Source organism: Novosphingobium beihaiense (assembly GCF_022832375.1).
Classification (GTDB): domain Bacteria; phylum Pseudomonadota; class Alphaproteobacteria; order Sphingomonadales; family Sphingomonadaceae; genus Novosphingobium; species Novosphingobium beihaiensis.
Map to the genome: position 1 here is coordinate 1 of NZ_JALHLG010000013.1, position 167,123 is coordinate 167,123.

The window sequence follows — 167,123 nt, forward strand, 5'->3', positions numbered from 1 at the left end:
CCGGAGCGGCGGCGGCGGAAGCCTGGACGGGGCTGGTGCGCACCGATCTCAACCGCCCGCGCGTCGACGATGCGCTGGGCCGTCTGGAAGGCATGGCCTCGCTGCCGCCGCGCGCGCCGCATCACAGCGAGATCGAACGTCTCGCCCGTGCGCCGCTGCGCTTCGTGAGCGAGGGCCGCGAATGCGTGGTGGAACCTGGTGGCAGGCTGCTGATCGGCGGCCCTTCCGGCAAGGGCAAGACGCGCCTGCTCGGCACGCTGATGGGCCTGCGCGCCGATGCGCCGCAGCGCGTGGAGATCGGCGGCGGAGACGTGCGCGATCTGGGGCTGGAGACACTGCGCAAGCTTTTCGCACAGGCTCCGCAGGATGCCAGTCTGATTGCCGGAACCGTGGCCGACAATTTGCGCCTCGCCCGGCAGGGCGTGACGGAGGCGGACATGTGGGCCGCGCTCGAAACCGCTTGCCTTGCCGAAACCGTGCGGGCCTTGCCGGACGGGCTGGACCAGTGGCTTGGCGGCGATGGTGCGCGCTTGTCCGGCGGGCAGCGCAAGCGGCTGTCGCTGGCACGGGCCCTGCTGGCACAGCGCCCGTGGATCGTGCTCGACGAGCCGAGCGAGGGGCTGGACAGCGCCACCGAGCAGCAACTGGCGCACAACCTTGCGGTATGGCTGGAGCGGACCGGAACCGGCCTGATCCTCGTCAGCCACCGTGAAGGTCTGCATCATCTGGCGGGCATGACGTTCGAACTGTAGCAGGCTTGCATATGTGAGGGCACACGCGAACGCGGGCCTCATCTCTCCTCTGGCTCCCGAGCACACACACTCGTCATTCCCGTCTGCGCGGGAATGACGAAAGTTTTTTGTGTGATGGCGGATTATGCTCCCTTCGTCGAAGGTGATCCGTCAGTTTTCGATCATCCACAGCGCTCCCCACGGCGGCAGTGTGCCCGCAGCGGCACCGTTGACCGAAACGAGGACTTCGCCGTCCCGGGCGATGTCCGATGGCCAGAGGGCCTCCGTGCCGCCGATGTTGAACAGGGCCAGCAAGTTTTGCCCCTCGCATGTGCGGCGCAGGACAAGCCGCGTTTCGTCCGCCACCAGCACCTCGCACTTTCCCCGGCGCAAGGCCGCAGAGCCCCGGCGCAAACGCAGCAACTGGCGGGTGAGGTGCAGCAGTGACGCGCCGTCCGCTTCCTGGCGCTCTACCGCACGGGAGAGGTTCTGCGCGCTTAGCGGCAGCCAGGGCGTGCCTCTGGTGAAGCCGCCACCGGGGGGCTCTGCAGTCCAGGGCAGGGGCGTGCGGACGCCGTCGCGCGAGAGGGTGAGCGGCCAGTTGGCGATGGCTTCGGGGTCCTGCAACTGCGCGAAAGGGATGTCGTCCTGCAGCAGGCCCAGTTCCTCGCCCTGAAACAGGATCGGATTGCCGCGGAGGGAAAGCAGCAGCAGCGCCTTCATCCGCGCGAAGGCCTCCCGGTCTTCGGCGGCGCACCAGCGGGAAAGCGCGCGCGGGGCATCGTGGTTTTCGAAAGCCCAGCTCGGCCAGCCGCTGCCGGGATCGTCCGGCCAGTCCTTCAGCGCCTGCGCGACGAGGGCGGGCGTCAGCGTTTCGGCATAGAGGAAGGCGAAGCTGTAGGCGCTGTTCAGCCGCTGCGGTCCTTGGGTGAAGGCCTTCATGTCGCGCGGTGCCTCTCGCCCGGCGACTTCGGCGAGCGAGAAGGTGTCGGGATAGCTGGCGATCAGCGCCTGCAGCCGCTCGATAAACGGCACGATATCGGGGTGCGACTGGTTGTAGGTTTGAAGCTGGAAATCGAAAGGCCGCGTGCGTGGCGATCCGTCATCCGGCGCGGGCGGATTGTCGCGCAGCATGGGATCGTGCATGGCGAAGTTCAGCGCATCGAGGCGAAAGCCGGAAACGCCTCGCTCCAGCCAGAACTTTGCGACATCGAGCAGCGCCTGCTGCACGTCCGGACTATGCAGGTTGAGCTGCGGCTGCTCCGCCAGGAAATTGTGCATGTAATACTGCCCGCGCCGCGCGTCCCAGCGCCAGGACGGGCCCCCGAACACTGATTGCCAGTTGTTGGGCGGTGCACCGTCCGCCTTGGGATCGGCCCAGACGTACCAGTCCGCGCGCGCATTGTTGCGGTTGGCGCGGCTTTCGGCGAACCAGGGATGCCGGTCCGAGGTATGGGCATAGACCTGATCGATCACGACCCTGAGCCCCAGTTCGCGGGCGCGGGCGACAAGCGCATCGAAGTCCGCCAGCGTGCCGAACACCGGGTCGACCGCGCGGTAGTCCGAAATGTCATAGCCGAAATCGGCCATCGGCGAGGCATAGAACGGCGATATCCAGATCGCATCGACGCCGAGCGAGGCCACGTAATCCAGCTTTGCCGTGATGCCGGGCAGATCGCCGATTCCGTCTCCGTTCGAATCGCGAAAGCTGCGCGGATAGATCTGGTAGATCGCCGCGCCGCGCCACCATTCGGTGGGCTCGGGAGAAGGGGCAGGGGGAACGCGTTTCATCGTGGCCTCTAGGCGGCAGGCTTTTCGCCCCGTTGCGCAGGCTCTGCCGGGATGCCATTCTTGCGGGAGCGCGGGGCTTTCGTCCAGTTCTTCAACGGGCTCAGGGACGGGCAACTATACGTCTGCCTTACGCAACATTGCGTCTTTGCTGCGTATCGTTATTGCTCTGCGCGATAAGCGAGCGGCAGGAAGCCCGGAAAAGGATCATAAGACATGCGCGCAACCCCCGATTTCGATTTCGCGCTTGGTGAAAGTGCGCAGATGATCCGCGACAGCGTATCGCGCTTCGCGGACGAGCAGATCGCGCCGCTGGCCGCGAAAGTGGACGCGGAGGACTGGTTTCCGCGCGATCTCTGGCCCGCGATGGGCGAACTCGGCCTGCACGGCATTACCGTGGAAGAGGAGTGGGGCGGGATCGGCCTTGGCTATCTGGAACATGTGATCGCGGTGGAGGAGGTCAGCCGGGCTTCGGCATCGGTGGGGCTGTCCTACGGCGCGCATTCGAACTTGTGCGTCAACCAGATCCGCCGCTGGGGCAGCGATGCGCAGAAGGCGAAATACCTGCCGAAGCTGATTTCCGGCGAGCACGTCGGCAGCCTCGCGATGTCGGAGACCGGCGCCGGTTCGGACGTTGTCGGCATGAAATTGCGGGCTGATGCGGTGGCGGGCGGTTTCCGCTTGAACGGCACCAAGTTCTGGATCACCAACGGCACTTATGCCGATACGCTGGTGGTCTATGCGAAGACGGGCGAGGGCTCGAAGGGCATCACCGCCTTTCTGATCGAACAGGGCATGGAAGGTTTCTCCATCGGCCAGAAGATCGACAAGATGGGCATGCGCGGCTCGCCCACCTGTGAGCTGGTGTTCGACGATTGCTTCGTGCCGGAAGGCAACGTGATGGGCCCGCTGCACGGCGGCGTGGGCGTGCTGATGAGCGGACTCGATTACGAGCGGGTAGTGCTGGCGGGCTTGCAGCTCGGCATCATGCAGGCCTGTCTCGACACGGTGATTCCCTATGTCCGCGAGCGCAGGCAGTTCGGCAAGCCGGTGGGCGCGTTCCAGCTCATGCAGGCCAAAGTGGCGGACATGTACGTTTCGCTGCAATCCGCGCGGGCCTATGTCTATGCCGTGGCCAAAGCCTGCGATGCCGGGCAGACGACGCGCTTCGATGCGGCAGGCGCGATCCTGCTCGCCAGCGAAAGCGCCTTTCGCGTGGCGGGAGAGGCGGTGCAGGCGCTAGGCGGGGCGGGTTATACCAGGGACTGGCCGGTCGAACGCTATCTGCGCGACGCCAAGCTGCTCGATATCGGCGCGGGCACTAGTGAAGTGCGCCGGATGTTGATCGGCCGGGAACTGATCGGGGCGGTTTGAGGGGCGGCCAGCGTCTTCCACGCTGCGTCCCGTTCGTGTCGAGCGAAGTCGAGACACGCTTGCGCCGCGCCAACGTGTCTCGACTTCGCTCGACACGAACGGAGAGGGGAGCGGGGATGGATATTGAAGGCCTAACCGTGCACCGGTTCCACCGGGATGATCCGGTGGGCCAGCCGTTCCACTTCGGCGCGGTCGTGGCTGACGTAGAGGATCGGCAGTTTCAGCTCGTCGCGAATGCGCTCGATCAGGCTGAGGATTTCTCCGCGCCGGTGGGCATCGACCGAGGCGAGCGGCTCGTCCATCAGCAGGAAGCGGGGTGCCGAGAGCAGCGCCCGGCCGATGGCGACGCGCTGGGCCTCGCCGCCCGAAAGCGTCGCGGGCATGCGGTCGAGCAAGTGGCCGATCCCCAGCAGGTCCAGCGCGAGGTCTATCGAGAGCCAGCGCTCGGCGGGCCGCACCAGCCGCCAGCCGTAGAGCAGGTTGGTGCGCACGGTGCGATGCGGAAACAGCCGGTGGTCCTGAAAGACATAGCCGCAGCGGCGCTTTTCGGGCTTGAGATTGATCTTGCGCGCGCGGTCGAACAGCGTGGTGCCCGAAACCGCGATATGCCCCTCCGCCGGGCGGACCAATCCGGCCACGGCATCGAGCAGGCTGGTCTTGCCCGCGCCCGAGGGGCCGAACAGCGCCGTCAGCCCCGGGCCTGCGGTGAATTCGTAGACCATGCGCACAGTGCCGCGCTGCAGGGTCATGGCGATGTCAAAGGACATGGCGGTCCTTCCCCTGAGCGTTGCGGCGCGCCAGCCATTCCGACAGCGCCAGCGCGCTGACCGAGAGCAGCACCGAAAGTCCGGCCAGCCGCGCCACCTGCAGCTCTGTGCCGGGAAGCTGCAAGGCGCTGTAGATCGCCAGCGGCAGGGTCTGCGTCTCGCCCGGAATGTTGGAGGCGAAAGTGATCGTGGCGCCGAACTCGCCCACCGAACGGGCCAGGCCCAGCACCAGCCCCGCCATGATGCCCGGCGTCGCCAGCGGCAGAGTAATGGTGAAGAACGTGCGCCAGGGCCCGGCGCCCAGCGTGCGCGCGGCGTTCTCCAGCCGCCGGTCCACGGTCTCCAGCGACAGCCGCATCGCCCGCACCATCAGCGGCAGCGCCATGACGGCGGCGGCCAGCGCCGCGCCGGTCCAGCGGAACAGGAAGGTCAGGCCGATGGTTTCGGAAAGGAAATGGCCGACCGGCGCATTGGTGCCGAACGTCAGCAGCAGCAGCCAGCCGGTGACGACCGGGGGCAGCACCAGCGGCAGATGCACCACCGCATCCAGCAGCACCTTGCCGGGAAACCGCCAGCGCGCCAGCATCCAGGCGAGTGCGAAGGCCAGCGGCAGGACAGCGGTAATGGCCACGCCGCTCACTTTGAGGGAAAGCAGCAGGACCTGCCATTCTTCCGGTGACAGCCAGCCCATGTAGCCCCCGGTATATCCGCTCATGCGCGGCCTATTTCGTGCCGAAGCCAAAGCGGCGGAATACCGCCTTGCCCTGGCTGGAGATCAGGAAACGGCGGAACCCTTCGGCTTCGGGGTTCTTCGAGGCGGCCAGCAGGGCGACCGGATAACTAATTGGAGTATGGCTGGTCTGCGGAAACAGGCCGATGACTTTCACCGAAGGATCAGCCTGTGCGTCGGTGCCGTAAACGATCCCGAGCGGCGCGGCGCCCCGGCTTACCAGCGCCAGCGTGGCGCGCACGTTTTCGGCGGGGGCCAGCTTGTCCCGCAGCGAGTTCCAGATGCCCAGCTTGGTGAGCGCCTGCTTGGCATAGATCCCGGCGGGCACGCCGCTCGGGTCCGCGATCGCCAGCCGGTTTGAGCCGAGCGCCTTGGCCAAAGGCATGTTCGCGCGAACCGGCAGCTTCATCTTGCTGCCGCGCGGGGCGATCAGCACCAGCGTGTTACGCAGGAACGAAACGCGCGTGCGGGGCTTCAACAGGTGGTCGCTCTGCAGCTTGTCCATCCACCGTTCGTTGGCCGAGACGAACAGGTCCGCCGGAGCGCCTGCCTCGATCTGCCGGGCAAGGGCGGAAGAACTGGCGAAGGAAATGCGCGGGCGGGGATGGCCCTTCTTGGCCCAGGCATCGGCGGCGGCGTTCATCGATTCCTGCAGGCTGGCCGCGGCCAGCACCAGCGGCGCCTGCGGCTTGCCTGCGGCCATCGCCATCGGCGCGGCCAGCATCATTGCGAACGTCAGGAAAAGGGCAAGTGCCTTGCGCATACAAAACGTCTCCGGGCAGGATCTGTATTGCAGTGTATATGGATGGGGCGGGATTGCCTAGCGCCCGCATGGACAAATTCATGCGGGGCGGCCGATGACGCTATGACAGTCCTGAATCGTCACCCTGAACGTGTTTCAGGGTCTGTCAGGCGGACTGCTCTGCCGGTGGGATCGTGCCTGTAAGTTGAGGCATCTGAGACATGAACGCCGCGCGGCATTCGAAGCATCGGTCACGTGGCGCGATCAGGCCTTCTGGCTGACGCGCGGTTCCGTGAGAAGGAGCTGCGACAGGACGGCCTGGTCCTTGCCTTGCGCCGCGCCGCGCAGGGTCTGCTGCAGCGCGCGGTAGTGCATCAAGACCTGTTCGCCCATCTTGGTGAGCTGTGCGCCGCTGCCTTCCGCGCGGCCCGGGGCCGTGTGCACCAGCGGTTCCTGCCAGCACCGGTTCATGGCATCGACCAGCAGCCAGGCGCGGCGGTAGCTCATTTCCATGGCCCGGCCCGCGGCGGAGATGGAGCCGTGTTCGCGGATCGCGTCCAGCAGGTCCGCCTTGCCGGGGCCCATGGCGATCTCGTCCCCGCAATAGATCTGGATCTTGATCTTGAGTTGCATCTCACCGCTCATGACCGGAGCCTAGGCTGCTCGCGCGGGCGCAGCAAGGCCTGCGCGCAGCGAATCGGCGAGCGCGGCCCGGCGGAATTTCGCGGCCGGGACGCGGGCACCGCCAATGGCTTGGGGCGCCTGTCCGGGGGCGGCCACACGCGGCGCGCGTTGCTGCCCTGCAACGAAAATTCCGTGAGCAAGCGCTGGCGAAGGCCGCCATCGTTTTCATTTCCGGGCCGAAGAAGAAGATTGTGCAGTGCAAAATCCACGCGGAGCGCATCTGCGTATTTCGCCTGATTTGACAGATTATTATCGTTGAACGACATTATCGATGTCTGTGGACGGGGCGAATTAAAATCAAGAAATACGTTAACGAAGTTCTGGTCCAAAATGACGTTTTTTGTTATAACTACTTGCACATTAGGGTGACGCCAAAAGGCGCACGCATGGTGAATTGGGCAGGATACGCCGGGAAGAGCCGTTGGAATGTGCGGCTCACCGGCAGATCGAGGATGCAGGATGAAGGTCGCAGAGGAAAATATCATTCGGTTCGATCATCACGCGGACAGGGGCGTGGATCGCGATCAGGGCAACCGCGCGGGGACGGTCTATGCACCGCAGATTCCGCCGGGGCTTGAGCATGAGCACGATGCGCGCGGGCTGATCGTGGCGGTGCTGCTGTGCGTATGCTGCTGGGCGGCGCTGGGCTTTTTCCTGCTGTCCTGACCACGCTTCGGGCGCGGTTCTCCATCCGTTTTCAGGCCATCCGCTTTCAGGCCATCTGTTGTCAGGGGCGTTTCGGGCCGGGCGTATCCGTTCCGGCCTGCTGGACCGGCGCGTTTTGCGGAGGTTCCGGGATCCAGCCGCCTGCTGTTGCGACATAGAGCCGCGCGACGTTCTGGTATTGCCGGGTGCGCGTTTCCAGCAGGGCGAGCCGCGCCCGCTGGTAGGATCGGCTGGCGTCCAGAACCTGCAGGATGCCGCTGTTGCCCACCTGAAAACTGCGGCGCGACAAGTAGAGCGAACGGTCCGAGATTTCCGCAGTCTCGTGCCGCGCAGCCAGTTCGCGGCTGTCGCTTTCGAGCGATGAGAGCAGGCCGGATACCTGCCCGAAGGCCTCGGTCACGACTTGCTGATACTCGGCGGCGGCGGCGCGGGCTTCGGCTTCGGCGCCGCGCTTGTTGGCCTTGAGCGTGCCGCCGTGGAAGATCGGCGCGGTGAGCCCTGCGAAGATATCAAATGCGTTGAACTTGCTGCTGGTAATCCGGTCCGGATCGGATGTTGCCTGCGTGACCGATCCGCCCAGCGTGATGTCGGGATAGAGCTGCGCCGTGGCGACGCCGACGGCGGCCGTGGCGGCATGGAGCCGGGCTTCGGCTTCGAGAATGTCCGGCCGTTTGTGCACCAGGGCGGAGGGCAGGGCGACCGGCACGCTGGCGGGCAGGATGAAATCGTCCAGCCCGAAACCGGTCGGCTCCAGTTCGGCTGGAGAAATGCCCAGCAGCACCGCCAGCATCGTGCGCCCTTCGGCCAGTTGCTGTTCCATCGCAGGCAGGCTGGCCTTGTCGCTGGCGAGCTGGCCTTGTGCGCTCAGCACTTCCACCAGCGTGCCCGCACCCGCCTTGCGCCGTGATTGCGTGAGCGAGACATTGCGTTCGTCTTCGGAAAGCAGCTTGCGTTCGGTGGCGATGCGGTCGTTGAGCGCGGCGATCGCCAGCACTTGCGCGACGACACGCCCGGCGATCACCAGATGCGCAGCCTGAGTGGCGCGCATCTGCGCCTGGGCCTGCGCGCGGGCCTGTTCCAGCGCGCGGCGGTTCTTGCCGAACAAGTCGAGATCGTAGGAGACCCCGCCGCCCACCGTGTAGAGATCGAATTCCGGGTTGGAGATATTCGCGCCGCCGAATCCATCGAAGCCGAAGGCGGCCAGATTGACCCTCTGGTATTCGGCGCGGGCCTGCGCATCCACTTGCGGCAGCCGCTTGCCCGCAACGGCGGCGATCCGCTGGCGTGCCTCCTCCAGTGTCGCGCGGCTGGCGGCGAGGCTGTGGTTTCCGGCAAGGGCACGGGCGACGAAGCCGTCGAGCTGCTCCGAGCCGAACGCCTTCCACCATCCGGCGCCGGGCCCTTCGGCCAGCGCGGCACGCACCCCGCCGTCACCGGCATAGCCTGCCTTGGCGGAAGGCTCCGCAGGCGGGGTGTAGTTCGGCCCCACGGTCGTGCACCCGGCGGCAGCAAGGCACGTGCCGAGCAGCAGAACGAGGGCGGAGGCATTCAGGCGCTTCATGTCATTCCCCAACTGGAAGCGTGGCGTCCCCGCCCTTGACCTTGTCCACCCGCAGCAGAAGCACCAGCGGAATCAGGATCAGGGTGAGGAGGAAGACGAAGTGATAGATCGAGACGTTTCCGACCATGCTGGCCTGCCGCATCACTTCGCCATTGAGGCGGGCCAGCGCGCCGGTCGAGCTGAAATCGAGATCGGGGCGGGTGTACTGGACCACCGGATTGTCCGGCCGCAGCCCTTGCACCAGCCCGTTGCGCGAAGCGGCGATGTCCTGCACGAGTTTCACGTTCAGCAGTGAAATCCCGATGGCATTGCCGATATTGCGGGTGAGCGCATACATCGAGGCGCCCTCGTTGCGCAGCCTGGGCGCGAGCGTGGAGAACACCACGACCGAAAGCGGCACGAAGATCAGCCCGCTGCCCATGCCCTGCACGAAGCCCGTCACCAGCAGCGCCCGCTCATCGACGTAAAGGTCCATGTGCGAGTACATCAGCATGCTGACGCCCATGATGGCGAGACCGGCGATGATGATCGCGCGCACGTCCACCAGCGCGACCAGCCGCGTCACGATCAGCATCGAAAACAACGTCCCGATCGCGCGCGGCAAGCCGACAATACCGGTGTGCAGCGCGGTATAGCCGAGCAGCGACTGGGTCATCACCACGACCATCGGGATCGTCGCGAACGCCACGACGCCGATCATCATGGAGAAGACCGAGCCGACTGCGAAGTTGCGGTCGCGGAACAGTTCGGGCCGGATGAAAGTGTCCTTGGCGGTGAACATGTGCACTATCGTGAGATAGCCGGAAATCGCCAGGATCAGGGTATAGATGCGGATCTCGGTCGATTCCCACCAGTCGAGATGTTCGCCCCGGTCGAGAATGAGCTGCAGCGAGGTGAGGGCGATCGACACGGTGACAAAGCCGAACAGGTCGAAGCGGGGGACATCGCGGTTATGCCGCCGCACCAGGAAGGCCAGCATGCCCAGGAACGAGAGAATGCCGAAGGGCACGTTGATGAAGAACACCCAGCGCCAGCTCAGCGTGTCGGTCAGCCAGCCGCCCAGTGTCGGGCCGATGATCGGGCCCGCCATCGATCCCAGCGCGAAGACCGCCATGGCCTTGGCGTGTTCCTCGGGCGGATTGATGTCGAGCAGGATCGCCTGGCTGAGCGGAACCAGCGCGGCCCCGCAGGCACCCTGCAGGAAGCGGGCGAGCACGATCATCGTCAGGCTGGTGGAAAGCCCGCACAGGGCCGAGGCGATCGTGAACCCGGCGACCGAGAACAGCATCACGTTCTTGCGCCCCACGCGCCCGGCCAGCCAGCCGCTGAGCGGCGTCGCGATGGCCCCGGCGACGAGGTAGGAGGTGAGCACCCACAGTACCTGCTCCTGCGAGGCGGAGAGGCTGGACTGCATGTGCGGCAGCGCCACGTTGGCAATCGTGATGTCCACCGCCACCATGGTCGATGCGATCATCGAGGGGATCGTGATCAGCATCCGCCGCGCCTTGCTGGGATACTGGATGGGAAGGACTTCTGCCGTCATCGCCCGGGGCCGCTTGCCGCCTCAGCGCCGCTCGCTGCCGGACGGCGTGTCTGAGCCGAACAGATGACGCTCGTGCCCGGTATCGACTTCGACATCGGCGCTGAGGCCCGCGCTGAGCGGCAGGTCCTTCGGCGCGTCGTCGATGGCGATCTGCACCGGCAGGCGCTGCACCACTTTCACCCAGTTGCCGGTCGCGTTCTCGGCGGGCAGCACGGAAAAGCTGGACCCGGTGCCGGGGCTGAAGCTTTCGACATGGCCTTTCAGCGGGTGGCCGGGAAAGGCATCGACTTCGATTTCCGCAGGCTGGCCGGGGCGCATGTAGCGCAGCTGGTTTTCCTTGAAATTCGCCTGCACCCAGAAATGCAGCCCCGCCAGCATGAACACCGGCCGCCCCGGCGTCACGTAATTGCCCGGCTGAAGCTGGTTCACGCGCGTGACCACGCCGTCCTTCGGGGCGCGGACGATCGTATCGGCAAGGCTGATGCGGGCCTGCTCCAGCTTGGAGGTGGCTCTGCGGACATCGGGCTGCGCGGAAATGTTGCCGCCGGGGTTTCCGGCGAGATTGGCCAGCAGGCTTTCCGCCTTGGCCTCGGCCGCGGCGATGCTGTCCTGCGCGGTCTGTGCTTCGGTGACGGCTTCGTCGTACTGGGCCCGCGAGGAAATCCCCTCGGCCACCAGCGCTTTCTGCCGCGCCGCCTCGCTGGTGGCGAGCTTGTAGCGGGCCTTGGCCGCGCTCACTTGCGAAAGCGCCTCGCGATAGTCGGCGCGGGTGGCGCTGACATCGGCGCGGGCACTGGCCAGCTCGGCCTGCGCTTGGGCAACGGCGGTCTCGAAGCTGTCGGGCCGGATGCGGAACAGCACCTGATCCTTCAGCACGCGCTGGTTTTCCTTGACCTCCACCGAGACCACGGTGCCCGCTACACTGGGGCTGATCGCCACCATGCCGGTCTGCAGCGAGGCATTGTCGGTCGATTCGTAGCGGCCGCCTGTCAGGTAGAACCAGCCCGCGCCCGCCAGCACCAGCGCCGGGCCCGCAATCATCAGGATCGTGCGCAGGCTGCGCTTGCGGGGTGGAGAGACAGCGCCGTTTTCGCTATCTGCTGCGATCGTGCTCTCAGCGTTCATGCAAATTCCTGTTGTGGCTGCCCGGTGGTGGTAGCTGGTGCGCAGATACTAAGCATGGCTACTATCGGCAATAGGCGGGAATAGGAAGACCGGGATCATGACCGAACGGGTGCTGGCGTTGCAAGGCGTTCATAATTTCCGGGACTGCGGCGGTTATGCGGTGCGCGGCGGGGGGCGTTTGAAGCGCGGCCTGCTGTGGCGCTCGGGCCAGCATCACGGCGCGACCGATCCGGATCTGGCGGCGATTGCGGGGCTGGGGCTGGACAGCGTGTTCGATCTGCGCAGCTCGAAGGAGCGCCGCTCGCACCCTTGCCGCCGCCCACAAGATTTTGAAGCACAAGTATTTTTAAGCGACGATCCGGTCCGCGCACAGGCCCCGCACGTGGCTGCCGCCCGCACGGCGCGGCAGCGCACGCCGGAATCGACGCGTGAAAGCCTGCTGCGCAATTACTCCGGCATCTGTTTCCGCCCCGAACTGCAGGCGATGATGCGCGGCTGGTTCACGCGCCTTGCCGAAGGAAGCGGGCCGAGCCTGATCCACTGCATGGCGGGCAAGGACCGCACCGGAATCGCGGTCGCGATGCTTCATCTGGCCGCGGGCGTGCACCGCGACGATGTGATGGAAGACTACCTGCTGACGAACACTGCGGGCGATTCCGAAGCGCGTGTCGCATCGGGCGGCGAAACGATCCGGGATATCGTCGGCGAAATGGACGATGCGGTCGTGCGTGTGCTGATGGCGGTGGAGCCCGAATACCTCGAAATCGCCTTCACCGTGGTGGAGGAACGGCACGGGACGCTGGATGCCTATCTGGAGGAGGTGCTGGGGGCTGATGCCGCTATGCGCGAGACGCTGCGCGCGGTGCTGGTGGAGGGGTAGGAACTGTCCGCTTTCAGCGTATCTTGGCGATGCTTCCACTGGCAGTAAAGTCGAGGGAGTGCACTGACTGCTATGGCTACATCAAGCCGTTTTCTGCCACCCAACCAGCTTCAGTTGGAATATGGATTGGCATTAACTTGTCCTGGAAGTGAAAGCCAATGAACCAAGTCTATGCGATACTCCTCGTCCTTTTCATCTAAGGCTGCAAAACCCTGTGGCATGTCAATGTTGAAAAATATCTCGGCAAATCGACCATTTGGGATGCCATCTTCGAGGAATAGCTTCAGCCGGACTACGTCATCAGTGATCAAGGCTGGGTCCGAATTTATGCCAACTGCAAAACATTCAATCCGGTTTGCGAACTTCCACGTCGCTGCCAGAGTATCAGATTTGTTTCCAAAAATTTTTTGGAACAAGCTGTGCTTTTCCGCCTCAGGCGCAGGAATATTGTAGTAGCTGGCGAGCAGGCCGAGCAATCTATCGCTTTCAGCGCCTCGGGAATGGAGGGATATAGATCCCCAGAAGGTTGGGAAGGCTTCGTTTTCCACGTTGCCGATTTGTTTGCGCCATCCAGAAACAGGAATTTCCGCATCAAATCCAACAGGTTGATATGGCGTCGCGTCTGCTCGGAACCCTAGCCGCCAGACATATGCAGTTTCATCGTATTCTCTTTCGATGATCTCGAAGGTCATGTCGCACATTGGTGTGGAACCATCTTCCATTTCTTCGAGATGGGAGAACACGTGAACCATAACTGAGCTTTCGCCATTCGGATTTTAAGGTGTGTGTCGGTTTCCAGAGGGGCGCATAAGGCTTGTGAATGGCAGTAACGCCGGATTAAGCTGAGAGCTCTCTTTGTCGAGGGAGAACTTCGACAAGGATTACCCCAGAAACCCCTTCACATCGCCCATGAACCGCTCGAACTGGTCATGGTGCAGCCAGTGTCCGGCGTTCTCGTATTCGATCAGCGTGGCGCCGGGGAAGTGCTTCAGGCGCCCGTCCGAGGCGGGGCTGGTGGCGAAGCTGTCCTTGCCCCACAGCAGCAGCACCGGGCAGGTGATCGCTTCCCACAAGGCCACGATGTCGCTGGTCGGCAGGTCGGAGCCGGACCAGACGTTGACGTAATTGTCGAACTTCCAGCTCCAGGTGCCATCCTCGTTGCGGCTGGCGCCGTGGATCGTGAGGTGGCGGGCCTGTTCTTCGGTGAGGAAGGAATTCTCCTCCTTCATCCGCTGGTAGGCATCGCGGCGGGTGGCGTATTTGCGCGGGGTGCGGCCGGAGGCCTTGCGTTTGTCTTCAATCCACTGGCGCAGGCGCTCGCCCACGCTCTTTTCCTCCAGCTCGCGGCGGATCTGCGGCGGGGGGCCGAGCCCTTCGATATTGACGAACCTGGCCACCTTTTCCGGATAGAGCCCGGTGAAGCGCGTGGCGATGTTGCCGCCCAGCGAATGGGCGATGATCGTCACCTGATCGTGCCCCAGCGTGTGGACGAGCTGAGCGAAGTCATAGACGAAGGCGTCCATGCCGTAGTGCCCCTCGGGCGACCATTCGCTGTCGCCATGGCCGCGCAGGTCCGGGCAGATCACGTGCCAGTCGTGCCGCAGTTCCTCGGCCACCCAGTCCCAGCTGCGGCAATGGTCGCGCCCGCCGTGCTGGAGAATCAGCGGCGGCGCGTCCGTATTGCCCCAGTCGACATAGTTGAGGCGCAGGCGCTGGGAGATGAAGCGGTTGGAGGTGGGGCCGAGTTGCGTTTTCATAGGGGCGAACGTGGAACGGCCACGGGCCAAGGTCAATCGAAGCTGTGATTTGCGGGGATGAAGTAAATCGATAGCGCTGCTGCGCTTGGCAAACCGGCCTCCAAGGCCCTATCTCGCCTGCCAACAGTTTCCGGAGGACAGACGTGGCGACGACGCACAAGACCCGCATGCTCATCATCGGTTCCGGCCCGGCCGGCCTTTCAGCCGCGATCTATGGCGCGCGCGCGGGGATGGAGCCGATCGTGGTGCAGGGCTTGCAGCCGGGCGGCCAGCTCACCATTACCACCGATGTTGAGAACTATCCCGGTTTCCGCGAAGTGATCCAGGGCCCCTGGCTGATGCAGGAAATGCAGGCGCAGGCCGAGCACGTGGGCACGCGGATGATGTGGGATACGATCACTTCGGTCGATCTCACCGGCGGCACCTTCAAGGCGATCGGCGACGGCGGCGACATCTACGAAGGCGATACCCTGGTGATCTGCACCGGCGCGCAGGCCAAGTGGCTGGGCGTGCCGGGCGAGCAGGAGCTTTCGGGCAAGGGCGTTTCGGCTTGTGCGACGTGCGACGGGTTCTTCTATCGCGGCAAGAAAGTGGTGGTGATCGGCGGCGGCAACACCGCTGTGGAAGAGGCGCTCTACCTCACCAACCATTCCGACGACGTGACGCTGATCCACCGCCGCGATTCGCTGCGCTGCGAGAAGATTCTTGAGGAACGCCTGCTGGCCAATCCCAAGATCTCGGTGGTGTGGAACAAGCGCGTCGAGCGTTTCGTCGCGGGCGAGGCGGGCGACTTGCGCGCGCTGGCGCTGATCGACACCGAAACCGGCGCCGAAAGCGAGATCGAGACCGACGGCGCTTTCGTCGCCATCGGCCACGCGCCCGCGACCGAGCTGTTCAAGGACAAGCTGGCGATGGACGCGAGCGGCTATCTGCTGGTCCAGTCCGGTACGCCGAAGACGGACATCCCCGGCGTCTTCGCGGCGGGCGACGTTTGCGATCACACCTACCGTCAGGCGATCACGGCGGCGGGCATGGGCTGCATGGCCGCGCTCGATGCCGAACGCTATCTGGCGGAGAAGGAATTCAGCGGCGTAACCGAAACGGTTCAGGGCTGATCCTCTCCCTTGGGGGAGGGGGACCACCCGCAGGGTGGTGGAGGGGCACTCACGGTTTACGTGACGTTGCCCCTTTCAAACACGATTAGAGGCCTGGCGTCGCCACACGCATTCACCGTCCGGTAAAACGCCTGTGCCCCTCCACCATGCTTTGCATGGTTCCCCTCCCCGTGCCGGGGAGGATGGGCACGCCGCATCGCCCGCTGGCGAATGCGGGATAGCGCCGGGAAGAGGCAGGCGGCGGCGGTGCGGCCGGTGCAAAGCCGCCGGCATCGGGCGGTGTGGCCTGGATCGTGCCATTTCATCTGCGAACGGCCGGATGAGGGGCAGACCCGAAGGAAACTCACCGGCGCGGCCCTGTGGTGCGCGGGGATGGCGGGCCGGGCTCGCTCCCCTGCCGCCGGTCCCGGGGGCATACCCCCGTATTCGTCCGCGCATCCAAATTTGCGAAAGGTGACCGGCAAATTCGCATCCGGGCACCGGCCGCGTGACGGAGGCGCCAAGGTGTCAGCTTCACACCTCCGTCCCGCCATGGCGCCGAGTGGTAATCGGCGGAGGGGTTTATAACCCATATGGTTATAATTGTCAAGGTTGATAGCCAGACCGCTATTTCCCCTTCCTCTTCAGAGGAGGGGAGCGAGACTTGGGCCTGCGCAGCAGGCCTTAGCGAGCTGGGAATATCTGCATCCCCCTTCCGTTCGTGTCGAGCCCTTCGTCATGCTCAGGATAAACTTCGGGCTTTTAGCCCGAAGCCGAGACACATCAGCACCGGGTCAGCGTGTCTCGACTTCGCTCGACACGAACGGAACCGGAGCAGATTAAACCCACGATGCCTTGGTCGCAGCGGGGTAGCGGTTCACGTCTAGGCGCGGTGTGGGCGGCACGCCACCAACCCCACCTCCCTCTGAAGAGGACGGGGCTTATCCCCGCAGCATTTCCAGAACCTGCGCCACCAGCCAGTCCTGCGCGTGGGGCTCGACATAGCTGTGCGAGGCGCCGGGGCAGGTGCGGATGCGTTTGTCGGCCTTGTCCCACTTCGCCACGAAGGCGAGGCCGGTGCGGTCGCGCCCGGCGATCAGGAAGCGTACCGGGCCCTTGAACGGGGCGAGCCGCTGCGCGATTTCGGCAGCGAGCCCCGCGGCGGCCTTCGGAGAGGGGCGCAGGGCCGAGAGCAGGCTGCGGACGAGCTTGCCGATGGGCACTTGCCCGGTCAGCAGGCGCTTGATCGCCGCCGGATCGGCCAGCCGCCGCCGGTAATGATCGCGCACCACTTCGGCCGGGGCTTCCTCATCCGCATCGTCGATGGTCCAGGGGTTGGACAGCACCAGTGCGTCCAGACCGGCACCGCCCGCCAGCATCAGCGCGGCGGCGGCATCGCAATTGCCCATACCCGCCACGCGGGTGAGCTGCGGGCACTCGCGCCGGAACGCGGCGAGCGCGGCGGCGATGTCCGGCGCAGCCGATACGAATTCGCCGTTGGTGCCTTCGCTGTCGCCCACGCCGCGCCGGTCGAAACGCAGGACCGGAAACCCGGCCGCCGCGATCCGCGCCGCGAACCGGGCCTGCCCGTTCCACGCACCGCCGCGCACTTCGTTGCCGCCGGTGACGAGCAGGAGCCCCGCCGTGCCCGCTGCCTCGCGGCTTTCCGGCTCGTCCAGCGTGGCGGCCAGCCGCGCGCCCTGGCATTCGAAAGCGAAGTGGCGGCGCTTCATGCCGCAATCGCCTGGGTCAGGATGGCGGCAAGGGCATCGGCCTGCGCCGCGTTTTCGTCCGGCTCGGCGCGCATCCACAGGCCGCTGCCGCCCACCGCGTCCTGCCCGATCGTGGTTGCGCGCGCGCCGGGCACCATGGTTTCGAAATGGCGGAAGAAGCTGGCGCTGAGCCGGTAGCCGCTCAGCTCTATCCCTGAAATCGCGGCCGTCTCCGCCAGCAGCTCGCGCGTTTCCTCGTCTCCCGCCTCGCGCGCGGAGAGGATGCGCGCGCGCAGCATCTGGCGCAGGAGCGTGGCGGCTTTCACCGGGGCATAGTGCCACGCGGGCAGGCCGGGCGGCGTGAACAGGCAGCCGCCGCGCAGGCCCAGCACATGCGTGGCGCCAAAGTGCCGGGCAGCCGCCGCCGCGGCATCGAGCCAGTCCGTGGTATCCTGCCGTTCAAGCGGCTGCAGGCTCTCGTTGCAGCCGGGCAGGTCGGGCAGGAAACTGTCGATCCCGGCGGCATCGAGGCGGCGCATCACTTCCACCGTGAAGCGGCGCAGGCGGTTGCTCTCTTCGAACAGGGCGGGGACAATCAGCAGGCGGGGTTCGCGCGCCTTATCGAAGACCAGGGCATATTCCCGGGCCTCGCCGCCGGCGGGCAGCGGGCAGGGCCAGGTTGCCGGGGTCATCGCGCCTGCCTCATGCTTCGGCGCGCTTGGCCTCGGCAAAGGCGAGCAGGCCGCCGAAAGTCTCCAGCATCTCGCCGTCGATCTCGTCATCCTCGATCACGATGTCGAGCCGGTCTTCCAGCTCGGTCAGCAGACCGGCGACGGCCATCGAATCCAGTTCGGGCAAATGGCCGAACAGGCCGGTACCGGCATCGAAACCTTCCGCCTGCCCCGGCTTGAGCCCAAGCACATCGGTGAGGATGTTGCGCAGCAGCTGGTCGGTATTGTCGGACATGATTCCCCGGTTCCATGGCATGAATAACGGCGCGCGCTCTAGCCGCGCTTGGCCTTTGCGGCAAGGCGCGATAAGCCGCGCCGCAAGCCTGTCTTGGCCAGAAACGGCCAGTTCGCGGGCGCTGCGGGGCGGAACATGTCCAGCCTGAAGCGCGGGCGGACCTGTTCCATCCAGTCGCGCTTGTAGGGATCGCCGCCGGTCCCGAAATCGACCAGATCGACGGCATCGCCATCGATCACATGGCGGAACAGCGCGGCGGTGAGCACCGATCCGGGCGAAAACGGCTTGGCGGCCTCGCGGTGGGCGAGCTTGTGGATGAAGGCGGTGCCGCCTTCCACGGTCCACATCTGCGCCGCCACGGCCTCTCCGCCCACGCGCGCCACGCCCAGCCGCAGACGGCCTGCGCCGCCCTCGGCGCGGGCAAAGGCGCGCAGGAAATCGGGCGAGCCTTCCTCGGGCTTCCAGCTTTCGGCGTAGATATCCTCGTAAGCGGCCCAGACGTCCTCGTCGAAATGGGTGAGCACTTGCGTTTCGACTTTGCCGGACTTGCGCTTGAGCGTGGTGCGCAGCCTGCCGGGGCGGGCGGCGATATAGGCCTCGTAACTGCGGCCTTCGACCGGGAGCACATGGTTGGTGTCGCAGGCCTCGCGCAGCACCAGCCATCCGGCGGCGCGGAAGGCCTCTGTGAGCTGTGTGGCGCTGCCGTCTTCATCGGGCACGCCGGACAGTGTTACGCGGTGGCTTTGGCGCGCCAGATCGCGGGCGAGGGCGGTCAGGAGGGCCGGTTCGCCCGCGAGGATGGGGCGGAAGCGGAAGGTGTACCAGTTGGCAAGCGCGCTCAGATGGCCAAGTCCGGAGGTGCGGGTAAAACCACCCCGTCGCCCCCGCGCAGGCGGGGCCCCCGCTTCTGGTTCCAGCGCCGAAGAAAGCGGGGCCCCCGCCTGCGCGGGGGCGACGGATGTGTTGGGGGCAAAGGCCGTGCCGGATTGCAGGGCCAGCGGCAGCACCGCCGCCTGGTCTCCCTCGCGCGCCACGGCCAGCAGCGGGGGCAGTCCGCAATGTTCCTCCAGCATCTGCCACCAGGCCAGCCGGTCGAACGGGGCGTGCTGGCAGGCATCGGACAGGAGCCGGGCAAGCTGGCCATCCGATTGCACTTCCTTAAGATCGGAGTGATATTCGATCTTTACCACGTTACCTGCCATACCCCCCCGAGACGGAGATTTTCCCTTACGATGCGCGGCACCCTCGAAAATCCGATCCTGCCGCTCGACCATCTGGCCCTTTGCGGGGCGGATGAGGCCGATGCGCTGGTGCTGCGCGAAGGTGTGCTTAGCTACCGGGAATTAAGATCGCGTATCTCGCGCCTCGCCGCGTGGCTGGCGCGCGAAGTGCCTGAAAAGGGCGCGCGGGTGGCGAGCTGGGCAGCCAAGGGCGAGCTGACCTGTCTGATGCCGCTGGCCGCCGCGCGCGCGGGGCTGGTCCATGTGCCGGTCAATCCGCTGCTCAAGCACGCGCAAGTGGCGCATATCCTGGCCGATAGCGGCGCGGCGCTGCTGATCGGCACGCCTGCGCGCCTGCGCACGTTGAGCCATGCGGATATTCCGGCGCAGTGCCGTCTGATCGAGGAGGTGCAGGCGCTGGCCGATGCCGCCGCGCTGGGCGGGGATATGGCGCCTTCGCAGGCCGGACCCGATGATCTGGCAGCGATCCTCTACACCAGCGGTTCAACCGGGCGGCCCAAGGGGGTGATGCTCAGCCATGCCAACATGGTGCTGGGGGCGCAAAGCGTGGCGGACTATCTCGGCCTTGCGGCTGACGACCGCACGCTGGCGGTGCTGCCGCTGTCGTTCGACTACGGCCAGAACCAGCTCTTTTCGACATGGTATGCTGGCGGCTGCGTGGTGCCGCTGGACTATCTGGTGCCGCGTGACGTCATGAAAGCGGTGGAGCGCCATGGCATCACCACGCTGGCAGCCGTGCCGCCGCTCTGGGTGCAGATCAGCGAGTTGAACTGGCCGGACGAGACGGCGGCGAAGCTGCGGCGGCTGACCAACAGCGGCGGCGCGCTGACGGTGGATCTCGTGCGCCGCTTGCGCGCGCTGTTCCCGCAGGCGCGGCTTTTCGCGATGTACGGCCTTACCGAGGCGTTCCGTTCGACTTATCTCGACCCGGCGCTGATCGATACCCACCCGACGTCGATGGGTAAGGCTGTTCCCCATGCAGAAGTGCTTGTTATCAATGATATGGGTGACATTGCTCAGGACGGGGAAGAAGGCGAGCTGGTCCATTGCGGGCCGCTTGTCGCGCAAGGGTACTGGCGCGATCCGCAGCGCACGGCGGAGCGTTACAGGCCCGCGCCGGAGGCTTCCGTCTATGGCGGCATGGCGGTGTGGTCTGGAGACCGGGTGCGGCGCGATGCGGATGGGCTGCTCTATTTCGCCGGGCGGCGCGATGCGATGATCAAGAGCGCGGGCAACCGCATCAGCCCGCAGGAGATCGAGGACGCCGCGCTGGCGACGGGCCTTGTCGCCGAAGCGGTGGCGCTGGGTGTGCCTGACGAACGTCTCGGGCAGGCGGTCCACCTGATCGCGCGGCCCGCGCCGGGTATTTCAGATGCAGAGGAAGAACTGCCACGTAAGCTTATGCAGGAATTGCCGAATTTCATGCAGCCCCGGGTCATTCACTGGCGCGATGCGATGCCGGTGGGCCCCAATGGCAAGATCGACCGCACCGGCCTTCAGGCGGAGATTGCGGCATGAAACCGCTTGGCCCGATTCCCGCAGGCTATGACGCGATCGATGGCGTGCTGGCCGTGGGCGGCAAGCCGGTGACGCACTGGGTGGAGCAGGCGGGCGGAACGCCGCTGTTCCTCTACAGTGCGGACCTTGTAGGCACGCGCGTGGCCGAACTGCGCGCGGCGATGCCCGAACGGCTGGCGCTGCACTATGCGATGAAGGCGAACCCGTTTCCGCCGCTGCTCACGCTGATGGCCGGGCTGGTGGACGGGTTCGATATCGCCTCGGGCGGGGAACTGGAGATGGCCGCCAAGGCCGGGCTGCCGCTGGACCGGGTCAGCTTTGCCGGGCCGGGCAAGCGCGACGGGGAACTGGAAGCCGCGATCCGTGCGGGCGTGACGCTCAACCTCGAATCCGAAGGCGAGGCGGCGCGGGCCATTGCCATCGGGGAGAAGACCGGTGTGACGCCGCGTCTGGCGATCCGCGTCAATCCCGATTTCGATCTCAAGGGCTCTGGCATGAAGATGGGCGGCGGGGCCAAGCCCTTCGGCGTCGATGCCGAACGCGTGCCCGCACTGGTGCGCACGGTCCTTGCCAGCGGCGCGGAATGGCGTGGTTTTCACATTTTCGCGGGCAGTCAGGCGCTCGATGCCGAAGCGATTGCCGGGACTCAGGCGCAAACGCTGGCGCTGGCGGGGCGGCTGGCGGAGGAAAGCGGCGCAACGCTGCCGCACTGCAATCTGGGCGGAGGCCTGGGCATTCCCTATTTCCCCGGCGACACGCCCGCAGACCTCGCGCTGGTGGGCGAGCGGCTGGCGGAGCAGTTCGCGAAACTGCCCGATGTGCTGGCCGGGACCGCGTTCTGCATGGAACTCGGCCGCTATCTGGTGGGCGAAGCGGGAGTCTATCTGGCGCGTATCGTCGATCGCAAGGTTAGCCATGGCGAGGTTTTTCTAGTTACCGATGGCGGCCTGCATCACCAGCTTGCCGCGTCGGGCAACTTTGGAACGGTGGTGCGGCGCAATTATCCCTCCGCCATCGCCACGCGCTTCGATGCGCCGGTGGAGGAAGAAGCTTCTATCGTAGGCTGTTTGTGCACTCCGCTCGATAAGCTTGCGGATAAAGGCGGTTTTCCCCGTGCGGATGTGGGCGATCTGGCCGTGGTGTTCTGCGCCGGGGCCTATGGCGCCAGCGCTAGCCCGGCGGCATTTTTGGGGCAGGGCCCGGCCATGGAATTGCTGGTCTGACGGCGGTTTAACGCTTTGGGGGGCGCGGCGTCCCGATTTGGGACCGGGTTGCAAATCGGCTGTCACGGCTAACGCAATGTTCACCCTTTTTTCGCATGACGGAGGCTGGATTTTGCCAGCTCTCCCTTCGCACCCGATTGTGCGGAGGCGCTTGGCGCAGACAAGGAAGTGTCCATGCCGCCTTTCCGCTTTGCCCGGCTCGTGGCCGGTTCAGCGCTTGCCAGCCTGACCCTGACGGGATGCATGGGCTCGGCATCGGGACCGGAACTGCCGCCCGCCTCGTTCGTGGCGATGCAGGAAGGGCCGGGCGAGGAATACGTGATCGGCCCGCTGGACACGCTGACGATCTTCGTCTGGCGCAATCCCGAACTCGGCGCGAAAGTGCAGGTGCGGCCGGACGGGCGCATCACCACGCCGCTGATCACCGACATGCCCGCCGTGGGCAAGACCCCCTCGATGCTGGCCCAGGACATCCGCCTCCAGCTTTCGCAATATATCGAGGACCCGCTGGTCTCGGTGATCGTCGATAACTTCTCCGGCACCTTCAGCCAGCAGATTCGCGTGGTCGGTGCCACGGAAAAGCCTGCTTCGATCCCTTACCGCGCGAACATGACCGTGCTTGACGCGATGATCGCGGTGGGCGGCCTGTCCGAATATGCGGCGGGCAACAAGGCGCGCCTGATCCGTTTCGACAAGTCCACCGGCAAGCAGAAGGAATACCAGCTGCGCCTGGGTGATCTGCTCAAGAAGGGCGACAGCAAGGCCAACGTGATGCTGAAGCCCGGTGATGTGATCATCATCCCCGAAAGCATGTTCTGAGGAGCGCGCCGCCGCGATGAATAACCTCTACGAAGAACTGCTATCGGCGGTCCACAGCGTCTGGACCCGGCGCTGGATCGCGCTGGGGCTGGCCTGGGTGATCTGCCTGCTGGGCTGGTTCGTGGTCGCGCTGATCCCGAACAGCTACGAATCGCAGGCGCGCATCTTCATCCAGCTCGACGATGCGCTGGCCGAGCAGGTGGGCATCGGCGTGGCCGACAAGAAGCGCGATATCGAGCGCATCCGCCAGACGCTGACCAGCGCGGTGAACCTGGAAAAGGTGGTTCGCGGCACGCGCCTTGGCGATACCATCGAATCGCCCAAGCAGATGGAAGCGGCGGTTCTGGGGCTGGTCAAGAACGTGAAGATCGTCAGCCAGCAGGACAACCTGTTCCAGATCACCGCGACGGCGAACTACTCCTCGTTTTCCGATGCAGAGAACGCCAAGCTGGCGCAGGCCATGGCGCAGAAGCTGATCGACATTTTCCGCGAAGAGAACCTCTCCGGCGACCGCGGCGAAATGGTCGAGACGCTGGAATTCGTGAACCAGCAGCTCAAGCAGCGCGAAAAGCAGCTCGAAAGTGCCGAGCAGAAGCGCACCGCGTTCGAAGCCGCGCATCCGGAGCTGGCGCAAGGCGGCGCGGCGGTGGTGCAGCGGCTGGAAACCTCGCGCTCGTCTTTGCGCGATGTCGAGGCCGATCTGGCGGCGGCGCAAAGCTCGCTCGCGGCGATAGACGGCCAGCTTGCCGGAACCCCGCGCACGATCGCGGGGGCGGGCGGCGGCGCGCAGGCGGCGCTGGCCAAGGCGCAGGGCGATCTGGCCTCGATGAAGGCCCGCGGGCTGACCGACAGCCACCCCGATGTGATCGCCACCCGCAACCAGATCGCCGCGCTGAAAGGCCCGGCGGCGCAGGAAGCGGCGAACGGCGGCGGCACCGTCAACCCGGCCTATGCTTCGCTCCAGTCGATCCGGGCGGAGCGGCAGGCCAATGTTCAGGCGCTGCAGTCGCGCAAGGCGGCGCTGCAGTCCGATGTCGCTTCGCTGATGGCGTCGGCGATCAAGGACCCCGAACTCGCCACCCAGGCTCAGCGCATCAACCGCGACTACGACGTGCTGCGCCGCCAGTACGACAAGCTTTTGCAGGACCGCGAGGAACTCAAGCTGCGCGGCGAGGTGAAGACCGAGCGCGAGGCGGTGAAGTTCGAAGTGGTCGATCCGCCGACGACGCCGCGCGCGCCGGTGGCGCCCAACCGTCCGGTGCTGCTCTTCGCCGTGCTGATTGCCGGTATCGGCGGCGGCTGCGCGGGCGCCTTCGCGCTCAGCCGGGTACGGTCGGTATTCTCGACCACGGCCGGGCTGGAGCGGGCGACCGGCCTGCCGGTGCTGGGGGCGATTTCGCAGAACCTCACCGATGGCGCGCGCGCACTGCGGCGCAGGCGGCTGAAGTATTTCTATGGCGCCAGCGCGGCGCTGTGCGGGCTGTGCGTGGTGCTGCTCGCGATCGAATTCGTCCAGCGCGGAATGGTGGCGTGAGGGAGCCCGACATGACCGAGCAGAGCAAAATCCCCGTGCCGGAAGGCTCCGGCCCTCCTCCCAGGTCCGGCGAATCGCTGATCGAACGCGCGGCGGGCCAGTTCGGGCTCAACAGCTTCATTGCCCGGCCCGCGCTGCTTCCGCCCGAGGCGCGCGCGCTGGCCAAAGCGCCCGTGGCCCGTCCGGCCGCCCCGGCGCCGCAGAGTGCTGAGAGCGTTGCGCAGCCTGCCACACCGGCCCCCGTGGCCGCCGGGCCTGCCGTGACGCCTGTGGAGTTCCACGGCGTGCGCCATCCCGTGGACCGCGAGCACTTGCGCGAGCAGGGGCTGATCGTTCCCGAAGGGGCGGTGACGGCGCTGCTGGAGGAATTCCGCATCATCAAGCGCCAGATCCTTGTCCAGGCGGCGGATCTGCGCCGCCAGAAGGCAGGCGCGATCGCGCAGCGGGTGCTGATCGGCTCGCCGCTTCCCGGTGAGGGCAAGACCTACTGCGCGCTGAATCTGGCGCTTTCGATCGCGGCGGAAAAGGAAAGCGAGGTTCTGCTCGTCGATGCCGATTTCGCCAAGCCGTCGATTCTCTCCGCGCTGGGGCTGCCGGGCGGCCCGGGGCTGATGGACGCGCTGATGGACGAGGACACCGACGTCGCCGATTGCGTGCTCGGCACCGATATTCCGGGGCTCTGGGTGCTGCCTGCGGGCGATACCAGCAACCATGACAGCGAATATCTGGCCAGTTCGCGCACGGCGCGCGTGCTCGACCGCCTGACCGAAGGCGCGCCGCACCGCATCATCATTTTCGATTCTCCTCCCGCGCTGGCCGCATCGCCTGCCGCCGAACTGGCGAAACATGTGGGGCAGGCACTGGTGATCGTGCGTGCGGACCGCACCGGGCAAGGCGCGCTGGAAGATGCGATCTCGCTGCTCAGCGCCTGCCCGAACGTGCAACTGCTGCTCAACGGCGCGCAGTTCAGCCCCAGCGGGCGCCGGTTCGGCACTTATTACGGATACAAGGGATGACGGGCGTGACGCAGATGCGGCAGGCATCGATCGGGCGGCGGCTGGCCGCGGGCGCATCGCTGGCGGCACTGGCTGTTTTCGCCGTGCCCGGCGCGGCGCAGGCCCAGTCCATCGGTTATGACGGCGTGGGCAGCAGTGCTGGCGGCGCGGGTGGCGGTCAGGACGGATCGCAGGCCTATCAGCCGCCCCAGTCCGGAAAGTCCGGCAAGTCCGCAAGGCGCGGCGGGAAGGGCAGCAAGCGGCTTGAAGTGACGCCCTATATCGAGATCGATCAGGTCGCCGATGCCCAGATTTCGCCGGGCAACGACGTGCTGACCTACACGCAGGTAGCGGCGGGCATCGATGCGGGCATTGCCGGGCGCAACAACGGGGCCTCGGTCTCGCTCCGCTACGAGCGCCAGTTCGGCTGGGGCAAGAAAACGCGCGACGGCGATGCGATCAGCGGCGTTGCGCGGGGCTATACCACGATTGTTCCGGGCGTGACGGTGGAGGCGGGCGGCCTTGCGACCCGCGCCTCGTTCGATGGCCGGGGGGGCTCGGTGGTTTCGGACAAGAGCCGGACCGATGTCTATTCGGTCTATGGCGGGCCTTCGGTGGCGACGCGGGCTGGGGCCGTGAATCTCTCTGCCAATTACCGCGCGGGCTTCACCAAGGTCGATCAGTCGAACGACTATGCGGCGGGCGGCAGCACGGCTTCGGCCAATGTGTTCGACAAGAGCGTGACCCAGGCCGCCGATGCCGAGGCGGGCGTGGCGCCGGGCGACGTGCTGCCCGTGGGGCTGGGCGTGGGCGGCAATTTCTATCAGGAAGACATTTCCAACCTCGACCAGCGCGTGCGCAATGTGCAGGCGCAGGCGATGGTGACAGTGCCGGTCAGCCGAACGGTGCAGGCCGTGGGTTCCATCGGCTATGAGGATGTCGAGGTTTCCAGCCGCGATGCCCTGCGCGATGCCGATGGCAATCCGGTGATCGGTTCCGACGGCCGCTACAAGACGGACAAGAGCGCGCCGCGCGTGCTGGCCTATGACGTCAGCGGGCTGAGCTGGGATGTGGCGGTGATGTGGCGCCCGAGCCACCGCACCTCGCTCTCCGCGCATGTGGGCCGCCGTTATGGCGCAACCAATTTCGGCGGGACGCTGGCCTATGCGCCCAACGACCGCAGCCAGCTCAGCGTCGCCGTCTACAACAACGTGGCGGGCTACGGCGGCCAGCTCAACCGCCTGATCGACGAACTGCCCGACGATTTCGAGGCCGTGCGCGATCCGGTGACGGGAGAGCTGACGGGCTGCGTCTCCTCGCTCGACGGCAACAACTGCCTGTCCGGCGCGCTGGGTTCGCTGCGCTCCTCGGTGTTCCGCGCGCGGGGCGTTTCGGCGAGCTATGCGATGCGGATCGGGCGGCTCAATGCCGGGATCGGGCTCGGCTACGACCAGCGAAAGTTCATCGCCGCGCAAGGCACGGTGCTGGCCTCTGCCAATGGCGTGATCGATGAAAACTACTGGCTTTCGGCCTATCTGAGCGGGCAGCTTGGCGAGAATGCGGGCTGGTCCACCAATGCCTATGCCGCCTGGCTGTCGAGCAATGACGGGCTGACAGGGGATGCCAATAACTATGGCCTCTCGGCCAGTTACTACCGCTTGCTGACCCGGCGTTTGCACGCCAGGCTGGCCGTGGCGATCGACGGGACCACCCGTGACGATCCAGCCATCGACGATATCTGGACCGCGTCGGCCCTGGCCGGTCTGCGCTACAATTTCTGAGTCCCAGGGGAGGACCAACGATGTTCGATGAATTCTACGGGCTCAAGGCCAGGCCGTTCCAGCTCACGCCGGACCCGGAATTCTATTTCGAGAGCCTGACTCACCGTAAGGCGCTGTCCTATCTGGGCTATGGCCTGGCGCAGGGCGAAGGTTTCGTGGTGATCACCGGCGAAGTCGGTTCGGGCAAGTCTACACTGGTGGCGCACCTGATGGAGACGATCGATCCCGCGCGGATGACGGCGGCCAATGTCGTGACCAGCGCGCTCGACGGGGGCGAGATCGTCCATGTCGTGGCGCAGGCCTTCGGGCTGCCGGTGCCGGGGCATGACAAGGCCTCCGCACTGGGCGCTATCGAGGCGTTCCTGCACGCGGAAGCGCGGCTGGGGCGCCGCTGCCTCCTGATTATCGACGAGGCGCAGAACCTGTCCATCGGCGCGCTCGAAGAGCTGCGCATGCTGTCCAACTTCCAGCTCGGCTCGCATCCGCTGTTGCAGACGCTGCTGCTGGGCCAGCCGGAGTTTCGCGAAACGCTGGCGGACAGCGATCAGCTTGAGCAATTGCGCCAGCGCGTGATCGCCGCGCACCACCTCGGCCCGATGGAGCGCGAGGAAGTGCAGGCCTATATCGAGCACCGCCTTGGCCGTGCGGGCTGGAGCGGCAACCCCGGTTTCGATGCGGATGTCTTTGCCGCGATCCATGAAGCATCGGGCGGGATTCCGCGCCGGATCAACCAGATCGTCAACCGCCTGCTGCTGCTGGGCGCGGTCGAGCAGCGCGCGCATATCGACAGCGCCATGGTGGCGCAGGTGCTCGAAGAGATGAACAGCGACGGGGCCATGGCGCTGGCCCGCCCTCAGCCGCAGGCCGAGGCTCCGGCAACAGAGGAAACCGCTGGCGGCGAAGCGCCCGTGGCACCGCCCGCCGCGCCTGCCGGATTGGCCGGAGAGGCCGGGTTCGATGCCGCCGGCGTCGCGGCGCTGATCGAGCAGGCGCTGGCGGACCGCGATGCGCGGATCGGCGAACTGGAGCAGGCCATGCTCGAACTCGCCGCCGCGCCCGGAACGCGCGAACCGGCCTGGGCGCCTGAGGGCGATGGCAAGGTGGCTGAGCTGGAGGCGCGTCTCGCCGAAGTCAGCGCCTATGCCGCGAAGCTCGAAGCGCGTCTGGACGAGCAGGAGCACATGCTGCGCCACACGCTGACGATGCTGATCGAATGGATCGAAAGCGACGGCGGCCGGCGCGAGGCGGCCTGACGGATCCGGCCGGGGAGGTGCAACCGATGAATGCCAGCGAGCCGGTCAACGGGCTCTCGGTCGATGTCGAGGACTGGTTCCAGGTCGGCGCCTTCGAGACGGTGATCGATCGCGAGAGCTGGAGCACGCTGGCCTGCCGCGTGGAGCGCAATTGCGATGAAATCCTGCGGCTGTTTTCCGAAACCGGGGTGAAAGGCACGTTCTTCACCCTGGGCTGGATCGCGCAGCGCCACCCGGCGATGATGCGCCGGATCGCCGCCGAAGGGCATGAGATCGCCAGCCACGGCTGGGACCACGAACGCGTGTTCCGCCTCGGCGCCGGAGGCTTCGCGCAGGACATCGCCCGGGCCCGCAAGGCGATCGAGGATGCCTCTGGCACGGCGGTGACGGGCTACCGCGCGCCGAGCTTTTCCATCGATGCGCGCACCCCCTGGGCGTTCGAGGTGCTGGCGGAGCAAGGCTATGCCTACAGCTCCAGCGTCGCGCCTATCGTGCACGATCACTACGGCTGGCGCGAGGCGCCGCGTTTCGCGTTTCACCCGCTGGCGGGGCATGACTTCGTGGAGATCCCGGTAACGACCGCGCAGTTCGCCGGGCGGCGGCTGGCGGCCGGTGGGGGCGGGTTCTTCCGGGTGCTGCCCTATGGCTTCTCGCGCTGGGCGATCCGGCAGGTGAACGGGCAAGAGCGGCGCCCGGCGGTGTTCTATTTTCACCCGTGGGAGATCGATCCCGGCCAGCCGCGTGTCGAAGGGGCTCCGCTGCGCTCGCGGGTGCGGCACTACACCAACCTCGGCGTGATGGAGCGCAAGCTGCGCCAGCTTCTCGGCGAGTTCCGCTGGGGGCGCATGGACGACCTCGCTGCCCGCGAAGCGGTGCAGGCCATGGCATTAGCGGCATGACGGCGACTTATCCTCTGACGCAGAACGGTGTGCGCGTGGCGCACCTCTACGATTCGCTGGAAGTCTCCCGGCTGGAGGCTTTCGTGGCGCGCCATCCGCAGGGCACGCCGTTTCACCGGCCCGCGTGGTTCATGTCCGTTGCCCAGGCGACCGGAAACGAGGCGCATGGGCTGGTGCAGACGCGGCAGGGGGAGATAACAGCTTTCCTGCCGTTCGATGCCATTCACTCGCCGGTCTTCGGCCGGGTTCTTGCTTCCAGCGGCTTTGCCGTGGGCGGCGGACTGCTGGCCGCCGAGGGCGTGGACCCCAAGGAAATGTTCGTCGCGGCGGAGGAACTGGCGCGGCGCCTGTCCTGCCCGACCATCGAACTGCGCGGCGGGCTGCTGCCGCAGGCGCAAGGGGGCTGGGCGCTCAAGAGCGAATCGCACTGCAACTTCGCCCGCCCGCTCGCCGCGGACGACGAGGCCGAGCTTCTCGCCATCCCGCGCAAACAGCGCGCCGAAGTGCGCAAGGCACTGGCTAATGACCTGACCGTGGAAGTGGGCACCGGCGAGCGCGACCGCGCGGCGCATTACGAGGTATTCTGCGAAAGCTACCGCAACCTTGGCACCCCGGTGTTCCCGCGCGCGCTGCTGGACAGTGTGGTCGATGCCTTCGGCAAGGACGCCGATATCCTGACGGTGCGGCACGAGAGCAAGCCGGTGGCGAGCGTGATCAGCCTCTATCACGGCGGCGCGGTGATGCCCTACTGGGGCGGCGGCACCTGGGAGGCGCGGCGGCTGCGCGCCAATGACCGGATGTATTACGAGCTGATGCTCCATGCCCGGCGGCGTGGCTGCGCGACGTTCGATTTCGGCCGCTCCAAGACGGGCAGCGGCGCCTATCACTTCAAGCGCAACTGGGGTTTCGAGCCGGAGCCGCTGACATATGCCACCTGGACCCGCCCCGGCGCCGCAAAGCGCGAGGCCGATCCCACCAGTTCCAAGCTCTCCTTGCAGATCAAGGTCTGGCAGCGCCTGCCGCTCTCCGTCGCCAACCGGCTGGGGCCGCTGATCGCGCGCGGGATCGGCTGATGGGCGAGATCCTGTTCCTGTCCCACCGCATCCCGTTCCCGCCGGACCGGGGCGACAAGATCCGCTCGCACCATGTGCTCAAAGCTCTGGCGCGGCTGGCGCCGGTCCACGTCGCGACCTTTGCGGACGATGGGGAGGATCACCGGTTCGAAAGCGATCTGGCTGCGCTGGCCGCCAGCTATTGCCTCGTGCACCGGCGCAAACCCTTGCCACTGGCCGGGCTGGAAGCGCTGGCGAAGGGCCAGCCGCTCAGCCTCACCGCCTTTCACGACCGCCGCCTTGCACAGTATGTCCGCGAGGTTCTGGCGCAGCGCGATATCGGCGTGATCTACGTCTTTTCCGGTCAGATGGCGCAATATGTGCCTGCCGGATTTCGCGGGCGTGTGGTGGCCGATCTGGTCGATGTCGATTCCGCCAAGTTCGAGGCCTATGCCGCCAAGGGCCGGGGCCCGCGCGCCTGGATGGAACGCCGCGAAGGCAAGCTGCTGCGCGCCGAGGAAGCGCGGATCGCGGCGGCCAGCGGCGTCACGCTGCTGATCAGCAAGGCCGAAGCGGACCTGCTGCAATCGCGCCTGCCCGGTGCGGGGCCGCGCGTCTGCGCGATGGGCAATGGCATGGACAGCACTTACTTCGATCCGGCTGAGGCCAGTCCAGAACCGCGCATGCTCGCCAAGGGTACGCCGCGCCTGATCTTCACCGGGCAGATGGACTACGCCCCCAATATCGAGGCGGCTACCCGTGCGATCGAGCGGATCATGCCGCGCGTGCGCAAGCTGTGCCCGCAAGCGAGCCTGCACATCGTCGGCCGCAATCCGCCGCCCGCGCTTCAGGCCCGCAGCGGCCGGGACGGGATCGAAGTCTGGGGCCGGGTCGAGGACGTGCGGCCCTGGCTTGCCGCTGCCGATATTGCGCTCGTCCCGCTGGAAATCGCGCGCGGGGTGCAGAACAAGGTGCTCGAAGCCATGGCGATGGGCCTGCCCGTGGTGCTCTCGCCGGGAGCGGCGACCGGGATCGAGGCGCGGAACGGCCGCGATTTCCTGATTGCCGATAGCGACGAGGATCTGGCGAAAGCCGTGGTCTCGCTGGCCGCCGATCCGGTGCGGGCAGGGGCCATGGGCGCCGCCGCGCGCGAATGGATCGTGGCCCATGCCGCCTGGGATGCCGCGCTGGCGGCGCTGCCCGGCTATCTTGGTTTCGAAAGCGCCGGGAGCATAAGCGATGCCGCCTGAAATGCGCGCGATGATGCACTCGTTTGCCGAGGCGGGACGGCGGCTGTCTCCGGTCTGGCGCGCCGCGCTGATCCGGTTGGCGCTGGTCTGGGCGCTGCTGCTGGCGGTCTTCGCGTCCGACTGGGCGGCGATGGTGCGGCAGTGGTGGGATATTTCCACGTACAACCACATCGTGCTGGTGCCCGCGATCCTCGCCTGGCTGGTGTGGCAGCGCTGGCCGGAGCTGGAAAAGCTGGAGCCGCGCCTTTGGTGGCCGGGGCTGGTGCCCTTTGCCGGGGCGGCCTTCCTCTGGCTGCTGGGCGCGATGTCCGGGCTGGATCTGGCAAAGCAGGCGGCGGCCGTGGCCATGTTCGGCGCGGTGGTGCCGCTGCTGCTGGGCGTGCGGGTGAGTGCCGGGCTGGCCTTCCCGCTAGCCTATCTGGTCTTCCTTGTCCCTGTTGGCGAGGAAATGGTTAACCTGCTGCAGACGATCACGGCCGGGATCACGGTCGCCTTGACGCACCTGAGCGGCGTTCCGGCGGAAATCGAGGGAGTGTTCATCAATACCCCCGCCGGGCTTTTCGAAGTGGCGGAGGCCTGTTCCGGCGTGAAGTTCCTGATCGCGATGATCGCGTTCGGGGTGCTGGCGGCCAACGTCTGTTTCATAAGCTGGCGCCGCCGTGCAGTGATGCTGGCGTCCTGCGTGGTGGTGCCGGTGCTGGCGAACGGCGTGCGGGCCTGGGGCACGATCTATGCCGCGCAGTTCTTCGGCGTCGAAGTGGCGGCCGGGTTCGATCATATCGTCTATGGCTGGATCTTCTTCGCGCTGGTGCTGGCGCTGGTGATCGCGGGGGCGTGGCGCTTCTTCGACCGGCCGCTGGATGCGCCGGTGATCGACGCGCAGGCCATTGCCAAAGCGCCGTGGCTTGGCCGTCTGGAGACGCGGCCCGTCCCGGCGCGCGCAGTGCTGGCGGCGCTTGCGGCCGTGATCGTGGCGGTGCAGGGCTGGGCCTATACGGCGGACCGGCTGGCCGCGCCGGTGCCCCGGCAGATCATGCTCCCCGCCGTTCCGGGCTGGACCCGCGTGGACTACAGCCCGCAGATCTGGTGGGAGCCACAGGCGCAAGGGGCCGATCACCGGCTGCTGGGGCGCTACCGCGACGGACAGGGGCGGCAGGTCGATGTCTTCGTGGCGCTCTATGCGCGGCAGGGCGAAGGGCATGAAGCCGGCGGCTTCGGGCAGGGGGCCTTGCCCCCTTCCAGCCCCTGGGCCTGGCAGGCGCCGGGGCCGGACTTCGCCGGGGGCAAGAGCGAGCGTCTGCTGGGTGACGGCACCGTCCGGCGGCTGGCCGTGACGTGGTATCGCAACGGCAGCCTGCTGTCCGGCAGCAACACCCGGCTGAAGCTCGCCGTGATCGCCAATCACCTGTCCTTTCGCGCCCGGCCCACCACGATGCTGATCCTCTCGGCGGAGGATGCGGCGCAGGCCCCGGCCGAACAGGCCATCCGCCGCTTCCGGGCGTCCACAGGCCCGCTGGGGCCGTGGATGGACCGCATGACTCGCGTCCGGTAAGCCTGCCTGCCATGTGCGGTATCGCCGGTATCTTTCATCTGGAAACGCCCAAGCCGGTCGATCCCGCACGGGTTGAGGGCATGTGCGATGCCATCGCGCACCGCGGGCCGGACGGGCAGGGGGTGTGGACCGCGCCCGGCGTGGGGCTGGGGCACCGCCGCCTCTCGATCATCGATCTGGCCGGTTCGCCGCAGCCGATGGCCTCGCCCGATGGCCGCGCGATGCTGGTGTTCAATGGCGAGATCTACAATTACCGCGAGCTGCGCCAGGAACTGAAAGAGGCAGGCGCCCATTTCCGCACCGATGGCGACAGCGAAGTGATCCTGGCCGCCTGGCAGCGCTGGGGCCCCGATTGCGTCACCCGGCTGCACGGCATGTTCGCCTTTGCGGTCTACGACTGCGATGCCCGCACGCTGTTCCTCGCGCGCGACCGGCTGGGCGTGAAGCCACTCTACTTCGCGCCGCTCAGCGATGGCAGCCTGGCTTTCGGGTCTGAACTGAAGGCGCTGCTGGCGCATCCGCTGCTGCGGCGGGAGATCGATCCGCTGGCGGTGGAGGACTATCTGGCGTGGGGCTACGTCCCCGATCACCGCGCGATCCTGAAAGGCGTGGCGAAGCTGCCCGCGGGGCATTCGCTGCTGCTGCGCCACGGCGCGCCGATGCCGTCTCCCCGCCAATGGTGGGACATCTCCTTCGAGCACAGGCACAAGGGCAAGGCCGCCGATCTGGAGGCCGAACTGCTGCACCTGATGCGGCAGGCGGTCTCCTCGCGCATGGTGGCGGACGTGCCGCTGGGTGCCTTCCTTTCGGGCGGGGTGGACAGCTCCAGTGTCGTCGCGCTGATGGCCGAGGCCAGCGCGCAGCCGGTGCGGACGTGTTCGATCGGCTTCGATGTCGCCGCGCTGGACGAGAGCGCCTATGCCTCCAAGGTCGCGCAGCAGTATCACACCGATCACGCCTCCCGGCTCGTCTCTCCCGACGATTTCGAGGCGGCGGACCTGCTGGCGGGCATGTTCGGCGAGCCTTTCGCCGATGCCTCGGCTCTGCCAACCTGGCGGGTGTGCCAGCTTGCGCGGGAATCGGTGACGGTCGCCTTGTCCGGAGACGGGGCGGACGAGGCGCTGGCGGGCTATCGCCGCCACATGTTCCAGTACAACGAGGATCGCGTCCGCTCGCTGCTGCCGCAAGGGCTGCGCGGCCCGGTGTTCGGCGCGCTGGGGGCGGTCTATCCCAAGGCTGACTGGGCGCCCCGGCCGCTGCGCGCCAAGACGACGCTGCTCTCGCTGGCGGGAGACAGCGCCGAAGGCTATGCCTGCGCCCTGTCGGTGACGCCGCCGGAACTGCGCGAAGGCCTCTATTCCGAGGCTTTCCTGCGGCTGCGCGGCGATTACCGGGCAGAGCAGCCGCTGATGGACGTGATGCGCTCAGCGCCTGCGCGCTCGGGGCTGGACCGGGCGCAATATGCCGACCTCAAGGTCTGGCTGCCGGGCGATATCCTCACCAAGACCGATCGCACCAGCATGGCCGTCAGCCTCGAAGCGCGCGAGCCGCTGCTCGATCACCGCCTGCTCGAATTCGCCGCTGCGCTGCCGGAATCGATGCGGGTGCGCAGCGGGCAGGGCAAGTGGCTGATGAAGCAGACGATGCGGCGTTTCCTGCCCGACGATGTGCTCTACCGGCCGAAGCAGGGCTTCGTCACGCCCATCGCCCAATGGTTTCGCGGCCCTCTGGCGCAGACCGCGCGGGATATCGCCGCCAGCACAACCCTGGCCCGCACCGGCTGGTTCGATACGCGGCGGATGGGCGCGCTTGTTGACGCGCATCTGTCCGGAATATCGGACAATTCCCGTCTGCTGTGGCAGCTTTTGATGCTGGAAAAGGCGTTCGTCCGGCTGGGCATCGGGTGAAGTTGGCCGCTGCTGCAGCGGTGCGCGCGCCGGGACACCGTCGTTCTTGCTATATTAACGATACTGATTCTTAGGAAATTTGCCCTACCGGTGAAATCTGAGCGTCAATACGGGACGTGCATGAACCAATGTGAACGCCATCTTTGCCAGCAAAAGCGGACGCTTTCCGCGGCGATGGCGCGTGCCGGCATGACATTGCCCAGCCTTGCGGAAAGCCCTTTCGGCCATGGCTGAACTCTGGACCAACTTCACCCGGCTCTGGAAGAGCGCCCGCGCCCGGATCGTGTTCTGGGCCGCGCTGACAGGCCTGCTGATCGGCGTGACCGGTTTTGCCGAGCCGGCGGAAGATGCCCTGCGCAACTTGCGGTTCTGGGCGCAGGAAAAGGACGCCAGCGGCGATATCGTTGTAGTGACGATAGACAACCACACGCTGGAGGGCCTTGGCGCAATCGACGTCAATCATGGCAATGACGCAGACGTTCTCACGTCCCTGTTCAAGGCTGGCGCATCGCGCGTGTTTTTCGACCGCCCGTTTGCCGTGCCCGGCAGCAAGGAACAGGACAGCAAATTCGTCGATACCTTGAAAGCCCATCCTGGGCAGGTTTTCCTCGGCGCCATTCCGGGCGGCAAGGGCGAAGCAGGCAATTATGCCAGCCGGCTGCCGCTTGAGAAGTACCGTGAGCACGCCGGTGTTGTTTCGCTGCTGATCTATCATGCGCCGTTCAATTTGAACGTCGGGATGCCACTGGCTTCCGATAGCCCGATCGGAAAGATTCCATCGCTTTCGGCGGCCATATCGGGTGTCGATGGTTCCACCAACCGGCTGTATTTTCCGGATTATTCGATCCGGGTGCGCACGTTCCCGGCGCTTAGCTACGTCGATGTGCTTCGCGGGCAGTTCAAGTCTTCGGTGGTGAAAGGGAAGACGGTCCTGATCATCCCCGCATCGGCGGTGTTCAACGATACCCAGTACATTCCGGGCCAGAGGATCGATGCTCCGGGCGGCTATCTCCATGCCATCGGGGCAGAGACGCTGCGAGCCGGAGTGCCCAGGGAACTGGGCTGGTTTCCGCCGTGGCTTATGGCGCTGATTATCATCGCTTCGGGGCTGCAGCGCGGGCGCGTGCTCGACGTGTACCGGTTTACCGGTCTCGTCTTCATTCTGGTCGCCGTGCCCTTCCTGCTCGACATGATCAGAATGTCGGTGGAAGTGGTGCCCGCCTTTGCTTCGGCGCTGGTCGCCGTCATCCGCATGCGAAATCTCGATCGCGTGGAAGTGGCGGGTGAGACGAATGCCGGATCGGGGCTCCCCAGCGTTCAGGCGCTGCGGAACTCGGAAGTGCTTTCGCCCAAGATTCTCGTTGCACTGAAAATCCGCAATTATGGCGCGATCATCGGCAGCTTCGCCGAACATGTCGAAGCGGAATTTGCCAACGAAATCGTGCGCCGCATCCGCATCAGCGATGAGCCGGTTGCCGTCTATCACGAGGGCGGCATGTTCGTCTGGCTTTCGAACATCCGCAGCACGTTCGACCTGTTCGAGAACCTGGAAGGCCTGCACCGCATCGTCCAGAACGGCATTCAGGTCGGCGGGCTAGACATCGATCTGTCGTTCAATTGCGGGATCGATTCCGAGTTCGACCGGCCGATGGCGAGCCGTATCGCCAGCGCCATGCAGGGCGCCGAAGAGGCAGTGCGCAACGACGAACTGGTCTATCAGAACGACAACCGCAAACACGAGGCGCAGTGGGAAATCTCGCTGTTGACCTCGCTGGATCGTGCCATCGACAATGGCGAGGTCTGGGTTGCCTATCAGCCCAAGCTGGACTTGAAGGCCAATCGGATCACCGGCGCCGAGGCGCTGGTGCGCTGGACGCACCCGGAACGCGGGCCGATCAGCCCCGAAAAGTTCATCCGCATTGCCGAGGAATTCCACCGGATCGAACGGATCACGCGGTTCGTGATCAACGATGCCGTCCGCACGGGGGTGGAATTGCAGCGGATGGGCCACGATCTGACCATTTCCGTCAATATTTCGGCCCAGCTGCTCCGTAACCCGGGGCTTCCGGGCATGATCTCGGATATTCTCGTGGAGCACGGTCTTCCCACGGACCGGCTGATTCTGGAAATCACAGAGACCGATCGTCTGGATCGCAGCTCGCGCACATTCCAGATGCTGCAGCGCCTGGTACGATCAGGACTTCGCCTGTCGATCGACGACTTCGGCACTGGAAACGCGACGATCGATTATCTGCGCTACCTGCCGGCCAGCGAAGTGAAGATCGACAAGGTCTTCGTTTCCTCGATGGAAACGAACAAGGAAGATCTGCTGCTGGTGCAGTCGATCATCGACATGGCCCATTCGCTCGATCGCACGGTGGTGGCGGAGGGTGTCGAAACCGCGACGGCGCTGGAAATACTCAAGGAACTGCACTGCGACGTGATCCAGGGCTATTTCCTCAGCCGCCCTGTCCCGTTTCGGGAATTGCTTGAGCAGATTGCCCAGCCCAAGGTTCTTAAGATTGGTTAAAAATCCTTGAAAACCTCTTAACTCATTGTTAACCATTGCATCAGCCGCGCTGGTTGCGGCTGTTCACATGGGGAAATACAATGGTTGAAGGTTTCTGGGGCGGTGGTCACTGGGGTCTCTGATCCTACCACTTGCCAGGTAAAGCTGTTCTTCGGAGCAGTTTTCCGCAACAAACAGAAAGGCGCTTTTGAGAAGGTTCAGGCCTTCTTGAAGGCGCCTTTTCTGTTTCGAGGTCGATATTTATATTCGACTATTCTTGGAATAGTGCGGAATACTCCCCTGGAACGGGTGGAGGCCGTTCTCATGTTTTGCGTGAGGCAGGGGATACTGTCCGGAAATGGGCGCCGAAATAGCCGGTGCACGCTGCCCCGATTCGGGACTCGTTAACCAATCAGCCTTCGCCGTGGCCCATCGCAAGGTAGTCGGCGCTCTGCATTTCGTTCAGGCGGCTGACGGTGCGCTCGAATTCGAAGCGTCCGGTTCCGGCCTGGTAGAGTTCTTCCGGTGAGGCATCGGCGGCCACGATCAGCTTGACCTTGTTCTCGTAAAGCGCGTCGATCAGCGTGACGAAGCGCGCGGCCTCGTTGCGCCGGTCCGGGCCCATTTTCGGGATGCCGACCAGAATGACCGAGTGATAGGCCCGCGCAATGGCGAGATAGTCCGATGCCCCGCGCGCTTCCCCGCACAGGCGTTTGAAGCTGAATACGCCCACGCCTTTCAGGCTCTTGGGAACGTGGAGCAGGCGTCCGCCGCCCACGTCGATATCGGCGGACGGCACATGTTCAGCGTCTTCGGGCGGATAGTCGGTCAGGCGGTAGAACGCCTCGCGCGCCTGTTCGGTGGCGGGTTCGCCCAGCGGCATGTGCCAGGTCGCCATGCCGCCCAGGCGCTGCAGCCGGTAATCGGTGGGGCCGTTCAGCGTCATCACGTCGAGATCGCGCTCGATCAGCGCGATGAACGGCAGGAAGTGCTCGCGGTTGAGCCCGTCCTTGTAGAGTTCGGACGGCGCGCGGTTGGAGGTGGTGACGATCGTCACGCCCTCGTTCTCGATCAGGTGCGTGAACAGCCTGCTCATGATCATCGCATCGGCCGAATTGTTGACGACCATTTCGTCGAACGCGAGGCAGCGGATATTGCGGGCAAGGGCGGCGGCAACCGGCGGGATCGGATCGCCGGTTTCCTTCTTGCGCTCCTCGCGCAGCAGACCGTGGACTTCCAGCATGAAGGCGTGGAAGTGCACGCGGCGCTTTTCCGGGATATCGAGCGTCTGGACGAACAGGTCCATCAGCATCGACTTGCCGCGCCCGACGCCGCCCCACATGTAGATGCCGCGCGGCGGTGCGGGCTTCTTGCCCAGCAGCTTGCCGATCAGGCCGGTCGATGCGGTCGCCTTGTAGAGTTCGCGTTGCAGCCGGTTGAGCCGTTCGGCCGCCGCTTCCTGCTCGGGATCGGAGCGCAGCTCGCCGGTGGCCACCAGCGCCTCGTAGCGTTCGAGCATGGCGGTCATCGCGCGCTGGGCTTTCTGAGGGTGCCGATGAAGTTCGCGACCAGATGATCGCCCTGTTCCACCGTGCCGCGCAGGAACACCAGGCGGCGGGTTTCCTTCACCACTTCCACAACCGCATCGAGCGGCTGGCCAACAATGCCCGCGCCGACGAACTGGTTGTGAAGATCGAGCGTTACCGCACCGGCCGCGTCGGCGCCCAGCGTAACGTAGATGCCCGCGAACATGGCAACGTCGATGAGCGCAAGGGTGGCGCCGCCGTGGATATTGTCATGCACATTGCTGTGCTGCCGGCCCGGCGCGATCAGGCGCAGGCGGGCGGAGCGTTCGCCCTCGGCGCGCACCAGCATCGGACCCAGTGCGGCGCTGTTGAAGCGCGTGGGGTCCGTCAGATTCCACGTGTGCCACCCCGGATAGTCCGGCGATGGCCCGTAGGCGAAAACGCTATTGTCCGTCACTTAGGAAGCCGCAGGGAGCCTCAGACCTGACGCTCGGCCTGCATCTTCTTGATTTCTGCGATGGCGCGTGCGGGCGAGAGGCCCTTGGGGCACACGTTGGCGCAGTTCATGATGGTGTGGCAGCGGTAGAGGCGGAAGGGATCTTCCAGCTCGTCGAGACGCTCGCCGGTCGTTTCGTCGCGGCTGTCGGCCAGCCAGCGGTAGGCCTGCAGCAGGATCGCCGGGCCGAGGAACTTGTCCGAATTCCACCAGTAGCTCGGGCACGAGGTGGAGCAGCAGGCGCACAGGATGCACTCGTAGAGGCCATCCAACTGCTCGCGCTGTTCGGGGCTCTGCAGGCGCTCCTTGCCCGAGGGCGTGGTCGAGACGGTCTGCAGCCAGGGGCGGATCGAGGCGTACTGCGCATAGAAATGCGTGAAATCGGGGACGAGGTCCTTGACCACGTCCATGTGCGGCAGCGGCGTGATGCGCACGTTGCCCTTCAGATCCTCGATCGCGGTGGTGCAGGCAAGGCCGTTGGCGCCGTTCATGTTCATGGCGCACGAACCGCAGATGCCTTCGCGGCAAGAGCGGCGGAACGTCAGCGTCGGGTCCATCTCGCTCTTCATCTTGATGAGCGCGTCGAGGACCATCGGGCCGCACTTGTCGAGATCGATCTCGAACGTGTCGTAACGCGGGTTCTCGCCCGAGTCCGGATCGTAGCGGTAGACGGTGAACTTCTTCACCTTGGTCGCACCTTCGGCCTTGTGGACCTTGCCCTGCTTCTTGATCCTGCTGTCGGCCGGGAGAGAGAACTGCGCCATGAAAAAATCCCCGTGATCTCGCAACTGCGGCATAAACCGCGACTACCGGTCCCCTCTAGCGATTCAGCCGCGCGGGGCAAGAGGCAGAGTGGCGGAATCGCAGATCGGCTTTCGATGGACCGTGGCGGACGCCGGGATGTGGGATGTTATGTTAACTATCTGATATAGAATAGTTTAATGTCTGGGTGCAGGGCCTTTCCGTGCGTGAAGCATCGAACCGGGAGCACGCAGCGCGGATTGGCCGGTACGCGAAAGCACCGTTCTCATTGTCATTTTTTCGTGGAGTCGCGCGGTCTTGGACGGCAGCCGGGCGTTACATGTGAAAGATGATCGTGTTGGAATTGGCGCTGCACGCGGTGGCGCCGCCGGGACGGTAGCTCCATTCGTACTTCACATTCTCGCCGATCGCCTGAGCGGCTTTCACGAAAATCAGCGCCGGATAGGCAATGACCGGGCGGACATTGGCCGTGTTGCCATCCGCGCCGATATCGTATTCGAGCTGGACCCAGCCTTCGAAACCCATTGCCGCCGCCGATTGGGGGTAGTCGCCATAGCCGACGTTGGTGCGGCGGATGGCGGGGGGCAGGCTGAGCAGGGCGCATTGCTCTTCCGTCAGCCCCGTCTTCTGGAAATTGGCCTTCGCGGCGGCCAGATCGCCGTCCTTTGCGGCCTTGTTCGCCAGCGTCATCCAGGCGATCTGGCGCAGCGGATGGTGCGCGTCGAGCCGGTCATCGTGCGCGACTTCGCCGATAACCTCGTCAGACTGCTTCAGCTTCTGTTTGATCGAGGTTCCTGCCGCGTAGAGGCGCAGGGTATCGGCCGCCAGCGGGTCTCCGGCGATTTCCGGCTGCTGCGCCAGCGCCAGCAAGGCTTCGCGTGTCCGGTCTGACATGCGGCCGTCTTCCTTTGCCAGCGCGACCTGGCGGGAAATGCGCAGCCAGTTCGCCTGCTCCACCGGAATCGGGCCGGTCCCGGCAAGGCTCAGCGCCGTGTCGATCCAGCCGGTCCGCTGTGTGACGGGGGCAATCGTGTCGTGGGCGAACAGCATCCCCAGGGCGGCAATGCGTGCATGCGCCGTGCCGCTTTCGTCCGAGGCGAGCCGGTGCAGCGTTTCCAGCATCGTCGCGCGATCCGGGATGCCCTGCGTGCCTGCGGGCAGCTGTTTGGCGGCCCAGGTCTGAAAGCGCCCGTTCAGCGGGGACCATAACCCCGGCCGGTCTGCAAAGGCCGTGCTGCACCGCAATTCGATACGGGTGAGCAGGCGGTAGAACGCGGGAATTTTGGCGGCGTCCTGCGGGTCCCAGTACCATTGCGACACGGCGCGTTCGAAAGCGGCGGCGACTTGCGGCCCCCCGCGCGAATAGACCGTGTGGGCATTGGTGACATAGCCATCCTCGCCAATGCCGAATTCCACGACGGCCACGTCATCGGGGCGCAGGCCGGTTTCGGTGCCGCACAGGGGCGGGGTCATCGATTTGCCCTTGGTGAAGGAGGCTTCCTCGAAACGCCCGGCGCCCGTGTAGGCGAGGTACTTGCGGGCCGCGTCGGTCTTGCCGGTGAGCATGGCCGCCATGGCCAGATCGCTGCGCAGCGAGACTTCGTTCAGCGTTGTGCGCAGGGACAGCCCGCCGCTGAGCGAAAGCGCTTGCTTGAGTTCGGTGTACGCCTCCTCGGACTTGCCCTGATTGAGCAGCACGCGGGCGTGCAGGGTGTGAAAGGCGGCCAGCGTGTCCTTGTTGGGTTCTTTTTGGGCGGAGAGGATCCGCAACCCTTCTGCTGCCGGTTCCAGCGCGGCGGCATCGCCATCGAACGCGGTCACTTTGGCCAGGCGGGAAAGAATGGTGAGGCGCGCAGGCCCTTTCCGTTTTTCCAGCGCCATTTGCAGATAGTGCTTGGCGCGCGGATAGTCGGAGCGTGCATAGGCCAGGACGCCCAGCATCTGCAGCGCTTCGGAAACGTCTGCGTCGAATTGCGGCCCGGCCTTCTGCAAGACAGGAAGCCCCAGGGCTATCGCCCGCTCGCCTTCGTCATGGCGGCCGAGCTTGGCCAGGCAAACGCCCTTGCGCACTGCGATCGCGGCGGCGGGCAGCGTGCCCGGTTTGACTTGGGGATTGCGCTCCAGCGCTTCGAACTGAGGCACTGCCTCGGCGCACTTCTCTGACAGGGCAAGATCGGTGGCCGTGTCGAAGCGCTGTTGCAGTGTGGGGGCCTTGGTCTCAGCCGGTGCTGCAGTTGTGGCGGCAGCTGCTGCAAGCAGCATCAGCGAAAGCATGGCATGTTCCCCTTGTACTTGCCCAACAGGCTTCGTTGGACGTAGTAATAAGGCATGCCGGAACTGTCTATCACGCGTTTGATTTTATTGGGCTTTGCCATGATTTCGTCATCTGTTCCGTCATGGGCGGCAAGCCGTTCGCACACGCTTGTCCTGTTTGGGGCGAGTTGGTGTGCACCTTGCCTCGTGGAACTGCGCGGCCTGAAAGCGCTGGCAGCGGCCGCGCCTTCAGACCGCATCGTGATCGCGTGGAGCGATACCGGTATCGAACGCCTCCGGTTCGACCGGCCGGAAACGGCCGAGATCGCCTCGATGGAACGGGCAGGGCGGTTGCGGCAGACTTATGCGCCGGACCTGGCCGGGTATCCTTATGCCGTGCTGCTCGATGCACAGGGCAGGGCATGCGCGCGCTGGGCCCGCCCGGTGACGCCAAAGGCCCTGACCGCCATGCGCCGCACTTGCGATCGCCGCGTGCCGTAACCGCAGGAGCGATGTGCCCGGGCGGCAAGGCTCTTGCGCGGACGGCCTGCGAAGTGCTTGCCTTGCGGCGGTATTTTATCGGGAGAGGTTGCGAAATGAGCGAATGGAATGCGCGCACGGCGGTGATCACCGGCGGCGGCCGCGGTTTCGGCAAGGCATTCGGTGTGGCGCTTGCGAAAGAAGGCGCGCATGTGGTGCTGGTGGATATCGATGCGGCGGAAGCGGACGCCGCCGCGGCGGACATCCGCGCCTCGGGCGGTTCGGCCGAAGGGCTGGGCGGCGATGTCACCAATGAAGCGCGCATGGCCGAAGTCATGGCGCAGGCGGCGAAGGCGAATGGCGGGATCGATCTGCTGGTCAATAACGCCGGGCTGCATTCGGACGAGTATGGCCAGCCGATCCTGAAAATGGGCCTGTCCAAGGTGCGCCGCCTGTTCGAGGTGAACGTGATCGGCGTGGCATGCTGCACACTGGCGGCGCATCCGCACATGAAGGGACGGGCAGGGGCCTCGATCGTCAATATTTCATCGAGTGCGGCGCATATGGGCGGTTCGGCCTATGGCGACAGCAAGCTGGCGGTGGCCGGGCTGACGATCACTTTCGCGCGCGAACTGGGCGTGGACGGCATTCGCGTGAATGCGATTTCGCCGGGCCTCATGCTGACCGACACGATCCGCAAGGAATTGCCCGAAGCGACCAAGGCGCGGGTGCAGGCGATGCAGCTTATCGCCGGAGACGGGCTGGAGCAGGATATCGTCGATGCGCTGCTCTATCTGGCTTCGAACAAGGCCCGCTTCGTGACCGGCGAAACGCTGCGCGTGACGGGCGGCATGGCAGCGGGCGTCTAGGCCGTAAACTCATAAACGGCACCACCGAGGTTTGAGGCAAAATGGCTCAGCGCAAGGAGAGAAGGCGAAGGAATATGTCGATATTTCAAGACTTCTCGACGCAGCGATGGGCCATTTTGGTCAAATCCCTTCGGGACGCCCGATTGGCTTCCATCTCGAACCAAAGCGCCCTTGAAAAGGCAACCAGCCTTCCCGGCGGGCGCCTCGGTGGTGCCGTTTATGAGTTTACGGCCTAGTATGACGGAACTGAACTTCGCATCACGATTTTCCGTCATCCCCGCGCAGGCGGGGATCCCGCTCTTGGCGGTATAGCGTAAGAAAAGATAGCGGGGCCCCCGCCTGCGCGGGGGCGACGACTTATGATATGAACTTCGTTTCCATCACACTAGAGCGTGATCACCTTTGAGTGAACTACTCGTCATTGCGAGCGAAGCGAAGCAATCCAGATTGGTGCCACTGCGCTTTGGATTGCTTTGGCCATTCGGGCCTTGCAATGACGATTCAAAGTAAAACTATCACGCTCTAGGACGAATTCGCAAACCTCCCGCGCATCTTCTCGATGGGCCGGCGCGGGGAAAACATGTGCGTACCAAAGAGAAAGGGCCCCTCGCAGGAGCGAGAGGCCCTTTTTCGATTTCAGGCGTTGACGCCCGGCTTAGTTGCCAAACGTGCGCTGCCACCAGCCGCGGCGCGGGGCTTCGCCGTCTTCGGATGCGTTCTCCGAAGCGGTTTCGGCACCGGCCTCGCTGTTGCCGTTGGCGTCGTTCGCAGCGGCCGGAACCTCGGCGGTTTCGGCGGCAGGGGCCTCTGCGGGTGCTTCCGGAGCCGGTTCGGCAGCCGGAGCGGCCTCTGCGGTATCGGCCTTCTTGCGGCGGGTGCGCTTGGGCTTGCCCGGAGCTTCCTCCGCAGCGGCTTCGGCGGCCGGAGCCTCGGCAGCCGGAGCAGCCTCTGCAGTGTCGGCCTTCTTGCGGCGTGTGCGCTTGGGCTTGGCCGGAGCCTCCTCGGCGGGCGCGTCAGCGGCAGGAGCCTCGGTGGCCGGAGCGGCCTCTGCGGTGTCGGCCTTCTTGCGGCGTGTGCGCTTGGGCTTGGCCGGGGCTTCCTCCGCAGGGGCTTCGGCGGCCGGTTCGGCAGCCGGAGCTTCCTCTGCCGCAGGGGCCGCCTTCTTGCGGCGGGTGCGCTTGGGTTTGGCCGGAGCCTCTGCCACAGGCGCCTCGGCTGCCGGAGCTTCCTCCGCAGGGGCTTCGGCGGCAGGCTCGGGAGCCGGAGCTTCCTCGGCAGCCGGTGCTTCCGCTGCAGGTTCGGAAACCTCTGCGGCTTCGGCGGTTTCATCCGCGTCTTCGCTGCCCTCTGCGCCTGCTTCGCCGTTCTCGCCATTGCGGCGGCCACGGCGGCGGCGGCCACCCCGGCGGCGGCGCTTGCGCGGTGCCTCGCCGTCTTCGCCTTCGGCGCTTACGGTCTCGGCGTCAGCTTCGTCCTCGGCGCCGTCTTCCTCGCTTTCGGCCTCGCTTTCGGCGGTGTCTTCGGCGCCCTGTTCGTCGCTGCGGTTGCGGTTGCGGCCACCCCGGCGGCGCTTGCGGCGCTTGCGGCGGCCCGAGCCATCGCCGTCATCGGACGCGCGATCCTGCGTGTCCTCGGCCTCGTCCTCATCCTCATCCTCTTCGGGATAGTCCTCGTCGATGTCTTCGGTAATCGGCTCGAAGCGGGGCACGAACTCGTTGCGCGGGCCCGACGACATGACGCGCATCTTGGCGCCTTCGTTCTCGCCTTCGGGGATCACTTCGACCGAAACGCCATAGTGCGCCTCGATGTCGGCGAGGTCCGAACGCTTGGCATTGAGCAAGTAGACGGCCGCTTCGGTGGAAGCGAACAGCGTGACGATCACGCCCTTGCCCTTGGCCGCTTCGTCCTCGATCAGGCGCAGCGCCGAAAGCCCGGCGGAGCTGGCGGTGCGGACCAGACCCGAACCGTCGCAGTGCGGGCAGGAGCGGGTGGTGGCTTCGAGCACGCCGGTGCGCAGGCGCTGGCGGCTCATTTCCATCAGGCCGAAGCTGGAAATGCGGCCGACCTGAATGCGCGCGCGGTCGTTCTTGAGCGCGTCCTTCATCGCCTTCTCGACCTTGCGGACGTTGGAGCCGTACTCCATGTCGATGAAGTCGATGACGACGAGGCCGGCCATGTCGCGCAGGCGCAGCTGCCGGGCGATTTCATGCGCGGCTTCGATGTTGGTGGCGACCGCCGTCTGCTCGATGCCGTGCTCCTTGGTCGAGCGGCCCGAGTTGATGTCGATCGAGACCAGCGCCTCGGTCGGGTTGATGACGATGTAGCCGCCGCTCTTGAGCTGCACGACCGGATCGTACATCGCGGTAAGCTGATCCTCGGCGCCATAGCGCTGGAACAGCGGCACCGGATCGGCATAGGGCTTCACCCGGCGCGCATGGCTGGGCATCAGCAGCTTCATGAAGTCCTTGGCGGCGCGGTAGCCTTCCTCGCCTTCTACAACCACTTCCTCGATATCGCGGTTGTAGATGTCGCGGATGGCGCGCTTGATCAGGTCGCTGTCCGAATGGATCAGCATGGGCGCGGCCGAATGGAGCGTCTTTTCGCGCAGCTCGTCCCACAGGCGGGCGAGATAGTCGAAATCGCGCTTGATCTCGGTCTTGGTGCGCTGGAGGCCGGCGGTGCGCACGATGCAGCCCATCGAGCGGGGCAGGCTCAGTTCCGAAATGATCGTCTTGAGCCGCTTGCGGTCGCTGGCCGAGCTGATCTTGCGGCTGATGCCGCCGCCATGGCTCGAATTGGGCATCAGCACGCAATAGCGGCCCGCGAGGCTGAGGTAGGTGGTCAGCGCCGCGCCCTTGTTGCCGCGCTCTTCCTTGACGACCTGCACCAGCAGCACCTGGCGGCGGTGGATGACGTCCTGGATCTTGTAGCGGCGGCGCAGGGCCAGACGCTTGGCGCGCGCTTCGTCGGCTTCCTTGGAGCGGCCCGAATTGCGGCGGCCACGGCCCCGGCCGCGGCGGCCGCGGTTGCCGGTGTCCTCGGCAGCGTCTTCCTCGCCTTCGCCGTTTTCGGAAAAGCCGTTTTCGACGTTGCCGTCCTCGATCGTGGCGACTTCGTCCTTTTCGGAAGTGTCGACTTCGGTCAGGCCGCCGTCGTCGAAGTCCTCGTTCTCGGCGTTGTCGTCATCGTCGTCGTCTTCCTCTTCGCTCGCGCGCAGTTCGGCTTCTTCGGCCAGCAGCGCGTCGCGGTCTTCCTTCGGAATCTGATAGTAGTCGGGGTGGATTTCGCTGAAAGCCAGGAAACCGTGACGGTTCCCGCCGAAATCGACAAAGGCCGCCTGCAGCGAAGGTTCGACGCGCGTCACCTTCGCCAGGTAGATGTTACCCTTTATCTGTTTGCGTTCGGTCGATTCGAAATCGAACTCTTCAATGCGGTTTCCCTTGAGTACCGCCACCCGCGTTTCTTCCGGGTGGCGCGCATCGATGAGCATGCGCGTTGCCATTGTGTGATCTCCATACGCGCCCGGTCCCGGCCGGATCAGCCTGGGAGGCGCGGTTCTGTTCAATGAGGCCCGATGGACGAATGCGGCCCGCGCCGGATGCGGCGGGAGGCTTCGTTCCAGGGGCTGAGGTAAAAACGAATTCGGGGCAATCCAGCGCCCCGGATGTAGCTAACGTATCGGCTGCAACGAAGGCAGCGTGCGTGTCTGCGAGAGGAAGATCGCGCGGCGAAATCGAACGCGCGGAGAATTGCGGCCATACCGCCCACGCCCTTTCGGGCATCGGCAGACAAAGCGGCAATTGACTTCTCATGGCTCGCATCAACCTGTTCGGATCCGGAAACGGATTTTCCGGTATCGAAGGCCCCGGGTTTGTGTGCCTGGCGGGTCCTTGTGTCCGGTGTCATCTGGTGATGCTTGTGCCGGATTGCTAGGACCGAAGGGCGTCATGGGCCCCGGGATGGGAATGGCCTAGCATTCAAGGCCGGTGACGGCAAGTTACTTGGCTGCGGCGCTTTTACCCTTGCGATGGTTACCCATTCCTTACCAGAGGTCTGGCCCAAAACCGTGGGAAGCCGCCAGGGCAGGATTGCCGTGTGCGCAATCTGTTCCTAGCAAGGCGGCCAATGTCGCGCATAATACAAACACTGGTGATCCTTTCCGCGCCCCTGGCGGTGCTGGTTGCCGTGTTCGTGATCGACAGGGCGGCGGGGATCGCCGGGGGCGGCGGCCGCTATGTGGTGCGCTTCGATTTGCCTAGCGTGAATGCGCCGGTGGGGCTGCCGCGGGTGGACGGGCCGCCCGATTCCAGCCGCCCGCTGGTGGTGATCGATCCGGGACACGGCGGTTTTGACCCCGGTGCGGGCGCGGATGCGGTGCGTGAAAAGGACGTGGCGCTGCAAATCGCGCGAGCGATCCGTAAGGATTTGCTGGACGGCGGCGGCATCCGCGTGGCGCTGACCCGCGATGCGGACCGTTTCGTGTCGCTGGGAGACCGGCCGGATATCGCCCGCAGGCTTCATGCCGATCTGTTCATCTCGATCCATGCCGACAGTGCGGAAAACGATTCGGCGCGCGGGGCGAGCGTCTATGTCCTGTCCGAGAAGGGATCGAGCCAGGCAGCCCGGCGCATTGCCGAGCGCGAAAACGGCGCCGGCCGGATCAACGGCGTTCCGATCTCTCAGGAAAATGCCAATGTCGGCGCGATCCTGCTCGATCTGTCGCAGCGCGGCGCGCAGGCGGGATCGGCCGATCTGGCCGGCCTGATCCTGCGCGAACTGCGCGAAGCGGATATCCGGCTGCACCATGGCCGGGTGGAAACCGCCGCGCTGGCGGTTCTCAAGGCGCCGGATATTCCCTCCGTCCTGTTCGAGACCGGCTATATCAACAATGCGCAGGACTATGCCTTCCTCAGTTCGAAGAAAGGGCAGGCCGTCATTGCCGGTGCGGCGGCGCAGGCCGTGCGCATCTATTTCGCCCGCAAAGCAGGCGTTTAAGATACTTCGTGTGGAGACGCTCATCGCATTTTCGCTCTTGGCATCTGGCCTTGCGCGAAACGGGCGTGCTAGAGGACCCGCGCAATGAGCGATCCGACCCAGAGTAACGGCGCCGGTTCCGGCGAGCAGCCGCCCGAAGACGCAAGCTTCCGCATCCGCCGCGAGGGCTCCGGCCCGTTCGGCGCGGTGGGCCGGATCTGGCGCGGCAGCAAGTGGCTGCGGCGTTTCAGCTATCTGTGCGTGCTGGGCCTGGTCGGGCTCGCCGGGTTCTGGATCGTGCTCACCCGCGATCTGCCCGATGCGCACAAGCTGCTGGAATACCAGCCGCCGCTGCCGACGATGGTGCGCGGCAGCGATGGCGAGATCATCTACAGCTATGCGCGCGAGCGGCGCGTTCAGCTGCGCTTCGCCGATTTTCCCAAGCCGCTGATCAATGCGTTTCTCTCGGCCGAGGACAAGACGTTCTGGAGCCATGGCGGCGTCGATGTGACCGGCCTTGCCGGAGCCGTGATCGATTATATTTCCAAATATGGGTCCGGGCAGCGCGCCCGCGGCGGCTCGACGATCACCCAGCAGGTGGCCAAGAACATCCTGATCGGGGACGAATATTCCGTCACCCGCAAGCTCAAGGAAATGATCGTCGCGCACCGTATCGAGGGGGTGCTGACCAAGCAGCAGATCCTCGAACTCTATCTCAACGAGATTCCGCTGGGGCGCCAGAGCTTTGGCGTGCAGGCTGCGGCACGGGCCTATTTCGGCAAGGACGTGAGCGATCTCGACCTGCACGAGACCGCGTTTCTGGCGATCCTGCCCAAGGCGCCTGAACGCTACGGCCGCAAGAAGTACGAGGACATGGCGATCACCCGGCGTAACTGGGTGCTGGACGAGATGGTCAAGAACGGCTGGGTTTCGCGCGCCGATGCCGATGCCGCCAAGGCCAAGCCGCTGGGCCTGATCCCGCGCCAGTCCGAAAGCTACGATCCGGCCAACGGCTATTTCGTCGAGGAAGTGCGCCGCCGCCTGATCGACCGCTATGGCGAAAAGGCCGAGGATGGCCCGAACAGCGTCTATGCCGGCGGGCTGTGGGTGCGCACCTCGCTCGATACGCAGATGCAGAAGGCCGTGCGGGCCTCCCTGCGCAAGGGGCTGCTGAGCTTTCATGGCCGCCGGGGCTGGAGCGGCGCGGTCGCGCATATCAAGAATCTGGAAAACTGGCAGACCCAGCTGATCGTTTCGAACAAGACGATCCACTACAAGAACTGGCGCGTCGGCGTCATTCTCGACAAGTCGGGCGATACCGGGCGGATCGGCTTTTCCGATGGCAATATCGCCACGCTGACGGACATTGCCGAAAAGGCGCGTGCCGGGGACTTCGTCGTCGCCGAGCCCGTGTCCGCGGGAACCTGGGCGCTGCGCACGATCCCCGAGGCTTCGGGCGGCATGATTATCGAGCAGCCCGCGAGCGGGCGCATTCTGGCGATGCAGGGCGGGTTCGATTTCGGGCTTGGCTCGTTCAACCGCGCCACGCAGGCCGAACGCCAGCCGGGCTCGACGATCAAGCCGTTCGTCTACGCCACCGCGCTGCAGAACGGCATGACACCGGCCACGCAAGTGCTCGATGGCACGTTCTGCGTCTATCAGGGCGCGAAGCTCGGCAAGAAGTGCTTCCGCAACTTCGGCGGTGAAGGCGGAGCAGGCAGCCATACCATGCGCTGGGGCCTGGAGCAGTCGCGCAACCTGATGACGGTGCGCATCGCCGATGACACCGGCATGCCCAAGGTGATCAAGACGTTCCACAACATGGGGATCGGTGATTACAAGCCGTACCTGTCCTTCGCGCTCGGCGCCGGGGAAACCACGGTGGCGCGCATGGTCAATGCCTATGCCTCGCTGGCGAACAACGGCGTGCAGTATCCTTCCTCGGTGATCGACTATGTGCAGGACCGTAACGGCAAGGTGATCTGGCGCTCCGATCCGCGCCATTGCGACGCGTGCAACATGCCCGAATGGGACGGCAAGCCGATGCCGCGCATCCAGCGCAAGGGCAAGCAGGTGATCGATGCGGATACCGCCTATCAGGTGATCCACATGCTCGAAGGCGTGGTCACGCGCGGCACCGCGGTGCGTCTGCGCAGCCTGAACCTGCCGCTGTTCGGCAAGACCGGCACCACCAACGGCCCGACCGACGTGTGGTTCATGGGCGGCAATCAGGACTACGTGGGCGGCGTCTACGTCGGTTACGACACGCCGCGCTCGCTGGGCGGCTGGGCGCAGGGCGGGCGCATTTCCGCGCCGATCTTCAAGGATGTGGTCGAAGCCACGCTGCCGCGCTGGAGCCACGATCCGCTGCTGGCGCCGCCGGGCATCCGCATGGTGCGCATCGACCGCGTGACCGGCAAGCCGGTGATGGGCGTGGAACCCAGCAATGCGCCCAAGGCTTCGGTGATCTGGGAAGCGTTCAAGCCGGACAGCGATCCGAACCAGTACGCCGCCGAGGATGAATTCACCCGCCGCCGGGACGCTCTGGTTGCGCAAGTCTCGCAGGCGCGTGAAGAGCGCGAAGCGGCAAAGGCGCGTGCCGCCGGAGTTCAGGCACAGGACTTTGCGGAGGAGCAGGGCGGGCTATACTGATTGCCGAGGGGCTCAGGACGGCAAACGTCCGGGTCCGGTTTTTTGGGAGAAAAGCACGATGCCCGGCCATCATCCGTCCTGTCATGCCCGCACTGCGCCCGATGCGCTGGCGCTGGTGGTTGCGGATACCGGCGAGACGCTGACCTACCGCCAGCTTGACGAAGGCTCCAACCGGGTGGCGCAACTGCTGCGCGCGCTGGGGCTGAAGCCGGGTGACCGCATCGCCGTGATGCTGCGCAACTCGCCCGAATTCGCCATGGTCTATTGGGGGGCGACGCGCTGCGGCTGTTTCGTCACGCTGCTTTCCACACACCTGAAACCGGCCGAAGCGTCCTACATTGTTGGCGATGCGGGGGCGAAAGTGCTGATCCTCTCCGCCTCGATCGGGGAAACGCCGCGCGCGCTGGCCAGTGACAGGGCGAGCCTCGCGCCGGGCGTGAGCCGGGTCTACTACGCGGGCGATCCCGTGGGGGAAGGGGGGCTTGCAGGCGCCGAGCCGCTGGCGGAGGCCCTGGCGGCGATGCCCGCCAAGCCGGTGGCGGACGAGATTTCCGGCTTTCACATGATCTATTCGAGCGGCACCACCGGGCGGCCAAAAGGCATTGTCCTGCCCTTCACGCCGGGCCCGATCGACGAGTTCAATGTGCTGGAAGGCGTGATGCCAATCTACCGCGAGCTGGACCCGCTGGTCTCGCTCAATGCCGGGCCGCTCTATCACGGCGCGCCGCTGTCCTGCATGGTCACGGCGCAGCGGCTGGGCGGGCTCTTCGTCACCCAGCGCAAGTTCGATGCCGAAGGTGTGCTCGCCGCGATCGAGAAGTACAAGGTGGGCGTGGCGCAGTTCGTGCCGACCATGTTCGTGCGGATGCTGGCGCTGCCGGACGAGGTGCGGGCAAGGTACGATCTCTCCTCGCTGCGCATGGCCGTCCATGCTGCCGCGCCGTGCCCGGTGGAGATCAAGCGCCGCATGATCGCGTGGTGGGGGCCGATCATCTTCGAATATTACGGCAGCACCGAAGGCGTGGGCGCCACCGCGATTACCTCACAGGAATGGCTCGAACGGCCGGGCTCGGTGGGCAAGTCCTCGCTCGGCCCGATCCATATCTGCGGCGAGGACGGGCGCGAACTGCCGCCCGGCGAAAGCGGCGTGGTCTATTTCGAGGCGCCGGGCGGGCGCAGTATCAACTACCTCAACGATGCCGAGAAATCGCGCAAGGCCACACATCCCGAACACGACACCTGGTTCGCGGTGGGCGACATCGGCAGGCTGGACGAGGACGGCTATCTCTACCTCACCGACCGCAAGGACTTCATGATCATTTCGGGCGGGGTGAACATCTATCCGCAGGCGATCGAGGATTGCCTGATCGTCCACCCGCAAGTGCTGGACGTGGCGGTGCTGGGCATTGCCGATCCCGAATATGGGGAGAAAGTGAAAGCGGTGGTTCAGCCCAAGGACTGGGCCGATGCCGGGCCCGTGCTGGAACAGGCACTGAAGGACTGGTGCCGCGAGCGTATTTCGCCGGTCACGGCACCGCGCGAATATGAATTCGTGCGCGAACTGCCGCGCCTGCCTTCGGGCAAGCTGGCCAAGCACGAGTTGCGCAAGCTTTATGGCAATCCGGTTGCCGTTGTCTGAGGGGAACGAGATGATGACACGATCCGCAAAGCGCGCCGCGCGGCGCTGGACCGCCACGGGCGCGGCGCTGCTGGCGCTGGCCTGCGCGCTTCCGGCGGTGGCCGATGCTCCCGCCATTGTGCCCTCCCATCCGCAGGCTGCCGAAGCGGATGCGCCTTACGTGCGGCCTGACGTGGCGGCCTATCTCAAGGCTTTCTACGCCGCGCCGAGGCCGCCGTTCTCGCGCGAGATGGTGATGAAGATCCACCAGATGCCGCCAGAGGCGCTGGCGGCCATGTCCAGGCAGGACCTGCCGGTGGGCGAGATGGCCGTGGTCAAGGACGTGACGATGCCCGGTCCCGGCGGACCGATGGCGCTGCGCCTGTTCGATACCCGCGCGGCCCGCGCACCAGGGCCGGTCGTGGTGTTCTACCACGGCGGCGGATACGTGCTGGGCAGCATCGACAGCCATGCGGGGATCGCGGCGGAAATCGCCCGCCAGCTCGATCTTCCGGTGGTTTCGGTCGAATACCGCCTCGCCCCGGAAAACCCGTTTCCCGCTGCCGTCGATGATGGCGAAGCGGCGGCGCGGTGGATCGCCGCGAACGGCAAGGCCTTCGGCCGCATGTTCACCGGCCTGATCCTCAGTGGAGACAGCGCGGGCGGCAATCTGACGCTGGTGACGGCGGCGGCGCTGCGTGACAAGCCTGCCGCGTTGCCGCTGGTCATGCAGATCCCGATCTATCCCGCCGCCGATTTCAGCCGGAAGTACCCTTCGGACAAGGCCTTTGCCGAAGGGTACATGCTCGACGAGAAGAGCATGGGGAATTTCGACGCACTCTATGCCGCCGATCCGCAAAGCCTGCGTGCCTCGCCGCTGCTGGGCGATCTTCACGGGCTGCCGCCGACGGTGCTGGTGACGGCCTCGCTCGATCCGTTGCGCGATCAGGGGCGGGCCTATGCCGCCAAGCTGATCGAGGCGGGCGTGCCCACGGCCTATTACGAAGGCAAGGGGCTGATCCACGGCTTCACGACCTTCCGCAAGGCGATCCCTTCGGCGCAGGACGATACCGTGGCCTTTCTTCGCATCGCCCGGACGATGCTGGATGAGACCTCAGCGCATTCAAAATGACATGATCGTGTCAAAATGACATAATCATGTCATGGAGAGAGGGCCCTTCGAGTCGCGTCACCCCCTCGTCGGTCTGGTCGATGAGACCATCCGGTTGAACAGCCGGTTGCGCAGCGTGTTCGCCGCCGCGCGGCAGGACAGTTCGCTCAACGATTCCGAGCAGATGGTGCTCAATGCCGTGGTAGAGGCCGGGAAGGCCCCCACAGTGGCCCAGATCGGCCGTTCGATGGGGCAGGCGCGCCAGCTTGTGCAGCGCGCGGCCAATGCCTTGCGCGATGGCGGGCTGATCGAAATGGCGGACAATCCCGATCACAAGCGCGCGCCGCTGCTGCGCCCGACCGCGCAGGGGCTGGCGCTCAAGCGCGAACTGGATGCGCGTGCCGATATCATTGCCGAAGAGCTGCTGCCCGCCGCCGATCTCGATTCGGTGCGAGAGGCGGCGCAGGCGCTGCGGGCCATACGCAGAAAGCTGGAAGCGCAGCTTCGCACGCGCTGAAGCGGAGAGGATGCCGGAGAGAACAATGGAAGCCGATCTCGACAAACTGGCGCCGGTGGGGCCGCTTACCGAATGGCTCGATGCCCATGTGCCCGAACTGGGCAGCGGGCCGCTCAGGACTTCGCTGCTTTCGGGCGGCACCTCCAATGTCGTGCTCACGCTCGACCGCGGCGAAAAGCCCATGGTCATGCGCCGCCCGCCCGAAGTGCCGCCGCCGGGCGCCGAGCGGGGCGTGCTGCGCGAGGCGCGTATCCTTACTGCGCTCAATCAGACGGATGTGCCGCATCCGGTCTGCTATGGCTCCTGCCCGGACGATAGCGTGGCGGGCGCGCCGTTCTATGTGATGGAGAAGGTCGATGGCTGGGCTCCCAACCTGCGCGACGAGAAAATCCATAACGAGCCGCCGTTCGACCGGATGCCTTATGAATACGGCATCCCCTTTGCCATCGTCGATGGCCTCGTGAAGCTGGCGAACGTCGATTACGAAGCGATTGGCCTTGGCGATTACGGCAAGCCGGGCAAGTTCCTCGAACGGCAGGTGGACCGCTGGTCCGGCCAGCTCGCGAGCTACAAGGAGCGCTACGGCTATGAAGGGCGCACGCTGGAAGGTTATGCCGAAACCGAGGCATGGCTGCGCGGTGCCAAGCTGCCCGAGGAAGTGCGCGGCATCATCCACGGCGATGTCGGCACGCCCAACATGATGTTCCAGTGGGGCCCGCCCGCGCGCCTTGCCGCGATGATCGACTGGGAGCTTTCCACCATTGGCGATCCGATGATCGACATCGGCTGGTTCACTGGCGGCATGCGCGACGAGGAGAACCCGGACAAGGAATTCCCGGGCGCGCTCAACAATCCCGGGCACTTCCCCACCCGGCAGGAACTGGCGCGCTACTACTGCGCCGGGACGGGCCGGAATATAGAGGATTTCCGCTGGTTCTCGATCCTTTCGCGGTTCAAGTCGGGCTGCCTTCTCGAATACAAGGTGGCGCAGGCCGAGGCCGGAATCCTCTCGAAGGACACCGGGCGCTTCTTCGCGCGGATTGTCGAGAACGTGTTCGGGGAAACCGCCGCCGAAGTGCGGAGGCTGTCATGAAATCCTCCCCGGTACGGGGAGGGGGACCGTCCGCGAAGCGGATGGTGGAGGGGACTCTCGTACGCACGCAAGGCTGCGCATGGACGCCAATCCCCTCCACCATGCTTCGCATGGTCCCCCTCCCCCGCAGGGGGAGGACAGGAGAGATGCCATGATCGATTTCAGTGTCGAACCCGAATTCCAGGCCAAGCTGGACTGGATGGACCAGTTCGTCCGCACCGAATGCGAGACGATGGACCTGCTGTTTCCCGAACAGGGCGCGCAGTTCGATCCGGGGTACACGGCAGCCAAGCGCCATCTGAAGCCGCTGCAGGAGGAAGTGAAACGTCAGGGCCTCTGGGCCTGCCACCTCGGCCCGCATCTGGGAGGGCCCGGTTACGGGCAGGTCAAGCTGGCGCTGATGAACGAGATTCTCGGCCGCGCACAATGGGCGCCCACGGTCTTCGGCACCGCCGCGCCCGATACCGGCAATGCCGAAATCCTCGCGCTGTTCGGCACGCCCGAGCAGAAGCAGCGCTATCTCGGCCCGCTGATGGACGGCGAGATCGTCTCGTGCTTTTCGATGACCGAGCCGCAGGGCGGGTCCGATCCGGACGTGTTCACCTGCTCGGCCACGCTGGATGGCGACGAATGGGTGATCGAGGGGGAGAAGTGGTTCTCCTCCAACGCCAAGTTCGCGTCGTTCCTGCTGGTGATCGCCGTCACCGATGCCGATGCGCCGCTGACCGAGCGTATGAGCATGTTCGTGGTCCCCACCGAAACGCCGGGGATAGAGATCGTGCGCAATGTCGCCATCGCGGGCGACTTCGATCCAGAGAACGGTCACCACGCCCATATCCGCTACAACAAGGTGCGCGTGCCGCGCGATCACATGCTGGGCGAACGCGGCGGCGGCTTCAAGGTGGCGCAGGCGCGGCTGGGCGGCGGGCGCATTCACCACGCCATGCGCACGGTGGGCATGTGCAACCGCGCGCTCGACATGATGCTCGAACGGGCGGTCTCGCGCACCACCAAGGGCAAGATGCTGGGCGAGCACCAGATGGTGCAGGAAAAGATCGCCGATGCCGTGATCGAGCTGGAGCAGTTCCGCCTCCTGGTGCTCAAGACCGCATGGATGATCGACGAGGTCGAGGCGGGCCGCATGAAGCACGGCGCGCCGCGCAAGCATATCGGCATGTGCAAGGTGGCGATGGCATCGGTCTATGCCAGCGTGGTGGGCAAGGCGCTGGAGATCCACGGATCGCTGGGCATCTCGCTCGATATGCCGCTGGCCAAGTGGTATGGCGGGCACATGTCGCTCGCCTTTGCCGATGGCCCGACCGACGCGCACAAGTCGCAGCTTGCCCGCGCCTACCTGAAGCGCCCGAAACCGGCGGAGGGGATGTTCCCCAGCGAACATATCCCGACGCGCACGGCGGCCGCACTGGCGCGCTATCCGCATGCGCGGGAGTCTTGAAGGTGGCGTTCAACATCCCCCTCGTCATGGCGAGGCCGCAGGCCGAAGCCATCCAGGGCGGTTTGCCTGTGCTCTGGATGGCCGCGTCGGCTTCGCCTCCTCGCCATGACGAAGCCTTGAGGATCGGAGAATAGATATGGACCCGCTGTTCGATTTCACCGGCAAGGTCGCGCTCGTCACCGGCGGTTCGCGCGGGCTGGGCTATCAGATGGTGAAAGCCTTCGCCGAGCGCGGCGCCGACGTGATCATCGTCAGCCGCAAGCTCGAAAACTGCGAGGCGGTGGCGGAGGAATGCCGCGCGCTGGGCGTGCGGGCCATGGCGCTGTCCGCTCATGCCGGCCGCTGGGACGAATGCACCGAACTGGTCGAGCGGGCGTGGGAAGCCTTCGGGCGTGTGGATATCCTTGTGAACAACGCGGGGATGAGTCCGGCACAACCGAGCCACGAAGTCACCGAGAAGCTGTTCGACTCCGTGGTGAACCTCAACTTCAAGGGGCCGTTTCGCATCGCCAGCCTGATGGCGCACCGCATGGCCGAAGGGGAGGGCGGGTGCATCATCAATGTCTCGTCCTCGGGATCGATGATGCCTTTGCCGAAGACCGTGCCTTACGGTTCGTCCAAGGCGGCGCTCAATGCGATGAGCAAGAGCCTCGCCTGGGAATACGCGCCCAAAGTGCGGGTGAACACGCTTTCGCCCGGGGCCTTCCGCACCGATATCGTCGAGGCCTGGCCGGACAAGGGCAGGGGCCCGATCCCCACCCCGCGCGGCCATGCCGCCGAGCCGGAAGAGATCGTCACCGCCGCGCTGTTTCTGGCGAGCCCGGCTTCGGCGAACGTCACGGGTTCGCTGGTCCGCTGCGATGGTGGCCAGCATTGAACAACGCGCCGCCCCGAAGGCGGTGGCTCATCGATCTCCCCTCCCGCTTGCGGGAGGGGCCGGGGGAGGGCCTGTCCCCAAGCACCGCGCCGCGAACACGCCTTCCCGCAAGCGGGAGGGGGATGGGTTGACCAGGTCACTGCGTTTCTTGGGAGATTTTCGATGCCTCTTGCTGTAATCGGCCACCAGTTCGGCCCACCCGAAAGCTACACGCTCGAACCGTTCGACCCCGGTCCGCCACAGGAAGGCGAAGTGCGCGTGGCGATCAAGGCGGCGGGCGTGTCCTACGTCGATGTGCTGACGGCCATGGGCAAATACCAGTTCAAGCCGCCGCTGCCCTTCATCCCCGGCAGCGAGGCGGCGGGCGTGGTCGAGGCGGTGGGGCCGGGCGTCACCCATTTGGCCGAGGGGGACCGTGTGTTCTGCGGCGGACTGGGCGGACTCTTTGCGCAGGCGAACAATTTCCGCGCCGCCAACATGGCCAAAGTGCCCGATGCGATGAGCTTCGAGCAGGCCGCCGTCTTCCCGGTCAACTACCAGACCGCCTATTACGCGCTGGCCGATCGCGGCCGCGCGCAGCCGGGCGAGACGCTGCTGGTGCTCGGCGCGGCGGGCGGGACGGGCTATGCGGCGATCCAGGTGGGCAAGCATCTGGGCCTGCGCGTCATCGCCTCGGCCTCCAGCCCGGTGAAGCAGATGGCCGCGCGCGAAGGCGGGGCCGATGCCGTGGTAACGACGGGCGCGGAAGACTGGCGCGATCAGGTGATGGCGGCGAACGGCGGAAAACCGGTCGATCTGGTGTTCGATCCGGTCGGCGGCGAGGCGCTGGAACCGGCCTTCCGCTGCCTCGGCTACGACGGGCGTCATCTGGTGATCGGCTTTACCGCCGGGATCGCCTCGCTCAGGACTAATCTGGCGCTGCTCAAGAGCGCCAGCCTCGTTGGCGTACAGATGCGCGATCACGCGCTCAAACGGCCCGAAGAAGCAGAGGCGATGCGGCGCACGGTTATCGAACTGGCGGGAGAGGGCACCTTCCGCCCGCTGATCGCCCAGCGCTATCCGCTGGCGGACTATGCGGCGGCCATGAATGCGGCGTTTTCCGGCAAGGCGGCGGGCCGCGTGGTTATCCTGATGGATTGAAGGTCCGGAATAGGGCATTTTGTTCCAACGTAACCGGACAATTAACCGGCTGCATTAAAACCGCGTTACCTGCGTGCCCATAGATATGGGTAAGGTTCGTTAACACCCGGGGAGCAGCGATGCCGGCATTGACTGCACGCAGTTTGACAGTGCGCTATCTTGCGGCGCTGGGGCTGGTCGCTTTCCTGTCCATCACCTTGCATTTCGTCGTGAAGGACATGTTGCGGACCAGCGAAGGTTCGGCGGAAATCATCAACATGAGCGGGCGCCAGCGCATGCTCTCGCAGCGGATCGTCAGTCTGGCCCTGGAACTGGACAAGGGGGACGAGGCCGCGCGGGCGCCGATGAAAGCGGCGATAGAGCAGTTCGGCACCGCCCATGGCAAGCTGTTGCGTGCGGCGGGAGAGGACATCGGAAACTCGGCGGAGCAAGCACGTCTGCGGGATACCTATTTCGGAGCGGCGGGGGTGGACAAGGCCCTGAAAGCCTATCTCGCTGCAGCCCGGCGCATTGCCGCCAGCCCGCAGGACGCGGCAGGGCCCGAGGCGGAGCAGCGCGCGGCCGATCTCGCGTTTCTGGTATCCTCCGCGCGCGGGCCGCTGCTCGATGGGCTGGAACAGGTCGTGGCGATCCATCAGGCCATAAGCGAGGAGCACATACGGCTTCTGCAACTGATTCAGCGGGGCATCGTCACGGTTATCGTGCTTACGCTGCAGATCGAGGCGTTGTTTATTTTCCGGCCGATGGTGAAGCGCATTTCCGGCTATGTCCGCCAGTTGATGGAGCTGGCGGACCGCGATTATCTGACCGGCGTCTCCAACCGGCGGGCTTTCACCGATCTGGCGCGAACCGAAATCCAGCGCGCGCGGCGGTACAAGCGCAGTCTGTCGATCCTGCTGGTCGATGCCGATCATTTCAAACAGATCAACGATGTCCATGGCCATCTGGCAGGCGATGCGGTGCTGGTGTCGCTGGGCAAGGCGCTGGAGAACGGCGCACGCCGCGAAGACATTCTGGGGCGCATCGGCGGCGAGGAATTTGCCATGCTGCTGCCGGAAACGCCCTTGCCGGAAGCGCGCGAAGTGGCCGACCGTCTGCGCCGCGCGATCGCGGGGCAGCCGGTCAATGCTCATGGCAAGTCGATCGAAGTGACAGTCAGCATCGGCATTGCCAGCGTTCCGCTCGACGCCGAGGATCCGCTGACGGCGGCCATGGGGACGGCGGATTCGATGCTTTACAAGGCCAAGGAGGCCGGGCGGAACTGCGTTTGGCCGCAGCTGACGCAGGTCGATGCCGATAGCGGTGTGCGCAACTTGCGTGGCTGAGGGGCCCTGATTGTGCCGTTTGTGCGTTTACGGCCGAATATAGTGAAAACGAAGTTCCGATCCCTATTCTTCGTCATCCCCGCGAAGGCGGGGATCCCGCTCTTCGTGGCGTGATCTAAGAAAAAGGGAGCGGCCCCCCTGCCTTCGCAGGGGCGGCGAACATGCAGTGAACTTCAGTTCCAGACGATTAGTCGTCAGATCCAGATCAGTTCTCCGCCCGGTATTGCTGCGGCGTCATCCCGGTCCAGCGTTTGAAGGCGCGCCCGAAGCTGGTCTGTTCGCCATAGCCGAGCCGGTCGGCGATCTCGTCGAGCGAAAGGCGGCGGCCGGACAGATGCGCCTTGGCCAGCGTTTCGCGCTGTTTCTCCACCAGTTCGGAAAACTTCGCGCCTTCGGCCGAGAGGCGCGATTGCAGTGTGCGCACGGACATGCCGGTCTTTTCCGCGCAGCGCTCGATCGAGCAGGTGCCGCGAGCGAGAGAGCCGCGGATGAAGCTGTTCACCTTGTCGATGATCGACTGGCTGTGTTCTGATTTCACGCGCTGCAGATAAGAGCCCAGCAGCTTGTAGAGCAGGCGGTTGGCGCTTGGCACCGGCTGTTCGAGCGCGCGTACCGGAAAGGCCACAGAATTGCGCGGCGAGCGGCCCAGGACCCGGCAGCCCAGCGTCTTTTCGATCTCCGGCAAGTCCCGCGCCAGCGGATCGGCGGAGAGGCTCACCCAACTCGGATGGAACGCGGGGCCGCCGATCGCCTGCAACAGCTTCAGGTTGAGCATCGCCGCCTGATAATTGGCCTGGTCGTTCACGCCGATATCGGTGTTGACCAGCCAGGTCAGTTCGGCGGTTTCGCGTCCCTCGATCAGCACTACCTCGCAATCGGGCGCATGGGCGACGGGCAGGAACTCGATCAGGCAGCGGATCCCCGCGCGCACCGTAGGGGCGGAGCGGCACAGAGCGGTAACGCAGCCGAATACTTCGGGGTCCTGCACCGTGGCGATGTGGAGGCCGAACAGCGGATCGTCGAACAGGGTGCCGCAATATTCGAAAGTATCGGCCATCTGTTGCGGCGTAATCAGGCTCTCGGGATCGGTCAGCACCCGCGCTTCCATGCCGTGCCGCTCGACGATGCCGCGCGCGTCCCGCCCGTAATTGCGCGCCATCTGCGCCAGCCCGCTGAAATTGGCCGAGCGCACCTGGCCGCTGCCGGGCGCGACGTCCAGCGGTCCATCCAGACTGAAGAAGCTGCTTTCGCCCATGGCTGTCCTCACCACCGTTCGCGGGGTGCGGATGGCCTCTGCGTGCCCATTCCGCCTGTCCCGCCTTTCCTGTCCGCGGCACGCAATATCGAGAACGCCGCGCGAAATGCCAATACCCTCCAGCTTGCCTGTGGCAGCACGCGGGCCAGCACGAACAAGCCAGATATGAAAAGCCATAAAGGCGGGAGAGAGAACCGATGACGATACCCCGGAAGACCATCGCCGATCACAAGAAGGCCGCCGAAGCGCACGTCCTCTATGAGAAAGACCCGGCGACGAAGATCGCGACGATCACCTTCAACCGCCTCGAAAAGCACAACACGGCGACGATCGGCATGCGCGCGCGGTTCGGCGAACTGGTGTTCAAGGCGAACATCGACGACGAAGTGAAAGTGCTGGTGATCCGCGGCATGGGCGACAACCTGGGCAGCGGCGGCGATCTCGACGAGCACGGCGATCTCTATCTGAACCCGGGCCCTGACGATAACTTTCTGGTCGACATGGAGATCGACGATCCCAGCGTGAAATATCCGCCCGCAGGCTCCTACCGCTACCTGCATGGGCTGACCGACTATTATGCCAAGGCGCGTTCGGGCAACCGGCCGCTGCAGGAATTCAAGAAGATCTCGATCATCGAGGCCAAGGGCTATTGCTATGGCTGGCACTTCTACCAGTGCGCCGATGCGGATCTGATCGTCTCGTCGGATGATGCATTGTTCGGCCATCCCTCGTTCCGTTACGCCGGATGGGGGCCGCGCATGTGGCAGTGGTTGGAAACCGTGGGCCTGCGCCGCTTTTCCGAAATGCTCTTCACCGGCCGCCCGTTTACGGCGGACGAGATGTTCCAGTCCAACTTCGTCAATTCGGTGGTGCCGCGCGATCAGCTGGAGGCGGAAACCGCCAAGTACGCGCACGCTTGCTCGATCACACGGCCGACCGACGTGGTGGTGGCGCAGAAGACTTTCATCGAGGCCTACAAGCAGTATCGCGGCGAATATTTCGGCTCGCTGCTCACCGGCTGGCTGGAAGGCATGCTGCCGCTGATGAAGGACGATGGTGCCGGCGACGTCAATCTGGGCAAAGGCGACACCTTCCAGCAGGGCATCGGTCAGGTCGTGAAAGGCCACGATCTCAACTATCCGCCCGAATGGCGCCTCTCGAAGAAAGGCCGGATGGGCTGACGGCGCGAAGAGACTTCGACAATGCGCGCAATGCAGATCGTTCTGCATCCGCTGTAGAGTAACCGGCCCCTGTCATGGTAGAACGGTGAAAGTCCGGACCGGCAAGAGTCGGCTGGGGGATCGGACGGGGGTGTGAAAACGACACAAACCCGTGGACGGGAGAGAGCCATGACAGAGACTTTGTTCTCATTCGACAAGCGCAATTACCGCGATTGCCAGCAGATGTTTCGCGGCACGCGCGATCAGGAATACTATCGCGGCGACTTCTGGATCGAGGAATCCTCGAACATGGACGTGCGCTCCGAGCGCAAGACGGTCGGCCCGATTTCGATCATCAGGCAGCGTTCGGCGGCCAACCTGTTCTTCCGCCGTTCGCGCCAGCATATCCGCGAGGATGCGACCGACCTTTCGATCCTGTGGTTCGTCAAGCACGGCGAAATGGCCTTTTCGAACCAGTGCGGCAACAAGGTGGCCAAGCCCGGCGACTTCGTCATCACCCGCTCGATGTCGCCGTTCTTCATCGAATGCCGCACCGACGGCGACAACGGGCACGAAGTGCTCCACGTCACCGTGCCCACGCATATCCTGCGCGCCTATATCCAGCAGGATCTGAGCACGGGCCTGTTCATGCCGGTCGAGCGTGCGGAAATGGCGGTTGCCGAAAACCTGCTCACCGGCGTGTTCGATGACGACGGCGCTCTGGGCGAGGATTCGGCGCGGCTGCTGGTGGAAACCGCCTTCGCGCTGATCGGCAATGCCGTGCGTGAGACCGAGGAACTGCAGCCCGCACGCCAGTCCATCGCAGACCGGCGGCTGGAGGAAGTGCTGCGCTTCATCGAAGTGCACTTGTCCGATCCGCAGCTGTCGACGGCGATGGTGGCCAAGGGCTGCGGGATCAGCCCGCGCTATCTCTCGTTCCTGCTGCGCCTGCGCGAGACGTCGTTCTCCGAACTGGTCTGGGAACAGCGGCTGGCCAAGGCCAAGGAGTGGCTGGCGAGTTCGGACCCGCGCGACATCTCGATCAGCGAGATAGCCTATGGCGTGGGGTTCAAGAGCCCGGCGCACTTCAGCCGCATGTTCAAGCGCGTGTTCGGTGCCAACCCGCGCGAATACCGCGGCGAATGCAGCGCGCGCGAGGCCGAAGCCGAAGGCGTGACGATGCAGATGGAACCGGCCGGGCGTTTTCCCGAGTTCCCGGCTGCCGGGCAGCTCCTGCAGTAACGGCACCGTCCCGGCGGGGCGATGAGTGGCGGCCTTGGGCAAAGGCCGCTTGCATCGGGCCTGGCGATGCCGTTTCCTGCCGCCGGGACAAGACAGGAGGATGCCATGCCGAAAATGAAACTCGTTGCCCTCACGCGCCCGCTGCCGGGCCGCGAGGAGGAGTACCACGAGTGGTACAACACCACGCACCTGCCGGAGCTGGTCAATACGTTCGGCATGGCCGGGGCCCAGCGTTACAAGCTCGCCGCCAAGCTGATGGGCAGCGACGAGAACGAATATATGGCGATCTACGATATCGAGGCGGACGATCCGATGGCGTTCCTCGGCGCGATGGGAGAAGCTGCGCAATCGGGCAAACTGACCCAGAGCGATGCGCAGGACATGGGCACCTGCTACACCGCGCTGTTCACCGAAATGGGCGAGCGGGTGGTGCCCGGAGACTGATGTCACAAACTACCGTGCGGGCCGGAAGGGGCTACACGATCCGCTCGGGCCGGGACTCTCTGGAGCAGCCGTGTGCTGAGGCTCAGGGGTGAATTCGGTGCTGGCGGGGTTTTCTCTGCTGTTGCGAGGAAGCAGTATGGGCGGCAAACTGCCGGGGAACAGGCGTTGCGCTCACTCCTGCGTTTGACCCGTGCACCCCCAGCCATCGCATTCTACTCCGAAACTGTCTTCCAGTTGGAGATAGGTCATCGTGAGGTCCTGGATTGCTTCCTCGTCTGTTGTCTGGCTGCGAACCAGAAACAGCCAGGGTTGGCCGTCTTCATCCCCTTCGATCAGTTCCAGAACGCGAAATCCCCAGTTCGAACTGGCTACTTCAAGGCGCCGCAGCGCTTCAATCGTTCCCTTGAATGAAACGTCAACGTCTCTGGGGATGTGCGCCAGATCGCCGTGCTCTCGAAGGCTTCGAATGACGTCGAGATCGGCAGCCCAGACTTCGTCCCAACGCTCCGGCTTGATCGGTGTCACAATGTCTCCAGCCCGGTTGGAAGGTGAGGTGCATCCTTTGACTAAGGAGAAAGCGGCGGGCCTGCAATGCCGGGAGAATGGAACTCTCGTTCTGCCCTAGCGCCCGATGAACTTCGGCTTGCGCTTTTCCTTGAGCGCCTGAATCCCCTCCATATGGTCGGCACTGCGGACCGAGACGCTTTCGTAGGCGATCCCGGCGTCCATCAGCGCGGTGGCGAGGCGCTTCAGTTCCAGGTTGGTCAGGATCTTGGTCGCGCGGATGGCGGCCATCGCGCCGTTCAGCAGCTTTTCGCAGAAAGCATCGACTTTCGCGTCCAGTTCATCGATCGGCACGCAATGATTGACGAGGCCGATCTCGGCCGCCTTCTGCGCGGAAAGCAGATCGCCGGTGAGGAGATATTCCTTCGCGCGCGTGAGGCCGATGCGCTGGGCCCAGATCACCGCGCCGCCATCGCCCGCGACAAGGCCGAGCCCGACGTGCGGATCGCCGATCTTGGCACCTTCGGCGGCGAAGATCACATCGCACAGCAGCGCCAGCGTGGCGCCGAGGCCTACCGCGTGGCCGTTCATCCGGCACACCACCGGCTTGTCAATATCGAGCAGGGTGGAAACGATGCGCTTGGCGACGCGGGTTTCGTGATCGAACAAGTGCGGGTTCTTCGCATTGTTCTCGATATGGTCGAGATCGCCGCCCGCAGAGAAAGCCCGGCCCGCGCCGGTGAGCACGATCACGTCCGATCCGGTGTCGCACTGCGCGAACCACATGGCTTCGGCCAGATCGTCATGAAGCTGCAGATTGACGGCGTTGAGCGCATCGGGCCGGTTCAGCGTGATGCGCAGCAGGCGGCCATCGCGCGCCATCTCGATGGTGCCAAGCTGCGGCAGCGCGGGTGCGGTATCGGTCATTGCGGCAAGTCTCCCATTCCTGGCGCTCCGTCATAAGCCGCGATGGCCCGCTGGCCAGCGTAAACCGGCAGTGAAGGGCAACGCTTCGCCGGGGCGAAGCGGCGGGTCTATCGCCGTGGCGTTGCGGGGGCGCCTTGCCAAAGGTTTCGGCGTTCTGTCTATCTTTCCCGGACGATACGCGCGCAACGCGGACGTGAGAGGGAGCACAAGGAAATGGCGCAGTTCGACGAAACCTTCGATTGGGTGGTCGTGGGCAGCGGAGCGGGCTCGATGGCCTCGGGGCTGCTGATGCGCCGGGCGGGCAAGTCGGTGCTGATCCTCGAAAAGGCGGACGTGGTGGGCGGCACCACCTGCAAGTCCGGCGGCGTCATGTGGATACCCAACAACCGCTTCATCGCCGAGGATGGCGAGACGGATTCGCCCGACGCGGCGATTACCTACCTCGATGCCTTGCAGAACCTCGATGGCACCCCCGCGCCGGGCTCGACGCCGCAGAAGCGCCGGGCCTATGTCGATCAGGCGCCGAAAATGATCGACTTCCTGATCGATCAGGGCATCGAACTGCAGCGCGGCCATTCCTACTGGCCCGACTATTACGACGAGATGCCCGGAGGCTTCAAAACCACGCGAACTGTGGTGGCCAAGCCATTCAATCTCAAGGAATTGGGTCCCTGGAAGAAGAAGCTGCGCAAGGGCTTCGTCGAAGTCAACGCGACGCTGAGCGAGGGGATGCAACTGGGGCATCCGCGCACCAATCCCGGCATGAAGAAGCTGTTGGCCAAAGTCGCCCTTCGCACGATTGCGGACAAGCTGCGCGGCCGCCAATACACCACCGCCGGGGCCTGCCTGCAAGGGCGCCTGCTCAAGGCGGCGCTGGCGGCCGATGTCGATATCCGCACGGAAAGCCCGGTGCGCGAGATCATTCTCGACGAGACGGGCAAGGCCGTGGGCGTCGTGGCCGAGAGCGGTGGCAAGACCATGCGGATCGGCGCGCGGCTGGGCATTCTCGTCAACGCGGGCGGTTTCGCGAAGAACCAGGCGATGCGGGACAAGTACATTCCCGGCAGTCAGGCCAAATGGTCGCAAGTGCCGCCCGAGGATACCGGCGACATGCACATCGAGCTGGAGCGCATCGGCGGCGTGCTCGCGCAGATGGATCAGATGGTCGGCTTCCAGATGACCGAGGCACCGGGCACCGAGAACGATTACGTCAAGCCGGGGATGCAGAGCGTGACCGCCAAGCCGCACGCCATCCTCGTCGATCAGTCGGGCGAGCGCTACATGAACGAGGGCGGCTCCTACGAGCTGTTCTGCGAGACCATGCTCAAGCGCAACCGCGTGGTCCCCGCGATCCCGAGCTGGGGGATCATGGACCAGCAATATGCCGAGAAATATCAGGTCGCGGGCAAGTGGATCGACAAGAAGGTGCCCAAGGCCTGGGAAGGCAAGGGCTATCTCCACAAGGCCGATACCATTGAGGAACTGGCCACAAGCATCGGCGTGCCGCCCGAAAAACTCAGGGCCACGGTCGACCGCTGGAACGCCTTCGCCCGCGCGGGAAAGGACGAGGATTTCCACCGCGGCGAGCGTGAATACGACAAGTGCGGCTACGTGGGCGATCCCTTCTCGGACGCCAAGTCCATCGGCACGATCGAGAAGGCGCCGTTCTATTCGGTGTCCTGCGTGCCGGGTGACGTCAGCACCTATGGCGGCGTCGTCACCGACGAATACAGCCGCGTGCTGCATGCCGACGGTTCGGTGATCGAGGGGCTCTATGCCACCGGCGTCACCACGGCCTCGCCGATGGGCAATGTCTATCCCGGGGCAGGGGCCAGCGTCGGGCCGTCGATGACGTTCGGCTGGATCGCAGCCAGGCACGCGGCCGGGCTGGACAATCAGGCGCTGTAACACCGGACCGCTGAGCCAGCGTCGAAATACCTATATGACCGCCGCTGGCCGTTAATCATCTCCCTTCAAGCGATTCTCACAATCGAGGGGATACTCTCCAACGGATAGTTAAGGAGAGGACAATGATTACCGTCAGTTATGACGACAGCAACGGTGTGATCCGCACCGTGACATATGGCCCCACATCGCGCGATGAGATCGAGGACTACCTTCATCGCCTTTTCGCTGCGATGGAACGGTCCTATGCCGAATGGGGCCGCATGCTGCATCTGGTCGATGCCAGCGGTCTCGATATTCAGTCTGACGAAAATCTGGGCTCGCTTGCCGGTGCCAGCATCGACATGCAGCAGAGCGACAAGGACAGGACGGCCGTGGTCATGCACTCCGGCAAGGCCATCACGCAATTGGAGCGGATGCCTTCTCAGATGGGCACAAAAATCTTCAGCGATTTCAAATCCGCCAAGGAATGGCTGCTGGCGGTTTGCGGCGAGCCGGATACCATCGCCGCCTGAAGCCTCTGTTTGAGTGTATATTACAGAAGGTTGATGCCGACTTTTCCGAAGAATTGTCCGCTCTCCAGGTGGCGGTAGGCATCCTCCAGCCGGTCGAGATCGTAGACTACATCGACGACCGGCCTGATGCGGTGCGCCGCGATGAAGGCGGTCATCGCCTCATGCTGCTCGCGATTGCCGACGCCGATCGGGGCTAGGTTCACGCCCTGCTCGCCCATGCGGGTCCAGCTGAAATCCGATCCCAGCATGCCGATGGCGGAAAGCTGCCCGCCTTCTGCCAGCAAGGATACGTTATCGTCGAACTGTACCGCGCCGACCGTATCGATGACATTGGCCAGCGGCCTCTCGCCCAGCGCCTTGCGCACTTCCGCTGCCCAGCCGGGCGTCTTGCGGTAATTGATGCACAGATCGGCGCCATAGGAAGCGGCGCGCGCCAGCTTGGCGTAGGATGAGGAGGTGATTGCCACCTTCGCGCCCATCGCCTTGGCCAGTTGCAGCGCGGCGATGGAAACGCCGCCGGTGCCGTGCGCCAGCACCCAGTCGCCCGCACCGGTGGGGCGGAAGGCGGTGAGGGCGGACCATGCCGTCAGCGCGGCGCAGGCGAGGGTGGCGCCTTCGAGATCGCCCAGTTCGTCGGGCAGGGGGCACAGGCTTTCGGCATCGAACACGGCATATTGGCGCGCCACGCCGTCGATCGGGCCGCCGAGCATGCGCGGGTCGGGCGTGGTGCCGGTCATCCAGAAGGGTGCGAAGATCGGCACCACGCGTTCGCCTTGGTCCACGCGGGTGACGCCGCTGCCCACGGAGACCACTTCGGCCGCACAGCACGAAAGCGGCACGACATCCGGCTCCTTGCCGAGGCCGGGGATCAGGCCTTTGGCGACGATCAGGTCGCGGAAATTGAGCGTGGCGGCCTTGATCCGCACCAGCGCCTCGCCGGGGCCCGGCTCGGGGATCGGCGCTTCGCCGATGGCGATGGTCCCGATACCCTTGCCGCTCTGGACTTTGGCCTGCTTCATCATTCGTGTCTCTCCTGTCCGAACGTCATGGCCGTGCCGGATCGTATCCAACCTTCGTCGTTGCGAGGAGGCAAAGCCGACGAAGCAATCCAGGGCGGCTTAAACCGCCCTGGATTGCCGCGCGCCCCATGGGGCGCTCGCAATGACGAAGGGCAATGTTAGATCGGTGGAGATCGTACGGCACCCCGAAACCTGTGCGCGGGAGCGATGGCTTTGCCTGCCGGTGCGCAAGGACGTGACTGTGCCGCCAAACCGCAGCCCCATGCATTCCGCCGCGTTAGGGGCGCTGTTACGCCTTGCCCGAAAGCCAGTGCCCGAAAGTCAGCACACCGGGCGCGGCCGGGGAGAGGATCGTCTGCTATGCACGCCACCAATGCCACCTTTGCCGATCCGGCGCTGTCGCTGGTTGCCGGGCCGCCGCTCGCCGAAGAGCCGGGGCAGGGGGTGCAGACCATCGGCGGCTATCTGCGCGAAGTCGCCGCGAAATACGGCCAGCGAGAGGCACTGGTGATGCGCAAGGGCGCCTTCCGCCTGTCATGGAGTTATGACGAACTTCTCGCCCGTTCGCTCGACGTGGCCCGCGCGCTCATGGCAAGCGGCGTGGGCAAGGGCGAGCGCGTCGCGCTGCTGATGACGAACCGGCCGGAATTCCTCTCCAGCCTGTTCGGCATCGCGCTGGCAGGCGGGGTGCCGGTGGCGCTCAGCACTTTTTCGACCCGGCAGGAACTGGAATATCTGGTGCAGGCGTCCGAAGCCTCGATCCTCCTGTTCGAACAGCACGTGCTCAAGAAGGACTTCTGGCAGATGCTCGGCGATCTCGAACCGGAGATCGGGAGCGCGCCGCCGGGCAGGCTGGTCTCGCCGCGCTTCCCCTATCTGCGCCACCTTGTCTCGCTGGGCGGCATCCCCGGCGAAGCCGAACCGCTGGAAGCGAAGGCAGGCGGCGCGGTGGAGACATGGGCGAGCTTTATCGCCCGGGGCGAGGGAATCGCCAAAGAGGCGGTTCTTGCCCGCGCCGATGCCGTCCACCCGGCCGATCCCGGCGGCATCTTCTTCTCCTCGGGCACGACCAGCCTGCCCAAGGGCATTGTCCATTCGCAGCGGGCTTTCGCGATCCAGTGGTGGCGCTGGCCGCGCCTCTTCGCGATGCACGAGCCGGTGCGGGCGTGGACCGGCAATGGCTTCTTCTGGTCGGGCAATGTCTCGATGGTGGTGGGGGCCGCGCTTTCGACCGGCGGCGCGGTGATCCTCCAGCGCGTGTTCGATGCTGATGACGCGCTGTTCCTGGCCGAGCACGAGAACGTGACGTTCCTCAATGGCCGCCCGCATCAGTGGGCACGGCTGGCGGCCTCGCCCCACTGGGCGGGGGCCGATCTTTCCAGCCTGAAATACGTGACGCGCGGCGAACTGATCTGGCAGCATCCCACCGTGAACACCGATTGGGACGTGCCGATGAGCTTCGGCTGCACCGAGACGATGACGATCTGCACTTCCTTCGTGGCCGACGACGATTCCGAGCGGGTGGAGGGCACCTTCGGATCGCCTTTGCCGGGCAATATTCTAAAAATCGTCGAGCCGATATCGGGGCGGATTGTCCCGGTTGGGCAGGTCGGAGAGATGTGCATCAAGGGGCCCACGCTGATGTCCGGCTATCTCGGCAAGGCGCCCGAGGAGTGCCTTGATGCGGAAGGATTCTTCTGCACCGGCGACGGCGGGCGCGTGGACGAGGCAGGCCGTTTCTATTGGGAGGGCCGCCTCACGGACATGATCAAGACCGGCGGCGCCAATGTCTCTCCGGTCGAAGTGGATGACGTGATCGCCCGGATTCCGGGGGTGAAGCGCACCCAGACGGTGGGCGTGCCCGACGATCTGCTGGGCGAGATGGTGGTGGCCTGCATCGTCCCGGTCGACGGGGCTGACGTGCCCGAGGCCGATGTCATTGCCCGCTGCAAGGCGGAACTGGCGAGCTTCAAGGTGCCACGCCACGTGCTGTTCTTCACCGATGCGGACTACGCCATCACCGGCAGCGAAAAGGTCAAGTCAAGTGAGGTTCGCGAACTCGCAGTGCGCCGCCTGCAGGACGATACCGCGCCAGCGGTCTGACTCGCTCTTGCAACCGTGAGCATGACAGGTACTTCTTCGGGAGCCCGTGCAGCCGGAGGTTCACGAGAGAGGAATTATGAGCCAAACCCTACAGAACAGGGCATCGCCCGATGCCGCCACCCAGCTCGATATCTACCGCCGGATGATCCGCATCGAGCGTAATGACGACGCCACCCGCACGCAGATCCGCCGCGGCCGCATCACCGCCCCGTATTATTCGGCGCGCGGTCAGGAATGCATCCCCGCCGGCATCTCGTCCCTGCTCAATGACGACGACAAGATCTGCACGATCTATCGCGGCATTCAGGACATGGTCGCCAAGAACATGCCGCTGCGCCCGCTCTGGGCCGAAATCTGCGGCCGTGTCGACGGCACCTGCAAGGGCAAGGGCGGCCCGATGCACCTCACGCACCCCGAAACCGGCGTGATGGTGACGACCGGCATCGTCGGCTCGTCGATGCCGATCGCCAACGGCTTTGCCTGGGCATCGCTGCTCGACGGCACCAAGCAGGTGACGGTCGCCTATTTCGGGGACGGCGCCAGCAACATCGGCGCCTTCCATGAAGCGCTGAACCTCGCTTCGGTGTGGAAGCTGCCGGTGATCTTCGTCTGCGCGAATAACGGCTTTGCCGAACACACCCGCTATGAAAATGGCACCGCGGTCGATCAGATTTCGAAGCGCGCGATCGGTTACGGGATGCCCGGCTACACCGTGGACGGCAACGATCCGCTGGACGTCTATGCCCACGCCCATGCCGCCATCGAGCGTGCGCGTGCGGGCGAGGGGCCGACCCTGCTCGAATGCAAGACCTTCCGCTTCATGGGCCACGTCTTCGGCGATGCCGACGGCTACATGACCAAGGAAGAGAAGGCCGAGGCCATGGCCAAGGACCCGCTGCCGCTGTTCCGCCAGAAGCTGATCGACGATGGCGTGGCCACCGCCGAGCAGCTCGACGCGCTGACGGCCGAGATCGAGGCGGAAGTGAACGACGCCATCGAATACGCCATGTCCTGTGAATTCCCGTCCGACGATGAACTGCGCCGCGACGTCTTTGCCGAGGAGATCCCGGCGTGAGCACCGATACTGTTGAAATGGTCAAGATGAACGGCCTGCAGGCCATCAACGCCGCGTTGATGGAAGCGATGGAAGCCGATTCCAAAGTTCTCGTTCTGGGCGAGGACATCGCCGACAACGAAGGTGGCGGCGTGGTCGGCGTGACCAAGGGCCTGTCCACCAAGTTCGGCACGGACCGCGTGAAGTCCACCCCGATCTCCGAACAGGCGATCATCGGCGCCGCCATTGGCGCGGCCATGGCGGGCTACAAGCCGGTGGCCGAAATCATGCTGATGAACTTCACGACCGTCGCCATGGACATGATCGTGAACCACGCGGCCAAGCTGCGCTTCATGTCGGGCGGGCAGAGCCAGGTGCCGATGGTGATCCGCACCCTTACCGGCGCGGGCAACCAGACCGCCGGCCAGCACGCCGACTTCTACGAGGCCTGGTTCGCGCATACGGCGGGCATCAAGGTGGTGATCCCCTGGACTCCGGCGGACTTCAAGGGCCTCTACCTCTCGGCCATTCAGGATCCCGATCCGGTGATGATCATCGAGAGCGGCAAGACCCTGTTCGTGCCGATGGATACCCCGGTCAATCAGGGCCCGATCCCGCTGGGCAAGGCCAACGTGGTGATGCCGGGCACCGATCTGACGCTGGTTTCCTATGGCCAGATGATGTTCACGGTGATGCAGGCGGTCGAGGAACTCGGCAAGGCGGGCGTTTCGGTTGAGGTGATCGACCTGCGCACGATCTCGCCGTGGGACAAGGAAACCGTCCTCGCCTCGGCCGAAAAGACCGGCCGTCTGCTGGTCGTGCACGAAGCGGGCAAGAACTTCGGCCCCGGCGCCGAAATCGCCGCGACCGTGCAGGAAGAGCTGTTCGGCAAGCTCAAGGCCCCGGTCGGCCGCCTCGGCGCGCCGTACTGCTCGGTGCCTTTCGCCAAGAAGCTGGAAGACGCCTTCCTGGTGCAGCCGCCCGCCATCATCGCGGAAGCCAAGCGCCTCGCCGCGATGGGCTGACGTTTCAGCGCAAGGCTAACGAAAAGCCCCTCCCTCGCGATGTGCGGGGGAGGGGTTTTTCATAATTGAATTCCTCCCTGTCGCGCAGCGATGGGGAGGTGGCGGCCCGAAGGGCTGACGGAGGGGTTTCTCCCCCTCCACCACCAGCTTCGCTGGCGGTCCCCCTCCCCATTTCCTGCGGAAACAGGGAGGATTTGGCGATTCAGCTCAACGCCGCCAGCGCCTCCGCACCAACCCGCTCGTTCAGCCAGTCGAGCGAGCCGCACAGTTGCAGGTTCAGCATCGCGCGTTTCATGAAGAGATGGCACTGGTGCTCTTCGGTCAGGCCGATGCCGCCGTGGAGCTGGATCATCTCTTCGGTGACGAACTGATAGACGTCGGTCGCCAGTGCCTTGAGCCCTGCGATCTGCAGGCGGGCGGCTTGCGGATCGCGCGCGCGGCTCCACAGCAAGGCCTCGGCGGTGGTGATCCGGATCTTCATGTCGGCGACGCGGTGCTTGAGCGCCTGGAACATCGCGAGCGGGCGGTCGAACTGCTTGCGCATTCCCAGATATTCGACCGTCAGGGCCAGCGCGGCGGTGGCCCCGCCAAGGCAATCGGCGGCGAGCGCCAGATGCGCTTCGGGGCCGAGAATGTCGTGCAGCGCGGCAGCGCCTTCGGCATCGCTCAGCATCAGCGCCGGATCGGGCGCGTAGCCGGTGAGCACGAGGTCGAACAGACGGCGGCTCGGGTCCCAGACCGGGCGCTCGATCAGTTCCACGCCCTCGGCATCGGTGGGGATCAGGGCATAGCCGGTGGGCAGCTTGGCGACGACAGCGACGGCCATATCGCCTTCCAGCACGCCGCCGACGGTGCCGGAAACCGTGCCGTCCGCCGCCACGTCCACGTTCGCGGGCAGCATGTGCAGCGGGGCATATTCCCCGGCGGAAAGGCGTTCGAGCCAGTCCGCGCGTTCCGCCAGCGTCTGGCTTGCGATCACGGCCTGCAGGCCGAGCTGCGCCGGGATCAGCGGCGCGCAGGAGAGCACGCGGCCCATCTCGAAGTGGATCGCGGTCGAAGCCTCGCGGTCGAGGCCGAGGCCGCCGTCATCCTCGGGCAGGCGGACCATCATCCAGCCCATTTCGGCCGTGAGTTCCCAGCTCGCATCGCGCGCGGGGGAGAGCTTGTCGGCGGGGAAGGCCTTCTGCGCGGCGTCGGTCAGTTCGTTCAGCTCGATCATTTCAGAGCACCCAGTTTTTCGGTTCGCGCGGCATTTCGAGCATGCGTTCGGCAATGATGTTGCGCTGCACTTCCTCGCTGCCGCCGGCGATGGACCAGGCGTAGGAGTTCATGAAGTCGGCCATCCAGTTGCCGGTGTTGAGATCGCCGAACGTGATCGGCTTGACATATTGCTCGTCGATGCCGCCCAGGCGCACGCCCAGCTTGGAATAGGCGCGCAGCGCGCGAGAGTAGCTGTTCTTGACGATCGAGGCGTCGCCGATCCGCTCCAGCCCCTTGATGCGGTTGTCGAGGAACTGGTCGGCAATCGCGCAGACCGCATCTACCTCGTTCACCAGCGCGCCGAAATCGCGCAGCACGCCGCGGTCTTGCTCGCGCCCGTGCTCGCGGATCAGGCTGGCGACGCGGGAGAGGGCGCCGCGCATCCGGTAGGACAGTTCCATCAGCGTCAGCCCGCGTTCGCTGGCGAGCGTCGCCTGCGCCACGGCCCAGCCCTTGCCTTCCTCGCCCACGCGCTGCTCGACGGGGATCACGACGTTGTCGAGGAAGATTTCGGCGAATTCCTCGTCGCCCTGAATCTGGTGGATTGGGCTGACCGAGACGCCGGGCGTTTTCATGTCCATCAGCAGATAGGTGATGCCTGCCTGCTTCACGCCTTCCGAGGAGGTGCGCACCAGCAGCAGGCACATGTCGGCGAACTGGGCCATCGTCGACCAGATCTTCTGGCCGTTGACGACATAGACTTCCTGGCCGTCGCGCACCTCGCGCACCGCCTTGCATTTCAGCGCGGCAAGGTCGGAACCGGCGCCGGGCTCGGAGAAGCCCTGACACCAGGTCTCGCCCTCAAGGATGCGGGGCATGTACTGCGCCTTCTGCGCCTCGCTGGCGCATTCGTGCAGCGTGGCGAAGGCATGATAGGTGGAGACGAACGAGAGCAGCAGGCGCGGGCAATCGGCCTTGGCCAGTTCCTCGTAGATCACTTTCTGCTCGGCCAGAGAACGCCCGCCGCCGGGGAATTCCTTGGGCCAGTGCGGGATCGCATAGCCTGCCTGCACAAGCCTGGCGAACCAGTCGCGCTGGGTCTGGACGAAGTCTTCCTGCGTGCGGCTGGCATCGCGCCAGTCCGTCGGCTTTTCGGCTTCGAGGAAGCTGCGCACTTCGCTGCGCAGCGCTTCGAGATTGGCTGTGTCCGTCATGCCCTCTCCATGCACAGCGGCCTTGTCAGCGTCCAGATTGCGGGCACCGCGCCCGCGATATGTCTGGGATGATGGAAGCGAAACTTACCTCAGGTCTGTCGCCCCCGCGCAGGCGGGGGCCCCGCTATTTTTCCTGCGCCATGCCAGCCAAAAGCGGGATCCCCTGTCCTGAGCCTGTGTCGAAGGGCGCGGGGATGACGAGGAATGGTGATGCGACCCTCGCTTACACCGCCACTTCGATCGTATCGCCCTCGATCCGCACTTCGTAAGTCTCGATCGGCATCGTCGCGGGCGGATTCATCGGGTTGCCGGTTTCCAGATCGAAACGCGCGCCGTGGACCGGGCAGGAAATCCAGCCCGCGCGCACGCGGCCGCATTCCAGCGTTTCATAGGCATGGCTGCACAAGTTGCGTACGGCGAAGATCGTATCCTTCGTGTTGACAAGAATGACGCTCACGCCGTCGATCTCGACCACTTTCTTGCCGCCGGGGGGGACCTCTTCCAGCTTGGCCGCCGCGACGAATGTCTTTTCGCTCATGGGTGTTCTTCGACTTTCCGCAATTTCCATCACTGCCGGAGACCCCGGCGTTTCGCCCTCCGCCCTGCGGCGCGGGCCGCCACGGCGCAAGGCTATCGGCGCTGCCAGAGCAGGGCCAAGCAAGTTGCAGTACCCCGGCGGTCATTTCTAGGGCAAGCCGTGGACGCGATAAGACACGCCGATGGCCTCATATTTTCCGATAAAGCAGGCGGCCAAAGGGGAGAGTGCAGTGACGGCTGGCGAAAGCTTCGATGTGGTTGTGGTGGGATCGGGCGCGGCAGGGGCCATGGCGGCATTGCGCGCGGCGGACCACGGGCTGAAAGTGCTGATCGTGGAGAAGGCGCAGAAGTTCGGCGGCACATCGGCCACTTCGGGCGGGGTCATGTGGATTCCCAATCACCAGCTCGATGGCGATCAGGGAGACAGCCGCGAGGCCGCGCTGGACTATCTGGATGCCACGATCGGCGTGCCGGTGAACCGCGAAAGGCTCGAAGCTTTCGTAGATGAAGCGCCCAGGATGCTGAATTTCCTGAAATCGACCGGCGTTGCCGTCATGGCGGCGGCCTGGCCGGACTACTTTCCCGGCAAGCCCGGCGCGCGGGCTGACCGCTCGATCGTGGTGCCTACGTTCGACGGGCGCAGGCTGGGGGATGAACGCTATGCGCTGATGCGCGAGCAGTACAACCGCTTCAAGCTGTTCCGCCGCTATGCGATGGACCTGACCGAGACGTTCACGCTGATGATGCAGTCCAAGGGCTGGCGCGGCACGGCGGCGAAGATCGTCGGCCGCTATTGGCTGGACCGCGGCAGCCGCAAGGTCTCGCATCGAGACCGCCGTTTCACGCAGGGCGCGGCGCTGATGGGCGCGACTTATGAGCAGGCGTTTAGGCGCGGTGTCGAACTGCGCATGGAAACCGGGCTGGATCAGTTGCTGGTGGATGAGGGCGGGCGCGTCACCGGCGTGGAAGTCTCCAACTATGGGCGCAAGTACCGGATAGAGGCGCGCCACGGGGTAATCCTGGCGGCGGGCGGGTTCGAATGGAATCAGGAACTGCGCGACCGGTTCTATCCGATCCCGGGCCTGACGCGCCATTCCTCCACCCCGGAGGACGGCAATCGCGGCGAAGCCCTGATTGAGGCGGAGAAGATCGGTGCCTCCACCGAACACACCGAGCAGGGCTGGTGGATCCCGACCATGACGCTGCCGATGCCGGGGGCATCGAACTTCCACGAAATCCATCAGGCCGCTTTCGATGTCGGCCGCCCGTGGAGCGTGGTGGTCAACCGCAACGGCGTGCGCTTCGTGGACGAGGCCTGCGGCTATGACCAGTTCGGGCAGGCGATGGTGCGCGATCATCTGGCCACTGGCGCGAACTGCCCGTGCTGGCTGATCTTCGATGCCAAGTTCCGCAAGAAATTCAGTGCGGGCGGGCTGATGCCGACCGTCCACACGCCTGAGCACAAAGTGCCCGCCGATTGGTGGGATCACTACGTCTTCCGCGCCGATACGATCGAGGCCTTGTGCGCCAAGACCCATCTGCCGGTGGAGGCCGTGACTAAAGTCGTCGCCAATATGAACGCCTATGCCGGGACCGGTATCGATCCCGAATTCGGGCGCGGCATGAACCCTTACGATCAGATGTTCGGCGATCCCGCCTCGACGCCGAACCCCAATATCGGCCCGATCGATACCGCGCCTTACTACGCGGTACCGATCAACAACGGCGATCTCGGCACCAAGGGCGGCTTGCGCTGCGATGCGCGGGCGCGGGTGCTGGACCAGCAGGGCAATCCCATCGCCGGGCTCTATGCAGCGGGCAACAATGCGGGGACGCCGTTCGGCGATACTTATCCGGGCGCCGGAGCGACTATCGGCCCAGCCATGACATTCGGTTATGTCGCGGCGAACGATATCGCGGAGCGTTCCGCCAACCAGCGGGCGGGCTGATCGGCGCATTTACACACACGTCATCCCCGCGAAGGCGGGGATCCCGCTTTCTCCGCGCGGGATAGAAGAAAAGCGGGGTCCCCGCCTTCGCGGGGACGACGAAGGGAGGAGCAAGGGAAGACATGCAAGGCAAAGTAGCGATCGTCACCGGCGCGGCGGGCGGCATTGGCGAGGCCTGCGTGCGGGCGCTGGGCGCAAAGGGCGTCAAAGTGCTCGGCACCGGGCGCAATGCGGCGAAGCTGCAAGCGCTCAAGCAGGCGCTCGAAGGGGTGATGGCGTTCGATTTCGTCGCTGCCGATGCCACGGCGGACGAGGCGCCCAAGGCCATCGTGCAGGGCGCGATAGAGAAATTCGGCCGCCTCGATATCCTCGTGAACAACGCCGGTTCGTTCAATTTCGGCCCCGTGGACCAGACGACCGACGAGATGCTCGACGAAGTGATCGGTATTTCGATGCGCGCCCCGTTCCGCCTCTGCCGCGAAGCGCTGGGCGTGATGGGCGAGGGGTCCTCGATCCTGTTCATTGGCTCCACCTGGGGTATTTTCGGTACGGTGGCAGGCGGGGCTTATTCGATGGCCAAGGCCGGGCAGATCGGCCTGATGCAGACGATGGCCGCCGAATATGGCCCGCGCGGCATCCGCTCGAACTACGTCGCGCCTACCGTGGTGCGCACGGAAATGACCGACGCGTTCTGGGATCTCGATTTCTTCCGCCGGGGCAACCACGAATTGACCCCGATGAAGCGCGATTGCACCGCCATGGACATCGGCAACATGGTGGCCTTCCTCGCGTCGGACGAGGCGGGCTTCGTCAACGGGCAGACCATTGCGGTGGATGGCGGCATGTCGACCACGCGCTATGTTGCGCCCGAAGCGCTCGCCGCGGTACGCCAGTAGTTCGCGAAAGCCAGGATCGCACCGGCGATTGCGCAGGCGCGCGGTGTTGTCGTGGCTGCGCTCTTGCGCCTAACGGTCCTGTCAAAGGACCTTGAGAGGCGCTGTGCTGATGCAATTCGAATGGACTGAGGAACAGGACGCGTTCCGGCACAAGATCCGGGACTTCCTCCATGCCAATCTGCCGGACGACTGGGAGAAGTTCTCCGAACACGGCCCGGCGTCGCCGGCGCTGACGGCCTTTGCCCGCGAATTCTGCGTGAAGCTGGCCGATGCCGGTATCCTCTTCCCGCACTGGCCGGAAGAGATGGGCGGCGAAGGTCTGGGCCCGTGGGAACAGCAGATCCTCGCCGAGGAAATGTGGATCGCGGGCGAGCCGCGCGGCGGTCAGTACATGAACGTCAACTGGATCGGCCCGACGCTGGAAAAGTACGGCACGGATGAGCAGAAAGCACGCTATCTGGAGCCGATCACCAAGGGCCAGTCGCTGTGGTGTCAGGGCTTTTCCGAGCCCGATGCCGGGTCCGACCTTGCGAGCCTGCGCACGCGCGCCGAACTGAAGGACGGCCACTATGTGATCAACGGCCAGAAGATCTGGACCAGCTACGCCGGGTTGGCGGACACCTGCTTCCTGCTCACCCGCACGAGCGAAGACAAGAAGCGCGGCATCACCATCATCCTGGTGCCGATGGACACGCCCGGCATCACGGTGCGCCAGATTCCTTCGCTGATCGGCGAAGGCGATATCCATGAAGTCTTCTTCGACGATGTGACGGTGCCCGAAAGCGCCCGCTTCGGCAACGAGGGGCAGGCGTGGGAAATCGTCGGCTATTCGCTCCGCAACGAGCGTCTGGGCATTCCCCGCTTCACGCTGGCCCGCGCCGCGCTCGACCGGGCGGTGCAGATGCTGAAAGCGGCGGGCGATTTCGACAGCGATTTCGTCAGGATCGAGGCAGCACGCTGCGCGGCGCTGTGCGAGGCGGCGGGCACGGCGAACTACGCCGTCGTCCAGCGCCGCGTCGATGGGCTGGCGATCGGTTCGGAGTCCAGTTCGGCGCGCTATGCCACGGTCATGGCCGAGCGCGCGGTGTGCGAATTCGTGATCGAGTTCCTGCCCGAAGCGCTCGCGGGCGCCTCGCCCTATCTCAAGATGCACCACCAGCGCGGCATCGTTGCCGGTGTGGCTGCCGGTTCCGCTGAAATCCAGCTCAACATCATCGCCAGCGACGTGCTGGAACTGCCGAGGGAGCCCCGCTGATGTCCGCCATTCACAGCTCCCCGCGCCCGTTCGTCCCGAGCGAAGTCGAGGGACATGTTCGAGCGCAGCGCCTCGGCTTCGCGCGGCCAAGTGTCTCGACTGCGCTCGACACGAACGGGGGGAACTGACATGCAGCTTTCGCTCAACGAGGACCAGACGCAGATCCTCGATTTCATCGACAGCCTCGCCAAGCCCTATGCCACGGTGCCGATGCACGACGTGTCGCTGGCGCTGGAATCGGCGGAACTGGACGAGGCGCTGGTCGAGAACGGTTTCCTCGATGTCATGGCGGTCGAGGAATTGGGGCCTGTCACGGCGGCGCTGGTGGTCGAAAAGCTCGCGCGTTTGCCTTTCGCGGTGGAAGCGGCGGCCTCGGCGATGGTGCGCCCGCTGATCGATCCCGAGCTGCCACGTCCGCTCTGCCTGATGGAAGAGGGCAAGACCCGCAAACCACTGCGCTTCCTGCGCCCCGGCGCGAGCGTGGTTGTGGTCGGCCCGTCGGGCGTGAAGAGCTTTACCGCCACCGAAGAGATGATCGCACCGGCTCAGGAAGACACGCTTTACGGCTATCCCGTGGCGTTCCTGACCGCGCTGCCCGATGCCATGACCGCGCACGACGCCGATGCGGCGGAGATCACGCGGGCATGGCGCGTCGCCATGGCGGCGGAAGCGGCGGGCCTGCTCGGCGCGGCGCTGGCCAGCACGGTGACCTATGTCTCCGAGCGCAAGCAGTTCGGGCGCCCGCTCGCGACCTTTCAGGGGATGCGGCACCGTCTGGCCGAAGATCAGGTGATGACCAATACCGCCTACTGGATGGCCATGCGCGCGGCGGGCACCGGCTCGCAGGCGGATGCGGCGATGGCGCTCCACCATGCGCAGGAGGCGGCCAAGCGGGTATGCTATGACTATCATCAGTTCCTGGGCGGCATGGGCATGACCCTGGAGCATCCGCTGCACTTGTGGACCTACCGCCTCAAGCTGCTCACCGCCGAACTCGGCGGGCGCGGCGCGCAGGGGCTGGCAGCGGCTGAGGCGCTATGGGGGTAACGCGGCGCCGGTTTTGGCGTTCCAAAATCGTCATCCCCGCGCAGGCGGGGATCCATCTCCTGGGTCGTCGTTTTACGCAGCGTTACGAGCTGGATTCCCGCCTACGCGGGAATGACCGGCATTAGGTAGCAAGCGCAGAACCTGATGCCGCCTCTACGGAGGCAATGATGGAACTCACGACAGAACAGATTGATGGCCGGACTCGCCTTCGTGGAGAAGGTGGGGCAAACGGTGCAGATGAACAATTTGTTGAGATTTTTTGGAGGCGTGCTTCTCAGCTCGCTCATAGTTGTCATCACTATTTCGCGGCTCGCCGTCGAAGTGATTGGGGCCTCAACAGCGCCAGACGACTACGATGTGTTGAAAAGGAGGATGCCAGCAATGCTTAGCTGGCTCTTCTCTACTCCTTGGTGGGCTCCGACAGCGCTACTTTTTGGTGGAGCAGGGATAGCTGCCTGGCTGATTTGGACCGCAACCAAGAGTGCTGCGGCCAAAGAAATGGAACATCATTCAGCGCTTGATGAAAAGGCCATCAAAAACACTGTCGCAGCGGCAATCGACGAACTTATAGCCACGCGCATTCAATCAGAATTATCCATGCATTCGCAAGACGAAAGATTGGTCAAACTGGAAAGCGAAATCCGCGACGCAAGTAGCGTTGCGAAATCCGCAGTTGAGATTGCCGGAAATCGCTTTGAGAATATAGGAATGGATATTCGATCTCTGGAGGATCAGATTGCGGCGACAAAGCGCCAGTGGGATGAATGGACCCATCAGCATTGTCGCAATCAGGACCAGCGGTTTTCTTGGGTTGATGCCGGGTTCACGGCTATCCTGCACCGTGAGCGCCTGACGGTTCTAGCGGAGAAGATAGAAGTCGCAGCTGAGGTGCTCCTAGCCCCTCGCAACGGCGGCACCATCGACAATTGGGACAATTGGGCGACTATTCGCCTGCAGTGGCAGTCTGACCTGAGCGGATGGCTTGAGCTTGCCGACATTCACAGAACCGGAGTGAGTGACAAAGTATTGAACATCAGCGGCGACGCTCTCGAAGGCAACTGGCCTGAGCCGGACGGGATTTTCCCTGATGCCACCACGGCGCTTGCCTACCGAAGGGTGGCCAAGACGTTTGATGTTTTCCGGTCCGAGCGAGATATGGTTGACCGCGCAGTGATCGCAGCCGCCTACGGCAACCCGTCGATGATGGCTAACCCTCGATTGCTCAAATCCGAAGATCTGTAACGCCCACGGCCTCTAGACATTGCAGTAAGAATGCAGCGGTAAATCCGCCCCGGCTGATCTTGTTGTTGAGGTTGCGCTCATTCTCAGTGACGCCAATCGCGCTCAGCTTTTCGGCAAGCTGAGCATAGGTCACCCCCTTCCGCTTCAACTCAGCTTTCAGGAGATTTTTCGCACGCGTTTCAAACTCGACAGTCGCGGGATCGGCCTTAGCCATAGGAGGCTCCAAATATCATCATTTTCGATGATATACACCCTTGACTTTGGATATGTAAACCATCAGATATTGTGCATTACATCACCGGATACGATGATATGGCACAGCACTTCCTTCTTTCGAGCAAAGCGCGCACTCTCAGCCTCAAGACCATCTATCAGATGGGTGAGGACAAAGCGTATGCCATGTTCCGTAACCTGCGCTGGCAGCAGGCGGATGGCGAGCCGATCTGCCCGCGCTGCGGCTGCCTCGATGCCTATGACATTTCAAGTCGCCGCAAGTTCCAGTGCAAGGCGTGCGGCCATCAGTATTCCGTCACTTCGGGGACGATCTTCGCCGGACGCAAGTTGAGCTTCACCGATCTTCTGGCCGCCATCATGCTGTTCGTGAACGGCGCGAAGGGCGTTTCCGCGCTCCAGATGAGCCGCGACCTCGATGTTCAGTACAAGACGGCTTTCGTCCTGGCGCACAAGCTGCGCGAGGCGATGGCGCTTGAGGATGCCGGGCAGACCCTTGCAGGCGAAGTCGAGGTTGATGGCGCCTATTTCGGCGGCCACGTTCGCCCCGCCAACGAGAAAGAGAACCGCCGCGACCGCCGCCTTGCCATCAACCAGAGCGGCAAGCGTCAGGTCGTTGTTGTTGGTCGTGAGCGCGGTGGCGAGAGCATGGTTGTAGTTGCCAAGAGTGAAGCCAAGGGCGGTGAGGTCATCGCGGCCAGTATCCACCACATGAGCACCGTCCATGCTGATGAGGCTTCGCATTGGGACGATCTGCACGCCAAGTTCGATACCCGGCGCATCAATCACTCGTTGTCGTATTCGGACGGCATTGCCTGCACCAATCAGGCTGAGAGCTTCTTTTCCCGTCTGCGCCGCATGGAAGTCGGCACGCACCACCGTATCGCGGGCAAGTACCTCCACTCCTATGCGGCAGAGGCTTCGTGGCGTGAGGATAACCGCCGTGTGAGCAACGGCGGGCAGGCCATGATGGTGGCGGGCGCCGCAATGGCGTCGCGCGTTAGCCGTCAATGGAAGGGCTATTGGCAGCGCGCAGCTTGATGGACATGCTACCTACCGAGAGAATCGGAGGCAGCATGTCAGAGATATCGGCGCTTATCTACGTCATGCAGTCGGCAAAGGCGGCGCATGACGTTGTCTCGTCCATCGTTGGACTCCGCATTTCGGGTGAAGTCGCGGGAAAGATTGCAGAGGTCAACAAACACCTCGTCGAGATGACCGAGAGACTTCTCGCGGCTCAACATGAGAATGCGGCGCTGATTGCTCGTATACGCGAGCTTGAAGAAGAAGCAGTGCGCACGAAAGCAAAGCATGGCGAGCTTGAAAACTACGAGATGAAAGACGTAGGGCATGGCGCGATCGTTTATGCGGTGAAGCCAGGTCATAAGATCGGCGAACCAGCGCATTGGCTTTGCCCAAATTGTTTCGCGAACAATCATAAGTCCATCCTCCAGCGTGATCAGCATTTTAGCGTTGGTTGTGAAGCGTATGTCTGCCCTCGCTGCAAAGCAGACGTGATGGCCAGCAAAGGTTGCCATCCGGGCAGCAATTGAACCGGAGATACGGCGCTTGCGACTATAGCCTACCTCAGCGCCCAGCGCCGGGGCTTCCCCTCAATCCGCACAACGCCGCATCCAACTTTCTTGGACAGGGCTTTGTTGATTGGTCCCACAAGCGCCTTCACGCCTGCGCGGCTGCAATCCCCATCTGGATCAAAGGCAATGGCCCTTTCGGCAATCTCAAGCGAGGTTAGCGGCCTGTCCGCCTTGCGCAGGACTTCGAGGTAAATCCGTATTCCGATCCCGCGCCCACGCCAGCGGCTATACGCCGGGGAAACGGGCTTGATCTGCGAAACGTCGAAGCCTTCCGCAAAGGCATCTATGCTTGCGGCAATGTGACCAGCCAGCGCGCGGATGCGATCTGCTTCCTGCTCGTGACGCTCAGCCTCCCCGATCAACCGGGCATATTTACGCTTCAAAGCGCTCACAACATGGGTTTCAGCCATGCTGCAGGTTAGCGCAGAGCAGAGCTCATGGCCTCGGCTTTCCTTCTGCGCTTGCTACCTAATGCCGGGAATGACGAATGAGGTTGATACCGGAGTTCGTTCCTCCAGCGTCTCTTTCCGCATTTCCCCACGGCGGTATCGCCATCGCTGCGGTGATTGCAGGCCCCGTGCGGGTCCTCCGGACTGGCCTTCTTCCGGTGCTCCATAGTACCTCACACGCCTGCAAAGCGGAGAGGAACAGGCATGAGCGATACCGATCTTCTTGATCTTGGCGGCCAGGTTGCCGTCGTCACCGGAGGCGGCCAGAACGCGGGCCGCGCGATTGCGCTGGAGCTGGCGCGGCACAATGCGGGCGGCATTGCCGTCAACGATTTCGTGCCCGAACGCGCCGAGGCGGTGGCCGAGGAAGTGCGCGCCATGGGCGTGCCTGCGCTCGCGGTGCCGTTCGACGTGTGCGATCTGGAGGCCGCCAAGGCCGCAGACGCCGCGATCAAGGACAAGCTGGGCGCGGCCACGGTGCTGGTGAACAATGCCGGCATGGCGGGGCCCGGCGGCTCGCTGCGCCCCACGAAGAACTTCTGGGAGGAAGACCCGGAGAACTGGCAGCGTTATCTCGGCACCAATCTCTACGGCGTTTACAACTGCAGCTACGCTTTCATTCCCAACATGGTCGAGGCGAAGAAGGGGCGGCTGGTGACGGTCGTTTCGGATTCGGGCCGCATTGGCGAGCCCAAGCTGGCGGTCTATGCCTCGGCCAAGGCGGGGGCGCAGGGCTTCGTGCGCTCGGTGGCCAAGGAACTGGGACGCTACAACGTGACGGCCAACTGCGTCTCGCTCTCCGCGCTGATGCCCGACATGCCCGAGGAGAAGCTGGCCGAACTCATGGCGACCGACCAGACCAAGGCGATGATGGCGCGCTACACCATCCGCCGTTTCGGCAAGTCGGCGGATGTGGCGGCGCTGGTCACGTTCCTGTGCTCGGATGCCGCTGCGTGGATCACGGGCCAGACCTATCCGCTCAACGGCGGTTACGCGCCGTCGATGTAAGCAATAGAGCCCTCTCTCCTTCAGGGGAGAGGGTTGGGAGAGGGGACGTGCGTAATCTCCCCTCTCAACATCGGCTAACACCCTGCGGGTGCAAGTCTTCGTATCTCTCCGCTGAAGGGGAGAGAGGCGGTACGGTCTTGCCGGACCACCCGGTAGAAAACACCGGCCGCAGCGGTTGACTTCACGCCCGGCAGTGACGATCCTCCTCCGGTATTCGGGCCGCACGGTTCCGGGGAGAAATCATGTCATCCACTGTCTATCACGCACCCGGCACGGTCGAGGATGCTGTCGCCTTGCTTTCCGCCGATCCCACGGCGCGGCCCTTGGGAGGCGGCACCGATCTGATCGTGCAGATGCGCTCTGGGCGGCTCAGTCCCGGGGCTATCGTCGATCTCAAGCGGATCGAGGGGATGAGCGGCGTGCGGCGCCTCGGCGATGCCTTCGCGATCGGCGCGGCGACGCCGTGCACCGCGCTCAAGGCCGATGCTGCGCTGGTGGCCGCATGGCCGGGCGTGGTCGAGGCGGCGAACCTCATCGGATCGGTGCAGGTCCGCAACCGCGCGACGATGGCGGGCAACGTGTGCAATGCCTCCCCGGCGGCGGACAGCGTGCCCGCGCTGGTGGCGGCAGGGGCGGTCTGCGTGATCGCCGGGCCGCAGGGCCTGCGCGAGATGCCGGTGGAGGCCGTCCCCGCCGCCCCCGGCAAGACTGCGCTCGCGCCGGGCGAATTCGTGGTCGAAATCCGGCTTCCGCCGAAACCGGCAGGCGGCGGCGATGCCTATCTGCGCTCGATCCCACGCACCGAGATGGATATCGCGGTTGTCGGGGCGGGCGTCAGCCTCGTGCTCGATGGCGAGGGAACCTGCACGTCCGCGCGTGTGGCGATGGGCGCGGTCGGCCCCACGGTCGTTCTGGTCGAGGAAGCGGGTGCCGCGCTTGTCGGCACCCGGCTTGAGGACGATGCGCTCGCCGCGCTTTCCCAGGCAGTGCAGGCCGCCAGCAACCCTATCGACGACAAGCGCGGGAGCGTATCCTACCGCAAGGCCATGGCAGGCGTGCTCGCCCGCCGCGCCGCCCTGATCGCCGCCCGCCGCGCCGGAGAAAAGGCATGAGCAAGATCCACGTTTCCACCACGCTCAACGGCGATGCCGCCGAGTTCCTGTGCGAGCCGACCAGTTCGCTGCTCGATGTCCTGCGCGATACCATGGGGCTGACCGGCTCCAAGGAAGGCTGCGGCTCGGGCGACTGCGGCGCCTGCACCGTCATGCTCGATGGCGAGATGGTCTGTTCCTGCCTCGTGCTCGCGCCCGAGGCCGAGGGGCGCACGATCGCCACGATCGAGGGCGTCGCCGAAGGTTCGGTGCTGCATCCGGTGCAGCAGAAGTTCCTCGAACACGCGGCCTTGCAGTGCGGCTTCTGCACGCCGGGCTTCATCGTCGCCGCCAAGGCGTTGCTGGACCGCAATCCCAATCCCACCGAAACCGAAGTCCGCTATTGGCTCGCGGGCAACCTGTGCCGCTGCACCGGCTATGACAAGATCGTGCGCGCGGTGCTCGATGCCGCCGCGGACCTGAGGCAGGAAAGGACGCCCGCATGAACGCGCCCGAAACCATGAAGCCCTTCCGCCATGTCGGCACGCGCCCGGTGCGCCCGGACGGCGTGGACAAAGTTACCGGCAGGGCGCTCTACGGCCCCGACTTCAAGGCGCCGGGAATGCTCTGGGGCGCGATCTTGCGCAGCCCGCATCCGCACGCGCGGATCGTCTCGATCGATACAAAAAAGGCCGAGGCATTGCCCGGCGTGAAGGCCGTGGCAACGGGCCGGGATTTCCCGACGCTGGAATCGCTGGTCATGCATGTGGGCGAGGGGGCTTCGGATATCGTCGATGTCTCGCACAACTGCCTCGCGTTCGACAAAGTGCTCTATGAAGGGCACGCGGTGGCCGCCGTGGCGGCGGTCAGCCCGGAGATCGCCCGCGAGGCGCTCGGCCTGATCGCGGTGGAGTACGAGGAATTGCCTTTCGTGCTCGGCGTGGAAGAGGCGCTGGCGGAGGGCGCGCCGGTGCTGCACGATACGGTCTTCACCAAGGGCGTCGAGCCTCGGCCGGACAAGCCCTCCAACGCCGCCATGCGCGTGGAGATGGGCGGCGGCGATGTCGAAGCGGCGCTGGCCTCGGCGGCGGCCACGGTCTGCGAGCGCTATGCGCTGGAGCCGGTGCATCAGGGCTATATCGAGCCGCACGCCTGCGTTGCCTCGTGGAACGGGGACGGGCAGGCGCAGATCTGGTGTTCCAGCCAGGGGCACTTCGCGGTGCGTGCGCTTACGGCTTCTGTGCTGGCGATCCCGCAGGCGGATATCCGCGTCATGCCGCTGGAGATCGGCGGCGGGTTCGGCGGCAAGACCACCATCTATCTCGAACCGGTGGCGATGATGCTCTCGAAAAAGTCGGGCCGCCCGGTGCGGCTGGCGATGACGCGTGAGGAGGTCTTCCGCGCATCCGGCCCGGCGCCGGGGGCGGTGATCGACGTGCGGCTGGGCGCGGATGCCGAGGGCACGCTGGTCGCGGCGGAGGTGGAGTTTCTCTATCATTCGGGCGCTTACGCGGGCAGCGATGCCGGTTCCGGTGTCGCCAGCGCCATCGGGCATTACCGCATCGCCAATACCCGCGTGGTCGGTACCGAAGTGCTGTGCAACCGCCCGGCGGCCAAGGCCTACCGCGCACCGGGCGCTCCGCAGGTGAACTTCGCGGTCGAAAGCGCGATGGACGAACTGGCGCGCAAGCTCGGCATCGATCCGCTGGACTTGCGGCTGAAGAATGCCGCGGCGCAAGGCGATCCGCAGACTTCGGGCCTGCCCTGGGGGCGGATCGGCTATGTCGAATGCCTTGAAGCCGCAAAAGCGCATCCGCACTGGTCGGCGCAGCTGGGCCCCAATCAGGGCCGGGGCGTCGCGGGCGGATACTGGGGCAATTACGGCGGCCCCTCCACGGTGAATGTCTCGGTGGCCGAGGATGGCACGATCACCGTCGCGACCGGCAGCCCCGATATCGGCGGCAGCCGCGCCTCGATGGCGATCATGGCCGCCGAAGTGCTCGACGTGCCCTATGAGCAGGTGCGCAGCGTGGTGGCCGATACCGCCTCCATCGGCGTCTCGATGGTCACGGGCGGCAGCCGCACGACCTTCGCCACTGGCATGGCGGTGGTGCAGGCCGCCGAAGAGGTGAAGCGCCTCCTGTGCGAGCGCGCGGCGCGGATGTGGGGTGTCGAGGCCGGTCAGGTGGAATGGCGCTCCGGCGCGGTCGTCTGCACGGACGGCGCCAAGCAGGGGCAGGCGATGACGGCGGCGGCGATTGCGGGAAACTCGCTCCATTCGGGCGGCCCGGTCGCGGCCGTGGCGGCGCTCAGCGCCAAGGGTTGGCTGCCGGGCTTCGGCGTGCATATCTGTGATACCGAAGTCGATCCCGAGACCGGGCATGTGAAGATCGTGCGCTACACCGCGGTTCAAGACGTCGGCACCGCGATCCACCCGGACTATGTCGAAGGGCAGATTCAGGGCGGCGCGGCGCAGGGCATCGGCTGGGCGCTGAACGAGGCCTATATCTACGGGGCGGACGGCAGGCTCGATAATGCGGGCTTCCTCGATTACCGGATGCCGGTGGCCTCCGACCTGCCGATGATCGAGGCCGTCATGGTCGAAGTGCCCAATCCGGCGCATCCTTACGGGGTGAAGGGCGTGGGCGAAGTGCCGATCGTGCCGCCGCTTGCGGCTGTCGCCAACGCCATCCACGCGGCCACCGGCCAGCGCCTGCGCGATCTGCCGATGGCGCCGGACAAGGTCTACGCCGCGCTGCACCCGGAAGGCTGAGGCCGTGCGCGTGGTGGTGATGCCGCCGTTCGACAAGGAGTTCTTCGGCACCGATCGGCTCGATCTGGCGCCGCACAATCTGTTCGACCTCACCGAAAAGCTGGACGCGCTCGCCCCCGGCTTCGCCGCCATCGCCCGTCCGCGGGTGCACTATGCCGTCGATGGCGAACTGGAAACCGACTGGACGCGCGATCTCTCGCAGGCGCGCGAAGTGATCGTGCTGCCGCGCGTGGGCGGGGGCTGAACCCGTGGCCGTGACGTTACCCTTCCGCCGGATCGAACCGTTCGGCGTGGAACTGGATTTCGACCTGTCGCAGCCGCTCGCCCCGTCGCTGGCCTATCATTTCGGCGAACTGCTGCGCGAGCATGGGGTTGTGGTGGCCGTGGGGCATCGGATTTCGGACGAGGCTCTCGAAAAGCTCTGCGCCTTGCGGCCCGGAACGCGGGTGCAAACTGCGCCGGATGATGGAGGCGTTGTGCGGTTCACCCGTGAGAATGGCGATGTGCTGGAGCGGCCTTGCAGCACGGGCGATGTGATCTTTTGGGATGAAGGCTGGATATGGGGTTAATTCATCTCTGATCAGAAGCATCCGTCTGCAAATGTGACTTCTCATTGCCGATCAACAAGTCAGTCATGAACTTGAGCAATTCTATACCAAGCTCTGATGGTGCCTCGACGTAGCGGACCGCTGGATAAAAGCTGTGAGGTGCAAAACCGATACCGAATGCGGAAACCTCAATCTCTTTTTTGCATATCAAACTGTCAACAACATCTCTCAGATGATCACTGAGATAATGTGCACCATTTTCGTTTAGCGTCGAGTCATCGACAGGAGCACCATCCGAAAGAACGATGAGGATTTTTCGTTTTCTCGCGATATTGCGAAGCCGGGACTCTGCCCATTCTATGGCTTCTCCATCGATGTTTTCCTTTGGCAGATCGGCCCTCAGCATCTGGCGATACACCCACCCCCCAGTACAGGCACGATTGTCGTCGGCATCGCGATAGATGATATGCAAAAGGTCATTTAGCCGGCCGGGATTTTTTGGTTTAAACCGCCATTTCCAGCGCTTGCGTGATCGTCCTCCACGCCATTGAGACGTGGTGAAACCAAGAACTTCGCAACCAATGCCCAACGTGGCGAGAAATTCCTGCGTGAGGTCTGCAGTAGCTGCGCTGAAGAGCATCTTCTGGCCGCGCATCGAACCGGACTGATCGAAGAGCAAAGATACCACAGTGTCCTCTCTCTGCTCTCGGGAGATTTGAGTACGTATTCGCTCAGCGAGTTGATTGCTGGCGACGTGCAACTTGGTTTTCCAAGGCAGGAGGCCAGTCTGTAACTCGCCCCAGGCTTCGTTGAGCTTTTCCTCATCTTTGGCCGACAGTGGCCCTAATACGGTGTCCAACTCGCTGGCATTCACAACCCTGTCGAACTTGGTTGTGTAAGCGTAATACGTGGACGTCTTGCCGTGTTGCTCATTCTGCATGCAGGTAGCTTTGCGTCATACAGTGCTATCGTCAACGTCAGCTTCCCAAAAGGAAGAGAGCATTCCAATTTATCCCCGCGCGCCGCGCTGGAACAGGCGCTGGGGGCAGAGCGCATAGCTCGGATCGTTCGCGCCCTGGCCCAGGGTGCCGCCGCCGTCGAAGGGGCGGCGCAGTTTGAAGTCGTAGGTCACCACGCGCTTGGAAAAGCGCCATTGGCCGTCAGTGCAGCGGCGGTAGTTGTCGATGTAGCGCACCGCCATGAAGTCCTCTTCCTGTCCGCCTTCGCGGGTGGGGATGAGGTGCCAGGCGAGGGCATAGACTTCGCCGCTGGCCACGTCGCCCTCCACCGCGATCAGGTGGTTGCACAGGTGATGGCCGGAATAGGGCATGTAGGGGAACGATCCGGCGATGAACTTGCAGTAGTCCTCCGCCGAACCGTCGAAGCTGTCGCCGTGGGTGTCGGTGGCGTCTTCGGTGTAGAGGTCTTTCAGCAGTTCGATGTCCTGCCGGTCGATCGCGCGCGCATAGAGCAGCGCCAGTTCGCGGATCGCTTCCTTGTCGATCACGTCCTGCAGGGCCTTTTCGTCGATAGCCATGTGTCTCTCCCTACTTATGAAACTTTCCAGTGCTGCGTAATCGAAGTCCAAATTCTCATGCACCGCCTTTTGTCTTCGTCATTGCGAGCCGCCGAAGGCGGTGCGGCAATCCAGTGCGGTTCATGCTGCCCTGGATTGCTTCGTCGGCTTTGCCTCCTCGCAATGACGAACAAGGACGGCTCAAAGGGGGGAATTCCAGATTTGCCGCATCAAAGCAGCGCGCCGCCGTCGACCGGATAGACCTGCCCGGTGATGAAACTCGCCCGGCCCGATGCCAGGAACGTCACCATCGCCGCCATTTCCTCCGCCGAGGCGAAGGGCCTGCCCACGAAAGTGCGGCGCTGGCGGATGGCGCGGTCTTCCTCGCTCACGCTCGCCATGCCTTGCGCGAACAGGCCGCTTTCCGGGTGGAAGCGGCTGCCGGTGCTGAGCGCGGCCGGATCGGTGGGGATCGTCGCGTAAGGGGCCACGGCGTTCACGCGGATGCCGTGCTGGCCCACTTCCTTGGCCAGCACCACGGTGAAGCTGTGCACCGCGCCTTTCGCCGCCGAATAGACCGGCAGCATGTAATCTCCCACCAGCCCGGCGGTGGAACCCAGATTGACGATGGCGCCGGTCTTGCGGGCGATCATGCCGGGCAGCACGGCGTGCGTCATGCGCAGCACCGTGCCGAAATTGAGATCGATGTCGGCCATCCATTTTGCGGGATCGGAATCGGCGAAGAAGCCCTGATCGACATTGCCGCCCACGTTGTTGATGAGCACGTCCACCGGGCCGAGTGCTTCGGCGGCGCTCAGGATTTTCGCAGGCGAGGCGGGATCGAGCATGTCGGCGGCCACGAACAGGGCATCGGGTGCGCCCCGGGCCTTGCAGTCCGCCACGAGCCTTGCGCCCGCTGCCGCGTCACGCCCGACCGCAACGACTTTCGCGCCTTCGGCGGCAAGATCGAGCGCGACGGCGCGGCCGATGTTGGCGGTGGCGCCGGTGACGATGGCCACCTTGCCCTGCAGTTGGAAATCCATGGCTCCGCTCCCGAACGGTGTGTCCGTACAGGAGCTATGACGGCGGGCGGCGGGGGGCAAGCCGCAGGGGCGATCAACCGGAGAGGGAGGTTTCCGGGCCTGGCCGGATCAGCGGCGGGACGTGCGGATGCAGCGCATCGGGCCATCGCTGCCGTCTTCGGCGATCTGGCGCAGGAACCCTTCGGAGATGCGGTGGAGCGTGAAGCCCTTGAGCTTGCCGCCCGTCATCACCACGCGGTCTCCGGTGTAGAGATAGCTGCCCCGGATGCCGCCTGCCTTGTAGCTGGAGGCATTGACGATTCGAAAATGGTAGCCGGGCATGGGCGTGCCGGTGGGGCCGCCCGCATCGCCCGGCAATTCGCAGGTATAACTGCCCAGCGCCAGCGTCCCGATCCGGCCGCCCGGCATGAGCGGGGCGTGCGTGCGTGCGGCGCAGGCGGAGAGTGCCGGAACCCCCGCGGCAAGCAGGATTGCGGCAAGCAGGGCGGAACGGGGTGCCGTCAGCGGCTTGGGGGCGGGCTTCATGACGCATCAGCTAGCACCGGCGCGAAGCAATTGCCATGCCCGCCCGCCTCGTCTAAGGGCGCAGGCTTTCAGGGGCGGTTCCCGGCGAGCGGGCCGCCCGAGGCACAAGCTCTTTCCCATCGAAGGCACAACCCATGAAGATCAGCGGCGTCGACATTCGTCCCGGTAACATTCTCGAATACGAAAACGGCATCTGGAAGGTCGCAAAGACGCAGCATACCCAGCCGGGCAAGGGCGGCGCCTTCATGCAGGTGGAAATGAAGAACCTGATCGACGGCCGCAAGACCAACGTGCGCTTCCGCAGCGCCGACACGGTCGAGAAGGTCCGCCTCGACACCAAGGACTTCCAGTTCCTCTATGCCGAGGGCGACCAGCTGGTGTTCATGGATATCGAGAACTACGAACAGATCCAGCTTCCCGCAGACCTTCTGGGCGAGGCCGCCGCGTTCCTGCAGGATGGCATGCAGGTTCTGCTCGAACTGTGGGAAGAACGCCCCATCTCGGTGCAGTTGCCCGAACAGGTCGAAGCCACGATCGTGGAGGCCGATGCGGTAGTCAAGGGACAGACAGCTTCGTCCAGCTACAAGCCCGCCGTACTCGACAACGGTGTGCGGGTGATGGTTCCGCCCCATATCGAAAGCGGCACCCGCATCGTCGTCGACGTGTACGAGAAGACATACATTCGAAAGGCAGACTGATATGCGGACAATAGCAAAGATCATGACTTCGGCGGCGCTGGCGGGGGCTTTGATGAGCACCGGCGCGCTGGCGGCCCCTGCTGCCAAGGCTCCGGTCAAGGCCGGCGCAGGCAAGGCCGAAGTTCAGGATGCGATGCTATACCTGAAAGTGCTGATCAGCGGCCTTCAGTCGGACAAGGTCGAACAGCCGGTGAAGGGCGCCCTGGTGGGCTGCCTTTACAATAACTCGCTCGGCAAGATCACCGATTCGATGGAAAAAGTGATCGCCGAGAACCCCGGCAAGATTCACAAGGACAATCCCAGCGAGCTGCTGGGATTGATGGTCCGCATTTGCGGTTTCAATCCGCAGACGGAAGCGAACAACGCGGCCAAGGGCCGCTAACCCAGAAAAGACCGGACCCGGTCCGGCAGCAGGAGCAAGAACAGGTCATGGCCGCAATTTCCGGTCTTATTCGCGTCATGGAAAAGGCTGCCCGCAAGGCGGGCGGCCGTCTGCGCCGCGATTTCGGCGAAATCGAACACCTGCAGGTGAGCCGGAAAGGGCCATCGGATTTCGTCTCGAAAGCCGATGAAGCCTCGGAGCGCACGATCTGGGACGAACTGCGCGCCGCGCGGCCGGACTGGGGCTTCCTGTTCGAGGAAGCGGGCGAGATCGAGGGCGATCCGGACAAGCCGCGCTTCATCGTCGATCCGCTCGACGGCACCACCAATTTCCTGCACGGTATTCCGCACTTCGCGATCTCGATCGCGGTGCAGGAGCCGCGGCTTGACGGGAAGGGCTGGGGCGATATCACGGCCGGACTGATCTATCAGCCGATCACGGACGAGAGCTACTGGGCGGAAAAGTCGCGCGGCGCCTGGCTGCACGATGCGCGTCTGCGTGTCTCTTCGCGCCGCCATCTGGACGAGAGCCTGATCGCCACCGGTATTCCCTTCCAAGGGCATGGCAATGCGGGCGAGTGGACGAAGATCTACCACGGACTGGCGCCGCAGGTGGCGGGTATCCGCCGCTTCGGCTCGGCCGCGCTCGACCTCGCATGGGTGGCCGCGGGCCGTTACGAGGGCTTCTGGGAAGCCGATCTCAAGCCCTGGGACACGGCGGCGGGCTGCCTGCTGGTGCGTGAGGCCGGCGGTTTCGTGTCCGACTGGAAAGGCCGTTCGGCGCCTTATTGCGACAAGGAAATCCTGGCGGGCAACGATGCGCTGCATTCGCGCCTGCACAAGATCGTCGTCAACGCGCTCAAGAACTGAGCTTTCCACCCGTTCGCATTGCCTTCGGAGCGCTTGGCCGTGCAGGCGGCCGGTGTCTCCGAAGTGCCATGCAACTGACGCGGTAGTTTCCCTGTTCGGGCCTATCGGTGTTCCGCATGGGACACAGGGGCTGGGTATTCACCGTTGCGGCGATATGCGCTGCGTTTGGGCCGTGCGCGGCGCATGCACAGGCGGAGGCTGCGGTTGCCGTGCTGGCACCTGCGGCAGGCCCGCCTCCCGATTTCGATCTGGGCGCTGCCGTGCAGTCTGCCGCCACGATCAGGGCGGTGGACGGGGAACGTCTGAATGGCCTGCACCAAGAGGATGCGCCCCGGCCGCGGAAAGTGAAGATTCGCTGGCGATACCAGCCGGTTGAGGGTGGTCCGCGCTTCGAAGTGGGCACTTACGGTTCGCGCAAGGGCGTGATGAAGTCCAGACTGCTGCACGTCGCGATGGACTGGACGTTCTGAAATACCGCGGGCTTTCCGCAACATTCGCACTGCATGCACACAGACCTCTTGAATGCCGGAGAACGCACGGCTAAGCGAGCCCCTCGGATTTCCGTGCCCCTGTGGCGGAATGGTAGACGCGAACGACTCAAAATCGTTTGTCGCAAGACGTGCCCGTTCGAGTCGGGCCAGGGGCACCAAGGCCGGGACGGGCATAGGCCGCGACGGCTGCGCCGCGAATCATGGCTTGCGGAGTTCCCGGTGCGGGCATAGCCTACGGTTCCATGAAATCGCTTCCGCTTGCTGTACTTGCAGCTCTCGCCGTCCTCCCCGCCACCGCTGAGGCCGATACCGTGCAGGACGCGATCGCGTCCGACATGCCCGGTCTGATGGAGACTTACCGCGATCTCCATTCGCATCCCGAGCTCAGCTTTCAGGAACTGCGCAGCGCCGCGATCATGGCGAAGGCCGCGCGTGAAGCGGGCTTCACCGTCACCGAAAAGGTCGGCAAGACCGGCATTGTCGCGGTGCTGGAGAATGGCCCTGGCCCCACTGTGCTGATCCGCGCGGATATGGACGCCCTGCCGGTAACCGAACAGACCGGGCTGCCCTTCGCTTCGAAACAGCGCGGGGTTTCCACGGCGGGGGTGGAATCGGGGATCATGCACGCCTGCGGGCACGATACCCACATGACCGCCTGGATCGAGACCGCCCGGCTGATGGCGGCGCGCAAGGCGGACTGGTCGGGCACGCTGGTGATGGTGGGCCAGCCTGCCGAGGAAATGGGGCTGGGCGCGCTGGCGATGCTCAAGGACGGGCTCTACACCCGCTTTCCCAAGCCGGACTATACGCTGGCCTTTCATGATACGCCCGAACTGCCTTCGGGCGTGGTCGGCGCGGCCAAGGGCTGGGCGCTCGCCAATGTCGACAGTGTCGATATCCTGGTGAAGGGCGTGGGCGGCCACGGGGCCTATCCGCACATGACCAAGGACCCCATCGTGCTGGCAAGCGCGATCGTGATGAAGCTGCAGACGCTCGCCAGCCGCGAGATCGATCCGCAGGACCCGGTGGTGGTGACGGTCGGATCGTTCCATGCAGGCACCAAGCACAATATCATTTCCGATCACGCCAAGCTGGAACTGACCGTGCGCAGCTATTCGGATGCAACGCGCGCCAAGCTGCTGTCCGGCATCAAGCGCATTGCAAAGGGCGAGGCGATCGCCTCGGGCCTGCCCGAAGACCTGATGCCCGAAGTGACGGTGAAGGAGCCTTATACCCGCTCCACCTATAATTCGCCCGAATTTACGCAGGAGGCTATCGCTTACCTGCAGCAAAAGATGGGCAAGGACCGCGCCGTCATCACGCCTTCGGTGATGGGGGGCGAGGATTTCGGTGAGTTCCGCCGGGCGGATGCGGATCACATCAAGTCGATCATCTTCTGGGTGGGCGGCTCGCCCGCGGAGAAGATTGCCGCGGCCAGGGCAGGCGGCGCGCCGCTGCCTTCGCTGCACAGCCCGTTCTGGGCGCCCGAGGCGGACAAGGTGATCGCGGGCGGATCGCAGGCCCTGACGCTGACGGCCATGCGGCTGATGGCGAAGTGAAGCGGGGGGGCTGTGTAAGAATATCCGACGCTCCGGGCAGGGGATTCCGCGGTATCCGGCCCGAAATACGGCTCATTTTTTAGGCGCTGTCAGCTTTACCGACATTTTACGCCTTTGGCCTAGTCAGCTTCCCGAGCCCTTCCGGGGCCTGGAGGATGACGCAGCAGACGATGATTCGTCTTTTCAAACATTACATTCCGCACGCCGTTGTCCTGCTGTGGCTGGTCGACGTGCTGCTGCTGGTCAGCGCCAACGAAATGTCCTGGCGCCTGCGGGCGGAGCAGATCGGCATGGATCCCGGGCAACTGGAGAGCCGTCTGGGCATGCACGCGGCTTTTGCCAGTGTCATTGTGCTCTCGATGGTGGCGGTGGGCGTCTATGGCGCGGATGCACTGCGGTCCATGCGCTTTGCTGCGGCGCGCCTGCTGGTGGCGATTTCGCTGGGCGTGATCGTGCTGTCCTTTGCCGATTTCCTGGTGGGCTCTCAGAATTTCTGGCGGTCGACGCTGGCCTATTCGATGGGTTTTGCGATTGTCCTGCTTGTGCTCAACCGCCTCATTCTGGGGGGCTTCCTGGGAACATCGGCCTTTCGCAGGCGGGTTCTGGTGCTCGGCGCCGGACACCGGGCCCAGCGCTTGCGGGTGCTCTCGGAACGGCCGGAGAGCGGCTTTGCCATCGTTGGCTATATCGGCATGAGCGAGGCGGCCCCGATCGTCGAGGAAGCAATTCCGCGTTCGGCCATTCCTAACCTTGCCCGCTTCGTCGAAAATCTGGGCGTCAGCGAAGTGGTGCTGGCGCTGGAAGAGCGGCGCAATTCACTGCCTCTCAAGGACTTGCTGAGGATGAAGACGGAAGGTCTTCATATCAATGAGTTTTCCAGTTTTCTGGAGCGGGAGACCGGCCGGGTCGATCTCGATACGGTCAACCCGAGCTGGCTGATCTTTTCCGACGGGTTCTCGTCCGGGCGGGCGATTTCCAGCGCCGCCAAGCGGCTGTTCGACATTGCCGCCAGCGCGCTGCTGCTGGTGCTGACGGCGCCGGTTATCGCGCTGTTTGCCCTGCTGGTGAAGATCGACAGCAAGGGGCCGGCTTTCTACCGCCAGTCGCGCGTGGGGCTGTTCGGCGAGTCATTTGACGTGATCAAGCTGCGCTCGATGCGCACCGATGCCGAAGCGTCCGGCGCCAAGTGGGCGGAAAAGAACGATCCGCGCGTGACCCGTGTGGGCAAGTTCATCCGCAAGGTCCGCATCGACGAGCTGCCGCAGGCCTGGACCGTGCTCAAGGGCGAGATGAGCTTCGTCGGGCCTCGGCCGGAGCGGCCCGAGTTCGTTTCCGATCTGGAAGAGCAGTTGCCCTATTATGCGGAGCGGCACATGGTGAAGCCGGGCATCACCGGCTGGGCGCAGATCAACTATCCCTATGGGGCGTCGCTGGAAGATTCGCGCAACAAGCTCGAATACGATCTCTATTACGCCAAGAACTATACGCCTTTCCTGGATTTCCTGATCATCCTGCAGACGCTGCGAGTGGTCCTGTGGAGCGAGGGCGCGCGCTGATGGAGCAGGGGGGCGCCGGTATCTGGAGCACTGTCGGGGTCGCTTTCGACCTGACGGGCGCGATTGCGCTGGCGAGCCTGGCCATCTGGCTCTGGCCCCGGCGCGCGGGCTTCGGGCATGCCGGAGCGCTGGTTCCGGCGGCGGTGTTCGTGACTGCGGGCTGGTGCCTGACAGTCGTTTCCGCTTCCGCATCGGGGGCGGGCGGTTTCCTGCCGATGGTGGCTGAAAGCGCGCGCAACCTGATCTGGCTCGCTGTCGTCTACCGCCTTTTCGCAAGCGATGGCCGCCATGCCAGCGTGGCGCCGATCCGTCCGGTAATTGTGGCGCTGGCCTTCGTGGAAGTGCTTCACCTTGGCGTCGGCTATTCGCTGTCGCGGGCCGCACTGAACAACGACGTCATGCGGCTCATGTTCGATTTCAACGTCATGTTCCGCCTGCTGGTCACGGTCGGCGGGTTGGTGCTGGTGCACAATCTCTATGCCGGGGCCCCGCGCGAGGCGCGCCCGGCGCTGCGCTGGCCGGCCACGGGGCTGGCCGTGCTCTGGGCGTTCGATCTCAATCTCTACACGGTCGCTTATCTCGGGGGGCACTGGCCGGTCGAAATCGCCGCCTTCCGGGGACTCGCTACACTCGTGATGACCGGGTGCTTCGCGCTGGCGGCGGCGAAGAACCGCGATTTCCTGCGTCTGCGGCCCTCGCGCGCGGTGACGTTCCAGACCTTCTCGCTGCTGGTCATCGGGTTCTATCTGGTGGCGATGGTCGCCGTGGCGCAGTGGCTCTCCTATGCCGACGGCAATTTCGCGCGCCTGATCGAACTGGTGTTCCTGACGCTGGCAAGCGCCGTCGCGCTGGTGGTTCTGCCTTCGCGGCGGGTGCGGGGCTGGCTGAAGGTCATGCTGGCCAAGCACTTCTTCCAGCACCGCTATGACTACCGCGAGGAATGGCTGCGCTTCACCCGCACCATCGGCAGCCGCGGCCCGGATGCGCTGCCGCTGGGTGAGCGCGTGGTGCAATCGGTAGCCGATGTCTTCGAAAGCCCGGCCGGACTGCTGCTGACGCCGGGCGAACAGGGCGACCTCACGCTTGCCGCGCGGTGGAACTGGCCGGAAGTGGAAGTGCCTGCCGCCGCCTTCCCGCTGCAGGCCCAGGCGTTTTTCGAGCGCACCGGTTACATCGCGGACCTCGACGATACACGGGCCGGCATGGCGCTGCCGGATGCCGATGTGGATCTTCCGGCGTGGCTGACGGACGATGCGCGGGCCTGGGCGCTGATCCCGCTCATTCATTACGAGCGCCTCGTCGGCATGGCCGTGCTGGCCCGCCCGCAGATGGTGCGCAAGTTCGACTGGGAGGATTTCGACCTCCTGCGCGTGATCGGTCAGCAGGTCGCCAGCTATCTGGCCGAGAATGCCAGCCAGCAGGCGCTGGCCGAATCAAGCCGCTTCGAGGATTTCCACCGCCGCATCGCTTTCGTGATGCACGATATCAAGAACCTCGCCAGCCAGTTCAGCCTGCTCGCCCGCAATGCCGAGCTTCACGCCGACAAGCCGGAGTTCCGTGCGGACATGCTGGTGACGCTGCGCAATTCCTCGGAAAAGCTGAACGCCCTGATCGCGCGCCTCTCGCGCTATGGCAATGGCGCGGTGGACAAGCTGGAGCAGGTTCCGGCGGGCGATGTCGCCGCTTCGGTCATGGAGCGTTTTCGAGCCAATCCCCAAGTGGTGCTGGCGCAAACGCAGGACGTGACCGTGACCGGAAACCGCCATTCGCTGGAACAGGTGCTGGTCCATCTCGTGCAGAACGGCATCGATGCCAGCAGCCCGGAGAGCCCGGTGTTTCTGTCGCTGACGGTGGAGGGGCTGACAGCGCGCTTCGAAGTGCTCGATTCCGGCTGCGGCATGAGCGCGGACTTCGTGCGCAACCGCCTGTTCAAGCCGTTCGTCTCCACCAAAAGCGGGGGCTTCGGCATCGGCGCTTTCGAAGCGCGCGAACTGGTGCGGGCGATGCGCGGCCGCCTTGAAGTGGAATCGCGCGAAGGACTGGGATCGCGGTTCCTCGTCTATGTCCCGATCGCCGCCGCGACCGATATTTTCCAGAACATCACCAGCCAGGACCAGAAGGTGGCATGATGACCGAGACCCGCCCCAAGCTCCTCGTCGTGGAAGACGATGCCGGGCTGCAGGCCCAGCTCAAGTGGGCCTATGAGGACTTCGATGTCCTGATTGCCGGAGACCGCGCCTCCGCGCTGACGCTGCTGCGTGCGGAAATGCCCGATGTGGTGACGCTCGATCTGGGCCTGCCGCCCGATCCCGATGGTGTGACCGAAGGCTTCGCCGTGCTCGATGAGATCATGGCGCTCAAGCCCGATACTAAGGTGATCGTCGCCTCCGGCCACGGCGCCCGCGAAAGCGCTCTGCAGGCGATCGCGCGCGGGGCCTATGACTTTTACCAGAAGCCCGTCGATATCGATGCGCTGGGCCTGATCGTGCGCCGCGCGCTTCAGCTCCACCGGCTGGAGGACGAGAACCGCCGCCTTGCCGCCAAAGTGGAAAAGGACGAGAAAGTCCTGGGCCGCATGATCACCGCCGCGCCGGAAATGGTACGTGTGGCCCGCACCGTCGAGCGTGTGGCCAACACCAATGTCTCGGTCATGCTGCTGGGGGCCAGCGGCACCGGCAAGGAATTGCTGGCGCGCGGACTGCACGATGCCAGCGGCCGCGCGAAAGGCGAGTTCGTGGCGATCAACTGCGCCGCGATCCCCGAAAACCTGCTCGAAAGCGAGCTGTTCGGGCATGAGAAGGGTGCATTCACCGGCGCGGTGAAGACCACGCCCGGCAAGATCGAGCAGGCAGGCGGCGGTACGCTGTTTCTGGACGAAGTGGGCGATATCCCGCTGCAATTGCAGGTGAAGCTGCTGCGCTTCCTGCAAGAGCGGGTGATCGAACGCGTCGGCTCGCGCGAATCGATCCCGGTGGACACGCGCATCGTTTGCGCCACGCACCAGAACCTGGAAGCGATGATCGCCGACGGGCGGTTCCGCGAGGATCTTTACTACCGCCTGGCCGAGATCGTGGTGAAGATCCCTAGTCTGGCAGAGCGGCCCGGGGATGCCACGCTGCTCGCCAAGGCCTTCCTCAACCGCTACGCCAAGGAGATGAACCCGCGTGTGCGCGGCTTCGCCGCCGATGCGCTGGCCGCGATCGATGCCTGGCCCTGGCCCGGCAATGTGCGCGAACTGGAAAACCGGGTGAAGCGCGCGGTGATCATGGCCGATGAAAAGCTCGTTAGTGCCGCCGATCTCGATCTGACCGAGCCGGACGAGCAAATGATCAAGGCGCTCAACCTCAAAAGCGCGCGCGAGCATGCGGACCGCAAGGTCATTCGCCATGCGCTCGCCCGCAGCGAGGGCAACATTTCCAGCACGGCCAAGATGCTGGGGATCAGCAGGCCCACTCTCTATGACCTGCTCAAGCAGTACGATCTGCAACCCTGATCCTTCCCCGCGGCACCGGCAGGGCAGGCGGCGGCTGGCACTCGTGCTGGCCGTACTTGCGCTGCCGCTCGCGGTTCAGGCCAGCCCCGGCTTCGGCGCGCGTCCGGCCAGCGAAGCATCCGTCGATGCGGCGCGCGCGGCGCTGAACCGCGGCGACGGCATCGACGCCGAAATGAAGCTGCGCGCCGCGCTGGCCAGCGGCGCCTCGCGGCGTGACGTCGCGGCCTGGATGGGCAAGGCGTTTCTCGATCAGGGCAATCCCGGCAAGGCAAGGGCCTGGCTGGGGCCGGGCGATTTCAGCCCGGAAACGGCGGCGGACGGCTGGCGCGCGCTGGGTCTGCTCGAAAAGCAGCAGGGGCATCTCGCCGCATCTGGCCGGGCCTACGACAAGGCGCTGAAGCTGATTCCGGATGACGCCTCGCTGTGGGTGGAGATCGGGCGTCTGCGCTATGCGGGCGGGCAGCACCGGCTGGCCATTGCCGCGGCCCGGCACGCGCTGGAGCTGGACTCGGACAGTGTCCGCGCGCTTGAGTTCAACGGCCAGCTCGTGCGGGACCGTTATGGCCTGCTGGCGGCGGTCCCGTGGTTCGAACAAGCGTTGATGCGTGATCCGAAGGACGTGCCGGTCCTGCTCGACTATGCCGCGACACTGGGCGATCTGGGCCGCGCGAGCGAGGCAGTGACGGTAACGCGCAGGGTACTGGAACTCAGCCCGGCCAATGCGCACGCTTACTATCTGCAGGCCGTGATCGCGGCACGCGCGGGCAATTATGAACTCGCGCGTACCTTGCTGCTGAAGACCGGCGAAGAGCTGGACGGGCAGCCCGGCGTGCAGATGCTGCACGGCGTTGTCGAAATCGCGGCAGGCAATTACCAGCTGGCCTCCGATGCGCTGGAAGCGGTGCTGCGGATGCAGCCGGATAACCGGCAGGCCAAGGATCTGCTGGCCCGCGCGATCTATCTGGGCGGGCAGTACCGCTATGCCACGCTGCGCTTTTCCGATGACATCGCCCGCGATGAGGCTTCGCCCTATCTGCTGACCGTGGTGGCGCGCAGCTGCGAAGTGCTGGGCGAACGGCAGCGCGCCGGAGAGCTGCTGGACCGTGCCGCGCGTGCGCAAGGGCCTGCGCTGCGAGTCATGCCGCATCAGGGGCGCATCGGCGAATTGCTGGCCGCCGGGCAGGGCGCGGAGGCGCTGGCGGAAACGGAGGCGGACCGGGCCGCCGATCCCGGTTTCTACGACAATCAGGCGCTCGCCGGAGACGTGCAACTGGCGCTGGGCCATCCCGGGGCCGCTCAGGAGCGCTATGCGGCGGCAGCGCTGATCCGCATGCCTGAAAGCCTGTTTCTGCGCCGCTTCGAAGCATACGCCATGGCGAACGATTTCGCGGGCGCGCGCGATCTGATTGAGGGCTATTTGCGCCAGAACCCCACAAGCCGCCCGGCCTTGCGCGCCGCTGCCCGGCTGGCCATCGGCACGCGCGATTTTCGCCGCGCCGGCGCGATCCTGTCATGGTTGCGCGATAATGGCGGTTCCCGCGATGTGCAGTTGCTGTCCGAACTGGCGCTTGCGGAAATGCGCGAAGGCGACGCCGAAGCCGCACACGGCAGCGCGCGGAGAGCCTATCGTTTGCAGCGCGCCAGCCCGCTGGCCACGCAAGCGCTGGGCCTCAGTTATGCCGCGCTTGGCATCCGCCGTGAGAGTGCGCGGGCCTTGCTCGACAAGGCGGAAGCGATGACGGGCAAGACACCGCTGATCGCCGAGGCGCGCGGGATGTTGCACAAGCCGAGTTGAGCGGCCGGGCTCCTCAGGGGGCATGTTCCAGGCCTTGATTTGATCAATGGACTGGAACATAAAAAGAACATACCGGAGGGAGGCGGTTGTGGCTACTCAGGGCAAAGTCGATTTCAAAGTCACGGAGAAACGGCTGTTTTCCGCGCCGTCTGACGATTTCGTGGAAGTCGATATCCCCGGACTGACCTATCTGATGATCGACGGGCAGGGGGCTCCCGGCGGGGCGGCTTATATCGACGCTCTGGGCAGTCTTTACCCGGCAGCCTATGCGCTCAAGTTCTTCAGCAAGCAGACTCTGGAGCAGGACTATGTCGTTCCGCCGCTCGAAGGCCTGTGGTGGTCCGACAAAAAGGACGCCTTCACCGCCGGGCGGCAGGACGAATGGCGCTGGACGATGATGATCATGGTTCCGGACTGGATCACGCCCGATCAGTTCGCAGCAGTGCTGGAGGCGCTGAAAGCCAAGAAACCGGAGATCGATTTTTCGAAACTGCGGATGGCTTCGCTTCATGAAGGCCGCAGCTTGCAGAAGCTTCATCTGGGCAGTTTCGCTGATGAAGCGCCGGTTCTGCACCGCCTGCACTACGAACTGATGCCATCCCTTGGCCTCACCTTCAACGGCCCGCACCACGAAATCTATCTCAGCGATCCGCGCAAGGTGGCGCCGGAAAAGCTGCGGACCGTTCTCAGGCAGCCTGTCCGTTCTGTCTGACCGCCATTGGGAGCCTGACCGTTCAGCCGGTCAGGCCCCGTCAGATCAGCTTTTTGGCTGATAGGTATTTCCCGCCTCGGGAAAGCTGCGTTCCCGCACTTCTCCGGCATATTGCGCGGCGGCTTCCGAGATGAACCCGGCGATGTCGCCGTACTTCTTCACGAAGCGCGGCACGCGTTCAAACATGCCCAGCATATCTTCAGTCACCAGCACCTGACCGTCGCACTGCGCCGAGGCGCCGATGCCGATCACCGGGATTTCCACGCTTTGGGTGAGGGATACCGCGATCGGTTCGACCACGCCCTCAACCACTACGGCAAAGGCGCCCGCATCGGCCACGGCTTGCCCGTCGGCGATGATCCGGGCGTGTTCTTCCTGGCTGCGGCCGCGCGCGCCATAGCCGCCCAGCGTGTTGACCGCCTGCGGGGTAAGGCCGACATGCGCCATCACCGGGATACCGCGCTGGGTCAGGAAGGAAATGGTTTCGGCCATGGCCTGGCCGCCTTCCAGCTTGACGGCGGCGCATCCGGTTTCGGCCATGACCCGGCTGGCGGCGGCGAAAGCCTGCTGCGGGCTGGCCTCATAGGCGCCGAAGGGCATGTCGACGATGACGACCGAATGATAGCTGCCGCGCACGACGGCGGCGCCGTGGGCGATCATCATGTCGAGCGTGACCTGCAGCGTCGAAGGCAGCCCGTAGATCACCTGACCGAGCGAATCCCCCACCAGCAGCATGTCGCAGTGCTGGTCCAGAAGCTGGGCCTGCCGCGCGGTGTAGGCCGTGAGCATCACCAGCGGGTCTTTGGTTTTGCCATCGAACTTGCGCTTCTGGATGGCGGGCACCGTCAGGCGCTTCATCGGTGCGGGGGTGGGATTGGCGCGGCTGGTCGCGGTGTCGAGTTGGAAGGTCGTGGACATGGGGGCGCTCTTAGCGGGTGCAGCGAAAATCTGCAAAGCTGGGGAACGCTGGCTTATTCGCTCTTGCCATGCGTTCGCATCTCGTTAGCGTCACGCAACCGCAAAACTTGGGGGTCGCGCATGTTCGGACGCGTAAAGCCGCTTGATGCCATTCTGGCCACGGCTGAAAAGAAATCACTACACCGCTCGCTCGGGCCGGTCCAATTGACGCTGCTCGGCGTCGGGGCGATCATCGGCACGGGTATTTTCGTTCTCACTGCTGCTGCAGCGCAAAAAGCCGGACCCGGCATGATGTGGAGCTTCGTTATCGCGGGCTTCGTCTGTGCGGTCGCGGCGCTGTGCTATTCGGAACTGGCCTCGATGGTGCCGGTTTCCGGTTCCGCCTACACGTACACATATGCCGTCGTCGGCGAACTGCTCGCCTGGATGGTCGGCTGGGCACTGATTCTGGAATATGCGGTGGCCGCGTCGGCGGTGTCGGTCGGCTGGTCCGGCTATTTCATGGGGCTTTTGAAAAGCTGGACAGGATTCGAGTTACCAGCGGCGTTAGCCGCCGGGCCAACGTGGTCGCTCACCGGCGTGGATTTCAGCACCGGTATCATCAACATTCCGGCCATTGTCGTCGCACTTGCGGTAACCGCGCTGCTGATGGTCGGCACCAAGGAAAGCGCCACTTTCAACGCCATTCTCGTCGCCATCAAGGTGACGGCGCTCACGATGTTCATCGCCTTGGCCCTGCCGGTGATGCAGGGTGAGCACTTCGCGCCTTTCGCGCCCAACGGCTGGTTCGGCCCTGCAGGCAGCAGCGGCATGGGCATCGTTGGTGCCGCAGCATCGATCTTCTTCGCTTATGTCGGGTTCGACGCGGTCTCCACCGCAGCGGAAGAGACCAAGAACCCGCAGCGCAACGTTCCCATTGGCTTGATCGGCAGTCTCGCGATCTGCACCGTGTTCTACCTGCTGGTGGCTGGCGGTGCGATCGGCGCCATTGGTGCACAGCCAACGGCGCTGGGCGTGCAGCCCGGGTCGCCCGAATTCGCCGCCCAATGTTCGGCGCTGGTGCAGCAGGGCAAGGAACCGCTGGTCTGCTCGAAGGAAGCGCTGGCGCATGTCCTGCGTGCGATCAACTACACCTGGGCGGGCGATCTCATCGGCCTGGCCGCCAATCTGGCATTGCCTTCGGTCATTCTGATGATGCTCTATGGCCAGACCCGCATCTTCTTCGTCATGGCGCGCGACGGCCTGCTTCCCGAGAAGCTGGCGAGCGTGCACCCGAAGTGGAAGACCCCGCACATCGTCACCGGCCTGACGGGCATTTTCGTGGCGATTGCCGCTGCGTTGCTGCCGGTGGGTCAGCTGGCTGACATTTCGAACTCGGGCACGCTCTTTGCGTTCTTCATGGTCTCGATCGCGGTGCTGGTGCTGCGCGTGAAGGACCCGAGCCGCGTTCGCCCGTTCCGCACGCCGATCGTCTGGGTGATCGCGCCGGTCGCGGCGCTGGGGTGTCTTGCACTCTATTTCAACCTGCCGGTTGAGGCGATGCTGGTGCTGCCCGTCTGGGGGGCGATCGGTCTGGTCGTCTATTTCTCCTACGGCCGCCGCAAGAGCCACGTCGGGCTCGGCAAGGTCGAAGTCCACGAGGAAGACGCGGACGTGCCGCCGCAGCCGGTTCCGCCGATCTGAGCGGACGTGCGATAGAAACAGGGAAGGGGAGCCATCGTGCTCCCCTTTTTTGTGAAACCGGGCAGTCTGGTCAGGCGCCGGACAGTCTGTTCGTGCCCGGCAGAACCTGCATGCGGTGGCTGCCCAGCACTTCCAGCGAGCGCCGGTGACGGGAAGGAAGAAACAGCCATTCGTTGGTCACGGCCTCCGGCCGCACATCCACCACCATGTATCCCCTCTGGCTGGTATCGCACCATTTGAGCGCCGGGTTGCTGTCCAGATAGCTGCGGGTAATGGCCGAGGGATCACCGGAATAGCGCTTGTCCATGCCCAGCGAGGAGACGCTGTGTCCGGCGAATTCGACGCCGGCGGGTTTTCCGGCGTGGTCCAGATCATAGGCCCAGCCGTTGTGGCTGTCCCCGCTCAGAACCACCAGATCGGCGCCAGCGGACTGGGCAGCGGCCAGCACCCGCCCGCGCGCGGCGGGATAGCCGTCCCAGCGGTCCATGCTGGTGGGAATCCCCAGCGCGCCCAGTTGCACGGCCCGTTCCAGCTCCGCCCGCTTGGTTTCGCTGGGCGGCGCATCGGAAGGAAACCATGCCATATAGCCGCGCGGCATGATCGTGGTGCCCATGATGACCTGTTGCGCGAGGATCTGCCATTTCGTGCCCGTGGCAACGGATCCGGCCAGCCCATCGGCCAGCCATTTCTCCTGCTCGGGCCCCATCATGGTCCGGTGCGGATCCGCCAAGGGGCCATCGCGGAATGCGATGGCTGCGGCGGCAAGGTCGGGCTTGTCCTTCAGCCAGGCGGCAAGGTCGAGCTGTTTGCTGCGGGCCAGAATCCGGGTTTCAAGGCGGAACAGGCTGGCCAGATCGCCCAGTTCGTAGCGGGTATAGGGTTCGGGCCGCATCGGCATCCATTCATGCCAGGCCTGCATCGCCGCGCCCATCCGGGCTTCCCAGGGGCCTTCGTCCGTGCCGTGGTTCTCGGCGCCGTGCTGCCAGCTGTTGTTCACGGTCTCATGGTCGTCGCACATGGCGATCATGGGATAAGCGCGATGCAGGGCCTGCAGATCGGCGTCGCGGCGGTAACTGGCATAGCGCAGGCGATAGTCCAGCAGGCTGACCGTTTCGTGCTGCGGCTGGATGCCCCGTGAAACGGCCAGCTCCTTGAGCGCATCGGACCGGGTCAGCTTGGATTCGTAGATGTAGTCGCCCAGATGGACGACGAGGTCGAGATCGTTGCGGGCGGCGGCATGTCCGTAAGCGTTGAACCAGCCCGAGGTGGCATTCGCGCAGGAGAACACCCCGATCCGGAACTGGCCGAGCGGCCCGCTGGGCAACGTGCGGGTCCGCCCGGTGTCGGATACCTGCCCGTCAGGCGCGGTGAAGCGGTAATAGTACCATTGCCCCGGCTCCAGACCTTCGGAGCGTACTTTCGTGCAGAAATCCGTCTCCGGCCCGGCTTGGGCGGTGCTGCGCGCGGCGATCCGGCGGAAGGCCATATCGCTGGCGATCTCCACCTGCAGGGATACGGCGGCGCCGCTGGCCGGAACGAAGCGCGTCCACAAGGTGACGCTGTCCTGCAGTGGATCGCCGCTGGCAACCGAATGCGTGAAACCGCGTGCCGGAGCGGCATGGAGTACGCCGGGAAGCATCGTGCCGAAAGGAGCAAGCGCGGCGGCTTCCAGCAAAGTGCGGCGCGAAAGGAGCGGGAAGGAAAACAAGCTGTCCATGCCGCTGCTGTTACAGGCTTGGCGTGACCGTAATGCTTCACCGGAATGACAGTATTGTCGCGATGCGGAAGCACTGCGGGCATATTACTATAGTACGCTTGTCATCCTCTGTGCCTAAAGGCCGCACCCGTTAACGGAACACGTGAGACGGGGGTCATACCATGTTCGTTTTGAAAGCAGCCCTTCGGGGCCGCCGCCGCAATTTCGTGCGTGCGGCTATTCTTGCCAGCACCTGCATCCCGGGCGCGGCTTACGCTGGCGACGTATCCGGCACCATTATAGACATCGCACTTGAACGCCCGGTACGCGGCGCCACGGTTACGATGGACGGCACTGCCATGTCGGCGGCGACTGACGAGCAGGGCCGCTACGTCTTCTATGATGTGACTGCAGGCGTTCACACGCTGACGGTCAGCCAGCCGGGATACCGCAGCGAGACGCTTACGGTCACCGTGCCCGAAACCGGCAAGGTCACCGCCAATGGCAGCATCGCTCTGGCCAATACGTTTGACGGGAACACCATCCTGGTCACCGGTGCCCGGGCCTCGCGTCTGCTGGCGATCCAGCGCAAGCGCGCCATGCCCGTCGTTGCGGATGTCGTCTCGTCCGATGGCATCGGCAAACTGCCCGATTACAATACGGCCGAAGCTTTGCAGCGTTTGCCGGGCATCTCGGTGGAAATCGACCAGAGCGAGCCGCGCTATGTTGTCATCCGCGGCGTCGATCCGAATCTGAACCTGGTGACGATCGATGGCAATGTCGTGGGCATTCCGGAAGCGGAAGGGCGCCGGGTAGCGCTCGATACGATTCCGTCCGATCTGGTCGGTGCGATCGAAGTCGTGAAGACGGTGACGCCTGACTATGACGCCAACGCCATCGGCGGCGCCATCAACATTGTCACGCCCAGTGCCTATGATCATTCGCGGCCGTTCACTTATGTCTCTGCGCGCGGCATCTATGGCAGTAGGGCGGACAAGACGGGCTTCGGAGCCAGCGCCATGCATGGCCAGACGTTCGGCAGTGACAGCCAGTTCGGTATCGTCGCGGGGGCCAGCTATTCCAAGCGTTTCATCGACAGCCAGCTCGTCGATCCCCTAAACTGGGAGGAAGTGGGCGAGGGGTTATGGGCTCCCACGGGGATCCGCATGTTCAACTATTCGATCATGCGCGAACGCATCGGCGGGATCGTCAATCTGGAATGGCGCCCGGACAACGATCTGCGGGTCTATGTGAATACGATCTACAACGAGTTCACCGACCACGAAGGGCGCGACCAGTTCGACTATGATCTGTACCGCGGCACGGCAATCATCTCGGGCCGTGAAATCACGTATGACAAAGGCCGGGCATCGCGCGAGTTCCGTCAGAACAACCAGACGCAGAAGCTCTACAACATCTCGCCGGGCGTGGACTGGCGTTTCGGCACGTTCGAGCTGAAGCTGAACTACACATATGCCCACGCGCAGGAGCATACCCCGGTGCGCGACGATATTGAGTTCCGCTCGGCCGGGAACAAGGTCTCCACGATCCTGACCGGCAGTTCGATGCCCACTTTCAGTTCTATCGACGAGAGCCTCTACGATCCGTCCGCTTTTCCGCTGCGCCGTATCCGCTTGCGCCGCGAAGCGATCGATGAGGATCTGCATGCGATCAAGGCCGATTTGAAGGCTGACTTTGCCGATGGCACCGACAGTTTCGCGAAGGTCGGTGTCAAATTCACCGATCGCATCAAGGATCGCGATAACTATCAGGAACAGTGGACACCCGACGGAGACGTGACGTTCGCGGATACCGGGGCCGTGCTGGACCCGATCGCAGGCTTTTTCGGCGGCAAGTACGATTTTGGCCCGGCGATGGATTACCGCGGCGTGCTCGATTACACCTTCGTGCAGAACCCCGGCTTGCTGGAACTGGACGAGGAAAAGACGGCCATCAACGACAAGGCCAGCGATTATCACATCAACGAAAAGATCTATGCCGGCTACGGGATGGCGAGCCTGGATTTCGGTGCGTTCAATGTGATCGGCGGCGTGCGCGTCGAGCATACCGTTGGCCAGTACGATGCCTTTTTCCTGCAAACCACGGAAGAAGGCACCAGCATCGCGCCGCTGGCGTTCAAGAAGGAATATACCCACGTTCTGCCCAGCGTGACGGTGAATTACCGCCCCAATCAGGAAATGGTGTTCCGCGCGGCGTGGACCAATACCATCGGCCGCCCGAACTACAGCGATGTCGTGCCTGCGTTCGAGGAAGAAGACGGGGATGGTGAGGCCGGAAATCCCAACCTCAAGCCCTATACCTCGATGGGGCTGGATCTGTCAGCGGAGTATTATCCCGATGCCGACACGGTCTTTGCGCTGGCGGCTTTCTACAAGCACATCAAGAACCCGGTCTATGTCCAGAAGATCAACAACACGGCGTTTGCCGGTATCGAACTGACCAGCCTGTCGCAGCCGCAGAACGCCGATAGCGGGAACCTCTTCGGCGTCGAGGCGAACATGACGGCCCGGCTGGCGTTCCTGCCCGCGCCATTGGATGGGTTCGGAATCTCGGCCAATGTCACTTACGTGGATTCGAGCGTGAACGTGCCTGGGCGCCAAGACGATGATCTGCCGTTCTTCCGCCAGTCCAAATGGCTTGCGGGCGGGGCGCTGTTCTATGAAAAGGGACCGCTCGAAGCGCGCTTTGCCGTCAGCTACCGCAGTTCTTACCTGTCCGGTGTCGGTTCCGGCAAAGACTACTATGAAAACCCGTCCAACGCCGATTTTGACGATTACACCAAAGGCCGCACAGTACTGGATGCCCGCATCGGCTACCGCATTGTGGAGGGCGTGGAAATCTTCGGTTCGGTCTCCAACATCGGCGAAACACCGCTGATCGGCTATCAGGGACGCTCCAACCGCATCACGTCGCGCGAGGAATATGGCTTGAACGCCGATTTCGGAATCAGCGCCAAGTTTTGATTGTTGGACGCTTCGGCACATCAGCGGACCGGCAGGCGGCAACGTCTGCCGGTTCGTTGTTTTTGGACTGGTGCCAAAGGGGGCAAACTGGAGGCGATAAGGGGGCTGGGAAAAACCGCTCACCGGGCCTGAATGCAGTGGAAGGTTTGGTGACCCCTACGGGACTCGAACCCGTGTTTCAGCCGTGAGAGGGCCGCGTCCTAGACCGCTAGACGAAGGGGCCGGTAGGCCGTTTCAGGCCTGCCGGGCACTGCATCGGATGGTGACCCCTACGGGACTCGAACCCGTGTTTCAGCCGTGAAAGGGCCGCGTCCTAGACCGCTAGACGAAGGGGCCATTCCGTGCAGTGCCGGTGGCAGGACCGCGCCTCTAGCGGTGCCTTGCAGGGGGGTCAACCCCCGTCTGCAGATAAAAATACCATAGGGCGATTCAATCGGCGAAAGCAGCGTCGTCGAGGTGCAGTTCGGCGGCCGGGCGGCTGCCCCAGTCGTCGATTTTCGCGCGGCCCGCGAGCCACAGGCGGCGGCCTTGCGCGGCGTGGAGCAGGGTCTGGCCCATTTCGGTTTCGGCCGAGCGGAAGGCCATGGCTTTGAAGCGGCTGCCATCCTGCCCGCCCACGATCAGGCGCACGTGATCGGCACCGACCACGTCCGCCTTGACGATCCGCACCGGCCCCACGGCTACGCGCGGGCCGGGCCAGCCCATGCCGAAAGGACCTGCGCTTTCCAGCGTTTCCACCAGGGCAGGCGTCAGGCCGCCAGGGGCCAGGGCAAGGTCCAGGAGCATCGACTGGTTCATACTCGCGCGGGAGACATCCGCCGCCAACCGCGAATCGAGCCATTCGGACAACGCGTCCAGCTTGTCCGGCGCTATGGTGAGGCCTGCCGCCATGGCGTGGCCGCCGCCCGCGATCAGCAGCCCGGCCTCGCGCGCGGCGATGATCGCGGCGCCCAGGTCCACGCCGGTGATCGAGCGGCCCGATCCCTTGCCGTTGCCCGCCTCGTCGGCATCGAGCGCGATGACGAGGGTGGGCTTGCCGGTCTTTTCCTTAATACGCCCGGCAACGATGCCGATCACGCCCGGATGCCAGCCTGCGCCTGCCAGCACGAGCACGGCCCGGTTGTGCTGACTTTCGATCTGCGCTTCGGCGGCTTCCTGCACCGCCTGCTCGATGGCGCGGCGTTCGTCGTTGAGGCGGGAGAGCTGTGCGGCGATCTCGCGTGCCTCTTCGGGATCGGTAGTGGTGAGCAGGCGCACACCGAGGGTCGATTCGCCCACGCGCCCGCCCGCATTGATTCGCGGGCCGAGCGCGAAGCCGAGGTCCGAGCAGACCGGGGCGCGGTTGAGGCGGCTGGCATCGATCAGCGCGGACATGCCGGTATTGCCGCGTTTGGCCATGACTTTGAGGCCTTGGGCCACCAGCGCGCGGTTGAGGCCGTGGAGCGCGGCGACGTCCGCCACGGTGCCCAGCGCTACCAGATCGAGCAGAGCGAAGAGGTCGGGTTCGCGGCGGCTCTCAAAGAAGCCACGCTGGCGCAGCACGCGTACCGTCGCCACTGCCAGCAGGAATGCTACGCCCACGGCGGCAAGGTGCCCGTGACTGGCCGCCAGTTCGCTTTCGTCCAGCCGGTTGGGGTTAACCAGCGCGGCCGCGCGCGGGAGCTCGGGCGCGCACTTGTGGTGATCGACCACGACCACATCCACACCGGCCTCGTTTGCCATATCCAGTGCTTCGTGCGCCATCGCGCCGCAATCGACCGTGACAATCAGGCTCGATCCCTCTTTCGCGATCCGCACCAGGGCTTCGCCAGAGGGGCCGTAGCCTTCCAGCAGGCGGTCGGGGATGTAATAGCCTGCTTCGTGGCCCAGATGGCGCAGCAACAGGATCAGCAGCGCGGCGCTGGTGGCTCCGTCGACATCATAGTCGCCGTAGATGGTGACGGTCTCGTTCGTCATCACGGCCTGCGCCAGCCGTTCGGCCGCCACGTCCATGTCGCGGAAGGCGGAAGGGTCGGGCAGGAAGGCGCGCAGCGAGGGCGTGCGGTGGCGTTCCAGATCCTCTCGCGCCACACCGCGCGAGAGCAGGAGCTGGGTGACGATGTCGTCCTCCAGACTGCCGGGGCCGTCGGAAAGGTCCATGTTGCCGCCGCGCCAGCGCCAGGACTTGCCGGAGAGCGAGCGGTCGATGCCGAATACGGAAGCGGGTCGCGAAGCCATGGCTTGACGGTTAGACTACCACGCGCGGGCCGGGAAGGGCGGCGCGAAGGAAGCTGAGGAGAGATGCACAGTGCTTGCGATCATCTGGCATAGCCGCACCGGCGCGGCGCGGGCGCTGGCGCAGGCGGTCCGTGAAGGCGCGGGCGAGGAATCGCGCCTGATCGCAGCGGCCGATGCCAGTCCGCAGGATCTGCTCGATGCGCAAGGCTATGTCTTTGCCTGCCCTGAGAATCTGGCGTCGCTGTCCGGCGAAATGAAGGAGATGTTCGACCGCTGCTATTACCCGGTGCTGGGGCGCATCGAGGGCAGGCCCTATGCCACGGCGATCGCGGCAGGATCGGACGGGGAGGGCGCGCAGCGGCAGATAGACCGGATCGTAACCGGCTGGCGGCTGAAGCGTGTAGCGGACTCTTTGATCGTCAATCTCGGCGCGCAGACGCCTGCGCAGATCATGGCGGAAAAGACGGTTCCGGAACCCGAACTGGCGCGATGCCGCGAGCTTGGCGCGGCGCTGGCCGAAGGGATATCACTCGGAATTTTCTGACGGGGAAGGGCTGGCACGCCGAAACGGACTCGACGCGGCGGGATGAATCGTGCCTATTTCCCGCGTTCCAGCAGGGGAAAGGGAAGCGGCACTGCTCGGTTCGTACAGAGAAGATGCCACGCAAACAGCGCTTGTGCTGCTGTTTCGCGAGGGCTTGCGCCCGTCGGCGGACGACATGGCGCGCCTGCTGGACGCGTCCGATTCCGGGTTGTCCGCGCGCATCAGCCATCGTCCGGAGCCGTCTGCAGGGTGGCTGGAGCTGCTGGCGAGCGGGCTGACGTTCGATCTGCAGGGGCTGGCTCCTGCTGCTCCCATGCCGCACAGCCCGGCTGTGCACCTCTATGGGTTCGGAACCTCCCCTGCGAATGAGGTGCCTCTGGAGGCGGTGACGCTGGACGCGGCGGGTCATGTCTCTGCGGGAGCCGCGCTGGGGCCGGTCTTGCGTACGCTATTCCAGATCGCGGCGAACCTGGCGATATGGCTGCCGGTGGAGGCGGTGCTGTGGGGGGCGGCTGGGACCATGATGGAACCACGCTATTTTTCCAGCACGGTCTTCAACTGGCTGTCCGGCGGAGCCTTTCCGGCGCTGGGCCTTACCGCGCTCGTTCCGGCAAGCGACGGGAGCGTTACGAGTACCGGCCTGTCGCATTTCATCGGGCAGGACATGCAGCTGGAGGGTCTGAAAGGCGAAACCCAGGCGGAGGCCGTAAAGCTTGCGATCCGGATGGTGGACTATCTCGTGCGCCACGGCCCGCTGACACAGCCGCATTCGATTGGAGAGGGGGCAGGCGCTCTGCTGGCCGAGCCTTCGATGACCGGAAAGCGCGTCTGGATCTGGCGCGCGAAGGCGTGATGCCGCGCCAGACGCGGGAATACCTGTCCTTTCGGGCGGTCAACAACCGGTGTCTGCCGGGCTACGACGCCGGGCTGCAGCGGCATCATCTGCTGCCCCGGCAAGTCCTGTCACGGCCTGCATTCGCGCGCATGTTCGCCGCGGCCGGCGGCAGGCGGCACCGGTTTGACGACTTTCGCGAGAATGGCCTGCTGCTGCCCTGCCGTGAAGCTGCGGCGATCCGTCTGGGCCTGCCGCTCCATCGCGGGCCGCACCGGTGTTATAGCAGCATGGTGATGGAGCGGATCGGTCAGATCGAAGCGGGCTGGTCGGAGGTCCATCCTTGCTGTGCCCGGGATGCCGCCGTGCAGGTGCATATGCGCCTTGCCTTGTTGCAGCGCGCGCTGCGGCGGTTCCTGCTCACCGGCAAGCGGCGTGCCGTGCTCAATCGGCGCGATCCGCAGGGAGCGGGTATCGATTTCAGCAGTCTCGACGCAATGGCGGACGCGCTGTGGGGCGCGACCGCACCGCCGCCGGATGTGGCGCCTCAGCCGATGCCGGAGCGCGCGCGCAGCTCGTCCTTGGCGGCCTGATACTGCGCCAGCAGTGCTGCCACGCGGTCTGCGACAGGCTCTACCGCATGGATCGCGCCGATGCCCTGACCTGCGCCCCAGATGTCCTTCCAGGCCTTGGCGTCCATGTTGCCGCCCGAGCCGAAGTTCATCTGGCTCTTGTCGCCTTCGGGCAGGTTGTCGGGGTCCATGCCCGCCGCGACGATCGAGGGGCGAAGATAATTGCCATGCACGCCGGTGAAGAGGTTGGAATAGACGATGTCGGAAGCATGCCCCTCGACGATCGCCTGCTTGTAGCCCTCCACCGCGTTGGCTTCTGCCGTGGCGATCCACGGCGTGCCGATATAGGCGAAGTCGGCGCCCATGGCCTGTGCCGCCAGGATCGAGCGGCCGCAGGCGATCGAGCCCGAGAGCGCCAGCGGCCCGTCGAACCAGTCCCGGATTTCCTGCATCAGCGCAAACGGCGATTGCGGCCCGGCGTGCCCGCCCGCGCCCGCCGCCACCGCGATCAGCCCGTCCGCGCCCTTTTCCATGGCCTTGCGGGCAAAGCTGTTGTCGATCACGTCATGCATGGCGATCCCGCCCCAGCCGTGCACTGCCGCGTTCACCTCCGCATTCGCGCCGAGCGAAGTGATGACCAGCGGAACTTTCCACTTTTCCAGAACCTTGAGATCTTCCTCCAGCCGGGGATTGGTCTTGTGGACGATCATGTTGACCGCGAAGGGCGCGCCGCAGCCCCGCGTTTCTTCGGTGATGCGGTGCAGCCACTCGTCGAGCTGGCTGGCGGGCCGGGCATTGAGCGCCGGAAAGCTGCCGACGATGCCTGAACGCACTTGCGCGATCACCAGATCCGGGGTGGAAACGATGAACATGGGCGCCGCGATCACGGGCAGGCGCAGCGACTGGAACGGCGCGGGCAGGGGCATCTCATCTCCGTTTAAGCGAGCGGTTAAACTGGGCATACTGCGGCGGACGGGGCCTGTCGAGTATGGCGAAAGAGCGTACCGCCATCGCGTTGTCACCGTTCCTGCGCGCGAACGGGCGTGACCTTCATGGCAAGCTGTTATAGGCATCACTGTCGATTAGTAATGGGCCTGCCCGCGCGGGCCGCTTGGGAGATTCAGCCATGGCAGATGACGTCAAAGATATTCCGTTCGATTGCTCGGACATCGATCAGTACCTCGGCAAGGTCATCGATTCCTCGCCGATCCGCGAACCGCTGGGCAACAACGATATCCGCCGCTGGGTGCAGGCGATGCACTATCCCAACCTGCTGCACTTCGATCCGGCATTCGCGGCCGAAAGCCGCTGGGGCAAGCTGGTGGCGCCGCAGAGCTTCCCGATCGTGATGGACGACAGCCATGGCACTTCGTCCTCGTGCATGGGCGGGATCAAGGAATCGCACCTGCTCTTCGGTGGCGACGAGTTCTGGCACTATGGCCCGCGCGTGTTCGGCGGCGACACGATCACCAATGAGCGCATTCCCTATGACTACACCGTCAAGGAAACCGGATTCGGCCCCACCTGCTTCCAGCGGGGCGACAATTACTACCGCAACCAGCACGGCGAGCTGATCTCCAAGCAGCGCTCTACCGCGATCCGTTACCGTGCGGCGGCGGGCGGCGCCAAAGTGGACACCTCCGAGTTCGAGGAACCGGAATGGACCGACGAAGAAATCGCAAAGCTGGAGGAACGCAAGTTCCAGTGGATCCAGATGCTCCACGATCTGGGCCACAAGGAGCGCTGGTGGGATGACGTGAACGTGGGCGACCAGTTGACCGAGCGCGTATTCGGTCCGCACACCGTCGCCAGTTTCACCACCGAATGGCGCTCGTACCTCTTCACCGTATGGGGCACGCTGAACCGCCGCCAGATCGATCTCGAAGCGCTGGGCTTCACCAAGGAAATGGCCGGGCATGAGAACGATCCGGTGATGGAACGCATCAATCCGGAACTGACCGACGGCGCCTACTATGGGCCCTCGCGCGGGCACCTGTTCCCCAAGTACGCCCGCAAGATCGGCATGCCGCGCGCTTACGGCTATGGCGCTTCCATGGGCGCCTGGGTGACGGACTACCTCGCCGGCTGGGCGGGCGAGCACGGCATGGTGGTGCACTCCACCGCCAATTACCGCGGTCCCGCGCTTTCGGGCGACATCACCATCCAGACCGCCGAAGTGGTGGACAAGATGGTGGACGAGGAAGGCCGCCATCTCGTGCAGGTCAAGCATCTCATGCAGAACCAGAAGGGCGTGAAGATGTGCGTGGGCGTGGCTGAAATCCAACTGCCCAAGAAGGCGGACTGACCGCAATTCTGCCTTGGAGTATAAAAAAGGGGGCTCCGGCTTGACCGGGCCCCCTTTTTCTTAAAGTCAGTTGAAGGCCCGGTCAGGCCGCTACGGCATTGGCCGCGCTCAGCACCGCGCGCACGCTGGCAGTGGCGACGTCCTCGTCGATGCCGACACCCCAGATGGTGCGGCCATCGGGAAGCGCGCATTCGACATAGGCGGCCGCGCGGGCATCGGAGCTGGCGCCCATCGAGTGCTCGGCGTAATCGCGCACTTCGAGGTTTACCCCGAAGGTCTCCGCCAGCGTTGCCGTGACCGAGGAGATCAGGCCGTTGCCCTTGCCGGACACCGTCTGCTCCTTGCCCTCGACGCCGATCTTGCCCGCGAAGATGCGCGTGCCGTCGGCGCTCTTGGCCTCATCCCAGTCGATCAGCTGGAAATGCTGCGGCTCGTCGAGGCGGTAGGCCTTGCGGAACACGTCCCAGATATCGCCCGCCTGCAGTTCGCGGCCCAGCTCGTCGGCCAGATCCTGCACATGGCGGGAAAAGTGCGCCTGCATGCGCTTGGGCAGCTTGAGGCCTTGATCCTGCTCGATCACCCAGGCGAAGCCGCCCTTGCCGGACTGTGAGTTGACGCGGATCACCGCTTCGTAATTGCGGCCGAGATCGGCGGGATCGATCGGCAGGTAAGGCACCGACCAGAACTGGTCGTTACGCGTTTCCTGCGCGGCGAAACCCTTCTTGATGGCGTCCTGGTGCGAGCCGGAAAAGGCGGTGAAAACCAGTTCGCCGCCATAGGGATGGCGCTCGGGCACCTTGAGCTGGTTGCAGTACTCGACAGTCTGGATCACTTCATCGATGTCCGAGAAATCCAGTTCCGGATCAACGCCTTGCGTGTACATGTTGAGGGCAACCGTCACGAGGCAGCAGTTGCCCGTGCGCTCGCCGTTGCCGAACAGGCAGCCCTCGACGCGGTCCGCGCCCGCCATCAGGCCCAGTTCCGCCGCCGCGACGCCGGTGCCGCGGTCGTTGTGCGTGTGCAGGCTGATCACTGCGCTCTCGCGATTGGGCAGGTTGCGGCAGAAATACTCGATCTGGTCGGCGTAGATGTTGGGCGTTGCCGCTTCCACCGTCGCGGGCAGATTGAGGATGATCGGGTGTTCGGGCGTGGGCTGGAGGATCTGCATCACCGCCTCGCAGCACTCGATCGAGAAATCGAGTTCGGCGGTGGAGAACGTCTCCGGCGAATATTCCACGTGCCACTTGGTCTGCGGGTACTTGGCGATCTGATCACGGATGATCTTCGCGCCGTTCTCGGCAATGCCGCGGATTTCGGACTGTTCCATGCCGAACACGACATTGCGCCACAGCGGCGACACCGCATTGTAGACGTGGACGATGGCCGCATGCGCCCCGGCGAGGCTTTCGAACGAACGCTCGATCAGATCCTGGCGCGACTGGGTCAGCACCTGCACCAGCACGTCTTCGGGAATGCGCCCGTCATCGACGAGGCCGCGGATGAAATCGAACTCGGTCGCGCCCGCGCTGGGGAAGCCGACTTCGATTTCCTTGAGGCCGACTTTCACGAGCAGGTCGAAGAAGCGGCTCTTCTTCTCCGCGCCCATCGGGTCGATCAGCGCCTGGTTGCCGTCGCGAAGGTCGGTGGAGAGCCAGCGCGGGGCCTGGGTGATGACTTGCGAGGGCCATTGGCGGTTCGGCAGGTCGATCTGCGGGAACGGTCGGTATTTGACCGAGGGGGTTTTCAGCATGGTCATGGTCGTGTCTCGCTCGGAATATTGTCTTCTAACTGCGGTTCGTTGCTAAGGTCCCCTTGAGCGCCGAGCGCGCCGCAGGAGCAACGCGTCACCTCACGCCCAAGGGCGGGTAAGTCGCAGGAGAAGGCCGAGACGGAGAGTCATGGGTGCGCCTATGGGCATTGAAGGGGCGGATGTAAAGGGAAAAGGTCCGCCGCGGCGCCCGCGGATCAGGTGCAGCGGAAGCCCTTGATCACCCCGTTCGCGTCCAGATCGACGTTCAGCCGGTCGGGCCGGTAGTCCATGGTGACGACGGACCCGGGCCGCAGCACGCGCACCGGATGCCCGGCGCGCCATTCGCGGATCGCGGCCATCACCGCATCCGTCGCCCGCTGGCCGACATAGGCGCCGAGCTTCTCCGCGCCGCAATCGGGCTCCACGCCGGGCAGCGGCGGCATGGACTGTGCGGGCGGCGGCGCGCTGTCCGCCGCGCAGGCGGAAAGCGGGAGCAGGGCGGCCGTGGCGGCGGCGGTCAGGCGGAGTCGGGGCATGGGCATCTCCTCTGAGCGGTTCCGGCCTGCGGGCCTAAAGTGACACTCCGGTTTACACGGTTTACACGGTCCAGGGGAAAATGTGTCACCTTATGGCCGGAAGTGTCACCTTGCGCATGACAAGTGTCACTTTGCACGGGGCAAGTGTCACCTTGTGTTCCGGATGCGGGCAGGGCGGTTAGGAGCATGGGCCGGAGATTACCGCATGTCCGGGGATGTAGGAAAAGGGGTTGTGGATGGTAGAGGCGGCTATGCGCCCATCGAAGCCGTTCGACCAAGGTCCAAATACGCCTAGGAGCAGACATTCTGAGCCTATCGCCGAGGCTCTCAATCCTACTTCCTCATTGCGCTTCGGCTGAATGGCGGATGGCGATGCAGGTTGGTCTGGACAACGGGATCAATCATTGCGGCTTGCTTCGCGGCAATATGGAAAGGTCGTGCCGGAAAAGGTCGGAAAGCTCTTCCAGAGTCGCGAAGGTCCAGGCCGCGACGTTCAGCATGCGCTCTTGCCGTGCCTGCCGGTCCGGATCAGGCCTCTGTTCTTCATGATAGGCTTGCGCGATAGCGCGGTCCGTCCGTGACTTGTTGCCGATCTCGAAAATTTCTCTCAGCCGCTTGTAGACTGCCGGATCTTCAAAAAGGTACTGGCTCTCGCGCATCTTCTCCGCGAACAGACTGATCCGCGCGTCGGCCTTCTCATCATGCTCCGGCAACGCAGCGATATGGAGGACGAAGTCAGCAGTCGCCTCGAAAGTCTCCAGACGCCGCTGGAAAAGATCGGCACGCAGTTTCGCCGCTTCCAGTTTGACCTGCCTGTCCAATATGTCGGCCTGCTTATCGGTGATGTCGGCTTGTCTTTTGGCAATCCCGACCTGCTTCGAGCCCACGATAACTGCGCCGATAACGGCAGCCAAGCCACTCGCCAGAGTCGCAAAGGATGGCCAATCGAATTCGCACCACTGGATGAGGGAATTTCCGCAGCCGACCAATATGCCCCTCCCTTGCGTACTACCCTGATCATGAAAATAGTCACAGGGATGTCTCTGCACAACGGCTGAACGCGATCACCCTGGCGAAAGAGGATGAGACTGGCATCAAAGCGCCCTCGCCGGGCGTTCGATAGGGATTTCGCTACACTTGAAAGTCGGCATTCGAATTACGATCAAGTCCCGGACTGTCTCGTTGTGAAAACACTATTGACTAACGGGGGCCTCAACAGATAGCCGCCCGAATTATATCACTCCTGTCACTGACAAGTCAGCATCCGTTATAGATTGTCAGTGCGGCGAAGGTAATCGGACAACGAGATGTCGTTCATCATTGTTCTGATTAACAACCAATTGCGAGACTTCCGCTCACGCTCGTGGACAACATTTGCGACATCTCGCACATCGCCAACAGCCCCAACCAATGGAACGCCTAACCAACTAAGCGGCTTCAGACCCCATGAAACAGCTTCAAACGCGTTGGCTGCCCAACCGCGCACCTCATCGGCCTGTATCACCTCCCGCATAGCTTTGACCGCGTTTCTTTCGCGCTCGACAGGATCTGGCAGTGCCCATAACTCCATCACACTCTCAGCATACTTACGCACAGCCGCGTCTTTCCTAACGGGGATGATCGATTGCGTGTCGGGTGGCTGGAATGCCAGCAATGTGATGGATCGCGCATCAGAGTCATAGCGCGTGGAGTCTAGGTCTGGGAGGTCAAGTGGAGGCCGATGCGGAGAGGACTTCGCAAAAGCGGATAGCTGCGACAATATCTCCTCGTCGCCCGGCGGCAGGAATAACAACGCTTCCTCGTTCGCTGCTGCGTCGAGTTGTAGGAACAGACGCATCAGATGGTGAACCGAAAAAGCCCGCAAATCTTCATTCGAGTCTTCTTGGTCGGAGACTTGGGGGACATCGCGTAAACGACGAAGGGGAGCACCACTGAACGCCCCGGCCTGGAATGCTATCTCCGCAAACGCCAGCCAGTCTTCGCTCCACAGCTCCTCACCGTTATACGCTTCCCAACCAAGCGCTTCAGGTTGCGGTGCTTGGTCTCCAAGCATGCTCGTTGCCCAATCTATATTTGGAAGGAGTACTCCCTCCGCGACAGACAAGACTGTCGCAGCGCGGCTAAATGCAGTTTGATCAGGCGATCTCTGTAGGCTGCGATAATACCCGTGACTCGTATTCAAGCGCTGTGGATCAAACTCGGAGGTGAGTTGCCTGATCAACGCATTTTCTAGTGCACCACCAAGGACCGCCTTCATTATTCCTCCAGAATACCCGCGCGAAGTTGTCTTTCCCTGACAATAGGCGAAATGCGGGTGCTACATCACGCTTAGTTTCTCCCGCCTTTTTAATGACCGCGCCTGTCACCTTCAAGCTATAAGCGGTTGATGAAATGAGGGTAATAGATAATCTTTCATCGGCCTCTCGCATTCGAACGAACGGCAGTCCTCTCGCTTTTGCTTCTCTAAACGCGACAGTCGTCTACCGGCCATTCCGCCAATCCACCGCACCGCCATCTCCCCAAACGAAAACTCCCGGCCCCGCCGAAGCGGAACCGGGAGCGTATGCCGTCAGGGGCAGGGCGGGCCCTGCCGCCGGATCAGTTCTTGGACTTGTCCACCAGCGCGTTGGCGCCGATCCAGGGCATCATGGCGCGCAGCTTGGCGCCGGTTTCCTCGATCTGGTGGCGCTTGGCGGCGATGCGCGAGGCCTTCAGTTCGGGCTGGCCGGCGCGGTTGTCGAGCACGAAGTCCTTGACGAAGCGGCCCGACTGGATGTCAGCCAGAACGCGCTTCATTTCCTTCTTGGTCTCTTCGGTGATCACGCGCGGGCCGGTCTTGATGTCGCCGTATTCGGCAGTGTTCGAGATCGAGTAGCGCATGTTGGCGATGCCGCCTTCATACATCAGGTCGACGATCAGCTTCAGTTCGTGGAGGCATTCGAAGTAGGCCATTTCCGGCGCGTAACCGGCTTCCACCAGCGTTTCGAAGCCCGCCTGCACCAGCGCGGTGGTGCCGCCGCAGAGCACGGCCTGCTCGCCGAACAGGTCGGTTTCGCATTCCTCGCGGAAGTTGGTTTCGATGATGCCCGAACGGCCGCCGCCGACGCCCGAGGCATAGGCGAGCGCGACATCATGGGCATTGCCGGTCTTGTCCTGCGCCACCGCAACGAGGCAGGGCACGCCGCCGCCGCGCTGGTATTCGCTGCGCACGGTGTGGCCCGGGCCCTTCGGCGCGATCATGATCACGTCGATGTCGGCGCGCGGCTCGATCAGGCCGAAATGGATATTGAGGCCGTGGGCGAAAGCGAGCGCGGCGCCGGGCTTCATGTTGTCATGGATGTCGGCGGCGTAGATCGCGGCCTGATGCTCGTCAGGCGCGAGGATCATGAGGATATCGGCCCACTTGGCGGCTTCGGCGTTGGTCATCACCTTGAAACCGGCGCCTTCGGCCTTCTTCGCGGTGGCCGAGCCTTCGCGCAGGGCGATGGCCACGTCCTTGACGCCGCTGTCACGCAGGTTCTGCGCATGGGCGTGGCCCTGGCTGCCATAGCCGAGCACGGCAATCTTCTTGTCCGTGATCAGGTTGATGTCGCAATCGGCGTCGTAATAGACTTTCATCGGTTTTTCCTTCCGTCATCCCGTCCCTGGCCGGGATCGCTAACGATCATGCGCCGCCCATAACGGCCGGTGGTCCCGGATCAAGCCCGGGACGGCGCAAATTCCTATCTTCCGTTCAATTCCGTCAGGCTTCCCCGGCGCCGCGGATCATGCCGACGACGCCGGTGCGGCCCACTTCGACAAGGCCCAGCTCGCGCATGATCGCCACGAACGTGTCGATCTTGTCGGGCGCGCCGGTCAGTTCGAAAATGAAGCTGGAGGTGCTGGTGTCCACCGGCTTGGCACGGAACACGCCGGCGATGCGCAGCGCTTCCACGCGCTTTTCGCCCATGCCCGCCACTTTGATCAGCGCCAGTTCGCGCTGGACGAAGGGGCCGCGCTCGGTGAGGTCCACCACTTTGTGCACCGGCACCAGCCGTTCGAGCTGGGCGTGGATCTGGTCGATCTGGCTCGGCGGGCCGTGGGTGACGATGGTGATCCGGCTGACCGAGTGGTTCTCGGTAATGTCGGCCACGGTCAGGCTGTCAATATTATAGCCGCGCGCGGTGAACAGGCCGGCGATCTTGGCGAGAATGCCGGCCTCGTTATCGACCGTCACGGTCAGGACGTGCCGCTCCTCGGCCTCGTGCTTGATGTGCATCATGTCTGTGTGTCCTTGGCGGGCCGGGGCTCAGACGAGCGCCTTGGCCTCATCGTCCATGGTTCCGGCGACGGAATCGCCGTAGAGGATCATTTCGGTGTGCGACGCGCCCGAGGGGATCATCGGGAAGCAGTTCGCCTCGTTATGGACGCAGCAGTCCACGATCACCGGGCCGGGATAGTCCATCATCGCCTGGATGCCATCGTCCAGTTCGCTTTCCCTCGTGATGCGGATGCCCTTCCAGCCGTAGGCTTCGGCGAGCTTCACGAAGTCGGGCAGGCTGTCCGAGTACGAGTTCGAATAGCGGCTCTCGTAGGTCAGCTCCTGCCACTGGCGGACCATGCCCATCCACTCGTTGTTGAGGATGAAGATCTTGACCGGCAGGCGGTACTGCGTGGCAGTGCCCAGCTCCTGAATGTTCATCTGGATCGAGGCGTCGCCCGCGATGTCGATGACGAGGCTGTCCGGATTGCCGAGCTGCGCGCCGATGGCGGCGGGCAGGCCATAGCCCATGGTGCCGAGACCGCCCGAAGTCAGCCACTTGTTGGGGCTGAAGAAGTGAAAGTGCTGCGCCGCCCACATCTGGTGCTGGCCCACTTCGGTCGAGATGATCGGGTCCTTGGGTTTGGTCAGCGCGAAGAGGCGCTGGATCGCGAGCTGCGGCATGATCGCATCGCGGTTGTCCGGGAACGAGAGGCTCTTTTTCTGGCGCCAGGTGTCGATCCGGTCCTTCCACGCGGTGAGATCCTGCGGCTTGCGGTCTCCCCAGACGTCGAGGATCTGCTGAAGAACTTCGGCGCAGTCGCCAATGATCGGCAGGTCGACCGGAACCGTCTTGTTGATGGACGAACGGTCGATGTCGATATGGATCTTCTTCGAATTGGGCGCGAAGGCATCGAGGCGGCCGGTCACGCGGTCGTCGAAACGGGCACCGACGCAGATGATCAGGTCGGACTGATTCATCGTCATGTTGGCCTCATACGTGCCGTGCATGCCCAGCATGCCCAGCCAGTCCGTGCTGTCCGCCGGGAAGGCGCCGAGGCCCATCAGCGTCGAGGTGACGGGCGCGCCGGTCTTCGCCTGCAGCTCGCGCAGCAGCGCGGTGGCGCGCGGGCCGGAATTGATGACGCCGCCGCCGGTATAGAACACCGGCGCCTTGGCGGCCGCGATCATCGCGACGGCATCCTCGATCTCCTCGATCGCGCCCTGCGTGCGCGGCGCATAGCGCTGGCGGCGCTGCGCCGGGCCGCCGTGCCAGGCGGCCATGGCGATCTGCACGTCCTTGGGAATGTCGATCAGCACCGGGCCGGGGCGGCCGGTGGTGGCGATCTGGAACGCCTCGTCAACGATCGCGGCGAGATCGGCGGGATCCTTCACCAGATAGTTGTGCTTGGTGCAGTGGCGCGAGATGCCGACGGTATCGGCTTCCTGAAACGCGTCCGAGCCGATCAGGGCGGTGGGAACCTGGCCGGTGATGACGACAAGCGGAATCGAATCGAGGAAGGCATCGGCAATGCCGGTCACGGCATTGGTGGCGCCGGGGCCGGAGGTGACGAGCACGACGCCGGGCTTGCCGGTCGAGCGGGCATAGCCTTCGGCGGCATGGGCGGCACCGGCTTCATGGCGCACGAGGATGTGGCGGATGCGTTCTTCGCCGAAGAGAGCATCGTAGATCGGAAGTACGGCGCCGCCGGGATACCCGAATACGAATTCGACCCCCTGCTTGACCAGGCTTTCGACCAGGATGTTCGCGCCGCTGCGCTCTTCACTCACAACACATTCCTTTTCAAGTTTGGCCCGTCCCTTGAGGGCCTTCTCGAATCGATGCGCGGCCCGATTACTCGGACTGCAAGAGAAAGCGCGCACCCATAATAGGATACCCCCCGGAAACAAGCGTTTCGGCGGGTTCCGCGCTCTCCAATGAAACCGACCCGGCACGACAATGGCCGTACCGGGTCATCCTCTCCTCCCTGCATAACTTCCATCAGCAGGCTGGAGTGGCCTCTAAGGAAACGTATGTGTTACGTCAACCCAAAATTACGAAATAAAATATCTTCAACGGCGCTTTTGTCGAAACTTTGAAATTCGATACGAGACCATTCTTTCGGGGGCTGGTGGCGCAGCCAGGTATATTGACGCTTCGCATAATTGCGCGTGGCCTGTGATCCGCGCACGATGGCATCGTCCAGAGACCACGATCCGGCAACGACTCCGGCAAGTTCGGGAACGCCGATGGCGCGCATCACCGGCAGGGCGGGATCGAGTCGGCGCGCCAGCAGCGTTTCGACTTCCGCCATGGCGCCGCGCTCGATCATGCGGGCAAAGCGCAAGTCGCAGCGGGCATAGAGTGCCTGCCGCTCGGGCAGCAGGATGGCCGGGAAGAGCGTGACGTCATGGCCGATGCCGCCGCTGGTCAGCGCCTGCCAGTGGGCGAGCGGTTTGCCGGTCGAGCGCACGACTTCCAGCGCACGGGCGATGCGGGTGGTGTCCGCCGGGGCAAGGCGGGCGGCGCGTTCGGGGTCTTCGGCCTGCAAGGCGGCATAGGCCTGCTCCACCGGCAGCGCGCGCACCTCTTCGCGCACGTGGGGGGCTATCGGCGGCACAGGGGCGATGCCGTCGAGCAGGGTGCGGATGTAGAGGCCAGTGCCGCCCACCAGAACCGGCACCGCGCCTTGGGCATGCACATCGGCGATCGTCTCACGTGCGGCGCGGGCCCAGTCGGCGGCGGAGCACCCCTGCGCGCCGTCCCAGGCGCCGAACAGGCGGTGCTCGATCCCGCCCATTTCCTCTTCGGTGGGCCGCGCGCTCAGCACGGTGAGATCGGCATAGACCTGCGAGCTGTCGGCATTGACGACGATGGCGCGCCGCCCGCGCCGTTCCAGCTCCTGTGCCAGTGCCACGGCACAATCGCTCTTGCCGCTGGCGGTTGGCCCTGCAATGAGCGCCAGCGGCGGCCGGTCTCCGGCTTCGATGTCATATGGCGTATCAAGGGAATTCGCAGTGCTCATAGCCCGGCTGATAGCAGAACCGGATCATCTTTCGACCAGACTCGATGCCGCAAAGGCCGATCTGGCCCGATCGGGCGTGCGGATCGCCTCGGCCTCGATGCTCGATTTCTGCGGACAGACGATGGAAATCGATACGCCCGACGACGATGCCGCCGCGCTGCGTGCCGGGCTGGATGCGCATTTCGTCCCCAGCGACGGCCTTGTTTGCCGCGCGGAGCCGGTGGTGCCCCGCGTGTTCATCTCCGACATGGATTCGACCATGATCGGCCAGGAATGCATCGACGAACTGGCCGATTTCGCCGGGCTGAAAGAGCGCATCGCCGCGATCACCGAACGCGCGATGCAGGGCGAACTCGATTTCGAACAGGCGCTGCGCGAGCGGGTAGGGCTGCTGGAAGGGCTTTCCGTCGAGGCTATCGGCGAATGTCTGGCAGGGCGCATCCGGCCCATGCCGGGGGCGAAAGTGCTGGTGGAAACGCTCAAGAAGCTGGGCTGCCGCACGGTTCTGGTGACGGGCGGTTTCCATCATTTCGCCGATCCGGTGGCCGAGCAACTGGGGTTCGAGCATGTCGTCGGCAACCGTCTCGGCGTGGCCGGGGGCAAGCTGACGGGCGGTCTGGCCGGGCCGGTGGTGGACAGTTCGGTGAAGAAAGCCACGCTGCTGGCGGAAATCGCCGCCGCCGGGGAGGGCGCCACCAGCCTCGCCACCGGCGATGGCGCCAACGATATCCCGATGCTGGAAGCCGCCACTTACGGCATCGCCTACCGGGCCAAGCCCAAAGCCCGCGCGGCCGCGAACGGCTGGATCGACCGGGGCGACCTGACGAGCGTGCTCAGGCTGCTGGGCGTGCCCGAGAAGGACTGGGTACGGGAATAACCCCTCCGTCAAGCCCTGCGGGCTGCCACCTCCCCATCGCTGCGCGACAGGGAGGAGTTTTAACTTCCCCGATCCTGCCTGTTTTGCGTAGCAAAACGGGGAGGGGGAGTTTTCATGCCGCCACCGATTCAGACAGTGCGGAAGGCCCGGCGTCTTCGGCGGGAACTGACGCTGCCCGAAGTGCTGGTGTGGCAGGGGTTGCGCAAGGCACCGGTGGGGATCAAGTTCCGGCGGCAGCATCCGGTGGGGCCGTTCGTGCTCGATTTTTACTGTCCGTCGGTGAAAGCGGGAATCGAGATCGACGGTGTTGCGCACGATATGGGGCGCAATCCCCAAAGGGACGCTGAGCGCGATGCTTGGCTACGGGAAAGAGGGATCAGGACGATCCGGATTCCGGCCAGAGACGTGCTGCGTGACGTAGATGGCGTGGTGGCCGCAATCGTTGTAGCTTGCCGGGAGCGTTGAAACCCCTCCGTCATTCGCTGCGCGAATGCCACCTCCCCATTTTGCCTTGCAAAACAGGGAGGAGCTATCGTTGTGCAATCCTCCCTGTCGCGTAGCGATGGGGAGGGGGACCGCCCGCGAAGCGGGTGGTGGAGGGGTTAGCCCTCCATCCAGTCCCGGAAGAACGCCTCGTTCGCTTCCTTCAGCGCAGCGATTTCCACGCCCGCCACAGTGGTTCCACCCACCGTGCCGATTTTCACCGCGCCCGGCAACTGCGTGCCCGCAGGCGCCGTGACCACGTACCGGCTCTGGTCCTCGCCGAAAGCCTCCGCCGTCGTCAGCGCGGTGTCGAACGTGCAGCCCTTGCCGCCCGCCAGCGCCATTTCGGCCAGGGCTACCAGCAGGCCGCCGTCGCTCACGTCATGGACGGCGGTGACTTTGCCTTCGCCGATCCAGCCGCGCACGGTGGCGCCATGGGCCGCTTCGGCCTTGAGATCCACGGCCGGGGCATTGCCCGCCTCGCGGCCCGCGATGGTGCGCAGCCAGAGCGACTGGCCCAGATGCGTGCCGCTGCCGCCGAGCAGGAATACCTCGTCGCCCTCGGTCTTGAAGGCAATCGTCGCCATCTTGCCGTGATCGGCCAGCAGGCCGACGCCGCCGATGGCAGGCGTGGGCAGGATCGCCGAACCGCCGCCGGTCGCTTTCGATTCGTTGTAGAGCGAGACGTTGCCGGAGACGATCGGATAGTCGAGCGCGCGGCAGGCATCGCCCATGCCGGTGAGGCAGCCGACGATCTGCGCCATGATCTGCGGGCGCTGCGGGTTGGCGAAGTTGAGGCAATTGGTGATCGCCAGCGGCAGGCCGCCGACCGCGCTGATATTGCGGTAGGTCTCGGCCACCGCCTGCTTGCCGCCTTCGTAGGGATCGGCGTAGCAGTAGCGCGGCGAGCAGTCGGTGCTGATCGCCAGCGCTTTTTGCGTGCCGTGGACGCGCACGACGGCCGCATCGCCGCCGGATTTCTGCATCGTGTCGGCGCCGACCTGGCTGTCGTACTGTTCCCAGATCCACTTGCGCGAGGCGAGGTCCGCGCTGCCCATCAGCGTGAGCAGGTCGGCGCCGATATCGGTGCTCTCGGGCACATCGCCCAGCGCCGGGACGGCGGCCCAGGCCTTGTATTCGTCCTGCGAGATATAGGGGCGCTGGTATTCGGGGGCATCGTCGGCCAGCGGGCCGAGCGGGATGTCGCAGACCACTTCGCCGTCGAACTCCAGCACCATGTGGCCGGTGTCGGTCACTTCGCCGATGACCGCGAAGTCCAGCTCCCACTTCTTGAAGATCGCCTCGGCCATGGCTTCCTTGCCGGGCTTCAGCACCATCAGCATGCGCTCCTGCGATTCGGAGAGCATCATTTCGTAAGGCGTCATCGCCTCTTCGCGGCAGGGCACCTTGTTCATGTCGAGCCGGATGCCCGCACCGCCCTTGCTGGCCATTTCGACCGAAGAGGAGGTGAGGCCCGCCGCGCCCATGTCCTGAATGGCGACGATCGCGTCGGTCGCCATCAGTTCGAGGCAGGCTTCGATCAGCAGTTTTTCGGTGAAGGGGTCGCCCACTTGCACGGTGGGGCGCTTTTCGTCCGAATTCTCGTCGAAATCGGCGCTCGCCATCGTGGCGCCGTGGATGCCGTCGCGCCCGGTCTTGGAGCCGACATAGACGATCGGATTGCCAAGGCCCGTGGCGGCGCAGTAGAAGATCTTGTCGGTCTCGGCCACGCCCACCGTCATCGCGTTGACGAGGATGTTGCCGTCGTAAGCCTTGTGGAAGTTGGTTTCGCCGCCCACCGTCGGCACGCCCACGCAGTTGCCGTAGCCGCCGATACCTGCGACCACGCCCTGCACCAGATGCTTCATCTTGGGGTGCGAAGGATCGCCGAAGCGCAGCGCGTTCATGTTCGCGACCGGGCGTGCGCCCATGGTGAAGACGTCGCGCAGGATGCCGCCCACGCCGGTCGCCGCGCCCTGATAGGGCTCGATGTAGCTGGGGTGGTTGTGGCTTTCCATCTTGAAGATGGCGGCCTGCCCGTCGCCGATATCGATCACGCCCGCGTTCTCGCCGGGGCCGCAGATCACCCAGGGCGCCTCGGTCGGGAGCTGCTTGAGGTGGAAACGGCTCGATTTGTAGGAGCAATGCTCCGACCACATGACCGAGAAGATGCCCAGTTCCACCAGATTGGGCTCGCGGCCCAGGGCATGGAGCACGCGCTCGTATTCTTCGGGGCTGAGGCCATGCGCCTCGACGACGTCAGGGGTGATTCCGCTCATGGCTTGGCGCCTTAGCTCCGTCCTTCCGTGTAGGCTAGTCTGCTGCGGCGTGTTCGTGCGATCATCCGGAATTATGGGGCATCCGGGAATTCTCGGCTCCCACCTTGACCCTGCGCGGCGGGGCGGCCATTGCTGCGGCATGACCGGAGAGACCGAAGAGATTGCGGAACTGAGCTTCGAGGATGCTCTGCGCGCGCTGGAAACCATCGTGCGGCAGCTGGAAAGCGGCGATGTGCCGCTGGAGGATTCGATCTCGCTTTACGAAAAGGGCGAAAAGCTGCGTCAGCATTGCCAGAAACGGCTCGATGCGGCGCAGGCGCGGATCGAGCGGATCGTTACCGGGCCGGACGGCGCGGCCGCGGGCACGCAGCCGTTCGATGCGCCGGACCGCTGAGCCATGGGCGCTGCGGGCGTGACCGATCCGGTGCTGACCGAGGGCCTGGCCCGCATCGCCAGCGAGATCGATCGCGCTTTCGATGCACTGCTGCCGGTTCCCGGCGATGCCCGCGCGACTTTGTTCGAGGCGATGCGCTATGCCGCGATCGGCGGCGGCAAACGGCTGCGCCCGCTGCTGCTGACGGCGGTTGCGGACATGTATGGCGTGCAGCGCGAAGCGGCGGTGCGGGCTGGCATCGCGCTTGAGGCGATCCACGTCTATTCGCTGATCCATGACGATCTGCCGTGCATGGACGACGATGCCATGCGCCATGGCAAGCCGACGGTGCACAAGGCCTACGACGAGGCGACGGCCGTGCTGGCGGGCGATTCGCTCCACGCCTTCGCGTTCGAGGTGCTGTCCGATCCGGCGACGAGCGCCGATCCCTTCACGCGGATCGAGCTGGTGCAGACGCTGGGGCAGGCCAGCGGCGCGCGCGGCATGGCAGGCGGGCAAATGATGGATCTGGTGGCCGAAACGCGCGAGTTCGATCTGCAGACCGTCACCCGCTTGCAACAGCTCAAGACCGGCGCTCTGCTCGGCGCGGCGGTGGAGATGGGCGCGATCCTCGGCCGCGTCGCGCCCGAGGGGCGCACGCATTTGCGCGGTTACGCACGCGATATCGGCCTGGCTTTCCAGATTGCGGACGATCTGATCGACCATGAAGGTGACGCCGCTGTGGCCGGAAAGGCCGTGGGCAAGGACGCCATCGCGGGCAAGCAGACCTTTGTTTCGCTGCTGGGGCCGGAGCGGGCGCGCGAACAGGCGCGGATGCTGGTGGATCAGGCGGTGGAGCATCTGGCCCAGCACGGCCGCGAAGCCGATCTCCTGCGCGCGGTGGCGCGCTATATCGTCGAGAGGGACCATTGATGGCTGAGAACGCCCGCATCGGTGTCTATCCGGGCACGTTCGATCCGATCACGCTTGGCCATGCCGATATCATCCGGCGCGGCGCCAAGCTGGTGGACAAGCTGATTATCGGCGTCACCACCAATATGTCGAAAAGCCCGCTGTTCACGCCGGAAGAGCGGATGTCCATGGTCGAGCGCGAAGTGGCGGCGATGGGCATCGGCAATGTCGAGGTGGTGGGGTTCAACGCGCTGCTGATGAAGTTCGCGCAGAAGCAGGGCGCAACCGTGATCGTGCGCGGCCTGCGGGCCGTGGCGGACTTCGAGTACGAATATCAGATGGCGGGGATGAACCAGCAGCTCAATCCCAATATCGAGACCGTATTCCTGATGGCGGACGTCAGCCTGCAGCCGATCGCGTCCAAGCTGGTCAAGGAAATCGCCATGTTCGGCGGTGAAATCACCAAGTTCGTCAGCCCCGCGGTGCGCGAGGATGTTGTCGCGCGCATTGCCGCCAATGGCCTTCAGGGAGACTACTGAAAGGCGGCCCTGCCAAATCATTCATTGTGCCGACAGCGGCCGGGCTCTATCCGCCTTGCCATGATCGGACCCTGCTTGTGAGTATTCGATGAAGTTTCGCCTGCCTCTGACTGCCTTGCTGATGGGCGTTGCGCTCGTTGCCAATCCTGCGCTTGCGCGGAAGAAGGAACCGGTCACGCCGGCTCCCGCCGCATTGCCGACGTTCACCGATCCCGATCCCACGCACGATCCGGACGATGTGCTCTATCTCGATCTGTCCGATGGCGGGCGCGTCGGCATCCGTCTGATGCCCAAGTGGGCGCCGCACCATGTCGAGCGGATCAAGACGCTGACGAAGGAAGGCTTCTACAACGGCCAGATCTTTCACCGCGTGATCGACGGCTTCATGGCGCAGACCGGCGACCCCACGGGCACCGGGCAGGGCGGTTCGGACCTTCCGGACCTCAAGGAGGAATTCAATTCGATGCCGCATTTGCGCGGCACCGTCTCGATGGCGCGTACCAACGATCCCGACAGCGCCAACAGCCAGTTCTTCATCGTCTTCTACCCGCGCTTCGCGCTGGACCGGAAGTACACTGTGTTCGGCCGTGTGATCTCGGGCATGCAGTACGTGGACAAGATCCACCGCGGCGAACCGCCCCAGGACCCGACGAAGATCATTCAGGCCTCGCTGGCCTCGCAGCATCTGCCGCCGCCCGATTTCGCGGCCTTGAAGGCCGATCCCGCTTCGATCACGCCGGATCAGTTGAGCAATTCGACGTCCGATTGATTCTTCGGCAGGCTCTGCGTGAGCAGGTGCGGCGTCATCGCATGCTTGCCGCAGCGCGCCTGCTCGTCTAGCCCGCCGCGCCATGCGTGTTGACCTGTTCGATTTCGACCTGCCGCCCGAGCGGATAGCCCTGCGTCCGGCCAAGCCGCGCGATGCGGCGCGGATGCTCGTGGTGGATGGCGAGTCGCCTTTTGCCGACCGCCATGTGCACGATCTGCCCGATCTGCTGCGCAAGGGCGATGTGCTTGTGTTCAACGATACTCGCGTGATTCCCGCTCAGCTCGAAGGCACGCGCGGCGAAGCGCGGATCGGGGCGACGCTGCACAAGCGCATCGATCTCAGGCGCTGGCAGGCCTTTGTACGCAATGCCAAGCGCCTGAAACCGGGCGATCAGGTCGCCTTTCCCGCAGACGTGACCGCTATCGCCGAGAACCGGCATGAGGATGGCAGCTGGACGCTGGCCTTCGAAGGCGAGGAGCCGGTCGAAGTGCTGCTCGAACGCGCCGGGCGCATGCCGTTGCCGCCCTATATCGCGGGCAAGCGCGAAACCGACGCGGCTGACGCCAGCGATTACCAGACCATGTTCGCGCGCGAGAAAGGGGCGGTTGCAGCTCCTACTGCGGCGCTGCATTTCACGCCGGGGCTGGTCGAACGGCTCGATGCCGCTGCCATCGCGCGGGAAACGCTGACGCTGCATGTCGGCGCGGGCACGTTCCTGCCGGTCAAGGCGGAGGATACCGAAGAGCACCGCATGCACGCGGAATGGGGCCGGATCGATGCCGAAACCGCCGATCGCCTGAACGCGGCACGGGCGGGCGGAGGCCGCCTCATCGCAGTGGGCACCACCTCGCTGCGTCTGCTGGAAAGCGCGGCAGGCGAGGATGGCGTGATCCGCCCGTTCGAAGGCGATACGTCGATCTTCATCACCCCCGGCTACCGCTTCAAGGCCATCGACGGGCTGATGACCAACTTCCACTTGCCCAAGTCCACGCTGTTCATGCTGGTTTCGGCACTGATGGGGCGCGAGCGGATGCAGGCGGTCTATGCCCGCGCGATCGCCACCGAATACCGGTTTTACTCCTACGGCGATTCCAGCTTGCTGCTTCCGTAGTTCTTCTTTTTGCAAAGGGTCTTGGAACCGTCGCCTTGCTCGCGCATCTAGGGGCGATGCAAACCATTCTCGAAATCAGTGGCCTGACGAAAACCTACGCAGGCGGCTTCACCGCGCTTAAGGGCGTGGACCTTTCCATCAACAAGGGCGAGATCTTCGCGCTTCTGGGGCCCAACGGCGCGGGCAAGACGACGCTGATCGGTGCGGTCTGCGGCCTCGTGCGGCCGACATCGGGTACGATCAACGCCTTCGGCGAGGACATGGCCCGCAACTGGCGGCGGCTCCGGGCCCGGGTCGGTCTGGTGCCGCAGGAACTGGCGACCGATATGTTCGAGCGCGTGCAGCACGCTGTTGGTCATTCGCGCGGCCTGTTCGGCCTGCCGCCCGATCCGGCGCGGGTCGAGGAAATCCTGCGCGCGCTCAGCCTGTGGGACAAGCGCGATGCGCAGATCCGCACGCTGTCGGGCGGCATGAAGCGCCGTGTGTTGATTGCGAAGGCGCTGGCGCACGATCCCGAACTGCTGTTCCTCGACGAGCCGACCGCGGGCGTCGATGTCGAGCTGCGGCGCGACATGTGGCGCCAGATCGAGCTGCTGCGCGAGCGGGGCACCACGATCATCCTGACCACCCACTATCTGGAAGAGGCCGAAGAAATGGCCGACCGCGTGGGCATCATCAACAAGGGCGAAATTCTCATGGTCGATGGCAAGAAGGCGATGATGGAACGCCTGGGCCGGACCGAGGCGTTGATCACGCTGGCGCAGCCGCTGGATACCGTCCCCGAAGTGCTCTCGGCCTTTCCGGTCTCGCTGACGGAGGAAGGCCGCGTGCTGTGCTATCGCGGCGGCGGCGGGGAGGGCGATATCGGCGGCACCACCGAAGTCGCGGAGCTGACCAAGGCGCTGACCCGCTCCGGCATCGATTACACCGCCATCGATATCCACGAATCGAGCCTTGAAGACATCTTCGTCGATCTTCTGGATGGAGGTGCAGCATGAGCCTGTTCAACGCCCGCAGTGCCTGGACCATCTACAAGCAGGAACTCATGCGCGCGTTCCGCACCGCCATGCAGTCGATCCTGGCGCCAGTGCTGACGACGACGCTTTACTTCGTGGTGTTCGGCGCGGCCATCGGCGGCCAGATGCAGGGCGGTATGGGCGGCGTGAATTACGGCGCCTTCATCGTTCCCGGCCTGTTGCTGCTGACCTTGCTGGGCGAAAGCACGTCCAACGCCAGTTTCGGCATCTACATGCCGCGCTTTACCGGCGCGATCTATGAATTGCTGTCGGCGCCCGTTGGCGTGGCGGAAACGCTCGCCGGTTTTGTCGGCGCGGCGGCGACGAAATCGCTGATTCTGGCCACGATCATTCTGGGCACCGCCAGCTTCTTTGTCGATTTCACGATTGCCCACCCGGTCTATGCTTTCGGCTATATCCTGCTGGTTTCGGCCAGTTTCTCGCTGTTTGGCTTTATCCTCGGCATTTGGGCGGACAGTTTCGAGAAGCTTTCGATCGTGCCAATGCTGATCCTGATGCCGCTGACGTTCCTGGGCGGCACGTTCTATTCGATCGACGTTTTGCCTGAACCTTGGCGCTCGGTGGCGATGGCCAATCCCGTCGTCTATCTGGTGAACGGGCTGCGCTGGACGTTCTATGGCAGTTCGGATGTGTCCATCGGAATTTCGCTGGGGCTCACGCTGTTTTTCCTCGCAATTTGCGTGACGCTTATCGCCTGGATCTTCCGGACCGGCTGGCGCTTGCGGACATGACGCGATAAATGCCCGGGCATGACGAAGCGCGTTCCTGTCCTTTCTATCCTGCCTTTGCTTGTAGCCGCGGCACCGGCCGCGGCGCAGGTTACGTCTGCCGGAGATACCGCCGCAGAACCGGCCGCCAGTGAAGCCGCCAATGAAGCTGCTAGTGAAGAGCTGATCCCGGCAGGCCCGCTGCGCGTGGATGCGCCGCCTTTCGTTGATCCGATTCCGTTCATCGAGGCGGAGCCGCCGCATCTGGCGAAACCGGTGCGCAAGTTGCTCGAAGCGGCGATGAAGACCGAGGATACCGATGCCGTGGCGGCGCTGGTGCGGTTTGCCCTGCAAACCAATCCCTATGACAAGGATGAGATCGACGAGCTCAACAACGCCTATCTCAACCGACACAAGCTGCTGATCGCGCGGCGGGCCGAAGCTAAGCGGGAAAAGATTCGCAGTTCCGGCGTGCTGGAGCTGTGGACTGGGCAGGTCGAGGCGGGCGCGTTCCGCTCGACCGGCAATACCAGCAATTTCGGGTTTACCGGCGCGGTAAAACTCGATCGCAAGGGGATTGACTGGGAGCATGCTATCCAGCTCAATGCTGATTATCAGAAGGATACCGGCACGGTCACGCGGGAGCAGTACGGGGCCAGCTACCAGCCGCGCTACACCTTGAACGACGGCATCTTCACCTATGGCCGCTTCCAGTACGAGAAGGACGAAATCCAGGGGTTTACCGACCGTTTCTCGGCCTCGGGAGGTTTCGGTTACAGGATCATCAACCGGCAGAACATGCACTTGTCCGTGGAAGCGGGGCCGGCCGTTCGCCGCACGAACTATGTCACCGATCCCAATGAGACGACCTGGTCCGCGCTGAGCTCGCTCGATTTCGACTGGCGGCTCAACGGTACGCTCAAGCTGACCCAGAATGCGTCGAGCTATGTCGGATCGGATGACAGCACGTTTACCTCGCAGACCGGAATCGAGGTGGGGATGGCAAGGGGGCTGAAGACGAAGCTGTCCTATTCGATCGAGCATGAAACCTCGCCGCCCGCAGGAGCGCTCAAGACGGATACGATTTCGCGCTTCTCGCTGGTCTACGGCTTCTGATTTCTCTAACGGGCGGGGCATGACGACCCAGCATAACCCCCGTTTCGATTTCCAGATCCACGCAACCGATGGCAAGGCGCGTACCGGCGTGATCCGCATGCGGCGCGGCGAGATCCGCACGCCCGCTTTCATGCCGGTGGGCACCGCCGCAACGGTCAAGGCGATGAAACCGCAGGACGTGCGCGCCACAGGCGCCGATATCATCCTCGGCAATACCTATCACCTGATGCTGCGCCCCGGCGCGGAGCGGGTGGCGCGGCTGGGCGGGCTGCACAAGTTCATGAACTGGAACCGCCCGATCCTTACCGACAGCGGCGGCTATCAGGTCATGAGCCTGTCAGAGCTGCGCAAGATCACCGAGGAGGGCGTGACGTTCGCCAGCCATATCGACGGTTCGCGCCATCATCTGACGCCCGAACGCTCGATGGAAATCCAGCGTCTTCTGGGCTCGGACATCGTCATGTGTTTCGACGAATGCCCCAAGATCGATCAGCCCCGCGACGTGATTGCCCGCTCCATGGAAATGTCGATGCGCTGGGCGAAGCGCAGTCGCGAGGGTTTTGACAGCGGCGGCGCGCATGCGGCCAATTCGGCGCTGTTCGGCATCCAGCAGGGCGCGCTCGATGAGGGCCTGCGCAAGGCGTCCGCCGATGCGCTGGCGGATATCGGGTTTGACGGCTACGCGATCGGGGGCCTGGCGGTGGGCGAGGGGCAGGAGGCGATGTTCGCCACGCTCGATTTCGCGCCGGGGCAGCTTCCGGCGGACCGTCCGCGCTATCTGATGGGCGTGGGCAAGCCCGACGATCTCGTCGGCGCGGTGGAGCGCGGGGTGGACATGTTCGATTGCGTGCTGCCCACCCGCTCGGGCCGCAACGGGCAGGCTTTCACCTGGAACGGCCCGCTCAACATGCGCAATGCCCGCCATGCCGAAGATACCGGCCCGATCGACGAGCGCTGCACTTGCCCCACCTGTGGCACTTATTCGCGCGCCTATATCCATCACCTGATCCGTTCCGGCGAGATTCTGGGCGCGATGCTGCTGACCGAGCACAATATCTCGTTCTATCAGCAGCTCATGCAGGGCATGCGCGATGCGATTGGAGAAGGGCGTTTCGCGGCCTTTGCGGCGGATTTCCGGCGGGATTACCTGCGCACCTGATGTCCGCAACAGCCGTTTGGCTGGACTCTTGCTGCAATTGCGAAGAACCTTGCCGGATGAATGCTGCGCGCAATGATTCGGCGCGGCGCTGCCACAGGCCGGAGAGGTGCCGATGCCGACGATTGCGGTTGTCAGCCAGAAGGGTGGTTCGGGGAAAACGACGCTTGCGTTGCACCTCGCCACATGCGCGACTTACGATGGCCGCAAGAGCTGCGTGATCGACATGGACCCGCAGGCGACCGCTGCCGCGTGGGGAGACTGGCGCGGGGACTATCTGCCCGAAGTGATCACCTGTCCGCCAGTGCGTCTGGTCAGCACGATCCTGAAGGCCACGCGCGGCGGTTCGGAAATTCTGGTGATCGATACGCCGCCGCAAAGCGACATGGCCTCGCGCGAGGCCGCGCGCGCGGCGGACCTGATCCTGATTCCCACGCGCACGCGGGCTTTCGATCTTCATGCGCTGGAGGCGACGTCCGAGCTGGTGAAATATGCGCGCAAGCCTGCGTTCGTGCTGCTCAACGCCGTGCCCGCGCGGGCGACGCGGCTGCTGGAGGAGACGGCGGGCCTCGTCGGTGGGCATGGGCTGGAGGTCTGCCCGGTCCACTTCGGCGAGCGGGCGGCGTTTCACCGAGCATCGGCATCGGGCGAGGTGGCCTCCGAAGTCGAGCCCGAAGGCAAGGCCGCGGGCGAAGCCGATGCGCTGTGGGACTGGGTCAGTGAACGGCTGGGACTGGCGCCAGTTACGTAGCCGCGATCAGGCGGCGGCGGGAGAACTCTTGCCGCTGCGGATGATGGTTTCGAGAACCGTACCGACGTAGGCTACGAACTGGCCTGTGCGCGTATCGAGATAGCCTGCACCGATCTCGCAGGCATGGCGCTGGGCCGTCTCCAGATCGGGATACCACTTGCCGGTGCGCTTGGGCGTGATGAAACGATAGTTCTTCATGACGGGGCCCCAATGCCCCATTTCCGGGTCAGTTCCCTGACAGGCATCAATAATCGCGCAGAAAGTTTCTTCCGTGCGGCCGCATGAAAGCGGCGGCCATATGAAAAGAGTGGGCATACGAAAAGGGCGGCCCCGAAGGACCGCCCTTTCCTGAAATCCGTGAAGGATCCAAAATCAGCGCGAGTAGAACTCGACGACCAGATTCGGTTCCATCTTCACCGGGTAGGGCACTTCGTCGAGCGTGGGCACGCGAACGAAAGTCACCTTGTCGGTGCCGTCCTGCGCGACGTAGTCGGGGATCTCGCGCTCGGGCAGGGCCTGGGCTTCGATCACCAGCGCCATTTCCTTGGCCTTCTCGCCGAGGCTGATGACGTCACCGATCTTGATGCGGCGCGAGGCGATGTTGCACTTCACGCCGTTCACGCGGATGTGGCCGTGCGAAACGATCTGGCGGGCGGCGAAGATGGTCGGCGCGAACTTGGCGCGGTACACGACCATGTCGAGGCGCTGTTCGAGCAGGCCGATCAGGTTCTGGCCGGTGTCGCCCTTCATGGACGAGGCTTCCTGGTAGGTGCGCTTGAACTGCTTCTCAGTCACGTCGCCGTAGTAGCCCTTGAGCTTCTGCTTGGCGCGCAGCTGGATGCCGTAGTCCGAAAGCTTGCCCTTGCGGCGCTGGCCGTGCTGGCCCGGGCCGTAGCTGCGGCGGTTCACCGAGCTCTTGGGACGGCCCCAGATGTTCTCGCCCATGCGGCGGTCGAGTTTGTACTTGGCGCTCTTGCGCTTCGACATAAGTCGTCTTCCATTCTGCTTGCCGCGCTGCCACCGTGGCTGCGCGATCCCTAGTTTCCCGGGGCGCACCATCCGGCCCTATTTCGCCGGATGCGGCCGCCGCTTCACCGGGGTGCGGGGCCGAAGGAACGCGACTGCCGTAGCAGGCAGGCGTCCTGTGAAGGGGTGCCCCATACGGTGCGGGGCGCGAAAGTCAAGCCTGATCGCGCGGACGGCGGGCCTTTTCCAGTGCCGAGAGCACGCCGCGCATGGTGCGCACTTCCAGATGGTTCCACGCGGGTTTGGTGAGGAGATTGCGCAAGGTCAGCCGGTTGGCCGCCGCGCGGGTTTCGGGCCAGAAGTAGTTCTTGTCTTCCAGCAGGCGTTCGAAGTGGCCGATCAGGCCTTCCAGTTCTTCCTGCGGGGCAGGGGGGAGCAAGTCCTCCACGGTCGGCTGCGTCAGCCCGGCGTTCTTGCTCCATTCGTAAGCGCACAGGATCACCGCCTGCGCGAGGTTGAGCGAGGCGAATTCCGGGTTGATCGGCACTGTCAGGATCGCGCGGGCCACGGCCACGTCCTCGGTTTCCAGCCCGGAGCGTTCGGGGCCGAAGACGTAAGCCGAGCGGGAGCCGGTGCTTTGGCTGGCGGCATGAATCTCGCGTGCGGCTTCTTCGGGCGTGACCACGGGCTTGGTGACGCCACGCTTGCGCACGGTGGCCGCATAGACATGGGCGCAGTCCGCGACGGCTTCGGCGAGCGTCTCGAAGACTTGCGCCTTTTCCAGCACTTCGTCCGCCCCGGCTGCTGCCGGACCGGCGGAAGGATTGGGCCAGCCGTCGCGCGGGGTGACGAGGCGCATTTCGGTGAGCCCGAAATTGAGCATGGCCCGCGCGGCCTTGCCGATGTTCTCGCCCAGCTGCGGGCGGACGAGGACGATGACGGGGGCAAGCTCAGGCCCGGAATCAGGCATTGTCCGTGCCCCTTCCGGCCACGTCCCGCACGGTTCCTGCAAATTCCTCGAAGTCCTTCGCTTCGTTGAACGAACGGTAGACGCTGGCGAAGCGGATATAGGCGACGGAATCGAGCACGCGCAGGCCGTCCATCACCATCTCGCCGATCGCGAGCGAGGAGATCTCGGCCTCGCCGCTGGTTTCGACCTGGCGCTGCACGCCGGAGACGAGCTGGTCGATCTTCTCGCGGTCGATCCCGCGCTTGCGGCAGGCGAGCGTGACCGACTGTTCGAGCTTCGAACGGTCGAACGGCTCGCGGGCATCGTTGCTTTTCACCACGGTCACTTCGCGCAGCTGGATGCGCTCGAAGGTGGTGAAGCGGGCGCCGCAGCTCGAACACTGGCGCCGCCGCCGGATCGCGGTGTTATCCTCGGTCGGGCGGCTATCCTTAACCTGCGTGTCGTCGTTGGCGCAGAACGGGCAGCGCATTCAGGCAATCGCTCTCTTGGGTCTTGGCGCGCTCAGTCCGGCCGGACGCGCTTGTAGAATTTGTAGCCGGCCCCGGCCGCAAGGCCGAGACCGACGGAAACGAACGGCACCATGGCGCCGGCAACCGCCCCCAGCGCGCCCCAGACGAGCACCGGCCTGGTCGAGGGATGATCGAGACCATCCCTCAGCATTCCGGAGAGTTCCTGGCGGGCATCGTAGACGAAATCGCCAGTGTCGTTGGGGCGGCGGGGATCGGTCATATTAGTCCTCGTAGATCGGGAACCTGTCGCAAAGCGCTTCAACACGGCTGCGCACGTTCTGTTCCACTTGCGCGTCACCGGCTTCGCCGCACTTGGCAAGGCCGTCCAGCACATCGGCGACCATATTGCCGATCTCGCGGAATTCCTCCGGGCCGAAACCGCGCGTGGTACCTGCGGGCGAGCCGACGCGGATGCCGCTGGTCTTCATCGGCGGCAGCGGGTCGAACGGGATACCGTTCTTGTTGCAAGTGATGCCCGCGCGCTCCAGCGCCTCGTCGGCATCCTTGCCGGTCACGCCCAGCGGCGAGAGGTCGATCAGCGCGAGGTGCGTGTCGGTGCCGCCCGAGACGATCGCGGCGCCTCGTTCCTTGAGCGTGTCGGCCAGAACCTTGGCGTTTTCGATCACGCGCGCGGCGTAGTCCTTGAACTCGGGGCGCAGCGCTTCGCCGAAGGCGACGGCCTTGGCCGCCACCACATGCATCAGCGGGCCGCCCTGCAGGCCGGGGAACACCGCCGAGTTGATCTTCTTGGCCAGCGCCTCGTCATTGGTGAGGATCATGCCGCCACGGGGGCCGCGCAGCGTCTTGTGCGTGGTGGTGGTGGCGATGTGCGCGTGCGGGAAGGGCGAGGGGTGCAGGCCGGCGGCCACAAGCCCGGCGAAGTGCGCCATGTCGACCTGGAACAGCGCGCCCACGCTGTCGGCGATTTCGCGCATGCGCTTGAAATCGATCACACGCGGATAGGCCGAGCCGCCCGCGATGATCAGCTTGGGGTTATGCTCCTTGGCCAGCGCCTCGACCTGATCGTAATCGATCAGATGGGTGTCCTTGGTCACGCCGTACTGCACGGCGTTGAACCACTTGCCCGACATCGCGGCGCGCGCGCCGTGGGTAAGGTGGCCGCCGGCATCGAGGCTCATGCCCATGATGGTCTCGCCCGGCTTCACCGTGGCGAGCAGCACCGCGCCGTTGGCCTGGGCGCCCGAGTGGGGCTGCACATTGGCGAATTCGCAGCCGAACAGTTCCTTGGCACGCTCAATGGCCAGCGATTCCACTTCGTCGGACGGTTCGCAGCCCTGATAGTAGCGTTTGCCGGGATAGCCCTCGGCGTACTTGTTGGTGAGCACCGAGCCCTGCGCTTCGAGCACGGCCTTGGAAACGATGTTTTCCGAGGCGATCAGCTCGATCTGCTTGCGCTCGCGCTTCATCTCGTGGCCGATGGCGGCCGCGACGGCGGGGTCGCTCGCCGCAATCGTATCGGTGAAGAAGCCGGGGGAACGGATGGCGGTTTCGACTGTCATGTTCTGGGGACCTCTTCGGATCAAAGGGCAGGGGTGGAGAGCTTTTCGACGCGTCCGGCATGGCGGCCGCCGCCGAATTCGGTCGAAAGGAAAGCGTCGAGGCAGGCCTTGGCCATGTCGATCCCGGTCAGGCGCGCGCCCATGGCAATGCAGTTGGCATCGTTGTGTTCGCGGGCCAGCGCCGCCGAAAGCGGCTCGGACACGAGCGCGCAGCGGCAGGCGGGATTGCGGTTGACGGCGATCGAGATGCCGATGCCCGATCCGCACAGCGCCACGCCATATTCGGCCGTGCCGTCGGCGACGACCGAGGCGAGCTTGTAGCCGTAATCGGGATAGTCGACGCGGTCTGCGGTTTCGGGGCCGAGATCGGCGACTTCGTGGCCGAGCTCGATGAGATATTCGCGCAGTTCGGCCTTGAGGGCGACGGCGGCGTGATCGGATGCGATGGCAATGCGCATGGGAGAGGTTGCCTGTCCTTCTGCGGGGGTAGGATTCGTTCGCGTTCCCCTTAGTCGTGACTTGGTCGCAAAGCGAGTCCCGGAAGGGCGCTATCCGGCGGCTTTGGCGGGGAAGGGCGGGCGGCCGGCGAATTTCAGGAAGTTTGTCCAAAGGCGCCACGGCGAGCTTATGGGAAGGCGCGCGTTTTCAAACACTTGCTCTTGCGGCTTTTTTATACCGCGAAAGCACGCGTTTTTCCCGCGTTTTCAGGGTGGAATATACGGTTCAAGGAGCGGGCAGGCCAGTGCCGCGCGCAGTGTGACGGATGCAGGCGATGTAGGAAAACGGTCTGTGCCAGCGGGAACTGCATAAAACGTGGGAATTGCGTAAAACAACGCAAGCCAAATGGACACAAGCCATGTATAGGGCCGCGCAAACGTTTGACGGACCGGCTTCCACGTGGTGCCCATCCGCGAACATGTTTCCGTGTAAAATGTCCTCCCCCTGCGAGCTGCCGCCGGCGGCTTTCGATTTGATTTGCGAGTTCTATGCCCTTTTCCAAACTTCCGCCGGTTCTGGCCGATGCCTTGTCCGAACGCGGCTATGCCGCCCCCACGCCGGTGCAGGCCGCTGTTCTCGAAAGCGAGGCCGAAGGGCGCGATCTGATCGTTTCCGCGCAGACCGGATCGGGCAAGACGGTGGCGTTCGGCCTTGCCATGGCCGGAGACCTGCTCGGCGATGACGGGCGCATAGCGCCGGGTCTTTCGCCGCTGGCGCTGGTGATCGCGCCGACGCGCGAACTGGCGCTGCAGGTGAGCCGTGAGCTGATCTGGCTTTACGGCAAGTCCGGCGCGCGCATTGCGACCTGCGTGGGCGGCATGGACGCCGGGCGCGAACGGCGCACGCTGAGCCACGGCGCGCAGATCGTGGTGGGCACGCCCGGCCGCCTGCGCGATCACCTCGAACGCGGGGCGCTCGATCTGTCGTCGCTGCGCGCGGCGGTGCTCGACGAGGCGGACGAAATGCTCGACATGGGCTTCCGCGAGGATCTGGAAGAGATCCTCGATGCCACCCCGCCCGAGCGCCGCACGCTGCTCTTCTCCGCGACGATGCCCGCGCCGATCGCCGCGCTGGCCCGGCGTTATCAGCGTAATGCGCTGCATATTTCGACAATGACCGAGCAGCGCGGCCATGGCGATATCGCCTATCAGGCGATGGCGGTGGCGCCTGCGGACATCGAACATGCCGTGGTCAATCTGCTGCGTTTCCACGAAGCCGATACCGCGATGCTGTTCTGCGCTACGCGCGAGGCGGTGCGCCGGCTCCATGCCAGCCTGGTGGAGCGCGGCTTCACCGCCGTCGCCCTTTCTGGCGAGCATAGCCAGAACGAGCGCAACCACGCGCTGCAGGCCCTGCGCGACCGCCGCGCGCGCGTCTGCGTGGCGACCGACGTGGCCGCGCGCGGCATCGACCTGCCCACGCTCAGCCTTGTCGTCCATGTCGAGATTCCGCGCGATGCGGAGACGCTGCAGCACCGTTCGGGTCGCACCGGCCGCGCAGGGCGCAAGGGCACGGCAGTGCTGATCGTGCCCTATCCGCGCCGCCGCCGGGTGGAATCGATGCTGCGCGGCGCGCGCATTCAGGCCGAATGGACCTCGCCGCCTTCGGTCGAGGACATTCGCGAGGCGGACAGCGAGCGGCTGATGACCGCGCTGCTGGCACCGGTCGAATTCAGCGAGCAGGATCAGGCACTGGCCGCGCGCCTGCTGGAGCAGCGCAGCGCGCAGGATATTGCCGCCGCGCTTGTCCACGCCCACCGCGCGCGCATGCCCGAACCGGAAGAGCTGCTTGCCAGCGACGCGCCGCAGGCGCCGCGCGGCCCGCGTCCCGGCTTCGAGGATACCAAGTGGTTCCGCCTCAACGTCGGGCGGCGCCAGAACGCCGACCCGCGCTGGATCCTGCCGCTGCTGTGCCGCCGCGGCCATGTCAGCCGGGGGGAAATCGGCGCGATCCGCATCGCCACGCACGAGACGCTGTTCGAAGTGCCGGCAGCGCTTGCCGCACGCTTTCAGGATGCCTTGCGGCGCACGGCCGATGCCGACGATGAAGTCGATATACAGCCTTTCGAAGGCAAGCCGCGCGAAGATGCCCGCCAGCGGCGCAAGGGTGGTTCGGGCCACGGTCCGAAGCCGTTCCGCAAGCACGGTCCCCGCCAGGACGGCGGCAAACCCGGTCCGCACGGGGAAGGGCGCAAAAAGGCCTGGGGACACAAGAAGCCCGGCCGCGGCAAGTAAGCCCAAGCGCTTCCCGGAATTGAAGTTCGCTGCATATTCGCCGCCCTGCCTTTGCGGGGCGGCGAATTTAGCGATGCAAACTTCGTCTCTTCTATACTGACCGGTGCTTTGGCAGCATTCCGGGCTGTCCAGGCCGTGCTTTCCGAAGCGGAGGGTGTGCGGTGCGGAGAGGGAGTCCGGCCGAACAGAGGCCGCGTGGAACACGCTCTGCATGAATAACAGAAATTGTTAATGTTATTTTGTCACGTCTGCTGAAGTTTATAGTATTATCAACGCGGTGGGAGGCCTTGTGAACATGCCGGATGAATTCTGTGGTATCTTGAGACTATGCAAAACGCGAAAAAGCTTGCGCGCAAGGGCAGTGCCTCCGGAGCATTGTCGCTGGGGCGGCGCAACAGGCAGGTAAAGAACCTCATCCTGCTTGGCGGGGTTGTTACTTGTGTATTTAGTTCGGCATGGGGCGTCAGTTACTTTATAGAGGGTGTATTCCCTCTATTTTTCATTAATTTGCTGTCCATTGTTGCAGGCCTGACATTCCTTGCTCTGGCTTTGCGCGATCATCTGCGGGCGGCCGCAATCGTCATGGGCCATGCGCTGGTGCTGACCGTTACGCTGGCGTGCCTGTGTGACGGTTCAGCCGACGGAATCCCCCGGTCCGTCCATATGAACTTGTTGCCGGTGGGGGCTGCCACGTTTCTGGTCTCCTACCGCGAGGGATGGTATCTGCACCGGGCTCTTCCCTTCACCATCCTACTGATATTTCTGACCTTTCAGCTCGATCTTTTGCCCTCACCCTGGCCGGGGCTGGCAGCGCCCGAGTCAAGCCGTGCGATCGGGGTCTGGGTAAACAACATCACCGGCACGCTGGGGGCCGGGATTGTCATGGCCATGATGCAATCGGGCATGAACGCCCGCAGGACGCTGGAAAACGACATGCGCCAGGCTGTTGCGCGCGGCGATTACTACGTCGATTACCAGCCGCAGGTCGATGCGTCGGGCCGCATTTTCGGTGCGGAAGCCCTGCTGCGCTGGGAGCATCCGGTCCGGGGCAATATCCCGCCGCAGGAGTTCATCCCTCTGGCCGAGGAAACCGGCCTTATCATCCCCATCGGCGAACGGGTGCTGCGCATAGCCTGCGCGCAACTGGCGCAATGGGCGGAAGAGCCGTTGACGGCGGGCCTGACCATCTCGGTCAATGTCAGCGCGTCGCAGTTCCTGCAGCCTGATTTCGTCCGGCATGTGGCCAGTATCGTCGCGTTGAGCGGGGCGGACCCATCGCGGCTCAAGCTGGAACTGACGGAAAGCGCGCTGGCCGACGATACCGATGCCATGATGGGCAAGATGCAGGCGCTGAAGGATCTGGGCATACGCTGGTCGCTGGACGATTTCGGAACCGGCTACTCGTCGCTGAGTTCGCTCAAGCGCCTGCCGCTGGACCAGTTGAAGATCGACAAGTCTTTCGTGTGCGATCTCCTAGCCGACGATCGCAGCAGGGCGATTGTCGATACCATCGTGCAGCTCAGCAGGAGCCTGGACCTTGCCGTGATTGCCGAAGGGGTTGAAACCGAGGAGCAGCGGCAGGCGCTGCAAGCGGCAGGTTGCTTTTCGTATCAGGGCTTTCTGTTCAGCAAGCCTTTGCCTGTTGAAGCGCTGGCGGGGCTCATCGTGCGGTCTTCTGCGGGCGTGCCAGCCTGATTTTCCTGCGCTCACTTCGTGGGTTCGGCTGGCTGTTTCTGCGTATTTTGCGCAATCGCCTCGGGATGTTCCTTGATGTAGGCGATAACTTGCGCTTTCAGCTGCGCTTCGCCTTTTCTGGAAATCTCGCCAGCTTCGCGGAAATAGGTCCTGTTCACGGCTGCAACCGCGGGTTGTGAGAGCACTTCCGTACTGCGCTGAAGGAAGGTCTTGCCGCTGGGCGTGTGCGCAAAGGCGGCCACGTCCCTGAGTTCTGCCAGCGTGAATATCTGCGTATAGGCTTGCGCGATGGCCTCCATCTGCTTGGGAATGAATGCCGATGTGGCCGGTCGCAGCATGCCAGGCACGCCTTCAAGGTAATCGGTGACGATCTTTCGCAGGCCGGGATCGGTGAGTGTGTCGAGCGGCATACTGTCTTTCATCTGCGAAACGACAGTTGTCATCAGCTTCTCCATCATCTCCTCGCGGCTGTCGGGTGGAAAGGCGGTGGTGACGATGGAACGCGCGAGGGTAAGACTTTCTGAAGCGGCTTGCGGCGCGGCATCGGCTGCCGCCGGGGCGGCCGGTTGCGATGCTGCCGCGAGCACCGGGGCAGGGATCGCGGCCGCCAACGGTATGAGTGCCAGTACGGTGCCGGAAAGTGCCTGCCGTTTCATGTTACCCCCTGAAGAACCAAGGGCAGAAGCGCTAGCAGAGGCAAATTTTGCGGACAAACGAAAACACCCGCAGACTTGCGCCGGCGGGTGCTGAAATCGTTGCTAAGAGAAGGCCTTACTGGTCGAGGAACGAGCGCATCTTGCGGCTGCGGCTCGGGTGCTTGAGCTTGCGCAGGGCCTTGGCCTCGATCTGGCGGATACGTTCGCGCGTCACCGAGAACTGCTGGCCGACTTCTTCCAGCGTGTGATCGGTGTTCATGCCGATGCCGAAGCGCATGCGCAGCACGCGCTCCTCGCGCGGGGTGAGCGAGGCGAGGACGCGGGTGACGGTTTCCTTGAGGTTCGACTGGATCGCCGCATCCACCGGGATGATCGCGTTCTTGTCCTCGATGAAATCGCCCAGGTGGCTGTCTTCCTCGTCGCCGATCGGGGTTTCGAGGGAGATCGGCTCCTTGGCGATCTTCATCACCTTGCGCACCTTTTCGAGCGGCATGGAGAGGCGCTCGGCCATTTCCTCGGGTGTGGGCTCGCGGCCCTGTTCGTGGAGGAACTGGCGGCTGGTGCGCACCAGCTTGTTGATCGTCTCGATCATGTGGACCGGGATGCGGATCGTGCGCGCCTGATCCGCGATCGAGCGGGTGATCGCCTGACGGATCCACCAGGTGGCATAGGTGCTGAACTTATAACCGCGGCGGTACTCGAACTTGTCGACCGCCTTCATCAGGCCAATGTTGCCTTCCTGAATGAGGTCGAGGAACTGCAAGCCGCGGTTGGTGTACTTCTTGGCGATGGAAATCACGAGGCGCAGGTTCGCCTCGACCATTTCCTTCTTGGCGATGCGCGCCTCGCGCTCCGCCTTCTGCACCATGTTGACGATGCGGCGGAATTCGGGGAGCGCCATGCCGGTAGCGGCGGCGATATCCGCCACTTCGGAGCGGATGCGTTCGACCGAATCGGCTTCGCTATCGGCAAAGGCAGCCCACTTCTTGTCCTTCTTGGACATTTCCGGCAGCCAGGTGTCGTCCAGCTCGCGGCCGACGTAAGTGGCGAGGAAGTCCGCGCGCTTGACCTTGTGGCGCTCGGCCAGACGCAGCATCTGGCCGCCCAGCGTGGTCAGGCGGCGGTTGTAGGCATAGAGGTTGTCGACCAGGTACTCGATCTTGGTCGCGTGGAACTGCACCGATTCCACTTGCGCGGTGAGGTCTTCGCGCAGCTGCTGGTACTGGTCTTCCTTGGCGGCGGGGAAGTCGATGCCCAGCGCCAGCGCTTCGAGGCGCTCGTTCTGGAGTTTCTCGAAGGTCTGGAACAGGCCGGTAATGGCTGCGAATTTTTCGAGCGCTTCGGGCTTGAGGGCCGCTTCCATCTGGGCGAGCGAGAGGGTGTTGTCTTCCTCTTCCTCTTCTTCCTTGCGGCGCGAGGAGCCTTCCTCGCCGTCTTCGCCTTCCTCGGAGGATTCGTCTTCCTCGTCGTCATCTTCCTTGTAGGAAGGGCCGGCGGTGGCTTCGCTGATTTCGCCGTCGTCGTCGCTTTCGGCGTCGTCGCTCAGGCTCTCGGGCGCGGGCTCCTTGGAGAGCATGGCGTCGAGATCGAGGATCTCGCGCAGCTGCATCTCGCCGTTGTTCAGCGCCTCGGACCATTGGATGATGGCGTGGAAGGTGAGCGGGCTTTCGCACAGGCCCAGGATCATCATGTCCCGGCCGGCCTCGATGCGCTTGGCGATGGCGATTTCGCCCTCGCGGCTGAGCAACTCGACCGCGCCCATCTCGCGCAAGTACATGCGCACCGGGTCGTCGGTCCGCTCGACCGTTTCCTTCTTCTTGGTCTCGACGACGACCTTCTGGGCGGAACCGTCCGAATCGACTTCCTCGACCTCGTCCTCGTCGTCGGCCTGCGCGTCCTCGTCGTTCTCGACGATGTTGACGCCCATTTCCGAGATCGCGGCCATGATGTCCTCGATCTGGTCGGTGGACATCTGGTCTTGCGGCAAGGCCTCGTTCAGTTCGTCGACCGTAATCACGCCGCGCCGCTTGGCGCGGGCGATCAGCTTCTTGATCGAAGCTTCGTTGAGATCGATCAGCGGTGCATCGGTGCCATCGATATTTTCGCCGCTGTTGGTGTCGTTCTTGCTCATTCTTCCGCCGTTAAATCCTGCTGCCCCGGACCGGGATGTATAATTATACAATCCGGATCAGGACGCATGTCTGCTCGCCATTTGCCTGAGGCGACTATCAAATTCCAGCTTTCTCTTGAGCAGACGCTGCTGCTCGGCAAAAGACTCCTCCGACAGCTCGCTTTCGAACCGCGCAGTCGCCTGTGCCAGAGCCGCCTCCAGAACCGGACGCTCGACCAAGAGATCAATGGCCTGACCCAGTTCCTCTGCCGCTTGCTCCGCATTTGCGTCGGGGGCCAGAAAGCCGAAGCGCAGCCCCGAATAATCAGCGGTTCTGGGAACTTCCAGACCATTTTCCTGCAATATGGTGGCAAGGGTGTGGCTTTCAAGCACATCCGTGGCGTTGCAGCACTCCAGCAGGGTGAAAAAACGCGGATCGAGCTGCGGGGTGCGGGCAAGTGTTTCTGCATACCGGAAAATCTGGTCCGGCCAGCGGATCAGTCCGGCGAGCACGGCAGCGGACAACGCATCGCGCGCGCCGCCCGATGCCGCCTTGCGCAGCCGTTCAAGTGATTCGGGGGAGGATGGCGCCGGGACAGGGCGGCCGGGCTGCCATTTGCCGCCGCCCGGCCGGGGCTGGAACGCGGGCCTGCCGTGCCCCTGCCAACCGCCACTCTGCCAGCGGCTTTCGCGCTTGGGAAAGGCAAAGGCGGAATAGCGATCCTGCAATTCGCGGCGGTAGAGGCTGGCGATGTCGGGATGCTGGATAGCGTCGGCATGCTCCATCAGCCGGGCCTTGAGGCCTGCCTTGTCCTCGGGTGTATTGAGCGGGTGGGCATCGCGCTCCACCTCCCAGAGCACGTCGATCAGCGGCCTTGCCTCGCCCAGCAGAGCTTCCATCGCTTGCGGTCCCTTGGCCTTGATCAGATCGTCCGGATCGAGCCCTTCGGGCAGCCGCACGATGCGCAGCGAATGGGCCGGGCGCAGCAGCGGCAGGGCGCGGGTGATCGCGCGCATCGCCGCGCGCTGGCCCGCCGTATCGCCGTCGAAGCACAGGATCGGCGCCTCGACATGGCGCCAGAGCATCTCGATCTGGTTCTCGGTGAGCGCCGTGCCGAGCGGCGCGACGCATTCGGCAATGCCCGCCGCCGCCAGCGCGATCACGTCCATATAGCCTTCGACCACGATCATCCGCCCCGCATGGCGCGCGGCGGGCGCGGCGCGGTGGAGATTGTAGAGCGTGCGGCCCTTGTCGAAGAGCGGGGTGTCGGGCGAGTTCAGGTATTTGGGCGCGTCGGTCTTGGTCTTGGTAAGGATGCGCCCGCCGAAGGCAATCACCCGCCCGCGCGCATCCTCGATCGGCAGCATCAGGCGGCCGCGGAACCGGTCATAGGGATCGCGCCCTTCGACTTCGATTCGAAGGCCCGCCTCGATCAGCATCGGCTGCGGGAAGCGGGAGAGGGCTTCTTTCAGCGCCTGCCGCCCCTCCGGCGCATAGCCGAAGCCGAAGCGCTGCACGGTATGCGCATCGAACCCGCGCGTGGCGAGATAGCGCCGCGCGGCATCGCCCTCGGGCCCGGCAAGGTTGTGCACGAACCATTCCTGCGCGGCGGCCATCACGTCGTGCAGCGTATCGCGTTTTTCCGCCGCTTTCGCTGCACGCGGATCGGGTGCGGGCACATCCATGCCCGCTTCGGCGGCGAGCTCCTTCACCGCATCCATGAAGGCGAGGCCCTGATGGTCGGTCATCCAGCGGATGGCATCGCCGTGGGCGCCGCAGCCGAAACAATGGTAGAAGCCCTTCTCGTCGTTGACGGTGAAGCTGGGGCTTTTCTCGTTATGGAACGGGCAGCAGGCCTTGTACTCGCGCCCGGCCTTTTGCAGGCGCGTCGAGCGGCCGATCAGCGTCGAAAGCGTGATACGGGAGCGGAGCTGATCGAGCCATTGGGGGGTTAACACGCAGTCTCTCCAGGCCCATTTCTTGCCGTTCTATCTCCGTTCGTGTCGAGCGAAGTCGAGACACGTTCGTGCGGCGGGCGGGCGAAGTAGGACAGTTTGCCCCAATCGCTGGCGGCAAGGGCTTCTTTCTTGGCACGGGACCATTTTTTAACACGCAACTCAGCACTCAAGGCTTCGTAGCGGGAAGGAAACTCTGCACACCAGATCAATGTCACCGGTCTTCGCCGGGAGGTGAAATCGCAGAAGCCGCCATGCTGATGTTCTGCCATTCTGCGTTCCAGATTGTCTGTATGCCCGGTGTAGTATTTCCCGTCCGCGCATCGCAGAATGTAGGCCCAGAAAGCCATGAGGCTAGGTTGCGCTGCGCGTGTCTCGACTTCGCTCGACACGAACGGTGACGATAGCTGAAATTTTCTCCACCGTCCGTTCGTGTCGAGCGAAGGCCGCAGGCCGTAGTCGAGACACGCAAGCGCGCGGCATCAGGCGAGCGCGGCTTTCACCCAGCCACTGGCCTTGCCCATGTCGAGCTGCGCGCCGTGGCGTTCCTTGAGCAGGCCCATGACTTTGCCCATGTCCTTCATGCCCGCAGCGCCCACTTCGGCCTTGATCGCCTCGATCGCGGCCTTGGTTTCCGCTTCGGACATCTGCGCGGGGAGGAATTCCTCGATCACCACGAGTTCGGCCTTTTCGCCTTCGGCGCGTTCGGGGCGGCCGCCTTCCTCGAACAGCTTGATCGATTCGCGGCGCTGCTTCACCATTTTCTGCAGCACGTCGATCACCAGGGCATCGTCGTCCGGCGTTTCGGCGGAGGTGCGCAGTTCGATGTCCCGGTCCTTGATCTTGGCAAGGATGAGGCGCACGGCGGCGAGGCGCGGCTTGTCACCGGCTTTCATGGCGGAAATCTGTGCGGCCTTGATCGAATCGCGAATCATTGTTCTTCTGTTTTCCTGATGAGTGAGAAACGTGGCTGCGCAAAAGTTAGCAAGCCGCGCGGCAAATTGCACCCTCGCGCCTTGACGCCATGCACAACCGTGTCTAGCGCGTGGGCCTTAGCACTCATCGTCAGAAACGCCTCAAACGGAGCGACCCACTATGGCCGACGCCGCATCTTCGCTTGCGCCCAAACCGGAAGGGGCGACAGGCGTCCTTGTCCTGAGCGACGGGAGCGTCCTGTGGGGGCGTGGTTTCGGCGCCGTGGGAGACGCGGTGGGCGAAGTCTGCTTCAACACGTCGATGACCGGGTATCAGGAAGTGATGACCGATCCGTCCTACGCCGGGCAGATCGTGACTTTCACGTTCCCGCATATCGGCAATGTCGGGGTGAATGACGAAGATCTCGAATCGCAGGTCGATGGCGCCGTGGGCTGCGTGGTGCGCGAGGATGTGACGCTGGCGTCCAACTTCCGCTCGCACGGCGAATTCGGAGACTGGCTGGCCGCCAAGGGCAAGGTCGGCCTTTCGGGCATCGACACCCGCGCGCTCACCCGCCGCATCCGCCTTTCGGGCGCGCCCAATGCGGTGATCGCGCACGATCCCGAAGGGGCGTTCGACATTCCCGCGCTGCTCAGGAAGGCGCAGGAATGGCCGGGGCTGGAAGGCATGGACCTCGCCAAAGTGGTGAGCCGCACTGCCAGCGAGGAGTGGGAAGGCTCGATCTGGACGCTGGGCGAGGGCTATGGGCATCCTTCCGAAGAGGGGCGCCCGCATGTGGTCGCCATGGATTTCGGGGCCAAGGACAACATCTTCCGCAATCTGGTGCAGGCCGGTGCCCATGTGACTGTGGTGCCCGCCGAAACCTCGCTGGAAACGATCCTCGAACTGAAGCCTGACGGCGTGTTCCTCTCCAATGGCCCGGGCGATCCGGCGGCGACCGGTGCTTATGCCGTGCCGGTGATCCAGGGGCTGCTGGAGCGCGACGTTCCGGTCTTTGGTATCTGTTTGGGCCACCAGATGCTCGGCCTTGCCGCCGGGGCGAAGACGGCCAAGATGTTCCAGGGCCATCGCGGCGCCAACCATCCGGTCAAGCGGCTGGAAGACGGCGTGGTGGAGATCACCTCGATGAACCACGGCTTCGCGGTGGACAACGCCTCGCTGCCCGACAGTGTGGAGGAAACCCACGTCTCGCTGTTCGACGGGTCCAACTGCGGCATCGCCATCAAGGGCAAGCGCGCGTTCGGCGTGCAGTACCACCCCGAGGCGAGCCCGGGCCCGCAGGACAGCTTCTATCTGTTCGAGAAGTTCGTCGGGATGCTGGCTTGAAGCAAGCCGCCGTCCTGCTTCTGGCACCGTGCGCCTTTCTGGCGGCCTGCGACAGCAAGCCGCCGCCAAGGCCCGCGTTGCTGAGCGGGGCGAAAGTGGCGGCCGTTGCCGCGAAGTGCGGGGTTTCCGCCAGGACGATCACGGTAGAGGCCGACAAGGTGAAGTTTGACCCTGCTCCCGCCATGCCCCAAGCGAAGCAGGCCTGCGTTCTGGGCGAGCTGCGCGCGCGATTGCCGCACGTCAGCATCGACTACGCAGTGAAAATCAAGGGACAGACCGAGAGAGAGACCAAGCCATGAGTGATCTTACCGACCACATGATCGCCTACTACGTCGCGGGCCCGGCCAACGACCTCAACATTGCCACGCGCTGGTATCCCTATGGCGAGCTGAGCCTCATCATCGAGGACAAGTTCCAGATCGCCACGCGCAAGTTCGGCATGAAGGTGCGCGCGCAGTCCAAGGCGGCGGGCAAGGAATTCCTCGACATGATGATCGAAAAGGGCGCCTGGGCGACCACCGAAAACGAATTCGGCGGCAAGATGCACCAGTTCCAGGCGGACAAGTTCCAGGCCGCGGTCAAGGACATGCAGGCCCGCAACGCGATCATTCTTCAGGCCGAAGCCGAAGGTCCCGAATTCTGGGACAAGGCATTCGGCGAACTGGTGGCCTAGGCCGCCAGCCCGCGCGATTACAGACAGACTCCAGAAGCCAGGATAGCCCTCTCCCATGCCCAAGCGCACAGACATCTCCTCGATCCTCGTCATTGGTGCCGGTCCGATCATCATCGGGCAGGCCTGCGAGTTCGACTATTCGGGGACCCAGGCGATAAAGGCGCTCAAGGAAGAGGGCTACCGGGTCATTCTGGTGAACTCCAACCCGGCCACGATCATGACCGACCCGGACATGGCCGATGCGACTTATGTCGAGCCGATCGTGCCCGAAGTGGTCGCCCGCATCATCGAGAAGGAGCGCCCGGACGCGGTGCTCCCGACCATGGGCGGGCAGACCGCGCTCAATTGCGCGCTGGCGCTGTTCGAGGACGGCACGCTGGACAAGTACGGCGTCACCATGATCGGCGCCAATGCCGATGCCATCGACAAGGCCGAGAACCGCACGCGCTTTCGCGAGGCGATGGACAAGATCGGGCTCGAATCCGCGCGTTCGGGCACCGCGCATACGCTCGACGAGGCCTTCGCGGTGCTGGAGCGTACCGGGCTGCCCTCGATCATCCGCCCCAGCTTCACCATGGGCGGCACCGGCGGCGGCGTCGCCTACAACAAGGCCGAGTTCGAGAGCATCGTGCGCTCGGGCCTCGATGCTTCGCCGACTACCGAAGTGCTGATCGAGGAAAGCCTGCTCGGCTGGAAGGAATACGAGATGGAAGTCGTGCGCGACAAGCACGACAATGCCATCATCATCTGCTCGATCGAGAATGTCGATCCGATGGGCGTTCATACCGGCGACTCCATCACTGTCGCTCCGGCGCTGACGCTGACCGACAAGGAATACCAGATCATGCGCTCGGCCAGCCTTGCTGTGCTGCGTGAAATCGGTGTGGAAACAGGCGGTTCGAACGTACAGTTCGCAGTCAATCCGAAGGATGGCCGCCTGATCGTCATCGAGATGAACCCGCGCGTCTCGCGCTCCTCGGCGCTGGCTTCGAAGGCGACCGGCTTCCCGATCGCGCGCGTCGCGGCGAAGCTCGCGGTGGGCTATACGCTCGACGAGATCATGAACGAGATCACCGGCGCCACCCCGGCCTCGTTCGAGCCGACCATCGACTACGTCGTCACCAAGATCCCGCGCTTCGCGTTCGAGAAGTTCAAGGGCGCCGAGCCGCTGCTGACCACCGCGATGAAGTCGGTCGGCGAAGTCATGGCGATCGGGCGCAATATCAAGGAATCGATGCAGAAGGCGCTGCGCGGCCTTGAAACCGGGCTCGACGGCTTCAACCGTGTACCCGAGCTGGAAGGCGCCGGGCGCGACACGATCACCGCCGCGCTCTCCAAGGCGACGCCCGACCGTCTGCTGCACGCCGCGCAGGCGATGCGCGAAGGCTTCACGGTGGACGAGATCCACGCGATCACGCATTACGACAAGTGGTTCCTGCGCCACATCGAAGAGATCATCGCCGAAGAAGCGAAGATCATGCAGGACGGTCTGCCGATCGACGCGCAGGGAATGCGCCGTCTCAAGGCCATGGGTTTTTCGGACAAGCGTCTGGCGACGCTGGCCGTGCGCTCCGTCCATGTCGCGGGCGGTCTGGGCGAAACCCAGGCCAAGCGCGCCGGGCTGCTGCACGATACGCTGCGCGCCATGGCCGGTGCCACCAGCGAGGACGAAGTGCGCGCGCTGCGCGAGAAGCTGGATGTCCATCCGGTGTTCAAGCGCATCGATTCCTGCGCGGCCGAGTTCGAGGCGGTCACGCCCTACATGTACTCGACATACGAGGCGCCCACCTTCGGCGAGCCCGAGAACGAGGCGATGCCGTCCGAGCGCAAGAAGATCGTGATCCTGGGCGGCGGGCCGAACCGCATCGGGCAGGGCATCGAGTTCGACTATTGCTGCGTCCACGCCTGCTTCGCGCTGTCCGAGGCGGGCTATGAGACGATCATGGTCAACTGCAACCCGGAAACCGTCTCGACCGACTACGACACCTCCGACCGCCTCTATTTCGAGCCGCTGACCGGAGAGGACGTGCTGGAAATCCTGCGCGTGGAGCAGTCGAAGGGGGAACTCGTCGGCGTGATCGTGCAGTTCGGCGGGCAGACCCCGCTCAAGCTGGCGCAGGCGCTGGAAGATGCGGGCATTCCGATCCTGGGCACCTCGCCCGATGCCATCGACCTTGCCGAAGACCGCGAGCGCTTCGCCGCGCTGGTCGAGAAGCTGCAGCTCAAGCAGCCCGCCAACGGCATTGCCCGCAGCCGCGACGAGGCCGTCGCCGTGGCGAACCGTATCGGCTATCCCGTGCTCACGCGCCCCAGCTACGTTCTGGGCGGGCGCGCGATGGAGATCGTCGACAGCGAACAGCAGCTCGATGACTACATCGCCACCGCCGTGCAGGTTTCGGGGGATTCCCCGGTGCTGATCGACCAGTACCTGCGCGATGCGATCGAATGCGACGTCGATGCCCTGTGCGACGGCGAGCAGGTGCAGATCGCGGGCGTCATGCAGCATATCGAGGAGGCGGGCGTCCACTCGGGCGACAGCGCCTGCACCATCCCGCCTTACAGCCTGCCTGCGGACATCATCACCGAGATGGAAAACCAGGCCAAGGCGCTGGCCATGGGGCTGGGCGTGCGCGGGCTGATGAACGTGCAGTTCGCAGTGAAGGATGGGGAGGTTTACCTCATCGAGGTGAACCCGCGCGCCTCGCGCACGGTGCCGTTTGTCGCCAAGGCCATCGGCCAGCCGGTCGCCAAGATTGCCGCGCGCGTGATGGCGGGCGAGAAGCTCTCCGATTTCCCGCCGTTCAAACGCGATCTCGATTATACCGCGGTGAAGGAAGCGGTGTTCCCCTTCGCGCGCTTCCCCGGCGTCGATCCGGTGCTGAGCCCGGAAATGAAGTCCACCGGCGAAGTCATGGGAATCGATCGGGATTATCCGCGCGCGTTCGGCAAGGCCCAGCTCGGCGCCAGCATGCGCCTGCCGACCGAAGGCACGGTGTTCGTCTCGGTGAAGGACAGCGACAAGCCGCTGATCGTGCCGGCCATCCGCACGCTGATCGACAACGGCTTCCGCATCATCGCCACCTCGGGCACGCAGGAGTATCTGGCGGATGCCGGGCTGACTTCGGTCGAACTGGTGAACAAGGTGGCCGAAGGGCGCCCGCACATCGTCGACAAGATCGCCGATGGCGAAGTGGCGCTGATCTTCAACACGACCGAGGGTTGGCAGAGCCTGAAGGACTCGCAATCGATCCGGGCTTCGGCGATTACCGGGAAGGTCTCGATCTTCACGACCGCGGCCACCAGCGTGGCGGCGGCGGAGGCTATCGACACGATTCGTGGCAGTCAGCTTGAAGTGCGCTCGTTGCAGGATTATTATAGCTGAAATTCGATCTTGCTTCCCCACATCGCTGCAGGTCGGCCCGTCTCTTCGCAGGGACGGGGCAGGCGAATAGTCGCAGATGAACCGGGGAAGCGGCAGGAAGGAAGAGAGTAGAAATGGCCAGTGTCGAAAAGCTGCCTATGCTCGCGGAAGGCTACGAAAGGCTGACTGCGGAAATCAAGGCGCTGCGCGAGGAACGGCCCCGCATCGTCGATGCCATCGAGGAAGCGCGTGCCCACGGCGACCTTTCGGAAAATGCCGAATACCATGCCGCCAAGGAGCGGCAGGGGCAGGTCGAAGCCACGATTGCCGATCTCGAAGACAAGATCAGCCGTGCGCAGATCATCGATCCTGCCACGCTTTCGGGCGACAAGGTGATCTTCGGGGCGACCGTGACGCTGCTTGATGATGACGACAAGCCGGTGCGCTATCAGATCGTCGGCCCCTATGAGGCGGATGCCAAGATCGGCCGCATCAGCTACAATTCGCCGCTCGGCAAGGCGCTGATCGGGCGCAGGGTCGAGGATGAGATCGAAGTGACGGTGCCTGCGGGGGACAAGTTCTACCTGGTGCAGAGCATCGAGTTCATCTGATCCGGTTTCCGGCCCCGCAGGGCCGGAACGGCAAAAGAAAAGGGCCGGCATCGCTGCCGGCCCTTTTCTTTTGTAAAATGAGGGCTGCGTTTCAGCCTTCGGGCAGTTCGGGTTCGAGCAGCCGGTGCAAGTGCACGATCACATACTTCATTTCCGCATCGTCGACTGTGCGCTGGGCCGCCGACTTCCACGCGTCCTGCGCGGCGGCGAAGTCGGGATAGATGCCGACGAGATCCATTTCGTCCAGATTGACGAATTCCAGGCTGCGCGGGTCCTTGACCCGGCCGCCCATAACGAGATGAAGCTTTTGCATGGGAGAGGGCCGCTTTCCTGATTGGGAGAAGAGCGGCCCCTATAGGTTTAGCCAAGCCAATGAGCAAGAGCGGATCGCAGCCGCGATGTGGCTTGTTAGATAATGATAACCATTATCAATTGTGAATAGCTTCAACTGTCTATGATGTCACGTGCAAATGGCGTCAGGACACGATCCGTTTTTTCAGATCGCTGGCATTGTGGCCGATTTCGGCGGCTTTGTCCGCCGCGTTTTCGCCCAGCCTGCCTGCCCGTTTGGCCGTGGCCCGGCCGAAGGCCGCAGCGGCGGCGAGGGCCGTGAGGCCGTACTTTTCAACCTTGCCGGCCGCCTCGTGCCCGGCTTTCCCTGCCTTGCCGCCCAGTTCGGAAACCTGATCGCGCGCATCGGAGCCGAGAGACTGCGCCTTTTCGCCCGCCTCGCGCCCGAACATCAGCGTCGCGGCACCCGCCGCTTCGGCCACGCGCAGCACTTTGCCGGCGGCTTTCCGCCCGGCCTTGCGGGGGCGCGGCAGGAGGGCGCTCAGTGCGACACCGGCGGCAAGAGCCCCGGCGGCGGTGAGCGCGGGATGGCGTTTGACGAAGGATACGACTTTCTCGGACGGGCGCGCCTCTTCGGCGGCGGCCGGCAGGGGAACGACGTTGTTCGCCATCGGCGAGGGGGTATCGGGCTTGGTCGGATCAGTCGTGCTCACTGCCCAGCTCCTTCACTTTTTCCAGCACCGGTTCGAGCGCTTGCCCGGCCCAGGTGATGATCGTGGTCCTGAATATCCAAAGCAGCAAAGCGGTAATGGTTCCCCCGATTACGCCGGGATGGGCCTCCGCCACGGCAACGGCTTCGTCGAACACTTCCTTGGCCTGTTCCATGGTTTCATCGGCAATGCGACCGGCAACACCGCGTTCCTCAATATCCGCCTTGAGCGCGCCGTAGTGGGCATCGAAAGCCGCGCGGGCCGCATCGCGCGCAGCACGGTCGGCCATGACCTGGTCTGCAAGCTTGCTCATCCGCGGCTCTTCTCGTCGGAGATGACCGCCATCATCCGCTTCAGCTTTGCCCGGGCGCCAAGGGCACACAGCCCCGCAATCAGCAGCAGCCCCAGCGTGACGGCCGCCATCGCGCCCCACAGGCCCAGCACCGGGCCGAGCGCGATGACGCTGCCTGTTACCAGCGCCACCACGGCGAAGAACACCAGCACCGCGGCCACCACCAGCAGCGCGGCAATGCCCTTGGTCTCCGACCCGGCATAAGCGGCGCGGGATTTCTGAAACGCAATTTCGGCCTGCGCCAGAACTTTTGCCTCATCGGCAAGCTGGCGCAAATCCCCGGCGAACGAGAGCCCCCCGGCTGCCCCGGCATCGCCGCTGGCAGGGGGAGGGAGATCTTGACTGGTCGGCTGCATTGTTCCGGTCGTGGTTCCCCGCGCGGCCTTACTTGCTCTTCTTGAACATGCGGCCGAACAGGAAACCTGCGGCCACGGCCATGCCCACGGCAAGGCCAGGGCTCTTGCGGACGAATTCCTTGGCGTCCTCACCCAGCTCGTCGAGCGACTTTTCGTCCAGCTTGGTGGCGGCATCCTGCATCGATTTGGACGCGGTACGGACATAGTCGCCGTATTTGGGGCCGACCTTGTCGTCGATCAGCGCCACGTTCTCGTCGATCATCTTGGACAGGCCGACAATCGCCTTACTGGTGCGGGCCTTGCCTTCGTTGGCATATTCGCCCGCCTTGATCTTGGCGTCGCTGGCAAAGGCGTTGGCCTTTTCGCGCGCTTCTTCCGATTTGGACTTGGCATCGCCGGTCCATTCGCCCGTGGTCTGGCTGAGCTTCTCTTTATATTCGCCTGCCAGCGCCTGCGCTCCGGCCTTGGCTTCTTCCATGGCCTTGGTGAAGTGGTTTTTGGCTTTGGGGGTGCCGTCTTCAGTAGGGGCTGCGGGATCGGCCATGGCGGTTTCCTTTCCTTTTCCTGTTCGCAAGACATGGCGGCCGTGCGAACGCACTATCTTATAGATGGTATGCGGACAGAGTAACACAACTTCCGCGATATTGCTGCAACGCAACTTGTCAGGCCGGGTTCCCCCGCCTAGAGCGCCGAAAACGGCGCAGACGGGCGCCGCCAGGAGGAGACCTCTATCTATGACCGCGATCATCGACATCCATGGCCGTGAAATTCTGGACAGCCGGGGCAATCCCACCGTCGAAGTGGATGTGTTGCTGGAGGATGGCAGCTTCGGCCGTGCGGCGGTTCCCTCGGGCGCGTCGACCGGCGCGCATGAAGCCGTGGAACTGCGCGATGGCGACAAGGGGCGCTATCTCGGCAAGGGCGTGCTCAAGGCGGTCGATGCCGTCAACAACGAGATCGCCGAGGCGCTGGTGGGCATGGATGCCGAGGATCAGCGCGATCTCGACCTGTCGATGATCGAACTCGACGGCACCGAGAACAAGGGCCGCCTGGGCGCCAACGCCATTCTCGGCACCAGCCTCGCCGCCGCCAAGGCCGCCGCCAATGCGCGAGGGCTGCCGCTCTACTCCTACATCGGCGGCGTTTCCGCCCATGTCCTGCCGGTGCCGATGATGAACATCATCAACGGCGGCGAACATGCTGATAACCCGATCGATTTCCAGGAATTCATGATTATGCCGGTGGGCGCCGGTTCGATCGCCGAAGCGGTGCGCTGGGGCTCGGAAGTGTTCCACACGCTGAAGAAGGGCCTCGCCGAAAAGGGCCTGTCGACCTCGGTGGGCGACGAGGGCGGTTTCGCGCCGAACCTTGCCAGCACCCGCGCCGCGCTCGATTTCGTGATGGCCTCCATCGAGAAGGCCGGTTTCAAGGTCGGCAGCGACATCCAGATCGCGCTCGACTGCGCCTCGACCGAATTCTTCAAGGACGGCAAGTACGAGATCAGCGGCGAGGGGCTCTCGCTCGATCCCGCCGCTTTCGCCGACTATCTGGCCGATCTGTGCGATGCCTACCCGATCGTCTCGGTCGAGGACGGCATGGCCGAGGACGATTTCGAAGGCTGGAAGGCGCTGACCGACAAGATCGGCGGCAAAGTGCAGCTCGTGGGTGACGATCTCTTCGTGACCAATCCCAAGCGCCTGACCATGGGCATCGAGCAGGGCCTTGCCAACTCGCTGCTGGTGAAGGTGAATCAGATCGGTTCGCTCACCGAGACGCTCGAAGCGGTCTCGATCGCCAACCGCGCGGGTTACACCGCCGTTATGTCGCACCGTTCGGGCGAGACCGAGGATTCGACCATTGCCGACCTCGCCGTCGCCACCAACTGCGGCCAGATCAAGACCGGCTCGCTCGCGCGTTCGGACCGGCTTGCCAAGTACAACCAGCTCATCCGCATCGAGGAAGAGCTGGGCAAGGCCGCCCGCTACGCCGGGGCCGGCGCGTTCGGTCGCCTGAGCGTCTGATTACCGGATATCCCGAACAGCCCCTGCCGTTCCTGCCTGAGCGGGAACGGCGGGGTGCCCTGGGCCTCGCCCGGGGGATGACTATATAGTCAACATTGTCGATTAGTCATTTCGCCGTTATGGTCGTGCCTCTTTGCAATACGGGGCATGATCATGGAGGCGAGGACGAAACGCAGGGTGCGCGACCCTGCGGCGACGCGCGAAACGATTCTGGATGCAGCCAGCAATCTGCTGGCCAAGGACGGGGTCGAGGGCGTCAGCCTGTCCGCCGTGGCGCACCTTGCTGCCGTCAATCGCGGCACCGCCTACCAGCATTTCGAAACGCGTGAAAAGCTGATCGAGGCCACGATCCAGTGGGTCTCCGACAAGCTGTTCCGCGCCGTTTTCGGCGATCCCGAAACAGTGGGCGAACGGCAAGTGGAGCAGGTCGATGTCGCCGCGCTGACCGACCGGCTGTGCGATTTCGCCATGGAAAACCCGGATATCTGCCGCGTCTGGCTGCAGCAGGTGCTGGCCTCGCCCGATCCCAGCCAGGATCCGTTCTGGCGCGAATACTGCGGATCGCTGCGCCGTTTCGCCGATACTGGGCTCGCCGAACCGGGCATCGATGTGGAAGTGCTTTCGGTGGTCAATCTGGCGGGCGTGTTCTTCTGGCCGATCCTCGCCCGCGCCCACGCCGCCGAAGACGCCGAGCGCACCGAACTGTCCCGCCGTTTCAGCCACGAAATCCTGCGCCTTTCGATGTACGGCACGATGCAGGCCAAGGCCTTCCCCGGCATTGCCGACCGGCTGCGCAAGGAGGCGGCGGAGGCTGCTGCGGGCTGATCTGCAGATCTAAATCCCTAGGCTCAGGACCTATTAATCGCGCCATCGAGGCGCCCAAATGGCAAACATATCGAGCCAAAGGGCCCGCCGGGAAGGCTGGTTGCCTTTCCAAGGGCGCTTTGGTTCGAGATGGAAGCCATTTGGGCGTCCCGGAGGGATTTGACCAAAATGGCCCATGGCTGCGTCAAGAAGCCTTGAAATATCGACATATTCCTGCGCCTTCTTTCCTGGCCCTGAGCCATTTTGCCTCAAACCTCGATGGCGCGATTAATAGATCCTGAGCCTAGGCCGTAACGGCCTTGATCAGAATATCCGCCGATCGCTCGATAGCTCCGTCGAAATTGCCAAACGCGAATTTCAGGGCGCTGACTTGCGCTTCGATCTTGTTGTGATGATTGGCCACCGCCCGGTCGATGGCCGCAAGAACGGTGCCGGGGCCATCGGTGACTTCGCCCAAGTGCCATCCGGCATAGCGAAGGTCCGGTTCCCAGTGGATACCATGGCTGTTTAGGAAAACCGCGGGCCTTGGCCGCGAGAGAAATTCATAGAGCTGGCTGGAGACATCACCCAGATAAATGTCCGCTGCCTGAGTGTAGCGCATGTTGAAAAGGCTTGGGGAGCCGAGATCGATGATGATGCGGTTGGCAACGGCCTGCGAAAGGAAGCGCTGGCGATCGGCTTGCGACATTGTCTCCATGCTGCGGATATGGGGCGCGAAAACAAGATTATAGCGATCCTGCTGGCGGAAGCGCTCGATCACATCCAAAGCGATATCAAGCGAGGAGATGCGAGCGTCGAAATGAGGATTGTAGACGACGGTCGGCAGGCTGTTGCCGAACAAGGATTCTTTCGCGGGCGGGGCGATCCGGAGGTAATCAAGCTTCACATATCCGCCTACGCGAAGACGTGACCGGTCAATGCCTTGCTCCAGGGCGCGCTGAAAATCCTTCTCGCCCGGAACAACGATCAGATCGAAAGCGCGAAGCCGCTTTTCGGAAGCAGGCGCTCTGTCGCCCGCTCCATGCCGGAAATGGATCAGTGGGCGCCGCCAGCCCATCTTGCGCAGTGCGGCTGAAGTGCGTTCAGGCGTAACGATCGCGCATGAACGGCGTGCATGCCATCGTATAGAGGCCAGGATCGGACCTTTGGCGGCGGAGGGGCGCCCGGTGGCGCGGACTGCCAGCCTCGCGATCCATGGAATGCCAATGCGGGCGATTTCCATCGTTTTTGCCTGCATTTGCCCGGCAATTTCGCGGAGGGCCTTCTCCGCTTCCTCATCCGCGCAGATGCATCGCACCGTGAAGCGGCTGGAACTTCGCGCAATCTGGGCGGCGATGGGCGCCAGATGGTATATCTGATGAGTGCCGCCGATGAAAACGAAACAAATCTCGTGAGTATTGGCCATCGGCGCTCCTCTACAAATCAACGCGGTGTAATGCACCCCTTATTGAATGGCCGACAAACATGTCAGTCCGTCCGAAAACGCACGGGCTGATCGGGTTTCG

At 64.4% G+C, this 167,123-nt stretch carries 152 protein-coding genes and 3 tRNA genes; 89 read left to right on the plus strand and 66 right to left on the minus strand.

Annotation, left to right across the window (positions count from 1 at the left end; translation table 11 throughout):
- On the plus strand, window positions 1-752 hold a 752-nt coding region (locus MTR66_RS10655; RefSeq protein WP_243920758.1), incomplete at its 5' end, for an ATP-binding cassette domain-containing protein.
- 150 nt (window positions 753-902) lie between these two features.
- On the opposite strand, the gene MTR66_RS10660 is transcribed toward MTR66_RS10655, so the two are convergent.
- The gene (locus MTR66_RS10660; RefSeq protein ID WP_243920760.1) at window positions 903-2,522 is read right to left on the minus strand and encodes an alpha-amylase family glycosyl hydrolase; all 1,620 of its coding nucleotides are present in this window, start codon (window positions 2,520-2,522) and stop codon (window positions 903-905) included.
- A gap of 213 nt (window positions 2,523-2,735) precedes the next feature.
- Here MTR66_RS10660 and MTR66_RS10665 point away from each other — a divergent pair, with 213 nt between their 5' ends.
- Window positions 2,736-3,893 carry an isovaleryl-CoA dehydrogenase gene (locus MTR66_RS10665; protein ID WP_243920762.1) on the plus strand — a complete coding sequence of 386 codons (1,158 nt, stop codon included), beginning with the start codon at window positions 2,736-2,738 and terminating at the stop codon, window positions 3,891-3,893.
- A 131-nt stretch (window positions 3,894-4,024) separates the two neighbouring features.
- Here MTR66_RS10665 and MTR66_RS10670 read toward each other — a convergent pair whose 3' ends face one another.
- The 5 genes from MTR66_RS10670 to MTR66_RS10690 form a co-directional block, all read right to left on the minus strand.
- On the minus strand, window positions 4,025-4,660 hold the full coding sequence (locus tag MTR66_RS10670) for a molybdenum ABC transporter ATP-binding protein (protein WP_243920764.1): 636 nt from the start codon (window positions 4,658-4,660) through the stop codon (window positions 4,025-4,027).
- On the minus strand, window positions 4,650-5,351 hold the full coding sequence (modB, locus tag MTR66_RS10675; RefSeq protein WP_243921054.1) for a molybdate ABC transporter permease subunit: 702 nt from the start codon (window positions 5,349-5,351) through the stop codon (window positions 4,650-4,652). Before modB ends, MTR66_RS10670 begins: the two co-directional genes overlap by 11 nt.
- A gap of 31 nt (window positions 5,352-5,382) precedes the next feature.
- Window positions 5,383-6,153: a molybdate ABC transporter substrate-binding protein gene (gene modA, locus MTR66_RS10680; protein ID WP_243920766.1), complete on the minus strand. Its 771-nt coding sequence runs from the start codon at window positions 6,151-6,153 to the stop codon at window positions 5,383-5,385.
- A 243-nt stretch (window positions 6,154-6,396) separates the two neighbouring features.
- Entirely contained in the window at window positions 6,397-6,777 is a 381-nt protein-coding gene (locus tag MTR66_RS10685; protein WP_243920769.1) for a winged helix-turn-helix domain-containing protein, read from the minus strand.
- The gene (locus tag MTR66_RS10690; protein WP_243920771.1) at window positions 6,774-7,082 is read right to left on the minus strand and encodes a hypothetical protein; all 309 of its coding nucleotides are present in this window, start codon (window positions 7,080-7,082) and stop codon (window positions 6,774-6,776) included. The genes MTR66_RS10685 and MTR66_RS10690 overlap by 4 nt, the downstream gene beginning before the upstream one ends.
- Before the next feature lie 193 nt (window positions 7,083-7,275).
- Here MTR66_RS10690 and MTR66_RS10695 point away from each other — a divergent pair, with 193 nt between their 5' ends.
- The gene (locus tag MTR66_RS10695; RefSeq protein ID WP_243920773.1) at window positions 7,276-7,482 is read left to right on the plus strand and encodes a hypothetical protein; all 207 of its coding nucleotides are present in this window, start codon (window positions 7,276-7,278) and stop codon (window positions 7,480-7,482) included.
- Between the two features lie 61 nt (window positions 7,483-7,543).
- Here MTR66_RS10695 and MTR66_RS10700 read toward each other — a convergent pair whose 3' ends face one another.
- Genes MTR66_RS10700 through MTR66_RS10710 form a run of 3 tightly spaced genes read right to left on the minus strand, consistent with a single transcriptional unit; the run spans window position 7,544 to window position 11,711 of the window.
- A complete protein-coding gene (locus tag MTR66_RS10700) occupies window positions 7,544-9,043 on the minus strand; it encodes an efflux transporter outer membrane subunit (protein WP_243920775.1) in 1,500 nt (499 codons plus the stop codon).
- A 1-nt stretch (window position 9,044) separates the two neighbouring features.
- Window positions 9,045-10,586: an MDR family MFS transporter gene (locus MTR66_RS10705; RefSeq protein ID WP_243920778.1), complete on the minus strand. Its 1,542-nt coding sequence runs from the start codon at window positions 10,584-10,586 to the stop codon at window positions 9,045-9,047.
- Between the two features lie 21 nt (window positions 10,587-10,607).
- On the minus strand, window positions 10,608-11,711 hold the full coding sequence (locus MTR66_RS10710; protein ID WP_243920780.1) for an HlyD family secretion protein: 1,104 nt from the start codon (window positions 11,709-11,711) through the stop codon (window positions 10,608-10,610).
- A 97-nt stretch (window positions 11,712-11,808) separates the two neighbouring features.
- On the opposite strand from MTR66_RS10710, the gene MTR66_RS10715 reads away from it, so the two are divergent.
- On the plus strand, window positions 11,809-12,591 hold the full coding sequence (locus tag MTR66_RS10715; RefSeq protein ID WP_243920783.1) for a tyrosine-protein phosphatase: 783 nt from the start codon (window positions 11,809-11,811) through the stop codon (window positions 12,589-12,591).
- Window positions 12,592-12,701: 110 nt separating this feature from the next.
- Here the strand turns inward: MTR66_RS10715 and MTR66_RS10720 are convergent, their stop codons facing one another.
- Both MTR66_RS10720 and MTR66_RS10725 read right to left on the minus strand, forming a co-directional pair.
- The gene (locus MTR66_RS10720; RefSeq protein WP_243920785.1) at window positions 12,702-13,283 is read right to left on the minus strand and encodes a hypothetical protein; all 582 of its coding nucleotides are present in this window, start codon (window positions 13,281-13,283) and stop codon (window positions 12,702-12,704) included.
- A 189-nt stretch (window positions 13,284-13,472) separates the two neighbouring features.
- Entirely contained in the window at window positions 13,473-14,348 is an 876-nt protein-coding gene (locus MTR66_RS10725) for an alpha/beta fold hydrolase (protein ID WP_243920786.1), read from the minus strand.
- 143 nt (window positions 14,349-14,491) lie between these two features.
- Here MTR66_RS10725 and trxB point away from each other — a divergent pair, with 143 nt between their 5' ends.
- The gene (gene trxB, locus MTR66_RS10730) at window positions 14,492-15,463 is read left to right on the plus strand and encodes a thioredoxin-disulfide reductase (RefSeq protein WP_243920788.1); all 972 of its coding nucleotides are present in this window, start codon (window positions 14,492-14,494) and stop codon (window positions 15,461-15,463) included.
- A 920-nt stretch (window positions 15,464-16,383) separates the two neighbouring features.
- On the opposite strand, the gene MTR66_RS10735 is transcribed toward trxB, so the two are convergent.
- Genes MTR66_RS10735 through MTR66_RS10750 form a run of 4 tightly spaced genes read right to left on the minus strand, consistent with a single transcriptional unit; the run spans window position 16,384 to window position 19,310 of the window.
- Window positions 16,384-17,175 (minus strand): hydrolase 1, exosortase A system-associated, encoded by a 792-nt coding sequence (locus MTR66_RS10735; RefSeq protein WP_243920790.1) that lies wholly within the window; start codon window positions 17,173-17,175, stop codon window positions 16,384-16,386.
- Window positions 17,172-17,846 (minus strand): alpha/beta hydrolase family protein, encoded by a 675-nt coding sequence (locus MTR66_RS10740; RefSeq protein ID WP_243920792.1) that lies wholly within the window; start codon window positions 17,844-17,846, stop codon window positions 17,172-17,174. Before MTR66_RS10740 ends, MTR66_RS10735 begins: the two co-directional genes overlap by 4 nt.
- A gap of 10 nt (window positions 17,847-17,856) precedes the next feature.
- Window positions 17,857-18,120 (minus strand): acyl carrier protein, encoded by a 264-nt coding sequence (locus MTR66_RS10745; RefSeq protein WP_243920794.1) that lies wholly within the window; start codon window positions 18,118-18,120, stop codon window positions 17,857-17,859.
- 38 nt (window positions 18,121-18,158) lie between these two features.
- Complete coding sequence (locus MTR66_RS10750) at window positions 18,159-19,310, minus strand: GNAT family N-acetyltransferase (protein WP_407673043.1); 1,152 nt, start codon at window positions 19,308-19,310, stop codon at window positions 18,159-18,161.
- Between the two features lie 42 nt (window positions 19,311-19,352).
- Between MTR66_RS10750 and MTR66_RS10755 the strand changes: the two genes are divergently transcribed.
- From MTR66_RS10755 to MTR66_RS10815, 13 genes are all read left to right on the plus strand, one after another.
- A complete protein-coding gene (locus MTR66_RS10755) occupies window positions 19,353-20,879 on the plus strand; it encodes an acyl-CoA ligase (AMP-forming), exosortase A system-associated (protein ID WP_243920798.1) in 1,527 nt (508 codons plus the stop codon).
- Window positions 20,876-22,102 (plus strand): pyridoxal-dependent decarboxylase, exosortase A system-associated, encoded by a 1,227-nt coding sequence (locus MTR66_RS10760; RefSeq protein ID WP_243920800.1) that lies wholly within the window; start codon window positions 20,876-20,878, stop codon window positions 22,100-22,102. The genes MTR66_RS10755 and MTR66_RS10760 overlap by 4 nt, the downstream gene beginning before the upstream one ends.
- A 174-nt stretch (window positions 22,103-22,276) precedes the next feature.
- Entirely contained in the window at window positions 22,277-22,921 is a 645-nt protein-coding gene (locus MTR66_RS10765) for an XrtA/PEP-CTERM system exopolysaccharide export protein (protein ID WP_243920802.1), read from the plus strand.
- Window positions 22,922-22,937: 16 nt separating this feature from the next.
- Window positions 22,938-24,455, plus strand: a complete 1,518-nt coding sequence (locus tag MTR66_RS10770) for an XrtA system polysaccharide chain length determinant (protein ID WP_243920803.1) — start codon at window positions 22,938-22,940, stop codon at window positions 24,453-24,455.
- 11 nt (window positions 24,456-24,466) lie between these two features.
- Window positions 24,467-25,471, plus strand: a complete 1,005-nt coding sequence (locus tag MTR66_RS10775; RefSeq protein ID WP_243920805.1) for a P-loop NTPase family protein — start codon at window positions 24,467-24,469, stop codon at window positions 25,469-25,471.
- Window positions 25,468-27,231 carry a preprotein translocase subunit YajC gene (locus MTR66_RS10780; protein ID WP_243920807.1) on the plus strand — a complete coding sequence of 588 codons (1,764 nt, stop codon included), beginning with the start codon at window positions 25,468-25,470 and terminating at the stop codon, window positions 27,229-27,231. Before MTR66_RS10775 ends, MTR66_RS10780 begins: the two co-directional genes overlap by 4 nt.
- Before the next feature lie 20 nt (window positions 27,232-27,251).
- Window positions 27,252-28,484, plus strand: a complete 1,233-nt coding sequence (locus MTR66_RS10785; protein WP_243920809.1) for an XrtA/PEP-CTERM system-associated ATPase — start codon at window positions 27,252-27,254, stop codon at window positions 28,482-28,484.
- Window positions 28,485-28,510: 26 nt separating this feature from the next.
- Window positions 28,511-29,383, plus strand: coding sequence for an XrtA system polysaccharide deacetylase (locus tag MTR66_RS10790; RefSeq protein WP_243920811.1), 873 nt, complete (start codon window positions 28,511-28,513; stop codon window positions 29,381-29,383).
- Window positions 29,380-30,456, plus strand: coding sequence for a FemAB family XrtA/PEP-CTERM system-associated protein (locus MTR66_RS10795; RefSeq protein ID WP_243920814.1), 1,077 nt, complete (start codon window positions 29,380-29,382; stop codon window positions 30,454-30,456). Before MTR66_RS10790 ends, MTR66_RS10795 begins: the two co-directional genes overlap by 4 nt.
- On the plus strand, window positions 30,456-31,685 hold the full coding sequence (locus tag MTR66_RS10800; RefSeq protein WP_243920816.1) for a TIGR03087 family PEP-CTERM/XrtA system glycosyltransferase: 1,230 nt from the start codon (window positions 30,456-30,458) through the stop codon (window positions 31,683-31,685). Before MTR66_RS10795 ends, MTR66_RS10800 begins: the two co-directional genes overlap by 1 nt.
- Window positions 31,675-33,237 carry an exosortase A gene (xrtA, locus tag MTR66_RS10805; protein ID WP_243920818.1) on the plus strand — a complete coding sequence of 521 codons (1,563 nt, stop codon included), beginning with the start codon at window positions 31,675-31,677 and terminating at the stop codon, window positions 33,235-33,237. Before MTR66_RS10800 ends, xrtA begins: the two co-directional genes overlap by 11 nt.
- An 11-nt stretch (window positions 33,238-33,248) precedes the next feature.
- Window positions 33,249-35,144: an XrtA/PEP-CTERM system amidotransferase gene (locus tag MTR66_RS10810; protein ID WP_243920820.1), complete on the plus strand. Its 1,896-nt coding sequence runs from the start codon at window positions 33,249-33,251 to the stop codon at window positions 35,142-35,144.
- A gap of 226 nt (window positions 35,145-35,370) precedes the next feature.
- Window positions 35,371-37,674: an EAL domain-containing protein gene (locus tag MTR66_RS10815; protein ID WP_243920822.1), complete on the plus strand. Its 2,304-nt coding sequence runs from the start codon at window positions 35,371-35,373 to the stop codon at window positions 37,672-37,674.
- Window positions 37,675-38,065: 391 nt separating this feature from the next.
- On the opposite strand, the gene zapE is transcribed toward MTR66_RS10815, so the two are convergent.
- From zapE to MTR66_RS10835, 4 genes are all read right to left on the minus strand, one after another.
- On the minus strand, window positions 38,066-39,181 hold the full coding sequence (gene zapE / locus MTR66_RS10820; RefSeq protein ID WP_243920824.1) for a cell division protein ZapE: 1,116 nt from the start codon (window positions 39,179-39,181) through the stop codon (window positions 38,066-38,068).
- A complete protein-coding gene (locus MTR66_RS10825; protein WP_243920826.1) occupies window positions 39,178-39,636 on the minus strand; it encodes a PaaI family thioesterase in 459 nt (152 codons plus the stop codon). The genes zapE and MTR66_RS10825 overlap by 4 nt, the downstream gene beginning before the upstream one ends.
- A 20-nt stretch (window positions 39,637-39,656) precedes the next feature.
- Window positions 39,657-40,439 carry a succinate dehydrogenase iron-sulfur subunit gene (locus MTR66_RS10830; RefSeq protein ID WP_243920828.1) on the minus strand — a complete coding sequence of 261 codons (783 nt, stop codon included), beginning with the start codon at window positions 40,437-40,439 and terminating at the stop codon, window positions 39,657-39,659.
- Between the two features lie 313 nt (window positions 40,440-40,752).
- Window positions 40,753-42,711: an energy transducer TonB gene (locus MTR66_RS10835; protein ID WP_243920830.1), complete on the minus strand. Its 1,959-nt coding sequence runs from the start codon at window positions 42,709-42,711 to the stop codon at window positions 40,753-40,755.
- A gap of 186 nt (window positions 42,712-42,897) precedes the next feature.
- Between MTR66_RS10835 and MTR66_RS10840 the strand changes: the two genes are divergently transcribed.
- Together MTR66_RS10840 and MTR66_RS10845 are read left to right on the plus strand one after the other, a co-directional pair.
- Window positions 42,898-43,191, plus strand: a complete 294-nt coding sequence (locus tag MTR66_RS10840) for a hypothetical protein (RefSeq protein WP_243920832.1) — start codon at window positions 42,898-42,900, stop codon at window positions 43,189-43,191.
- Between the two features lie 95 nt (window positions 43,192-43,286).
- A complete protein-coding gene (locus tag MTR66_RS10845) occupies window positions 43,287-44,039 on the plus strand; it encodes an SDR family NAD(P)-dependent oxidoreductase (protein ID WP_243920834.1) in 753 nt (250 codons plus the stop codon).
- A 655-nt stretch (window positions 44,040-44,694) separates the two neighbouring features.
- On the opposite strand, the gene MTR66_RS10850 is transcribed toward MTR66_RS10845, so the two are convergent.
- The gene (locus tag MTR66_RS10850; protein ID WP_243920836.1) at window positions 44,695-47,541 is read right to left on the minus strand and encodes an Rne/Rng family ribonuclease; all 2,847 of its coding nucleotides are present in this window, start codon (window positions 47,539-47,541) and stop codon (window positions 44,695-44,697) included.
- Between the two features lie 623 nt (window positions 47,542-48,164).
- Between MTR66_RS10850 and MTR66_RS10855 the strand changes: the two genes are divergently transcribed.
- The 10 genes from MTR66_RS10855 to MTR66_RS10900 all read left to right on the plus strand — a co-directional run bounded on the left by MTR66_RS10855 (window position 48,165) and on the right by MTR66_RS10900 (window position 60,802).
- Window positions 48,165-49,034, plus strand: coding sequence for an N-acetylmuramoyl-L-alanine amidase family protein (locus MTR66_RS10855; RefSeq protein ID WP_243920838.1), 870 nt, complete (start codon window positions 48,165-48,167; stop codon window positions 49,032-49,034).
- Between the two features lie 84 nt (window positions 49,035-49,118).
- Window positions 49,119-51,665, plus strand: a complete 2,547-nt coding sequence (locus tag MTR66_RS10860) for a penicillin-binding protein 1A (RefSeq protein ID WP_243920840.1) — start codon at window positions 49,119-49,121, stop codon at window positions 51,663-51,665.
- A 58-nt stretch (window positions 51,666-51,723) separates the two neighbouring features.
- Window positions 51,724-53,304, plus strand: coding sequence for an AMP-binding protein (locus MTR66_RS10865; RefSeq protein WP_243920842.1), 1,581 nt, complete (start codon window positions 51,724-51,726; stop codon window positions 53,302-53,304).
- 10 nt (window positions 53,305-53,314) lie between these two features.
- Entirely contained in the window at window positions 53,315-54,415 is a 1,101-nt protein-coding gene (locus MTR66_RS10870; protein ID WP_243920844.1) for an alpha/beta hydrolase, read from the plus strand.
- Window positions 54,416-54,446: 31 nt separating this feature from the next.
- A complete protein-coding gene (locus MTR66_RS10875) occupies window positions 54,447-54,911 on the plus strand; it encodes a MarR family winged helix-turn-helix transcriptional regulator (protein ID WP_243920846.1) in 465 nt (154 codons plus the stop codon).
- 10 nt (window positions 54,912-54,921) lie between these two features.
- Complete coding sequence (locus MTR66_RS10880) at window positions 54,922-56,004, plus strand: phosphotransferase family protein (RefSeq protein ID WP_243920848.1); 1,083 nt, start codon at window positions 54,922-54,924, stop codon at window positions 56,002-56,004.
- A 151-nt stretch (window positions 56,005-56,155) separates the two neighbouring features.
- The gene (locus MTR66_RS10885) at window positions 56,156-57,460 is read left to right on the plus strand and encodes an acyl-CoA dehydrogenase family protein (protein ID WP_243920850.1); all 1,305 of its coding nucleotides are present in this window, start codon (window positions 56,156-56,158) and stop codon (window positions 57,458-57,460) included.
- 136 nt (window positions 57,461-57,596) lie between these two features.
- Window positions 57,597-58,337: an SDR family NAD(P)-dependent oxidoreductase gene (locus MTR66_RS10890; RefSeq protein WP_243920852.1), complete on the plus strand. Its 741-nt coding sequence runs from the start codon at window positions 57,597-57,599 to the stop codon at window positions 58,335-58,337.
- Between the two features lie 162 nt (window positions 58,338-58,499).
- Window positions 58,500-59,477: an NADPH:quinone oxidoreductase family protein gene (locus tag MTR66_RS10895; RefSeq protein ID WP_243920853.1), complete on the plus strand. Its 978-nt coding sequence runs from the start codon at window positions 58,500-58,502 to the stop codon at window positions 59,475-59,477.
- Window positions 59,478-59,596: 119 nt separating this feature from the next.
- Window positions 59,597-60,802 carry a diguanylate cyclase gene (locus MTR66_RS10900; protein ID WP_243920855.1) on the plus strand — a complete coding sequence of 402 codons (1,206 nt, stop codon included), beginning with the start codon at window positions 59,597-59,599 and terminating at the stop codon, window positions 60,800-60,802.
- 205 nt (window positions 60,803-61,007) lie between these two features.
- Here the strand turns inward: MTR66_RS10900 and MTR66_RS10905 are convergent, their stop codons facing one another.
- Window positions 61,008-62,057, minus strand: a complete 1,050-nt coding sequence (locus tag MTR66_RS10905) for a helix-turn-helix transcriptional regulator (protein WP_243920857.1) — start codon at window positions 62,055-62,057, stop codon at window positions 61,008-61,010.
- A gap of 197 nt (window positions 62,058-62,254) precedes the next feature.
- Between MTR66_RS10905 and MTR66_RS10910 the strand changes: the two genes are divergently transcribed.
- From MTR66_RS10910 to MTR66_RS10920, 3 genes are all read left to right on the plus strand, one after another.
- Window positions 62,255-63,238, plus strand: coding sequence for an enoyl-CoA hydratase/isomerase family protein (locus tag MTR66_RS10910; RefSeq protein ID WP_243920859.1), 984 nt, complete (start codon window positions 62,255-62,257; stop codon window positions 63,236-63,238).
- 168 nt (window positions 63,239-63,406) lie between these two features.
- Window positions 63,407-64,459: a helix-turn-helix domain-containing protein gene (locus MTR66_RS10915; protein ID WP_243920861.1), complete on the plus strand. Its 1,053-nt coding sequence runs from the start codon at window positions 63,407-63,409 to the stop codon at window positions 64,457-64,459.
- Between the two features lie 105 nt (window positions 64,460-64,564).
- Window positions 64,565-64,903: a DUF4286 family protein gene (locus tag MTR66_RS10920; protein ID WP_243920863.1), complete on the plus strand. Its 339-nt coding sequence runs from the start codon at window positions 64,565-64,567 to the stop codon at window positions 64,901-64,903.
- Between the two features lie 171 nt (window positions 64,904-65,074).
- Here MTR66_RS10920 and MTR66_RS10925 read toward each other — a convergent pair whose 3' ends face one another.
- Complete coding sequence (locus MTR66_RS10925) at window positions 65,075-65,428, minus strand: ribonuclease E inhibitor RraB (RefSeq protein WP_327194499.1); 354 nt, start codon at window positions 65,426-65,428, stop codon at window positions 65,075-65,077.
- A 96-nt stretch (window positions 65,429-65,524) separates the two neighbouring features.
- Window positions 65,525-66,334, minus strand: a complete 810-nt coding sequence (locus MTR66_RS10930; protein WP_243920865.1) for an enoyl-CoA hydratase/isomerase family protein — start codon at window positions 66,332-66,334, stop codon at window positions 65,525-65,527.
- Window positions 66,335-66,547: 213 nt separating this feature from the next.
- Between MTR66_RS10930 and MTR66_RS10935 the strand changes: the two genes are divergently transcribed.
- Window positions 66,548-68,242: an FAD-binding protein gene (locus tag MTR66_RS10935; protein WP_243920867.1), complete on the plus strand. Its 1,695-nt coding sequence runs from the start codon at window positions 66,548-66,550 to the stop codon at window positions 68,240-68,242.
- A 122-nt stretch (window positions 68,243-68,364) separates the two neighbouring features.
- Entirely contained in the window at window positions 68,365-68,754 is a 390-nt protein-coding gene (locus tag MTR66_RS10940) for a hypothetical protein (RefSeq protein WP_243920868.1), read from the plus strand.
- Between the two features lie 20 nt (window positions 68,755-68,774).
- Here the strand turns inward: MTR66_RS10940 and MTR66_RS10945 are convergent, their stop codons facing one another.
- Window positions 68,775-69,776 carry a zinc-dependent alcohol dehydrogenase family protein gene (locus MTR66_RS10945; protein WP_243920870.1) on the minus strand — a complete coding sequence of 334 codons (1,002 nt, stop codon included), beginning with the start codon at window positions 69,774-69,776 and terminating at the stop codon, window positions 68,775-68,777.
- A gap of 357 nt (window positions 69,777-70,133) precedes the next feature.
- Between MTR66_RS10945 and MTR66_RS10950 the strand changes: the two genes are divergently transcribed.
- From MTR66_RS10950 to MTR66_RS10960, 3 genes are all read left to right on the plus strand, one after another.
- The gene (locus MTR66_RS10950) at window positions 70,134-71,876 is read left to right on the plus strand and encodes a class I adenylate-forming enzyme family protein (protein ID WP_243920872.1); all 1,743 of its coding nucleotides are present in this window, start codon (window positions 70,134-70,136) and stop codon (window positions 71,874-71,876) included.
- A gap of 76 nt (window positions 71,877-71,952) precedes the next feature.
- Window positions 71,953-72,951: a thiamine pyrophosphate-dependent dehydrogenase E1 component subunit alpha gene (locus tag MTR66_RS10955; protein ID WP_243920874.1), complete on the plus strand. Its 999-nt coding sequence runs from the start codon at window positions 71,953-71,955 to the stop codon at window positions 72,949-72,951.
- 17 nt (window positions 72,952-72,968) lie between these two features.
- On the plus strand, window positions 72,969-73,955 hold the full coding sequence (locus tag MTR66_RS10960) for an alpha-ketoacid dehydrogenase subunit beta (protein ID WP_243921058.1): 987 nt from the start codon (window positions 72,969-72,971) through the stop codon (window positions 73,953-73,955).
- A gap of 202 nt (window positions 73,956-74,157) precedes the next feature.
- Here MTR66_RS10960 and MTR66_RS10965 read toward each other — a convergent pair whose 3' ends face one another.
- The 3 genes from MTR66_RS10965 to MTR66_RS10975 form a co-directional block, all read right to left on the minus strand.
- Window positions 74,158-75,174 (minus strand): acyl-CoA dehydrogenase family protein, encoded by a 1,017-nt coding sequence (locus tag MTR66_RS10965; RefSeq protein ID WP_243920876.1) that lies wholly within the window; start codon window positions 75,172-75,174, stop codon window positions 74,158-74,160.
- A 1-nt stretch (window position 75,175) separates the two neighbouring features.
- Window positions 75,176-76,369, minus strand: a complete 1,194-nt coding sequence (locus MTR66_RS10970) for an acyl-CoA dehydrogenase family protein (protein WP_243920879.1) — start codon at window positions 76,367-76,369, stop codon at window positions 75,176-75,178.
- A 223-nt stretch (window positions 76,370-76,592) separates the two neighbouring features.
- Window positions 76,593-76,907 (minus strand): Rieske (2Fe-2S) protein, encoded by a 315-nt coding sequence (locus MTR66_RS10975; protein WP_243920881.1) that lies wholly within the window; start codon window positions 76,905-76,907, stop codon window positions 76,593-76,595.
- A gap of 229 nt (window positions 76,908-77,136) precedes the next feature.
- On the opposite strand from MTR66_RS10975, the gene MTR66_RS10980 reads away from it, so the two are divergent.
- The 5 genes from MTR66_RS10980 (at window position 77,137) to MTR66_RS11000 (ending at window position 83,295) form a co-directional block, all read left to right on the plus strand.
- Entirely contained in the window at window positions 77,137-78,855 is a 1,719-nt protein-coding gene (locus MTR66_RS10980) for an FAD-dependent oxidoreductase (protein ID WP_327194500.1), read from the plus strand.
- A gap of 122 nt (window positions 78,856-78,977) precedes the next feature.
- On the plus strand, window positions 78,978-79,751 hold the full coding sequence (locus MTR66_RS10985; protein WP_243920883.1) for an SDR family NAD(P)-dependent oxidoreductase: 774 nt from the start codon (window positions 78,978-78,980) through the stop codon (window positions 79,749-79,751).
- A 109-nt stretch (window positions 79,752-79,860) separates the two neighbouring features.
- A complete protein-coding gene (locus MTR66_RS10990) occupies window positions 79,861-81,006 on the plus strand; it encodes an acyl-CoA dehydrogenase family protein (protein WP_243920885.1) in 1,146 nt (381 codons plus the stop codon).
- Between the two features lie 129 nt (window positions 81,007-81,135).
- Complete coding sequence (locus tag MTR66_RS10995; RefSeq protein WP_243920887.1) at window positions 81,136-82,053, plus strand: acyl-CoA dehydrogenase family protein; 918 nt, start codon at window positions 81,136-81,138, stop codon at window positions 82,051-82,053.
- Window positions 82,054-82,245: 192 nt separating this feature from the next.
- Window positions 82,246-83,295: a hypothetical protein gene (locus MTR66_RS11000; RefSeq protein WP_243920889.1), complete on the plus strand. Its 1,050-nt coding sequence runs from the start codon at window positions 82,246-82,248 to the stop codon at window positions 83,293-83,295.
- Here MTR66_RS11000 and MTR66_RS11005 read toward each other — a convergent pair.
- Complete coding sequence (locus tag MTR66_RS11005; protein ID WP_243920891.1) at window positions 83,276-83,509, minus strand: DUF6471 domain-containing protein; 234 nt, start codon at window positions 83,507-83,509, stop codon at window positions 83,276-83,278. The genes MTR66_RS11000 and MTR66_RS11005 overlap by 20 nt on opposite strands.
- 98 nt (window positions 83,510-83,607) lie before the next feature.
- On the opposite strand from MTR66_RS11005, the gene MTR66_RS11010 reads away from it, so the two are divergent.
- Window positions 83,608-84,567, plus strand: a complete 960-nt coding sequence (locus tag MTR66_RS11010) for an IS1595 family transposase (protein WP_243920893.1) — start codon at window positions 83,608-83,610, stop codon at window positions 84,565-84,567.
- 35 nt (window positions 84,568-84,602) lie between these two features.
- The gene (locus tag MTR66_RS11015; protein WP_243920895.1) at window positions 84,603-85,079 is read left to right on the plus strand and encodes a hypothetical protein; all 477 of its coding nucleotides are present in this window, start codon (window positions 84,603-84,605) and stop codon (window positions 85,077-85,079) included.
- A gap of 29 nt (window positions 85,080-85,108) precedes the next feature.
- On the opposite strand, the gene MTR66_RS11020 is transcribed toward MTR66_RS11015, so the two are convergent.
- Window positions 85,109-85,531 carry a hypothetical protein gene (locus MTR66_RS11020; RefSeq protein WP_243920897.1) on the minus strand — a complete coding sequence of 141 codons (423 nt, stop codon included), beginning with the start codon at window positions 85,529-85,531 and terminating at the stop codon, window positions 85,109-85,111.
- 243 nt (window positions 85,532-85,774) lie between these two features.
- Here MTR66_RS11020 and MTR66_RS11025 point away from each other — a divergent pair, with 243 nt between their 5' ends.
- The 6 genes from MTR66_RS11025 (at window position 85,775) to MTR66_RS11050 (ending at window position 91,011) form a co-directional block, all read left to right on the plus strand.
- Window positions 85,775-86,578 carry an SDR family NAD(P)-dependent oxidoreductase gene (locus MTR66_RS11025; RefSeq protein WP_243920899.1) on the plus strand — a complete coding sequence of 268 codons (804 nt, stop codon included), beginning with the start codon at window positions 85,775-85,777 and terminating at the stop codon, window positions 86,576-86,578.
- Window positions 86,579-86,820: 242 nt separating this feature from the next.
- A complete protein-coding gene (locus MTR66_RS11030; protein ID WP_243920901.1) occupies window positions 86,821-87,690 on the plus strand; it encodes an FAD binding domain-containing protein in 870 nt (289 codons plus the stop codon).
- A complete protein-coding gene (locus MTR66_RS11035) occupies window positions 87,687-88,175 on the plus strand; it encodes a (2Fe-2S)-binding protein (RefSeq protein ID WP_243920903.1) in 489 nt (162 codons plus the stop codon). The genes MTR66_RS11030 and MTR66_RS11035 overlap by 4 nt, the downstream gene beginning before the upstream one ends.
- The gene (locus MTR66_RS11040; protein WP_243920905.1) at window positions 88,172-90,442 is read left to right on the plus strand and encodes a xanthine dehydrogenase family protein molybdopterin-binding subunit; all 2,271 of its coding nucleotides are present in this window, start codon (window positions 88,172-88,174) and stop codon (window positions 90,440-90,442) included. Before MTR66_RS11035 ends, MTR66_RS11040 begins: the two co-directional genes overlap by 4 nt.
- A gap of 4 nt (window positions 90,443-90,446) precedes the next feature.
- Window positions 90,447-90,686 (plus strand): MoaD/ThiS family protein, encoded by a 240-nt coding sequence (locus tag MTR66_RS11045; RefSeq protein ID WP_243920907.1) that lies wholly within the window; start codon window positions 90,447-90,449, stop codon window positions 90,684-90,686.
- A gap of 10 nt (window positions 90,687-90,696) precedes the next feature.
- Window positions 90,697-91,011 (plus strand): TauD/TfdA dioxygenase family protein, encoded by a 315-nt coding sequence (locus MTR66_RS11050; RefSeq protein ID WP_243920909.1) that lies wholly within the window; start codon window positions 90,697-90,699, stop codon window positions 91,009-91,011.
- Between the two features lies 1 nt (window position 91,012).
- Here the strand turns inward: MTR66_RS11050 and MTR66_RS11055 are convergent, their stop codons facing one another.
- The 4 genes from MTR66_RS11055 to MTR66_RS11070 form a co-directional block, all read right to left on the minus strand.
- Window positions 91,013-91,930, minus strand: a complete 918-nt coding sequence (locus tag MTR66_RS11055; RefSeq protein WP_243920911.1) for a cobaltochelatase CobT-related protein — start codon at window positions 91,928-91,930, stop codon at window positions 91,013-91,015.
- A 69-nt stretch (window positions 91,931-91,999) separates the two neighbouring features.
- A complete protein-coding gene (locus MTR66_RS11060) occupies window positions 92,000-92,527 on the minus strand; it encodes a nuclear transport factor 2 family protein (protein WP_243920913.1) in 528 nt (175 codons plus the stop codon).
- 209 nt (window positions 92,528-92,736) lie between these two features.
- Window positions 92,737-93,549: an SDR family NAD(P)-dependent oxidoreductase gene (locus MTR66_RS11065; protein ID WP_243920915.1), complete on the minus strand. Its 813-nt coding sequence runs from the start codon at window positions 93,547-93,549 to the stop codon at window positions 92,737-92,739.
- A gap of 108 nt (window positions 93,550-93,657) precedes the next feature.
- Window positions 93,658-94,074 (minus strand): hypothetical protein, encoded by a 417-nt coding sequence (locus MTR66_RS11070; protein WP_243920917.1) that lies wholly within the window; start codon window positions 94,072-94,074, stop codon window positions 93,658-93,660.
- 134 nt (window positions 94,075-94,208) lie between these two features.
- Here MTR66_RS11070 and efp point away from each other — a divergent pair, with 134 nt between their 5' ends.
- From efp to MTR66_RS11125, 11 genes are all read left to right on the plus strand, one after another.
- Entirely contained in the window at window positions 94,209-94,772 is a 564-nt protein-coding gene (gene efp, locus MTR66_RS11075) for an elongation factor P (protein ID WP_243920919.1), read from the plus strand.
- Between the two features lies 1 nt (window position 94,773).
- Window positions 94,774-95,154 carry a hypothetical protein gene (locus MTR66_RS11080; RefSeq protein WP_243920921.1) on the plus strand — a complete coding sequence of 127 codons (381 nt, stop codon included), beginning with the start codon at window positions 94,774-94,776 and terminating at the stop codon, window positions 95,152-95,154.
- A gap of 47 nt (window positions 95,155-95,201) precedes the next feature.
- Window positions 95,202-96,023, plus strand: a complete 822-nt coding sequence (locus MTR66_RS11085) for an inositol monophosphatase family protein (RefSeq protein ID WP_243920923.1) — start codon at window positions 95,202-95,204, stop codon at window positions 96,021-96,023.
- A 209-nt stretch (window positions 96,024-96,232) separates the two neighbouring features.
- Entirely contained in the window at window positions 96,233-96,493 is a 261-nt protein-coding gene (locus tag MTR66_RS11090) for a hypothetical protein (protein ID WP_243920925.1), read from the plus strand.
- A 95-nt stretch (window positions 96,494-96,588) separates the two neighbouring features.
- Window positions 96,589-96,672, plus strand: a tRNA-Leu gene (locus tag MTR66_RS11095).
- 84 nt (window positions 96,673-96,756) lie between these two features.
- The gene (locus MTR66_RS11100; RefSeq protein WP_243920927.1) at window positions 96,757-98,073 is read left to right on the plus strand and encodes an amidohydrolase; all 1,317 of its coding nucleotides are present in this window, start codon (window positions 96,757-96,759) and stop codon (window positions 98,071-98,073) included.
- Between the two features lie 170 nt (window positions 98,074-98,243).
- Window positions 98,244-99,629, plus strand: a complete 1,386-nt coding sequence (locus tag MTR66_RS11105; protein ID WP_243920929.1) for a TIGR03013 family XrtA/PEP-CTERM system glycosyltransferase — start codon at window positions 98,244-98,246, stop codon at window positions 99,627-99,629.
- Entirely contained in the window at window positions 99,608-101,758 is a 2,151-nt protein-coding gene (prsK, locus tag MTR66_RS11110; RefSeq protein ID WP_243920931.1) for an XrtA/PEP-CTERM system histidine kinase PrsK, read from the plus strand. Before MTR66_RS11105 ends, prsK begins: the two co-directional genes overlap by 22 nt.
- On the plus strand, window positions 101,758-103,122 hold the full coding sequence (gene prsR / locus MTR66_RS11115; protein ID WP_243921063.1) for a PEP-CTERM-box response regulator transcription factor: 1,365 nt from the start codon (window positions 101,758-101,760) through the stop codon (window positions 103,120-103,122). Before prsK ends, prsR begins: the two co-directional genes overlap by 1 nt.
- A 43-nt stretch (window positions 103,123-103,165) precedes the next feature.
- Window positions 103,166-104,917 (plus strand): tetratricopeptide repeat protein, encoded by a 1,752-nt coding sequence (locus MTR66_RS11120; protein ID WP_243920933.1) that lies wholly within the window; start codon window positions 103,166-103,168, stop codon window positions 104,915-104,917.
- Between the two features lie 88 nt (window positions 104,918-105,005).
- Entirely contained in the window at window positions 105,006-105,629 is a 624-nt protein-coding gene (locus tag MTR66_RS11125; RefSeq protein ID WP_243920935.1) for a GyrI-like domain-containing protein, read from the plus strand.
- Window positions 105,630-105,674: 45 nt separating this feature from the next.
- Here MTR66_RS11125 and panB read toward each other — a convergent pair whose 3' ends face one another.
- Entirely contained in the window at window positions 105,675-106,547 is an 873-nt protein-coding gene (gene panB, locus MTR66_RS11130) for a 3-methyl-2-oxobutanoate hydroxymethyltransferase (protein WP_243920937.1), read from the minus strand.
- 120 nt (window positions 106,548-106,667) lie between these two features.
- Between panB and MTR66_RS11135 the strand changes: the two genes are divergently transcribed.
- Window positions 106,668-108,230, plus strand: coding sequence for an amino acid permease (locus MTR66_RS11135; protein ID WP_243920939.1), 1,563 nt, complete (start codon window positions 106,668-106,670; stop codon window positions 108,228-108,230).
- A 70-nt stretch (window positions 108,231-108,300) separates the two neighbouring features.
- Here MTR66_RS11135 and MTR66_RS11140 read toward each other — a convergent pair whose 3' ends face one another.
- Window positions 108,301-109,947, minus strand: a complete 1,647-nt coding sequence (locus MTR66_RS11140; protein ID WP_243920942.1) for an alkaline phosphatase D family protein — start codon at window positions 109,945-109,947, stop codon at window positions 108,301-108,303.
- A gap of 206 nt (window positions 109,948-110,153) precedes the next feature.
- Here MTR66_RS11140 and MTR66_RS11145 point away from each other — a divergent pair, with 206 nt between their 5' ends.
- Window positions 110,154-112,910 (plus strand): TonB-dependent receptor, encoded by a 2,757-nt coding sequence (locus MTR66_RS11145; protein ID WP_243920944.1) that lies wholly within the window; start codon window positions 110,154-110,156, stop codon window positions 112,908-112,910.
- 147 nt (window positions 112,911-113,057) lie between these two features.
- Here MTR66_RS11145 and MTR66_RS11150 read toward each other — a convergent pair.
- The 3 genes from MTR66_RS11150 to recJ all read right to left on the minus strand — a co-directional run bounded on the left by MTR66_RS11150 (window position 113,058) and on the right by recJ (window position 115,127).
- Window positions 113,058-113,133 (minus strand) — tRNA-Glu (locus tag MTR66_RS11150).
- Between the two features lie 37 nt (window positions 113,134-113,170).
- Window positions 113,171-113,246: transfer RNA gene (locus MTR66_RS11155), tRNA-Glu, on the minus strand.
- 93 nt (window positions 113,247-113,339) lie between these two features.
- A complete protein-coding gene (gene recJ, locus MTR66_RS11160; protein WP_243920945.1) occupies window positions 113,340-115,127 on the minus strand; it encodes a single-stranded-DNA-specific exonuclease RecJ in 1,788 nt (595 codons plus the stop codon).
- 70 nt (window positions 115,128-115,197) lie between these two features.
- Between recJ and MTR66_RS11165 the strand changes: the two genes are divergently transcribed.
- Genes MTR66_RS11165 through MTR66_RS11175 form a run of 3 tightly spaced genes read left to right on the plus strand, consistent with a single transcriptional unit; the run spans window position 115,198 to window position 117,096 of the window.
- Window positions 115,198-115,671: a flavodoxin family protein gene (locus MTR66_RS11165; protein WP_243920947.1), complete on the plus strand. Its 474-nt coding sequence runs from the start codon at window positions 115,198-115,200 to the stop codon at window positions 115,669-115,671.
- A gap of 49 nt (window positions 115,672-115,720) precedes the next feature.
- Complete coding sequence (locus MTR66_RS11170; protein ID WP_243920949.1) at window positions 115,721-116,524, plus strand: hypothetical protein; 804 nt, start codon at window positions 115,721-115,723, stop codon at window positions 116,522-116,524.
- On the plus strand, window positions 116,524-117,096 hold the full coding sequence (locus MTR66_RS11175) for an AHH domain-containing protein (RefSeq protein ID WP_243920951.1): 573 nt from the start codon (window positions 116,524-116,526) through the stop codon (window positions 117,094-117,096). The genes MTR66_RS11170 and MTR66_RS11175 overlap by 1 nt, the downstream gene beginning before the upstream one ends.
- On the opposite strand, the gene MTR66_RS11180 is transcribed toward MTR66_RS11175, so the two are convergent.
- Complete coding sequence (locus tag MTR66_RS11180) at window positions 117,051-118,001, minus strand: NAD(P)H-dependent flavin oxidoreductase (protein WP_243920953.1); 951 nt, start codon at window positions 117,999-118,001, stop codon at window positions 117,051-117,053. The two genes, MTR66_RS11175 and MTR66_RS11180, sit on opposite strands and share 46 nt — an antisense overlap.
- A gap of 200 nt (window positions 118,002-118,201) precedes the next feature.
- On the opposite strand from MTR66_RS11180, the gene MTR66_RS11185 reads away from it, so the two are divergent.
- Window positions 118,202-119,380 carry an FAS1-like dehydratase domain-containing protein gene (locus tag MTR66_RS11185; protein ID WP_243920955.1) on the plus strand — a complete coding sequence of 393 codons (1,179 nt, stop codon included), beginning with the start codon at window positions 118,202-118,204 and terminating at the stop codon, window positions 119,378-119,380.
- Window positions 119,381-119,462: 82 nt separating this feature from the next.
- Here the strand turns inward: MTR66_RS11185 and leuA are convergent, their stop codons facing one another.
- From leuA to miaA, 8 genes are all read right to left on the minus strand, one after another.
- Window positions 119,463-121,136: a 2-isopropylmalate synthase gene (gene leuA / locus MTR66_RS11190; RefSeq protein WP_243920957.1), complete on the minus strand. Its 1,674-nt coding sequence runs from the start codon at window positions 121,134-121,136 to the stop codon at window positions 119,463-119,465.
- A gap of 209 nt (window positions 121,137-121,345) precedes the next feature.
- Window positions 121,346-121,666 (minus strand): I78 family peptidase inhibitor, encoded by a 321-nt coding sequence (locus MTR66_RS11195; protein ID WP_243920959.1) that lies wholly within the window; start codon window positions 121,664-121,666, stop codon window positions 121,346-121,348.
- A gap of 401 nt (window positions 121,667-122,067) precedes the next feature.
- On the minus strand, window positions 122,068-122,580 hold the full coding sequence (locus MTR66_RS11200) for a hypothetical protein (RefSeq protein ID WP_243920961.1): 513 nt from the start codon (window positions 122,578-122,580) through the stop codon (window positions 122,068-122,070).
- A gap of 353 nt (window positions 122,581-122,933) precedes the next feature.
- Window positions 122,934-123,719 (minus strand): hypothetical protein, encoded by a 786-nt coding sequence (locus MTR66_RS11205; protein ID WP_243920963.1) that lies wholly within the window; start codon window positions 123,717-123,719, stop codon window positions 122,934-122,936.
- Window positions 123,720-124,264: 545 nt separating this feature from the next.
- Complete coding sequence (ilvC, locus tag MTR66_RS11210; RefSeq protein WP_243920966.1) at window positions 124,265-125,284, minus strand: ketol-acid reductoisomerase; 1,020 nt, start codon at window positions 125,282-125,284, stop codon at window positions 124,265-124,267.
- 124 nt (window positions 125,285-125,408) lie between these two features.
- Entirely contained in the window at window positions 125,409-125,927 is a 519-nt protein-coding gene (gene ilvN / locus MTR66_RS11215) for an acetolactate synthase small subunit (RefSeq protein ID WP_243920968.1), read from the minus strand.
- Between the two features lie 27 nt (window positions 125,928-125,954).
- Window positions 125,955-127,697, minus strand: coding sequence for a biosynthetic-type acetolactate synthase large subunit (ilvB, locus tag MTR66_RS11220; RefSeq protein WP_243920969.1), 1,743 nt, complete (start codon window positions 127,695-127,697; stop codon window positions 125,955-125,957).
- A 248-nt stretch (window positions 127,698-127,945) separates the two neighbouring features.
- A complete protein-coding gene (gene miaA / locus MTR66_RS11225) occupies window positions 127,946-128,932 on the minus strand; it encodes a tRNA (adenosine(37)-N6)-dimethylallyltransferase MiaA (protein WP_243920972.1) in 987 nt (328 codons plus the stop codon).
- On the opposite strand from miaA, the gene serB reads away from it, so the two are divergent.
- The gene (serB, locus tag MTR66_RS11230) at window positions 128,925-129,809 is read left to right on the plus strand and encodes a phosphoserine phosphatase SerB (RefSeq protein ID WP_243920974.1); all 885 of its coding nucleotides are present in this window, start codon (window positions 128,925-128,927) and stop codon (window positions 129,807-129,809) included. The genes miaA and serB overlap by 8 nt on opposite strands.
- 114 nt (window positions 129,810-129,923) lie before the next feature.
- Complete coding sequence (locus tag MTR66_RS11235) at window positions 129,924-130,274, plus strand: endonuclease domain-containing protein (RefSeq protein ID WP_243920977.1); 351 nt, start codon at window positions 129,924-129,926, stop codon at window positions 130,272-130,274.
- A gap of 137 nt (window positions 130,275-130,411) precedes the next feature.
- On the opposite strand, the gene purL is transcribed toward MTR66_RS11235, so the two are convergent.
- A complete protein-coding gene (gene purL, locus MTR66_RS11240; protein ID WP_243920980.1) occupies window positions 130,412-132,571 on the minus strand; it encodes a phosphoribosylformylglycinamidine synthase subunit PurL in 2,160 nt (719 codons plus the stop codon).
- Between the two features lie 139 nt (window positions 132,572-132,710).
- Here purL and MTR66_RS11245 point away from each other — a divergent pair, with 139 nt between their 5' ends.
- From MTR66_RS11245 to MTR66_RS11290, 10 genes are all read left to right on the plus strand, one after another.
- Entirely contained in the window at window positions 132,711-132,965 is a 255-nt protein-coding gene (locus tag MTR66_RS11245; RefSeq protein WP_243920982.1) for an exodeoxyribonuclease VII small subunit, read from the plus strand.
- Between the two features lie 3 nt (window positions 132,966-132,968).
- Window positions 132,969-133,877 carry a polyprenyl synthetase family protein gene (locus MTR66_RS11250; protein WP_243920984.1) on the plus strand — a complete coding sequence of 303 codons (909 nt, stop codon included), beginning with the start codon at window positions 132,969-132,971 and terminating at the stop codon, window positions 133,875-133,877.
- Window positions 133,877-134,395, plus strand: a complete 519-nt coding sequence (gene coaD / locus MTR66_RS11255) for a pantetheine-phosphate adenylyltransferase (protein ID WP_243920986.1) — start codon at window positions 133,877-133,879, stop codon at window positions 134,393-134,395. The genes MTR66_RS11250 and coaD overlap by 1 nt, the downstream gene beginning before the upstream one ends.
- An 88-nt stretch (window positions 134,396-134,483) precedes the next feature.
- Window positions 134,484-135,164, plus strand: a complete 681-nt coding sequence (locus tag MTR66_RS11260; protein WP_243920988.1) for a peptidylprolyl isomerase — start codon at window positions 134,484-134,486, stop codon at window positions 135,162-135,164.
- An 82-nt stretch (window positions 135,165-135,246) separates the two neighbouring features.
- Complete coding sequence (gene queA, locus MTR66_RS11265) at window positions 135,247-136,275, plus strand: tRNA preQ1(34) S-adenosylmethionine ribosyltransferase-isomerase QueA (RefSeq protein WP_243920990.1); 1,029 nt, start codon at window positions 135,247-135,249, stop codon at window positions 136,273-136,275.
- A 56-nt stretch (window positions 136,276-136,331) separates the two neighbouring features.
- Complete coding sequence (locus MTR66_RS11270) at window positions 136,332-137,273, plus strand: ABC transporter ATP-binding protein (protein WP_243920992.1); 942 nt, start codon at window positions 136,332-136,334, stop codon at window positions 137,271-137,273.
- Entirely contained in the window at window positions 137,270-138,043 is a 774-nt protein-coding gene (locus tag MTR66_RS11275) for an ABC transporter permease (protein WP_243920994.1), read from the plus strand. Before MTR66_RS11270 ends, MTR66_RS11275 begins: the two co-directional genes overlap by 4 nt.
- Before the next feature lie 18 nt (window positions 138,044-138,061).
- Entirely contained in the window at window positions 138,062-139,135 is a 1,074-nt protein-coding gene (locus MTR66_RS11280) for a DUF481 domain-containing protein (RefSeq protein ID WP_243920996.1), read from the plus strand.
- 19 nt (window positions 139,136-139,154) lie between these two features.
- Window positions 139,155-140,294, plus strand: a complete 1,140-nt coding sequence (tgt, locus tag MTR66_RS11285) for a tRNA guanosine(34) transglycosylase Tgt (protein ID WP_243920998.1) — start codon at window positions 139,155-139,157, stop codon at window positions 140,292-140,294.
- Window positions 140,295-140,406: 112 nt separating this feature from the next.
- Window positions 140,407-141,042, plus strand: a complete 636-nt coding sequence (locus tag MTR66_RS11290; protein WP_243921000.1) for a ParA family protein — start codon at window positions 140,407-140,409, stop codon at window positions 141,040-141,042.
- 6 nt (window positions 141,043-141,048) lie between these two features.
- Here the strand turns inward: MTR66_RS11290 and MTR66_RS11295 are convergent, their stop codons facing one another.
- The 7 genes from MTR66_RS11295 to rpiB all read right to left on the minus strand — a co-directional run bounded on the left by MTR66_RS11295 (window position 141,049) and on the right by rpiB (window position 145,465).
- Entirely contained in the window at window positions 141,049-141,240 is a 192-nt protein-coding gene (locus MTR66_RS11295) for a hypothetical protein (protein ID WP_243921002.1), read from the minus strand.
- Window positions 141,241-141,414: 174 nt separating this feature from the next.
- Window positions 141,415-142,029, minus strand: coding sequence for a 30S ribosomal protein S4 (gene rpsD / locus MTR66_RS11300; RefSeq protein ID WP_243921004.1), 615 nt, complete (start codon window positions 142,027-142,029; stop codon window positions 141,415-141,417).
- Window positions 142,030-142,222: 193 nt separating this feature from the next.
- Window positions 142,223-142,978, minus strand: coding sequence for an RNA methyltransferase (locus MTR66_RS11305; protein WP_243921006.1), 756 nt, complete (start codon window positions 142,976-142,978; stop codon window positions 142,223-142,225).
- Window positions 142,971-143,447 (minus strand): transcriptional regulator NrdR, encoded by a 477-nt coding sequence (gene nrdR / locus MTR66_RS11310; protein ID WP_243921008.1) that lies wholly within the window; start codon window positions 143,445-143,447, stop codon window positions 142,971-142,973. Before nrdR ends, MTR66_RS11305 begins: the two co-directional genes overlap by 8 nt.
- 32 nt (window positions 143,448-143,479) lie before the next feature.
- The gene (locus MTR66_RS11315; protein WP_243921010.1) at window positions 143,480-143,707 is read right to left on the minus strand and encodes a hypothetical protein; all 228 of its coding nucleotides are present in this window, start codon (window positions 143,705-143,707) and stop codon (window positions 143,480-143,482) included.
- A 1-nt stretch (window position 143,708) separates the two neighbouring features.
- On the minus strand, window positions 143,709-145,007 hold the full coding sequence (gene glyA / locus MTR66_RS11320; protein ID WP_268740450.1) for a serine hydroxymethyltransferase: 1,299 nt from the start codon (window positions 145,005-145,007) through the stop codon (window positions 143,709-143,711).
- A 20-nt stretch (window positions 145,008-145,027) separates the two neighbouring features.
- On the minus strand, window positions 145,028-145,465 hold the full coding sequence (gene rpiB, locus MTR66_RS11325; protein ID WP_243921012.1) for a ribose 5-phosphate isomerase B: 438 nt from the start codon (window positions 145,463-145,465) through the stop codon (window positions 145,028-145,030).
- A gap of 528 nt (window positions 145,466-145,993) precedes the next feature.
- Here rpiB and MTR66_RS11330 point away from each other — a divergent pair.
- Together MTR66_RS11330 and MTR66_RS11335 are read left to right on the plus strand one after the other, a co-directional pair.
- Window positions 145,994-147,739, plus strand: coding sequence for a DEAD/DEAH box helicase (locus tag MTR66_RS11330; RefSeq protein WP_243921014.1), 1,746 nt, complete (start codon window positions 145,994-145,996; stop codon window positions 147,737-147,739).
- 507 nt (window positions 147,740-148,246) lie between these two features.
- Window positions 148,247-149,434 carry a putative bifunctional diguanylate cyclase/phosphodiesterase gene (locus MTR66_RS11335; RefSeq protein WP_243921016.1) on the plus strand — a complete coding sequence of 396 codons (1,188 nt, stop codon included), beginning with the start codon at window positions 148,247-148,249 and terminating at the stop codon, window positions 149,432-149,434.
- Window positions 149,435-149,445: 11 nt separating this feature from the next.
- On the opposite strand, the gene MTR66_RS11340 is transcribed toward MTR66_RS11335, so the two are convergent.
- The 5 genes from MTR66_RS11340 to MTR66_RS11360 all read right to left on the minus strand — a co-directional run bounded on the left by MTR66_RS11340 (window position 149,446) and on the right by MTR66_RS11360 (window position 155,091).
- Window positions 149,446-150,045: a DUF2059 domain-containing protein gene (locus MTR66_RS11340; protein ID WP_243921018.1), complete on the minus strand. Its 600-nt coding sequence runs from the start codon at window positions 150,043-150,045 to the stop codon at window positions 149,446-149,448.
- A 160-nt stretch (window positions 150,046-150,205) separates the two neighbouring features.
- On the minus strand, window positions 150,206-152,221 hold the full coding sequence (gene rpoD / locus MTR66_RS11345; RefSeq protein ID WP_243921020.1) for an RNA polymerase sigma factor RpoD: 2,016 nt from the start codon (window positions 152,219-152,221) through the stop codon (window positions 150,206-150,208).
- Window positions 152,222-152,278: 57 nt separating this feature from the next.
- Window positions 152,279-154,159, minus strand: coding sequence for a DNA primase (dnaG, locus tag MTR66_RS11350; RefSeq protein WP_243921022.1), 1,881 nt, complete (start codon window positions 154,157-154,159; stop codon window positions 152,279-152,281).
- Window positions 154,153-154,506 (minus strand): GIY-YIG nuclease family protein, encoded by a 354-nt coding sequence (locus tag MTR66_RS11355; RefSeq protein ID WP_243921024.1) that lies wholly within the window; start codon window positions 154,504-154,506, stop codon window positions 154,153-154,155. Before MTR66_RS11355 ends, dnaG begins: the two co-directional genes overlap by 7 nt.
- Before the next feature lie 132 nt (window positions 154,507-154,638).
- Window positions 154,639-155,091, minus strand: a complete 453-nt coding sequence (locus MTR66_RS11360) for a GatB/YqeY domain-containing protein (protein WP_243921026.1) — start codon at window positions 155,089-155,091, stop codon at window positions 154,639-154,641.
- A 160-nt stretch (window positions 155,092-155,251) separates the two neighbouring features.
- Between MTR66_RS11360 and carA the strand changes: the two genes are divergently transcribed.
- The 5 genes from carA (at window position 155,252) to greA (ending at window position 161,063) form a co-directional block, all read left to right on the plus strand.
- On the plus strand, window positions 155,252-156,418 hold the full coding sequence (gene carA / locus MTR66_RS11365; protein WP_243921028.1) for a glutamine-hydrolyzing carbamoyl-phosphate synthase small subunit: 1,167 nt from the start codon (window positions 155,252-155,254) through the stop codon (window positions 156,416-156,418).
- Window positions 156,415-156,717, plus strand: coding sequence for a hypothetical protein (locus MTR66_RS11370; protein WP_243921030.1), 303 nt, complete (start codon window positions 156,415-156,417; stop codon window positions 156,715-156,717). The genes carA and MTR66_RS11370 overlap by 4 nt, the downstream gene beginning before the upstream one ends.
- Window positions 156,714-157,091, plus strand: coding sequence for a hypothetical protein (locus MTR66_RS11375; RefSeq protein WP_243921032.1), 378 nt, complete (start codon window positions 156,714-156,716; stop codon window positions 157,089-157,091). Before MTR66_RS11370 ends, MTR66_RS11375 begins: the two co-directional genes overlap by 4 nt.
- Before the next feature lie 55 nt (window positions 157,092-157,146).
- Window positions 157,147-160,473: a carbamoyl-phosphate synthase large subunit gene (carB, locus tag MTR66_RS11380; protein ID WP_243921034.1), complete on the plus strand. Its 3,327-nt coding sequence runs from the start codon at window positions 157,147-157,149 to the stop codon at window positions 160,471-160,473.
- Window positions 160,474-160,586: 113 nt separating this feature from the next.
- The gene (gene greA, locus MTR66_RS11385) at window positions 160,587-161,063 is read left to right on the plus strand and encodes a transcription elongation factor GreA (protein WP_243921036.1); all 477 of its coding nucleotides are present in this window, start codon (window positions 160,587-160,589) and stop codon (window positions 161,061-161,063) included.
- Between the two features lie 91 nt (window positions 161,064-161,154).
- Here the strand turns inward: greA and MTR66_RS11390 are convergent, their stop codons facing one another.
- The 5 genes from MTR66_RS11390 to MTR66_RS11410 all read right to left on the minus strand — a co-directional run bounded on the left by MTR66_RS11390 (window position 161,155) and on the right by MTR66_RS11410 (window position 163,316).
- Complete coding sequence (locus MTR66_RS11390; RefSeq protein ID WP_243921038.1) at window positions 161,155-161,376, minus strand: DUF4170 domain-containing protein; 222 nt, start codon at window positions 161,374-161,376, stop codon at window positions 161,155-161,157.
- A gap of 163 nt (window positions 161,377-161,539) precedes the next feature.
- The gene (locus tag MTR66_RS11395; protein WP_243921040.1) at window positions 161,540-162,067 is read right to left on the minus strand and encodes a hypothetical protein; all 528 of its coding nucleotides are present in this window, start codon (window positions 162,065-162,067) and stop codon (window positions 161,540-161,542) included.
- On the minus strand, window positions 162,054-162,377 hold the full coding sequence (locus MTR66_RS11400; protein ID WP_243921041.1) for a hypothetical protein: 324 nt from the start codon (window positions 162,375-162,377) through the stop codon (window positions 162,054-162,056). The genes MTR66_RS11395 and MTR66_RS11400 overlap by 14 nt, the downstream gene beginning before the upstream one ends.
- A complete protein-coding gene (locus tag MTR66_RS11405) occupies window positions 162,374-162,772 on the minus strand; it encodes a phage holin family protein (RefSeq protein ID WP_243921043.1) in 399 nt (132 codons plus the stop codon). Before MTR66_RS11405 ends, MTR66_RS11400 begins: the two co-directional genes overlap by 4 nt.
- A gap of 28 nt (window positions 162,773-162,800) precedes the next feature.
- On the minus strand, window positions 162,801-163,316 hold the full coding sequence (locus MTR66_RS11410) for an apolipoprotein A1/A4/E family protein (protein ID WP_243921045.1): 516 nt from the start codon (window positions 163,314-163,316) through the stop codon (window positions 162,801-162,803).
- Between the two features lie 190 nt (window positions 163,317-163,506).
- On the opposite strand from MTR66_RS11410, the gene eno reads away from it, so the two are divergent.
- Together eno and MTR66_RS11420 are read left to right on the plus strand one after the other, a co-directional pair.
- Window positions 163,507-164,793: a phosphopyruvate hydratase gene (gene eno, locus MTR66_RS11415; protein WP_243921047.1), complete on the plus strand. Its 1,287-nt coding sequence runs from the start codon at window positions 163,507-163,509 to the stop codon at window positions 164,791-164,793.
- Between the two features lie 177 nt (window positions 164,794-164,970).
- The gene (locus MTR66_RS11420) at window positions 164,971-165,618 is read left to right on the plus strand and encodes a TetR/AcrR family transcriptional regulator (protein ID WP_243921049.1); all 648 of its coding nucleotides are present in this window, start codon (window positions 164,971-164,973) and stop codon (window positions 165,616-165,618) included.
- 283 nt (window positions 165,619-165,901) lie between these two features.
- On the opposite strand, the gene MTR66_RS11425 is transcribed toward MTR66_RS11420, so the two are convergent.
- On the minus strand, window positions 165,902-167,023 hold the full coding sequence (locus MTR66_RS11425) for a hypothetical protein (RefSeq protein ID WP_243921051.1): 1,122 nt from the start codon (window positions 167,021-167,023) through the stop codon (window positions 165,902-165,904).
- Window positions 167,024-167,123 lie beyond the last annotated feature (100 nt).

Coding starts and splice junctions, on each gene's coding strand:
- MTR66_RS10660 (WP_243920760.1), bottom strand. CDS start 2,522: ATGAAACGCGTTCCCCCTGCCCCTTCTCCCGAGCCCACCGAATGGTGG.
- MTR66_RS10665 (WP_243920762.1), top strand. CDS start 2,736: ATGCGCGCAACCCCCGATTTCGATTTCGCGCTTGGTGAAAGTGCGCAG.
- MTR66_RS10670 (WP_243920764.1), bottom strand. CDS start 4,660: ATGTCCTTTGACATCGCCATGACCCTGCAGCGCGGCACTGTGCGCATG.
- modB (WP_243921054.1), bottom strand. CDS start 5,351: ATGGGCTGGCTGTCACCGGAAGAATGGCAGGTCCTGCTGCTTTCCCTC.
- modA (WP_243920766.1), bottom strand. CDS start 6,153: ATGCGCAAGGCACTTGCCCTTTTCCTGACGTTCGCAATGATGCTGGCC.
- MTR66_RS10685 (WP_243920769.1), bottom strand. CDS start 6,777: ATGAGCGGTGAGATGCAACTCAAGATCAAGATCCAGATCTATTGCGGG.
- MTR66_RS10690 (WP_243920771.1), bottom strand. CDS start 7,082: ATGTCGTTCAACGATAATAATCTGTCAAATCAGGCGAAATACGCAGAT.
- MTR66_RS10695 (WP_243920773.1), top strand. CDS start 7,276: ATGAAGGTCGCAGAGGAAAATATCATTCGGTTCGATCATCACGCGGAC.
- MTR66_RS10700 (WP_243920775.1), bottom strand. CDS start 9,043: ATGAAGCGCCTGAATGCCTCCGCCCTCGTTCTGCTGCTCGGCACGTGC.
- MTR66_RS10705 (WP_243920778.1), bottom strand. CDS start 10,586: ATGACGGCAGAAGTCCTTCCCATCCAGTATCCCAGCAAGGCGCGGCGG.
- MTR66_RS10710 (WP_243920780.1), bottom strand. CDS start 11,711: ATGAACGCTGAGAGCACGATCGCAGCAGATAGCGAAAACGGCGCTGTC.
- MTR66_RS10715 (WP_243920783.1), top strand. CDS start 11,809: ATGACCGAACGGGTGCTGGCGTTGCAAGGCGTTCATAATTTCCGGGAC.
- MTR66_RS10720 (WP_243920785.1), bottom strand. CDS start 13,283: ATGACCTTCGAGATCATCGAAAGAGAATACGATGAAACTGCATATGTC.
- MTR66_RS10725 (WP_243920786.1), bottom strand. CDS start 14,348: ATGAAAACGCAACTCGGCCCCACCTCCAACCGCTTCATCTCCCAGCGC.
- MTR66_RS10735 (WP_243920790.1), bottom strand. CDS start 17,175: ATGAAGCGCCGCCACTTCGCTTTCGAATGCCAGGGCGCGCGGCTGGCC.
- MTR66_RS10740 (WP_243920792.1), bottom strand. CDS start 17,846: ATGACCCCGGCAACCTGGCCCTGCCCGCTGCCCGCCGGCGGCGAGGCC.
- MTR66_RS10745 (WP_243920794.1), bottom strand. CDS start 18,120: ATGTCCGACAATACCGACCAGCTGCTGCGCAACATCCTCACCGATGTG.
- MTR66_RS10755 (WP_243920798.1), top strand. CDS start 19,353: ATGCGCGGCACCCTCGAAAATCCGATCCTGCCGCTCGACCATCTGGCC.
- MTR66_RS10760 (WP_243920800.1), top strand. CDS start 20,876: ATGAAACCGCTTGGCCCGATTCCCGCAGGCTATGACGCGATCGATGGC.
- MTR66_RS10765 (WP_243920802.1), top strand. CDS start 22,277: ATGCCGCCTTTCCGCTTTGCCCGGCTCGTGGCCGGTTCAGCGCTTGCC.
- MTR66_RS10770 (WP_243920803.1), top strand. CDS start 22,938: ATGAATAACCTCTACGAAGAACTGCTATCGGCGGTCCACAGCGTCTGG.
- MTR66_RS10775 (WP_243920805.1), top strand. CDS start 24,467: ATGACCGAGCAGAGCAAAATCCCCGTGCCGGAAGGCTCCGGCCCTCCT.
- MTR66_RS10780 (WP_243920807.1), top strand. CDS start 25,468: ATGACGGGCGTGACGCAGATGCGGCAGGCATCGATCGGGCGGCGGCTG.
- MTR66_RS10785 (WP_243920809.1), top strand. CDS start 27,252: ATGTTCGATGAATTCTACGGGCTCAAGGCCAGGCCGTTCCAGCTCACG.
- MTR66_RS10790 (WP_243920811.1), top strand. CDS start 28,511: ATGAATGCCAGCGAGCCGGTCAACGGGCTCTCGGTCGATGTCGAGGAC.
- MTR66_RS10795 (WP_243920814.1), top strand. CDS start 29,380: ATGACGGCGACTTATCCTCTGACGCAGAACGGTGTGCGCGTGGCGCAC.
- MTR66_RS10800 (WP_243920816.1), top strand. CDS start 30,456: ATGGGCGAGATCCTGTTCCTGTCCCACCGCATCCCGTTCCCGCCGGAC.
- xrtA (WP_243920818.1), top strand. CDS start 31,675: ATGCCGCCTGAAATGCGCGCGATGATGCACTCGTTTGCCGAGGCGGGA.
- MTR66_RS10810 (WP_243920820.1), top strand. CDS start 33,249: ATGTGCGGTATCGCCGGTATCTTTCATCTGGAAACGCCCAAGCCGGTC.
- MTR66_RS10815 (WP_243920822.1), top strand. CDS start 35,371: ATGGCTGAACTCTGGACCAACTTCACCCGGCTCTGGAAGAGCGCCCGC.
- zapE (WP_243920824.1), bottom strand. CDS start 39,181: ATGACCGCCATGCTCGAACGCTACGAGGCGCTGGTGGCCACCGGCGAG.
- MTR66_RS10830 (WP_243920828.1), bottom strand. CDS start 40,439: ATGGCGCAGTTCTCTCTCCCGGCCGACAGCAGGATCAAGAAGCAGGGC.
- MTR66_RS10835 (WP_243920830.1), bottom strand. CDS start 42,711: ATGCTTTCGCTGATGCTGCTTGCAGCAGCTGCCGCCACAACTGCAGCA.
- MTR66_RS10845 (WP_243920834.1), top strand. CDS start 43,287: ATGAGCGAATGGAATGCGCGCACGGCGGTGATCACCGGCGGCGGCCGC.
- MTR66_RS10850 (WP_243920836.1), bottom strand. CDS start 47,541: ATGGCAACGCGCATGCTCATCGATGCGCGCCACCCGGAAGAAACGCGG.
- MTR66_RS10855 (WP_243920838.1), top strand. CDS start 48,165: ATGTCGCGCATAATACAAACACTGGTGATCCTTTCCGCGCCCCTGGCG.
- MTR66_RS10860 (WP_243920840.1), top strand. CDS start 49,119: ATGAGCGATCCGACCCAGAGTAACGGCGCCGGTTCCGGCGAGCAGCCG.
- MTR66_RS10865 (WP_243920842.1), top strand. CDS start 51,724: ATGCCCGGCCATCATCCGTCCTGTCATGCCCGCACTGCGCCCGATGCG.
- MTR66_RS10870 (WP_243920844.1), top strand. CDS start 53,315: ATGATGACACGATCCGCAAAGCGCGCCGCGCGGCGCTGGACCGCCACG.
- MTR66_RS10875 (WP_243920846.1), top strand. CDS start 54,447: ATGGAGAGAGGGCCCTTCGAGTCGCGTCACCCCCTCGTCGGTCTGGTC.
- MTR66_RS10880 (WP_243920848.1), top strand. CDS start 54,922: ATGCCGGAGAGAACAATGGAAGCCGATCTCGACAAACTGGCGCCGGTG.
- MTR66_RS10885 (WP_243920850.1), top strand. CDS start 56,156: ATGATCGATTTCAGTGTCGAACCCGAATTCCAGGCCAAGCTGGACTGG.
- MTR66_RS10890 (WP_243920852.1), top strand. CDS start 57,597: ATGGACCCGCTGTTCGATTTCACCGGCAAGGTCGCGCTCGTCACCGGC.
- MTR66_RS10895 (WP_243920853.1), top strand. CDS start 58,500: ATGCCTCTTGCTGTAATCGGCCACCAGTTCGGCCCACCCGAAAGCTAC.
- MTR66_RS10900 (WP_243920855.1), top strand. CDS start 59,597: ATGCCGGCATTGACTGCACGCAGTTTGACAGTGCGCTATCTTGCGGCG.
- MTR66_RS10905 (WP_243920857.1), bottom strand. CDS start 62,057: ATGGGCGAAAGCAGCTTCTTCAGTCTGGATGGACCGCTGGACGTCGCG.
- MTR66_RS10910 (WP_243920859.1), top strand. CDS start 62,255: ATGACGATACCCCGGAAGACCATCGCCGATCACAAGAAGGCCGCCGAA.
- MTR66_RS10915 (WP_243920861.1), top strand. CDS start 63,407: ATGACAGAGACTTTGTTCTCATTCGACAAGCGCAATTACCGCGATTGC.
- MTR66_RS10920 (WP_243920863.1), top strand. CDS start 64,565: ATGCCGAAAATGAAACTCGTTGCCCTCACGCGCCCGCTGCCGGGCCGC.
- MTR66_RS10930 (WP_243920865.1), bottom strand. CDS start 66,334: ATGACCGATACCGCACCCGCGCTGCCGCAGCTTGGCACCATCGAGATG.
- MTR66_RS10935 (WP_243920867.1), top strand. CDS start 66,548: ATGGCGCAGTTCGACGAAACCTTCGATTGGGTGGTCGTGGGCAGCGGA.
- MTR66_RS10940 (WP_243920868.1), top strand. CDS start 68,365: ATGATTACCGTCAGTTATGACGACAGCAACGGTGTGATCCGCACCGTG.
- MTR66_RS10945 (WP_243920870.1), bottom strand. CDS start 69,776: ATGATGAAGCAGGCCAAAGTCCAGAGCGGCAAGGGTATCGGGACCATC.
- MTR66_RS10950 (WP_243920872.1), top strand. CDS start 70,134: ATGCACGCCACCAATGCCACCTTTGCCGATCCGGCGCTGTCGCTGGTT.
- MTR66_RS10955 (WP_243920874.1), top strand. CDS start 71,953: ATGAGCCAAACCCTACAGAACAGGGCATCGCCCGATGCCGCCACCCAG.
- MTR66_RS10960 (WP_243921058.1), top strand. CDS start 72,969: ATGGTCAAGATGAACGGCCTGCAGGCCATCAACGCCGCGTTGATGGAA.
- MTR66_RS10965 (WP_243920876.1), bottom strand. CDS start 75,174: ATGATCGAGCTGAACGAACTGACCGACGCCGCGCAGAAGGCCTTCCCC.
- MTR66_RS10970 (WP_243920879.1), bottom strand. CDS start 76,369: ATGACGGACACAGCCAATCTCGAAGCGCTGCGCAGCGAAGTGCGCAGC.
- MTR66_RS10975 (WP_243920881.1), bottom strand. CDS start 76,907: ATGAGCGAAAAGACATTCGTCGCGGCGGCCAAGCTGGAAGAGGTCCCC.
- MTR66_RS10985 (WP_243920883.1), top strand. CDS start 78,978: ATGCAAGGCAAAGTAGCGATCGTCACCGGCGCGGCGGGCGGCATTGGC.
- MTR66_RS10990 (WP_243920885.1), top strand. CDS start 79,861: ATGCAATTCGAATGGACTGAGGAACAGGACGCGTTCCGGCACAAGATC.
- MTR66_RS10995 (WP_243920887.1), top strand. CDS start 81,136: ATGCAGCTTTCGCTCAACGAGGACCAGACGCAGATCCTCGATTTCATC.
- MTR66_RS11000 (WP_243920889.1), top strand. CDS start 82,246: ATGGCCGGACTCGCCTTCGTGGAGAAGGTGGGGCAAACGGTGCAGATG.
- MTR66_RS11005 (WP_243920891.1), bottom strand. CDS start 83,509: ATGGCTAAGGCCGATCCCGCGACTGTCGAGTTTGAAACGCGTGCGAAA.
- MTR66_RS11010 (WP_243920893.1), top strand. CDS start 83,608: ATGGCACAGCACTTCCTTCTTTCGAGCAAAGCGCGCACTCTCAGCCTC.
- MTR66_RS11015 (WP_243920895.1), top strand. CDS start 84,603: ATGTCAGAGATATCGGCGCTTATCTACGTCATGCAGTCGGCAAAGGCG.
- MTR66_RS11020 (WP_243920897.1), bottom strand. CDS start 85,531: ATGGCTGAAACCCATGTTGTGAGCGCTTTGAAGCGTAAATATGCCCGG.
- MTR66_RS11025 (WP_243920899.1), top strand. CDS start 85,775: ATGAGCGATACCGATCTTCTTGATCTTGGCGGCCAGGTTGCCGTCGTC.
- MTR66_RS11030 (WP_243920901.1), top strand. CDS start 86,821: ATGTCATCCACTGTCTATCACGCACCCGGCACGGTCGAGGATGCTGTC.
- MTR66_RS11035 (WP_243920903.1), top strand. CDS start 87,687: ATGAGCAAGATCCACGTTTCCACCACGCTCAACGGCGATGCCGCCGAG.
- MTR66_RS11040 (WP_243920905.1), top strand. CDS start 88,172: ATGAACGCGCCCGAAACCATGAAGCCCTTCCGCCATGTCGGCACGCGC.
- MTR66_RS11055 (WP_243920911.1), bottom strand. CDS start 91,930: ATGCAGAATGAGCAACACGGCAAGACGTCCACGTATTACGCTTACACA.
- MTR66_RS11060 (WP_243920913.1), bottom strand. CDS start 92,527: ATGGCTATCGACGAAAAGGCCCTGCAGGACGTGATCGACAAGGAAGCG.
- MTR66_RS11065 (WP_243920915.1), bottom strand. CDS start 93,549: ATGGATTTCCAACTGCAGGGCAAGGTGGCCATCGTCACCGGCGCCACC.
- MTR66_RS11070 (WP_243920917.1), bottom strand. CDS start 94,074: ATGAAGCCCGCCCCCAAGCCGCTGACGGCACCCCGTTCCGCCCTGCTT.
- efp (WP_243920919.1), top strand. CDS start 94,209: ATGAAGATCAGCGGCGTCGACATTCGTCCCGGTAACATTCTCGAATAC.
- MTR66_RS11080 (WP_243920921.1), top strand. CDS start 94,774: ATGCGGACAATAGCAAAGATCATGACTTCGGCGGCGCTGGCGGGGGCT.
- MTR66_RS11085 (WP_243920923.1), top strand. CDS start 95,202: ATGGCCGCAATTTCCGGTCTTATTCGCGTCATGGAAAAGGCTGCCCGC.
- MTR66_RS11100 (WP_243920927.1), top strand. CDS start 96,757: ATGAAATCGCTTCCGCTTGCTGTACTTGCAGCTCTCGCCGTCCTCCCC.
- MTR66_RS11105 (WP_243920929.1), top strand. CDS start 98,244: ATGATTCGTCTTTTCAAACATTACATTCCGCACGCCGTTGTCCTGCTG.
- prsR (WP_243921063.1), top strand. CDS start 101,758: ATGACCGAGACCCGCCCCAAGCTCCTCGTCGTGGAAGACGATGCCGGG.
- panB (WP_243920937.1), bottom strand. CDS start 106,547: ATGTCCACGACCTTCCAACTCGACACCGCGACCAGCCGCGCCAATCCC.
- MTR66_RS11135 (WP_243920939.1), top strand. CDS start 106,668: ATGTTCGGACGCGTAAAGCCGCTTGATGCCATTCTGGCCACGGCTGAA.
- MTR66_RS11140 (WP_243920942.1), bottom strand. CDS start 109,947: ATGGACAGCTTGTTTTCCTTCCCGCTCCTTTCGCGCCGCACTTTGCTG.
- recJ (WP_243920945.1), bottom strand. CDS start 115,127: ATGGCTTCGCGACCCGCTTCCGTATTCGGCATCGACCGCTCGCTCTCC.
- MTR66_RS11175 (WP_243920951.1), top strand. CDS start 116,524: ATGCCGCGCCAGACGCGGGAATACCTGTCCTTTCGGGCGGTCAACAAC.
- MTR66_RS11180 (WP_243920953.1), bottom strand. CDS start 118,001: ATGCCCCTGCCCGCGCCGTTCCAGTCGCTGCGCCTGCCCGTGATCGCG.
- MTR66_RS11185 (WP_243920955.1), top strand. CDS start 118,202: ATGGCAGATGACGTCAAAGATATTCCGTTCGATTGCTCGGACATCGAT.
- leuA (WP_243920957.1), bottom strand. CDS start 121,136: ATGACCATGCTGAAAACCCCCTCGGTCAAATACCGACCGTTCCCGCAG.
- MTR66_RS11195 (WP_243920959.1), bottom strand. CDS start 121,666: ATGCCCCGACTCCGCCTGACCGCCGCCGCCACGGCCGCCCTGCTCCCG.
- MTR66_RS11205 (WP_243920963.1), bottom strand. CDS start 123,719: ATGCTTGGAGACCAAGCACCGCAACCTGAAGCGCTTGGTTGGGAAGCG.
- ilvC (WP_243920966.1), bottom strand. CDS start 125,284: ATGAAAGTCTATTACGACGCCGATTGCGACATCAACCTGATCACGGAC.
- ilvN (WP_243920968.1), bottom strand. CDS start 125,927: ATGATGCACATCAAGCACGAGGCCGAGGAGCGGCACGTCCTGACCGTG.
- miaA (WP_243920972.1), bottom strand. CDS start 128,932: ATGAGCACTGCGAATTCCCTTGATACGCCATATGACATCGAAGCCGGA.
- MTR66_RS11235 (WP_243920977.1), top strand. CDS start 129,924: ATGCCGCCACCGATTCAGACAGTGCGGAAGGCCCGGCGTCTTCGGCGG.
- purL (WP_243920980.1), bottom strand. CDS start 132,571: ATGAGCGGAATCACCCCTGACGTCGTCGAGGCGCATGGCCTCAGCCCC.
- MTR66_RS11245 (WP_243920982.1), top strand. CDS start 132,711: ATGACCGGAGAGACCGAAGAGATTGCGGAACTGAGCTTCGAGGATGCT.
- MTR66_RS11250 (WP_243920984.1), top strand. CDS start 132,969: ATGGGCGCTGCGGGCGTGACCGATCCGGTGCTGACCGAGGGCCTGGCC.
- coaD (WP_243920986.1), top strand. CDS start 133,877: ATGGCTGAGAACGCCCGCATCGGTGTCTATCCGGGCACGTTCGATCCG.
- MTR66_RS11260 (WP_243920988.1), top strand. CDS start 134,484: ATGAAGTTTCGCCTGCCTCTGACTGCCTTGCTGATGGGCGTTGCGCTC.
- queA (WP_243920990.1), top strand. CDS start 135,247: ATGCGTGTTGACCTGTTCGATTTCGACCTGCCGCCCGAGCGGATAGCC.
- MTR66_RS11270 (WP_243920992.1), top strand. CDS start 136,332: ATGCAAACCATTCTCGAAATCAGTGGCCTGACGAAAACCTACGCAGGC.
- MTR66_RS11275 (WP_243920994.1), top strand. CDS start 137,270: ATGAGCCTGTTCAACGCCCGCAGTGCCTGGACCATCTACAAGCAGGAA.
- MTR66_RS11280 (WP_243920996.1), top strand. CDS start 138,062: ATGACGAAGCGCGTTCCTGTCCTTTCTATCCTGCCTTTGCTTGTAGCC.
- tgt (WP_243920998.1), top strand. CDS start 139,155: ATGACGACCCAGCATAACCCCCGTTTCGATTTCCAGATCCACGCAACC.
- MTR66_RS11290 (WP_243921000.1), top strand. CDS start 140,407: ATGCCGACGATTGCGGTTGTCAGCCAGAAGGGTGGTTCGGGGAAAACG.
- MTR66_RS11295 (WP_243921002.1), bottom strand. CDS start 141,240: ATGAAGAACTATCGTTTCATCACGCCCAAGCGCACCGGCAAGTGGTAT.
- rpsD (WP_243921004.1), bottom strand. CDS start 142,029: ATGTCGAAGCGCAAGAGCGCCAAGTACAAACTCGACCGCCGCATGGGC.
- MTR66_RS11305 (WP_243921006.1), bottom strand. CDS start 142,978: ATGCCTGATTCCGGGCCTGAGCTTGCCCCCGTCATCGTCCTCGTCCGC.
- nrdR (WP_243921008.1), bottom strand. CDS start 143,447: ATGCGCTGCCCGTTCTGCGCCAACGACGACACGCAGGTTAAGGATAGC.
- MTR66_RS11315 (WP_243921010.1), bottom strand. CDS start 143,707: ATGACCGATCCCCGCCGCCCCAACGACACTGGCGATTTCGTCTACGAT.
- glyA (WP_268740450.1), bottom strand. CDS start 145,007: ATGACAGTCGAAACCGCCATCCGTTCCCCCGGCTTCTTCACCGATACG.
- rpiB (WP_243921012.1), bottom strand. CDS start 145,465: ATGCGCATTGCCATCGCATCCGATCACGCCGCCGTCGCCCTCAAGGCC.
- MTR66_RS11330 (WP_243921014.1), top strand. CDS start 145,994: ATGCCCTTTTCCAAACTTCCGCCGGTTCTGGCCGATGCCTTGTCCGAA.
- rpoD (WP_243921020.1), bottom strand. CDS start 152,221: ATGAGCAAGAACGACACCAACAGCGGCGAAAATATCGATGGCACCGAT.
- MTR66_RS11355 (WP_243921024.1), bottom strand. CDS start 154,506: ATGGCTTTCTGGGCCTACATTCTGCGATGCGCGGACGGGAAATACTAC.
- MTR66_RS11360 (WP_243921026.1), bottom strand. CDS start 155,091: ATGATTCGCGATTCGATCAAGGCCGCACAGATTTCCGCCATGAAAGCC.
- carA (WP_243921028.1), top strand. CDS start 155,252: ATGGCCGACGCCGCATCTTCGCTTGCGCCCAAACCGGAAGGGGCGACA.
- MTR66_RS11375 (WP_243921032.1), top strand. CDS start 156,714: ATGAGTGATCTTACCGACCACATGATCGCCTACTACGTCGCGGGCCCG.
- carB (WP_243921034.1), top strand. CDS start 157,147: ATGCCCAAGCGCACAGACATCTCCTCGATCCTCGTCATTGGTGCCGGT.
- greA (WP_243921036.1), top strand. CDS start 160,587: ATGGCCAGTGTCGAAAAGCTGCCTATGCTCGCGGAAGGCTACGAAAGG.
- MTR66_RS11390 (WP_243921038.1), bottom strand. CDS start 161,376: ATGCAAAAGCTTCATCTCGTTATGGGCGGCCGGGTCAAGGACCCGCGC.
- MTR66_RS11400 (WP_243921041.1), bottom strand. CDS start 162,377: ATGAGCAAGCTTGCAGACCAGGTCATGGCCGACCGTGCTGCGCGCGAT.
- MTR66_RS11405 (WP_243921043.1), bottom strand. CDS start 162,772: ATGCAGCCGACCAGTCAAGATCTCCCTCCCCCTGCCAGCGGCGATGCC.
- MTR66_RS11410 (WP_243921045.1), bottom strand. CDS start 163,316: ATGGCCGATCCCGCAGCCCCTACTGAAGACGGCACCCCCAAAGCCAAA.
- eno (WP_243921047.1), top strand. CDS start 163,507: ATGACCGCGATCATCGACATCCATGGCCGTGAAATTCTGGACAGCCGG.
- MTR66_RS11425 (WP_243921051.1), bottom strand. CDS start 167,023: ATGGCCAATACTCACGAGATTTGTTTCGTTTTCATCGGCGGCACTCAT.